The organism is Pedobacter hiemivivus, from assembly GCF_005144565.1.
Classification (GTDB): domain Bacteria; phylum Bacteroidota; class Bacteroidia; order Sphingobacteriales; family Sphingobacteriaceae; genus Pedobacter; species Pedobacter hiemivivus.
Genome location: NZ_SWDX01000002.1, coordinates 634,385 through 865,070 on the forward strand (window position 1 = coordinate 634,385; position 230,686 = coordinate 865,070).

At 39.3% G+C, this 230,686-nt stretch carries 183 protein-coding genes, 2 tRNA genes and 1 pseudogene (2 of these 186 cut by a window edge); 114 read left to right on the forward strand and 72 right to left on the reverse strand.

Features of this window, described 5'->3' with window-relative positions:
* The 7 genes from FBD94_RS06125 to FBD94_RS06155 all read left to right on the forward strand — a co-directional run.
* A protein-coding gene (locus FBD94_RS06125) for an RNA polymerase sigma factor (protein ID WP_235884386.1) crosses the window boundary here: on the forward strand, window positions 1–113 show its 3' end. 436 nt of this gene lie to the left of the window's left edge; only the last 113 of its 549 coding nucleotides appear in the window; its start codon lies beyond the left edge, outside the window; the stop codon is at window positions 111–113.
* A gap of 81 nt (window positions 114–194) precedes the next feature.
* On the forward strand, window positions 195–1,184 hold the full coding sequence (locus FBD94_RS06130; protein ID WP_136879487.1) for a FecR family protein: 990 nt from the start codon (window positions 195–197) through the stop codon (window positions 1,182–1,184).
* Between the two features lie 177 nt (window positions 1,185–1,361).
* Window positions 1,362–4,844: a SusC/RagA family TonB-linked outer membrane protein gene (locus tag FBD94_RS06135; protein WP_136879488.1), complete on the forward strand. Its 3,483-nt coding sequence runs from the start codon at window positions 1,362–1,364 to the stop codon at window positions 4,842–4,844.
* Window positions 4,845–4,864: 20 nt separating this feature from the next.
* A complete protein-coding gene (locus FBD94_RS06140) occupies window positions 4,865–6,340 on the forward strand; it encodes a RagB/SusD family nutrient uptake outer membrane protein (RefSeq protein ID WP_136879489.1) in 1,476 nt (491 codons plus the stop codon).
* Window positions 6,341–6,355: 15 nt separating this feature from the next.
* Window positions 6,356–7,045, forward strand: coding sequence for a DUF4843 domain-containing protein (locus FBD94_RS06145; RefSeq protein WP_136879490.1), 690 nt, complete (start codon window positions 6,356–6,358; stop codon window positions 7,043–7,045).
* Between the two features lie 24 nt (window positions 7,046–7,069).
* Window positions 7,070–8,605, forward strand: coding sequence for a PKD-like family lipoprotein (locus FBD94_RS06150; protein WP_169472230.1), 1,536 nt, complete (start codon window positions 7,070–7,072; stop codon window positions 8,603–8,605).
* Window positions 8,606–8,635: 30 nt separating this feature from the next.
* The gene (locus tag FBD94_RS06155) at window positions 8,636–9,751 is read left to right on the forward strand and encodes a TlpA disulfide reductase family protein (RefSeq protein ID WP_136879492.1); all 1,116 of its coding nucleotides are present in this window, start codon (window positions 8,636–8,638) and stop codon (window positions 9,749–9,751) included.
* Between the two features lie 83 nt (window positions 9,752–9,834).
* Here FBD94_RS06155 and FBD94_RS06160 read toward each other — a convergent pair whose 3' ends face one another.
* From FBD94_RS06160 to FBD94_RS06175, 4 genes are read right to left on the reverse strand one after another with little or no spacing between them, the layout of a single operon-like run.
* Window positions 9,835–12,006 (reverse strand): S9 family peptidase, encoded by a 2,172-nt coding sequence (locus FBD94_RS06160; RefSeq protein WP_136879493.1) that lies wholly within the window; start codon window positions 12,004–12,006, stop codon window positions 9,835–9,837.
* Window positions 12,007–12,010: 4 nt separating this feature from the next.
* Window positions 12,011–13,876, reverse strand: a complete 1,866-nt coding sequence (locus tag FBD94_RS06165) for an LTA synthase family protein (protein ID WP_136879494.1) — start codon at window positions 13,874–13,876, stop codon at window positions 12,011–12,013.
* A gap of 12 nt (window positions 13,877–13,888) precedes the next feature.
* A complete protein-coding gene (locus tag FBD94_RS06170) occupies window positions 13,889–14,566 on the reverse strand; it encodes a hypothetical protein (protein WP_131606221.1) in 678 nt (225 codons plus the stop codon).
* Between the two features lie 19 nt (window positions 14,567–14,585).
* Window positions 14,586–15,365: an enoyl-CoA hydratase/isomerase family protein gene (locus FBD94_RS06175; protein WP_131606220.1), complete on the reverse strand. Its 780-nt coding sequence runs from the start codon at window positions 15,363–15,365 to the stop codon at window positions 14,586–14,588.
* Window positions 15,366–15,453: 88 nt separating this feature from the next.
* On the opposite strand from FBD94_RS06175, the gene FBD94_RS06180 reads away from it, so the two are divergent.
* Window positions 15,454–16,224 (forward strand): phosphatase PAP2 family protein, encoded by a 771-nt coding sequence (locus tag FBD94_RS06180; protein ID WP_136879495.1) that lies wholly within the window; start codon window positions 15,454–15,456, stop codon window positions 16,222–16,224.
* A 29-nt stretch (window positions 16,225–16,253) separates the two neighbouring features.
* Here FBD94_RS06180 and FBD94_RS06185 read toward each other — a convergent pair whose 3' ends face one another.
* From FBD94_RS06185 to FBD94_RS06195, 3 genes are all read right to left on the reverse strand, one after another.
* Window positions 16,254–18,101 carry a ComEC/Rec2 family competence protein gene (locus FBD94_RS06185; protein ID WP_136879496.1) on the reverse strand — a complete coding sequence of 616 codons (1,848 nt, stop codon included), beginning with the start codon at window positions 18,099–18,101 and terminating at the stop codon, window positions 16,254–16,256.
* The gene (locus FBD94_RS06190; protein WP_136879497.1) at window positions 18,101–20,122 is read right to left on the reverse strand and encodes a type II secretion system protein GspK; all 2,022 of its coding nucleotides are present in this window, start codon (window positions 20,120–20,122) and stop codon (window positions 18,101–18,103) included. Before FBD94_RS06190 ends, FBD94_RS06185 begins: the two co-directional genes overlap by 1 nt.
* Before the next feature lie 65 nt (window positions 20,123–20,187).
* On the reverse strand, window positions 20,188–20,523 hold the full coding sequence (locus FBD94_RS06195; RefSeq protein WP_131606214.1) for a MerR family transcriptional regulator: 336 nt from the start codon (window positions 20,521–20,523) through the stop codon (window positions 20,188–20,190).
* Window positions 20,524–20,664: 141 nt separating this feature from the next.
* Between FBD94_RS06195 and alaS the strand changes: the two genes are divergently transcribed.
* Window positions 20,665–23,364, forward strand: coding sequence for an alanine--tRNA ligase (alaS, locus tag FBD94_RS06200; protein WP_136879498.1), 2,700 nt, complete (start codon window positions 20,665–20,667; stop codon window positions 23,362–23,364).
* 82 nt (window positions 23,365–23,446) lie between these two features.
* On the opposite strand, the gene FBD94_RS06205 is transcribed toward alaS, so the two are convergent.
* Both FBD94_RS06205 and FBD94_RS06210 read right to left on the reverse strand, forming a co-directional pair.
* Window positions 23,447–23,689: a hypothetical protein gene (locus FBD94_RS06205; protein WP_131606209.1), complete on the reverse strand. Its 243-nt coding sequence runs from the start codon at window positions 23,687–23,689 to the stop codon at window positions 23,447–23,449.
* 66 nt (window positions 23,690–23,755) lie between these two features.
* Complete coding sequence (locus FBD94_RS06210; protein WP_131606207.1) at window positions 23,756–24,445, reverse strand: SIR2 family NAD-dependent protein deacylase; 690 nt, start codon at window positions 24,443–24,445, stop codon at window positions 23,756–23,758.
* A 121-nt stretch (window positions 24,446–24,566) separates the two neighbouring features.
* Between FBD94_RS06210 and FBD94_RS06215 the strand changes: the two genes are divergently transcribed.
* The gene (locus tag FBD94_RS06215; protein WP_136879499.1) at window positions 24,567–25,100 is read left to right on the forward strand and encodes a tetratricopeptide repeat protein; all 534 of its coding nucleotides are present in this window, start codon (window positions 24,567–24,569) and stop codon (window positions 25,098–25,100) included.
* A gap of 87 nt (window positions 25,101–25,187) precedes the next feature.
* Window positions 25,188–25,703, forward strand: a complete 516-nt coding sequence (locus FBD94_RS06220) for an ExbD/TolR family protein (RefSeq protein WP_136879500.1) — start codon at window positions 25,188–25,190, stop codon at window positions 25,701–25,703.
* 9 nt (window positions 25,704–25,712) lie between these two features.
* On the opposite strand, the gene FBD94_RS06225 is transcribed toward FBD94_RS06220, so the two are convergent.
* Window positions 25,713–25,898: a YtxH domain-containing protein gene (locus FBD94_RS06225; RefSeq protein ID WP_131606201.1), complete on the reverse strand. Its 186-nt coding sequence runs from the start codon at window positions 25,896–25,898 to the stop codon at window positions 25,713–25,715.
* A gap of 162 nt (window positions 25,899–26,060) precedes the next feature.
* On the opposite strand from FBD94_RS06225, the gene FBD94_RS06230 reads away from it, so the two are divergent.
* The 6 genes from FBD94_RS06230 to FBD94_RS06255 are packed head-to-tail and all read left to right on the forward strand — an operon-like array spanning window position 26,061 to window position 32,766.
* Window positions 26,061–28,376: a beta-N-acetylhexosaminidase gene (locus tag FBD94_RS06230; protein ID WP_136879501.1), complete on the forward strand. Its 2,316-nt coding sequence runs from the start codon at window positions 26,061–26,063 to the stop codon at window positions 28,374–28,376.
* A 10-nt stretch (window positions 28,377–28,386) separates the two neighbouring features.
* Entirely contained in the window at window positions 28,387–29,700 is a 1,314-nt protein-coding gene (locus FBD94_RS06235; protein ID WP_136879502.1) for a gluconate:H+ symporter, read from the forward strand.
* A gap of 11 nt (window positions 29,701–29,711) precedes the next feature.
* Window positions 29,712–30,185 carry a RidA family protein gene (locus tag FBD94_RS06240; protein WP_136879503.1) on the forward strand — a complete coding sequence of 158 codons (474 nt, stop codon included), beginning with the start codon at window positions 29,712–29,714 and terminating at the stop codon, window positions 30,183–30,185.
* Complete coding sequence (locus FBD94_RS06245) at window positions 30,178–31,311, forward strand: D-TA family PLP-dependent enzyme (protein WP_136879504.1); 1,134 nt, start codon at window positions 30,178–30,180, stop codon at window positions 31,309–31,311. Before FBD94_RS06240 ends, FBD94_RS06245 begins: the two co-directional genes overlap by 8 nt.
* A gap of 3 nt (window positions 31,312–31,314) precedes the next feature.
* On the forward strand, window positions 31,315–32,385 hold the full coding sequence (locus FBD94_RS06250) for a dipeptidase (protein ID WP_136879505.1): 1,071 nt from the start codon (window positions 31,315–31,317) through the stop codon (window positions 32,383–32,385).
* Between the two features lie 12 nt (window positions 32,386–32,397).
* Complete coding sequence (locus tag FBD94_RS06255; protein WP_136879506.1) at window positions 32,398–32,766, forward strand: YybH family protein; 369 nt, start codon at window positions 32,398–32,400, stop codon at window positions 32,764–32,766.
* A 64-nt stretch (window positions 32,767–32,830) separates the two neighbouring features.
* Here the strand turns inward: FBD94_RS06255 and FBD94_RS06260 are convergent, their stop codons facing one another.
* From FBD94_RS06260 to FBD94_RS06285, 5 genes are all read right to left on the reverse strand, one after another.
* Window positions 32,831–33,553, reverse strand: a complete 723-nt coding sequence (locus FBD94_RS06260; RefSeq protein WP_131606187.1) for a 3-ketoacyl-ACP reductase — start codon at window positions 33,551–33,553, stop codon at window positions 32,831–32,833.
* A 143-nt stretch (window positions 33,554–33,696) separates the two neighbouring features.
* Window positions 33,697–33,888, reverse strand: coding sequence for a cold-shock protein (locus FBD94_RS06265; RefSeq protein WP_084292065.1), 192 nt, complete (start codon window positions 33,886–33,888; stop codon window positions 33,697–33,699).
* 273 nt (window positions 33,889–34,161) lie between these two features.
* Window positions 34,162–34,959 (reverse strand): heme ABC transporter ATP-binding protein, encoded by a 798-nt coding sequence (locus tag FBD94_RS06275; RefSeq protein WP_136879507.1) that lies wholly within the window; start codon window positions 34,957–34,959, stop codon window positions 34,162–34,164.
* Window position 34,960: 1 nt separating this feature from the next.
* The gene (locus FBD94_RS06280) at window positions 34,961–36,004 is read right to left on the reverse strand and encodes a FecCD family ABC transporter permease (RefSeq protein ID WP_225874583.1); all 1,044 of its coding nucleotides are present in this window, start codon (window positions 36,002–36,004) and stop codon (window positions 34,961–34,963) included.
* On the reverse strand, window positions 36,001–36,837 hold the full coding sequence (locus FBD94_RS06285; RefSeq protein WP_131606181.1) for a heme/hemin ABC transporter substrate-binding protein: 837 nt from the start codon (window positions 36,835–36,837) through the stop codon (window positions 36,001–36,003). The genes FBD94_RS06280 and FBD94_RS06285 overlap by 4 nt, the downstream gene beginning before the upstream one ends.
* A 353-nt stretch (window positions 36,838–37,190) precedes the next feature.
* Between FBD94_RS06285 and FBD94_RS06290 the strand changes: the two genes are divergently transcribed.
* The 7 genes from FBD94_RS06290 to FBD94_RS06320 all read left to right on the forward strand — a co-directional run bounded on the left by FBD94_RS06290 (window position 37,191) and on the right by FBD94_RS06320 (window position 44,730).
* Window positions 37,191–39,557, forward strand: coding sequence for a TonB-dependent receptor (locus FBD94_RS06290; protein ID WP_136879508.1), 2,367 nt, complete (start codon window positions 37,191–37,193; stop codon window positions 39,555–39,557).
* Between the two features lie 14 nt (window positions 39,558–39,571).
* Window positions 39,572–40,234, forward strand: coding sequence for an HmuY family protein (locus tag FBD94_RS06295; protein ID WP_136879509.1), 663 nt, complete (start codon window positions 39,572–39,574; stop codon window positions 40,232–40,234).
* 15 nt (window positions 40,235–40,249) lie between these two features.
* A complete protein-coding gene (locus FBD94_RS06300) occupies window positions 40,250–41,020 on the forward strand; it encodes an HmuY family protein (RefSeq protein WP_136879510.1) in 771 nt (256 codons plus the stop codon).
* A 15-nt stretch (window positions 41,021–41,035) separates the two neighbouring features.
* Complete coding sequence (locus FBD94_RS06305) at window positions 41,036–42,001, forward strand: hypothetical protein (RefSeq protein WP_136879511.1); 966 nt, start codon at window positions 41,036–41,038, stop codon at window positions 41,999–42,001.
* A gap of 6 nt (window positions 42,002–42,007) precedes the next feature.
* Entirely contained in the window at window positions 42,008–42,955 is a 948-nt protein-coding gene (locus FBD94_RS06310; RefSeq protein ID WP_136879512.1) for a hypothetical protein, read from the forward strand.
* A gap of 219 nt (window positions 42,956–43,174) precedes the next feature.
* Complete coding sequence (locus FBD94_RS06315) at window positions 43,175–43,735, forward strand: biliverdin-producing heme oxygenase (protein WP_131606170.1); 561 nt, start codon at window positions 43,175–43,177, stop codon at window positions 43,733–43,735.
* Window positions 43,735–44,730 carry a helix-turn-helix transcriptional regulator gene (locus tag FBD94_RS06320; RefSeq protein ID WP_131606169.1) on the forward strand — a complete coding sequence of 332 codons (996 nt, stop codon included), beginning with the start codon at window positions 43,735–43,737 and terminating at the stop codon, window positions 44,728–44,730. Before FBD94_RS06315 ends, FBD94_RS06320 begins: the two co-directional genes overlap by 1 nt.
* A gap of 7 nt (window positions 44,731–44,737) precedes the next feature.
* Here FBD94_RS06320 and FBD94_RS06325 read toward each other — a convergent pair whose 3' ends face one another.
* Entirely contained in the window at window positions 44,738–45,436 is a 699-nt protein-coding gene (locus tag FBD94_RS06325) for a 3-keto-disaccharide hydrolase (RefSeq protein ID WP_136879513.1), read from the reverse strand.
* A 212-nt stretch (window positions 45,437–45,648) separates the two neighbouring features.
* Between FBD94_RS06325 and FBD94_RS26575 the strand changes: the two genes are divergently transcribed.
* The gene (locus tag FBD94_RS26575; RefSeq protein ID WP_394347783.1) at window positions 45,649–45,906 is read left to right on the forward strand and encodes a DUF4265 domain-containing protein; all 258 of its coding nucleotides are present in this window, start codon (window positions 45,649–45,651) and stop codon (window positions 45,904–45,906) included.
* A 13-nt stretch (window positions 45,907–45,919) separates the two neighbouring features.
* Here FBD94_RS26575 and FBD94_RS26230 read toward each other — a convergent pair whose 3' ends face one another.
* The 4 genes from FBD94_RS26230 to FBD94_RS06350 form a co-directional block, all read right to left on the reverse strand.
* The gene (locus tag FBD94_RS26230; RefSeq protein WP_235884387.1) at window positions 45,920–47,167 is read right to left on the reverse strand and encodes a DUF1398 domain-containing protein; all 1,248 of its coding nucleotides are present in this window, start codon (window positions 47,165–47,167) and stop codon (window positions 45,920–45,922) included.
* A 257-nt stretch (window positions 47,168–47,424) separates the two neighbouring features.
* Window positions 47,425–48,087 carry an alpha/beta fold hydrolase gene (locus tag FBD94_RS06340; RefSeq protein ID WP_136879514.1) on the reverse strand — a complete coding sequence of 221 codons (663 nt, stop codon included), beginning with the start codon at window positions 48,085–48,087 and terminating at the stop codon, window positions 47,425–47,427.
* An 8-nt stretch (window positions 48,088–48,095) separates the two neighbouring features.
* Entirely contained in the window at window positions 48,096–48,701 is a 606-nt protein-coding gene (locus tag FBD94_RS06345) for a hypothetical protein (protein ID WP_136879515.1), read from the reverse strand.
* Window positions 48,702–48,766: 65 nt separating this feature from the next.
* Window positions 48,767–49,276 (reverse strand): MepB family protein, encoded by a 510-nt coding sequence (locus tag FBD94_RS06350; RefSeq protein WP_136879516.1) that lies wholly within the window; start codon window positions 49,274–49,276, stop codon window positions 48,767–48,769.
* Window positions 49,277–49,495: 219 nt separating this feature from the next.
* Between FBD94_RS06350 and FBD94_RS06355 the strand changes: the two genes are divergently transcribed.
* Complete coding sequence (locus FBD94_RS06355; protein WP_136879517.1) at window positions 49,496–50,302, forward strand: RpnC/YadD family protein; 807 nt, start codon at window positions 49,496–49,498, stop codon at window positions 50,300–50,302.
* A gap of 168 nt (window positions 50,303–50,470) precedes the next feature.
* The gene (locus FBD94_RS06360) at window positions 50,471–51,325 is read left to right on the forward strand and encodes a HEPN domain-containing protein (protein ID WP_131611590.1); all 855 of its coding nucleotides are present in this window, start codon (window positions 50,471–50,473) and stop codon (window positions 51,323–51,325) included.
* Here FBD94_RS06360 and FBD94_RS06365 read toward each other — a convergent pair.
* Complete coding sequence (locus FBD94_RS06365) at window positions 51,318–52,649, reverse strand: MutS-related protein (protein ID WP_136879518.1); 1,332 nt, start codon at window positions 52,647–52,649, stop codon at window positions 51,318–51,320. The genes FBD94_RS06360 and FBD94_RS06365 overlap by 8 nt on opposite strands.
* 131 nt (window positions 52,650–52,780) lie before the next feature.
* Here FBD94_RS06365 and FBD94_RS06370 point away from each other — a divergent pair, with 131 nt between their 5' ends.
* Window positions 52,781–53,620, forward strand: coding sequence for a DUF6515 family protein (locus FBD94_RS06370; protein ID WP_235884388.1), 840 nt, complete (start codon window positions 52,781–52,783; stop codon window positions 53,618–53,620).
* 38 nt (window positions 53,621–53,658) lie between these two features.
* Here FBD94_RS06370 and FBD94_RS06375 read toward each other — a convergent pair whose 3' ends face one another.
* Window positions 53,659–54,018: a hypothetical protein gene (locus FBD94_RS06375; RefSeq protein WP_136879519.1), complete on the reverse strand. Its 360-nt coding sequence runs from the start codon at window positions 54,016–54,018 to the stop codon at window positions 53,659–53,661.
* 317 nt (window positions 54,019–54,335) lie between these two features.
* Window positions 54,336–55,379, reverse strand: coding sequence for a hypothetical protein (locus FBD94_RS06380; RefSeq protein WP_131611596.1), 1,044 nt, complete (start codon window positions 55,377–55,379; stop codon window positions 54,336–54,338).
* A 122-nt stretch (window positions 55,380–55,501) separates the two neighbouring features.
* Here FBD94_RS06380 and FBD94_RS06385 point away from each other — a divergent pair, with 122 nt between their 5' ends.
* The 9 genes from FBD94_RS06385 (at window position 55,502) to FBD94_RS06425 (ending at window position 69,019) form a co-directional block, all read left to right on the forward strand.
* Window positions 55,502–56,509, forward strand: a complete 1,008-nt coding sequence (locus tag FBD94_RS06385) for an LLM class flavin-dependent oxidoreductase (RefSeq protein ID WP_136879520.1) — start codon at window positions 55,502–55,504, stop codon at window positions 56,507–56,509.
* Window positions 56,510–56,712: 203 nt separating this feature from the next.
* A complete protein-coding gene (locus FBD94_RS06390) occupies window positions 56,713–57,279 on the forward strand; it encodes an RNA polymerase sigma factor (RefSeq protein WP_131611600.1) in 567 nt (188 codons plus the stop codon).
* Window positions 57,280–57,342: 63 nt separating this feature from the next.
* Window positions 57,343–58,512: a FecR family protein gene (locus FBD94_RS06395; RefSeq protein WP_235884389.1), complete on the forward strand. Its 1,170-nt coding sequence runs from the start codon at window positions 57,343–57,345 to the stop codon at window positions 58,510–58,512.
* A 344-nt stretch (window positions 58,513–58,856) separates the two neighbouring features.
* Window positions 58,857–62,294, forward strand: coding sequence for a TonB-dependent receptor (locus FBD94_RS06400; RefSeq protein ID WP_169472231.1), 3,438 nt, complete (start codon window positions 58,857–58,859; stop codon window positions 62,292–62,294).
* An 8-nt stretch (window positions 62,295–62,302) separates the two neighbouring features.
* Window positions 62,303–64,006: a RagB/SusD family nutrient uptake outer membrane protein gene (locus FBD94_RS06405; protein WP_136879522.1), complete on the forward strand. Its 1,704-nt coding sequence runs from the start codon at window positions 62,303–62,305 to the stop codon at window positions 64,004–64,006.
* A gap of 25 nt (window positions 64,007–64,031) precedes the next feature.
* Window positions 64,032–65,714 carry a DUF5018 domain-containing protein gene (locus FBD94_RS06410; RefSeq protein WP_169472232.1) on the forward strand — a complete coding sequence of 561 codons (1,683 nt, stop codon included), beginning with the start codon at window positions 64,032–64,034 and terminating at the stop codon, window positions 65,712–65,714.
* Between the two features lie 78 nt (window positions 65,715–65,792).
* Entirely contained in the window at window positions 65,793–67,196 is a 1,404-nt protein-coding gene (locus tag FBD94_RS06415) for a family 10 glycosylhydrolase (protein WP_136879524.1), read from the forward strand.
* A 106-nt stretch (window positions 67,197–67,302) separates the two neighbouring features.
* The gene (locus FBD94_RS06420) at window positions 67,303–67,908 is read left to right on the forward strand and encodes a phosphatase PAP2 family protein (protein WP_136879525.1); all 606 of its coding nucleotides are present in this window, start codon (window positions 67,303–67,305) and stop codon (window positions 67,906–67,908) included.
* A gap of 64 nt (window positions 67,909–67,972) precedes the next feature.
* A complete protein-coding gene (locus FBD94_RS06425) occupies window positions 67,973–69,019 on the forward strand; it encodes an NAD(P)-dependent alcohol dehydrogenase (protein ID WP_136879526.1) in 1,047 nt (348 codons plus the stop codon).
* Here the strand turns inward: FBD94_RS06425 and FBD94_RS06430 are convergent.
* Complete coding sequence (locus tag FBD94_RS06430; protein WP_136879527.1) at window positions 69,016–69,609, reverse strand: 2OG-Fe(II) oxygenase; 594 nt, start codon at window positions 69,607–69,609, stop codon at window positions 69,016–69,018. The two genes, FBD94_RS06425 and FBD94_RS06430, sit on opposite strands and share 4 nt — an antisense overlap.
* 84 nt (window positions 69,610–69,693) lie before the next feature.
* On the opposite strand from FBD94_RS06430, the gene FBD94_RS06435 reads away from it, so the two are divergent.
* From FBD94_RS06435 to FBD94_RS06525, 19 genes and pseudogenes are all read left to right on the forward strand, one after another.
* Window positions 69,694–71,037 carry a deoxyguanosinetriphosphate triphosphohydrolase gene (locus FBD94_RS06435; protein ID WP_136879528.1) on the forward strand — a complete coding sequence of 448 codons (1,344 nt, stop codon included), beginning with the start codon at window positions 69,694–69,696 and terminating at the stop codon, window positions 71,035–71,037.
* Between the two features lie 103 nt (window positions 71,038–71,140).
* Window positions 71,141–72,595 (forward strand): aminoacyl-histidine dipeptidase, encoded by a 1,455-nt coding sequence (locus FBD94_RS06440; protein WP_136879529.1) that lies wholly within the window; start codon window positions 71,141–71,143, stop codon window positions 72,593–72,595.
* A gap of 56 nt (window positions 72,596–72,651) precedes the next feature.
* Entirely contained in the window at window positions 72,652–73,464 is an 813-nt protein-coding gene (gene epsC / locus FBD94_RS06445; protein ID WP_136879530.1) for a serine O-acetyltransferase EpsC, read from the forward strand.
* 2 nt (window positions 73,465–73,466) lie between these two features.
* Window positions 73,467–74,339 (forward strand): cysteine synthase CysM, encoded by an 873-nt coding sequence (cysM, locus tag FBD94_RS06450; RefSeq protein WP_136879531.1) that lies wholly within the window; start codon window positions 73,467–73,469, stop codon window positions 74,337–74,339.
* 27 nt (window positions 74,340–74,366) lie between these two features.
* Window positions 74,367–75,620, forward strand: coding sequence for a murein hydrolase activator EnvC family protein (locus tag FBD94_RS06455; protein ID WP_131611626.1), 1,254 nt, complete (start codon window positions 74,367–74,369; stop codon window positions 75,618–75,620).
* A gap of 34 nt (window positions 75,621–75,654) precedes the next feature.
* Complete coding sequence (locus FBD94_RS06460) at window positions 75,655–76,332, forward strand: pseudouridine synthase (RefSeq protein WP_131611628.1); 678 nt, start codon at window positions 75,655–75,657, stop codon at window positions 76,330–76,332.
* Window positions 76,333–76,528: 196 nt separating this feature from the next.
* Entirely contained in the window at window positions 76,529–77,962 is a 1,434-nt protein-coding gene (gene dnaA, locus FBD94_RS06465) for a chromosomal replication initiator protein DnaA (RefSeq protein WP_131611630.1), read from the forward strand.
* Window positions 77,963–78,096: 134 nt separating this feature from the next.
* Window positions 78,097–78,168 (forward strand) — tRNA-Glu (locus FBD94_RS06470).
* A 198-nt stretch (window positions 78,169–78,366) separates the two neighbouring features.
* A complete protein-coding gene (locus tag FBD94_RS06475; RefSeq protein WP_136879532.1) occupies window positions 78,367–79,401 on the forward strand; it encodes a chemotaxis protein CheB in 1,035 nt (344 codons plus the stop codon).
* 52 nt (window positions 79,402–79,453) lie between these two features.
* Window positions 79,454–79,654: pseudogene (locus FBD94_RS06480) on the forward strand (IS3 family transposase); the annotation flags it as partial.
* Window positions 79,655–79,903: 249 nt separating this feature from the next.
* The gene (locus FBD94_RS06485; protein WP_136879534.1) at window positions 79,904–80,482 is read left to right on the forward strand and encodes an RNA polymerase sigma factor; all 579 of its coding nucleotides are present in this window, start codon (window positions 79,904–79,906) and stop codon (window positions 80,480–80,482) included.
* A gap of 87 nt (window positions 80,483–80,569) precedes the next feature.
* Window positions 80,570–81,757, forward strand: a complete 1,188-nt coding sequence (locus FBD94_RS06490) for a FecR family protein (RefSeq protein ID WP_136879535.1) — start codon at window positions 80,570–80,572, stop codon at window positions 81,755–81,757.
* Between the two features lie 278 nt (window positions 81,758–82,035).
* On the forward strand, window positions 82,036–85,317 hold the full coding sequence (locus tag FBD94_RS06495; RefSeq protein WP_169472233.1) for a SusC/RagA family TonB-linked outer membrane protein: 3,282 nt from the start codon (window positions 82,036–82,038) through the stop codon (window positions 85,315–85,317).
* Between the two features lie 15 nt (window positions 85,318–85,332).
* Window positions 85,333–86,787 (forward strand): RagB/SusD family nutrient uptake outer membrane protein, encoded by a 1,455-nt coding sequence (locus FBD94_RS06500; RefSeq protein WP_136879537.1) that lies wholly within the window; start codon window positions 85,333–85,335, stop codon window positions 86,785–86,787.
* 17 nt (window positions 86,788–86,804) lie between these two features.
* Window positions 86,805–87,569 (forward strand): DUF4843 domain-containing protein, encoded by a 765-nt coding sequence (locus tag FBD94_RS06505; RefSeq protein ID WP_136879538.1) that lies wholly within the window; start codon window positions 86,805–86,807, stop codon window positions 87,567–87,569.
* Window positions 87,570–87,605: 36 nt separating this feature from the next.
* Window positions 87,606–89,132, forward strand: a complete 1,527-nt coding sequence (locus FBD94_RS06510) for a PKD-like family lipoprotein (RefSeq protein WP_136879539.1) — start codon at window positions 87,606–87,608, stop codon at window positions 89,130–89,132.
* A gap of 69 nt (window positions 89,133–89,201) precedes the next feature.
* Window positions 89,202–90,242 carry a peroxiredoxin family protein gene (locus tag FBD94_RS06515; RefSeq protein WP_136879540.1) on the forward strand — a complete coding sequence of 347 codons (1,041 nt, stop codon included), beginning with the start codon at window positions 89,202–89,204 and terminating at the stop codon, window positions 90,240–90,242.
* Between the two features lie 21 nt (window positions 90,243–90,263).
* Window positions 90,264–91,331, forward strand: coding sequence for a TlpA disulfide reductase family protein (locus FBD94_RS06520; protein ID WP_136879541.1), 1,068 nt, complete (start codon window positions 90,264–90,266; stop codon window positions 91,329–91,331).
* A gap of 26 nt (window positions 91,332–91,357) precedes the next feature.
* The gene (locus FBD94_RS06525; protein ID WP_136879542.1) at window positions 91,358–92,398 is read left to right on the forward strand and encodes a TlpA disulfide reductase family protein; all 1,041 of its coding nucleotides are present in this window, start codon (window positions 91,358–91,360) and stop codon (window positions 92,396–92,398) included.
* An 83-nt stretch (window positions 92,399–92,481) separates the two neighbouring features.
* Here the strand turns inward: FBD94_RS06525 and FBD94_RS06530 are convergent, their stop codons facing one another.
* Together FBD94_RS06530 and FBD94_RS06535 are read right to left on the reverse strand one after the other, a co-directional pair.
* Window positions 92,482–92,712, reverse strand: a complete 231-nt coding sequence (locus FBD94_RS06530; protein ID WP_131611634.1) for a hypothetical protein — start codon at window positions 92,710–92,712, stop codon at window positions 92,482–92,484.
* Window positions 92,713–92,932: 220 nt separating this feature from the next.
* Window positions 92,933–93,295, reverse strand: a complete 363-nt coding sequence (locus FBD94_RS06535; RefSeq protein ID WP_136879543.1) for a nuclear transport factor 2 family protein — start codon at window positions 93,293–93,295, stop codon at window positions 92,933–92,935.
* Between the two features lie 199 nt (window positions 93,296–93,494).
* Here FBD94_RS06535 and FBD94_RS06540 point away from each other — a divergent pair, with 199 nt between their 5' ends.
* From FBD94_RS06540 to FBD94_RS06570, 7 genes are all read left to right on the forward strand, one after another.
* Entirely contained in the window at window positions 93,495–94,085 is a 591-nt protein-coding gene (locus tag FBD94_RS06540; protein WP_136879544.1) for an RNA polymerase sigma factor, read from the forward strand.
* Between the two features lie 102 nt (window positions 94,086–94,187).
* On the forward strand, window positions 94,188–95,342 hold the full coding sequence (locus FBD94_RS06545) for a FecR family protein (RefSeq protein WP_136879545.1): 1,155 nt from the start codon (window positions 94,188–94,190) through the stop codon (window positions 95,340–95,342).
* Between the two features lie 173 nt (window positions 95,343–95,515).
* The gene (locus tag FBD94_RS06550) at window positions 95,516–98,854 is read left to right on the forward strand and encodes a SusC/RagA family TonB-linked outer membrane protein (RefSeq protein WP_235884391.1); all 3,339 of its coding nucleotides are present in this window, start codon (window positions 95,516–95,518) and stop codon (window positions 98,852–98,854) included.
* Between the two features lie 21 nt (window positions 98,855–98,875).
* Window positions 98,876–100,369 (forward strand): RagB/SusD family nutrient uptake outer membrane protein, encoded by a 1,494-nt coding sequence (locus FBD94_RS06555; RefSeq protein WP_136879546.1) that lies wholly within the window; start codon window positions 98,876–98,878, stop codon window positions 100,367–100,369.
* Window positions 100,370–100,388: 19 nt separating this feature from the next.
* Entirely contained in the window at window positions 100,389–101,234 is an 846-nt protein-coding gene (locus tag FBD94_RS06560; RefSeq protein WP_169472234.1) for a DUF4843 domain-containing protein, read from the forward strand.
* A 21-nt stretch (window positions 101,235–101,255) separates the two neighbouring features.
* Complete coding sequence (locus FBD94_RS06565; protein WP_136879548.1) at window positions 101,256–102,821, forward strand: PKD-like family lipoprotein; 1,566 nt, start codon at window positions 101,256–101,258, stop codon at window positions 102,819–102,821.
* A gap of 17 nt (window positions 102,822–102,838) precedes the next feature.
* Window positions 102,839–103,963 carry a TlpA disulfide reductase family protein gene (locus FBD94_RS06570; protein WP_136879549.1) on the forward strand — a complete coding sequence of 375 codons (1,125 nt, stop codon included), beginning with the start codon at window positions 102,839–102,841 and terminating at the stop codon, window positions 103,961–103,963.
* 56 nt (window positions 103,964–104,019) lie between these two features.
* On the opposite strand, the gene FBD94_RS06575 is transcribed toward FBD94_RS06570, so the two are convergent.
* Window positions 104,020–104,625 carry an RNA polymerase sigma-70 factor gene (locus FBD94_RS06575; protein ID WP_131611660.1) on the reverse strand — a complete coding sequence of 202 codons (606 nt, stop codon included), beginning with the start codon at window positions 104,623–104,625 and terminating at the stop codon, window positions 104,020–104,022.
* Window positions 104,626–104,731: 106 nt separating this feature from the next.
* Here FBD94_RS06575 and FBD94_RS06580 point away from each other — a divergent pair, with 106 nt between their 5' ends.
* The 10 genes from FBD94_RS06580 (at window position 104,732) to FBD94_RS06625 (ending at window position 120,368) form a co-directional block, all read left to right on the forward strand.
* Window positions 104,732–105,883 (forward strand): FecR family protein, encoded by a 1,152-nt coding sequence (locus FBD94_RS06580; protein WP_136879550.1) that lies wholly within the window; start codon window positions 104,732–104,734, stop codon window positions 105,881–105,883.
* 531 nt (window positions 105,884–106,414) lie between these two features.
* Window positions 106,415–107,761, forward strand: coding sequence for a TolC family protein (locus tag FBD94_RS06585; RefSeq protein WP_235884392.1), 1,347 nt, complete (start codon window positions 106,415–106,417; stop codon window positions 107,759–107,761).
* 1 nt (window position 107,762) lies between these two features.
* On the forward strand, window positions 107,763–108,830 hold the full coding sequence (locus FBD94_RS06590; RefSeq protein ID WP_136879551.1) for an HlyD family secretion protein: 1,068 nt from the start codon (window positions 107,763–107,765) through the stop codon (window positions 108,828–108,830).
* Complete coding sequence (locus FBD94_RS06595; protein ID WP_136879552.1) at window positions 108,823–110,418, forward strand: MFS transporter; 1,596 nt, start codon at window positions 108,823–108,825, stop codon at window positions 110,416–110,418. Before FBD94_RS06590 ends, FBD94_RS06595 begins: the two co-directional genes overlap by 8 nt.
* 83 nt (window positions 110,419–110,501) lie before the next feature.
* The gene (locus FBD94_RS06600) at window positions 110,502–110,981 is read left to right on the forward strand and encodes a DinB family protein (RefSeq protein WP_131611686.1); all 480 of its coding nucleotides are present in this window, start codon (window positions 110,502–110,504) and stop codon (window positions 110,979–110,981) included.
* A 94-nt stretch (window positions 110,982–111,075) separates the two neighbouring features.
* Complete coding sequence (locus tag FBD94_RS06605) at window positions 111,076–112,158, forward strand: efflux RND transporter periplasmic adaptor subunit (protein ID WP_131611688.1); 1,083 nt, start codon at window positions 111,076–111,078, stop codon at window positions 112,156–112,158.
* 21 nt (window positions 112,159–112,179) lie between these two features.
* On the forward strand, window positions 112,180–115,356 hold the full coding sequence (locus FBD94_RS06610; protein WP_136879553.1) for an efflux RND transporter permease subunit: 3,177 nt from the start codon (window positions 112,180–112,182) through the stop codon (window positions 115,354–115,356).
* Window positions 115,343–116,776: a TolC family protein gene (locus FBD94_RS06615; protein WP_136879554.1), complete on the forward strand. Its 1,434-nt coding sequence runs from the start codon at window positions 115,343–115,345 to the stop codon at window positions 116,774–116,776. Before FBD94_RS06610 ends, FBD94_RS06615 begins: the two co-directional genes overlap by 14 nt.
* A 441-nt stretch (window positions 116,777–117,217) precedes the next feature.
* Window positions 117,218–119,905, forward strand: a complete 2,688-nt coding sequence (locus FBD94_RS06620; protein WP_136879555.1) for a non-ribosomal peptide synthetase — start codon at window positions 117,218–117,220, stop codon at window positions 119,903–119,905.
* 22 nt (window positions 119,906–119,927) lie between these two features.
* Window positions 119,928–120,368, forward strand: coding sequence for a GNAT family N-acetyltransferase (locus tag FBD94_RS06625; RefSeq protein ID WP_131611696.1), 441 nt, complete (start codon window positions 119,928–119,930; stop codon window positions 120,366–120,368).
* Here the strand turns inward: FBD94_RS06625 and FBD94_RS06630 are convergent.
* From FBD94_RS06630 to FBD94_RS06675, 10 genes are all read right to left on the reverse strand, one after another.
* Window positions 120,332–122,080, reverse strand: coding sequence for an amidohydrolase (locus tag FBD94_RS06630; RefSeq protein WP_136879556.1), 1,749 nt, complete (start codon window positions 122,078–122,080; stop codon window positions 120,332–120,334). The two genes, FBD94_RS06625 and FBD94_RS06630, sit on opposite strands and share 37 nt — an antisense overlap.
* 137 nt (window positions 122,081–122,217) lie before the next feature.
* Entirely contained in the window at window positions 122,218–122,553 is a 336-nt protein-coding gene (locus FBD94_RS06635; RefSeq protein ID WP_131611700.1) for a hypothetical protein, read from the reverse strand.
* A gap of 378 nt (window positions 122,554–122,931) precedes the next feature.
* A tRNA-Thr gene (locus FBD94_RS06640) sits at window positions 122,932–123,004 on the reverse strand.
* A gap of 173 nt (window positions 123,005–123,177) precedes the next feature.
* Entirely contained in the window at window positions 123,178–125,676 is a 2,499-nt protein-coding gene (locus FBD94_RS06645) for an outer membrane beta-barrel family protein (RefSeq protein WP_136879557.1), read from the reverse strand.
* A gap of 11 nt (window positions 125,677–125,687) precedes the next feature.
* Window positions 125,688–126,818 (reverse strand): PepSY-associated TM helix domain-containing protein, encoded by a 1,131-nt coding sequence (locus FBD94_RS06650; RefSeq protein WP_136879558.1) that lies wholly within the window; start codon window positions 126,816–126,818, stop codon window positions 125,688–125,690.
* Window positions 126,819–126,897: 79 nt separating this feature from the next.
* Window positions 126,898–128,106: a DUF4374 domain-containing protein gene (locus FBD94_RS06655; RefSeq protein WP_136879559.1), complete on the reverse strand. Its 1,209-nt coding sequence runs from the start codon at window positions 128,104–128,106 to the stop codon at window positions 126,898–126,900.
* Between the two features lie 32 nt (window positions 128,107–128,138).
* Window positions 128,139–130,532 (reverse strand): TonB-dependent receptor, encoded by a 2,394-nt coding sequence (locus tag FBD94_RS06660; protein ID WP_136879560.1) that lies wholly within the window; start codon window positions 130,530–130,532, stop codon window positions 128,139–128,141.
* A gap of 89 nt (window positions 130,533–130,621) precedes the next feature.
* Complete coding sequence (locus FBD94_RS06665) at window positions 130,622–131,842, reverse strand: hypothetical protein (RefSeq protein WP_136879561.1); 1,221 nt, start codon at window positions 131,840–131,842, stop codon at window positions 130,622–130,624.
* Window positions 131,826–132,482 carry a hypothetical protein gene (locus tag FBD94_RS06670; RefSeq protein ID WP_136879562.1) on the reverse strand — a complete coding sequence of 219 codons (657 nt, stop codon included), beginning with the start codon at window positions 132,480–132,482 and terminating at the stop codon, window positions 131,826–131,828. The genes FBD94_RS06665 and FBD94_RS06670 overlap by 17 nt, the downstream gene beginning before the upstream one ends.
* A 91-nt stretch (window positions 132,483–132,573) precedes the next feature.
* Window positions 132,574–133,113, reverse strand: a complete 540-nt coding sequence (locus FBD94_RS06675; protein ID WP_169472235.1) for a sigma-70 family RNA polymerase sigma factor — start codon at window positions 133,111–133,113, stop codon at window positions 132,574–132,576.
* Window positions 133,114–133,228: 115 nt separating this feature from the next.
* Between FBD94_RS06675 and FBD94_RS06680 the strand changes: the two genes are divergently transcribed.
* Window positions 133,229–134,044: a helix-turn-helix domain-containing protein gene (locus tag FBD94_RS06680; protein WP_136879563.1), complete on the forward strand. Its 816-nt coding sequence runs from the start codon at window positions 133,229–133,231 to the stop codon at window positions 134,042–134,044.
* 68 nt (window positions 134,045–134,112) lie between these two features.
* Window positions 134,113–134,964, forward strand: coding sequence for an SDR family oxidoreductase (locus tag FBD94_RS06685; RefSeq protein ID WP_136879564.1), 852 nt, complete (start codon window positions 134,113–134,115; stop codon window positions 134,962–134,964).
* 18 nt (window positions 134,965–134,982) lie between these two features.
* Here the strand turns inward: FBD94_RS06685 and FBD94_RS06690 are convergent, their stop codons facing one another.
* From FBD94_RS06690 to FBD94_RS06700, 3 genes are read right to left on the reverse strand one after another with little or no spacing between them, the layout of a single operon-like run.
* A complete protein-coding gene (locus FBD94_RS06690) occupies window positions 134,983–135,477 on the reverse strand; it encodes an SRPBCC family protein (RefSeq protein ID WP_136879565.1) in 495 nt (164 codons plus the stop codon).
* 54 nt (window positions 135,478–135,531) lie between these two features.
* Window positions 135,532–135,993 carry a MarR family winged helix-turn-helix transcriptional regulator gene (locus FBD94_RS06695; protein WP_136879566.1) on the reverse strand — a complete coding sequence of 154 codons (462 nt, stop codon included), beginning with the start codon at window positions 135,991–135,993 and terminating at the stop codon, window positions 135,532–135,534.
* Window positions 135,990–136,481 (reverse strand): GNAT family N-acetyltransferase, encoded by a 492-nt coding sequence (locus tag FBD94_RS06700; protein WP_136879567.1) that lies wholly within the window; start codon window positions 136,479–136,481, stop codon window positions 135,990–135,992. Before FBD94_RS06700 ends, FBD94_RS06695 begins: the two co-directional genes overlap by 4 nt.
* 225 nt (window positions 136,482–136,706) lie before the next feature.
* Here FBD94_RS06700 and FBD94_RS06705 point away from each other — a divergent pair, with 225 nt between their 5' ends.
* From FBD94_RS06705 to FBD94_RS06730, 6 genes are all read left to right on the forward strand, one after another.
* Entirely contained in the window at window positions 136,707–138,215 is a 1,509-nt protein-coding gene (locus tag FBD94_RS06705) for a malate:quinone oxidoreductase (RefSeq protein ID WP_136879568.1), read from the forward strand.
* Window positions 138,216–138,308: 93 nt separating this feature from the next.
* On the forward strand, window positions 138,309–140,729 hold the full coding sequence (locus tag FBD94_RS06710; protein WP_136879569.1) for an AsmA family protein: 2,421 nt from the start codon (window positions 138,309–138,311) through the stop codon (window positions 140,727–140,729).
* A gap of 90 nt (window positions 140,730–140,819) precedes the next feature.
* Window positions 140,820–141,854 carry a glutamate 5-kinase gene (gene proB / locus FBD94_RS06715; RefSeq protein ID WP_136879570.1) on the forward strand — a complete coding sequence of 345 codons (1,035 nt, stop codon included), beginning with the start codon at window positions 140,820–140,822 and terminating at the stop codon, window positions 141,852–141,854.
* Between the two features lie 3 nt (window positions 141,855–141,857).
* Complete coding sequence (locus tag FBD94_RS06720; protein WP_136879571.1) at window positions 141,858–143,105, forward strand: glutamate-5-semialdehyde dehydrogenase; 1,248 nt, start codon at window positions 141,858–141,860, stop codon at window positions 143,103–143,105.
* 182 nt (window positions 143,106–143,287) lie between these two features.
* A complete protein-coding gene (locus tag FBD94_RS06725; protein WP_225874782.1) occupies window positions 143,288–144,364 on the forward strand; it encodes a sensor histidine kinase in 1,077 nt (358 codons plus the stop codon).
* 48 nt (window positions 144,365–144,412) lie between these two features.
* Window positions 144,413–144,853, forward strand: a complete 441-nt coding sequence (locus FBD94_RS06730; protein ID WP_131610956.1) for a response regulator — start codon at window positions 144,413–144,415, stop codon at window positions 144,851–144,853.
* A gap of 11 nt (window positions 144,854–144,864) precedes the next feature.
* Here FBD94_RS06730 and FBD94_RS06735 read toward each other — a convergent pair whose 3' ends face one another.
* Complete coding sequence (locus FBD94_RS06735; protein ID WP_136879572.1) at window positions 144,865–146,598, reverse strand: phospho-sugar mutase; 1,734 nt, start codon at window positions 146,596–146,598, stop codon at window positions 144,865–144,867.
* A 229-nt stretch (window positions 146,599–146,827) separates the two neighbouring features.
* On the opposite strand from FBD94_RS06735, the gene FBD94_RS06740 reads away from it, so the two are divergent.
* Together FBD94_RS06740 and lysA are read left to right on the forward strand one after the other, a co-directional pair.
* Window positions 146,828–148,141, forward strand: coding sequence for an aspartate kinase (locus tag FBD94_RS06740; protein WP_136879573.1), 1,314 nt, complete (start codon window positions 146,828–146,830; stop codon window positions 148,139–148,141).
* 189 nt (window positions 148,142–148,330) lie between these two features.
* Window positions 148,331–149,482, forward strand: coding sequence for a diaminopimelate decarboxylase (gene lysA / locus FBD94_RS06745; protein WP_131610953.1), 1,152 nt, complete (start codon window positions 148,331–148,333; stop codon window positions 149,480–149,482).
* A gap of 36 nt (window positions 149,483–149,518) precedes the next feature.
* On the opposite strand, the gene FBD94_RS06750 is transcribed toward lysA, so the two are convergent.
* From FBD94_RS06750 to FBD94_RS06765, 4 genes are all read right to left on the reverse strand, one after another.
* The gene (locus FBD94_RS06750) at window positions 149,519–150,310 is read right to left on the reverse strand and encodes a hypothetical protein (RefSeq protein WP_136879574.1); all 792 of its coding nucleotides are present in this window, start codon (window positions 150,308–150,310) and stop codon (window positions 149,519–149,521) included.
* Window positions 150,311–150,352: 42 nt separating this feature from the next.
* On the reverse strand, window positions 150,353–150,733 hold the full coding sequence (locus FBD94_RS06755) for an SRPBCC domain-containing protein (protein ID WP_131610951.1): 381 nt from the start codon (window positions 150,731–150,733) through the stop codon (window positions 150,353–150,355).
* Window positions 150,720–153,347 (reverse strand): DUF3857 domain-containing protein, encoded by a 2,628-nt coding sequence (locus FBD94_RS06760; protein ID WP_169472236.1) that lies wholly within the window; start codon window positions 153,345–153,347, stop codon window positions 150,720–150,722. Before FBD94_RS06760 ends, FBD94_RS06755 begins: the two co-directional genes overlap by 14 nt.
* Window positions 153,348–153,438: 91 nt before the next feature.
* Window positions 153,439–154,629, reverse strand: coding sequence for an acyl-CoA dehydrogenase family protein (locus tag FBD94_RS06765; RefSeq protein ID WP_136879576.1), 1,191 nt, complete (start codon window positions 154,627–154,629; stop codon window positions 153,439–153,441).
* Window positions 154,630–154,727: 98 nt separating this feature from the next.
* On the opposite strand from FBD94_RS06765, the gene FBD94_RS06770 reads away from it, so the two are divergent.
* Window positions 154,728–155,099, forward strand: coding sequence for a dihydroneopterin aldolase (locus FBD94_RS06770; RefSeq protein ID WP_131610948.1), 372 nt, complete (start codon window positions 154,728–154,730; stop codon window positions 155,097–155,099).
* 2 nt (window positions 155,100–155,101) lie between these two features.
* Here FBD94_RS06770 and FBD94_RS06775 read toward each other — a convergent pair whose 3' ends face one another.
* Window positions 155,102–155,584: an acyl-CoA thioesterase gene (locus FBD94_RS06775; RefSeq protein ID WP_136879577.1), complete on the reverse strand. Its 483-nt coding sequence runs from the start codon at window positions 155,582–155,584 to the stop codon at window positions 155,102–155,104.
* An 87-nt stretch (window positions 155,585–155,671) separates the two neighbouring features.
* On the opposite strand from FBD94_RS06775, the gene FBD94_RS06780 reads away from it, so the two are divergent.
* Entirely contained in the window at window positions 155,672–156,106 is a 435-nt protein-coding gene (locus FBD94_RS06780) for an Hsp20/alpha crystallin family protein (RefSeq protein WP_136879578.1), read from the forward strand.
* Window positions 156,107–156,170: 64 nt separating this feature from the next.
* Here FBD94_RS06780 and FBD94_RS06785 read toward each other — a convergent pair whose 3' ends face one another.
* From FBD94_RS06785 to FBD94_RS06810, 6 genes are all read right to left on the reverse strand, one after another.
* Window positions 156,171–157,715, reverse strand: coding sequence for a serine/threonine protein kinase (locus FBD94_RS06785; protein WP_136879579.1), 1,545 nt, complete (start codon window positions 157,713–157,715; stop codon window positions 156,171–156,173).
* A gap of 9 nt (window positions 157,716–157,724) precedes the next feature.
* Window positions 157,725–158,519 (reverse strand): FHA domain-containing protein, encoded by a 795-nt coding sequence (locus FBD94_RS06790; RefSeq protein WP_136879580.1) that lies wholly within the window; start codon window positions 158,517–158,519, stop codon window positions 157,725–157,727.
* Between the two features lie 12 nt (window positions 158,520–158,531).
* Window positions 158,532–162,521, reverse strand: coding sequence for an FtsW/RodA/SpoVE family cell cycle protein (locus FBD94_RS06795; protein WP_136879581.1), 3,990 nt, complete (start codon window positions 162,519–162,521; stop codon window positions 158,532–158,534).
* A gap of 4 nt (window positions 162,522–162,525) precedes the next feature.
* Entirely contained in the window at window positions 162,526–163,905 is a 1,380-nt protein-coding gene (locus FBD94_RS06800; RefSeq protein ID WP_136879582.1) for a PP2C family protein-serine/threonine phosphatase, read from the reverse strand.
* 94 nt (window positions 163,906–163,999) lie between these two features.
* A complete protein-coding gene (locus FBD94_RS06805) occupies window positions 164,000–164,950 on the reverse strand; it encodes a hypothetical protein (RefSeq protein ID WP_136879583.1) in 951 nt (316 codons plus the stop codon).
* Between the two features lie 331 nt (window positions 164,951–165,281).
* Window positions 165,282–166,673, reverse strand: a complete 1,392-nt coding sequence (locus FBD94_RS06810; RefSeq protein WP_131610939.1) for an arginine decarboxylase — start codon at window positions 166,671–166,673, stop codon at window positions 165,282–165,284.
* Between the two features lie 102 nt (window positions 166,674–166,775).
* Here FBD94_RS06810 and FBD94_RS06815 point away from each other — a divergent pair, with 102 nt between their 5' ends.
* Window positions 166,776–167,726 (forward strand): arginase, encoded by a 951-nt coding sequence (locus FBD94_RS06815; RefSeq protein WP_136879584.1) that lies wholly within the window; start codon window positions 166,776–166,778, stop codon window positions 167,724–167,726.
* Between the two features lie 22 nt (window positions 167,727–167,748).
* Entirely contained in the window at window positions 167,749–169,530 is a 1,782-nt protein-coding gene (gene argS, locus FBD94_RS06820; RefSeq protein ID WP_136879585.1) for an arginine--tRNA ligase, read from the forward strand.
* A gap of 76 nt (window positions 169,531–169,606) precedes the next feature.
* Here the strand turns inward: argS and FBD94_RS06825 are convergent, their stop codons facing one another.
* The gene (locus tag FBD94_RS06825; RefSeq protein WP_136879586.1) at window positions 169,607–170,740 is read right to left on the reverse strand and encodes an AI-2E family transporter; all 1,134 of its coding nucleotides are present in this window, start codon (window positions 170,738–170,740) and stop codon (window positions 169,607–169,609) included.
* Window positions 170,741–170,833: 93 nt separating this feature from the next.
* Between FBD94_RS06825 and mnmE the strand changes: the two genes are divergently transcribed.
* A complete protein-coding gene (gene mnmE, locus FBD94_RS06830) occupies window positions 170,834–172,204 on the forward strand; it encodes a tRNA uridine-5-carboxymethylaminomethyl(34) synthesis GTPase MnmE (RefSeq protein ID WP_136879587.1) in 1,371 nt (456 codons plus the stop codon).
* Between the two features lie 26 nt (window positions 172,205–172,230).
* On the opposite strand, the gene FBD94_RS26580 is transcribed toward mnmE, so the two are convergent.
* Window positions 172,231–172,419, reverse strand: a complete 189-nt coding sequence (locus FBD94_RS26580) for an AbiH family protein (RefSeq protein ID WP_136879588.1) — start codon at window positions 172,417–172,419, stop codon at window positions 172,231–172,233.
* A gap of 108 nt (window positions 172,420–172,527) precedes the next feature.
* A complete protein-coding gene (locus FBD94_RS06840) occupies window positions 172,528–173,637 on the reverse strand; it encodes an Abi-alpha family protein (protein WP_136879589.1) in 1,110 nt (369 codons plus the stop codon).
* 199 nt (window positions 173,638–173,836) lie between these two features.
* Here FBD94_RS06840 and FBD94_RS06845 point away from each other — a divergent pair, with 199 nt between their 5' ends.
* Complete coding sequence (locus FBD94_RS06845; RefSeq protein ID WP_136879590.1) at window positions 173,837–174,460, forward strand: class I SAM-dependent methyltransferase; 624 nt, start codon at window positions 173,837–173,839, stop codon at window positions 174,458–174,460.
* A gap of 241 nt (window positions 174,461–174,701) precedes the next feature.
* Here FBD94_RS06845 and FBD94_RS06850 read toward each other — a convergent pair whose 3' ends face one another.
* Window positions 174,702–175,406, reverse strand: coding sequence for a hypothetical protein (locus tag FBD94_RS06850; RefSeq protein ID WP_136879591.1), 705 nt, complete (start codon window positions 175,404–175,406; stop codon window positions 174,702–174,704).
* A 458-nt stretch (window positions 175,407–175,864) separates the two neighbouring features.
* Entirely contained in the window at window positions 175,865–177,823 is a 1,959-nt protein-coding gene (locus FBD94_RS06855; RefSeq protein WP_136879592.1) for a DUF4365 domain-containing protein, read from the reverse strand.
* Between the two features lie 376 nt (window positions 177,824–178,199).
* Here FBD94_RS06855 and FBD94_RS06860 point away from each other — a divergent pair, with 376 nt between their 5' ends.
* Window positions 178,200–179,135 carry an EamA family transporter gene (locus FBD94_RS06860; RefSeq protein ID WP_136879593.1) on the forward strand — a complete coding sequence of 312 codons (936 nt, stop codon included), beginning with the start codon at window positions 178,200–178,202 and terminating at the stop codon, window positions 179,133–179,135.
* A gap of 177 nt (window positions 179,136–179,312) precedes the next feature.
* Here FBD94_RS06860 and FBD94_RS06865 read toward each other — a convergent pair whose 3' ends face one another.
* The gene (locus FBD94_RS06865; protein WP_136879594.1) at window positions 179,313–179,924 is read right to left on the reverse strand and encodes a DUF4304 domain-containing protein; all 612 of its coding nucleotides are present in this window, start codon (window positions 179,922–179,924) and stop codon (window positions 179,313–179,315) included.
* A gap of 71 nt (window positions 179,925–179,995) precedes the next feature.
* Window positions 179,996–180,343: a hypothetical protein gene (locus FBD94_RS06870; RefSeq protein ID WP_136879595.1), complete on the reverse strand. Its 348-nt coding sequence runs from the start codon at window positions 180,341–180,343 to the stop codon at window positions 179,996–179,998.
* Window positions 180,344–180,418: 75 nt separating this feature from the next.
* Between FBD94_RS06870 and FBD94_RS06875 the strand changes: the two genes are divergently transcribed.
* Window positions 180,419–181,087 (forward strand): DUF6438 domain-containing protein, encoded by a 669-nt coding sequence (locus FBD94_RS06875; protein WP_205945842.1) that lies wholly within the window; start codon window positions 180,419–180,421, stop codon window positions 181,085–181,087.
* Between the two features lie 11 nt (window positions 181,088–181,098).
* Here FBD94_RS06875 and FBD94_RS06880 read toward each other — a convergent pair whose 3' ends face one another.
* The 6 genes from FBD94_RS06880 to FBD94_RS06905 all read right to left on the reverse strand — a co-directional run bounded on the left by FBD94_RS06880 (window position 181,099) and on the right by FBD94_RS06905 (window position 189,504).
* On the reverse strand, window positions 181,099–181,530 hold the full coding sequence (locus FBD94_RS06880) for a hypothetical protein (protein WP_136879597.1): 432 nt from the start codon (window positions 181,528–181,530) through the stop codon (window positions 181,099–181,101).
* A 524-nt stretch (window positions 181,531–182,054) separates the two neighbouring features.
* Window positions 182,055–185,333 (reverse strand): P-loop NTPase fold protein, encoded by a 3,279-nt coding sequence (locus tag FBD94_RS06885; protein WP_136879598.1) that lies wholly within the window; start codon window positions 185,331–185,333, stop codon window positions 182,055–182,057.
* 401 nt (window positions 185,334–185,734) lie between these two features.
* A complete protein-coding gene (locus FBD94_RS06890) occupies window positions 185,735–186,175 on the reverse strand; it encodes a VOC family protein (protein WP_136879599.1) in 441 nt (146 codons plus the stop codon).
* Between the two features lie 140 nt (window positions 186,176–186,315).
* A complete protein-coding gene (locus FBD94_RS06895) occupies window positions 186,316–187,122 on the reverse strand; it encodes a helix-turn-helix domain-containing protein (RefSeq protein ID WP_136879600.1) in 807 nt (268 codons plus the stop codon).
* The gene (locus tag FBD94_RS06900; protein ID WP_136879601.1) at window positions 187,123–188,094 is read right to left on the reverse strand and encodes an aldo/keto reductase; all 972 of its coding nucleotides are present in this window, start codon (window positions 188,092–188,094) and stop codon (window positions 187,123–187,125) included.
* 150 nt (window positions 188,095–188,244) lie between these two features.
* Window positions 188,245–189,504, reverse strand: coding sequence for an ATP-binding protein (locus FBD94_RS06905; protein ID WP_136879602.1), 1,260 nt, complete (start codon window positions 189,502–189,504; stop codon window positions 188,245–188,247).
* An 896-nt stretch (window positions 189,505–190,400) separates the two neighbouring features.
* On the opposite strand from FBD94_RS06905, the gene FBD94_RS06910 reads away from it, so the two are divergent.
* From FBD94_RS06910 to FBD94_RS06985, 16 genes are all read left to right on the forward strand, one after another.
* On the forward strand, window positions 190,401–191,000 hold the full coding sequence (locus FBD94_RS06910) for an RNA polymerase sigma factor (RefSeq protein ID WP_136879603.1): 600 nt from the start codon (window positions 190,401–190,403) through the stop codon (window positions 190,998–191,000).
* 96 nt (window positions 191,001–191,096) lie between these two features.
* Window positions 191,097–192,263, forward strand: coding sequence for a FecR family protein (locus FBD94_RS06915; protein WP_235884394.1), 1,167 nt, complete (start codon window positions 191,097–191,099; stop codon window positions 192,261–192,263).
* A gap of 261 nt (window positions 192,264–192,524) precedes the next feature.
* Window positions 192,525–195,905, forward strand: a complete 3,381-nt coding sequence (locus tag FBD94_RS06920) for a SusC/RagA family TonB-linked outer membrane protein (protein WP_235884395.1) — start codon at window positions 192,525–192,527, stop codon at window positions 195,903–195,905.
* Window positions 195,906–195,919: 14 nt separating this feature from the next.
* Entirely contained in the window at window positions 195,920–197,335 is a 1,416-nt protein-coding gene (locus tag FBD94_RS06925) for a RagB/SusD family nutrient uptake outer membrane protein (RefSeq protein ID WP_136879605.1), read from the forward strand.
* Window positions 197,336–197,439: 104 nt separating this feature from the next.
* Entirely contained in the window at window positions 197,440–198,537 is a 1,098-nt protein-coding gene (locus FBD94_RS06930; RefSeq protein ID WP_136879606.1) for a TlpA disulfide reductase family protein, read from the forward strand.
* 4 nt (window positions 198,538–198,541) lie between these two features.
* On the forward strand, window positions 198,542–199,588 hold the full coding sequence (locus tag FBD94_RS06935) for a redoxin domain-containing protein (protein WP_136879607.1): 1,047 nt from the start codon (window positions 198,542–198,544) through the stop codon (window positions 199,586–199,588).
* A gap of 17 nt (window positions 199,589–199,605) precedes the next feature.
* Window positions 199,606–201,018, forward strand: a complete 1,413-nt coding sequence (locus FBD94_RS06940) for a M16 family metallopeptidase (protein WP_136879608.1) — start codon at window positions 199,606–199,608, stop codon at window positions 201,016–201,018.
* A 226-nt stretch (window positions 201,019–201,244) separates the two neighbouring features.
* On the forward strand, window positions 201,245–201,841 hold the full coding sequence (locus FBD94_RS06945; protein WP_136879609.1) for an RNA polymerase sigma factor: 597 nt from the start codon (window positions 201,245–201,247) through the stop codon (window positions 201,839–201,841).
* Between the two features lie 91 nt (window positions 201,842–201,932).
* A complete protein-coding gene (locus tag FBD94_RS06950) occupies window positions 201,933–203,132 on the forward strand; it encodes a FecR family protein (protein ID WP_136879610.1) in 1,200 nt (399 codons plus the stop codon).
* 283 nt (window positions 203,133–203,415) lie between these two features.
* Window positions 203,416–206,841 (forward strand): SusC/RagA family TonB-linked outer membrane protein, encoded by a 3,426-nt coding sequence (locus FBD94_RS06955; protein WP_169472237.1) that lies wholly within the window; start codon window positions 203,416–203,418, stop codon window positions 206,839–206,841.
* 11 nt (window positions 206,842–206,852) lie between these two features.
* Entirely contained in the window at window positions 206,853–208,244 is a 1,392-nt protein-coding gene (locus tag FBD94_RS06960) for a RagB/SusD family nutrient uptake outer membrane protein (RefSeq protein ID WP_136879612.1), read from the forward strand.
* A gap of 75 nt (window positions 208,245–208,319) precedes the next feature.
* Entirely contained in the window at window positions 208,320–209,450 is a 1,131-nt protein-coding gene (locus FBD94_RS06965; protein WP_136879613.1) for a TlpA disulfide reductase family protein, read from the forward strand.
* 13 nt (window positions 209,451–209,463) lie between these two features.
* Window positions 209,464–209,802, forward strand: coding sequence for a hypothetical protein (locus FBD94_RS06970; protein ID WP_136879614.1), 339 nt, complete (start codon window positions 209,464–209,466; stop codon window positions 209,800–209,802).
* Window positions 209,799–211,109 carry a TlpA family protein disulfide reductase gene (locus FBD94_RS06975; RefSeq protein ID WP_136879615.1) on the forward strand — a complete coding sequence of 437 codons (1,311 nt, stop codon included), beginning with the start codon at window positions 209,799–209,801 and terminating at the stop codon, window positions 211,107–211,109. Before FBD94_RS06970 ends, FBD94_RS06975 begins: the two co-directional genes overlap by 4 nt.
* Window position 211,110: 1 nt before the next feature.
* A complete protein-coding gene (locus tag FBD94_RS06980) occupies window positions 211,111–212,121 on the forward strand; it encodes a TlpA disulfide reductase family protein (RefSeq protein WP_136879616.1) in 1,011 nt (336 codons plus the stop codon).
* Between the two features lie 151 nt (window positions 212,122–212,272).
* Complete coding sequence (locus FBD94_RS06985) at window positions 212,273–212,617, forward strand: hypothetical protein (RefSeq protein ID WP_136879617.1); 345 nt, start codon at window positions 212,273–212,275, stop codon at window positions 212,615–212,617.
* 173 nt (window positions 212,618–212,790) lie between these two features.
* Here FBD94_RS06985 and FBD94_RS06990 read toward each other — a convergent pair whose 3' ends face one another.
* From FBD94_RS06990 to FBD94_RS07010, 5 genes are all read right to left on the reverse strand, one after another.
* On the reverse strand, window positions 212,791–215,037 hold the full coding sequence (locus FBD94_RS06990) for a response regulator (RefSeq protein ID WP_136879618.1): 2,247 nt from the start codon (window positions 215,035–215,037) through the stop codon (window positions 212,791–212,793).
* A gap of 27 nt (window positions 215,038–215,064) precedes the next feature.
* Window positions 215,065–215,709 carry a TlpA family protein disulfide reductase gene (locus FBD94_RS06995; protein ID WP_317131563.1) on the reverse strand — a complete coding sequence of 215 codons (645 nt, stop codon included), beginning with the start codon at window positions 215,707–215,709 and terminating at the stop codon, window positions 215,065–215,067.
* 165 nt (window positions 215,710–215,874) lie between these two features.
* The gene (locus FBD94_RS07000; protein WP_136879620.1) at window positions 215,875–216,639 is read right to left on the reverse strand and encodes an SDR family NAD(P)-dependent oxidoreductase; all 765 of its coding nucleotides are present in this window, start codon (window positions 216,637–216,639) and stop codon (window positions 215,875–215,877) included.
* Window positions 216,640–216,724: 85 nt separating this feature from the next.
* On the reverse strand, window positions 216,725–217,132 hold the full coding sequence (locus FBD94_RS07005) for a helix-turn-helix domain-containing protein (protein ID WP_136879621.1): 408 nt from the start codon (window positions 217,130–217,132) through the stop codon (window positions 216,725–216,727).
* Window positions 217,133–217,212: 80 nt separating this feature from the next.
* Window positions 217,213–217,542, reverse strand: coding sequence for a DMT family transporter (locus FBD94_RS07010; RefSeq protein ID WP_136879622.1), 330 nt, complete (start codon window positions 217,540–217,542; stop codon window positions 217,213–217,215).
* A 128-nt stretch (window positions 217,543–217,670) separates the two neighbouring features.
* Between FBD94_RS07010 and FBD94_RS07015 the strand changes: the two genes are divergently transcribed.
* The 7 genes from FBD94_RS07015 (at window position 217,671) to FBD94_RS07045 (ending at window position 228,021) form a co-directional block, all read left to right on the forward strand.
* Window positions 217,671–218,255 (forward strand): RNA polymerase sigma factor, encoded by a 585-nt coding sequence (locus FBD94_RS07015; protein ID WP_136879623.1) that lies wholly within the window; start codon window positions 217,671–217,673, stop codon window positions 218,253–218,255.
* A gap of 75 nt (window positions 218,256–218,330) precedes the next feature.
* Window positions 218,331–219,434, forward strand: a complete 1,104-nt coding sequence (locus tag FBD94_RS07020) for a FecR family protein (RefSeq protein WP_136879624.1) — start codon at window positions 218,331–218,333, stop codon at window positions 219,432–219,434.
* A gap of 177 nt (window positions 219,435–219,611) precedes the next feature.
* A complete protein-coding gene (locus FBD94_RS07025) occupies window positions 219,612–223,058 on the forward strand; it encodes a SusC/RagA family TonB-linked outer membrane protein (protein WP_136879625.1) in 3,447 nt (1,148 codons plus the stop codon).
* A gap of 16 nt (window positions 223,059–223,074) precedes the next feature.
* Window positions 223,075–224,493, forward strand: a complete 1,419-nt coding sequence (locus tag FBD94_RS07030) for a RagB/SusD family nutrient uptake outer membrane protein (protein WP_136879626.1) — start codon at window positions 223,075–223,077, stop codon at window positions 224,491–224,493.
* Window positions 224,494–224,510: 17 nt separating this feature from the next.
* Window positions 224,511–225,305, forward strand: a complete 795-nt coding sequence (locus tag FBD94_RS07035) for a DUF4843 domain-containing protein (protein ID WP_136879627.1) — start codon at window positions 224,511–224,513, stop codon at window positions 225,303–225,305.
* A 4-nt stretch (window positions 225,306–225,309) separates the two neighbouring features.
* On the forward strand, window positions 225,310–226,824 hold the full coding sequence (locus FBD94_RS07040; protein WP_136879628.1) for a PKD-like family lipoprotein: 1,515 nt from the start codon (window positions 225,310–225,312) through the stop codon (window positions 226,822–226,824).
* A gap of 3 nt (window positions 226,825–226,827) precedes the next feature.
* The gene (locus FBD94_RS07045) at window positions 226,828–228,021 is read left to right on the forward strand and encodes a TlpA disulfide reductase family protein (RefSeq protein WP_136879629.1); all 1,194 of its coding nucleotides are present in this window, start codon (window positions 226,828–226,830) and stop codon (window positions 228,019–228,021) included.
* Window positions 228,022–228,087: 66 nt separating this feature from the next.
* Here the strand turns inward: FBD94_RS07045 and FBD94_RS07050 are convergent, their stop codons facing one another.
* Both FBD94_RS07050 and FBD94_RS07055 read right to left on the reverse strand, forming a co-directional pair.
* The gene (locus tag FBD94_RS07050) at window positions 228,088–229,602 is read right to left on the reverse strand and encodes a TlpA family protein disulfide reductase (protein WP_136879630.1); all 1,515 of its coding nucleotides are present in this window, start codon (window positions 229,600–229,602) and stop codon (window positions 228,088–228,090) included.
* 10 nt (window positions 229,603–229,612) lie between these two features.
* A protein-coding gene (locus FBD94_RS07055) for a RagB/SusD family nutrient uptake outer membrane protein (protein ID WP_136879631.1) crosses the window boundary here: on the reverse strand, window positions 229,613–230,686 show its 3' portion. Its footprint extends 357 nt past the window's final position; the window shows 1,074 of its 1,431 coding nt (coding positions 358–1,431); the start codon falls outside the window, past its right edge; the stop codon is at window positions 229,613–229,615.

Consider the following 230,686-nt stretch of genomic DNA (forward strand, 5'->3'; position numbering starts at 1 on the left):
AAGAGATTGCGGATATCTTAAATATCTCGGATAAAACAGTAAAGAAACAGATTAATAATGCGATAAAGCTGCTTAAGCCTAAGTTCATAAATCATTATTTTCTTCTTTTTTAACTTTTTTTAAATTCATCTACTACCAAAGTGCTTTTTGCCCGACATGTAGTAAATCAAAACTGTTTTTTGATGATTTAAAAAATGAAGAAACATATATCTAAAGATATTTTTGAACGTTATGCTGCTGGAAATTGCACTGAAGAGGAGCGAGCAATCATGGATGGTTGGTTTCTGAATGAGCTAAAGCAAAATGAAAGTAGGCCGGGGGTGGAACAATTGTTGTTGGCAAAGGAAGAGATGTGGAATAACATTAAGCCTGGGCGTAATATTGTTCCATTGATCAGATGGGCATCGATAGCCGCAGTAGCCATTTTAGCTATACTTTTCGTTTATAAATTTAAAAATAACACAACGTCTAAACCCGTTGTTGAGCAACAGACGGTTAAGCAACAAGGGACCGAAGAATTAAAAGATGAAGTGTTGTTTGCATCTAAGGTAGAGAACAGCATGGTTAAGCTACCGGATGGGAGTATAGTGATTATGCAAAAGGGAAGTAAGTTGACCATTTTGTCAGCATTTAATAAGAAGCATAATAGAGAGGTTGAGCTGGAAGGCAAAGCATTCTTTGATATTGCTCATAATCCTTCTAAGCCCTTCATCATTTATTCTGGAAAGGTGAGAACAACGGTCTTGGGAACTGCTTTTGATGTGACCGCTATTCCTGGGGATAAAATGGTAATGATTAATGTGATCAGAGGATTGGTGGAAGTGAAAAATATAAAGTCGGGTCGGATAACTTATCTGAAAAAGAACATGCAGGCCATAGTTGATGAAAAAACAGATAAGATTGCCCAGAAAAATATTGATGCTGAAAAAGAGCTGGCCTGGAACCATCAGGACCTTGAATTTAAAGATATTTCTATAGGAGATGCAAAAAGCAGGCTTGAGGATAAATTTGGCTATAAGATTTCTGTGCAGGATCCTGAACTGAGGAATGCGACTTTCAACTATTCAATGCGGGCTAATGAATCTGCAGAATCATTTATTAAAAGTATTTGTGCCTTTATAGGAGCATCTTACACGATAAATCATAAAAATAACACCATATCAATTCAACCTTTAAACCAATAAACAAATGAAGAAATTCTACTTAGACACTAAAAACTCAACATAAAAAAGGATAAGGTAATTGTTAAATATTGCGAGTATTCAACAATCTGCCTTATCCCGGGGCTATTCCATTTAGAATGGAAACCCATCATGTAATTCCAAGCAAAGAGTTTAGTAATCACATAAAAAAACTAAAATATGAATTTTTCTGCAAATGCAGCAAGATACGGAGATCCTATTTTCCGGAAATACCAACACGTCTTAATTTACTGTATGCGTATAACCTTACTTGTAAGCTTCGTTATATTGCTCTCACTCCAAATGGTCTATTCCTCATCGGCGAAGGGACAGGGTATGGAGAATATCAACGTAAGTATAAAATTAGAAAATGAAGACCTGATCGGTGCGATAAAAAAAATAGAGCAGCTAACTCCTTTTCGATTTTTATACCGTACGGCCGACGTAAAAAGTATTGATAACCTAAATATCAATGTCAGATCGATTAGTGTAGCACATTTAATGGAGCAATTGCTGGCCGGTAGTTCCTTATCATTTAAACAAATTGATGATAGAATCCTGATTACTAACCATACATCCAGGAAAGTTCCCAGTTTGTCTGTACCTGAAAATAATGGGTCTTATGCAACGATCACAGGAACTGTTTTTGATGCCAAATCCAAAGATAGACTTATAGGCGTTACGGTACGGATAAAGAATGGAAGTACCAGGGCGCAGACTGATGCCAGAGGTAATTTTAGGATCAATGCGGAGATAGGGGATGTTCTTTTGGTCAGTTACATTGGTTACGAAACCCAGGAAGTGACGGTGACTAAACCGGTACTGGAGATTCGTTTGGAAGAATCCGCACAATCACTGAAGGGTGTAGTGGTTACCGGTATCTTTAGCCAATCTAAATCTACATTTACAGGAGCAGCAAGAACTTTTAATGCACAAGAGCTGTCGAAAGTGTCGAACAATAATGTGCTTTCTGCATTGAAATCGCTCGATCCATCATTTCAAATGCCTGAAAACTTGAACATCGGCTCTAATCCTAACATTCTTCCTGATGTGGTGCTGCGTGGTGGAAATACGCTTTTGGACATTAGTTCAGCAGGAAACAGCAATCCTTTCAATTACCAATCTGCACCAAATGCACCATTGTTTATTCTGGATGGTTTTGAGACCACGCTGCAGCGGGTAAATGATTTGGATATGAATCGAGTTGCAAGTGTAACCATCCTTAAGGATGCTGGAGCTACAGCTATTTATGGATCAAGGGGAGCTAATGGTGTAATTGTTATTGAATTGAATAGACCTGTAGACGGTAAGTTAAGAGTGAGCTATAATGCGAGCATGACTATTGAAGCGCCTGATTTGACAGGGTATAACCTATTAGATGCACAAGGGAAGTTTGATTTGGAAGACCGTTCAAATGCTTTTGTTAACAGTTGGAATTTCAGTCAGGATCAATTGGATCTCTATCGCGAATCTCGTTTAAGAGCAGTAAAAGAGGGGGTGAATACGGACTGGATTTCTAAACCGCTGAGAACAGGTGTTGGACAAAAACACAACATTTACGTAGAAGGTGGTGCTGAGGCGGTATCATATGGACTAAGTTTAACTTATGATAGAAATGTGGGCGTGATGAAATCGTCAGATCGGACTACAACTACAGCCAATTCTTTTTTATCGTACCGCATTAAAAATTTCCAGTTCAGAAATGATCTGACCTTAAATTTTAACAAAGCTAATAATTCACCTTATGGATCATTTAGACAATACACACAATTGAATCCTTATTGGAGTCCATATAACGCTGATGGTACTTTAAAGGTGTTTTTGGAGACCATTATAGATCCGCAGACAGGAATCAGGTTGACCAACTTCGATAATTATGATAACTTGAATAAGTATATTGGAAGACCGCTTAATCCGCTTTATAATGCTTCGTTAAATATAAAAGATCAAACTGCTTTTAGGGGGATCACCAACAACTTTGAAACCAGATGGCAGGCTAAAGAATGGCTTCGTCTGACGGGTCGTTTATCTTATACGACTCAAAACGATGAGTCTGATATTTTTCTCCCTGCTCAGCATAGTTCATTTGCAGAAAAGCCAACCTTTGAAAAAGGATCTTATACGAAAGGGCTGGGTAAAAATCAGCGTATAGAAGGGTTTTTGACTGCTGAAGCGAATAAGAATTTCGATAAGCACTTCCTCTCTGCTTCAGCTACGCTAAATGTAAAAGAAAACACATTCGATACGCAGTTTATCCGTGTAGAAGGCTTTCCAAATCCTACATTAGATCAATTGATTTTAGGTAATCAATACCCATCTGGGGGAAAACCAATTGGTACAGAAGGGATTTCAAGATCTATCGGAACGCTTGCCCGTATAGCCTATTCTTATGACAATAGGTATCTTTTTGATGCAACTTTTAGATTGGATGGCTCCTCACTATTTGGATCTGATCAGCGCTATGCACCATTCTGGTCATTGGGCGCAGGTTGGAACATTAAAAATGAATCCTATTTAAAAGATAATGATCAGATAAATGAATTTAGGTTGAGATATACCGTTGGTACGACTGGATCTGAAAGTTTTGATAGCTTTAAAGGGGTAACAACCAGTCAGTATTATACCGATCGTGAGTATCGTGGTGTCATCGCTACTTATTTATTGGGGTATGGAAATACTGCACTAGCATGGCAAAAGACTTTGAAACATAATATAGGTTTAGATCTGAGCTTGTTTAGAAACAGATTTTCGCTGAATGCCAATTACTTTGTAGAGCGTACAAAAGGAAGTATTGCCTTCATTTCTAGTGCTCCATCTTCGGGTTTCTACGGTTATTACGACAATATGGGGGATGTGTTGAACAAAGGTTATGAACTTTATGGGCGCTTTAACATCATTGCAAACCCGGCAAACAGAAACAACTGGTCGGTATTTGCTAACGTATTCCATTTTACCAATACCATTGAAAAAGTTTCAAAAACAATTGAGGCACTAAACAACAGATCTAATACCATCAATTCAACTACGCCACTACCGCGCTATGCTGAAGGGCAGTCTAAGAATGCAATTTGGGCAGTAAAATCATTGGGGATAGATCCGGCATCGGGTAATGAATTGTTTCAAACACTGAACGGGGAAGTTACTACAAAATACAACCCTGCTGATCAGGTGATTGTAGGTGATGAGACGCCAACATTGCAAGGGACCTTCGGTACCAATATGGAGATCAATGGTATCGGTTTTAACGTCTATTTGCGCTTCAATTTTGGTGGTGATGCCTATAACCAAACGCTGATAGATAGAGTAGAAAATGTAAATGTGAATTATTATAATGTGGACAGTAGGGTAGCCAACGACCGTTGGCAGAAGCCGGGTGATGTTGCCTTCTTCAAAGGGATTTTGGATTATACAGGAACACCATTAAATAAACCTAGAACCTATGCTTCTTCCAGATTTGTGCAAAAGAATAATTTCATAGCTGGTGAAAGTGCATCAGTATACTATCGTTTTGCTGACAAACTGAATAAGCAATTGGGGCTGCAAAATACCAAGATTACTTTGTTTACAAGCGACCTGTTTAGGTTGGGTAGCATTAAGCGGGAGCGTGGTTTGGATTATCCTTTTAGTCACTCCTTTACCCTACAGTTACAAACCACATTTTAATTGGTAAACACTTGAAAATTATGAAAAGTATAAAATATTTAATTCCTGTTTTATTTGGCTTAATGGCAGTGTTTAGTTCCTGCAAGAAATGGCTGGATGTGAGTCCCAAAACACAGGTGAAAGAAGAACTGCAGTTTAGTACCAGTCAAGGCTTTATAGATGCATTGTTTGGTATCTATCAAACTGCGGCAAAAACAACAGGTTATGGCAGAAACATGAGTTTTGGATTTGTAGACATCCTTGCGCAGCAATATTCGGGTATGTCAGTGGGCACACCATATGGAACTATTGTAAGGTATAATTATACCGACACAGCTGCCGAAAAGAGGATCAGTGAAATGTTCTCAAATAGTTACGGCGCTATAGCACAAGCCAATTATATATTGAAAAATATAGACAATGGTGTGCTGGATCAAAGCAGCAAACAGATGATTCAAGGTGAAGCCCTGGGGATGCGTGGATTTCTACATTTTGACCTGGTACGTTTGTTTGCTCCGATCTATAATGATGGCGCAAATGCGTCTGTTTCGTCTTTGGCTTACCTGAAGGCTTTTACTGTAGTGCCTCAGTCGCGACTTCCATTAAAAGATTACCTTGATTTAGTTGAATCGGATTTGAAAGCGGCTGAAGGGTTATTGTCTGCAAATCAGAATATAGATCAGATTGCCGGAAATCAGGGTAGCACAAGTGCAGATTTGTATCTAATGTTCCGTCAAAACCATCTGAATTACTGGGCAGTAAAGGCTACGCTAGCCAGGTTGTATCAATACAAGGGGGATAAGGTAAATGCGTTGAAGTATGCATTGGAGGTGATCAATAGCACCAAATTTAAGTTTGTAGCTCAGCCTTCATTAATTGTAGATCCGTTGGATAAAGCATCAGACCTTACTTTTAGTTCAGAGCATGTGTTCTCATTTTATGTATCGGAATTAAAGAAACTGGCTGATGATTCCTTTAAGTCTTCTACCTCTTCAACTTTTTACGGCGATATACGTGATTTTTATACAGCTAAAGCTACGCTTGAAGCTACTTATCAGGGTGGGACAGTAGGTTATGGAACCGATATTCGCAAGGTAGGTGTTTCTAAAAGTTTATGGAATGAGATCAATACCAGTATAGTTTATACCAAGAAATATTATAGTGATAATGATAAGAGTGTAACTCAGCGGTTAATTCCAGCCATCAGGCTTTCGGAGATGTACTATATCGCTGCTGAAGCCGCACCAACGCTAGTGGATGGGATGAAATATCTGAACGTGGTAAGAGCTGCCCGCCTGATTCCTGAGCTTCCAACCCCCGCAAATCAGGCTAATCTTGAAACTGAGATTACGCTCGAATATCGTAAGGAATTTTATGCTGAGGGACAGTTGTGGTATTACTATAAACGTAAAAATGTATTGAATATTCCGAATGGTGTAGGTAACCCAATGAATGCTGCAAAATATGTGTTGCCACTTCCTAACGATGAATTGCAATTTGGAGCATCTGGTATTTAAATAAAAGAAAGAATTATGAAACTATTAATATATAAAGGTTTATTCCTTTTTGCTGCTGTGGTGATATTCTCCTCATGTGGTAAGGATAAGCAATTGATGTTTAGTGAGCTGACTTCCGTTTATGTTGAGGCTAGCGTAGATAGTACCGAATATACTTTCGCTACATCACCGGTAACTGTAGTAAGTGATACTATAGATATACCATTAAGGATTATAGGTACTGCCGCAACAACAGACCGCGAGGTAACTTTTGTACCAAAAGGAGGAGCGACTGCTAAAGAAGGTTATCATTATAAAATTGGTAAGACAGTGATCAAAGCAAATGAATTTAGTGCCACTGTCCCCGTATATGTTTATCGCAAACCAGGTTTAAAGGATAGTGTGGTAAGGGTGGTCTTGGAACTGAAGAAAAATGCTGATTTTAATCTGGGTTTTTCCGACCGCTTAGATTACAAGATTACTATTTCTGATATTTTATCGAAACCAACAATATGGGATGCTGCATGGAGTGCATATTTTGGGACCTACTCTGTAGTGAAGTTTAGGTTTTTGTTGCAAGTTACCGGAAGAACAAATTGGAATTCTTATCCTTTTCCTGCCGATACCCGTTTCATGTCGCAAAGAGCTAAAAATGCTTTACTGGAATACAATCAGGCACATGGTGACATGATTGATGAGTTTGGCCAAGTGGTGGTGTTTCCTTAATTAATGTTATTTAAAGATCAACAGATGAAAATGATAAATAAAAAGATTTCAGGTGTTTTGCTATTAACCGGAATGGTATTTCTGAGCAGCTGTTATAAAGATAAAAGCACACTGGCTTTAACCGAATTGAATAAGGTAGGACTCTCTGATCCTAAAACTTTAACTACCCTAAACGTTTTCCAGGGACAGGTATTGAACCTTAAACCTACATTGTCGCAGTCGCTAAGTGATAAAATGGATCAGCTTGAGTTTGAATGGAGTGCTTACGATAACTCTACGACCAGTTCCTATGTAGTTCCGGAAGCAATTATTTCTAAGGAATATGAATTGAAATATCTGGTAAACGGTGACCCGTTTACACTTGGTCAGCGTTATTTGCTACGCTTAACGGTAAAAGATAAATCTACGGGCTTGAAGTCGTTCCTAAACTATAATTTACTCATTGGCAATAAATATGGTACAGGTTGGTTGGTGTTGGAAGATAAAGCTGGGAAAGGTGACTTGTCGTTTGTATTTACCGATAATGCGGTGGAGCATGGAATCTATTCAGACCGGAATACAACACAATTGATTGGCCCTAAAAAATTAGAATTGACACCTTTTGCCATCACTGATGATATTTCTGCTTCTGGAAAACGGTTATACATTTTAGCTGATAATGGAAGTCAGGAATACAACTACCTGACTATGGTGAAGAAGTTTGATTACGCCTTTGAGTTTTTTAGTGCACCCTCAATTATCAAACCCCAAGTGATGACCTGGACCAGTCCTAGTACCAATAGCGCCAATAGATCAGGTGGACTGGGCGTTGTTATCAATAACGGCAAAATGCACTCTAACTTGATTGGTGGTTTCCCTGGTATAAAAAAATGGGGAGATGTAGCCCTTAATCCTGAGGGAAATACCAATTACAACCTGGCGCCTTTTGCAACAGGGGGTAACAGCTATCCGGCCATCGTTTATGACAATACAGCCAAACGGTTTTATAACGTCAGGGGATATAGTCCTACACCAATTGCAGGTTCATTGGAAGCTTTTCCTTCGGCGGCAAGTACTGAGTTCGATATGAATAATGTAGGGATGACCATGATCTTTCAGGATTCGGCAGATGTGGTGAAGGAATTTAATGCGGTCATGAAAGATGGTAACAATCAGGCTTATCTGTTGAGGTATAAAACGGAGAAAACCGATCTTGCACCACGCATTACGCTTAAGAAAGAGTTGATGAATGCACCCGGTATTTTGAATTATACCGCTGCATCAGGATCAACAAGTACTCCTCACATTTATTATGGAAATGCCAATACGGTTTCCCGGTACGAAACCAGTTCCAATGTAGTTGTGGAGACATATAGCTTTCCGGCGGCCGAACAGGTGACAAGCATAAAATACGCTAAATATACTGCAGGAAGTACAAGCGCCAGGTTATTAGTAGCTACCTGGAACGGAACAGAGGGTAAGCTGTATTATTTCACCATCACTAATGTAGGTGGTATGGGCTCTTATACCAACGTGTTTAACGGCTTTGGTAAGATCGTAGATCTGGCATATAAATACTAATCACCTAAACTTTATATAAAAAACACTCATATGAAAATAAAAATAATGAAATACAAGCTGCCGGCTAAAGTACTTTTAGCGGCTTTAAGCCCATTTGCATTGATAACTGCTGTATGCGCACAGACGGTAGGTTCCTACCAGATAAACGGCCATATTGAAGGATTGGGGGATCAAAAAGTATACCTAAGTAGAAGTTACTCCGGTAAAGATTTAACTGACTCCGTAGTGGCACAGAATGGTGTTTTCAGTTTTAAAGGGACTAGCCCAGGTACCTTAATCTACGGTCTGCGTTTAGGAAAGCAGTTTATGAGCGTTGCTATGCAGTCCAATGAGCACGTCAAAATTGAAGGCGTTTTGAGCAAATTAAACGAGGTCGTAGTAACTGGAGCTAAAGAGCAAAAGGTATGGAAAGAGTGGGGGCAAACCTGGAGCGTAGTATCTGGGCGTGCAGGACAGCTTTATAAGGCATTGGATAGTATTGGTGAAAAGGGAGATAGAACTGCTGTGAATGCTGAATTTGAAAAACTTAGTTTAAGACTGATTGACTCTGTAGAGCATTTCGTTAAAAGACATCCTTCCTCGGCAATTAGCCCTTATGTTATTACAGATCGTTTTGTGACTTATCCTAATCCAGAAAAGGCACAGAGCACTTATGCCTTATTAACTGTGGCCGGTAAAAATTCCATTTACGGTAAGGAACTTGGTGATGCTTTAAAAGTTGGAGCCAAAACTGGGATAGGCGTAAAGCCTGATTTTACCATACCTGATCAAAATGGTAAACCAATCAAACTATCATCTTTAAAAGGTAAAGTGGTACTGGTAGATTTTTGGGCTTCATGGTGTGGCCCATGTAGAAAAGAGAATCCAAACCTGGTAAAAGCTTATGCGAAGTATCATGATAAAGGATTTGAGATTTTAGGTATTTCTTTAGATGATAAAAAAGACAATTGGTTGAAAGCTATAGACGCTGACAAATTAACCTGGTTGCATGCTTCCGATTTAAAAGGTTGGAAAAGTGATTTGGCTCAGGAGTATGGTATCAGGTCTATTCCAATGAACTTTCTGGTAGATGCCAACGGAAAGATCATCGCAAAAGATCTTCGTGGAGAAGAGCTGGAAAAGAAACTTTTGACGGTATTTAAATAAGTATTAAAGTATTTATAACACAATAAAGCCCGGGCATATCATATGCACGGGCTTTATTGTTTCCTTTAGAAAGTAGCTTTTCTTTATTTCCCGCCTGGAGGACAGTACTGCTGTAAGAATTTGGTGTAAGTAAGTGCCAAATGCGCTGAGGTACCTTCACCTTCATTAATGCTGTGTGTTCTGTTAGGATATGACATCATTTGGAACATTTTTCTGTTTTTGATCAGTTCATTGATCAACATTTCAGCGTTCTGATAATGAACATTGTCGTCGCCAGTTCCATGGATGTATAATAAATTACCTTTTAGGTTTTTTGCATAAGTAATAGGAGAACCTTTAATGTATGCTTCTTTTGTAACTAGCGGAGAACCCATGTAACGTTCCTGGTAAATATTGTCATAGGTTAATTGGTTGCCTACTGCCGCAATGGCAATGCCGGTCTTATAAATCTCAGGATACTGGAACATCAGATTTAAGGTTGATGAACCGCCACCGCTCCAGCCCCATACTGCAACGCGGTCTTTGTCTATAAATGGCCATTCCAATATCTTTTTCGCAGCCATTGCCTGATCGCGAATATTTAATGTGCCTATGTTCTTGTAAATGCTTTTGCGCCACTCACGTCCTTTAGGAGCAGGGGCACCTCTGTTTTCAATAGAGATATAAACGTAACCATCTTTGGGCATATCGCCAGCATACAACCAATTTCGACCAGCACCATAGGTATCGGTAACCGTTTGCGAAGCAGGCTCGCCATAAACATAAAATACAACCGGATATTTTTTAGTCCGATCAAAATTGTCTGGCTTTTTCATCCAACCATCCAGCTCAATTCCATCTTCTGTTTTTATTTTAAAAAACTCCACTTTGTTTTTTTGTGCTTTTATTTGGCCCAGCTGGTTGGTAACGCTACCAGCCATGGTAAATGGATTTAACGTTGTTAGTTTCATCCATTCTGTAAGAGGGGGTACTGATGCACTTGTATAAGTATGACGTGCAAATACACCATTTGGTGAGATTTCGTAAGTATGTGTGCCTGGTAAAATAGAAGGGGTCACCATTTCGGGTTTGCCACCACCATTTAATTTAGTTTTAAACAAGTATTTCTGTGTGGCATTTAAAGGGGAAGCCATATAATACAATAGGTTGTTTTTTTCATCAACCAATGAATTTTCTATAACGTCAAAATCTCCTTTCGTAATCAGCGTTTGTTTCTTTCCATCTTTGCTGATCAGATAAGCATGGCGCCATCCGTCTTTCTCGCTCATCCAGATAAATTCTTTTCCTTCATTTACCCATTGCCAATCTTTTGCCGCATCAATCCAGGCTTTGTCCGTTTCTGTGTAAATATTGCCTACCGCACCTGTAGATGCATTGGCTACAAATAGTTTGCTTACATTTTGCGCTCTATTCAATTGCTGTAAAATCACCTCATTGGTATTAGGAATCCAATCCATCCTAGGAATATAGTTCTGAACTTTATCACCTAGCACATTTAACCATTTGGTTTGGGCACTGGCAATATTAACAATACCTACTTTGCAAGATGAAGGATCTTGTCCAACTTTAGGATACTCAACAGGAACTGTAAAAGCATAAATAGAATCCGTATTGTTGATCATCAGGAAGTTTCTGATTTTGGTTGCATCAATTTGCCAATAAGCGATAGACTGTCCGTCAGGACTCCATCTAAAACCATCTCTGCAATCAAACTCCTCTTCGTATACCCAATCAAAGGTTCCATTGATCATTCTCGCTGTTCCGTCAGTAGTTAAGGCCTTAGTTGTTTTAGTCTGTAGGTCATCCACGTAAAGATTGTGCTGACTTACATAGGCAACTTTATTGCCATCTGGCGAGAATTTAGCAAACATTAGTGAGGAAGCAGGTCTATCTTTTCCCACTTGGGTAAGTGTATTTGCTTTTAAATCGGCGACAAAGTAATCACCTCTGGTTTCATATCGCCAGACTTTTTTGCTGTTGCTATAAATCAGTACTTTGGTGCCATCTTCAGAAAGGCTGAAATCTTTAATTACGCCCGGGTTAGTGCCGCTGGAATACAGTAGATCACGACTTACAATTGTCTTGCGCTCATTTTGGGGTAGGGAAATAGAGACCAGCTCAGCATCTATCATCTGATAGTAAGCATTGCCATCTTTTGTCCACTTAAGTTCGGGCTTGCTTTGTGCCTGAGTTTTTCCGTAAAAGCCAATTAGTACGACTAATGCCAGGTTAAAAATGATGTTTCTGAAGTTCATTTTATTAAAGTTCTATAAATTGTCGATATACATTTTGCAAGTATGCTTTCGCATAATCAAGCGTTTTAGAGGTGTGTATAGGATCTTTTTCATTGCTGTTGTACAAGACCATTTTACCTACATTATCAAAAGTAACACATTGCTGGTTATCAATAAAGCCCATTCCATTGTCCCAGCTAAAAAAAGCAAAAGGTTTGCTGTAAGGATTTAATAGGTTTTTACTCCATTCAAATTGCTTTGTCGGTAGATCTAGTTGAGCCAGTAGGGTAGCCGCTATATCAGTCTGACTGCCAATATTATTGAATTTACGACCTTTAAATTCATCTTTAATTACCTCCCCATAAAACAACAAGGGGATATGGTAACGTTGCGGCGTAGAAATATCGTGTATGTTTTTAGGCAGTAAATGTCCGTGATCAGCCACAAATACAAATAGTGTGTTTTTATACCAGGGCTGTTTTTTGGCATTAGTTAAAAAAGCATTGATGCAGGAATCTGTGTAATAGGCTGTGCTTTTAAAGTTGGCTATATTATCGGCTTTGCCAAATTTTGAAGTTCCAGGGAGGTCGTAAGGCTCGTGATTGGTTAACGTAAGGATAGTCGAAAAGAATGGTTGTTTCTCCTTATTTAGGTCCTCAAGCTGTTTTTGAAATACCAATTCATCAAATTTTCCCCAGCGCGATTTCATCTCATTGCCCGTAAAATTGTTCTTATCGATGAGTTTCTGGTAATCATGACTTAGGATAAAGGCTTTGTAGTTGTCAAATTCTGACTCTCCACCATAGTAGAAGGAAGTTTTATAGCCACTTTTGTATAAGGGCTGAGAGATAGCTGGTATCTTTTGCATTTTCTCTGGCCATTTTACAATACTTCCTGTTCCAAGGGTAGGGAATCCGGCGAGTGTAGCGATTAGGCCTTTGTCTGTACGACTTCCCGACGAATAAATTTGACTAAAAAGTACACCTTTGTTAATCAGGCTATCAAAATGTGGGGTAATGCCATTTTCATTGCCTAGAGTTTTGGTAAGGTCGGCCGTAAAACTTTCAATAATAACCAGTACTATATTTGGACGTTTTGTTTGGAGTATGTTGATGGTCGTATCCTTTAACGGACTATACAAAGCTTTAACATCCGCCTCAGCTAGTTTGCTATCCAAGTACTGATAAGGATTGTTTTTGGTCATTTTAGCGGAGATCAAACTTGATATCAGATTCCACTCCGTATTTACTGAGGCATGATTTAATACTTGCTCTTTGGAGAAGTAGGCCCTACTTTGGGTGATTGGAGATACACCCATACCACCTCTGATCAATAGAAAATTTGCCCCCACTAAAACTACACAGAGTAATATTCTAGCCCAAATTGGGTTAGCCGTAAAAGTTAGTTTTCTAGATACGACATAATGCTGAAGGAAAAGTCCTAATGCCGTAAGCAGGATTAATAAAGAAATGGATAAGCCAAGTGGTGAGGAAGCGCTAGATGCCATGGCCTCTTTAGGGGATGAAAATGCAAAACCAAGTGCTTTTGAATTCACCTTGCTACCCCATTCTCTGTAGATGTTGAAATTAACAACAGAAAGGATGCTACAGATCAGTACCAGGATGGTGTTGTAAACTGATACCCATTTTAGTTCTATGATTTTGCGGCCATTTAAAAGCCAATAAATATAACTTAAAAGTGGAATGACGGTAATGTAAGCCGTCATGGATAAGTCTAAGGGGAGGGCGTAATAAAATGTTGCTGCTGTTTCTTTGAAGGAAACAGCAGCAAGTTTTTGATGATTAATGAATATAAATATCAGGCGGTCAATAAAAAAGAATAACAGCCAGAATAAGAAGAAGCGGATAAAAAAAAACAGACTTTTTAACATTTTACTATAGGGTTATCGGCCACCCCTCATAGCTTTTAATTCAGCCATAGTCTTTTCTTCATAACCCTTAGGTATGTCCAAAGAGAAAGGACCAACTTTTCCTTCTTTTACATTTTTTAGCGTGAGCACTGTTTTATAGCCATCTTGTGTATTGGTGAATTTGATAGCTGTACCTTTTAATTCTCCAAACCCACGAGGGTTGGCACCTACAGGTAATTTAATTTCTGTTGTAGCCCATAGTTCATAATCAGCTCCATTATTATCCTTATAGGTATATTTTTCTGCATTGTAACCGGCAATGGTTTGTTTTTCTCCGGTTGCTTTAAACCCTGTGAATTTTAAAGAGCCTGATTGCTGCTCAATGTCTGCTTTTGACATTTTTGCTGCATACTGTTTTTGCATCATTGGAATATCTACAAGGACAAGGGCATTATTGATGGCTCCATCATTAATTATTTTTAACATCGCCATACCCATGTCTACTTGCACTTTAGACATATTTCCATTAAACTCTACTTTACTTTCTGAAGGTAATACAGATGGGTCTACAGCTTTTTTCTGGTCATCAGTTAAAAGGTATTCAACCCCATAAGTGATTGTTCCTGCATCAATTGCCTTTTGGGCTTTAGCTATAATCGCAGTTCCTATTAAAATAATTGCAAGGACTCCTGTTTTGATAGATTTAAACATATTTTAATAATAATTTAGTTTACCAGTTAATTTTCTCTTTGCTGATAAAGGCAGCAACCCCTTTTCTGAAATCTTCACTTTCCCTCACCCGGGCATTGATTCGCACAGCTTCTGACAAGCTTTTATCCAATTCGGGATTGGTGGTTTGTCCGATGAGCTGCTTTGTAACCATTAACGAGTTAGCAGAAGCTTCATTACACAAACTTAATGCAAAATTATTTACATTAAGACTGATATCGGCTTTGTTTGTTACAAAAGTGATCAGGCCATAGTTTAAAGCCTCCTGTGCAGAGAACAAGGCACCGGTAAATAATATTTTTTTGGCGATAGTTTCACTTGTTTTGCGCAGTAAAAAGCAGGAAACAATGGCAGGTACGAAGCCTAGTTTTACTTCTGTATAACCAAAACTGGCCTCAGGTACAGAAAATATAATGTCGCAAACTGTTGCTAAACCACATCCACCAGCAATAGCATGACCTTCAACCTGAGCAATCACTACTTTTGGCAGGTAATAAATTGTGGTAAATAAGTTCTTTAGGTTTTCAGAATCAGCAAGGTTTTCTTCGTAAGTGTTTTGCTGAAGCTGCTGCAGGTAGGCTAAATCGGCACCTGCACTAAATGTGCTACCATTAGCCTTCAATATAACAACTTTAACTTCATCATCTGCCGAAGCTTTTACAAATGCTGCGGTTAGTTGAGCAACCAGTTCAGGGTTTAAGGCATTGCGCTTTTCCGGACGGTTAATAGATATGGTAGCTATACGCTGGCTTATCGAGTATAAAACCAATGGTTCAGTCATACAAATATTCAGTTATTTGACCAAATATAAGATAAGCTTCAGATTTTCTTCATAATTGAGCTATAACTTAGTTTTAAATTTTATGACTATGAGCGCTTCTGGTTATTGTGCGGTATGCCGAAAAATATTTATTGCAGTAGTTTTTTTTTGCTTACCTGGTGTTTGTGTGGCGCAAAGAGAAAGTCTGCGGGATACTATTGAATATAGACCTGGGATTGGCGCTTTTATTGTTCCGGCATCCTTTATTGGTTATGGCTTAGTATCTCTGATGGGAGAAAATGTAGTACGACGACTAGACCATACAACTAAAAATGAATTGCAGGAGGATCATCCTTTATTTGCAGCACATGCAGATGATTATTTACAGTTTGCACCGGCTGTGGCAGTTTATGGCTTAAACGCGGTAGGGATAAAGGGACAACATTCTTTATTGGATGCTACAGGTTTATATCTATTGTCGGCTGCCATTACAGGAGGATCTGTGTTGATTGTAAAGTCGGCCACTCATAGAGAAAGACCAAATGGAGCGGGTTTTAATTCGTTTCCTTCTGGGCATACAGCCAATGCCTTTGCTGCTGCAGAATTTTTAAGACAAGAATATAGAGATATTTCACCTTGGTATGGTATCGCGGGATATGCCGTTGCAACTGCTACTGGGACACTTAGGATGTATAACAATAAGCATTGGTTTAGTGATGTTGTTGCAGGAGCTGGCTTTGGTGTTATATCTACTAAGGTTGCCTATTTCATTTATCCAAAATTAAAAAGATGGGTTTCGGGTAAGGGGGCAATGAATTATAATGTTGTGCCTTCCTATCAGCAACATAGTTTTGGACTCTCTTTTAATGGAACATTTTAGAAAAAGAAGATTCAGATTCAATGATAACCCTAGTTATCTTTTAATTTTGGAGAAACGACTGCTTCTCTGAATTGAATTTGAGTTACTTTAAATTGGTCGAGGGCAGGCTTGACAAAATACTTGAAGGCCTTGCTCTCTGAATTTAAATCTGTAAAAAGAATGGCTTTGTGTGAGTGGATCAGTGCGACTGCGTAATTTTTCTTTAAGGTAAACCTAATTGTGCTTTTTTGATGAAAGGCTAGTAATTTATCATAAGTCATAAAGCTCTGCAGGCCTACAAATAGGGTAACTGCGATAATCAGTGTTTGTTTTTTCGCTTCACTTATTGCCATAATAAATAGCGTTAAGGCTATACAGAGCACAGTTAACTCCATTTTGCTGATCCAGATAGCAGATATACCAGAAAAGGGTAATTTGGCAATTCGATCTAGTCCAAGATTTGTAAAAGTGATGAGCCATTCAAATAGCGGTCCTAAGCTATCTAATTTGAAAAGAAGGATGATGAGTCCGATGTACATTATTAAGGCTGTAGGAAGCGTGATAAATAGGTTGCTGAGTAAAAAGTAGAGCGGGAACATATGGAAGTAGTAAACACTAAAAGGGTAGGTGGCCAGTTGTGCAGCTAAAGACATGGCTATGGTGCTCCAGATTTTATTTATCCATGAGTTTTTTGGATGGAACCAACATTCAATTTTAGGTTGCAGATAGATCAACCCTAAAACAGCAAGAAAAGTAAGTTGGAAACCTACATCCCATATTAGGAAAGGGTTATAAACCAATAAACAGAAAGCAGCAAAAGCAATGATGTTATAACTATTGGTAGTTCTGGTAAATAGCTTGGCTAATATGTATGCCGAAATCATGATTGCGGCACGAAGCACAGAGGGGGAGAAGCCAGTAAGCAGTGTGTAAAACCAAATCAGGCTGAGAATTAACATGGTTTTGATAAGTCTAGTCGGTTTCTTTTTGTCAAGGAAATACAACAGCCAATTCAGTACAAAGTAGATTAGGCCTACATGCATTCCCGAAACGGATAAGGCGTGTATGGTGCCTGTTTTCGAATAAATATCAAGCATTTGAGGACTTAGATCAGCTCTATACCCCAGTATCAAGGTAGATGCAACGGCAAATGCATCGTCATTTTTGATAAGCTTACGGTATACGGCCACTTGCTTTGTCCTTAATTCCAACGCAAACCGAATGAGTTTGTTTCCTGTATTGGTATTTAGCCTGACTAGCTCATGCTGCTTTAAAAAGATTTGATGGTAAATGTTCTGGGTTGCCAGCCATGCTTTGAAGTCAAACTCTGCAGGGTTGAGTGGGGCTGGGATTTCAGTAAATCTGCTGGGTATGATGAGCTCCTCACCATACTTTAAAGTAATTGGATTGGTGCCATTGACGAGGATAGATACCCTTATTTTTCCAGAAGCCCTATGAAAAAGACGAATATCGTGTTTTTTGCTTGTTAATGAGGGTTTTTGGGGAGTGGATTTGGTCACGGTAGCGCTAAACAGAATTATATTTTGTTTCTTTTGAGGTTCTTCTGTAATTCTTATTTTTAGGTATTTTGAATCTTTAAGTGTATAGTAATCAGTATTTATGTGGTTGTTATATGAAATTGAAGATAAGCCACCTGAAACAAATAAGAAGCAATGAAGTATTACTCCGTTAATGCCTATGCGTCGATGAATATTTCGCTTGTTGTAGCTGATGTTAATGATGATTAAGGATGTGAATAAACAGAGGTTAAGGATAAGGAGGTAGTAGAAAAGGAAGTGTGTCTCGCGGCTATAAAAACTAAGTATGCCCAATGCAAATGGGATCAATATCCTTACGAAAACCATGTCAGTTTTGACTATGTTCTTAAGGCTGTCCATTAGAACTGGTATCTAAGCTGTAATTTGACCTCTGTTTTTCTATTTCCTTCTATTTCATCCAGTCCAGTGCCGATGGTTTCTGTATTTCTGTAGATGGAGAGCCCATACTTAAGCCATATGTCAATTTTTTTGAGCGGACGGTATCGGACGTTAATAAAACTCCGGATGCCATTGCCGGAGTAAATCCCAGAACCGGAACCATATAAAACATCATTCTCGTAAGCGTAAATTCTGCTGTTGTATGAGGCGGTTTTGAAATAAGCCAGACGTATATTGCCTGATAATTTGGACGCTGTTGGAGTATAATCCATGTCCGTGTAAACTAATATTCCTGATTCTTTTGGATTTATACCTTTTTGATATTGAGTTATTTCTGTTCTTTGTTGAAAGTTATACTTTTGATTCGGTTTCCAGCTGGCTTCCAGGCGGTAGCTTTGCTTTAGTACTTTTTCCAAGCCATGAAAAATACTACCCGCGTCTGGATTTTGTTGTTTTTGTTCTCTTTTAAATCTCAGTGCAGATTTAAAAGTTTTTCCTCTTTTGTAAGTTAGTTGACTAAGGAGTTCATAGCCGGCAGAAGCCGAATCAACTCGGTACTTTAACCAGGGGAATTTGAAGTAGTCGCCATAGACCGACCAACTCAGGTTGCCCGGCAATAAATAATTCAGGCCCACATACCAGCCTTTTTCATTATTGGTTTCAGCACCTTCGCCAACAGCTCTGCTAAAGAAGTTGTGGTAGTCTTTGTTGTAGCTTCGGTGCAGTAGTACAGCAGATAACTTACGCGAAAGCGTTGCCATAGCGCCATTAACCAAAGCATGCCCCGTGCCGACGCTTTGAGCCAGTTCCCCATAAAAGTAAATATTTCTAAAAGTGTAGTTGTAGTGTAATCCGATATTGGTCAGATGTTTGCCTGTAAAACTATACTTGTTGTACAGTTGTGTCCCAGTAATGAATTGGTGTTGGTAGTTGGATTGATAAGCGACAAATCCGACATTCAGGTTGTCGGTAATGTACTGCAAAGCTCCCCCATACACGATTTGTTTCAGGGATTTTTGGTTTTTAAGTTCTGTTTGAGTCCGATGTAGGCCGCTTATGCCAATGTTAGAAAGCGTAAATTTGTTGTCTGCTGTAGCTTTTAAACTTGCATCAAGTCGTCTGTAGGAAATGAAGGGGCTGAAGTGGATGTTTCTGCCAAGGTTAATGGTGCTTGCTATTCCACGGAAGAAAGAGGATTCGTTAGCTGAAGTATAAGGTTTTAAGCCCACATCTTTGACGGCTACACTGGTCACATCCGGACCTTTGCCAAAAGCAAAGCCCGACCATAGCGTTAGCCCTTGACCGAATTGTAAGCTGTAATCGCCAATAACCAGTTTCTCAACGCGTCCAAGCTTAAATAAGGCTATGTTGGCCGAAAGGTGATCTAATCCTGTGTTGCGGTTGAAAAATCGCTCTCCTGCGTCCTTTTCCATTACCAGCGCGCCGGATAGAATATCATGATAGTTGAATCTATAACGGAGTAATAATTTTTCCGGGCTACCCAGGTATTTACTACCTGGTAAATCCCTAAAGCCCTTTTGTTGTTGGAGTAGGCGCGCGTATCTTAAAATCAGATCATGATTAGCGATATGGGCCAGCTTTTTTAATTTTATCTGCTCGTAGCCTTCTAATGTGCTAATGGTTATGTAGGGGAGTAGCTTGTTGATGGTTTCGGGATCAAAACCAGGTATGGCTTGCAACTCTAAAACGTCTAGGAGTTTAGCGTTTGCGATATAGGCAAAGAAATTGCTGATTTGGAGTGGAGAAAGGAAGATTAGTCCTTTTAATTCTTCCGGAGAGGTTTTATGAAGGTTTATGGGGTGTTTACGGAAGAAGGTTAGCCGATCTGTTAATTCCGACAAGTCTTCCTCTTCAGGTGAGTTTTCGGCAAGGCCCTCGATGATGTCCTTGATCTTTTCTTCTTCCTGGGCTATAGCACTCATTCCACTTTGCAGCAGAAATAGCAAACATAATATTCTCATTTGATCGGCTTAAATTGGCCAAATCACTGTAGAATTTACGGGATAAAAAAATAATTAAGAAATAATTAAATTCCTTCGTTCAGCTTTAGTAAGAAGTCCTTTAACTTCTCAAGTGAAGCGATGATTTTTTGGTTTTCTTTAACCTCACCACTGTTGGTTTTTAAATGCTCTTTAGCACCTTTTAGTGTGAAGCCTTTGTCATCTACCAAATGGAAAATGATTTTTAAATTTTCAATGTCTTCTGGAGTAAATAACCGATTGCCCTTTTTGTTTTTCTTGGGTTGTAACACATCAAATTCCTTTTCATAAAAGCGGATCTGAGATGCGTTTACACCAAACATTTCGGTTACTTCACCCATGGTGTAATACATTTTGTTTATTTCCCTTTCTTTGTAAGGCATATTTTTGTGTTGATTATTAGTTGATTACGGGTTTTATTTAAAGTATTCAAACTTAGGAAAAGTTATGCAAGTATCAATGGGTAGATTGAAAAAAAATATCACAATAATATGTTAATTTTGCTCAAAACAAACAAGAGAAGGATGACAGCTAAGGAAATCAGACAGGCATACTTAAAATTTTTCGAATCGAAACAACACCATATCGTTGCATCTGCACCAATAGTAGTTAAAAATGATCCAACCCTGATGTTTACCAACGCAGGGATGAACCAGTTTAAGGATTTATTTCTGGGCGAAGCCCCTATAAAATACCCACGGGTTACCGATACACAACGTTGTCTTCGTGTTTCAGGGAAACACAATGACCTGGAAGAAGTAGGTATTGATACTTATCACCACACGATGTTCGAGATGCTTGGCAACTGGAGCTTTGGCGATTATTTTAAAAAAGAAGCCATTGCCTGGAGCTGGGAATTGCTTACTGAGGTTTATAAAATACCAAAGGATAAACTTTATGTGTCTATTTTTGAGGGGGATGAAAAAGAAGGCCTTCCAAGAGATACAGAAGCTTATGAGCTTTGGAAGCAATATGTGCCAGAAGAACGCATTATATTGGGTAATAAAAAAGATAATTTCTGGGAAATGGGCGATACGGGACCATGCGGACCATGCTCTGAGATCCATGTAGACTGTCGCCCAGAAGATGAGCGTAAAGCAGTTGACGGTAAATCGTTGGTTAATGCCGATCATCCCCAGGTAATTGAGATTTGGAACAATGTATTTATGCAGTTTAACCGCCTTAAAGACGGTTCATTGCAGCCATTGCCTGCCCAACATGTAGATACTGGAATGGGCTTTGAACGTCTGGTACGTGTATTACAGGAGAAATCATCGAATTATGATACTGATGTTTTTCAACCCTTAATTCAATTTATTGCTGCCAAAGCAGGGATTGAATATGGTAATGATGAAAAAACTGATATTGCAATGCGTGTAATGGCCGATCATATTCGTGCTATTTCCTTTGTGATTGCTGACGGACAGTTGCCTTCAAATAATAAAGCAGGTTATGTAATCCGTCGTATTTTACGTCGTGCTGTACGTTATGCTTATACTTTCCTCAACTTAAAAGATCCGTTTTTAAATGAGCTTGTTCCGGTTTTGGCTGAACAGTTTAAAGGAGTTTTTGAGGAGTTGGCTTTACAGCAGGACTTTGTACAAAAGGTAGTTTTGGAGGAAGAAATATCCTTCTTAAGAACTTTAGCTACGGGCATCCAACGCTTTGATAATTACACTAAAAAGCAAGGTGAACTGTTGATGGCTGATAATGCTATTGAGCTTGAAAAACCATTTGAGGATCAATGGGTGTATAGCATCCTGAAAGACCAGATGGTGATTTCTGGAGAGTTTGCTTTTGAACTACAGGATACTTATGGTTTCCCGATAGATCTGACAGAATTGATGGCCCGAGAGCAACGCTGGATCGTTGATATGGAAGGTTACAATAAAGAGTTGCTTAAGCAAAAAGAGCGCTCGCGTGCAGCCACTGCTATAGATACGGGCGACTGGGTATTGGTTAATCCTGATCTGGAAGTTGAGTTTGTTGGGTATGATGACTTTGAAGCCGAAACGCAGATTATTAAATATCGTAAGGTGATTGCAAAGGGCAAGGAACAATACCAGATTGTGTTGAGCAAAACTCCTTTTTATGCGGAAAGTGGTGGACAGGTTGGTGATACAGGCCGCTTGGAAGATCATAGCCGTCTTTTCTTTGTTGAAATTACTGATACTAAAAAAGAGAACGGCGTAATTGTACATTATGCTGATACTTTACCTGAAGATGTTGAAGGACATTTCTGGGCGGTTATAGATGAAAATAAACGCTTGCTTTCGCAGGATAATCATACAGCAACACATTTACTGCATGCAGCATTGAAAAAGGTGCTTGGAGCCCATGTGAATCAAAAAGGATCATTGGTAAACGCTGATTATCTACGTTTTGACTTTTCGCATTTTGCTAAGGTTACAGATGAGGAGTTGGCTCAGATAGAGCACCTGGTGAACCAGAAAGTGAGAGAGAATATCCCATTGAAAGAGCAACGATATGTGCCTTACGACCAGGCGATCTCAAGCGGAGTAACGGCTTTGTTTGGAGAGAAATACGGTGATCTGGTGCGTATCATTACGTTTGATGATCATTATTCTAAAGAACTTTGCGGGGGTACACACGTTAAGGCTACTGGTCAGATCGGTTACTTTAAAATCATCTCTGAAGGTGCGGTAGCGGCAGGGGTAAGACGTATTGAAGCGATCACTGCTGATAAAGCCGAAGCATTTGTTTTAGATCAAAACAAAGAATTGAATGAATTGCGTGCTTTGTTAAAGGGCAACAAGGATTTAACGTCAGCAGTTTCTGCCTTGATCGAAGAGAATAATAAGTTGAAAAAGGATGCTGAAAAAGCGGTGTTAGAACAGTCTGCTAACCTTAAACATGAAATTGTACATCACCTTAAAACCATTAATGGTATTAATTTGATTGCTACTCATGTTGATCTACCTAATGCAGATGCGGTTAAGAATCTGGCATTTGCCGTAAAGGATATGGTTGATGACTTATGTTTAGTATTTACGACTCTGATTGATGATAAACCGGGGATTACCGTAATGTTGTCAGAAAATCTAGTAAAAGATAAAGGCTTGAACGCTTCGAATATAGTACGAGAATTGGCTAAAGATATTCAAGGTGGTGGCGGTGGACAGCCTTTTTATGCTACAGCTGGTGGTAAGTATAAAGATGGATTGAAGCTAGTTCTGGAGAAAGCTCAGGCTATTTTAGCTTAAGGCGCAATTGGTATTTTATTTAGCCTTTCAGTAAAGAGATACAAAATCTATTTATTGAAAGGCTTTTTTTATTGTTTCTTTATTATTGAGCGTTCTTTAGATATACCTCTAGGATGTTTTTTAGGTAGATTTCAGGCTTAGGCATCGTAATGATAGTGCCAGGTTCTTTATCCTGAGATTGTTTGATGTAATTGGCTTTAATCTTTCCCCAGTCTTTCGAGTAAAGTTGAATAAACATGTCAACAAACTGTTTATCAGTATAATCTTTTGGAAGTTTACTAAGCACAACTTCAATTTTCTCTTCTTTTTTATGTAATACTGCCATGAGGATCTTTTAATGTTGCTCCAAAGCTACAACAATTTGTGGTATAATCAGAAATGGTTGTTTTAACTACTTGCGGGCTAAAAGCTCTTCAACCATCATTGGAACCCCAATGGTAGCAGGTTGTTCAATCTTTTTTAGCTGATTGCTACCTGATATTGCTGGTATATTTACATCAACCACATACCTAATTGTTGATTTTGGTACATATTCTGTTAAGCCAGCTGCCGGGTATACCTGTAAACTCGTGCCTATGACGGCAAATACATTCGCTTTACGACAAAGTCGGGTAGCGATTGTCATATTGGGTACAGCTTCACCAAACCATACCACGTGTGGTCTCAACGGTTTTCCGTGGGCACAAAGGTCCGTAAAACGCAGCTCCCAGCCAGATATAGGGTAGGTTAAGTCTGGTTCAATATCCGATTGTGAGCGGGTAATTACCCCATGTAAATGCAGTACGTTTTTTGATCCGGCACGTTCATGTAGATCATCAATATTTTGAGTAATGATTTGAACATTGTATTTGTCCTGCAGTCTGGCAAGTGCCTTATGTGCCTCATTAGGTTGTGCTTCCAGTACTGATTTACGGCGCTCATTGTAAAACTGTTGCACCAGTTCCGGGTTACGCAACCAGGCTTCGGGGGTAGCAACGTCTTCGATGCGATAATTCTCCCATAAACCATCCGAGTCTCTAAATGTTTTGAGCCCACTTTCTGCACTAATTCCAGCACCTGTTAATATGACTATGGTTTCCATTTTTACAATTTTATAGCGAATATAATCAACTGTATTTTGGTTTCGATACCGTTTAATGGCGCATTTATCATCAATATGGCTAAGTGTTTTTTTTATTTCAAAAAAAGTATACCTTTATTATATGATTAAATGCCTCTCTTTTATGTTGTTAGCAACGATTTTTTCCTCTTGCGAGTGGAGCTCAGCATCTTCAAGCTCCGCTGTCCCTATACCACTGGTAAGGAAAAAAATAGCCTATAAAAAATGGTTAGAAGTGGCCAGGGAAGATTTCAGACTCTCTCCGAAATATGGTAATGGTGTTAAAATGCAAGAACAGATCAATGCTGATCAAAACTTTTTAAAGACGGTCATAGCGAAGGCTGGTACTTCAGACTCTGCATCTAATCACTATTTTATGAAAGCATGTGATTACCTCAGTTATGGTGATTTGCAAACTACTATGTACAGGCTTAATCAGGCATGGATGTTAAATCCCAAAAACCCAAATGTATATAGGGGGTTCGGATGGGTTTACAATCATTTGGAAGAATATCAATTGGCTCTTGAGCAATTTAATGAAGGCTTATCTTTTGATCCCAAAAACAAAGAACTCCTTTTTGAGAAATCAATTGTCGAAAAAAGGCTTAAAGAGATAAATCGGGCTACTTCTTTGTAAAATCACCTATTATATTTGCCTTAATATATCCAGTTATGGAATTTGGCTTTCATGTGCATCATCTTTTTGAACTTAAAACAAAAGATTATGGCCGAATTAAGCGTTTCCTCGAACAGAAGAGCGGTTCCTAAAGTTGATTTAACCGCTATGGTTGATCTTGCATTTTTACTGATTACCTTTTTCATGCTCACCACATCATTATCTAAACCAGTAGCAATGGATGTGGTAAAGCCAGATGAGCCCATTGTGGATATACAAGAACCTGTTCCTGCTTCCCGTTCAATGACTATTTTGCTTGGCAAAAATAATAAAGTAGCCTGGTATATGGGGGAAGCTGGCAAAAGCCAGCCTGTTATTGAAGGATTTGAAGGGATAAGACAATCTATTTTGAAAAATAAGCTGAAAGTCGATGCTGCAAATGCCAATAACCCTAAAAAGTCTCTATTTGTGATCATTAAACCCACAACAGCAGCGAACTACAAAAACTTTGTAGATATTTTGGATGAATTAAAAGTAGCTGGCATTACCGCTGCCCCTGCAATAGATGATGATCATATTACTAAGGAGGAGCAAGATTTTATGAAACAGCAGCAGCTACTTTAGTAGCTGCTTTTAATACCGCTGACGTTCAAACTCTGCTTTCAGCTCATCTTTGACGCTTTTGGCTTTTTCCATCCATTCAGGAGCTTTATCTTTAAGGTCGTCTACTAAGGAGCGGCCATTGATGTCTTTTTTTGTGATATATTTAATAGCGCCGTATACTGCGGCGCCTATTAATGCTGTTTTTAATAGTCCCATGTTTTAGAGTTTGATATAACTGACAACAAGTCAGATTGATAAAAGTTTAAATTTACTTATTGAAAAATATTATTTTCAACGGTATACTATTGGAAAATAATATTAAAATGCTTTTGGCTACTCATTTTTTTTTATACTTTGTGCTGCCAAATAGATCGAATAATGAATAGAACGCTCTGCTACTCAGTTGTTTTCTTGATTTTTACGCACGCTACTGTGTTTTTAAGGGCTCAAGATGTAAATGGTCAATTCCCATTAATTCCTTATCCAGCTTTTATTCAGTCAGATGTAGGCGCATTTCAACTTAGTAAAACTACTTTACTAGACTTTGATGAAGCAATGGAAGCGAAGGATGTTGAAGGCTTTCGACAACAGATTCGTTCATTTTTAGGGTATAGTCTGGGAAAGACAAAAATAAAAGCCCCTGCTGGAAATTATATCCGATTTAAGATTGATCGTCTTCATAATGAGTATGATAGTGTGTTGAAAAACGCAGAAGGCTATACCTTAATCTGTACTCAAAATAACATAGAGGTTAAGGCTTCAACGATTAAAGGATTGTTCTATGGCTTGCAGTCCCTTACTCAGCTTATTCAAAAATCAAGTATCGGTATTTTTAGTATAAAAGCTTGCAGCATAAAGGATTATCCACGTTTTGCTTATAGAGGGATGCATCTGGATGTAAGTCGTCATTTATTTCCAGTTCATTCACTAAAGAAGTGGATTGATCTGTTGGCTCTATATAAGATTAACACCTTTCACTGGCATTTAACGGATGATCAGGGCTGGAGAATTGAAATTAAAAAATATCCTAAATTACAGTCTGTCTCTGCTTATCGTAAGGAGACTATTGTTGGACATAAACGAGCTGATCCGCATGTTTTTGATGGAAAGTCTTACGGTGGTTATTATACGCAGGAAGAGGTAAAAGAGGTGGTTCGCTATGCGATGGAAAGACATATTACTGTTATCCCAGAAATTGAGATGCCAGGCCATGCACAGGCCGTACTTGCAGCTTACCCTGAACTTGGTTGCACCGGTGGTCCTTACGAGACTGCTACTTTCTGGGGTGTTTTTGAAGATGTTTTTTGTGCGGGTAAAGAGCAAACTTTTACGTTTTTAACTGGGGTAATAGATGAAGTTTTAACACTTTTCCCTTCATCCTACATTCACATCGGGGGGGATGAATGCCCTAAAACAAGATGGAAAGTATGCCCTAAATGTCAAAATCGTATTAAATCCGAACATTTAAAAGATGAACATGAACTGCAAAGTTACTTTATCAGAAGAATGGAAAAATATTTAGAAGGTAAAGGACGAAAAATAATAGGCTGGGATGAGATCTTAGAAGGTGGATTAGCGTCATCAGCAACAGTAATGAGCTGGCAAGGCTTGGAAGGCGGCATTGCTGCAGCAAAAATGAAGCACGATGTGATCATGAGCCCTGAGAAGTATGTTTATCTCGACTATTATCAGTCCTATCAGGATGATGAACAAATTGCAGCAGGAGGTTTTACGCCATTAAGTAAAATATATGGATACGAACCTGTGCCTGAAGTGCTCAATGAAAAGGACGCTGTTTATATCAAAGGTGTTCAGGCGAATTTGTGGTCCGAATATGTAAATACACCAGAAAAAGCGGAGTACATGATGTTTCCGCGGATAATTGCCTTAGCAGAGATAGCCTGGACTCAGAAAGACTTAAAAAACTACGAAGGGTTTTTAACGCGACTAAGGCCGCAAAGTAAAATGTTACAGCGACTTAAGGTTAATTATTTTAAAAATTACGACGAAATAATAGGAAATTCCCAACTAATTAATGGCAAATCAACCTTATCGTTGCAAACAACTCTACCTAAAGGCACCATTAGGTACACCACCAATGGTAAAGTGCCGGGGATAAAAAGTTTAGTTTATAAAAAACCATTAGTTATTGATCGTACACAGCAAATTAAGGCAGCTGTCTTTAATAACGGAGCCGTCGTTACACCTGTGTTTAAAAAGGATTTTACTATTAGTAAAAGTACAGGGAAAAAGATCACTTTAACTTATCAACCAAAAGGTAACTATGCGCCTAATGGAGCAGCTTCGTTAATAAACGGCATCAGTGGTAGCCAATTATACAATGATGGTGAATGGAGTGGTTTTAGTGGAGAAAATTTGGAAGCTGTGATTGATTTGGAGCAGCAGCAACAAATATCTCAGTTAAGTATAAACATCTTAAAGCATCATTGGCAAAGGATGTGGGAACCCGACTTGTTAAAATTTGAAGTCTCTGCAGATGGTACAAACTATACTGAAGTCTATAAACAAAGCAGCTTTATAAAAGAGGGCATCAATGAAATTAGGGTTACAATTAAGCCTGTTGAGATTAGATATGTTAAAGTTACCGCAATAAATAAGGGGATTATTCCTAAAGGAGGATATGGTGCGGGTGGAAAAGCCTGGTTACTGGCTGATGAAATTTTTATTAATTAATTTATTTAGCATGACCATTATTATCGTTCTATTGTGCATTATCTTGCTGATTGTTCTGATTTCGGCCTTTAAAGTCAATACATTCATCTCCTTTCTTATCGTATCGATACTTGCTGGTATCTGGCTAGGCATTCCAATAAACAAGGTTTCGAGCTCTGTTGAGAAGGGAATGGGGGATGTATTGGGCTCATTGGCAGTGATACTTACGGTCGGTGCCATGATGGGTAAACTCGTTGCTCAGAGTGGTGCTGCTCAAAAAATAGCGTCGTCCATGATGCAGTTGTGCGGAGAAAAATATATACAGTGGGGAGTAGTCGCTACCGGCTTTCTGATAGGTATTCCCCTGTTTTACGGAATAGGTTTCGTGCTCATGGTACCTTTAATCTTTTCTATCGTTTATAAGTACAAACTACCCGTCATTTATATCGGCTTACCCATGTTGGCTGCATTGTCCGTTACCCATGGCTTTTTGCCACCTCACCCTTCGCCTTCGGCTTTGGCTATACAATTTAATGCGAATATGGGATTAACCTTATTGTATGGATTAATAGTGGCCATTCCTGCTATCGTGATAGGTGGACCTATTTTCTCCAGGGCATTAAAAGGTATTCCTTCTAAGCCCTTAACCGCTTTTGTCTCTGCTGATCTACCTGAGGCAGAACTACCGGGTGCATTTAATAGTTTCTTTACGGCGCTTTTGCCTGTATTGCTTTTAATCGGCGCAACTGTATTTACACTTTCTCCCGATCAAGATCCTGCGCTTGTCCATTTCTTCGCTTTCGTGGGGAGCCCGACCATTGTGATGTTAATCGCCCTCGTTGTTGCGACTTTCAGCCTGGGCGTTTTTCAAGGAAAGAAGCTAGTCGATATCATGAATATTTATATAGAAGCGATTAAAGATGTAGCCATGATCCTGTTAATTATTGGAGGCTCAGGTGCTTTAAAGCAGGTTTTGGTAGACAGTGGAGTGAATGGACAAATTGCAACGCTTTTAAAGGATATGGATATGCAACCTTTATTTCTTGGTTGGTTAATTGCCGCAATAATTCGTTTTTGTGTAGGCTCTGCTACTGTGGCTGGATTAACAACTGCGGGAATTATCTTACCTTTAATGGTATCTGCTCATGTAGATCCTAACCTAATGGTGTTGGCTGTTGGCGCAGGTAGTTTAATGTTCTCACATGTAAACGATGCTGGTTTCTGGATGTTTAAAGAGTATTTTAATTTAAGTATGATAGATACTTTTAAATCATGGGCCGCAATGGAGTCTATTGTTGGGGTTGTAGGGCTGGCGGGGGTACTCTTATTAAATCAATTTATTTAAATGATATAGCTATGGAAACTTTTAATGCAGACGAGCAGTTTGATAAATTAGGATTAACCTTACCACCGGCACCAAAGCCTTTGGGGGTTTACAAACCGTTTTTAATTGATGGTAAGTATCTTTATTTATCTGGTCATGGACCTGTTAACGATGATAAAAGTCTAATGATTGGACGCATCGGTGTCGACCTTGATAAAGAAGACGGAAAACTAGCAGCCAGACAGGTTGGCTTAACTATGCTGTCTACCATAAAGACAAATCTAGGTAGTTTAAACCGGGTAAAAAGAGTAATAAAGGTGTTAGGAATGGTAAATTGTTCTCCTGATTTTGAAAAACATCCCTTTGTAATTAATGGCTGTAGTGAGCTTTTTGCCCAGGTGTGGGGCGAAGAAAATGGTATCGGCACCCGGAGCGCAGTTGGTTTTGGTTCGTTACCAGACAATATCCCTGTCGAAATAGAAGCTTTATTTGAACTCCATGACTAGCGTTGAAAGACCTTCAGAACGAGATTGGTTTAAGATAAATAACGTAAATGAGCTCGATTCTCCGGCTTTGGTTTTTTATCCCAATCGCATTGCAGACAATATAAAACTGCTATTAAACAGCATTGATACGGTAAATAGATTGCGTCCCCATGTAAAAACACATAAATCGGCAGAGGTCACCACATTAATGATAAATGCGGGAATCACTAAGTTTAAATGTGCCACAATTGCCGAAGCCGAGATGTTGGGTCGTTGTGGAGCTGCCGATGTCCTCCTGGCTTATCAGCTAGTTGGCCCAAAAATAAACAGGTATTTGTCACTTGTAAGCGCTTTTCCGTCCACAAAGTTCTCATCCTTGGTTGATAACGCATATTCATTAAATGAGCTTTCTCAGGCAGCCAAGCATGCCGGTTTGGAGATCAACGTATTTCTGGATTTGAATTTAGGTATGAACAGAACCGGGATATTGCCAAATGAAAATGCTCTTACTCTTTATCGGGAAATGAGTGTTAAGGAGGGGATTAAAGCAATCGGGCTACACGGCTATGATGGACATATCCACGATAGTTCATTAGCAGAAAGAAAAGCACGTTGGCAGCTGGCCTGGAATTCCATTAATAATTTAAAAGATCAGATAATAGCTAATGGTTTACCTGCCCCCATAATAGTTGCGGGTGGTTCACCAACCTACCCCTTTTATGCCGAACTAACCGATGTAGAATGTAGTCCAGGCACTTTTGTGCTATGGGACAAAGGTTATCATGATGCCTGTGCCGAGCAAAAATATGCTGTTGCTGCAGTTTTAATTACCAGGGTAATTTCTTTGCCAGATCAGACCAAAGTGAGTCTGGATTTAGGACATAAGTCTGTTGCTGCAGAGAACGTATTGGCTAAAAGAGTATACTTTTTAAATGCACCAGAGGCTAAAATAATTGGACAAAGCGAGGAACATCTGGTATTGGAAATGCCTAAGGGACATGGTCTGAAAATAGGAGATGTTTTGTATGGCATACCCATTCACATTTGCCCAACTGTAGCCTTGTACGACTTTGCTGCAACGGTAGAAGAGCACAAGGTTGATGGTGCCTGGGAGATTATTTCAAGAAAAAGAAAAATTAATATATAGTCTATGTTTGCAATCGATGCCCATTTGGATTTAAGTATGAACGCGTTGGAATGGAACCGTGATCTAACGCTACCAGTTTCTTCCATCAATAAAAGAGAAGAAGGATTAAGGGATAAGCCTGATAGGGCTAAATCAGTTGTTTCCTTGCCAGAACTGAGAAAAGGGAAGATTGGATTGGTTGTGGCTACTCAGATTGCACGTTTTGTAGCGCCAGGAAATAATTTGCCAGGTTGGCACTCGCCGGCACAAGCCTGGGCGCAGACTCAGGGACAGCTTGCCTGGTATAAAGCCATGGAGGAAGCAGGAGAGATGGTACAGATTAATAGTCTGGAGATCCTGGAAAACCATCTGGCTTTATGGAAAACAGACATTGATGATACTAAGAAACCAATTGGCTATATCTTAAGTCTTGAAGGTGCAGATTCTCTGATAACCGTCCATCATTTAGAAAAAGCGTATCTCAGTGGATTAAGAGCTGTAGGCCCGGCACATTACGGGCCGGGAAGATATGCTCAAGGTACAGATGCAACGGGGTTTATGGGGCATAAAGGGCAAGAGCTATTAAAAGAAATGGAGCGGTTGAATATCATTTTGGATGCTACGCATTTATGCGATGATAGTTTTTGGGAAGCTTTGGCGCATTTTAATGGACATGTATGGGCTTCGCACAACAATTGTCGTGCTTTGGTAAACCATAACCGTCAGTTTAGTGATGAGCAAATTAAGGTATTGATAGATAGAGGTGCGGTTATAGGTGCTGCTTTAGATGCCTGGATGATGGTGCCTGGCTGGGTTCGCGGAAAGTCCGATCCAAAAGCCATGAATTGTAATCTTGAGGTGATGATAGATCATATAGATCACATTTGCCAGCTCGCAGGAAACGCGAATCATGTAGGTATAGGCTCGGATTTGGATGGTGCTTTTGGAAAAGAGCAATGTCCTTACGATCTGGAAACTATTGCAGATCTTCAAAAAATCCCTACATTGTTCAAAAATCGAGGGTACTCAACTGCTGATGTTGAAAATCTGATGCATGGCAACTGGCTTCGTTTTTTAAGAAAAGCGTGGGGATAGAAATATTATTTAATGAATTCAACAGATACTTTATTAATTAAGCAAGCGAGGCTTGATTCAAACAGTTGTATAGCGAAAAAAGACGTAGATGGCGTCTCCAAACACTGGATGAAAGATTTTGTGCAGATTGCCGGAGACGGTAGTTACACCATTGGGAAAGCTGAAATTGCTGCCGATTGGAAATATATGTTTTCAAACAGTAGCCCATTGTTTGAGCGGATTCCTGACACCATCACCATAAGTAAGGGCGGGGATACTGCATGGGAAAGTGGTACGTGGAACTATAAAAATGATAAATATCATGGTAATTATGCCGCTACCTGGCGTAAAATAAATGGAACTTGGTTAACGCAGAACGAACTTTACGTTTCTTTGAATTGATTAGCCAAATGATGTAAATAAGCTAAAAAAACAGAAAAGCCGCATTTGCGGCTTTTCTGTTTTTTTATGGGTTTGTAGACCAAAGACTAACATCTTTTACCAATGCGCGGTTTGGAAGTTTTAAATGCGCAACCAGTAGTTCAGCAAAATCTTCTGGTTGAAGCGTTGAGTCTGGATTGCCATCTGTAAGCTTATTGGCTAGCGCCAGATCAGTAGCAATAGTACTTGGAGTGAGCGTAAATACACGTACGTTAGACTTTCTTGCTTCAAACATCAATGATTCTGATAAGCCGATCAGTCCAAACTTGGATGCACTATAAGCACTTGTTAAAGGAGAACCTTTAAGTCCTGCTGTCGAAGAAACGTTAACAATATCACCACTCTTGCGTTCCAGCATTTGGGGCAAGATTTGTTTAATAAAGTAGTAAGGACCAAATAAATTGGTTTTTACAATACTTTCCCAGTCGCTGACTTCCAGCTCCAGAAATTTGCCAAATTTGGCAATACCAGCATTGTTTACCAGGATATCTATGTTGCCGATTTCAGCTGTAATTTTTGCACAGGCAGCAGCTACCTCATCAAGGTTAGCCACATCTGCTGTTGCATACACGACTTTAATCGCAGGATTAATTTGTTTGGCTTGCGCACTTACCTTTTCAAGATCACTTGCCGTTCTTGATACCAAGGCTAAGTTTACACCCTCTTTTGCAAGTGTAAGTGCTATTGCTTTACCTAAACCTTTACCGGCGCCAGTAATCAGCGCTGTTTTGTTATTTAGAGTTTCCATATATGTAAATGTATTAATATGATGAAGCCGCTCGATAGAAACAGCCTCTTTGGCAAAATTACAAAACGGGATGCAATTTAGGGCTCAAAAAAAAACATCCACCTGTTAGGGTGGATGTTTTTAACAATTTATAAATATTTTGATTAGCTAATCTTAACATTAATTGCGTTCAAGCCTTTTTTACCTTGCTCGATGTCATAGCTTACTGAATCATTCTCACGAATGCTATCGATTAAGCCAGATGAATGAACAAAAATTTCAGCGTCACCATTAGCTGGTACGATAAATCCAAAACCTTTTGTCTCATTGAAGAATTTTACTGTTCCTTGTTGCATTGTATTATTATTTAAATATTTAACAAAGGTAATGTAATTTATTGTAAATCAAAATATTATTTATTGATGTGACTGATTGCTAGCATAAAGGCTAGCTTAAACGTTCCACTATTTGATCACCCAATAGCCCAACGCAAGCCATATCAAGCCTTTAATCAGGAAAAAGAGGAATCCCCATACCCCAACTTTTCTCAGCCATTTTAATAATGCTGTTTTTTTTTCGGATGTAGATTTGGTGGTCATAATGCAAAAATAGTTGATTTACAGATAAAATTATTGCGAATTTATATTTAGTGAAACGTTCCTTGGAATAAAAAAGTGTTTCAATGTTCTTGGGTTGGTATACACGTCTGAGTTGATTTCAAACACGTCATAAATATTTTTGGAGCTTAATACTTCGGCGGCCGTACCATCATACCACTTCCTGCCATTTTTTAGCATAATAATGCGGTCGGCATACTGCCCCGCCAGATTAATGTCATGCAAAATACTAACCACCATAAAGCCTCGTTTGCTTAGCATTTTGGCTATAGCTAATGTTTGCTGCTGATATTGTAAATCTAAACTGGCTACAGGTTCGTCCATGAGCAACAATGCATTGGGCACATCCCAGATCTGAGCAAGCACTCTAGCCAGCTGCACCCTTTGTTGTTCGCCGCCTGATAATGTTAAGTAAGAACGGTCTGCAAAGTCGATAACACCGGTCAGCTCCATTACCTGCTGTGCTATTTCTATGTCTTTTACTGCGGGACTGTTGCTATAATGCGGATATCTGCCCATCATTACGATCTCCATGACCGTAAAAGCCATATTTACGATGTTCTGCTGGTTAAGCACACCACGTTTTAAGGCAAGTTCTGCAACCGTATACGCAACGATTTCTTTTCCATGTAGTTGTATGTGGCCACGCGTAGGCATTTTCTCTCCACTTAGCAGGCGGAACAAGCTCGATTTTCCTGCTCCATTGGCACCAAGAATAATGAGCAGTTCACCAGGACGGATGCTAAAAGAAATATCCTTTACCAGCGATCTTTTACCTATTTCAAATGTCAACGAATCAGCGATCAGCATTTTATAAAACGAGTTTCTTTTTATCCTTAATTAAAATATACAAAAACAGAGGGGTACCCAGTAAGGCTGTGATTACGCCAATTGGGAGTTCAATAGGGGCAATGATGGTTCGGCACAACATATCCGCCAGTGTAAGCATTAATGCACCAAGCAGGGCAGATGCCGGTAGCACATGTTTATTGTCTACACCTATAAAGAGCCGGATGGTATGTGGTACAAGTAAGCCTACAAAACTAATGATACCTGAGACTGCTACCGCTGCGCCAACGCCCATGGTGGCCAGTACGACTACATTTCTTTTGATCTGGTTTACTTTTAAGCCAAGTTGTGCCGCTTGTACTTCACCCAGTGAAAACGCATTTAGGGCTTTACCCATGCGCGGCAATAACAACACCGGAATTAAAACAAAAGGCGCTATGGCCAGTACTGTTTCCCATGTAGCTCCGGCCAGACTGCCTAACATCCAAAATGTAATGTTCCGCAATTGCTGATCATCTGCTATATAGGTGATCAATCCTGTTAATGCACCAGCCAGCGCATTGATGGCAATGCCTGCGAGTAGCATCGTGGCTACATTTGATTTACCATCCGTACGCGAAATTTGGTAGACCAGCATCGCGGCTATTCCGGCACCACTAAAAGCACCGAATGCCAGTAGATAATAACCCAATAGGTTACTTAGACCAGCAAATAGTGCTACTTCAAGCACAATAATAATAACTGCCATCAGGGATGCCCCGGCAGAAATCCCGATCAATCCCGGTTCTGCCAATGGGTTTCTAAAAATGCCCTGAACAGCAGTTCCCGAAATGCCAAGGGCTGCGCCAACCAGCAGACCCATTGCTACGCGGGGCAGACGTACAATATTTAAAACACCTTCATATTGGGCTGAGACGGGGGTATCGGCAAACAATCCAATTTTTTTTGAAAGTATGATTAATACCTCTTTGATAGGGATTTTAACGGCACCTAAGCCCATCGAAAAGGCTGACGCTATAAATAAGGCAATGATTAATACAAGGTATAACAATACTTTTTTACTCACCACTTGTCATTTAGTTGTGTAATTGCCTGGGCTAGTCTGGTCGAAAACCCCGTTAATAGCTCCCCGTCCATTTCTACTATCCTTTTGTTTTTACCGGCATTGGTTAAGGAAACGCCTGGCATTTTTAAGATGCTTGCAGCTCCACCAAGACTTTTATAGCCGAAATCGAACATAAGTATGATGTCTGGATTAGCATTTACCAAAGATTCAGTAGTATACGGTTTAAACTTAGAGAATCCCTGAGCTGCATTTTTGCCACCGGCCAATTTAATGATTGCATCAATATTTGTGTCTTTACCGGCTACCATCATTACTCCGGTTCCTCGGGCATAAATAAATAATACTTTAGGCGATTTCGGATTTTCCTTTACAAGGGCTAGTGCCTTATTTACTTCAGGTTCAGTTTTCTTAACCAGTTCTTCGCCTTTTGCAGTAGCACCAAGAGCGGCAGCCACTTGTCTGATGAAGGTAGATGCTCCTTTAGCGGAAAACTCCTGTTTAAGGATGACCACCTTAATACCTGCAGATTTTAATTGAGATTCGGTCGCTTTCGATAGCCCTCCTTCAGGGGATAAAACAAGATCAGGACTAAAAGAGATGAGTCCTTCTGTAGATACGGTCCGGTTCTGGCTTACTTTAGGAAGCTTGCTTGTGTAAGCAGGGTAGGTGCTGGTCACATCAATGGCCACGATCTGTGGACCAAAACCTAGCGCATCAACTGTTTCGGTAAGCGCAGCACTAAGCGTGATGATTCGTTTTGGGGCAAAACTTGCGTTGGTAGATACGCTGTAGCCCAGTAAAATCAGTAGTAAAATGTATAAGGATTTCTTCATATTATAATTGTATTAGGTATTCTATAACGATGCAAAGGAAGCTTTAATTAAAATGATTCCAAATAGCTTAGCTTGGATTGTCGGTATCGGTATTTTATCATTTTCAAAGTTTTACTTTAGCATGTGTTTATTTTTTTTAGTTTCTATCTTGTTGTTTATTAGTTTTTTAATGTGTTGTGTTTTCTGTGGTCTCCTCGCGCTATCCAGTTAGTTATCCAATGAGATAATCCCGATTTCGTTAATTCAATCCCGAAATAGTCAAAAATAATCCCCCTCACGTTGCTTGATTATTGGCAAATGTAAGCATATTTGTAATCTTATTTAGATTGATTAAAAATAACTACTAAGTATAAATGTACAATTCAGTAACCTCAAAATATTCTCTTAGCCTCGTATTTCTACTACTTAGTATTTATGGTTTCGCTACTGGTATTAAAACCGGACTGACTGGGGTAATTACAGATGGAGAAGGTAGGGCAATATCGGGGATTACGGTTGTACTACAACCGGATAATAAGAGAGCGGTTACAGATGGTAATGGAAAATTCACTATCAATAATTTGTTTGCAGGTACTTATAATTTAACTATAAAGGCCATTGGTTTCGAAAAGTATGCTCGTGATATAGCAATAGAAGAAGGTAAAATACAGCATCTCCATATTAAACTAAAACAAGGTGACAACGCGCTTAACGAAGTAAATGTTAGTGCTGCGCATCATAATCCAGATAATTTTATTGACATGACACGTACCGCTATGCCCAGTAAGGTGATCTCGAGAAAAGAGATAGAAATGATGGGAAGCAGGAGGTTGGATGAGGTTTTAAAAGAGCAAACGGGACTGGCTATTGTGAGTGATATAGGGGCTGGAAGTAGAGCAGTAGGCTTACAAATGCAAGGTTTTGGCAGTGGTTATACCATGATTATGATCGATGGGCAACCGATGGTAGGTCGTAACAGTGGTAATTTTGATTTGTCACGGATTACAGTATCAAGCATAGAACGCATAGAGATCATAAAAGGAGCTTCGTCTTGCTTATTCGGAAGTGAGGCACTGGCAGGTGTTGTTAATATTGTAACCCGGAAAAACATCACACATCCTCAAGGTATGGCTGCATTAACTTATGGCAGTTTTAATATGTTGGATGCCACTTTAGAAGGTGAAACACCTTTTGCAGGCAAAAGAGGATCGGCCTATTTTTCTGGTAATTATTACCGTACCGATGGTTTCAACGCCAATCCTTATCTAAATGAAGGTAAAACGGCACCACCGTTTAATAGTTTCGCTTTCCAAGGCAGGGCCAGGTATTCACTAAGTGATAAAAGTACTTTAAATTTTAATGGGAGATATGTAACCCGGTATTCAGAAAATGAACTTTCTTATGGGGTGAAACCGAGCAAAGATGTATTAGATGAACATGATTTAAATGGCTCCATTGCTTTAAATAACAGCTTCAATAATGGACTTAGACTAAAGAGTCAATACTATTTAACACGTTATCAAACCGCACAGAACATTACAGATTTGAATAGTGGCGTCGTGATACCTGGAAATCGGTTTAAGCAATATCTGCATCGTGCAGAGGTTCAGGCTACCCAACGTTTCTCTGATGTGCTCGAACTTACCGGTGGAGCAGGGGCGGCTTATGAAGTGTTAGACAATACGGCTTATAGAGGCCATAAAAATATGGCAAATTACTTCGGTTACGCTCAGGCTAGGTGGCAGGCAGCTGATCAGCTGTCTGTTACTGCTGGTGCAAGATATGATTACCATGATAAATATGGCGCTAAATTAAATCCAAGCCTGGGATTGCAATATAATTTGAATGAAAAACTTACACTAAAAGCAGCAGTTGGGACGGGTTTTAAAACCCCAAATTTCCAACAATTATATCTTGTGTTTACAAACCTGCAAACAGGTTATACAGTGCTGGGATCGGCGGAGTTTGAACGAGAATTGAAGCTGCTGCAGGATGCAGGACAGATTATGAGTGTATTGCCGATCGCTAAAAATATAGGCAGTTTGAGACCTGAACGTTCTGTTTCTTATAGCGGGGGCTTTAACTATAACCCTTTTACAAGTTTAAAGCTGGATGTTAATGTATTTTATAATGATATGAAAGACTTTATCAACTCAGAATTGGTTGCAGTTAAAACCAACAATCAGCAGATCTTTTCGTACATAAACATTGCCCGGGCATACACTACGGGCACAGAAATAGGTTTAAGCTGGTCGGCAACGAAGTCTTTAAACCTCTCTGCCGGTTACCAGTTGCTTTATGCGGTAGACAAAGGTGTGGTCGACTCCATAAACAACGGTACCGGTTTGTATGGATCTATTTACGATACTGATATCAATGACGTTAGACGTGCTACACGTAAAGATTATGTGGGGTTAAACAACCGTTCGCGTCACATGGCTAACTTAAAAATTAGCTATGCACATGAAAAGACGGGTATCACAGGCACATTTAGAGTGAATTATAGGAGTAAATACGGTTTTATGGAAGATAATAAGGCCAACAATTTTTTAGATCCTTATGATACCTATGTTCGGAGTTTCTTTCTCTTGAACGCTGCAGTACAGAAAACATTTTACAACAAACATTTACAGTTACAGCTTACAGCAGATAACCTGATGAACTATCGGGATCAGTTGATGCCTGCACAACAGGGGCGAGCTATAGTCGCAGGTATTAGCTGGCGATTTTTTAAAGATTAAGCATAAAAAAAGATATGAAAAAGAGTCAACTAATACAAGGAATGGTCATGCTGGTAGTTGCCATCAGTTTTGGTGCCTGTACTAAGGATGAAATTAAACCACAATTGGAAGATGGGAAAAGTACCATTGTCAAAGATTTGCCTGGGGATGTAGGAAATACAGTAGGTGGTGCAAAACCATTTGAGATTTTTTATTTCAGCTTAAAGACAAGTAATAAGGTTGATAAAAGTAAGCTGCTTACCGCCGACTGGGACATCGCATTTGCCAAAGAATACAATTCTTATGTGTCTGTAAATAATGGCACGAATGATCAGAGTTATGGTTTTGGTGGCCCTGGAAAAGCTGCGATGGTGGTTGTCAATCAAGCTTATGATGCTGTAAAAACAGCACCCTCAGACGATGAATTTGAAAAAAATGGAGTGAGTGCGGTAGGATGGGACCCCGGAAATGGCAATGGCTGGTACTTCTATGAACTCAACACCCATATCGCTGTACCTGTAAAAAACAGAACCTATGTTTTAAAGACTGCCGATGGTCAATATGCAAAATTACAACTGATCAGCATGTATAAAGGTGCGCCCGCTACAGTGAGTGACCTAAACTGGCCAGCTCCCTATTTCACATTTAGGTATTATGTGCAGCAGGATGGTAGCAGAAATTTAAGTACGAAAGATTAATTATTAAATAACATAATGAAAACAAAACAACTTCTAACGAAAATCGCAGCTGTCGTGTTTACGGTGATGCTGCTCGGCGCCTGTTCTAAATCTAATGAACCAAAACCAGACGAAGAGTTACCCCCAGAGTCGGCCAGCGTGCCTTTTTATAAACTTCATCGAGTAGAAAATTTTGCTGTTGAAACTGATGATAAAAACCCTACAGAAACAAAGGCTGCGGCTTATTTTAGTTTGGAAACTAAAGCCGAAGCACCTGCAAAATACGCTAAAACAGCAAGATGGGATATGGGCTTTAACGGGCTTTACAATAGTTTTATCGCTGGGAACTCCGGTACAGATGGTTCTAATCTAGGATATGGTGGTCCAGGAATTGGTGGTATTCTAATCCTTGAGAAAGCCTTTGATGAAGTAGTGGATGTTCCTTCAGACGCACAGTTTAGAACAAAAGGAACGATAATAGGGACTGATGAAAAGGGTGATTTCGGTGTTGGTACAGGCTGGTATCTTTATGATTTTGGTGGAGGTTTGATGAGTAATTCAAGTTTTGATAAGCAGCATGTTGCTTATGCGCTTTCTGCTCCCATGACTATGACAAATGGAACAACGCTTTCGGCAAGAACAATTGTTGTACGGACAGGCAAAGGGAATTATGCGAAAGTAAAAATGATCAGCTGTTATAAGGATGCTTTTACACCTGATAAATGGTTCAGAACTACACCGCATATGTTTTTCACATTTGAATATGTGCTGGTACCAAAAGGGAGCACAAAATTTGAAATTAAATAATATATACGACAAGTAATGAAATCGAGATTAAAATCCTTTAGCTGTGCAATATTTGCTTTAGCTGTTTTATTTGGCTGTAAAAAGACTATGGACCTGCCACATCAGTCCGATAGTAAAATTATAGCGTACAAAGTGCCGGTGTCAGACGGCAGCATCAGCGGTATAATAGACGAAACAGATAAAACGATAACAGTATACCTTCCATTTTATTATAATCTGGATGTAATTGATCCAGAGATTAAGTTGGCCAGTGGAGCAAAACTTTCAGGTGAAGTGCTACCTGTAGATGTATTGGATGACAAGACAACCTATACCGTGACGGGTGCTGATAAAAGTACCGTAACCTATAAGTTAGTGATAAAGATGCAGCAGATTTCACCATTAAAGGTGAATGAGGTATCTACTGAAAGTAAACCTGTTGTATGGGGCATAGGTTATTACATGATTAATTTTTCCGGCAACTTTAATACACTTGATCCGACCAAAATAAGAATATTTCTTGTTGGAGCTGACAATACGGAGACTGAAATGTCATATGTTACTGGTTATGGGCCAGCAGCCGTAACTGTGTTGATGGGTGCGACCGAAAAGGTATATTCTATTGGCTATGTAGGCGTACCACAGACCCTTAATCCTGGACTCTATAAAGTAAGGGTAAAAATACAATCATTGACCACAGATTTAAAATATCCGGTTAAGTTGGAATATACCTTGCCTCAAGTGGATTATGTTTCTATAATTGCGAAACAGGGTGATACTTTCACCATAAAGTCAAGCGGCCCTGTATTTAAAGACCTGAAATTGATAACCATTAAGGTCGCCGGACAGGATGTCTCACTTCCTGTTCTTGACTATACCAGAACATTGGCTACGGTAAAGATTCCTGAGACTGTACCAGTGGGAACCTATTACCCTTCCATATTATTTGAGGGATTCCCAATTATAAATGCATTCTGGCCAATAACTGTAAACGCAAAATAGAAAACAATGAAATCAATATATTTATACATTTCCATCTTTTTTTTATTCAGCTTAAGTGCTTGTAAAAAAGAATATCCTGCCCTTCCGTATACTGATATACTTGCATTTTCTGTTAAAGATGCTAATGGAGCGCAATTAAAGGCTGTAATTGAAAACAATGAAATCATTTTATACTGGCCAGTAGGTCAGGCTGTCCCTCAGGAAATTACGCCTTCGATTACAGTTGCTGATAAAGCAAGTATTTTACCACTGGCAGGCACAAAAGTATCCTTTAATGAGTCGGTAACTTATACTGTGACTGCCGAAAATGGAGCAGTTACGACTTACAAATTGAAGCCAATTGTGAATAGTCTTATACCAATGATCAGCGCATTTTATGGGCCTGATATCTATAAAAATAAAAGATTTTTAAGATCAAATAAGACGGCCCAGTTAAGTGGTGATTTGTTTGATGTTGAAGAAGGTAAAACTAAGGTGTTCTTTGTTAACACCAGTGGACAAGATATTCCTGTTAAAATCAATAAGATCACGCCTATTGCTGTGATTTTAGATCCCGATTTTGCAATTGGTAATTATCAAAGCGTTAAGGTAATTTCTGGTAATAAAACAGTTCTTTTTAAGGATAATTTTGAAGTAATTGCAGATCCTAAGCCGGTAGTCCTAACTGAAATCTCTGTTGCTTCAACAGTTAAAAGAAATGGGCAGTTCACGGTCACAGGTGGCGCAAATTTGGATAAGGTCAATGCTGTAGTATTATATAATTCGATCACAAAAACCTTTATTCCGATAACTCTGAAGTCCACAACAGCAAACAGTTTGACCTTGGAAATCCCTGCGGATTTTCCTTTAGGGGATTGTAACAGGATCAGGTATTTTTACCCTGACGCAGACTATTATGCTGCTGGATATGGTCAGCTGGATTTTTTGAGTTTCCCCATTAAGGTTGTTGAGTAATATTTTAATAGTCAAAAGAGCTACAAGAAATAACAATTCAATATTTAATAGACTAATTTATTATGAATCATTTAAGACCAAAAACTGCTAAAATATGCAGCTTATTACTCCTTACCACGCCTATGCCATTTTTTACGTTCGAATATGTAATTGTGCCAAAAGGTAGTACCAAATTTGTAATTAAATAATTTAATTTAACACCATAAAATATACAAACACATGTTAAGTAACAACATTAAAGAAGCCACTAAAGAAGCTCACCTTACGCTTGAGAAAAAAGTAGTACAAAAAATGAAAGCTATTCGTAGCGATGCAGACTACGCTGATTTTTTAAAACATTTTTATGTTTATTTTAATCAGGTTGAACAAGCTATTGCGCCTTATATAACAACAGATTTATTACCTGATCATGCAGAACGTCGCAATTCGGCTTACCTAAAACAAGATATTGAAGCGCTGGGATCAAATGTAGATGAACTTCCACAAGCAACTGCTCCGGATATCAATAATACGATACAGGCGCTTGGCGCACTTTACGTAATGGAAGGTTCGATTATGGGTGGACCAATCATTGTAAAAATGCTTGAGAAGTTTGGCATCACTAAAGGAGTTTCTTTCTTCTCTGGTTATGGTGAAGCTACAGGTCAGATGTGGGGTAAGTTTACAGCTGTATTAAACGCGCAAGCCAATAACGAAGCTGAAGAAGCACTTGCTATTAAAACTGCAAATGATACTTTTTCCAATTTTGGAGAAGTGTTTGGCGAGGTTAGCGTTGCCTAATGAAAATCAAATCTAAGATAGAAGGCTCGGACGATTGGTTGTTTATCGAAGAAATTTCTGAACATTACACGCCAAATACGCCGCTTTCAGAAAAAAATGTAAACATTAAAAGTCTGCCTGCGCAGAAGCTGGTTAATTACCAGCTTAGCGCTGGTGGATTGTTTCTTGTTCATGCCACCATGCAGTTTAATACTGGTGTCAAGGTGCTTTCAGAAGTGGAAGGTGAAACCATCACTTCGCAATTCATATTTTATGGGACAAACCCGAATGCGGAGAAAAAGGAAAGTAAAAGTAGTCGTAGGGAAGGTAGTCGTCACAACATCCGCTACATTCCTTCTATAAAAGGAAAATATCAGATGTTGCCTGATATAGAGTATAAGTATTTTTTATTGGTGTTGTCTAAAGCCTATTATTTTCATCTGATAGACCAACATTCCTTATTACATACTGATTTTGTAAAAGAAATTTTGAAGGGGAAATATACCTCATTTGCAGCTAAGGACCTTCCGGTGACAACGGAAATGAAGAGAGTCATTAATGATATTTGCGAATGTAAAAGAACAGGTGAGCTAAAAAGATTGCACACCGAATCAAAGATTCTGGAATTGTTGATGTTACAACTTGAACAAATGCAATCGGGGGTTGAGGTTGAAAAATATCTGATCAAACAAGATGATCTGAAAAAGATAGAACATGCCAGGGAGATCCTTGATGCGGAGTATAGCTACCCGCCAACAATTATAGAGCTTTCCAAACAAATAACCTTGAATGAGTTTAAACTGAAGCGGGGCTTTAAAGCATACTACGGAACTACCATTTATGGTTATGTAACCCGGTTAAGGATGGAAGAAGCTCGTCGACTCATCCTTGAGGAGAAAAGAAGTGTAGGGCAGGTGGCTACAGCTGTTGGTTTTAACCATCAAAGTCATCTTACAGATGCTTTTAAGCGTTATTTTGGAATCCTGCCAAGTGAAATTAAAGCCAATGAAGATTAAGCAAAGACTAGTCTTTGCTTAATCTTTTAATCGGTTTAAGTATTACTTTTCTAAATTCTACTTCCGAACCCTCTGCTTGTAATGCGATTTGTCCACTTTGGGCGGTGCAATTGCTGCCATGATTTGCTAGTTTATCATTTACCCAAACTTTCACCTGGTCGTCCAGACATTCTACTACCATTTTGTTCCAGTCGCCAAGCGGTTTTTCCAAACTGTCCACTAGCTTTTTTATTCGGCGCTGTTTCTTGCCATTTATTCCCCAATTCTCTTTTGGTCCCCGCCTGGCTTCCATGTCAGGTACTGTAATGTCTTCTTCAATACACCAAAAATCACCTGCATTTTTATGCTGCATTTGTACTTCAATCGATTTTGGGAACATCTCATAAAGTGCCCTTGGTGTAGATGCATGTACCAATACCCCACAGTTTCCTGGTTTTGCCGAAAAACGATACTGAACTTCTAATCTGTAATTTTTATAGTTGGCATCGGTAATTAGGTGGCCACGTGGATCACCCAAGCTAACTAACAAACCATTTCGTACAATAAATGAAGGTTTTATATCAGGGTTTTTGTCTTTATCGGGCACATCACTGTGCCATCCGGTTAAATCTTTTCCATTGAATAAGTCCTTAGTTTGTGCAAAGGATATAGAGCTGGTTAAACATAGTAGCCCTATTAGTAATGTGTTGGTTATATTTGGTTTCATAAGCTAAATATAACATAACCCAACATAACCTTGGAATAGAATTGAAATAAAATTTAAGTGTTATACAATATTCGGTTTAAAAGAGCGTCTTTATCTTTGAGAGCGTTAATTTAGATGAGCGGGAATAGTCGGAGGATTATTCCCGCTTTTTATTTATCTGGATTTTTATACAAATTGAAAAAACTGGTAAAAGTTTTCTTTTAGTTAACTCTATAGAACCTGTAGAACCTTCTGGAAATTCTACGGTACAAGTTGTCATATTAGATTCTACAACTATTACTAATGATATTAGAGAGTTGTTTGATTCTTTAGGGTGTTCTAGTGAGAAAGCCAATGAAGGATACTTTGTGATTGATGTTCCTTTCAACTTGGAATACACTTCTGTTCAGAATAAGCTAATTGAATTAGAAAAATCAGGAGTTTTGGATTACGCAGAACCTTGTTTATCTGAAAAGCATAGTGTTGTTTAAGATTTAAAAGATTTCATGCGGAATTTGGGATCGGTTCTGTCAGGATGAGTTGATCTTTCAGGTCATAATAAGTGCAGGTCATTAATGATAAATTCACTATCCATCTATCGACCCCTGTTTCCGCACAATGCCTGCAAAAGCTGAGGTAATCCGTTTGCCCTGCCTGATGCATTTTCAAATACTTCCTAAACTTTTTCTTATTACCCACAGCAGCGACGACTAAAGGTTCATACTTTGCCTTGGAGCTTAGCTGATGGCCATTACTTCCAAAATACTGGGTATGGCTATCAGATACGTAGGTCACAAATTCTTCTACGCCTAACTTTTTGATCGCTTGAATGTACTGGGGGAAATCTACTCCGGTTTTCACTTTCTCCTGTTCCTGCTCAATTTGCGCAATTGTAAAAGATTCATCCTGTAAATCCTCGGATATTGCTTTGCGTTCTATTTTAGGTTTATTAAAATGTTTAGAATCCCTCACAACTGACATATCATCCCATTTTTCTGTCTGTTCCTGATCTACTATTCCATCCGCTATTACTGCTCTGAATACAGCAACAGGATTGAAGCTTTTACTATTGATGATCAGGTTACCAGAAAATGTCTTTTGTATAAACTGAAATGAAAACATAGAAATGCATAAACAGCCTGGTTCTATTTCAAAACTAAGTTCCTGCGCAGGAATAACGTTATCTTTTGAACCATTTGGAATTTCAATCGACTGAATCGGGCACATCGTTCTATTTCCATAATTAAGGTCATACATCCCCACAGCAATATTTAAGAAGCATGAACTTGCTTTTACCGGAAATTTCATGTCCTTTGAAACAAGCATTTCCGGCAATTTGATGGTCAGGATATTCCCCTCGATGCGCTGCTCCGGTTGCACAAAGAAATTATCCATTACCGGTGAATCCGCATTAAATTCAAAACCATTGAGCCGATCAAAACTGTTGGTTGTAAAATGATAGGTTTCCGATTGAGCGTCGAATGCTTGCTTCAAGGCCTTTTGTACGTCTGTTCTAAAGCGATAAACCATGGTTCCATCATAAAAATCTGTGATGATCTCGCATGCATCTCGCCGGAATTGTTCTGCCAGCGTACTGGCGATCCCAAATTGAGTTGCTGCTTTGTGTGTGTTTTCAGTTTGCTTCTCCTTTGTCAACCTGGATTTGCCTGTAACCAATTGCATATTGCGATACTTCTTAAAAACAGCAGGTCCTATTACACCTGTCAGGAATTTTCCGTCAAATTTTGCCATGATCTATATGTTTTTTATAACTAAACAACTGATCTAAGATAAGGTTTGGTTAGCGTACTACAAAATTTCAAGTTAAAAAAGATTAAACAGTAACTAAATTCCATGTTTTAATTGAAAAAGTTGGATTATAGTTGGAGTATACTTGGACTATACTTGGAGTATTATACTAGACAGACCGATCTCTGTCTTATCCGTGTCTTATCCGTATATGGCTAATATCCGTTAATATGTTTGAATTAAATATCCTTAGACTAGAGTCAGATCTGGTACTTATTAATCTCTCTTATAATACAATCCCTTACTTCCTTAGCATTGGAATAAACCATAAAATGCCCGCCACCTTTAATGGTAATGTCAGGCTTATGATACTTAATTGGTAAAATAATATCAGCAGTCCCATGTATATGGGTTAGATTTGATGGACGTTCTTTATTCCTCCACTTTAGTATGCATGTTAAGGCCCATTTTATGAAATTTGGGTCACTATCGATGATGAGTTGTTTTAATAATAGCCTTTCATCTTGAGTCTTGGCGCCCATAAAATTCAACCCTACATTATTAATACGTTTAAATAAGGCAATAGGAATCATTTTTTGTAACCTTATATTTCCGGCTCTTTTATAATACCATGGTAATCCGGAAAAAACAGGTGTACTAGATATGAGGAAGGTATGGACCGGGCTTAGCTTCTTTGCTATTTCTGTGGCTAACATACCTCCAAATGATAATCCAATTAAATAGAATGGGGCAGAGGTGTCAATTTTGTAGGCTAGGCGTGCAGCATAAGCTTCTAAAGATTCAGCAGGCTCAGGAGTAATCCAGTCAAGATGTATCAGCTCGAAATCTATTGGAAAAATAAGTTTTTTAAAGACGCGTCTATCTGCACCCAGACCGCTGATTAAATAAATTCGTTTAGCCATGATGAGTTCTATTTTGGCGTATTGTAAATAATCATTGCAATAAAAGGAATAAATATAACAGCCGCGATGACTAATGGTTTCCAAATTGGCTTAGCTCTATATTTTGTCTGGGCGTCAATATATCTTGTCCAAAACAAATGGTACATAAAAGTGATTCCAATGGTATTTGCGATATAAGTATAGGGAGTGCTTAAATCATAATATTCTAAAATGACAATGGTTAGTAAGGAATAAGAAAAACCAGAAAGAATTACTGGCCATCTAGGTTTGCCAACGTCTTTACAGTTTGAAGCCAGCATAAAGGCGCCAAAAAAAACAGAAAATAAGATAGAGAAGATATAAATTGCTGTTTGCGAATAAAACAGTGGTGCATCTAGATCATCTACTATATTTTGTTTCCATGGATTTTCTCTTTTTTGATCCCTAAGGAGAGTTTTGGCATTGAGCTGTGCTTCAATATGTTCCGTAATTCCTTCTGGCAGTTGAACTTTTCTTTCTTGCAATTCGTTTAAAGCTAACTTTACCGCTTCTTCGGTATGTTTATCAACGTTTTCAATATAAAATAACAGTTCATTGTCCGTTTTTTTAGCTAAAATCTGTTTTAGGGCGGCCATTTTAATGCATCAATTTATTAGGTTTAAGGTACAATCTTTCTCTTTATTAAATGGAAGACTAATAACTAAGATTTGAACAACATTCTTGCACGCTCCAAATCAATAGGCTGGTCGATCGGTACTGCTAAAAAATAATCCAATTGCCATTGTTGCGTTTGCTGTGCTTGTCGACTAGTAGGTTTATCCCAGGGTGGATATACTCTTATAGCGCGTTTTCCTTCTCGTTCAGGAGTTGAAAGTACGCCCTTTTTTAGGAGCACTGTTTTAGGAAATATGAATTGTCCTAAAAGATCACTCTTGCGGGTGCTGACAATTAGAAAGTCGATCTTATCGGAAATAGAATAAGGTTCAATCGGGCCATTGCCATTTCTTTTCCATATCGTTACAAACTGCCCAATTTTTGTAGGCGTGATCTTAGCCACTCGAAACCTTATAGCGAGCCCATCAAGCTTAAATTCACAAGCACTATAGTCGGAGCTTTCAGTTTCTATACTAGCCGCTGTAAAACTATAACCGCAGGGAATATATACAAGCTGCTGTGCCAAAATAAGGTCGGAGGATAGAGCTGTTGCCATAATTCAATTTTAAATTTCGTCAAATATATCATTAAGAATAATACATAATATTTCAATTCTCATAATGCTGCTAAATAGTCTGTGATCCTATGTTTACTTATTTTTATTAACTCTTAAGAAATGTTATTGTTGGTTATTTGTTTATTTGTCATAAAATAAGTTAATAAAACTTTTGTAAAGTAAAATTCGATACGTAGGTTTGCTTAGATAATTTGATCTATGGCAAATAGAAATGATAACCATTTGCAGGGGAACATGTACGATAAGCTCTTTAAAGAGAATATTCAGCAGAACCTTTCTGGAATTGTTAAGCATGTATTAAGCTTAGATGTAACCACAATAGAAGTATTAAATGAAGATGTACAATATACCAAGGAGAGAAAAACAGATCTATTAACCAAAGTAATTGACAAGAACGGTAATACATACCTACTTCATGTCGAATACCAGACCAATAATTATAGGAACATGCATTATCGCATGGCCGAGTATAGCATCATGTTGCAAAGGAAATATAAGTTGCCTGTTAAACAATTTGTAATTTACATTGGCCCCGGGAAGGCTAATATGCCAACGGTTATTGATACAAAAGATCATAAGTTTAGATATACGATGACAAGCTTATCTGCAGTTGATTATAGATTGTTTTTAAAATCGGATGCTATAGAGGAGAAAATGTTAGCTGTTCTTGGTAATATAGATCCTCAAGATTCGGTGTTTGTATTGGAAGAGATTGTCAAGGCTATTAAATATAATGTTGCCTCTGGCTTATCAACAGATCGTTATTTACAGCAATTACACGTATTAGTTAAATTAAGGAATTTAGGAGATAAATTAGAAGAAGTTATGATAAATGTTGCTGATTTTTTTAAAGAAGAGGAAGACCCATTATTTCGTAGAGGGCATAAAAAAGGAAAAATTGAAGAGCAAATCGAGATTGCTCGTAATTTTAAAAGCATAGGTGTAGCCACAACTGATATCGCTAAGGGGACAGGATTATCTGTAATGGAAGTGGAGGCTTTGTAGGAGGGGATAGTATTTTCTATAGAATTATTTATTACATTTGCGTTGAGAGCGTTAATTTAATAACTCGCTTCCCGGTATGGGGGCGGGTTATTTCTTTTATATGGTTTACTTCTTTCTTATTCGTTATATTTACCTATACGAACCTTAGAAAAATAAAACCTGATTCTGATGAAAACATCAATAGCTCATTTACCAGAAACTAAACAAAGGGAAATTGCCCATATACTAAAGATTATTAGAGAAGAAGCTAATCCTGAAAAAGTAATCCTATTCGGTAGCCATGCCAGAGGTAACTGGGTCGAAGATGAGTATATCGAAGATGGTGTTCGCTTTAGCTATATCAGTGATTACGATTTCCTGGTCATCATTAAAAAGAACGGGACAAAGGAACAGGAGATCATCAGCAGCATAGAAAATCGATGCAATAGTTTCAAAAATGTGATCAGCCCAATTATTCATGACATTGAGTACGTTAATGAAGGCTTGCGCGTAGGTCAGTATTTCTTTTCCGATATTATTTCCGAAGGCATATTGATACATGATACGGGAATTTTTCAGTTCGAAAAGGCAAAAGAACTGACTCCTAAAGAAGAGAAGGAGCGGGCCCAAAGCTATTTCAACATGTGGTATCCACAAGCTTCGCAATTTTTAATCGATGCTAAAAATGCTGCCGAGCGCGGAAAAGACGGCCGAAGAAATAGCGTATTTTACTTGCATCAGGCAACAGAATGTTTCTACAGCGCGGCCCTATTGGTATTTACTGGCTACAAGCCCAAAACCCATAATCTCGCAAAATTAAGGAACTATGTAAAGCATGTATCGATAGATCTGTATATCCTGTTTCGTATGCCTATACTAAATGAGCACGAATTTCACCTCTTTGATCTGCTTAAACGTGGTTACGTAGATGCCCGCTATAAATTAGATTACGACATTACGGATGAAGAATTAAAAGGACTGATTGATAAGGTTACCAATATGCAGGAGATCGTTAAGACAATTTGTGAAGAGAAAATTAAATAGCTTTTGAAGCACTTTTTATCAATTCAATTATACCTTCATTCTGAACTATATACATACCCAGTCGCTCAGTGGATATCCCTTCTTTTAATAAGTAGGTAAATACAGGCTTTTTATCTTCAAAATAAACGTCTAAATATTTGAAAGCAATGTTTTCGAACTTCTTTAGCTCTTCGGCAAGTTCTACAATATGTGTAGATATAAAGAAGGCCGAATTGCGAATTGCGGTTAGTGCCGAAATGATCAGCAGTGATCCATCATAAGCATCTTTTACATTCGTTCCTCTAAACAGCTCGTCGAATATGATGAACATGTTGTTGTGGTTATTTAACAAGGACGCGGCCTGTTTAACGCGCTTTACTTCGCTATAATAATGACTTAAGCCTTGATTGATGTTGTCGGGCAAGTTTATAGTCGTCATCAATCCATTAAAAATGGTAGTCTTCATATATGCACAGGGTACTGGAAAGCCAATGTGTGCTAGATAAATCGATATGCCTATCGACTTTAACAGCGAGGATTTTCCTGCCATGTTCGATCCGGTAAGGAAAACCATGTTGTTTTGATTGTTTACTGTGACATCGTTGCTGATTGGATTTTCAAGAGAGGGATGAAACAGCCCTTTAAGTTCCAGCTTAACGTCGGCAGTAGCTACATAATCCGGAAAGCTGAACCCTCTTCTCCTTGCCACATAGGCTAGTGTCTCAAATGCATCCAATTCGTAAATACATTGTAGAATCTCACAGATGTGCTGTTTGCCGGGTCCTCTAAACACACTGTCGAGTTTACTGATCTGGTAAAAGCTTAATTTATTAGGATTAACTAAAACGGATTCTTTTAAAGGAGGTGATGCCAGCAAAGCCATTATCCTGACCAACATATTTTGCAAATGTTTTGGAGCATCTGTAGGTATCGTTTCTAAAAAATCACAAACTTTCCTAATCACTTTAATAATGGAGGAAATGCCTACGGAGATGATATAATAATCATTGCTGGGGTTCAATTTATGACTTGCAAAATCATAAAATGAATCAATCATGTTCCGCTTTAAAAACCTTTTATTGTGGTTTAGGTAATGATCAGCTAAATCCAGTTGCTCCCGGCTAAGTTTTAGTGAAATTTCATGATCATAATAATATTTTATAGCCTCTTTTCTGGAGTTTAAGACATTGATGTCGGCTATGGGATTATACATCATTTCATGAATTTTTTCCCGTCCCCCAATAGTACTAGTCAGCTTAAAGATATTAAATAATGCATCCGTATCTGAAGAGGATGAGAATACGTTCAGATCTGTATAGGTCTGACTGTCCATATTAAACTTCATAGTAGCAAGCTAATGATATGAAGGTGTAATATAGCCTATTTATCATCCATTTGTAAGGTTTGGAAAGATAAATAAAACAGAAATAATCCTTTTTAGGTATTATAGGTCATAATACTAAAATTGAGAGCGTTATGAAAATGGCAAGATTAAAATGGTTATTTACAGTAGGATCTATCGTATTGGTGACTGGCTTTACTACCAATGATGCTTTGGCACAACGTAGTGGTAGTGGTACGCCAAGGCCTTCACGTCCTTCGGGCGGAACAAGACCTCCAAGTGTTGGTACGCGACCGCCTAGTGGGGGAAGACCGCCGAGCGTAAGTAGGCCGCCAAGTGGTGGAAGACCTCCAAGTGTTGGCGTTAGACCTCCTAGCTATAGACCAAATAGACCGCCACAGTATAGACCAAACTATCATTACCATAGACCTGGGGTTTCTTATCACAGACCCTATTATGGTTTTTATAGCTATTATAGACCTTTTTTAGGTATTAGTTTAAGCGTATTGCCTTTTGGATATTATCCATTCTATTACGGCCCTAACCAGTTTTATTATGCAGGCGGCTTTTTTTATCAGCAAGCTGATAATGGATACAAAGTGGTTGTACCTCCGGTAGGAGCACAAGTACCTAGCATACCATCAGAAGCGAAAGATATTTCTATTAATGGTCAGAATTATTACGAATACAAAGGTGTTTATTACAACAGTACGGTTGATGCGAATGGAAAAACCGTTTATGTAGTTGCAGGTAAGGATGGCGTTTTAGAAACCGATGGTAAGACAGATGCTGGTCCATTAGATGATGTCGGTTCATTGCCTAAAATTGGTGATGTGGTAGATGAACTCCCTGCTGACACCAGAGACGTAGTGATAAAAGGGGTGTTGTACTATGTTTCTCAGGAGGGTGTTTATTACGAAAAGGTAATAGATGGTGACAAGGTTACTTATAAAGTAATTGGCATAGGTAACTAAAAAACGGTTAATTAAAATATAAAGAGCAGCTTGGTGAATTAAAGTTTATCAGGCTGCGCTTTGCTTAACAAAGTAATGATACGCTCTTTATCATTGATCTGATCCTTTAAAGTTGCAACCATTTCCTTACAGCTTTTAAGTGTTGATTTTAAATCCCCGTACTCCACAGCTGGTTCCGCTACCATATTCTGGTCAGCGTCTAAACCTTCAGTATTGAAAAAGCAGCACGGTGATACTTCAAGTATTTCCGCCATCAGCAAGATATCTTTGTACTTAATAGATTCATTGATCAGGCCCAGTCTTAAACCATCAAAGGTTTTACCCATACTAATGGCCAGCCAGCTTAGTGATCTGTGTTTATCTCTTATGATTCCGTCAATTATTGCTTTTAAAGACATCAGCTTTCTTTTTTTATTGCAAAATAAGAATATTGTGTTAAAGAGTGTATATTTTTTGATAAAATCGCATAAAAATATTGTGAAGATGGTTAAATAACTTGTTTAATTAACCATAAAAATTTTGGAGTTTTAACCAAAATTTTAGACAAAGCAGAGGGGCGTTTGAAAAAAAATATTCCTATTCTCTTGACAATCAATATTTTTTTTTTAATTTTACACTCGAGAGCGTTAATTTGCGGGGGCATCGTCTTTAAGACCTGCTTCCGCTTTTTTTTTGCCCCTGTGTCGGGAGGATCAAATCCAAACTCTTTTTCAGATTACAGTTTAACCTGGCGGATGATGTTTTTGAGATTTAATTCAATAATATCAGTCATGCTTCTACATTCCAGATACTGTGGATCTTCGAGGTAATTCGACATAGCTAATTTTAAAGTATTTATGTTTTCAACGGTGGTGAGTACTTCCGTATTGGATACATCCCGCAAATCTGTTAGCCGATGTCGTTCACTGCGGACCCGATGCAGCAAAGACGACTTTTCTTCCTGCTGGTATTGTAAATAGGTTTTTTCGGTCAAGTGATCCATACCCAATTTTACATAAGGGAAGTTCTCCTTAAAAAATTGTGGGAGGTATACTTTTATATTTCCTTCATAAAACTGCTGGTCAAAATCAATAGCCCTAATTCTAAACTGTATATCGTCAAAATCAGGAGTAATCTGAACCACGAAGTTGTAAGCCCTCATGTCACCCAAAAGCATCACCAAACAGCGCTCATTAAACTTCACAAATTCCTTTGCAATACGGGTTGGGTTGTATTCTGAGTTTTGCAGGTAGCTCTTTGCAAACACATCCCCCGGGATTCCTGCAATATGTTCTTCAATCAAGGTTTCACGATCTACCAGGTAATTGACTTGATTGGGAGATAAGATGTGTTCCAATTCTAAGCCATATATTCTTGAGGCATCAGCCTTTTTAACATAGAAGTAATCGTAAACATCATTTAACCTGTTCACAATTCGTACTCTAAAAGGGTGTGTATTGCCAAAAGTGCAGTATTCAATCTTATCGATGTATTTATGCTGTACAATCCGCAAATTACCTGAAGCCTTTAAATTGGCATACACTATTTTTAAACCGTTGTGTAGCTCTTCAATCCTGTCGTTCGCATAGATAGGCGATTCCCAAAGTGAATCCTTTCCATTCTTATCCATGATCGGAAAAGCTTCTGTAAACATCCTCAGATCATCATAAGTGATAGGCAGTTTAGACTCCCGCTGATAGATTTTAAGGTATTTCTGCAAGGCCGGGGATACCGGGAATATGGGCTTCTTACGCGAAATTCTTACATCATTGGATTCCATGGCTTGGCAATTTATGCTCAATTTCGGGTATTTCATTTGAATTTCATAATGATGTAGGTTTAAAGTCATATCGGTTCAGACATAGGAAAAATAATATCCCTGGAATGTAGTTTTGCATTACGATGAAAACACTGCTCAAAAACATACCATATTCTGTGCTTGATCTTGCAACAGTTATAGAAGGAAAAACACCTGCCGATACTTTTAGAAACAGTTTAGACCTGGCACAACATGTGGAAGGTTGGGGCTATAACCGTTACTGGCTAGCCGAGCATCACAATATGATCAGTGTAGCCAGTTCTGCTACAGCTGTAGTGATCGGACACATTGCTGGCGGAACAAAAACCATCAGAGTAGGCTCTGGCGGGATCATGTTGCCAAATCACTCACCCTTAATCATTGCCGAGCAATTTGGAACATTGGCATCTTTGTATCCGGGACGTATTGATTTGGGATTAGGGAGGGCACCAGGTACCGATCAGGTTACTGCAGCAGCGATAAGAGGCGACTTGCGTTTTCAGGCCGCGCAGGATTTCCCAAGAGAAGTCATCAAGCTACAAACCTATTTATCTGCCGAGAACAGCACTAGTCACGTAAGGGCAATCCCTGGCGAAGGGCTGGATATTCCAATATGGATTTTAGGTTCGAGTACCGATAGCGCACGTTTGGCAGCTGCCATGGGCTTACCATATGCCTTTGCCAGCCACTTTGCCCCGGCACAATTTATGGCCGCCATAAATATATACAGACAAAATTTTAAACCATCAGCGCACCTTAGTGAGCCCTATGTGTTGGCTTGTGTAAACGTAGTTGCAGCAGATACTGATGCAGAAGCGAACCGACTGGTTACTTCGCTTTATCAGCTATTTCTGGGAATAGTTACCGGAAAGCGCAAACTATTACAACCACCCGTAGATGATATGAATGACGTGTGGGATGTGTATGAAGAAGAGCAGGCCAATCAAATGCTAGCCTGTACATTTGTTGGAAGTAAGGAAACGCTTAAGACAGATCTTCAACAGTTTTTAGACCAAACGGGCGTTGATGAGTTAATGGTTACCTCACATATTTTTGATCATCAGGCAAGGTTAAAGTCATACGAGCTTTTAGCAGAAGTGTTTAAAGGCTAGTTATTTCGTTTAAGATTTCTATATACAGGAGTAAAAATACCGCTTAAATAAAGAAACCCTTAGAATCATTGGTTCAATGTAATAGTTATTTGAAAATAATTATTTAATATTGGCTTAATCTTAATAAAATATATTTAAAACTTGGTTTTAAGTTTAGATTAAGAGAGAAATTTTAACCAAATGACATCTGGGTTGCTTAGTTTATGGTGCTGTATATAGAACTTTCTGATACCGAATTAGTAGACTTATTGAAGTCTGGAAACAGAGCTGCGTTTACTGAAATCTTTAATCGATATCAGTCCTTACTTTATATTTTTGCCTATAAGAAGATCGGTGATAGGGAGGAGGCCAAGGATCTTATTCATGAACTTTTCTTAACCTTTTGGGAGAAACGCGAGCTATTAAACATTTCTTGTAGCCTGCCTGCTTATCTATTTACGGTCCTTAAAAACCGGGTATTTGATTTGTATAAACACAAAAAAGTATCCCAACGCTATCTTGAAACCTTTCAAACATATCTGGATACAGAACAGAATGCGACCGATTATTTGGTACGTCATAATGAATTGTCCTGCCTTATTGAAAAAGAAATAGCCAGCTTACCGTATAAAATGCGTGAAGTATTCGAGCTGAGCCGAAAAACCAACCTTTCTCGTAAGGAAATTGCCACCGAGCTTAACCTATCCGAACAAACCGTTAAAAGTCACATGCACCATGCGCTTAAAATATTAAAAACTAAGTTGGGACCAATGGTGATACTGGTTTTATAGTTTTTTCATTTTTTATTTAACCCCTGTGTTTAGGCAAATCGTTATGTATTAAAATAGCATGAAATGATGCAGCATAAGGACGCAGAAAGTTTAATTAAAAAATATCAATCTGGATTGTGTAGTCCGGAAGAGCAAGCGATTGTAGAGAACTGGCTTACCTTTGGTGAGGCGAGGAAATTTGATTTAACAGCGCAGGAGCTTGATGAAGATTTAACAGACTTGCAAGGTAGGGTAGCTCGTATCAACATTGCAAAGCGGATCAGCTTATGGCCGCGTATTGCGGTGGCTGCTGCCATACTATTGACTTTAAGTATTGGGCTTTACTTTTATCCTAAGCTTAAAAAGAACAATGATACACCCCTAATTGCTGCGGATAAAGATATTGCCGGCGGAAAGAATAAAGCCATTTTAACATTGGCTAATGGCGCTAAGATCTCAATTACTGATGCCCTGAATGGTGAATTGGCAAAAGAATCTGGAGTTGTTATCTCTAAGACTTCGAACGGACAGCTGGTTTATAAGGTGACCGACAAAACGGCTGCTTCGGGAGGCAATGCGAAGCGGTACAATACCATCGAAACACCAAGAGGTGGACATTATGAGGTTGTATTGCCTGATGGAACCAAAGTTTGGTTAAATGCATTATCCTCGATTAAATTCTCAGAAAGATTTACAAATGTTCCAGAACGTCGGGTTGAACTTGAAGGTGAAGCTTATTTTGAGGTGGCTAAAGATAAAAAACACCCATTTATTGTAAGGACGGATAAGCAGGAGATTGAAGTACTGGGTACACATTTTAACATCAATAGCTATGCTGATGAACACAAATCGGTAACCACCTTATTGGAAGGCTCTGTTAAAGTTGCACCTGTGGGGATTGAAAAAGGGAAAGCAGACCTGGTACTCCATAGCCTTTCAAGAGTCATTAGCCCTGGTCAACAGGCAAGCTCGGTATACCATGATATCAAGGTGGAAGTTGCTGATTTGGACTTGGTGATGGACTGGAAAAATGGTGATTTTATATTTAAGAAAGAAAGCCTTGCAGGGATCATGAGAAGGGTATCTCGTTGGTATGATGTAACGGTTGAATACGATAAAGAAATAGATCTGAATCAGACTTTTAGTGGTTCGGTTTCCAGATCTAAGAATATTTCTGAAGTACTAAAGATTATGCAATCAGCCGGTCAGCTCAAGTTCGATATAGTGGGAAAAAAGGTTGTGGTAACCAAATAAACAAGATTAAAACTTAACCAAACAAGATGAAAAAAAACTACAAAAACAGTACTTAAACCGTCATCATGGTCAAATTAAAATTACCGGAAGTGCTGAAACACCCCGGTAATTTTTAATGCTGATCCATTAAACCCCAAAGATTTGGGCATTGTGTAACCAATTATTTAATGAATGATATGAAGTGTTTCCCCTTGTAAAGTAAGCACTGCATATACTTAAACAGAACCAAATGTATGAAATTTTACATTAAAAGCCTATGTCGGCCGCCGGCATGTGCAGCCACCTTTTTGTGGATGATGAAGCCGCTACAGCGGATCGATCCAACAATTAAAAGACAGATTATTATGAGGGTTAAACTAATTGTAGTCCTGCTAACCACCACAATTTTACACCTGAGTGCCAGCACTTATAGTCAAAGTGTAACGTTGAGGTATAGCAATGCTACCTTGGTAAATGTATTTAAAGAGATCAGGATGCAAACTGGTTATGATTTCTTTTATAGCGATAAGCTAATGAGCGATGCAAAGCCGGTTAATTTAAACCTGAGCAATGTAAGTCTGGACAAAGCATTAATGATTTGCTTTAAGGATCAGCCCTTGAGTTACAGGATAGAAAATAAAACCGTTATTGTAAAAGAGAAAGAGATCTCCATCGTGGACAAGGTGCTGGGCTACTTTTCAGTCGCTGATGTACGTGGGCGGGTATTGGATGAGCAAGGATTGCCATTGATCGGTGTCAGCGTAAAAGTGAAAGGAAGTGCTTTAGGGGTGAGTACCAATGCCAATGGTGAATTTAGCCTTAAACTTCCCAAAGGCGATGAAACGTTGGTGTTTAGCTATATCGGTTATCAAAGCAAAGAAGTCGCTGTAAATAACAGTCCCGTCATCAATGTTACGCTATTAGAGGCCAACAAAGGCTTAGATGAGGTGATTGTAGTAGGATTTGGTACGCAAAAGAAGAGAAATGTGATTGGTGCTGTAGCGCAGATCAACAGTGAAGATTTGAAGCAGATGCCGACCATGAACATTACCAATATGCTATCGGGGAGGTTGCCTGGGATTACTACCTTACAACAATCTGGACGTCCGGGTGCAGATGATGCCACGCTTAGGATCAGGGGAACTTCATCTTATCAGGGCAGTCAGGGACCAATTGCCATCGTTGATGGGGTTGAACGTCCGTTTGCCCAGTTAGATCCAAATGAAATTGAAAGTATCTCGATACTTAAAGATGCGGTAGCACTATCTGTTTACGGTTTACAGGCCGCAAACGGGATTATATTGGTGACTACCAAAAGAGGGAAGGCACAACAGCCAAGCATCAGCTATGATGGTGCGGTGATGGTAAACTCGAACACACGTTTCCCTAAGTTTTTAGATGGCCCGGATTATATGGAATGGTTTTCTAAAGCGGAAGAAATGGATAATGAGTACCGGATCAATACAGATCAGGACCCTAACCCTTTAACCTATAATAAATCACAAATTAATGCCCTCAGGAATGGGACAAATACCAATCCATTGCTAGGAAATACAGATTGGATAGGTGAATTTTTGGGCAAATCCAGTACTTCTCAAAGTCATGGGGTAACGGTTAGGGGTGGAACAGATAGGATCAAATACTTCTCTAATATAGGTTACCTGGATCAGGATGGCGTAGTGGCAAATACGGGTTTTAAGCGGTTTAACCTGCGGACCAATTTAGATGCTAAGTTGAATGAGATCCTATCTGTTTCATTTGATATCAATGCCAGGATGCAAAAGACAAATACACCTGGGATATCTCCAGACAACGCATCTTACATGAATCCATTTTATCAAGCCGTAAGGACTTTGCCAAATATGCCAATGTTTGCGCCTAATGGATTGCCAACCGCTTACAACAGTAATGCTGGTTATGTAAATCCCATAGCATCGGTATTGCAGTCGGGTTATCAACGTGCGGAAACGAACGTATTTCAAAGTACTTTAATTTTTAATGTAAAGGTTCCTTGGGTAAATGGCCTGACGGGTAAAGTGCAAACCTCATTTGATAAGAGTGCAACGGAGAACAAAGGTTGGACTACACCATACAAGTTAATGGGCAAGGGTAGAACGCAAACTACCGGCGATTATACACTGATTGCCAATCCTCCTGGAATCACCGTTAATACACTTCGTCAGAGTTATGTTCAAAATAACAGATTGACTTTTCAACCCAGCTTAAATTATGCTAAAACATTTGGCGATCACACCATTAATGTTTTGACGCTTTATGAATGGTCTAAGTATAACAACAACCTGTTTTCTGCTGCCGCCAGAAATTTTGCCTTAAGCGAGTTACAAGATATTGATTTTGGGAGTACGGCTGCTGCTGATGTGATTAGTCCAACAGGCTCTAGTGGCGCAACAGCAAGACATGGCTATGTAGGAAGGGTAAATTATTCCTATAAAAACAAATACTTGTTTGAAGCAGCCCTTCGTGCTGATGCTTCTATTAACTTTCCTGAAGAAGGACGTTGGGGATATTTCCCGGGAGCGGGCGTAGGCTGGATAGCCAGTGAGGAAAAATTCTTTGAACCCTTAAAAAGTACCGTTAATTTCTTTAAAATCAAGGCTTCGATGGGGATTTTGGGTAAAGAAGAAACCCTAAGTACTTTTGCTTATTTGCCTACTTTTAGTTTTACAGATAATCCAGTAGCGGTTATTGGAGGAGCAAGTGTTTCTGCTTTATATACCGGGGCACCACCAAATAAGGACCTTACCTGGGAAAAACATCGGGTAACCAATGTGGGTTTTGAAGCTGAATTGTGGAATGGCAAATTAGGTGTAGATTTTGATTACTTCTATAAAGTGGTAACTGATATTTTAACCACCCGGTCTGGGCTTTATCCAGCCTCAGTAGGGGGTAATTTTCCTTCAACATTTAATGATGGAATTACGGACAACAGGGGGTTTGATCTACAAATCAGGCACCGCAATAAGATTGGTAAATTTAGCTACGGCGTTACCGGTAATTTTAACTGGGCAAGGAATAAAGTTATTTTAATAAACGAAGTTCAAAGTTTGCCATCATGGCAAAAAAGAACCGGCAGACCAATAGGTGAAAAACTGGGTTTTGTGGTTGATGGATTTTACAACAATTGGGAGGAAGCCAGAAACGGTTCTTCGCCGAGCAGTGGGATCATCGCCCCGGGATATTTCAAGTTTAAAGATTTAAATGGCGATGGAAGGGTTACCCGCGATGCGGATATGACCTTCGTGGGCCGAAGTAATATGCCAGAAATTATGTACGGTTTAAACATTGATGCCGCTTATGCTGGTTTTGATTTCTCTATGTTATTTCAGGGGGCAGCCTTATCCAGTATTGCCTTAGCCGGTGTGTATGAGGGATCATCAGGTACATCTGGTGTGGAAGACAATACACCATTTACCAAAAGCTTTTATGGGTATGGTAACTCTCCATATTATTTAGTGGAACAGGCCTGGAGACCTGATAACCAGAATGCCAGTTATCCAAGGTTAACCTCTGGTGGTGTCGCACTTTCACCGCACAATGCAAACGCCAATTCTGGTTTTATAAAAAACAATGATTACATCAGGTTGAAATCTATTCAGGTTGGTTACACGCTACCTAAGAGCTTGTTTAAATCTAAAATAGAGAAAATGCGCTTTTATGTTTCCGGATTTAACCTGTTTACATGGGATAAACTGAAATATCTGGACCCAGAGATGCCTAACGTAAATAATGGATTTTATCCTCAGCAGAAGATGATTTCCGGCGGAGTTAACCTAATATTTTAATTAGAGCTATGAAAGCATATTTAAAAACATTAAAAAAATCATTCCTCATCGCAGGTGCAATTCTTGCCATGAGCGGGTGTAAAATAGATATTGATCCATTAGATAAATATACTGATGTAGCTGTTTACCAGAATCCAGTAAACATCCGTCTTTACATTATAGGGATGTATGCTGAGTTTGGAACCTTTAAATTCGGTACTTTTCCTATCGGTTACGACAATGCCACTGATGCATTAACGGATATCATGAAATATTCATCGGGTGTTTCTGGTAATGGAACGGTTAATATCCTGGCTTCAGATGCTTCGAGAGTGAGTGCAGCCGGGCCGATGTTAAATTATTGGACGAACGGGTATATTAGAATCCGTCGTTTAAATGAGTTTCTGGAGGGATTGGATACCAAAGCACAGGGGCTTGATGAAGCCACTAAACTGAAGTTTCAGGCCGAAGCACGTTTTATCAGGGGCTATGTTTATTTCTGGTTGGTGAAATTGCATGGCAGTGTGATATTGCTGGATAAATTGACCAGTGAAAAAGACAAGCAGCGTTCTAGTGAAGATGATTGCTGGAATTTTATAGCCGCAGATTTCGCCTTTGCAGCAGAATACCTTCCTAAAACATGGGATAGTGCAAATACGGGCCGGGTGACAAAGGGTGCAGCTTATGGAATGTTGGCCAGAACATGGTTGTATGCAGCATCTATTGCAGAGTACGACCAAAAGCAGTTTAACAGTGATCCATTAACTGGTGTGCCGACTGCAAAAGCCATTCCTTATTATACCAATGCATCTAAAGCGGCGGACGAAGTGAAGAAACTGGCTGGGGAAGGTTTATACGACCTTGAAGCAAATTTCGCTTCTATTTTTACTAATAAAAACACCAAGGAAGCTATCTTTAAAATCGATTTTATTCGCCCACAATTTACCCATCAATATGATCTGGGTTTTGCTCCGCCAAAGGATGCACCTGGGCAAGTGTTGGTTTATGGTGTGCCCACTGCAGAATTGGTAAACGAATTTGAAATGAGTGACGGTTCAACCTTTTCATGGTCGAACCCTGCAATGGCTGCCAATCCTTATGTAAATAGGGAACAACGATTTAATGCGACTATACTGTTTAACGGGTCTAGCTGGAAAGGGCGTACGATAAATACAACGCCAGCCGATGCTGTGGAAGGAATTACAGAATATGGTGCATCTACCGACCCTAAAAAAACAGTGAGTGGTTATTATGCCAAGAAGTTTCTGGATCCATTGAATACCGAGATCGTAGTGAATAAAAGTGATCAAAGCTGGATGGAACTGCGTTATGCAGAGGTGTTGTTGATTGATGCAGAAGCGAAATCTAAGATCAATGACATAGCTGGTGCAAAAACATCATTAAATACCCTGAGAAACAAAAGAGGTTTGCCAAATACACCTTCTCAAACCCCTGCAGAGTTAATGCGGGCTGTAGAGCATGAGCGTAAAGTGGAGCTGGCATTTGAGGGCCACCGGTATTGGGACCTTAGAAGATGGAGGAAAGCACACATCGTGCTAAACAATGTAAAGTTTACCGGTCATAAGGGTTCACCAAACGGAGCATCATTTACCTATACTACGGTTTCTGTAGACAATACAAATCGTCAGTTTACGCCAGCGCTATATTACATTCCAATTCCGCTAGATGAGATTTTAAGGAACAATGCAATTACCCAGATTAAGGGATGGTAGTATTTTTTATAATATTAAACTTTTAATGATGAAGAGATTATCATTGGTTTTTATAGTTACAGCACTGGCAGGTCTGGTGTTTAACTCCTGTAAAAAGGCAGAAAAGGTGGTTCCTAATACCAAGAACGACCTGATCGATATTTACGGTACTATTGAAGGAATGGGGAGCAGTCGCTTGTTTGAACCTATTTATAGTGCCAATAAGGATAGCATCTACTTTGAGATGCCGTATTATTATCCTGTTAATTCAGATAATGAAGTAGACCTTAGCAAAATTATCCTGAGGTCTAATGTTCCCTCAGATGCAATAGTAACACCAGCATTGGGTGTTATTCAGGATGTATCGAAACCCTTTAAAATAAACATTACTTCAGGATCGGGCGAGGTCAGGTCATTTGTAGTCGTATCTAAAAAGGTAGGCGATGTATCCATTACCAAAGCAAAAGTGCTGTATCAAGCCGGTGCTTCAACACAAGAAATAGAGGCGGTAATTAAAGGCGACGAGGTGTTATTTTATATCTTGCCTGGGGTAGATCTATCTGCCGCAACGTTAAATCTGGAGATCAACAGTCACTCTACCAGTTCTATCGCAAGTGGAGCGAGTGTCAACTTGTCGCAGAATTTGCCATTAACCATTACTGGTGTTGACGGGAAGAAAAAGACTTATACCCTAAAAGCTGCGGAGCCAGTTAAATTGGATTATGGTGTAGGTATCAATAGAAGGCTATGGAGTAAGACTGCTGCCGAACTAGGTTTTACAACGAACAATGAGTCGGCATTGGCGGTATCTGGTGATTATCTGATTACGGTTGTTCGTACAAATCCAGCAAGTTATAGAGTGTTTAACAGGCATACGGGGGCGTATATTAAAAATATGGCATTACCATTTAGCGCATTGGCCATGCAAATTGTAAATGACTCGGAAGGCAATTTGATAGGTACCACCTTTGCAGGTAAAAATGCAAAGTTTATGGTTTACAAATGGGCTAATGTTGATGCTACCCCTGTAAAAATCATAGATTGGACTAACAATAATCCTGCTGCAATAACCGGTGACGGTGGAGTAGGGCGACGACTGAATATCTATGGAAATGTAGAGAGTAATGCAGTGATTATGAGCACCGGCGGTCAGTCTTCGATCATTTACAAATGGAGAATCGTAAATGGGGTGCTGGTTAACAATACCCCTGAGGTGATTACTTATAAATCAGTTACAGGTGGGGCGGCCAGCTTTATGGGCTTCCAGGCAGATGCACAACCTGTCTCTACAGACGCAAATACTGACTATTTTATCAATTACCAATTTGAGATCGGTTTGGTAAATGGGGTTACACATGAGCGAAGTGTAGGTTTTGCCAATGAGGTGGCCGTATTTGGTATATTCCATTTTGCTACAGATTATATCATATTTAATAATGCTAAATATCTTGCTGTTCAGAAGTTTGTAAAAACGACTAGCTATAACAACGCTATACTTGGCTTGTATGATGTAACGGAGAGCTCGAAGATCAATCTATCTGCTGCTGATCCAAGGTACCGCAGTTTTAACATTTACAACTCTGAAGAGTTTTTGGGGGCTACCGTAAATGCCAACGGGACTGGTGATGTGTGTTTCGGGCTTTCGCCAGATAAAGAACGCTTGCAATTGTATATGCTACTTACCAATGGCGGTATAATTGCACACGAGTTTACAAAATACGCTCCTTAATGCTATGAATACCCTGCAGCTTATCGCTTTGGTTAGTCGGTAAGCTGCTAATTATGATGAACTTAAAAACTAAATCTGATGAAGAAGATTGTTTATAAAATATTTGCATGGTCTGCAGTTTTGATGGTGGGGTTTACCGCCTGTAAAAAAACAAATGTTGCAAAAAATACATTGCCAGATGAAACTGAAAACATCTTGCCCGATACCATGCGCCGCAACGAGGCCATTGCATGGGTAGATGCACGTTCCAATGTTTTTGGTACTTATGGTCGGTTTAGTGATACTGCCATGATCCGAAGAACGCTGGATACGCTTAAAGACGTCGGCGTAACTGGTCTGGTACTAGATGTAAAAGGATCAAACGGATATACCATGTATCCAAGTAATTATGCTCCCCAGCTGACCAGTATGGATGGCAAAACTTTTACCCCGGGAGTGGATTATGTTGGCTTTATGATTGCTGAAGCAAAGAAGAGGAAATTTAAGATCTATGCTTCGATTGTAACCTTTGTAGAGGGATCTGCGGGGAAAGGTAAAGTATATGAAGATGCGGTATGGAGAGACCAATACCAGTCTATCGTATGTGATGAAACCGGAAAACGTGTGCCTATCGTATCTACAGGTAAAAACGGTTTTGTAAACCCGGCGATCCCGGCAGTGCAGGAGCGTGCGCTTAACATCGTCAAGGAAATCGTAGCTAAGTATGATATTGATGGTTTACTGCTTGATTATGCACGTTACACAGATATTAATGCTGATTTTTCTGATTACAGTAAAAATGATTTTATCAAATTTTTGGAAGCGAAATACGATGACAGTCAGGCGAAGCGTATGGATTTTCCGGTAGATATTGTTAAAAGCTGGAAAATAGTGAGTGGGGTAGTGACACCAAATGTGACCGGGAAGTACTATAAGCGTTGGTTGTTATATCGTGCTACCGTAATTCATGACTTTTTTGTAAAGGCTAAAGCCGCAGTTAAGAGTGTGAAGCCGAATATGAAGTTTGGTGTTTATGTAGGCGCATGGTATACCACTTATTACTCGGTAGGGGTAAACTGGGCAAGTCAGGACTACGATCCTTTTAATGACAATGAGTTGCGTTTTGATTGGTCTTATCCGGATTACAATAAAACCGGATATGGAGAGCAATTGGATTTGATTATGACAGGTAATTATTTTACCCAGTTGATGTTGGCTGATAACCCGGCAACGGCAGGCTTAGCCTATCATTGGTGGAGTGTGGAAGGCTCTTTAAAAGGCGGTAAATACATTACCCGCAATAAAATGCCACTTTATGGGAGTATTGATATGGGGAATGTGGACTGGCCTAGTCAGCAAGCCATTGCCAATACCATCAAATACATTCGGGCAAATGCATCTGGTGGGGTGATGCTGTTTGATGTGGTGCATGTATACGCTCCACAGTACAATAGATTAAAGCAACCGCTCTGGGAAGCACTTAGACAAGGTTTAAAGAAATAATGCGTTAGGTTTGGATAGGGGCGGCTCCCACCCGTCCCGTCCTTTATTCATCTAAATGTAGATTTGTTATTAAATCTTAGTAATTTGCCGCTAAGCGTTTTTAACTATGAAAAGCCTTTACTTTAGAAATTTACTACTATTCGTATTTGTCTTCCCGGTAATGCTACCGCTCCAATTACAGGCGCAAAGTGGATTACAGCAATTCGATGATCAAGTATTGATCAACCTGTCGGAAACTAGAACTCCTGAAAAAACGGGCGTTTTCCTTTTTATATCTAATCACAACGATTGGGTAAATGTTGGTGTTCCTGTGGGCCTACTTGCAGCAGGGGTAATCAATGATAATAAATCCATGCGGCAAAATGCATTATATGTAGCCAGCAGTTCGGCTGTAAATGCACTCTTTACCATGCTGATTAAAAAAATAGTAAAGCGGCCAAGACCTTTTTTAGCCAATGTGAAGATTAAAGCGGTATATCAGCCTTCACAATATTCATTTCCATCAGGACATACTTCTACGGCTTTTACCACAGCAACGGCACTTTCTCAGGCTTACCCCAAATGGTATGTCATAGCGCCATCTTTTTTATGGGCAAGCTCTGTCGGCTTTTCCCGCTTGTATTTAGGGGTGCATTATCCTACAGATGTAGCGGCTGGTGCAGTACTTGGTGCTGCCTCCGCGTTCTCGCTGCGCTCATTACGCGGAGAATAATCTGTTAAAAAGCTACAACAATTATCATCTTATTTTGTTATCATTTCTCCTAATCATAAAAAACATGAATTCAGTAAAATCGTATGCGGCTAAAAGCGCAGATAAACCACTAGAGCCTTTCCAGATCGATCGTCGTGAACCTCAAGTAGATGATGTAGAAATTAAGATATTGTATTGCGGAGTATGCCACTCTGATATTCATACCGCACGTAATGAATGGGGTGGGACTATGTATCCAATTGTTCCTGGACATGAAATTGTAGGTAAGGTAACCCGTGTCGGGTCAGATGTAAGCCGGTTTAAAGTTGGTGATACCGTAGGTGTTGGCTGCTTTGTAGATTCATGCGGTCATTGTGGCAATTGCAAGGAACACAATGAGCAATATTGTGAGAATGGGGTTTCTCAAACTTATAACTCCCTTTTACAAGATAAGAAAACCATCACTTATGGCGGCTATTCAACACATATCGTAGTCACCCAGAAATTCGTTTTAAACATTTCTGATAAATTGCCATTAGAAAAAGTAGCCCCATTGTTATGTGCAGGAATTACCACTTACTCTCCTCTAAAACATTGGAATGTAAAAGCAGGAGATAAGGTTGCCGTAGTTGGTTTGGGCGGATTGGGCCACATGGCTGTGAAGATTGCAGCATCAATGGGGGCAGATGTAACTGTATTGAGTCGTTCTAAGGACAAAGAGAAGGATGCAGCGAAATTAGGTGCGCATCATTTTGAGCTGACCACAGATCCAGACAATATGAAAAGAATGGGTAGCAGCTTCAATTTTATTATTGACACTGTTTCTGCAGAACATGATTACAATCAATACCTGGCTTTATTAAAAACGAATGGGGTAATGGTGTTATTGGGAGCGCCACCAAAACCATCTGAGGTTTCTGCATTTCAATTGATTGGTGGTCGTCGTAGCCTGGTTGGTTCTCTTGTTGGTGGCATTAAAGAAACTCAGGAAATGCTGGATTACTGTGCCGAACATAACATTACTTCGGATATTGAGCTGATCAATATCGACCAGATCAACGAAGCTTATGAGCGCACGTTAGCCGGGGATGTACATTATCGCTTCGTAATTGATATGGCATCTCTAAACTAATTGATTTTTAACCAGCCGGTAATGCTCATTCTTGACTTATTGGTCATCAATACCTCATGTTCCAGTTCGCTGCTTTTAAAGAAAACGCTTTTCCCGCTTACTGGTGAGATATTTTGCAAATGATTAAGATGGTGGATACAGAGTTCTCCGCCATCTTCTTCTATCCAGTCCTCATTCAAATACATGATCATAGAATACTGCCTTACCTCGTTATTGCGAAATTGATCTACATGTTTTTTATAAAAAGCGCCCTTTTCGTATAAGGTATAATGAAACTCATAACCTGTAATCCCAGTGTAACAGGTACGGTTTAGATGGCTTATAAAAGTATCCATCAAATTAAAAAAGCTATTCTCATGAATATTGTTGTGCTCGCGATCCAGCCAATATATCTTATCGCTGCGGTACATTTTATCGTGCACCACAACAGTGTCATTGCCGGTACCTGCAGAAAGCATCATTTTGTCATTAAACAAGCTTTTCAGGTTGTTGATCAGGTGCTTTGACAAATCTTTACTTAAAAAGTTTTCTGCAATACCTACTTTGTTTTCTATAAAGCTGTCAATAAGCTGGTCAAAGATCTTTTCCAATGGAATATTTAAGCGGGTAAGGTAGCATTAAATACTTACCTTCGCGTTTATTTAACAATAAAGCATTAAAAGGAAATTAAATATATGGTTTGGGAAAAGTTATTGTCGTCTAAACGCTGGGGAAATGAAGATCGATTTATTGGCAACCAGAAAGAATCAAGGTCAGAATTTCAGCGCGATTACGACAGAATTATCTTTTCTTCACCCTTTAGAAGACTGCAGAATAAAACGCAGGTTTTTCCTTTACCAGGTAGTGTTTTTGTACACAATAGATTAACGCATAGTTTAGAAGTCGCCAGTGTAGGCCGCTCGCTGGGCACCATCTTTTATAATAAGATGAAAGATCAGAAGCCTTTAATTGATGATACCTGTCCTTTGCTTTGTGAGGTGGGTAACATCATTGCATCAGCTTGTTTAGCGCATGATTTGGGTAATCCAGCCTTCGGGCATTCTGGTGAAGCAGCCATTTCTCATTACTTTACCGACGGTGATGGTAAGATTTACAAAGATCAGGTGTCAGCTGAGCAGTGGGAAGACCTGATTCATTTTGAAGGTAACGCAAATGCTTTGCGCATTTTAACCCATCCCTTTGCGGGAAAGGGCACAGGCGGCTTTGCACTTACCTATGCAACATTGGCTTCCATTGCGAAATATCCTTGCGCGTCGGTAGCTGGACACAATAAACAGCATATTTTTACTAAAAAGTATGGTTTCTTCCAATCAGAGCAAAGCGGTTTTGAGAAAATCGCTGTCGAAATGGATTTGATAAAAGTACAGGAATCTCCTTTGATCTATAAAAGACACCCTTTGGTATATTTGGTAGAGGCTGCAGATGATATTTGCTACAACATCATCGACCTTGAGGATGCACATCGTTTAAAAATCCTTTCGTACAAAGAGGTGGAAACGTTATTGTTGCCTTTGTGTAGAGACGAAAAGATGCCTGCCCGATTGGCAGAAATGGAAGACGACGATGCTAAAATCACCTTGATGCGGGCAAAATCTATTAGCACATTGATCGGTTTATGTTCTGAAGTATTCTTTAATCAGCAGCAAACTATTTTGGATGGTGACTTTAACCAAAGTTTAATGGATGCCATTGAAGAGCCATTTCTTTCTGTAATGAAAGAGATCGAAAAAGTCTCCATTAAAAAGATTTACAACTATTCATCTGTAGTGCAAATTGAGGTGGCGGGCTATCAGGTGATGGGTGGTTTATTAGAAGAGTTTATTCCGGCCTACATTTTAAACGAATCAAAATATCATAAGAAATTAGTTGAACTGATCCCTAAACAGTTTTTAACGCAGCAGACAGATCCTTATACTAAAATTCAAAGCGTGTTGGATTTCGTATCTGGTATGACTGATATTTACGCAGTAGAGTTATTTAGAAAGATTAAGGGTATATCATTTCCATCGATGAGTTAACACACTGTTCTTTTTTGCCATATAAATAACATGTTTAGTTGTGATTAAATCTTAAATTCATTTAACTTTCTAGCTTTGTTTAAATACAGGTATAATTAGAGCGATGAAAGTAGGAAATTTAGAACCACAGGCACTTTGGAGTAATTTTGTAGCATTGAATGCCATTCCCCGGGCTTCAAAAGCAGAGGAGCGTGTCATAGAATTTATGGTATCTTTTGGTAATCAGCTGGGCTTGGAAACCAGCAGAGATCATGTAGGCAATGTGGTGATTAAAAAACCGGCAACCGCAGATATGGAGGGCAAACAAACTGTGATTCTTCAATCGCATTTGGATATGGTTCACCAGAAAAATAGCGATAGCGACTTTGATTTTGAAACAGAGGGCATCGATATGTATGTAGATGAGGACTGGGTAAAAGCAAGAGGAACTACTTTGGGTGCTGATAATGGGATAGGCGTAGCTACCATTATGGCTATTTTGGCTGCGGATGATCTTGTTCACCCCGCTTTGGAGGCCTTGTTTACTATTGATGAAGAAACAGGTATGACTGGTGCGAAACAGCTTGATCCGACCAATTTATCTGGGACTATCTTATTAAATCTGGATACAGAAGAAGACGATGAGTTAACCATTGGTTGTGCCGGTGGAATAGATACGACAACGGTATATAGATATAAACACCGTTCTGTTGCTCAGGATAGTATCGCTTTTAAAGTTTCAATTAAAGGATTACTGGGTGGACATTCGGGTATGGATATTCACAAAGGAAGAGCAAATGCCAATAAGCTAATGAATCGCTTGCTATATAATGGCAACAAGGTATTAGATCTGCAACTGAGCACCTTTGTAGGTGGTAGTTTAAGAAATGCTATTCCACGTGAAGCCAATGCTGTTGTAGCTGTTGCAAGCAATCAGAAAGCGGCATTTCTTTCTTTTATTGCTGATTTCTCTGAACTTATAAAGGCCGAATATCAATCTATCGAGCCAGCTTTAAACATCAGTGCCGCAGAAACTGAAGTTCCAGTAGAAGTTTTAGATAAGCAAGATTACCATAAGATCATCAATGCTTTATATGCAGTGCCAAATGGAGTTTTTAGGATGAGTCCTGATATTCCTGATCTGGTAGAAGCCTCTTCTAATCTGGCGAAAATTATCATTAAAGACGGTGAGTTTATTACCCAATCCTTGCAGCGCAGCAGCGTAGAAAGCACTAAAGAAGATGTAGCGATAGCGGTAGGTGCGGCGTTGGAGAATATGGGAAGTACAGTAACCACTAGCGGAGATTATCCAGGCTGGAAACCTGATGCGGATTCGGAGATTCTTTCCTTAATGACTAAGCTTTATAAAGTGAGTTTTAATGCCGAACCGAATGTAAATGCTTGTCACGCTGGTTTAGAGTGTGGTATATTGGGTGCACATTTGCCAGGCATGGATATGATTTCTTTTGGGCCAACCATACATGGAGCGCATTCTCCAGATGAGCGGGTACAGATCTCATCGGTTAACAAGTTCTGGCACTTTCTTTTAGATGTACTGGAAGAAATACCGGCTCGTTAAATAACTATTAATTTCATTTCTTTGTAAGATTAAATTAACGCTTTAACCACCATACAATGAACGAGGAATTTTACCTTCACATTTTTAATAAACAGAACAGGATTGAGCCAGTGCCTTCTAATCAGGAGATTGCAGACTGGGCTATAAACCTGATGAATTTGTTATATCCGGAGCGTTTAACCACGCCCGATTATTCAATTAACGAAATCAAACGCTTGTTTTTTAAACAAGAAAAGGAGTTAGTCAGGCTGTTAAATGCGACTAAAGCATGCGAGGACTTTAACAATGAAGGAATCGTTACCGCCTTTTTTGAGGGGCTTCCGGAGTTGTATAGAAAGATGAATACGGATATCGCTGCTATTTTAAGTGGAGATCCGGCCGCAAAGAACGAATTTGAGATCATACGTAGCTATCCAGGCTTTCTAGCCATAGCACTATATAGAATTGCACATGTTTTGTTAAATGCCCATGTGCCACTGGTACCAAGAATATTAACAGAATATGGTCATTCTCTTACCGGGATAGATATCCATCCCGGAGCTTTGATAGGTGAGTATCTATACATCGATCATGGAACAGGATTGGTAATTGGTGAAACAACTGTGATAGGTAACTATGTTAAATTGTATCAAGGAGTAACTTTAGGGGCTTTGAGCGTTGAAAAATACATGGCCGACACCAAAAGACACCCTACAATTCAAGATCATGTAATTATTTACTCGGGAGCAACAATACTGGGCGGAGAAACTGTAGTAGGGGCCAACTCTATTATTGGCGGAAACGTATGGCTAACTAAAAGTGTTCCTGCCGGATCAACAGTATACAACCAATCGTCCATAAAAGTTATAGAAACAAAAGACACCAAATAAAAATGGGAAACATTGTAGAATTTATAGGGAATACCCCTTTGGTAGAGATCACTAAGTTAAATCCGAACCCAAATGTGAAGCTATATGCAAAGCTGGAAGGCAACAATCCGGGTGGAAGTGTAAAAGATAGAGCTGCTTTAAATATGATCAGAAGCGCGATGGAGCGTGGAGAAATTAAAAAGGGAACCCGATTAATCGAAGCAACCAGTGGAAATACTGGTATTGCATTGGCGATGATCGCCGGTATTTATGGTCTCGAGATTGAATTGGTGATGCCTGCAAGCTCTACCAGAGAACGGACTTTGACGATGGAAGCATTTGGTGCCAAAGTTACCTTATTAGAATCTATAGAAGTTTGTCGTGATTATGCTGAAGAACAGCGTGATAAGAACGGATATTTTTTACTAGATCAATTCGCAAATCCAGATAATTACCTGGCGCATTATAAAACTACAGGTCCCGAAATATGGCGGGATACGCAACAGCAAATTACTCATTTTGTGAGCTCTATGGGGACTACTGGTAGCATCATGGGTAACTCTATGTTTTTAAAAGAACAAAATCCTGCGATACAGATCGTGGGTTGCCAGCCTACAGAAGAATCTTCAATTCCTGGTATCCGTCGTTGGCCAGCTGCGTATTTACCTAAAATATATGATGCAAGCAGAGTAGATCGTGTTATGGATGTTTCGCAACAGGTGGCAACAGAGAAAGCTCGTGAGTTGGCAAAAGTGGAAGGTATATTTGCTGGAATGAGCAGTGGCGGGGCTTTAGCTTGTGCTTTAGAGCTTTGTGAAGAGCTGGAATCTGGTCTGATTGTGTTCATTGCATGTGATAGAGGCGACAGATATTTGAGCAGCAATTTGTTTGGATAGCCTGAATGTGCTATTTTTGATTACACAATGAAGCTACAGAGATTATTTTTATTATTCCTTTTTATATCCGTTGCCACTGCCAGTTTTGCCCAAACCAGTTCTGAACTGAAGCGGAACAAGGAGGCTATCCAGCGTGAAATTGATTTGTTACAGCGAAATCTTAATCAGACTTCGAGTAGTAAGCGGTTGACTATGGGGCAGATCAGGGCCATCAACAGCAAAATTAGGCTGATGCAGAATAAAATTGCTGTTATCAACTCTGAAGTGAAGAATCTGGACAATCAAATCCACGAAAACACCAATGAGGTACATACTTTAAAAAGCCAACTGGGGCAGTTAAAGAATGAATACGCCGGAATGGTACGTTTTGCTCAGAGAAACAAGAATGCATACGATAAAATGATGTTTATTTTCGCTTCTGAGAGCTTTAATCAAGCTTATAAGCGGATTAAGTATTTCCAGCAATTTGGTCAATACCGTAAAAAACAAGCCGACTACATACAGGGAACTCAGAAGAAAATTGAGTATAAGATTGTGGTATTGGATAAGAATCTAAAAGCGAAGAGTAATTTGCTGACAGAGCAAGAACATGAAAAAGTAAAGCTAGGCAAGAATAAAACTGAACAAGCCCAGATGCTGAATCAATTCAGTAGACAGGAAAAGCAGTTTAGACAAGATATTGCTGTGCAGAAACGCAAGCAGGCAGAAATTGACCGCGCAATTAGAAATGCGATTCAACGTGAAATAGAATTGGCTCGTAAAAAAGCAGAAGAGGAAGAGCGTTTGGCTGCGCAGAAGGCGATTGCAGAAGGCAGACCTGTACCGGTGACCAAAGAAAAAACTACTAGTAATTATTTAACGGCTTCGCCAGAGTCGGCCAAGCTCTCTGCAGGCTTCGAAAATAATAGGGGTCGTTTACCTTGGCCTGTGGGTCAGTATTCGATTGTAGAGCGTTTTGGTAACCATACGGAAGGACAAGCACATTACACCAATGATGGGATTAATATTCTTACAGAGCAAGGAGCAGCCGTTAAAGCTGTATTTGAGGGGGATGTATTGTTTGTAAGGGAGCTGTATGGCACTTATATCGTGGCCATACGTCATGGTGATTATTTTACCATTTATCAAAACTTAAAAACTGTTAATGTTGCTAAAGGTAATAAAGTGGAAACAAAACAAACATTAGGGATTGTTGCTTCGAAGGAAGATGGGCCAATATTGCATTTTGAAATTATGAGGGGCCAAACGAAATTGAATCCTGAAGCCTGGATCGCAAAATAGGAGGAAAAGCCTTACCTTCGTGGCAAAAAAATAAATGCTTGAAATTGTATACCAGGACGACCATTTAATTGCGATCAATAAACCTCATGGATTGCTTGTACACCGGTCATCAATTGCCAGTGATGCCAAAGAATTTGCCTTACAGCTATTAAGAGACCAGGTTGGCCGACACGTTAGCCCGGTACATAGACTAGATAGAAAAACAGGAGGCTTACTTTTGTTTGCCTTCGATAAAGATGTAGAGATCGCCATGCATCAACAATTTAAAAATGGGGAGGTGATCAAGAAGTACCTGGCCATACTCCGTGGCTATGCCCCAGATCAATTAGATATCGATTATCCGCTTGTTAAAGAGAACGGCGCAATTCAGGAAGCCTTTACCTCATTTGTTACTTTAAAACGCGCTGAAATTGATGTGGCCTTAGGAAAACACCCAACTTCCCGCTATTCTCTGGTAGAGGCAACACCTACTACAGGTCGTATGCACCAGTTGCGTAAACATTTTGCGCATATCTTTTACCCTATTATAGGAGATAGGAAGCATGGTTGTAATAAACAGAATAAATTTTTTAAAGAGCAATGGGAGATGACCACCATGTTACTCCATGCTTCTGAGTTGAGCTTTAAACATCCGGTAAGCGGACTGCAAATTGATTTGAAAGCTCCGGTTCAATCCGAGTTTTTAAGGATGATGGAGCTGATGAAATGGTGAAAGTTTTGCACACTCTTCGGAGTTATCAACAGGAGGTTTGTTAGGAGTGATTTCTATTCTTTTGCAGTAGAGCGAGTTATAAAAAAGGTCAGATTTTATAACTTAATGTTAGTAAAATTTATCATCTTCGCACTCCCAAAACGACTGGTCTTTCCATCGTTTTATTATTATAAACCACAAAATATTAAAGAAAAATATGCAATACACTTGTACACAAGTATGGAATAACTGTCTTCAAATTATAAAGGATAATATCCCGGCCCAGAGCTTCAAAACCTGGTTCGAACCGATATCAGCCCTTAAGCTGGAAGATAGGGTTTTAACTGTACAGGTACCTAGTTTGTTCTTCTACGAATGGTTAGAAGAGCATTATGTAGGCTTGCTGCGAAAAACTGTAAAACAACAACTCGGCGATGAAGGTAGGTTAGAGTATAATATCGTTGTAGATAAGTCGACAACAAATGGTGCTTTACCATACACAACCAACATGCCGTCAAATGGTAACGGATCTACCAACAGGAAGCAGTCAATGCCGGTTCCTGTAAACATCAATAGGGACATCAAAAATCCTTTTGTAATTCCGGGATTGAAGAAGATGAATGTAGACCCTCAGTTGAACGCAAGTTATACTTTTGAGGCCTATGTAGAGGGAGACTGTAATCGTCTGGCACGTTCGGCCGGACACGCTGTAGCAGCAAAGCCAGGTGCTACATCATTTAACCCGCTGATGATCTACGGAGCATCAGGTTTAGGTAAAACTCACTTGGTTCAGGCCATCGGTAATGAGATCAGAAGAAGCTTACCAGACAAGTTGGTAATTTATGTGTCTTGTGAGAAGTTCTGCCAGCAGTTTGTAGAATCATTGAAAAACAACACGATCAATGATTTTGTAAACTTCTACCAGGCAATGGATGTAATCATCATGGATGATGTACACAACTTTGCAGGAAAAGAAAAGACACAAGATATCTTCTTCCACATTTTTAACCATTTACACCAGTCAGGAAAGCAGATCATCATTACTTCTGATAAAGCACCTAAAGATTTATCAGGATTGGAAGAACGTCTTTTAAGTCGTTTCAAATGGGGCCTTTCAGCTGATCTACAGGTACCAGAATTAGAGACAAGGATCGCTATTCTGAGAAAGAAAATGTATGCTGATGGTATTGATTTACCAGATGAGGTTGTAGAATACGTTGCACATAACATTGACAACAACGTACGTGAGTTAGAAGGAGCGATGGTATCTTTATTGGCACAATCGACCATGAACAAGAAAGAGATAGATTTGCAATTGGCTAAATCTATGCTTAAAAACTTCATCAAGAACACGACTAAAGAAGTTTCTATGGATTACATCCAGAAATTGGTTTGTGACTACTTTGAAGTACCTGTTCACTTGCTTAAAGCACCTACTCGTAAACGTGAGGTTGTACAGGCTCGTCAGATCTCCATGTACCTTGCTAAAGGAATGACTAAAAGTTCACTAAAAACTATCGGTGCATTTTTTGGAGGAAGAGATCACTCGACTGTAATTTATGCTTGCCAGACTGTAGAGGATTTAATCCAGACAGACAAGAAATTTAGGGCTTACGTAAACGATATTGAAAAGAAACTAAAGATGAGCTAAGGCTCATCTTTAGCCTAAGTGCAAGATGATCAGAATGATCGGAGAAGGTGGTAAGATTTTAGGGAAAAACTTTCAAAAAAAGTTTGGATGATTAGCTGAGAATACTACCTTTGCAGCGCTGAAAGGCGGAAAATGGCCCGCTCGTCTACCGGTTAGGACGCCAGATTTTCATTCTGGAAATAGGGGTTCGATTCCCCTGCGGGCTACAATAATAAATGCTAAAAATATAGCTGTCTAAACAATTAAAACCCATCTTTATGATGGGTTTTGTGTTGGCTTAGCAACCGATTTTCCCTATGTATCGAATACGGATGGCTTCTTAGGCTCTCCATCAACTATGCCTCGCAAACTAGCCAACGACGAATAATATAGATAGTACAGTTTTATTATCGTAAATTTGTCTTATGTCTGGCGAAAAAACTTCCGGGAAAAAATCAAAGATCAAACATATCGTTGTTATTGGTGCTTCTGCCGGCGGGCTGAAAGCCTTGTCCGGGTTAGTCAGTCAGCTACCGCTGGATTTCCCTGCACCATTGTTGATCGTACAGCATATTTCCGCTGACGCCAGCGGTGACGTACTTTTGAATTCGTTGAAGCAGCATGGAAGACTTCCGTGCCAGCATGCACGAAGCGGTGACAGCATCAAACCGGGCAATATTTACCTTGCTCCTTCTGACCATCATATGTTGGTCGATAAAGGCGACCGTTTGTTAATAACAAAGGGTGCCACCGAAAACCGTTCCCGGCCAGGCATTGATCCGCTTTTCCGTTCGGCCGCAATCCATTACAGGAACAAAACAATCGGAATTATCCTTACCGGCTATCTTGATGATGGTACATCAGGTCTGAGTGCTGTACAAAGATGCGGTGGGATAACAATAGTACAGGACCCTAAGGATGCAGAGTATCCCGATATGCCTGAGAATGCCCTGAATCAGATGAAGGTAGATTATTGCATTCCATTGGCCGAAATAGGAAGCATACTCGTACGTCTGGCCTCAACAAAGACCGGTGGAAATTTCCCCGTTCCCCAAGACCTGCTTATCGAGGGAAAAATTGCGGAAAGGGTGGTCAGTGACCTGAACGCCGTAAATACTTTAGGTGACCAGGTACCGTTTAACTGTCCTGGCTGTGGTGGTGTTTTGTGGCAAATAGAAACAAAAGGCTCAAAACTAAGGTTCCGTTGCCATGTTGGCCATGCGTATACAGCGGCTTCGCTGCTTGCAGAACAAACCAGTAAGATTGAGGAAACCATGTGGACCGCTTTGCGCATGTTTGAGGAAAAAAGGAACCTGCTGACTACGATGGCTAAAAGCCAGACAGGGGCACCTGCAAAGATGTCAAAGGAACGGACCACCCTGATGCAAGTGCACATTGAAAGGATTAGGACAGTCTTGCTGGCCGACGACAAGGCGACACGAAGTGATACACCTAAATAAAAATTTTGATAAGTGCAATCAATTAAAAGCAATTTAAGAAAGGTAAAAGAATCAAGGTAATTGTTTGGATAATGCTATCATAGAGAACTTCTTCGGTATCTTGGAATCGGAATTGTTTTACGCCAAGAAATACACATCCCTGGATGAATTGAAAACGGATATCAAGGATTATATTGAATATTATAATAACAATAGAATAAAATTGAAACTAAATGCAAAGAGCCCGGTACAATACCGAGCTCTTGCAGCCTAATTTTTTAAAGTTAACTTTGTCCAATCTTTTGGGGGCACTTCACATCGAGGCCTTTTTTTATTTGTCTGTTTCCTATTTGATGCACAGCATCAATCACATAATTCAAGTGTATTGTACTGTTAGTTCTAGTCTAATAAGTCAGTTTTAGCTTTACTTATAGTATTATGTGATTTATTTCCTGACAATTTCTTAATATTGACCGATGCTAATGAAAATTAATAATTAACTTTAGGCAAGGGGTAACTTATCATGGCTGTTTACAGCAATCTTTCGGAACAGGAACTGAGTACTTTATTAAAAGAAGGGGACAAGTATGCCTATACGGAGGTCTACAACAGGTATTGGCGAAAGATGTTTGTCGTTGCCCATAAGCGTTTGGGTGACCAGCAGGATGCCGAAGAAATTGTACAGGATATTTTTGTAAACCTATGGCGTAAAAGAGAAACTTTTGTGCTGACCACAAGTTTTCAAAATTACTTTGCCGTTGCAGTAAAATTTGAGATCCTTGATGTCATGAGGAAAAGGGCCCATGCTGCAGCCTATGAAAAAGAGCTTGGCCTATCGTACACCGAAGAAGACATCAGCACATTGCGTGAGCTGGACCTTTATGAACTGCAGGAAAGGCTACAGCTGACGATCAATTTATTGCCGGAAAAATGCCAGCTGGTATTCAGGCTTAAGCATGATAAGGGATATTCCCAGAAGCATATTGCAGAGGAATTGGATATTTCTGAAAAAACAGTTGAAGCGCACCTTTCAAAAGCACGAAAAACGCTAAAGAACAAATTTGGAAACCTGTTGGGGACGGTGCTGTTTATCCATTTTTGAAGGGCATCTGATCAATGATAAAAAATATTTTCGGCAGCACTAAGGGATTTGTCTTTCTGGAACGGTTATCTAATAAAGACACCTGTTATGCAACATCAGAAACCAAATTTTACTTTATTGGACCTGGCCAGAAAATGGATCTCCGGAAAAATCACTGCGGGAGAAAAAACTGAGTTTGATAAGTGGTACGATTCTTTTGATGATACCAGTGATGAACTGGTGTCGGCCGAAACAGCGTCTGCAATGAATGACAGATTAAAACGGGAGATTTTTGCAAAGGCAGGAATCGAAATGAAAAAAACAGTCAGATTATGGCTGCGTATTGCAGCTGTTGCTGCTGCGGTGGCAACGATTGTATTTGGAATATGGTTTTATGAGATTACTTCGTCGCGAAAAGCTTTCCGCAATGACGAATTGGTAATGAATGATGTAGCGCCTGGTTCCAATAAGGCTACGCTGACGCTTGCCAGTGGCAAGGTGATACAGTTGAGTAATGTGAAGACCGGGGTTGATATAGATGCGGATAGTTTGAAGTATAATGACGGAAGTCTTGTTCAGGGCGATCAGAAAAACACAGGCGCTGTCAGCGTACCTGCTCTCGGTGCCAGAGGACTCCTGACAGCAAGCACCCCTCGTGGCGGTACCTATATAGTAACATTGCCAGACGGAACCAAAGTTTGGTTAAATGCGGCTTCCTCCCTTAAATTTCCGGCTGCTTTTACGGGCTTGCCTAATCGAAAAGTGGAGCTTACAGGGGAAGCATACTTTGAAGTAAGTAAAGATAAAGCGCATCCATTTATTGTAAAGACAACTAAGCAGGAGGTTGAGGTTCTGGGAACGCATTTCAACATCAATTCATACGAGGACGAGAAGAGTACCAAAACAACGTTGCTTGAAGGCGCTGTTCAGGTTTCGTTATTGGGAGGAGGGCCTGATGAGGGTGCTGCATCGCGAAATGACGTAATCCTGAAACCGAATGAGCAATCGACCTTAACCGATTCCAGGATAAAAGTTGCAAAAATTGACGTAGGAGAGGTAATTGCCTGGAAAAAAGGAGACTTCATTTTTAATGATGAAACACTGGAAAGCGTCATGCGCAAGGTATCGAGGTGGTACGATGTTGAGGTTGTTTATGCCGAAGCTGCACCTAAAAGCTTTACGATCGGCGGATTTGTGTCGCGTTCTAAACCCATTTCTGCAGTGCTCGAATTAATGGAAAAAACCGGAAATGTTAAATTTAAAGTAATAGGCCGGAGAATCATTGTCTTGCCCTGAAAATAATCATCAGTTCATATCAATAAACCGAAAACTAAACCAAAACCAACATGAAAAGACCACTACTACAGTAAGCACCAGCAGGGTGACAAAATAAAAAAGCGCAGAAGTGTATCAGCACTCCTACGCAGAATTTTTGGATTAGCCCTCCCGATGAGATCGGGTAAAACAATTTTGAGACCGTTTCACGTATTAACCCAAAAAACAAAAGTATGAATAAATATACTTTAAATTCTGGTATGCTTCATTTTTGGCTGCCACCTAAAATTATATTGATTATGAAATTGATCATAATTATAATGACTTCATTTCTGCTGCAGGTAAGTGCTGCCGGTTTTGCACAAAGGGTTACCCTTAAAGAAAAAGGTGCATCACTGAAAAACGTATTGCAAAAGGTAAGGACGCAGACAGGCTACGATTTTTTATTTGATTTCAAGGTCATCAGAAATGCAAAACAGGTAGATGTAGACCTGAACAATGCAAAGCTCGAAGATGCCCTCGATGCCATATTCAAACCCCAGAATCTGGATTATACAATTATCAACAAATCGGTAGTTGTAAAGCCGCAGGAGACTTCCTTTCTCGATAAAGTGATGTCTGTTTTTAACGATGTGGATATTCGCGGAGTTGTGCTTGACGAGCATGGAGAACCGATGATGGGCGCTACCATTAGCGTTAAGGGTACAAACCGCCGGATTGTTACCGGAGCTGGCGGTGCATTCTTTTTAAGTAAAGTAGATGAAAAGGCAACACTTGTAGTTACCTACCTGGGCTATACTCCACGTCAAGTGAAGATTAAAGCAGGCCAGGTTTCTATAACTATACAAATGGAACTTGCTGAAAATAAAATGGATGATGTGGTGATCACAGGTATGGGCATTAACCGTAAGAAAGACAGCTTTACGGGTGCTACATCAACATTTAGCGGAGAGCAATTAAAAGCAATCGGTAATAAAAATATTCTAGAAAGTTTAAAGACACTGGATCCGTCATTCATAATGGTCGAAAACAATACCCAGGGTGCTAATCCAAACAGTCTGCCTACAATTGAGGTAAGGGGGAAAACAACCATCAGTACCACGACCCTGAACGACCAGTACAGTGCCGATCCAAATCAACCTTTATTTATCCTTGACGGGTTCGAAAGCTCATTGCGGGTTATTTACGATCTGGACATCAACCGGATTGCTTCTGTAACGCTCCTGAAAGATGCAGCCTCTACCGCATTGTATGGATCAAAGGCTGCTAATGGTGTTGTGGTTGTGGAAACCAAACGACCGGTAGCGGGAGAGCTTAGGATAAGCTACAGCACAGATTTTTCTTTTGATTTGCCCGACTTTAGCAGCTACAACCTAATGAACTCCTCAGAAAAACTGGAATTTGAGCGGCTTTCGGGCGTATATAACAATGCCCCAAATTTTCAATGGCAATCAGATTCTACTTATAATGCCAAGCTTGCAGACATACAGCGCGGTGTAAACACTTATTGGCTGAGCGAGCCTGTGCAGACAGGAATTGCACAACGGCATTCCTTACGTATATCGGGTGGTTCAAATGAATTGTTATTTGGCGCCGGAATAAATTACCGCAATCAGCAGGGTGTAATGAAGGGGTCTGACCGCAATACCTGGGGTGGGAATTTTGACCTTACCTATCGAAAAAGCAAAATCAACGTTACGAACAGCATCACACTTTCAAATCTAAATTCTGATGACTCGCCTTATGGTGCTTTCAGTAGTTTTTCAAGGGCAAATCCATACTACCGCAAGTATAATGTTGATGGTTCAACTCCCATGTTTCTTGATCCCGGACAAACCAATACTGTTAATCCTTTATATAATGCTACGCTGTTCAGTATCGGTAAGACCAACGGATTTTCACTTCGGAACAACCTGCAGGCCAATTATACGGTGTCGAAGAGCTTTCGCATAACAGGAGGGATTTCATTAGGAAGAGACAATGGTGAGACCATTAGCTTTGTGCCACCAGACCATACTTCATTTGCAGGTATTGATCCTTATCAAAAAGGTCGCTATATCAACGCTGTATCGCAAAGCAATTTTTACAGCGGAAACCTGATGCTAAGCTATGCAAAGGTGATCGGTAAAAATCAGTTCAATGCAAACGTACGTTCAGATATTCAGCAGAGCACACAAAAATCTTCCGGTTATTCGGCTGTTGGATTTCCTTATGGAACCAATGGCAATCCCAGGTTTGCTTATGGCTATACGCCTTCTGGGAGACCGAGTGCATCAGCAATTACTTCAAACAGTGTAGGATTTCTGGGTAGTTTAAATTATACCTACGACCAGCGTTTCTTATTTGATGCCACCTACAGACTCGATGGCTCCAGTGCTTTTGGATCTAACAAACAGTTTAAACCATTTGCTTCTGCGGGATTGGGCTGGAATGTTCACCGGGAAAAATTCCTGGCAGATATTAAATGGATAGGCCTGCTAAAACTAAGGGCCAATATCGGTTATACCGGAAACCAGAATTTAGGACAGTTTACTTCAACCTCGGTATATACCTATTTAAACGGTTCAAATCCGTTTGGACAAGGTCTTGATATGACTTCATTAGGTAACCCGAATCTGGACTGGCAAAAAACCCTGCAAAAAAGTTATGGTCTGGACTATACTATTTTTAACAACAGAATTAGTGGATATCTGGAATATTTCGACAAAAATACCAAGCCCTTGATCATCTCGGCAAGTGCGGCTATCCCTACTTCAGTTGGTATCAATTCAAATTATGCCATCAACGTAGGTAGCTTAAGAACAACAGGATGGGCCGTTAACGCCCGTTTTTCTCCGGTTTATAACCTGAAAGAACGCATTATCTGGACTGTAGGTGTTTCCGGGCAACAGACCAACAGTACCTACGGTGGTTTCGGTAATAGCCTGGATGCACTTAATAAGCTTCAGTTGAACAACAAAAGCCTGATCAGGTACCAGGATGGGAGTAGTCCAGACGACATTTATGCCGTAATTTCACACGGTATAGACCCGGCCACAGGGAATGAACTCTTCGAGAAAAAAGACGGCACACTCACTTTCCTGTACAGCACAGATGATATCGTGAAAGTCGGAAATTCAAGATCAACCATTGAAGGTGTGATCAACAATAATTTTACTTATAAAAGCTTCAGTTTCGGTGCTTACATCAGGTACAGGATAGGAGGTGATTTATTTAACAGTGCCCTTTATAATAAAGTAGAAAATATATCTTCAACCAACCTGATCTTTAATCAGGATAAAAGGGCCCTTTATCAAAGGTGGCAGAAACCCGGTGACGTTTCACAGTTTAAATCGATTTCACTGACATCCTCTACACCTATGTCCTCGCGCTTTATTGAGGAAGATAATCATTTTATCGGTGAATCTTTTAGCGCAAGCTGGAGGGTATCTGAGGGCTGGGTAAGAAAACTAAAAATGCAATCACTGAGCATTAACCTATATGTGAATGATATTTTCAGGATCGAGAGTGTAAAAAGCGAACGTGGTATTGATTATCCATTTTCTAGATCCGCTTCTATTAGTTTAAATGCTTCATTCTAATTTAAATTTAAAAACATGGCACAAAAATATAAATACATCCTCCTGTTAGTCTTTACCAGTGTATGTTTTTCAGGCTGCAAGAAATTTTTAAGCATCCAGCCCGAAGATAAATATATTGAAGAACAGGTATTTTCTAACGAAAAGGCTATTCAGCAGGGGCTAAACGGGCTCTATATGGGGCTGGCATCAAATACGCTTTATGGCGCAAACCTGAGTACCACTACCATAGAAATGCTGGGCCAGCGGTATAACACAGTTGTTGCAAGCAATAACAGTTATGTGGCTTTTCAAACCTATGGTTATGCAAATACAACTGTTATGGCCGCGTTTGATGAAATCTGGATACAGGCTTATGCCAGTATCACCAAAACAAATAAATTCATTTCCGGCCTCGATGCGGCAAGTCAGAGAGGGGTCATCAGCCAGCAAAACGCAAGTTTGTTAAAAGGGGAGGCTATCGGGATCAGAGCTATGCTGCATTTCGATCTGTTGCGCCTATATGGGCCTATATTTGCTGTAGCGCCAGGAAACCCTGCAATTCCATATTATAGCAAGGCAGAAGGAGTAACAAAACCCATTTTAACTGCTAGCCAGGTACTCGACAGCGTACTTGCTGATCTTTCCACCGCTAAAACCCTGTTGGCTGCAGACCCTGTAATTACTGGTGGCATAACAATAGGCAATAACTTTTATAGCGCTTACAGAAACCAGCGCTTAAATTATTACGCAGTTATGGGTTTACAAGCACGCGCTTATTTGTATGGTGGCAATAAAACTGCGGCCAACCAATCTGCAAAACAGGCACTTGCCGAAGGCGAAAAATGGTTTCCCTGGTTAGACCCAAAACTGATTACACAAGGTGTATCGCCAGATCGTGTTTTCTCTCCTGAAGTGATGTTTGGGGTTTATAATCAAAGTATGTATACCAATTTTACCAAGTATTTTAGTCCTGATCTATTAGCTGGCGATCTTTTAACGGCATTACCTGCCCGTTTATTGAGTATTTATGAAGGTACCAACGCAACCATTGTAGATTACCGCTATGCTAAAACCTGGGTGCCTGAAAAAGTAGATGCTGCAGCCAATCCTCCAACTGTTCAAACCAGTGTGAAGTTTACAGATGTTGCAGACAAGACCAAATCATGGCGCTTTGTTCAGCCATTGCTCAGGAAAACCGAGCTGTACTATATCCTGGCGGAAACAGAACCTGACCAGACCACTGCCATTAATTATTTAAATACGGTTCGGTATAACAGAGGCATAGCGGTGAACCTGACCAATACCGCTGTTTTGGCTACAGAAGTTCAAAAGGAATATCAGAAAGAATTCTGGGGCGAGGGGCAATTGTTCTTTTACTATAAACGAACAAATAAGACCAGCATTCCTTCCGGTACGTCGACTGGAAATGTGACTATGAATGCAGCCAAGTATGTTGTGCCGCTGCCTTTATCAGAAACCACACCGCGTTAAACTTAAATCAAAAGGAAATGAATAAAATTAGTTATATAGCCGCATTCGCATTAGCACTTTGTCTGTTTGCATCCTGCAAAAAAGAGTCTTTATTAACCTATGATGTTTCAGATAACATTTACTTCAATTATAAGGCTTCAGGATTAATTGCAGACAGTTTAGAAGCTTCATTTGCGATCAGACCTGCATCGGCAACAGATTCTGTACTAAAACTTCCGCTTGCGATAACGGGTACTGCAAGCGACCATGACCGTACTTATAAAGTAATTGTGATTGACAGCAATACTACTGCTGTAGCGGGCAAGCATTATGTTCTTCCTGCCTCATTTACCATCCGCGCAGGTCGTGTTCTGGACAGCCTGCCTGTAAAACTGCTCCGGTCAGCCGACCTCCAGACCAAAGCAGTATATCTAAAACTTGCATTGCAGCCCGGAGGCGATTTTACAACAGACATGAAGACGCTATATTCAAGTATAGCCGGTACTGTAAATGCGCTTGCCTTTAAGGTAAAAATCTCAGATATGTTCATTGTATGGAGCAGTTCATTTAACACTTATTTTGGCGTGTTCAGCATTAAAAAAATAAAGCTGATTAACCAGGTTACGGGAATGCCGTTCGACTATTACACGAAAGGCTGGCTTTCTGATCTCCAGTTTAGCGTACGGGCTGCAAATTGGGCCATAAGTGTAAGTCATTACCTGGCCGACCAGAAGGCGGCAGGGCATACCGTTTATGAAAATGATGGTATAACGGAAATGAAAATGGGTACCGCGTACCAATAACAATTTATCAATGGTTAGATTTAATAATTATATAAAATGAAAAAGACATTATTATACGGGCTTTTTTCCATAATAGCCGTTGCTATACTTGCTTCCTGCTCAAAGGACATTGGAAATTACGATTACCATGAGATCAATCAAATTACATTTACCGATTTTCAGAGTGCGACTGGCTACCAGGCAAAATCAGGTGAAATTTTAACCATAGACCCAAAACTGGATATGACAAAAGACGCCAGTCCGGATCCGGGAAATTACAGCTATGAATGGTCTTTGAGGCTGGGGAGTTCTTCAGCCCCGCCAGCAAGGGATTCAATAATATCCGTTGATAAAGCACTTAACATAAAAATCGGCCTGGTTGCCGGAACTTATTCCTTACAATATCGGGTAACAGATAAAAAAACAGGTGTTGAGTTTCAAAAAAGAGCGACACTAACGGTAACAACAGATATTTATGAGGGTTATCTGGTCCTGAATGAGGTAAACGGGCAATCGAGGCTGGATATGCTTTCGTATAAAGCCACCAGCAACTCATTTGAGCAATATACCGATGTGTTGAAAAAAGTGGGCTCTACACTGCCCATGCAGGGACAACCTTATCAGGTATTGTGTATGCAGTATACCAATGCAAATATAGCAGCCCAAAATTACGGCATCTTCGTGTTAACCTCTGCCGGCACCAGCCGGATTAACCAGGAAACATTTGCATATGACCAGAAGTCCAGCATCCGCTATATGTTTGTCGGCGAGACGCCCCTGAATTTTGCTCCGCAACGTATTATAGGTGAGCTATCGTTAGGTATATATCCTTTATTGTATTTATTTGACAATAACAACATCTATAATTACAGTACACTGGCCAGTTTTTATGCATTTAAATATTCGCCGCTCAATTCATATAGCGCAAGCGGGACCCCGTTTAAGCTTTCGCCACACATAGTTACAAATGGTACCGCGGCAGTAATGTATAATTTAGATAAGCGTAATTTTGTTACAGCAGCGTCCTATAACAGTGTTGCACTTGCTGATGCTGCACCAACCTTAAATTATCCTGTCGGATATGATCTAATTTATATGGGTAAAGACTATAACAACAAAGCCTTTGCTGTAATGAAAGATCCGGCCACAGCCAAATATTGGGTAATGCGTTTTAACATAGGTAGTGCGCAAACCTCTCTTCAGCAGGTATTGATCCCGGATTTTGAAAACGCTAAAAACTTTGTGCTAAACCCGGATTGGGGATATCTCTTTTACAGTATAGGCGGAAAAGTATACGAATATGACCTTGCTTTACAGCAGAGTAAGCTGATGGTAGACAAAGGTTCAGAAATCATCACTTACCTGGATTTTCAGCGCTTCTTTAAACGCCTTGCTAAGACTAACCTGAACTATCCAACCTGGGCAAGCTTACTTACCGTTGCTTCATATGACCCGGCAGGAACTCCGGGAAGCAACGGCACAATGGAGTTGTATACTGTACCTCCGGTTAACGGACAGCTAATTAAAACCAGTAGCTGGACGGGCTTTGGTAAAATAGTAAGCGTTTCCTATAGGGAAAGGTAATTAACCCGATACGTCATTTAACCTGCACAGGCCATTAAACCTGTGTAGGTTCCAATTCACAAATAAATTATGAAAAGAACAATCATAATATTGGCTATGCTATTGCCAATATTGACAATGGCACAAGCCGGAAAAATTACGATAAACGGATTAATCCAGTCTGATACCACTATAGGTGGAAAAATTTACCTGAACTATTATGATTATGAAAATAATATACAGCGTAAAGACAGCTGTGTTTTAAAGCACAATCAATATCATTTCGAAGTAGCTACCCCTGACGGAGCATTAAGGTGTGTAATGACCTGGGGAAGGAGACGCATGATCCCTGATACAGTTAAAAAGCAATACACTGTGGGCTGGGCCGAAGCTGGTAAAGTGACCAGCTTTAAGCATACTATTGATTTTAAAAATGAGTCTGTGACCGGTTCGGATGTGCAAACGGATCTTGAAAAGATTCAAAAAGAACATTCATTACGAAAACGTGCTCCCGATGCAATTAACGAGGCATACATCCGCCAGCATCCTTCATCATGGCTTAGTTATCTTTTACTGGATCAGGATGTGCGAGGTAAGGTGATTAGCCCGGAGAAAGCCTTTGAACTTTACCAGGTTTTTGGCGCAGATCTTAAAAAGTACAGGCTGGTCTCCAAACTTGGAGAACGTGTTGATCTGAATGGAAAAACAGCCGTTGGCAGTATGGCTATAGAATTTACGCTAAACGATGTGAATGATAAACCAGTTTCGGTATCCTCTTTTCGGGGTAAGTATGTGCTGGTAGATTTTTGGGCAAGCTGGTGTGGCCCATGCAGGGCAGAGACGCCTTATGTTGCAAAGGCATGGGATAAATATAAGGACAAAGGATTTGACGTATTGAGTGTGTCCTTTGATTATCCAGGCCAGAAAAAGGCATGGATGGAAGCCATTAAAAGTGATCACATGGTATGGACACAGGTGTCTGACCTTAAAGGCATGAAAAGCGAGGTGGCGGTTATGTATAACCTGGCTACTATTCCTGCTAATTTTTTACTCGATCCATCTGGAAAGATCATTGCCAGGAACCTTCGCGGTCCTGAGGTAGAGAGAAAACTTGCAGAAGTCATTAAATAAATTTAACACAACTAAAAATAAATGAAAAGGATATATCTATTATTTGCACTGCTTAGCCCACTTTTGGCTACAGCACAAAGTGGTAAGTACAGGGTTTATGGAAAAACAGATTTACCTGTTGATGGTAAAGTGCGCTTGCATTGGTACAACATAAATTCAGGGAAACATGTAGATTCGGCAACCGTGACTGACGGAAAGTTTGAGTTTACAGGTACAATGAAAGAGGTTGAGTTTGGACAGCTGATCTTCAGATCAGGCAGCTCTGACCGAAGTGCTGTATTTTACCTGGAACCGGGAACCATACATGTTGATATTATGGCAGGGACCAGGTATGGCAAGCTTTCGGGTACACCATTAAACAACGACTATCAGCAATACTATCAAATGCTGGATACCATGCTAACCAGGATCAACATCGGCCGCGAAGGCAAAAGACCTTATGATCAGTTTAGTAATGACATTCCCGCTGAAAAATTGAATATCCTGACACAATATATTAAAACCCACAAGGCTTCGAAGGTTAGTATAGACCAGCTAAATATGTTCGCTGCAAAGAATCCACATCCGGTGGCCTTAACTGCATTGCTGGGGGAATTATCGCCAGCTTTAAAAAAATCAGAAGCAGGGATGGCACTTGCTTCGAGAATTAAGGGGATGCGTTCGGGAAAAATAGGCGATATGACACTGCCATTTTCCTTGCCGGATACTGCAGGCCGGATGGTTAAGCTAACTGACTTTAGAGGGAAATATGTACTGCTCGATTTTTGGGCCACCTGGTGTATTCCCTGCATTGCAGAAATGCCCAATGTTATAAATGCCTGGAATACCTATAAGAACAAAAATTTTACGGTGGTCGGCGTTTCACTTGATAGGCCTGATTCTAAAGAACGGTGGTTAAAGATGATCCGGGAATCAAAGTATAACTGGACACAATTAAGTGATCTTAAATTTTGGAACTGTGAGGCTGCACTGCTTTACAATGTAAATTCTGTTCCTGCCAATTTCTTAATTGACCCGAAGGGGATAATTATTGCAACCAATCTTCGCGGCGAAGCATTGCAAAAGAAACTATCAGAAATATTTCAATAATTTTTTTAAAAACTAAGCGATAAAAAATGAGAAAGATCATCACATGCGCAGCAATAGGGGTACTACCCATATTTGCATTTGCACAATTAAAACAACATAAATTTGTACTCGACGGTAAGATCGTTGCCGATACCCTTTCAACGGGAAAGATTTATCTGGACTATACTGACCATGGTGTATACAGAAGAGACAGTGCTGAGCTAAAAAACAATACCTATCACTTTGAAGGCAGCATCAGTGATAAGGCCGTAACCACTAACCTGTTCTGGCATGAAGTTAAAAATGGCATAAAGGTGAATAAAAGTTTCAAAGGATTTGTTCAGTTTTATAGTGTTCCAGGTCAAATCAGCTTGCTGCACCACAAAGGATTTAACCAGTTTCTGATCACCGGTTCGCCAGTTCAGGACGATCTTAACCAGGTTAACCAAATGATGAAGGCCAGGACACAGCCGGAAGATGTGATTAAAAAGGACTACATCAAAAGCCATCCCAATTCCTGGTTAAGCTTTGTGTTTTTGGAAAAAATAGTAAGGGCCAAGCAAATCAGCTTTGCTGAAGGAACTACGCTTTATAACGGACTCAGTACCGGGCTTAAGCAATATGAACAGGTAAAGGATGTCCATAAAATCCTCAGTTCCTATCAGACTGTAGCAATTGGGAAAAAAGCAATGGATTTTACTGCAAATGATGTAAACGGGAAGCCGGTATCTTTATCGTCTTTTAAAGGGAAATACATACTTGTTGATTTTTGGGCTAGCTGGTGCCACCCCTGCCGGGCAGAAAATCCGGTGATGGTTATGGCCTATCAGAAATATAAAAGTAAAGATTTCGATATTCTTGGTGTTTCACTGGATGGCAATAAGAAAGCATGGTTAGCTGCCATTAAGCAGGATGGGGTAGCATGGGGTCAGGTATCCAACCTGCAGGCGTTTAACGACAAGATAGCCATGCAGTATGGAATTACTTCCATTCCGAGAAATTTTCTGATCGATCCGGACGGGAAAATTGTGGCCATGGATTTAAGAGGAGAAAAACTGGAAGAAAAATTAGCCGAAGTATTTAAATAGCAGAAACCGACAAATATTTTGTTCGATTTTAGTGCCGTTCGGGTTAAATCCCGCTTTACGAAAGTAGAGCGGGATTTATATTTTTATATGAAATTTACCTCAAAGGCGCCATAACTCAGCATTTCTGCATTATGTGACACAAAGAGCTTCAAATCTAACCTTTCGATCAGATCTTTAGCTTGGGTAATGTTTCGGTGCATGTCGTTGATGCCTCTAATCTCAATGCCTTTTGTCATCATTTTAAATTTGCTTGGCTCGAATTTTTCAATGAATTTTTGCAGATCTGTGCTGACCTTTAATTGTGTTTTTTCCATGTTAATATAGTCTTGCAATTTGATGCAAAATAAATCATACTGTTTTAACTTACTGGTAGCTCTATGTTATGGTTTGATTATCCTTAACACTTCACGATGATTTAACATGGGTTTAATAAAGCGCCTTTATATTTGTGATATAAATATTTGGTTAGTATTTATGAGTTTAGGTTTAGTTGATATTAAAGGGTTCTGGCTGGTTACCGGAACCCTTATTTTTTTAGCCCATTCTGTAAAAGAACTCGTCAGAGGCGATTTTTCCATCTTTTACTTCATAAAGACAGATCTCGCTCATTGCCATTCTTCCATGCGCTTTATAAGTGGCATCAATATTCATAACGATTGCAAAATGGTTGTCTGCAACAATAGGGTCTGAGCAGGAGGCGCTGTGAATTTCTTCTACGCTTTCTTCCCACTTAAGGGTTTTGTTTTTAACGGCTTCTTTACCTTCGGTCAGTTCCATGTCTGATCCTTTGGGTTCTTTACTGATCACATTTTCTGCATAAAGCTCTTCAATGGCCTCATCATTTTTACCTTCACGGCATAGCTGTACCAATTTGTCAGCAACTTCTTGTGTTGTCATACGATTTTAATTAGTTGTACCCTAAGTTATTCAAAACCTGTGCCTTAATTGTTCAGTACGTTTTATATTTAGGTTAATTAAAAAGTAAATAACGGATTACATTTATTTATGATTACCAGCTTTTTTATTTCAATCAAAAAAAAGAAACCATCTACAAAACGCTGAAAATTATATATTTGCAAGCGGGGGACATCTATTAATGACGCAATATAAACTATATGGAGATCAGGAGCTAGTTCAGCTTATGCAAAATAGTGACGAACGCGTATTAGTGGAGATTTATGATCGTTACTGGGATAAAATGTTGGCAGTTGCCTTTAATCGCTTAGGCAATCAGGAAGAAGCTGAAGAATGCGTTCAAGACGTATTGCATAAACTATGGAAGCTGCGCCATGATTTTTCACTCGCAAAAATCATGCTTTCCAATTATTTAGCCCGTGCGATACGTAACCAGTCGTTTAATATGCTGGATCGACGTTACAGGGAACGCATAAAATTGGAAAGTTATGCTCCTCCAGAGGATATCAACTCGTTTTCGCCCGAGCATGAGTTTATGATACGCGAGCTAAAGCAACAGATCGACAATTCAATAAATGCGCTCCCGCCTCAATGTCAGCTTGTCTTTAGGCTTAGCCGCCAGGAAGGCCTCTCCAATAAAGAGATTGCTGAAAAATTAAACCTCTCAGAAAACACAATCAAATCACACCTTAAAAAGGCAAACAAAGATATCCAAGGCAATATAGGATTGTTGATGGTACTAATATCTATTCATATGTTTTTGCAGCGATAAGGCCTTAAAAACGACATTAAATAAATATTATTAAATAATTAATTCATCGCACTCACCCCTAGCTAATATTATTCTGTCTATAAATATAGAAAAGCAAACAGAATGCCCATAAATACCGAATACATAGAACATTTAGTTTTTAAATTTAATACTGGCAATATCAGTAAAGAGGAATTGCAAGTTTTAACGGATTGGTATAACAGCCATGACGATCAGCAAGTAGTTATTCCCACAAAACGCAATGAATCTCAGGAAGAGGTTAGATCGAGGGTATTAGCAGGCTTATTAGCTAAAGTGGCTGATGAGCAGCCTAAAACTATCAAGCGTTATCCAATGATTCGATGGATAGCGGCGGCAGCGGCAATATTTGTTGTTGCGCTCGGTACATGGACGGCAATCGAATATAAAGAACCAGTTAAAGTTTCGGAACTGGTAAGTACAACCATTGGCCCCGGAGGGAATAAGGCTACGCTAACCCTGGCCGACGGTAGGACTGTAGAGTTGAGCAATGTTCAAGCTGGTATTGTAGCAGGAAAGGAAATTACCTATACAAATGGTGTTCCAGTTGAAAATGTCGATTTGGACCAAACCTACAATAACCCACGCTTATTAATCCTACAAACTCCACGCGGAGGTACCTATAAAATCACATTGGAGGACGGTACGCAAATTTGGCTCAATGCCGCCTCTACGATAAAATATCCCTCGCGTTTCGCTTCGGATGAACGCGTTGTAGAACTTGAGGGTGAAGCCTACTTTCAGGTGAAAACAGCCTATCGAAAAAACGGAGAGAAAATACCATTTAAGGTGATCAGCAAGCATCAGGAAGTGGAAGTGCTCGGTACCCAATTTAATATAAATGCGTATCGGGAGCAGTTAGCTATTAAAACAACGCTTGTTGAAGGAAGAGTAGCGGTTAGTGATAAGCAAGACCGCATTACGCTATCACCCAATCAACAGGCTATCGTTTCTGCAGGAAAGATAAAGGTGAAACAGGTTAATGTTAACGATTATATCGCCTGGCGCGATGGCAAATTTGGCTTTGACAGTAAAACATTTGAAGAGACCATGAATGAAATTGGACGTTGGTATGATCTGGACATTATTTATGAAAACGGGATACCAAAAGAAGAACTCATGGGGGATGCTTTTCGCAACCAAAACATCAGCCTTGTATTGCGTTTATTGGACGTTGCCGAAATTGACTATAAACTCGACGTTAGTCGTCGAAAATTAATTATTAAAGGAAAAAAGTAGAATGTAAAACCTAAACCAAAAACCGAATGATGAAAACCTAACTAAACTAACCACTAAAGCTCCTAAAATCAAAAAAAGGAAAGGACCGCCATCCTTCCCTTTAAAGAATGATTAGTGCAATCGACCTAAAACGAATAAGCAGATACTGCACCACCCAAACCAACGCAAATTTAATGAATAAATATTACTTATCGCGAGTGATGAAAATCATCATGTTATTACTTATAGCTGGATTTACGACAGTAAGTGCCGCCAGCTATTCACAACAGATTACACTCAAAGGGAAAAACATTCCCTTCTCCTCTGTAATCGACGCCATTAGAAAACAAAGTGGGTATACCGTCTTTGGAACTAAAAAGCTGCTTGAATCTACCAAGCCTATCACAATTGATGTAAAGAATATGCCTTTGCAGCAATTTTTAGAAAAGGTAACCCAAGGTCAGCCGCTGGAATATGAGATCGAAGACAAGACCATATCATTTTCCAGTCCGCATGCGACGTCGAATACTGGGACCAGCGCTGTTTCTATTCAGCAAAGTATGCTTATAGGTGTGGTTCGTCATGCAGAGACCAAGCAACCGTTGGAAAAGGTGACCATCAGGCTTAAAGGCAGTCCTGTCAGTACAGCTACCAATGCGAAGGGGGAGTACCGCATCGCTGTTCCTCCCTCAGATAAGAAACAAACATTAGTGTTTACTTATATTGGGATGAAAACCCAGGAAATTGCTTATCAGAAGCAAGAAAAGCTGGATGTAGACCTGGAGCCGAAAGATGATTCTATGGACGAGGTTGTCGTTACCGGAATTTTTCAAAGGGATCGCAACAGTTTTACTGGATCATCCTCCAGGTTTTCTTCGAAGGAATTACAGATTGTGGGCAACCAGGGTATCTTGCAAAGTTTAAAAACACTGGATCCGTCTTTTGCGATCATCGACAATAACCAGTTCGGATCTGACCCTAACCGCTTACCTGATATCGAAATACGGGGGAAAAGCAGTGTGATTGGGTTAACGGATGAATTTGGGACAAACCCAAATCAACCTTTATTTATATTAGACGGTTTTGAGAGTACCTTAGCTATTATCAGCGATCTGAGCATGGATCGTGTGGAAAGTATCACACTATTAAAAGATGCTGCTGCTACTGCCATTTACGGTTCTAAAGCAGCAAATGGGGTAGTCGTTGTAGAAACCAAAAGGCCTACAGCTGGTTCATTGCGCATCAATTACAGTCTTAATGCTACGGTAGCTTTTGCAGACCTCTCAGACTACAATCTGATGAATGCAGAAGAAAAATTGCAATTTGAATATCTGTCTGAATTCTATGGAAGGCTGGATGCAAACGGAAATTTTTTAATTCCGGGCAACGCCAATTCCCAAACCAACTACTACAACCGCCTCGCGGAAGTTAGACGCGGTGTGAATACGTATTGGGCAAGTGAACCATTACGCACAGCCCTCACTCAGCGACATACCATGTTTGCTGAGGGTGGAGATGCCAACCTGCGTTACAGTGCTTCGGTTAACTATGGAATTACCCAAGGGGTAATGAAGGGTTCTGACAGGAAGGCTACTAATGGGAATCTGCGCTTGTTATACAGAAAAGGTAATTTTTCCGTAAACAACTCCTTGAGTATCGACAATGTCCTTGCCAACAAGGAGACTTCTCCTTTCTCTGATTTTTCACGTGCCAATCCATTTTATAGGAAATACAATGCAGATGGCAGTGTAAAAATGGTACTGGAAGATTTTAGTGCACAGGGTAACGGCCTCAATCCTACATACAGCCCTTTTTACAATGTGAATAACCTGAACATCAATGAGCAGGAATCTCAGGGATTTACAAATAATCTGGAAATGGAATGGCGAGTAACGGAATCGCTGCGCGCCCGTGGCCGTTTCGGGATTCGTAGTACGATTACACAGACTCAAATATTCCGGTCACCTTTCAATACCGAATTCCTGAACACAGATGTTTTGGAAAAGGGGACCTACAATGAATCAAACGGTAAAAACTTAAATTACGATGGCGACTTTAGTTTGACTTATGGAAAATTACTGGCAAAAAAACATTCGTTAAATGCTGTTGCTGGTATCCGGATGGAACAGAATACCACTCAGCAAAGTGCTTATCAGAATCGTGGTTTTGTGGACGACGAATTTTCAAACCCTAATTTCTCACTGGGGTATCCTGAAGGAAAACGTGCCGACTACCAGGAATCGAAACGTCGCGGTGCAAGTTTCTTTGTAAATACAGGATACGCCTATGATCAGCGGTACCTGATTGATGCGACACTTCGATCTGACGGGTCATCCGTTTTTGGTTCTGACAGGCATTTTTCTAACATCTGGTCAGTCGGATTGGCATGGAATATTCACAACGAATCATTTATTAAAGATTTGACATGGATCAACAACTTCCGTTTACGGGCATCAATGGGAAATCCTGGTAACCAGAATTTCAGTGATTATATTTCGATGCGTATTTACCGGTATAACAATGAAAACCGGAACCCATTTGGTGCCAGTACCATCATCGATAATATGGGAAACACAAACCTTAAATGGCAAACTACGCTTGATCGTAACATCGGTATGGATTTGACCACGCTAGACAACCGCTTGCGTTTTACTGCAGACTATTTTGTTAAAACTACCAATCCTTTATTAGTGCTTTATACACCGCCTTCCTCTACAGGAGTAAGTAGGGTGGCACAAAACATTGGTGAACAAGTGACCCGTGGTTTTACGATCACAACGGATTATACGCTGATCAGACGTAATCAACTCAACTGGCGTGTAAACCTTAACATGCGACAATTGAAAGCAAGATATGGCAACATGGGTAACCAGCTGAGCAATTTCAATTCTAATAATAAATTAACTAATAGCCTGATTCGGTATTATGATGGTGGAAGTCCTTCTGACCTTTGGGCGGTGCGCTCGGTGGGTATTGATCCCGCAACAGGACGAGAGATATTCCTGAATAAAAACAATGAGCAAACCTTTGTTTATAATTTCCAGGACGAGGTGGTCGTAGGAAACAGTGATCCAAAACTGGAAGGTGTAATCGGTACGAATTTTTCTTACAAAGGTTTCCTGCTCTCCCTGAACCTGAGGTATCGCTTAGGTGGACAGACGTTTTTGAAAACCCTTTTTGATAAAGTAGAAAATATCACCACACAACAAGTTCCGTTTAATCAGGACCGTCGCGCATTGACCGAGCGTTGGAAGCAACCGGGTGATAACGCCCGTTTTAAAGCAATTTCAACAACGGAGGCAACGCCGATCTCCTCAAGGTTTGTGGCAGATAACAATAACTTGGTTGGGGAAGCTTTTTCGTTGGGTTATGAGAATTCAACTGCATCCTGGTTAAAAGCAATACGCGCATCTTCCATTACTTTCCGGGCTTATATGAATGATATTTTCTATATCTCGACGATTAAAAATGAGCGGGGGCTTGATTACCCTTTTGCGCAATCGGTTTCTTTTTCAGCATCGGTTCGGTTTTAATAAATATTAATTATAACAAGCATGAAAACATTATACAAACTACTTTTTTGCGTCTTTTTAAGCCTGTTTTCGATCTCCTGCAGTAAATGGATTGATGTAAAACCTAGCGACCGGCTGTCTGAAGACCAGCAATTTGTAAATAAAGAAGGTTATCTGAAAGCGCTCAATGGCGTTTATGTAGAAATGACTAACAAGGTATCTTATGGCCAGGAAATGACGGCAGGAGCATTGGATGTAATGGCCGGCTACTACTTCATGAATATCAGTACGCATAGTTATTATCAATTCGTAACTTTTGTATATACCGGTGATAAACCTAAATCTACCTTTGATGCCGCCTGGAGTAAGGCCTACCAGCTGATTGCCAACTGTAACGTGATCCTTGAAAAATGCGGAGATGCACCAAGCGAGGCTTTACCAGAACCTTATTATGGGATAATCAAAGGAGAAACACTTGCTTTACGTGCCATGTTACATTTGGATATGCTACGCTTGTTCGGCCCGATCTATACAGAAGCAAACAAAACTAAGCCTGTTCTTCCTTATGTAAATAAAACTGGTTTCGGTGTAAGCCCATTGTTAAGTTCTGAACAATTTATGCAGCTAGTTACAGATGATCTGAAAATGGCCTTGTCATTGATGGCAACCACTGATCCAATTCGTACAGAAGGTGTTCGGAACGGCAATAATAATTCGGGTAGTAACGACTTCTATTATCGTCAGTACCGACTAAACTACTATGCTGCCAAAGCCCTTCTTGCGCGTGCCTATTTATGGCAGTCAAAAACAACTGATGCCTATGCTACAGCTGTAGAATTGTTGCAAGAGGTGCAAACCCCAGGAAAGGTTAGATTTCCTTATGTTACTGCTGCAAATGCAACTAGTGCAACTTTACCGGATCGGGTTTTCTCTACCGAGGTGATGTTTTCCCTGTATGACATCAATCGTAAAAATATGTACGAGCGTGTTTTTGATGTGAATTTGAATGCGAATACCAAATTAGCATTTGACTCGGGTAATGGTGTTATGAACCGCGTAATCAGTATTTTTCCCAATGAAAATGATTATCGTCGCCGATGCTGGCAGATTGTATCCTCCGGGACGGTAAGTGGTTTAACGAATTTAAAGTATCAGGATGTGGTAGCGACTTCTGGCGCCACACCGGTAAGCGGCCCGGGGCGTTATATGATTCCGCTGATCCGCCTTACGGAAGTTGTGCTTATTGCTGCCGAATGTAGCCCGAACCTGAATACCGGAATCGGTTATTTAAACGAGGTAAAGAGAAACCGTAATACGCCTAATGCGAATCCAACCAGCACTACTGAATTAAAAACAGAGATTACCAACGAATTTATCAGAGAATTTATTGGAGAGGGGCAGCAATTCTTTTATTACAAAAGAAATGGCGCGACGGCCATCTTAAATCATGCGGTGGTAAATGGCGGGACTAAACCTATGGTATTGAACAATTATGTCGTTCCACTGCCAGACAGCGAAATTTCACAAAGAAATTGAATTAATTAAGATGAAGACCATGAAAAGAAAAATACTGATCGCTTTCCTACCGCTATTAGCTTGTCTATGGAGCTGCCAAAAGGATATAATGGAATATCAAGGTTCTGAAGGAGTGTACTTTGCTGTGCAATCTGGAAGTGCCTCTTTTGATGCCAGGAATTGGCCTTATCAACCCGACAGTGAGGTTGAGTTTGTTCGAATTAATAAAGATGTAGTCGACTTTCCTGTCAAAGTCATGATCACTGGACCGGTGAAAAATTACGATAGAACCTTCCGTGTCGAGGTTAATCCTGACTCTACTACGGCAGTTCCCAATGTGCATTATGATCCAATCAAGGAAGAATGGTCTATCCCTGCCAATGCGGTTAGCATTAATGTAGTGGTAAGGCTAAAACGCACGGCGGATTTAAAAGTTTCAGGGAAAACACTGGGCTTACGCCTGGTTCCTACCAAGGATTTTTCCTTGTCCTTTCCGGAATGGGATGCAATCCCTAGCTTACAACAAGGCCGCATTGTTAAGGAGTTTGACGCTAGTCTGCACACCTTACGATTGGGAGACATTATGGTAAAACCTGCAGTTTGGGTAGGTTCATTAACCGCCGCCAATCAAGAAACGGGTTCCTGGGGAGCTTTTACCCAGCGGAAGATGGAATTCCTGATCAAATATCTTGGGGTAACGTATGCTGAGTTCGCTAGCGCTGAAACCATGCCGCAAGTCCGCTGGGAGCTCATTAGAGCAGATGCAGTGGCTGTTCTGATCAGACTTAAAGAGGAAGGACAACCATTGCTGGAAGAGGATGGTAGGTTGATGTGGATGAGCGGTGTACCCTGGACCTCTACTTTAGGTGTACCCTATGTTAAGTAAATCAATTTTATTAAAGAGAACATGAAAATATATAACTATACCTTAGTATGCTTATCCCTTATCATAATCAGCTCTTGTAGCAAAGATCTGGGGAACTATGAGTACAAAGATATCAATGAATTGTCTATATCTGGCCTTAAAACAGAGTATTCAATACGTACAATTATTGACACGCTGCGCATTAGTCCCATCTTAAAAGGGACTATGGACGAGGGAGATACATCGAGATATGCGTACCTGTGGATTTTGCAAAATTCCAATAAGCTTAATGACAGTATTAGCACTAGTAGGAACCTGGTTTTTCCTGTATTCCTGGAGCCGATTGAACATACGCTTTATTACCGGGTGCTCGATAAAAAAACGGGTATTGTGTCACGGGCCAGTTCCAAACTTATAGTGGGAACGCCTTATAGCAAGGGTATATTGATTATAGGCGAGGATGAACAAGGATACGCCGAAGCCGAGATGCTTTCGATGGGAATTGATACGCTACATTTTACGCATCTGCTCTCGGAAAGTGGGCTTCCCCGTCTTCGGGAGCCACTTAGTTTTATGCATACCGGAATAGGTAGTAGTAACGCCTATGCCAAGTTGTGGGTACTTACCGGTACGGGATCTTATTACCTGAATCGGACCAGCTTAAAGGCAACGACCGACAATAACTTCAAAAGACTTGCTTATACTTCGGAGGCCATTAATCCAGAAACAATGTATCCTGTCGCAGTGGGCCCACAAATTAATGCCGCCGCCGGCGGAACAAGTAGCGGGAATTATAGAGTAACGATTACGAAGGGTGGAGATGTCTTTGTCAATTATTTAATATTAACCGGTGGTGATTTTTACAACAATCCGATCAATAAAACGACAGATGCACCACAAGTTAGGCTTCCTGCTGCACCTTACCTGCTTTATTCATTAAATAATATGAACGCTTTGATGTGGTATGACACCCAAAATCAACGTTTCCTATACCATACTGCCTTTTATGGGACATCAACGTCTTCTGTATTATCGGATGCCCCTGTTGGCGGTGTTACACCTGAATTTCCCTGGAATAATGCAAGCATTGGCCGACACCTGGTATATGCAGAAAATACCCGGAATAATAGCGATGGATCTACTAACGGAAACTCTTTTGCCATCATGAAAGATGCCAGTAATGCTTATTATGTGTATAAATTTTACGTAAACACGGTTACGCCGGCCAGGCGTGCCCTTTATACCATTAAGCCGATTGCCGTTGATTTTGATAAAGCTGATTTCTATGCATTTTCGTCTACCCGCTCCGTAATATTTTATTCGAAAGGAAGCAAGCTATATGCGTACGATTATACGCGGGATTTTGAAAAAATCTATGAGTTCCCTGAGATTGGAACTGATCAAATTACCATGCTCAAGTTTGATACGCAAATAGACCCTACAACAAACAGTTTATACCTGGCTACCTACAATGGCAATACTAAAGGCACCTTACGTCGCTTTATAGTTGGAATGGATCCAAATGTGGTCACTTTGACGCCAGTGAAAAAAGCGGAATGGTCAAACCTCGTTAAAGTTAAAAATATCAATTGGCGCGCTGTCAACTAAATAAAATCTAATTATAAATGAAACAGATGAAATTAAAACATGTAATAATACTGGGCTTGTCAATTATTCCTTTAGCAGGTTTTTCACAGTCCGAAAATTTTACCATCAACGGTAAGGTAAATCGCAAACACGATGGTAGATTTATAAAGTTAGCATACGAAGATGCGCAAATCAAAAAAGCCGACAGTGTATTGGTGCAAAATGGTGCATTTAAGTTTACAGGCAATATCAGTTCAGCTACAGTGGGTAAACTTGGTTTTGGTAATGAACAGACTGGCGATAAAATAGATTTGTTGCTATCTACAGGAACAATTCAACTATCTGCTAAGGATTCCATTCATTATGCCAATATAAAAGGTACAAAGCTGGCCGAAGCACATGAGCTATTGGCAAAGAAACTAAGACCCGCTGAGGACAAACTTAATGGTTTAATCAACCAATTTAGGAATCTGCCTGAAGGTCCGGAGAAGAAGGCTGCTGTGACTAAATTTCTAGCTGGATTGGATGAATATACCCGTTTCAGAAAAGAAACTATTCATTCCTTTGTAAATGAATATCCTTCATCTTATGTTTCCCTTTATTATTTAGACCAGACTGCACAAGGAAGATTGGCTAATTATGAAACGACATATCCTACTTTTTCTAAATTGAGCCCTGAAATAAAGGCTACAAAGCTGGGAAAAGAACTTGAGGAGAGACTTCTTTCCGTAAAGGGCAAGTTGGTGGGAGAGAATTTTATTGATTTTGTTTCAACTACTCCGGAAGGTACTCAACTTAGCTTAAAAGAAGTAATCAGTAAAAATAAATACACATTGGTTGATTTCTGGGCGAGCTGGTGCGGCCCCTGCAGAAAGGAAAATCCTTACGTGGTAAAAACCTTCAACGAATTCAAAGGAAAAGGATTTACTGTATTAAGTGTCTCCCTGGATGAGGATTCTACCAAATGGAAGGCTGCTATTGAAGCCGACGGAATGCCTTGGTACCATGTTTCAAGCTTAAAAGGCTGGAAAGAACCTGCCGCCGCACTTTACAACGTACGTGCCATTCCACAGAATGTATTGGTTAACAGTCAGGGTAAAGTAATAGCAACCAACTTAAGAGCTGAAACACTTTATAATAAAGTAAAGGAAGTTACTCAATAGTCATAACAGGCGCTTTTAAAGGGGGAGCGTAGCTCCCTTTTTTTATGCGCTAAATTTCAATTTACAAAATCGCTGATGCCACCAGCTATAATCAACATTACCGTAACATCCTTTAATGATATACGCAAATGTTTAAGGGCATGGGTAATCTGGTTTTCAACCGACCGCTTCGAGATACCAAGTTTGTCCGCAATCTCATCGTTGCTCATCAATTGGCGCCTGCTCATGAGGAAAATCTCCTGACATCTTTTTGGTAGGTTTTTAAGGTAAGATTCCAATTCCGCTTCCAGGTCATTATACGCGATTCGGTCAAAACCGTTATTTTCAACCGAACTATTCGAAAAAACTTCCAGATCTTCTTTGTAGTCGATAGGAATAATTTTGCTGGCATGGATGCTTTTGTAAACCCTATAGCGGCCTGCGGAAGTAAGGTAATTTTTGAAGGAGTCAATTTTTAAAGTCTTTCGGTTGCTCCAGAGCGTTAAAAAAATATCATGCACAATTTGTTCACACACTTCTCTATCCCTCACGTAAGCATAAGAATTACTGTAAATCCGAGAAGAGTAGCGATGAAATAAAGTAGAAAAAGCACGTTCATCATCTAATTTGATGGATTCCCAAAGATCAGCATCGGAGGGAATCTGTGTAATTCTATTTGGCATAAAACGAAATTACATTTTTTAGGATGAAATATAAATAGAAAATATTTTTAAAAGTATGTGTGTGGTACGTATTAATAGGTACTATACATATAACCAATTATAAATTATGACGAGGGAAGAATATATCCTGTTGTATGAAAAGTGCATACAGGGCAAATGCACTGATGAGGATAAAAAGAAGCTTGATGAATATCAGGACGATTTTTCTTTAGATAACATATACTGGGATGAAGACCGTTTGGGCGACGAACACCAAATAACAAGCAGTATATATAGAAAGCTCCAAAAAAGTATAAAACATCAGCGACCTAAAAAATTGCAGTGGTATAAACTACCACTTGCTGCTGCCATTACATTGATGACGGTAGGTGCAGGTATTTACCTCTATTTTAATACATCACCTGATCGCACAAAACAACAGACACAGATTGCTGACAAAATTGTTGCAGGTAGTAATAAGGCAATCCTTACACTATCCGGCGGTAAGCAAATTATTTTAACCGATGTAAGTAATGGTGAATTAGTAAAGCAAGGCAATACCCAGATTACAAAAACAGCCGATGGTAAAATTATTTATCAACCCTCAGCAGCGCATAGTTCTGGTACTTCTGGTATGGCCGTTGTCTATAACACGGTTAGCACGCCTAAAGGTGGCCAATTTCAAGTTGTGCTGCCTGACGGATCTCATGTATGGTTAAATGCGATATCCAGCATAACCTATCCATCAAACTTTTCAGGAAAGGACCGACGGGTTCAGTTAACAGGGGAAGCATATTTTGAGATCGCTAAAAATCCGGAGAAACCATTTAAAGTAGATGTGATCGGAAAACAACAAATTGAAGTGCTGGGTACTCATTTTAACGTAGAGGCTTACCCTGAAGATCATGAAATTAAGACCACACTTTTAGAGGGATCGGTTAAGCTTATGGCTCAAAATAAACAGGTCAAATTGAAACCGGGCCAAGTTGCGGTTAATGATCTTAAAAGAAATTTAACAATTAAACAGGCTGATGTAGAAGAGGTAATGGCATGGAAAAACGGCTTGTTTGTTTTAAATGATGTGAACCTTAAGGATGTGATGAAAAAAGCATCCAGATGGTATGACGTTGACGTCGAATATCAGGGGAATGTCTCAAATAAAAAATTATGGGGTACAATGTCAAGGTATAAAGATATTACCGAATTGCTGGAGAACATCGCTATTACCAGTTCATTGCGTTACAAAATTGATGGAAGGAGGGTGATTTTGATGAACTAATCTATACCAGATCAAATATCACCTGATAAACAAAATATCCAGGAGCGTTGAAGCCGCTCCTGGAAATTGCACAGCTTGAGAACTGCTATCAGGAAAATCTTAACGGTCACATTTTACACAACCAATTTTTTATTAACCTAATTTCCAAATGTATAAAATTTTAACTGTACTCAGATACGGGATGTCCTCTTGTGTCCACCCTAAATTATGGCGAATTATGAAACTGTCCTTTTTTATTTGTCTTATCGCATTTTTGCACGTCAGCGCCGCCTCTATAGCACAAAAAATAAGTTTAGAAAAGAATAACGCAACACTTCGTGAAACACTTAATGATATCCGTAAGCAATGCTTATGGTGCCTAAACTTGTCTTCAAACTTACTGTGCCATACAAAAGTTGTTTCCGGTTTTTCGTCAAGTTCAAACAAAATAGTTTCATCAGTAGCTTTTTCCATATGGCCGTTTTGAACAAAAATATGTCAGTTTAGATAAAATAAAGAAGTGATTCTTATCCGAAATTTGCAGTAATAATTATGAAAATGAATTTTAGCTCGCATAAAAGAGCATTTTGGATAGGTATGTTCTTTCTTTTACCTTCTCTTTTAGCTCATGCACAAACAGGAATTACCCCTGAAAGTCCATTAACCATTACCCAGGTATGGCAATTAACAGATAGTAATAGTAGAAAGATTCAAATGACGCAGCTGGGGGTACAGGCTGCTGAAGGGAATATTAAAGTTGCACGCTCAGAGCGCTTGCCTGATGTGGCTATGGATGGTGTATTGGCACATATATTTCCTATGCCCATATATGAGAATGGCCTTTTTCATACGCCTAGCCAGTTTCCGGTAGAGCCTAAATACTACAAAGTATCGGCAGATGCCTACATGAATCTATATAACGGTGGAAAAACCAACAGAGAGATTGCTGCATCGAAAACGGAGCGGGAGATTGCCTTGGCGAAAAAGCAATTGAGCAGACAAGAAATCCACTTTACAGCTGCCGTATATTTTTATGACGTATACCGAAATAAATCTTACAAAGAATTACTGGAGCAGGACATTAAAGACCGCGAAAAACAATTGAGCGAGATCAATGCTCTTTATAAAAATGGGACGGTCTTAAAAAGTGATGTCCTTAGGGCAGAACTTAGGTTGTCTAAACAAAGGATGCTGCTTACGGAGATTGAAAATAGCATCAAGATCGCTGCTCAAAAGCTAAACCTTTTAATCGGTAGGCCAGATAATGCCATGCTGAATCCAATTGTCCCTGAATCTGCAGCAGACCCTATATTTTTGAAGGGGATAGCAGATTATATGAATGAGGCCGCATCGAAGTCCTTTAAGCTAGAGATTTTTAAGAAAGAACAGGAGTTAGGCGAGTTGAAACTGAAGCAGGTGAAGTCGAATATTTTGCCTTCTCTGGGATTGTTCGGTGAGTACGCTTATACCTATCCGCAGATCCAGTTTTATCCATATGCACTTTCTCTATATAGCAATGGGATGGTTGGATTAAAGTTAAAGATTCCGATCTCTTCATTTTACCAAAATAAAAATAAAGTGAAGGTTGCTGAAATTCAGCTGCACCGTCAAGAGGTGGAAGATGAGGATGTGAAAGAGAATATCCGTCAGGAGGTTCAGGAAGCTTACATTCGCTATACGGAATCTTTGAAACGTATCGATGTAGCTACCGAAAATATTCAACAAGCTGCAGAAAGCTACAGGATTGTACAAAATACTTATTTCAATCAGCTGGCCCTATTAACAGATCTGCTAGATGTAGAAACACAGTTGTTACAGTCAAAGTTTGAACTGACCACGGCGAAAGTTAATGCCAGAATCCAATATTATCAATTACAAAAAGCAGTCGGAAATCTATAAAATGAGCACTCAAAAACAAAGTAAAACGGATCAGATCATTACACGCGTCACGACCATCATAGCTGCGGTTGTATTCGTGATATTATTGGTATGGGGCATCAGGACGGTGTTCAGTTATTTAAGATATGAAGATACCAATGATGCGCAGATCGACGAGTATATTAACCCGGTAACAGCCAGGGTGAACGGCTACATAAAGTCGGTCCGTTATGTAGAAAATCAGGAGGTAAAGAAGGGAGACACGTTAGTCGTGATAGACGACAGTGATTACCTTACTCAGCAGGATGAAGCATCGGCTTCACTCAGTAATGCAAAAGCACAGATAGCAGTAATGGAAAGTACAATCCAAACATCGGAGACTGCTGCCGAGGCCAGTAAAGCGAAGATTGCAGCTGCTAAAGCAAAATTATGGAAACAGCAGGCGGATTATGATCGTTATAAAAAATTGTTTGATGCAGAGTCGGCCACACGCCAGCAATTGGAAACCATGCAAAGTATGCTGGAAGTGGCGCAGGCAGAATATAAAGCCGCCCAGGAAGATCATGCTGCTGCACTGTCTAAAACGAATGATGTTAAAGCGCAGTCTGGAGTTTTGAAATCTGAGATTCAGAGGAGGGAGGCTGTTTTGAAAAGAAACAATTTGAACACTTCTTATACGGTGATTGTTGCCCCATATAATGGAAAGATGGGGAGAAGGACAATCCAGCCGGGACAATTGGTTCAAAATGGACAAACGATCGCCTATATTGTAGATCGTGATGCGGGAAAATGGGTGACTGCTAATTTCAAAGAAACGCAGATAGGAAAAATGCAGGTTGGGGAATCTGTTGAGGTGGAGGTAGATGCTTTTCCGGAGAAAGCGTTTTCGGGAAAGGTTGAATCCTTCTCTGGAGCTACAGGGTCAAGGTTTTCTCTTTTACCTCCTGATAATGCAACAGGTAACTTTGTGAAGATTGCCCAGCGAATTCCTGTTCGGATTCATTTAGAGGGACCTGCAGAAGAGCTAGAAAACCTTAGAGCTGGAATGAGCGCTACAGTGCGCATTAAAAAGAACAAGACTCATGAATAATTCAAAGCCCATATTTAAAACATGGACTCCGGAATGGCTGATCCGATTTAGTATACTGTTCCTCTTACTGGCCTCGGTGTTGCTGTTTGCTTTGTCTACCGCCGATGGCAGTGCTGCGGCTGGCTATTATGGCATGGCACCTGCTGATGTTCAGTTTTCCTTACTGATATTTTATGCGGCAATTGCTAGTTTTGCGGGGGTAGAAAGGCGTTTCTTTGAGCGGATTGTGACCAAGGATTACTTGCTGATTTGTATTTTACTAGAAATATTGATTGCCTATGCTTGCTACCATACACGAGAAATTTGGTTAGTGTTTACCTTTAGGTTTCTGCAGGGACTCGTTAATTGTGGGATCAGTAGTATTTGTCTGAATCTACTGTTCGGGAGACTGAAATCTGAACATTCCCGAGAGATAGGCTACACCATATTTTATGGAATGATTTTATGTGTATCGCCTTTAACTGCACTTTTTGCAGCCCCATTGGTAGAGAATTTTGAATATAATACACTGTATAAGGCTATTATTTTTTGTTTCTTGCCAAGTGCGGCTCTGTTATTTCTGATTTTAAATAGGGTTAGGGTCCTTAAGAATAAACCGCTGTATCAACTGGACTGGGCTAGCTTCTTTCTTTTTGTGCTCATGTTATTGCTGATTGCTTATGTGTTGGTGTATGGTCAGCAAATGGATTGGCTGGAGGAGCCTATCATCGTTTACAGCATTTTAGGTATCCTGCTTTTATTTATTGCTTCCATACTAAGGCAACGTTCTATGAAGCGCCCAACGGTAAATCTTGAGGTTTTTAAATACCGTAATTTCAGTATTGGCATTGTTTTTTTAGTGATCCTATACTTGATTCGTGGTGCATTTGGTTTAACCACTACCTATTTTATTACGGTATTGGGGATGGATACATTGCATGCCAATGAGCTGATGATTTACAATATTGTAGGCATTATAGTAGGTTCTTTTGTCGCGATTCGCTTTTTGATAAAGCAAAAGTTACTGCGAGTATTGTGGATTTCCGGATTTGCTTTATTGATGGTGTTTTTCCTGATGATGTGTTTTCTTTTTACCTCAGAAGCAGATGCGGAAACATTCATCGCTCCGCTATTTCTGCAAGGATTAGGTGCAGGAATGGTGATGTCTCCAATTGTTATGTTTATTGTTTCCTCGGTTCCCTTATCTATGGGACAATCTGCAGCTTCTGTTGGCGTTTTTGTCCGCTTTTCGGCCTTCTGTCTGAGTATTGCCCTGGTCAATTTCTTTCAGCTGTATTTTAGAGGTGTGCATACCAATATTATGGGCAGAAGCTTGTCTTTACTGGACACTGAACTACCAGAACGTTTGAGGATGCACCAGTCAGCATTAGCCGGTAGGGGCATGTTGAAGGATGAAGCTGCAAAAGTAGCGACTGGTCTTTTGAGTAAATCGGTACAAAAACAGGCTTTCCTGCAATTTTGTGTCAACTACTATGAGTTGATTGCGTTGCTTTGTCTGGTTACTATGGTACTGATTGCATTGCAGCCTGTGATTAGTAGAACGATTATCAATGTAAAAGATAAGCGCCCAGCGGCAGCTGGATTTTAACTAGATCTTCTGATTGCACTTTTTTAATAACTATTATGTCCTTCTCTTGTTGTACTTACCATTAAACAAAATGGAGGGATAAAATGAAAACCTTAATCGTAGAACTTGAAAAACTATTAACCGGAGGGACTGCTCATGTGGGATTAAAAGAAGCCACGGCAGATATTCCTTTTGACCTGCTTGGTGAAAGACCACATGGCTTGCCATATAGTATCTGGCAGCTTGTTGAACACATCCGAATAGCCCAATGGGATATGCTGGAGTTTAGCATAGACGCAAGTCATAAATCACCCAAATGGCCTGATCAATATTGGCCAGAAGAAACTGCTCCGGAAGATAAAAATATGTGGGATAAAACCTTGAAACAGGTTGATGATGATTTAAAGGCATTCATTGAACTGATTCAGACCAAAGATCTATATGCACCTATTCCTCAGGGTGATGGACAAAGTCTCCTCAGGGAGTCGCTTCAAATTGCAGATCATGCTGCCTACCATATTGCTGAAATCGTAGTTATTCGTCGTTTACTGGGTATTTGGAGTACACCCAAATCTTCATCATAACTTCATAATTCTCTCCTTATTTCGCTTTCAAAATTGAATTAATGGACCATGTAAGTTCATTAAAGGATAGAATCTAGTTAAATACATCGAAAACATGAACAGGAATGTTGTATGCTTTAGCTGGTGCGTTTTGTTTTGCGCAGCAGCTTGTACACAAAAAAAAGAAGAGAAACAGGAAGAGGTCACTTATGCTGTTACCAGTCCAATCAGAATGGATACCTCTGTGACTAAAGAGTACGTTTCACAGATCAAATCGGTTAGAAATATTGAGCTCAGGGCTCAGGAGAAAGGTTATTTGCAGAATATTTATGTTGATGAAGGCCAGCATGTGCAGGCGGGTCAACTTTTATTCAGGATTATGCCAAAGATGTTTGAGGCTGAATTATTAAAAGCTCAAGCAGAAACGAAAGCAGCAGAAATAGAGCTTCAGAATACAAAATTACTAACGGATAAAAATGTAGTTTCTAAAAATGAACTCGCAATGGCTAAGGCAAAGTTGCAACAGGCCAACGCAGAGACTGCTTTAGCTAAACTTCATCTTTCATTTACTGAAATCAGGGCTCCCTTTAGTGGTGTGATTGATCGTATTCCACTAAAAGTCGGCAGTCTGGTGGATGAAGGTGCATTGCTTAGTAGCTTGTCGGATAACGCCCAGGTTTTTGCTTACTTTAATGTTTCTGAGCCTGAGTATCTGGATTATCAAACATCGGTAAAAGCCAGTAAGCAGCAACAGGCCGGTTTATTGCTGGCAAATAACGAATTGCTTAAAGCAAAAGGTAAGGTGGAAGTTATTGAAAGTGAATTTAATAACGAGACCGGAAATATTGCTTTTAGAGCTAGATTTGACAATGGAGATAACTTGCTTAGAAATGGGCAGACTGGTAAAATCCAGATGGTTGTACCCTTAAAAAATGCTTTGATCATTCCACAAAAAGCAACTTATGACATTCAGGATAAAAGTTACGTCTTTGTAGTGGATAAAAACAGTGTTGTTCATGCTCGTCCTGTAACCATAGCAACTGCGCTGTCAGATTTGTACGTACTTTCCGATGGTATCGCTACTGGCGATAAAATTTTGCTTGAGGGCGTACAGAAAGTAAAGGACGATGACAAGATTACCTATAAGTTCCAGCAGCCGCAGGATGTAATCAAACAATTAAGATTGAAAACAGAATAACCAACCTCCTATATATTTTTTATGTTTGGCAAATTTATACAAAGGCCCGTCCTTTCTATAGTGATATCGCTTATAATTTTGTTTCTGGGTGGATTGGCCATCACTTACCTTCCTGTAACCCAGTTTCCTTCAATTTCTCCGCCTAAAGTAAACATTACCGCAGAATATCCGGGCGCAAACAATGAGTTGCTGATTAAGTCGGTTGTAATTCCGCTTGAGCGCGCACTTAATGGCGTACCGGGAATGAAATACATCGCTTCTGATGCAGGTAATGATGGCGAGGCAACCATTCAAGTAGTATTTAACCTTGGAACGGATCCGAATCAGGCTTCACTCAACGTACAAAATCGAGTAGCTGCCGTAACCAATAAGCTGCCACCTCTGGTGGTTAGAGAAGGAGTTAAGATTAGTCGTGAGGAATCCAACATGTTGATGTACATTAATTTGTATAGCAAGGATCCTAAGATGAATGAAAACTTCCTGTACAACTTTGCCGACATCAATTTACTTTCGGAATTGAAAAGGGTAGATGGGGTTGGTTTTGCTGATATTTTAGGTAACCGTGAATATGCCATGCGTATTTGGTTAAAGCCAGATCGTATGCAAGCTTATAACATTTCTGCTGATGAAGTGATGAAGTCCCTTGATGAGCAGAGTTTGGAAGCGTCGCCGGGAAAAACCGGTGAAAGTTCTGGTAAACGTTCACAATCATTTGAATATGTGTTAAAATATCCTGGTAGGTTTAGTACCAAAGATGGATATGAAAATATCGTACTACGCGCAAATCCCAAAGGTGAATTGCTGCGGTTGAAAGATGTTGCGGATATTGAATTTGGCAGTTCGATGTATGACCTGTACTCAAATTTAAATGGAAAATCTTCTGCTGCAATTGTATTAAAACAATCGTACGGTAGTAATGCAAGTCAGGTTATTAAAGATGTTAAAGCAAAAATGGCTGAAATTAAAGAAAGTTCTTTTCCAAAAGGACTGGATTATGAAATCAGTTATGACGTGTCTAAGTTTCTTGATGCTTCGATTGAAAAGGTAATACATACATTAATAGAAGCCTTTATTCTGGTAGGATTGGTGGTATTTCTGTTCCTTGGCGATTGGCGCTCGACTGTAATTCCGGCTATTGCAGTTCCGGTATCTCTTATAGGAACATTTGTATTTATGCAGTTTTTTGGCATAACACTTAACCTGATTACCTTATTTGCCTTGGTTTTGGCCATTGGAGTTGTGGTAGATGACGCGATTGTAGTGATTGAGGCCGTACATGCGAAAATGGATAGTAAGCCGAAGTTGTCGCCATTAAAGGCTACGCAACAAGCCATGAAAGAGATTAGCGGTGCCATTATTGCGATTACCTTTTTAATGGCCTCCGTTTTTATTCCAGTTACTTTCATGTCTGGACCTGTGGGTATTTTTTACAGACAGTTTTCTATAACCATGGCTACGGCAATTATCCTTTCTGGTGTAGTGGCGCTTACACTTACACCGGCATTGTGTGCCATCATGTTAAAAAACAATCATGGTAAAAAGAAAAAGGAAACGGGGGTAGATAAATTTCTGGGTGGTTTTAACCGTTGGTTTGGTAGGCTGACTGGACAATACAGTAACCTGCTGAGTAAGGTTGTTAGTCGCCGTATACTTACATTTGGCGTTTTGATAGCCTTCTGTTTTGGTATCTGGATTTTAAGCGGAAGCGTGCCAACTGGTTTTATTCCAAATGAAGACCAGGGGATGGTTTACGCTATTATTCAGACTCCTCCGGGTTCTACGTTAGAGCGGTCAAATGAGATTGCAGAAAAACTGCAAGAAGTTTCGAAACATATTGAAGGTATAAAATCAGTCTCCTCTTTAGCAGGATATGAAATTCTTACGGAAGGTACAGGTGCAAATTCAGGAACCTGTTTGATCAACCTTAAAGAATGGTCTGAGCGTAAAAACTCTGCTCAGGATGTGATAGAGGAATTGGAAAAAGAGGCCAAATCAATTCCAGGCGCCACTATTGAATTTTTTACTCCGCCAGCGGTGCCCGGATATGGAGCTGCAGGAGGTTTTGAGCTGCGCCTTTTGGATAAAGCGGGTAGTGGCGACTATAAAAAGATGGAAACAGTAAGTAGGGATTTCGTAAAAGAATTGAATAAACGGCCTGAACTGGCCTCGGTATTTACCTTTTACAGTGCTAGTTTTCCGCAATATATGTTGCGTATAGACAATGATATTGCCCAGCAAAAAGGGGTAACGATAGATAATGCGATGAGCACACTCTCAACCTTTGTTGGTAGTAATTACGAAACCAGTTTTATCAAATATGACAGGCAGTACAAAGTAATGGTGCAGGCATTGCCGCAGTATCGTGCCTTGCCTAAAGATATTTTGAAGCTGTCTGTTAAAAATAGTCGTGATGAAATGGTTCCATTTTCTGCTTTTATGCGAATGGAAAAGGTTTATGGTTTGTCGGAAATTACTCGACACAATATGTACAATGCTGCCGAAATTAGTGGACAGGCAGCACCAGGGTATAGTTCTGGTGAGGCAATTAAGGCGATCACTGAAGTTGCAAAGGAAAAATTACCTAGAGGATTTGGTATTGATTGGGCTGGGATTTCTAAGGATGAAGTATCGAGAGGTAATGAAGCCATTTATATTTTTATCATCTGTTTGGGTTTCGTTTACCTTGTGCTTGCTGCACAGTATGAGAGTTTTATACTGCCACTTTCGGTAATTCTATCTTTGCCAGCTGGACTTTTCGGTGCATTCCTCTTCCTTCAAGTTCTTGGCTTGGAGAATAACATTTATGCCCAGGTTGCGATGGTTATGCTGATTGGACTGCTTGGAAAAAATGCGGTGCTTATTGTCGAATTTGCAGCACAGCGCCATAGTCAGGGTGTATCGGTTTTAGAGGCTGCCCTTGAAGGCGCCAAGGTACGTTTTCGTCCGATTCTGATGACCTCATTTGCATTTATTGCCGGCCTAATTCCATTGATGATCGCTACGGGACCAGGGAAAATTGGCAATAGAACAATTGGCTCAGCAGCAGCAGGGGGGATGCTATTTGGAACCATTTTCGGAGTGGTAATTATACCTGGTTTATATTTTGTTTTTGGCAAAATAGCAGAAAAACATAAGCTCATAAAAATTGAAGAAGAACGTCCGTTAACTGAAGAAATTGAACACAATGTTAAAAAATAGTATATATAAAAGTATTGGCTTTGTCTTGATCTGTGCTGCTTACACGGCCTGTAAATTGCCAGAGGTAGCTCAGCGTTCGGAAAATAAACAGGTTCCTTTAAATTTTGCCGGATCTGTAGATACATTAAACAGTACCCATGTTAAATGGTCCGAATTTTTTAAGGATCAATATTTAGTGAATTTGATTGATACTGCCCTAAAGAACAATCAAGAATTGAATATTACTCTTCAGGAAATTGAAATTGCCAGAAATGAAATCAGGATAAAAAAGGGGGAGCTCTTACCTGGTGTAAACTATAAGCTTGGTGCAGGAATTGAAAAAGTTGGCCGTTATACAAGTTCTGGTGCCGGCGATGCTTCAACAGATATTACACCAGGCAGGGAAGTGCCAGATCCACTGGCTGACTACAATTTTGGCTTACAAGCCAGTTGGGAAGCTGACATCTGGCACAAACTACGTAATGGTAAACAGGCGGCTGTAAACCGTTATTTGTCTACTGTAGAAGGTAAGCATTTTGTGATCAGCAACCTGATTGCCGAAATTGCTAATTCTTATTATGAGTTGTTGGCTCAGGACAATGAGTTGGAAATTGTAAGAAAAAATATCGATTTGCAAAACAATGCCTTGGAATTGATGAAGGTGCAAAAGCAAGCTACTCGGGTGACTGAATTGGCTGTACGGAAATTTGAAGCTGAAGTTTTGAACTCCAAAAGTCTAGAATTTGAGATTCAGCAAAAGGTAACTGAAACAGAGAATCGAATCAATTTATTACTTGGGCGCTATCCACAGGAGATTGCAAGGGATAAAGGTAAATTTGCAGACTTGGTTCCTCCTGTATTTCAGGCTGGAATTCCGGCTCAGTTGTTGTCTAACCGCCCGGATATTAAAAAGGCCGAGTTTGAATTGACGGCTGCTAAGCTTGATGTTAAAATTGCCAAAGCACAATTCTATCCTTCACTCGGTATCTCAGCTAATCTCGGTTTTCAGGCTTTTAATCCTGCTTATCTGATTAGAATACCAGAATCCTTAGCATATTCACTGGCAGGCGATCTGGTAGGACCACTCATCAACAGGAATGGAATCAAGGCTGAGTATCTAAACGCCAATGCCAGGCAGCTGCAGGCTGTTTATAATTATGAACGCAGCATTTTAACTGGTTATCTGGAGGTCGCTAACCAGTTATCCGGGATCAGTAATTTGCAGAAAAGCTATGAGCTAAAAGCTAAACAGGTTCAGGCGCTTACCCAATCTATCGAAATTTCTAACGATCTGTTTAAATCGGCAAGGGCCGACTATTTTGAAGTGTTGATGACACAACGTGATGCGCTTCAATCCAGGTTAGAATTGATTGAAACCAAAAAACAGCAGCTAAATGCTGTTGTAAATATTTACCGTGCACTGGGAGGTGGTTGGAATTAATTTACTTTTACGTTGTTTTGCCATAGTGTAAACAAAAAAGCGACTGATTATTTTAAATAATCAGTCGCTTTTATATTAAGAATAATCGTATCTTACCATAAGAGTTCATGTCAGGAGATCCCCGTAACTTGCGCATCTCCATTTCAAAATTCAAATCTTTTTCGAGTGTTAATTAGACTGGTGGTCCCGCTCTTAATAATGTCGTACCCAAGCCGACTCTCGTACGGACCTGGTTCGGACCTTGTTCGGTAAATTGCAATCCAGAGTAGCCTCCAAGTAATAGTCAAGTAAAGCCATAGAAGCACTTGCATACCAACTCAATTTCGAGTTCGGTAAAAGCTGAAAAAAATATTATTTAAAGAAAACAGTATCTACATTAATATGTTATAATATAAAACTTGTCAATTATTTAGGTTTTAGTCATCTCTAACTATTGAACAAATGTCTGATAAATCGTCTCACGCGCTTCCCATGCTTACGGATGAAGAATTGCAGGAACTGGCAGTATTTAATGATACAGTAACTCCCTATCCTAGGTATAAAACCCTAAATATCATTTTTGAAGAACAAGCGTTGAAAACTCCGGATCATGTAGCCTTGCAGTTGGGGAGTAAATTGTTGACCTATAAAGAGCTAAATGATAAGTCTAATCAACTGGCAAGACACATTGTTGAATTAGGTGTAAAACCTGGTGATAACATAGGCTTACTGACTGCACGGAACTTTGAAATGATTATAGGTATGTATGCGATACTTAAAGCTGGGGGAGCCTATGTACCTGTTGATCCTGAATACCCCATCGAAAGGCAACAATACATCCTTTCGGATGCTGCGGTAGGCTTATTGGTCACAGACACTACCTATCCGATAAATGCGTTGATGCCCGACTTGAGATCTTTAGCTGTCAGCACAGTAGCATTTGAGAAATACAGCGCGAGCAATCTAAATTTATCCATTGATAGTCGACAACTGGCTTATACGATTTATACCTCGGGTTCAACGGGTAAACCTAAGGGGGTAATGATTGAGCATCATTCAGCCGTAAACCTGGTTCTATGGGTAAACAATCGTTTTAACATTGGATCGGATGATCGTCTGCTTTTCATCACCTCTATGTGTTTTGATCTTTCTGTTTATGATGTATTTGGAATTTTAGCTGCCGGTGGGTCATTGGTGATTGCAGCGCAGGCACAGGTAAATGATTTGAACGAATTACTGCACATGCTGCAACATTACCAGATTACCTTTTGGGACTCTGTACCTTCTACACTTGATTATCTGGTTAGAGAATTGGAGTCAACGAACACTGAGTATAGACAGGATCATTTAAGGTTGGTGTTTTTAAGCGGCGACTGGATACCCCTGAGCTTGCCTGATAGAATTAAACAATTTTTTCCTTCAGCTAATGTAATTAGTTTGGGTGGTGCTACAGAAGCTACCGTATGGTCAAATTATTTCCCAGTCGAAAAAGTAGAAGCCAATTGGAAAAGTATTCCCTATGGTAAGCCTATTGCGAATAACTTCTTTTATATCTTGAATGACCAGTTGCAACCTGTGCCTAGTGGTGAGGTAGGCGAATTATTCATTGGTGGCGTAGGTGTAGCCCGTGGCTATGCAAATAATGCTGAAAAAACTGCAGCCGCTTTCTTGGCCGATCCCTTTAATAAGAACGATGGTGGTAGGATGTATCGGACAGGGGACCAGGGGCTGATGTTGCCAGGAATGAACATGGAGTTCATCGGTAGAAAAGATGATCAGGTTAAAATCCACGGATTTAGAGTGGAGCTTGGCGAAATTGAGTATTTATTGAATCAATATGCGTATGTAAAAAGTGCTGTAGTATTGGCAAAAAAGAATAATGATGGCCAGAAGGATTTGATTGGTTTTATAGTTCCTATTGATAAATTCGATAAAGAAGCAGTCATAGCTGATTTAAAACTCAGTTTGCCAGATTATATGATTCCTGCGATATGGATAGCTGTGCAAAAATTCCCCCTCAATATTAATGGTAAAATTGATAGGAAAGCTTTATTGGATATGGAAATTCCAGCCGATGTTTCTCGATTACATACCAAGGCTGTTACCCCACTAGAAAAAACAATGGCTAGCATTTGGGAAGAGGTATTTGACATAGAAAATATTGGTGTTGAAGATAATTTCTTTGAACTTGGCGGCCACTCCCTTATGGCGCTTCAGATTATGTCTCATTTTGAAAGGGATACAGGGCTAAAACTCCCTGCGGTCAGGTTATTTAAATACCCAACTATTTTATCTTTACTGGCCTCTATAAGTGATGCGGATGAGGTGAAGAAATCTGAATCACTTATTCCTATCAAACCTACAGGAAGTAAGATGCCTTTATATATCATACATGGAGATGGCCTCTATGTATTGAGTTTTAAAGATCTGGCAAAATATGTAGATGATGAGCAGCCATTGTATGGCTTACAGCCTGCAGACTTGAATGGTGTGAATCAAAATATTAAAACCATGGCTGATATCGCGGGCCATTACGTGGATGAAATTATAGATCACAATCCGAATGGCCCTTATGCCATAGCTGGTTATTCTTTTGGGGGCTATGTGGCGATCGAAATGGCCAGGCAGTTGGCCGCCCTCGGAAAAGAAGTAAAGATGCTTGGGATTTTTGATACGGATGCAGAAAATGTCTTTTACAATAAGTCATGGCGCGTAAAGCTCGCAAGGAAAATTAAACGTCAAGTCCCTAAGTTGCTCTGGATTTTAAAATCGTTTATTAAAGCACCTTTCAACACCTTAAGTTACCAGTATAATTTGTTCGTAAAAAGGATGCATGAGCTTTTTTATAAGTTGGGTTTAGAAAAGGATCCAAAAAACGAAGGCGTTTACAGCCATATCAATGCGATTAACCAAAAACATCAGGAGGCTTTTAAGGCCTATAATATGGAGTCATTTAACAATAAGATCTACCTTTTTAAAGCTGAAAAACGGGTCTATTTTGTAGATGATTTTAAATACCTAGGTTGGAATAAGTATGCAAAAAATGGAGTGAAAGTTTTTGATGTCCCAGGAGATCATGCCACAATGCTACACCAGCCTAATGTGCGTGAATTTGGGGAAAAACTACAGGAAGCTTTAAATAATTGTTAATTGATTACCTTAAACTGAGGCGATGACTATCCAGGCAGTAACAGAAAAAGATATTGAAAATTGCGCAAAGGTATTTGTTCAGACCTATAATGAGGCGCCCTGGAATTATCATTGGGAATTTAAGGATGCTTTAAAGTATTTAGCTGAATACTATTCTTCGCCTCAATTTAAGGGCTTTCTTTTATATGATAATGATGTTTTTGCAGGTGCGATGTTTGCCCATACGAAAACATGGTGGACGGGCGTACAACTTTATATTGATGAGTTGTTTATTGCCCCGGATTCGCAAAAGAAAGGATACGGCAGAACTTTGATGAGGTATGCGGAGCAGTATGCGCTGGAAAATGGTTTAGGTACGATCACTTTAATGACCCATAAGTTTATGCCCTCAATGAAATTCTATGAAGGTATTGACTTTATGCACGCTCAACCGCTGGTTGTTTTATTTAAGCCCCTTTTATAAACGGATTTCCCTTCTTTAATGGTTTCCATTACCTTAATCTCTCTTATTTTTTCGGGATTTATAGTTAATGGATCTTGATCCAGAATTACCATGTCGGCAAGCTTGCCAACTTTTAGTGATCCTTTACTGTCTTCTTCGTGATATTGGTACGCTGCGTTAATGGTTATCGCTTTAAGCGCTTCTATCGGCTTAATTCTTTCATTTGGACCAAGTATTCTTCCTGAACGTGTTTTTCTGTTTACGGCCGAATATACAGCTGTGAGGAGATCGGGAGGGGTAACTGGTGAGTCATGATGCATGGTGAAAAGTATAGCCGCTTTTAGTGCAGAATTTGCAGGACTAATAAAAGCTGCTCTTTCGGGACCAAATACGCTCGAATAATGCCAGTCTCCCCATAAATAAACATGCGTTGAGAAATACGAAGGAATCACACCAATGTCTTTTATTTTTTGGATATGGTCTGGTCGACTATTCTGAACGTGAATTAATGTTGCTCGCAGTTCAGGTTTATAGATGCCTTCATTTTTTAATTTCTTAATTACTCTAATTGCTTGATCTATAGCTGCATCGCCATTCACATGGAGTTGTGCGGTTATGCCGTTTGAAAAAAGTATTTTTAAGTCATTATATAAAACCGAATCCGCAAATATTGGGAATCCTTTGTAATCCGGTCCCTGGCCTGCAGGCGGAACAAGGTATGGTATAGTTAACCATGCTGTTTTGCCCTGAGGTGATCCATCGTCAGAGAACTTGAAACCACCTAGTTTTAAACGGTTATTATACTTCATATATTCCGGTTTAAATTTGTCAAATTCTTTCTTGAAATATTCAAAATCAGGAAAATAAACAAGATCAGCTTTTAACAATTTTCTGTCTGCCGCTTCTTTTAAAAGCGCAACACTTTCGCCCATTGTTCTGCCGTCACACATGGTAGTTTGGCCATAGCTTAGCCATTCGTCCTGGGCTATCATCAGGTTTTTCATGGATTGAGTTAGATTATTCCCTTGGTCTTTACTCATTTTTTTAGTTAGTGTAAGCAACGCTGTAAAACATGCATTCTCCTCTAATTTTCCATTTAATTTTCCTGTTTTCTGGTCGCGGCCGTAATGTCCACCAGCGGGATCTTTAGGATTTTCATCAATGCCAACGAACTTAAGCATGGCTGAATTTGCAACGGCTGCATGCCCTGATGCATGTATTGCAATGATTGGGTTGGTTTCGCTAATGGCATCCAGTTCCTGGCGCGTTGGATGTCTGTGCTCTACCATAATTGCATCATCATAGCCATTGCCAATAAGGGGTATTCCTGCTGGGATTTTATGGTCTTTGGTATACTTCTTTATCGTGTTTTGTAAATCAGGAATAGAGTTTACAGTGCCATATGGGGTTGGAGATAAGTCGATAGCCTGAATCATTCCTGCACGGGAAGTAATGTGACCATGAGCATCTATAAAACCGGGTAAAAGTGTTTCGCCTTTAAGGTCGTATGTTTTTGTTGAATCCCCCTGATATTCGTCGGCTTCGGATTTTTTTCCAGTAAATATGATTTTTCCGTCTTTCACAGCAACAGCTTCCACAGTAGGACTAGCATCTTCCATGGTTATAATTGTTCCCCCAAAATATATGGCATCAGCCTTGTCTTTCGTTGTTTTGTTTTGACAGCCAAAAAGGAAAATGGCAACGATAAGCGGTAGATAGAAGCTTATTCTCATAGCGTTTTTTTAGGATACTAATTAGAATAAGAACAATGCTGGCTGTTAATTGTTTGTTTAGGGTAAGCGCAAGCCACTTAAAGCAAGATCTATCATAAAATAAAAAGGAGGATGATCATACATCCTCCTTTTAGTTTTTAATTCTCGCAGGCAACGATTGTGTCGTAATACTCGTATGTGTAATTCGAGTCATGACCATTGATTACGATTTTGATCTCATCACCCTCGTTCACATAAGTTGAAACATTTCGTGTTGAACCTATGTAGACATTGTTTACGTACCATTTAATTGTATCGTCGGTATGTAAATCCCTGGCTTCAAACTGCTCATCGCAGGAAGTTAGTTCGCCTCCAGAATGCCCACCACTTGTTATGTATGCACAATACCAGCTGTAATCTGGATCATCAGGTGTAAAGCTGGTTAGGAACGTCATAAACATTAATCCGGCAGCTAATAACAATTTAAATTTCATAATTGAATTGTTTAAGGTGTATAAATTGGGTTAATTAGGCAGGTGAGGGGGCTGAGCGTTGTTGTTTTAAGTTTTTCATAATGAGGCGATTAATTGAGTTTAGCGTTTTGTTATCTCAAATATTTAAAATATTTCAGCTGCTTTTATAACTTAAATTACCTATCTGTTAAATCATATTGTCATTGGCTTTTAAAAGCCAAAAAAAGGACCTGTATCATCACTCGTGATCAGGCTCTTTTTATGCATACGTCTTTTTAAAAAAAATGGGTTCTGTATCTTATCCCTTAGGATCTAATAGAAATTTAACTGCGGCTTTTTAAGCTGCAATATGATACAAGTCGAGGTAACAATAAGCTTAAATTGAGGGGGAAATTAAAGAGCCTCCTATCGGGATCGAACCAATGACCTACTGATTACAAGTCAGTTGCTCTACCAGCTGAGCTAAGGAGGCTTTTAATTGTTGAGACTGCAAATGTATAACTTTATTATTGCTCTGCAAATTATTTTCCTTAAGTTTTTTAGTAAAGTTGGCGCGTTAACCCGTAATTTTCTAGCTATTAATGTTTTGGCGTTTGATTTTTTTTTAAAATAATTGGTCAGGCGTTTAAAAGGTAGGCGCTGCCATTAGCCGCCCCCTTTAACTCTGCTTTGAATATCTTCGCTTGCGCTTTTACGTTCTTTTTTGCTGAGGTTCTGATTACCAAATCTATAGGAGAAGGATAACATTGCTCTGCGACTATCAGATCTTTTATCTGTATTCATATCGATGTTTTGGAAAAAGGTCTGTTCCTGATACCTGTTTGTTTGAAAAACATCATTTACCATCAGCTTTATACTTCCTTTATCATTAAAAAATTGTTTCTGGATACCTGTTGAAACAGCATAGCTTGCTTTATAAGTCGATATCCCATAAACTGAACCAGAATACCAAAAAGCACTTAGCTCCATACTATAGCCCTTACCTGCTTTAAAAGAGTTCTGCGTATTAAAGCTGAAACTGGCATTTGCATTCTTAAAATCTTCATTTTCCTGACTGCCCCGATATTCGTTTCTAAACGCATTTGCGAAATAGGTGCCAGTCCACCAGTTTAGTAGTTCTGTTGATGCAGTGAAGCTAATGCCATAGTTGATCGCCTTACTTAAGTTTTTAGGTGTTTCGAAAGTAGTATTTAGCGCATCAATCTGCCCGGTTATCCAGGTGATTGCATCATTGGTTTGATTATAGTTAATAGCCGTTGTGTATTTACCCTTGAAAGTATGGCTAAGCTGAAATGTATTCGTTAATTGAGGTTTTAGAAATGGGTTTCCCTGATAATAAAGTAGGGGGTCTCTAAACACTCTAAATGGATTAAGGTCTCCATAATCGGGGCGCTCAATTCTGCGACTGTAAGCGGCCTGAAACTGATGGTTTTCTCCTATAGGCTTGTTCAGAAATACGCTTGGAAAGAGCTGGAAATAGTTACGGTTTAGTAGAGAGTCTGAAGTGATTTGATGACCTTGAGTTTGTGTATATTCTCCTCTTAATCCAACTTGTAGACTAAATCCTTTAAACTCTTTGTTGATATTGATATAACCGGCATGTATTTGCTCTTTATATTTAAAATGATTGCTGCCGTTAACATCGTAAACCCAATTGCCATTATCCAGGATATGGTACTTTAGGTTATTGTCTGATTGTATAAAGCTGCTTTTTAACCCGCTTTCAAATTTTACTGTTTTTCCGAATTGATCTGTATAGTCAACTTTTCCAATGTAAACATCTGTAACTGCCGGCACATAGCCCTTTCTCCTAGCTATTGTTCCTGATGGTGCATCTGGTGACAATAGTGTAATGGTGTTTAAATTCAGGTTTGATGTAAAGCTATTACTGGCAAAATCAACATCAGCAGAAAGTTCCCGCCCTTCTTTTTTAAATTGATGTAAGTAGTTTGCATTGTAGGTGAGGTTTTCCCAATGTTGCTGATCATAATTTGAAGTGATCGTTTTACTTATTGTACTATTGTTATTGCTAATAAGGTTGTTATCTGTTTTGCTATCATGGGTGTATTTACCCAAATTTCCGTTAATGAGGATGCCGAAACTGTTGGCTTTATCTAGCTCGTAGTCAAAACCAATGCGAAAATTATGTGTATTTAAAGGCTCGTTCGTATTGGTGTGCTGAAAGGATGTGCGCTGGGGTTGACCATTTGCAATACCTGTATCGTAAAAGCGACGTACAAAATCAAGGTATTCTGTTTCACCACGATAGGCGTAGTTGTAGCCGCCATAAAGGTTTACTTTATCGTTTCGATAATTCAGATTCAATCCGCTGCCGTAATGTGCGTTTCTGCTGCATCCAGAGTTTAATGCTATAGCCCCATTAAATCCAGTGGCAGTGTTTTTTTTCATGATAATATTGATGATGCCTGCATTACCGGCCGCGTCATATTTAGCTGAGGGGTTGTTTAGTATCTCAATTTTGGAAATGGAACTGGAATTGGTGCCTTTGAGTATTGTACTTAGCTCTTTGGGAGAAAGGTATGTCGGTTTACCGTTAATCATTACATTCACACCAGATCTTCCCTTTAAAGATATTTTTCCATCCTCATCAACTTTAACTCCTGGGGCTTTTTCCAGCAATTCTAAAGCCGTATTGCCTTCCGAAAGGATACTGTTTTCTACGTTAATGACCGTCCGGTCAATGGTTTGCTCAATTAGTTTCTTTTTGGCGTTTATAGTGACTGAATTCAGGACTTTAGCATCTTCAAATAGTGTAAAAACACCCAGATGTATGTCGTTGTTGTTTCTTGAAGAGATATCAAAGGGTTTAGAATGGTGTGTATTGAAGCCCATGGTGGTGATCTTTACTTTATAGTTGCCCTCTATGATCGTAACGAAGTGAAACATACCAACGGTGTCGCTTAGCGTGCCTTTTAATGTTTTTCCTTCTTGATCTAAAAGCGCTATAGAAGCAAAGGGGAGTGGTTGACCATCAGATGAAATGACTTTTCCTGAAACCTTTCCTTTGTTTTGCTGTGAAAAGGCAAGCGGTATTTCAAAAATTGAAAATAGAATTAGCAAAGTAAAATGCAAAAGGGATCCTGCAACAAGGCTTTTGCCTGTTGAATATTTTTGTTTTTCCATAAAAAAAGAGGTTAGGCGGTAATCAGTTGTTTTTCCTTTGGTTTAGCTCTTTTGGCTGATTTTTTCTTTTTGCCCCACCAAATGTAAAACCCGGTTACTGGTAAACTGGCGCAGATTAAACTGGCAAGAAAGAAAAGGATTTTGGTTGGTAGTCCGCCTATAGCACCTACATGCAGACTGAAGTTAGATCTGCGCAGCCAGGTAGCCAGGTCGGCGTCTTTAATTTTGGACTGCGAAGCAGGAAGTTGCTTTAAGGTAAACTGGTCAAGATAAATATCCCTCCAGATGCCATCTTTCATGTCTGTACAAACATATATGGCTGCTGCGTTATTTTGAGGGAATGAAACAATTACTTCGTCTTTATTAAATTCCCCTAGCTCATGTATGGCTAGGTTCCAGGCTTTATCCACCTGTTTCAGCATCTCGGTTTGACCTACAAAAGTAGTGTCAGATATAGCTTGTATCCTGGGGGTATCTTTACCTCCTGCCATCCAATAAACCCCCTTATTGAACCAGGAGAAACTCATAACCAATCCAGTAAAAGCAAACAATAAAGCAATGATTAAGGCATAAAAGCCTAAAACATTATGCAAGTCATAATTTACCCTTTTAAGTTTAGCTTTCCATCGTACTTTAAAACTTTGATTTACTCCCTTTTTGTTCCATTTTTTTGGCCACCAGAGGATTATTCCACTAATGAGTAGCAAGAAAAATATCAATGTTCCCCAGCCAACAAATATTTCTCCTATTTCCTCAGGCATCCACAAATGGAAATGTCCTTCATCAATAAAATGGAAAAAGTCTTCATGGTCTACCATAGCTACAACCTCGGCTGTATATGGATTAACGTAAACCAGGGAATCTGAGTTCAATGTAAACTGAGCGGTCCGACCCTCTCCATGATACCATACGCTATTGATTTTCTTTTCTGGTAATGCTACAGAAACGGCTTGATATAATTTTGAGGGTGGTAGTAAAGCTATTCCTTCAGTTTTTTTTGCGTGTAACCAGGGAGATGTTAGCTGTTTAATTTCCTGTTCAAATACAAGAATGCAGCCGGTTATACTTAAAATAACGACAATGATCCCGGATGCTAGTCCGAGCCATAAGTGTAACCAGGCATTTATTTTTTTGAATAGCATTGATTCTGAAGGGTAAGGGGTACGCAATTGTGTTTTTATAAAGGGCCTAACTGTGGCTCAGGCAAGCCCTTTATTATATTTATTTAATTAAATCCAGACGTTCTACGCTGTTCACTCCATCTAATTTAGCACCGCGTGTTACTGCAGCAGTGCTGATGTTGTATTGATAGATGTAGAATCCATCAGGTGTATTGGCAGCAATTGAAGCCACACCATTTTCTACTAATATATTTTGGCTGAATGCTGTTGCTATACTTTTTGGGATGTTGATTTTTGTTTTCGTTTTGTTGATTACATCAATAACATAATACTCTGTGATGTATAGTGTACCATATGCATCTGAAGAGGTGATTTTTGTTCTATCTAAAATTTTGCTAATGGCTTTGCCATTTCCGATATAGAATAATCCAAGTGCTTCTTCTTTAGTTCTGTCTGTCAACTCATAGAAATAGTCTGGATCAATTTGCGTAGTTCCGCCTTTTACTTTGTATATTCCAAAAGGAAGGTTTGTATCTGGTGTTGTCCATGTGTTTGGTGTAGCTAAGAAATAAGCATTTCCATTGTCTGTAAATGAACCCGGCATGTGCAATGTATAATGTTGTGGCGCGCCAAAACGATTATCCTGACTTACAGTAACATTGTTCATCGCAGGGTAATCCATAGCAGCAAGATAAGTTACACGATCCGAAAGATCAGTACTATTTGCAGCTTGAGTGTAGGTTAAATAAAATTTATCTCCAACAAAGGCAGCGTTATAACCCCAGAAATAATGATCAGCTTTTAAACCAGGAACATTGATATTTCCACTTGAGGTAATGGTCATTGTCTCTACGTTTAAAATTGCATATTGAAATTGAATCGATGCATTGCTGCTAAATAATACAAGGGTTTTGTCATCTTTCCATTTGTAGAAACTAGAATAAAATGCCCAGCTAATTTGTTTGAAAGGGATTTCTTTTACAATGGTATTTGTCTTATTGTTTGAAGTGTATTTAACCAGGTTACCTGAATCATTGTCGATACCATAGTAAAAGCCATTTTTAGCGGTCATAGTGGTTAGGTTTGTCGCAACCCCAATGCCGGCAGTAGTTATTGTTCCTGAGTTTAATGAACCAGCTTGTACCAGGTAAGATGCTGCAGGGCTTCCTGCGGATACCCTTAAACTATATATTTTTTCTGTTACCGGATCTACGGTTTCAGGTTTATCACTTTTTTTACAGGCGCTAAATCCTGTAAGTAGTGCGGCAATACATAATACCGCAGTTGGGTTTTTGATTGATTTTAACATAAAATTGATTTTGAATTGATGTGTTCTTATTGTTATTTGATGAAATACCTAAGCTTCATGAAGAATGATCTTCCAGGCTTTTGGAGCCTGAAATTGTCATAGGTTAGTTCATCCGTTAAATTGATGCACTCTGCTGATATATTGTATTTTCCATTTTGGAAGGAGTAGGACAGTGCCGCGTTGTGCGACAATTGTTGTGGAATTTTGTTGTTAGACTCCTTGCTGCCGCGACTTTCCCAATTCAAGTAAAACCAATGCACGTATTGGGTATACCAATTGAATTGGATTCTGGTGTTTTTACCTATCAGGTCGTTTTTACCAATTCCCAAATTAGCATTGCCGTACAACCATGGCTGATTTGGTATATTGTCTCCATAAGTTTGATCCAGCTTATCGGTGCCATAAACATATCGTTGGTTATTTTTAACCTGGTGATAGCTCCCGTTAACTGAAAGATCTAATAGCTGATCGTACCCATATCTCAATTCTGTTTCAGCTCCTTGTATGCGGGCCATGCCAACGTTTTGATACGAGGTATAGATGCCTCCACCATTTGGTGAGCTATAAATGAAGTCTTTGGCATTTCTAAAAAAGTACGACCCTTCAATAGCAAACTTATGCTTATTGATCTGGTGGTTGTAATAGGCGCCAACGTTGATGTTGTCACTTTTCTCTGGTTTTAATTTAGGGTTTGATGAGGTATTGATGCCATTCCCAAATAATTCTTCACCTTCCTGTAACCTATAGGCGTGTTCATAAGAGAACTTGATGCCGGCGTTTTTAGTAAGTTTATACCTCGAGGCTATTCCGTAGCCGAGGTAATTGTTGGTTGCACTGGTGTCTGACCTTACCCAGGAGCTTTCTCTTGAAAAATAGACCGCATTCCTTACAAAAGTACCCAGGCGATAAAATTTAGCAAATACTGTGTTGGTTAGTCTTTTATCTAATAATTGACTCTGATGTGCTAATCCTATAATGGTTTTGTCAATTGTATTTGGAATGTCGAATGAGTTGTTGTCTACTTTTTTTAAATCTTCAACTGCTGATCTGCCAAAATGGTTGTAGGTATAATTCAGGTTCAAATCCTGGTTGTCATTGATTTTGTAGTTGAAATTAGCCCTTACTATGCCTGACGTGTTTTTGTAGTGGTATATCGTTTTGATATCTCTTAATTCTCCGGCAACAGCTTCTTCTTTTCCCTTTCCTTCCCAACCATAAAAGTTTGAGGCGGTATCTACTACATCCGATCTGTCTAGAGACAATGACCCAACAATATTTGCCGTTAAGCCCTTAATCAAGAAATCGCTTTTTTTATATTTTACTGATGGCATGAAGAAATTACCACGGGTATGTAAGGCACCGAATACCTTGTTCTGACTGGCACCGGTTTGTATTTCTTTGTATTGGTTAGAGTACATGAAACCTAGTGTAAACTTGTCTGCCCAGGACTTGTTATTGACTCCTACATCCATTTGCCCCATAGTTGAGCGATAAGCGTCGTGGAAGCGCCTGGCATCTTTTAGCACCACTTCATTATTTTCCGTAACTTTTATTGCTGCATCATACTTAGGGTTATTCCGCATCATGTAATCATTGTCAGAATAATTATGGAAACCACTAAAATTGAACATTAAACCTGTTTTGTCGTCAGTAAATCTCCCTGTTAAAGCAGCTCTTGTGGTGTTAAATGAACCATAGCTGTAACTAGCGTCTAAGAATCTTTTGGTGTGCTGATCGGTAATTACATTTACTGCACCACCTAAGGCATCAGATCCCAATTCCACTGGCACAACACCTTTATAAACCTCAATGCGTTCAGCAAGATTTACAGGGATATTGTTTAAAGACATCGCTCCACCAAAACTCTCCATAGGGACACCATCCAGAAAAAACCTAACCTGCTTGCCGGATAATCCATTAATTGAAAAATTAAAGTTGGATCCCAAGCCGCCTTGTTCTCTGATTTTAACCCCGGTAGTTCTGTTTAGGATCTGGTTCAGGTCAGCAGTAGTATTTGCGTATTTTCTTGTCTCAATAGCGTTTACAGCAAAACCGGATTCTTTTACTTCCTGGTTTTTTGTTTTTCCATTGATGCTCACATTTTGTAATTGCTGCTGATCCTTTTTCAAAGAAAAATTGAGGTTCAGGTTTTGATCAATACTTAAGGTGATAGATTTTGATGCTTTAATATATCCTAGGTAGGAAACAATGATCGTATAGCTTCCTGGTTTAAGACCATTAAATTCATAATAACCAGTTGCATTAGAGGTTGTACCAATTTGACCGCCTTTAATCATTATAGAAGCACCAGCAATGACTTGATTTCCATCTTTAATGTAGCCGGTGATGACCGTTGAGTTCTGAGAAAAAGCGTGGAGAGATATTGAGCTGAATAAGAATAAGAGTAGAGATTTCCAGTACGACATTTTATTTAATATTGTGCATTTATACTAGTAGGTAGCATAACTGCTTGTTTACCGAAGGTGGAAAACAAGAAATATTAAAATAATTACGTTTATGGCGTTAGCTCATCAATTCTCATGATGAAATCAGTGTTCCCGGCTAATTGCATGCCTTTCTTTAATTCCCCGGTTTTGATATGGTAGATCCATATATAGTTGCCTTCTGTAGAGGAGTTTACAGAAATGTAGGCCATGTCCTTATTTATGAGTACACATTGTCTGCGCGTTCCTTTATCAAGCGGGAGATCAAGCTTGTGTGTTGTTTTACTGATCAGATCAGCTACATAAAATTCAAAATGTGGTGTACTGTAATGGTCGCCCAAACCTTTAAAGAGATCTTTTCTTTCGCTTCTGATGATGACTTTGTTGTTGCCAAGATACCACATGCCATAGGCATGATTATGGGTAGCAGAGGTGCTAAGGTTAAAGAAGTAGTTTTCATCAGGAATGTCTGATCCCGATTTAATCCGCATGATGGCGGTTGGTAGTTCAGGGCGGTTTCCTAGTGCAATGCCCGGACAAGTCATAAAATAATAATTATGCTGCTCGTCATTGAAAGCGTAAGGTTGTATGGTATTGATTCCTCCCGGATAAGTAGAACGAGTGTCCTTATCGGTTTTAATAGCCGTCATTTGAGGGTAATTCAACGTTGTAATATAAGTCGTGTCGCTCGTCGTATAATTAGATGCACTTAATTGCTGATGGTAGGTGTAGCCCACAAAAAGCTTTTGGTTGCGCAATTCTACAAAGCCAACAGACATGTTATCAAAACGACCGGAAGGGAGGGGGATGTCCATATTGCCTTCAGCAATTAGGCCCATTTTTGCCGTGGTTACAATTGCATATTTTACCTGTGAAGATTCAGGTACGTTTAAACCGGTAAGTAAAAGCGTGTCTGACCCTTTCCAGTAAAAGTTTTCAATAGAAAAATCCTTTAATGGAACTGATCCCACTTCAATTAAAGATCTGTTACTCAGTTTATACTTTACGAAAGTTCCTTTTTTTCTATTCAGATGATAATAATAACCATTTTTAACAATCACCGAACGGGTGATTTCTTGTGAATTGAGTTCTGCGCCCTCTTGTTCAGGCATCAGTAATCCTTTATCTAAAGTCTTGCTTTGTAATAAATACTCTTTGCCGTCTTTAGCTAGGATGTATATACTGTATTTTTTGGCGGTTGTATCACCTTCTGAAGATTTTCTTGTGCATGCTGTACCGCAAAACAAGAAGAACAAGAGCAGAAATTGAAGGCGATTAAATTTGAAACTCATTGATGATTTGTTTTTGAAGTACAGGAGGGAGGTCCATGATGTTTTTTTCGTTCACCACGATGATCTTGTCTACTCCATTTTCACCCTTCAATATAATATAAGTCTGACCGGCTTTAAAGATCATTTTTTCTGAGCTCCCTTCAAATATAAGCTCCATATCTTCCTTTGGACTAATCAAAAGGCTACCTGAAAGATCAATAACGCCAGTGGTATTGTTGATTCTTGTAGAAGTGTTTGTTCCCACAGAAATTTGATAAGCCCTGGCGTCTACATGTTTTACATGCATAGAAGAACTATTGTTTACTACCAGAGGCATATCGTTAGTAGGTTTAACAGTAGTTAGATAATAACCTGTAATGCCAAGAATTGCAATAACGAAAGTAGCTGCAATGGCTCCCGACCAGAATGGGTTTTTATAAAAGTTTTTTTTAGTCGAAATCGGCGCTGGGGATTCTTGAGGAAATACTTTTTCAATTTCGTTCCATAACACAGCTTTGTGTTGCGCTTTATCTTCACTTATGGGAAGTTGCAGCGCTTCATCGCTTTCTCCGGAAAATAACCATCCCTCTACAGCTTCGGATTCTTCCGCGCTGCATTCGTGCCTATGGTATTTTTCTATGAGCTCTTTGCTGATCTTCATTCAGTTTTATAGGATATGCTTTTTAATAGATACAAACTTAGATAAAATATAAGTAGCATAACAACGGCTTTACCGTAAGTTGAAATGAAAATTAATTGGAATAATTTGAAAGATTAAGTCTTAAGACGCCTAAGGCTTTCGTAATGTGGTATTCTACAGCCCTTTCTGTGATGAGTAGAGCAGACGCAATTTCTTTATTACTAAGTCCCTGTTCACGACTCATTTTATATACACGTTTGCATTGGCAGGGAAGTGTATCAACCAGTATGTTAACTTTTTCCTTAAGGTTATTGAACAATACACGTTCTTCTGTGCAGTTTGAAGAATGACTACAGTCTTGGTATTTAGTGCAAATGTGTTTTTGCTGGCTAACTTTATTTCGGATGTATTCGAAGGTTTTAAACTTGGCTGCCCGGATTAAATAGTTATTAATGTTTTCGAGTTCAAGTTCGTGCCGACGCTCCCATAAAGATTTAAAAATATCCTGAACCATCTCACGCGAGGGCTCTATTTCACGGATATTGTTATAGCATACTGCATAAACTTTTTCCCAATACAAATTGTACACTGTTTCGAAAGTATTTCTATCGATCAGGGTGGTGTTATTTGTATTGCTTTTCTTTTCAGTCAAAACTCAATCTATTGTTGATGTGCTGCAAATATAATTTATTTAGAATAGTTATAAATAAATTATGTGTTTTTATTTTTAATGTGAGTAGATATTTAATATTTCATTAGCTTTATAAATGAAATTCAGAGAAATACAGCCTCCATTATTTCTTAAAGACTATGTTCGCTACTTTTGGGTGTTGGAGAGTAGTGATGTTGGGGAATTGCCAAAAACTTTTGGAGCTATTGCTGATGGAAGTCCCGGTATTATTTTTCAACAATCTGAGCATGGAAGCTTTTACCAGGATCATAAAGAATTGCCCTCGGTTTTTTTGTATGGGCAAACGACTAGATATACCCAGTTACATTCGCCTGGAAGTTTCAGAACTATTGGCGTTTATTTTTATCCACATGCCTTAAAATCAATATTTGGATTCAATGCAGCTGAATTAACCAATTCTTGTTTGGATGTAGACCTGATTTCAACTACGCAGTTTTCACAGTTGTCAGAGCGGTTGCTCAATACGCCTGAACCTGAAGGACAGATTAATGTGCTCTCTGCTTATTTGCTTTCTCAGATAGAAAAAAATAAGCGTTTTGAAGATCCTATTTCCCAATATGCCGTTGCCGAAATGCTGAAGGTAAATGGAGCTATTGATTTGAAATTATTACAGGCAGATTTAAAAACGACCGAAAGAAGTTTTGAACGGCGGTTTAAGTACGATGTAGGTATTTCTCCAAAATTGTTGTCGCGAATTATTCGTTTTCAAGCTTCAATGGAGCTGTTAAGGAGTAATAAGTACAACAAGCTCTCGGATATTGCTTTTGAAAATAATTATGCCGATCAGTCGCATTTTATTAGATCATTTAAAGAGTTTGCCGGGATATCTCCAAATCAATATCAAAAGCAGTATACTGAGCTCGTTGAAAATTTTCCTGAAATGAAATCCTGATTGTCGGTTTTGTTCTATTTTGAGAATAGTAACTGTTGTAATCTTGTTAAAAATTAAATAACAAAATTATGATCGCAATCACAGGGGCCAGTGGCCATTTAGGTAAGGCAACGATTAATCATCTTCTAAAAAAGATTAAATCGGAAAACATTGTCGCAATAGTAAGAGATCCTTTAAAATTAGCAGCCTACAAGGATACAGGAATTAAGATCAGGACGGCTGATTATAATGATCTTGAATCTTTAATTACCGCATTCGCTGGGGTAAACACTCTTTTGCATATCTCCACTACCAGTATGGGACTTCTGGGTATACTGCAAGAAAATAATGTTGTCAGGGCCGCAGATTGGGTGGGAGTAAAGCACATCGTGTACACAAGCGGTTTAAGGCCTGATGCTGATTCTCATTTTCTTGCCGTTCAGCAATGTATCCGTACAGAAGAAGCCATAGTAAATTCGAAAATTAGCTATACTTTCTTTAGAAATAGTTTATATATGGAAACTATTCCGCAATTTATTGGGAATGCATTGCAAGATGGTCATATCTATTTCCCGGCAGGAGCAGGGAAGGTCAGTTTTGTAAGTCGGGAAGACATAGCTGAGGCACTAAGCAGGGTACTTGCTGACGATCAACATCAAAATAAGGTTTATGAGGTGACAGGGTCAAAAGCATTCTCTTTTCAGGATATAGCAGCCCTATTGAGTTTGGAAAAGAAGCTTAACATTAATTATATGGATATTCCCACCGAATTCTTGAAAGCCGAGTTGGCTAAAACAGAGATGCCTGAGGAAGAAATTGGCTGGTTTTTAAGTCTGGCTGAAAGTATAAAAGCCAATGAGTTTGCTCCAGTAGAAGACAGTCTGGAGCTACTGCTTAACCGTAAACCATTGGCATTGAAGGAATATTTAACGAAGCTATAGGTTCAAAAGATACCAGGTTTAATTATTTAGCATAGGTTTAAATCTGATGTCTTTGTTTCTTAAGTCAAAGCCACCTTCATAAACAGATTTTAAATTGACAAGGTAAAAAGACCAACCATTGTGGCAACCTAGCCTAGTGTATTGCTTATTTTGGTCATCAGTAGGGATTTCTTTTTGTGTTAACTCTACCAAAACATACTCTTCCTGTTGCGTTAATACAATGTCAACAAGGCAGGCCCCCGCAAATGTAAATTGTATAAAATCCTTTCCATTGGCATGATTGATATGGCCATGTTCTTTTTCCTCATAAAGATGCCAGGTCCAGTCGTACGTGAATCCTGCTTGTATTTGACTGTCTTTTTCAACCATTTTACCCTTGCTATCATGGAAAATGGCTTCCTTTAGAAACCATTTTTCTATTTCTGAGGGTTTTGTCCATGCGTCATAAAGCACTGACATTTTTGTCTTTACCAATATTCTAATCGTAAATGATGTCCAGTCGAAGTTTTTCATAGCTATATTGTTGTTGCTCAAATATAAACAAAGATAAGGGAGGTTGGGCTTGTGTTATTTAGCCCTATCCATAAAGCTTTTGTGATTCAATTGAGCCTCTACTTCTTCTATAGCCTTCATGATGTTGTTGCTGGTATTTGTTAATTCCGTTAAAGCAACGACCATGGTTTGCCATACTGGTTGCATTTGCTGCAGTAGCTTTTTTCCTTTTTCCGTAAGTAATATTAGTCGTTTACGTTCGTCCTGTTTGTCTTTTTTTGAACGGATAAGCTTTTCCTTTTCAAGTTCTTTTAACAAGCTAATGGTGGATGGGTGGGTATAGCCAATTTCAGTAGCCAGCTCCACAACACTTAACACGGGTTTGAAATGAAGGGTATAGATCACTGGAAACCATTTGGGTTCAAAGTCGATACCATTTGTTTTGTATATCTGGAAGCCATCTTTCCTTAATTGTTCGCTAAGGCGTTGAAGTCGTGTGGATATACCCAAAATACCCGACTCATTTATAACGTTCATATATGGAAATGATAAAATACATCATCGGCCTTCATTCTCGGAAAATAGGGCGGGAGTGCATCCGCGCTGATTTTAGTAAAGCCATTCTTTTCATAAAAACGATGAGCTGCTTTTAGCATGCTTACAGTGCCCAGATAAATATCGGTAATGCTATTTGCCGAGCAGAACTCAATCAGGTTATCTAACAACAGTTGCGCAATGCCATGTTCCTTTCCCCTGAACTCCTTTTTAACAAACATTTTTCGCAGAGCAGAGGCTTTATGGCCTGTATTAATCAGTGCAATAGTACCTACCAGTTCATCTCCATGCTTTGCCCCCAGAAAGTTGCCTCCATCCTGAAGATAATTTGTTTCAATATCTAAAAGGTCAGGCTGATCGGCTAAAGTTACCGGGACATTGAATTCAATTTGCTGTATCGGTAAAATCAGATTGACAATCTGTTCACAGTACGCATTATTTAATGGTTCTATAGTGATGTTGGTGCTCATACAATACCTGGTTTATGTACAAGTATACGTAGTTAGCTACGTATATTAAAGATTTGGTAATAATATTTTTTTAATCATATTTATGTAATAAAATAGGTAGAAAAAAAGGGCTTATTTCAAAACGACCTAGTTGATTTCAATAAAAATGTAAAAAAGTAGATTATATTCTTAGATTTCGTGCGAAATATAATTTTGTGTTGTACTTTTGCGGGAAATTTCAAATAAATGACTCGAAAAAATAGTAATCCGGATAAAACTGTGGATGTTGTGCTGATTGGGGCAGGTATAATGAGTGCTACTTTAGGTATGTTGCTCAAGGAACTTCAGCCGGATATCACTATCGAAATTTTTGAAAGATTAGATGTGGCAGCGGCTGAAAGTTCAGACGCCTGGAACAATGCAGGTACGGGGCACTCTGCCTTTTGTGAATTGAACTATACACCACAATCGGCTGATGGATCTGTTGATACTAAAAAGGCTGTTTCAATAGCAGAATCATTTGAGGTATCTAAACAGTTTTGGTCTTTCCTTGTGAAAAGCAAACTGGTAGATAAACCTGAAACATTTATAAAAAGTATCCCACACGTGAGTTTTGTATGGGGTGAGAAAAACGTTGATTTCTTGCAGAAGCGTTTTGAAAAACTACAGGAAAGTGATTTGTTCAAAGGAATGGTTTATTCTGAAGATACGGAGTTGCTTAAAGAATGGATGCCTTTGGTGATGCAAGAACGTAGTTCGGCTGATAAAGTTGCTGCAACAAGAATGGAATTGGGAACTGATGTTAATTTTGGTGCCTTAACCAGAATGATGTTCAATAAACTACAAAGCAGACCTGACGTACAACTTCATTTTCATCACGATGTGAAAAAATTGAAGCAAAAAAATGGCTTATGGGATGTGAAGGTTAAGGATGAAACTACGGGGCAAAAAAGAGTCGTAAAAGCAAAGTTTGTGTTTATTGGTGCTGGTGGTGGTTCTTTACCATTGCTTGAAAAAGCAGGCATACCAGAAGGTAATGGTTTTGGTGGTTTCCCGGTAAGTGGACAATGGCTTAAGTGTGTAAACCCTGAGATTATTGAACAACACAATGCAAAAGTATATGGAAAAGCTTCGGTAGGTGCACCACCGATGTCCGTACCACATTTAGATACGAGAATGATCGACGGAAAAAAGGCATTGCTTTTTGGACCATATGCAGGTTTTTCTACCCGCTTTTTAAAACATGGCTCATTGCTGGATCTTCCTTTATCTATTAAAGCGAATAATATCCGTCCAATGATCTCGGCAGGATTAGATAATTTACCATTAACCAAGTATCTGATCAATCAGGTTCGTCAATCTCCTGAAGATCGCATGGCCGCCTTAAGAGAATATTTCCCAGGAGCAAAAATGGAAGATTGGGAATTGGAAACTGCCGGTCAGCGTGTACAAGTAATTAAAAAGGATGAAAAGCACGGTGGTATCCTTGAGTTTGGTACCGAAGTGGTAACTGCGGCTGATGGTTCTATTGCAGCATTGTTAGGCGCTTCGCCAGGTGCTTCTACAGCGGTTTCAATTATGATTTCGTTAATGGAACGTTGCTTTGCAGATCAAATTGATACACCTGAGTGGCAGCAAAAGCTTAAACAGATGATCCCTTCTTATGGTGAATCATTAGATGGTAATTCGCAATTAACGGATAACATCAGAGCGCAAACAACGCATGCGCTAGGATTAAATTACGGATTGAATTAGTCATCCTTATGATATTGAAAAGGCCATCTTGCAAACAAGATGGCCTTTTTTATTGTATATTTAAGAGAAATGCTAAATCTTAAATAAAGCCGTATGCCCCGTTGGTCTAAAATTACACTCAAAGTCTTGGCAGCCCTTGTCGCAGTAATCTTTCTTATTTATGTTGGGTTGGCAATTTATGTAAGCGCCAATCAAAAAAAGTTGCTGGCTAGAATTACCGAACAGCTCAACCAAAATATCAGTGGTACGATGACGATCGGCAGTATGAATCCCACTTTTCTTAAGGGATTTCCGGGTGTATCCTTGAGCCTTAAAAATGTAATTCTTAAAGATAGCCTCTGGGAAAATCATAAGCACAGCCTGCTGGAGGCAAAAGATTTTGATGTTTCCGTAAATGTATTGGGGCTCTTAGGCGGTCATGTCGATATCGAAAAAATAGGCATTAACAATTCTACTATCTACTTATTTACGGATAGCAATGGCTATAGTAATACAGCAGCTTTTAAGAAGAAAGCGCAACAAGATCAATCTGCAGGGAAGGGATCAGTTCCTACTCAAATCAGAAACATCATTTTGAATAATGTAGATTTTAAGGTTGACAATAGAAAAGGTCATAAACTTTTTCATTTTGTAGTAGATGAGCTGAGTGGGAAAATAGATTATCCATTACTTGGTGGCTGGGATGTAGATGTCAAATTGAAAACATTGGCAAAAAGTCTAGCCTTTAATACAGACAAGGGAAGTTTCGTAAAGGATAAGCTATTGGATGGGAGATTTAAGGTTAATTACAATGAGGAGACCCGTATTTTTGATGTAGCTCCTAATAAATTAAACATTGGTGATGATCTATTTATTATCGGTGGTAGATTTGATACTTCAAAAGAAGGAACTGATTTTACCATAGATATTGAAGCTCCTAATATCTTATGGAAAAGTGCAGCTGGTCTTCTTGCTCAAAACATAACAACGAAGCTGAATATGTTTAATCTGGATAAGCCTATCTATGTGCAATGTACCTTAAAGGGAAATATGGGGGCTGGGGGCGACCCGCTGATAAATATTAAGACTTTAGTCAAGGATAATGTATTGACTACTCCCGGTGGAGTGGTTAAGGATTGCAGCTTTAACGGCACATTTAACAATAACTATGTCAACGGAAAGGGTTTAGGAGATGCAAATTCGATCATTAAACTTTACCACTTTAAGGGAAGCTATGAAGAGATACCCTTTTTAATGGATACTGTGTTTATCAATAACCTTGAAAAGCCTATTGCCACAGGTATTTTTAAATCACAGTTTGATATAGCAAAACTAAACAAAGTACTGGGCCAGGAAACTTTAAAATTTGGTAAAGGAACTGCAGATGTAAATCTGTCTTACACTGCGGATGTTGTGGATTTTGAACTAACAAAACCATTGATTTCGGGATCAATAGGTATAAAAAATGCTGATATCAATTATGTGCCCCGGAAGCTTAATTTTAGCAATACAGCTATTCAGCTAAACTTTACAAATAATGACCTGTTTATAAAGAACATTCGTTTGCAGAGTGGTAAAAGTGTTGTTTTTATGGATGGGGTGGTGCGTAATTTTCTAAATCTATATTATACTGCACCTGAAAAGATTTTACTTACCTGGCAGATTCGCAGTCCACAGATACATTTGGCAGAATTTATTGGTTTTCTGGGTAGTAGGGGGCGGTCGGCCAAAGCAAGAGGTAGAAATGTAAAGCGAACTACCTTATCTGAAGATTTGAATACTGTATTCGAGAAAAGTAATGTGAATATGCATTTGAGTGTAGATAAAATTTATTACAACAAGTTTTTGGCCACCAATGCCATTGCTGATTTACAACTTTCTGAATCGGGTATTGCTATTAAAAATGTTGGCTTTAAACATGCTGGCGGTACGCTTAAGCTCAATGGGAAAATTACCCAAAAAGGAACCCTAAACAGGTTTAATGTAAACGCTATTTTAAGCAATGTAGATATCAAACATTTCTTTTATTCGTTTGATAATTTTGGGCTGACGAGCCTTACTTCAAAGAACCTAAAGGGCTATCTGTTTTCCAAAACAAACATTTCCGGAGGGATTACTGATCAAGGTAAGCTGGTGACCAGTTCTATGGTCGGTAACCTGGTGTTTGACCTTAAGAAAGGGGCACTACTTAATTTTGATCCCATCATCAATGTCGGTAAATTTGCTTTTCCTTTCAGGGACTTAAATCACATTACATTTGATAACCTGAATGGTAAATTTGATATTCGTGGACAAAAGATCACGATCAGCCCCATGCAAATCAACTCTAGTTTGTTAAATATGGATGTTGCCGGTGTTTATTCTCTATCTACCGGTACAAATATAGCGATTGATGTACCGCTCCGAAACCCTAAAAAAGATGCTGATATTACCGATCCTGCTGAGAAAAAAGCCCGGCGTATGAAAGGTATTGTTTTGCATTTATTGGCCACGGATGGTGAGGACGGAAAGGTCAAAATTAAGTTAAATCTATAAAATCTATCAATTATCCTCCTGTTTATTTCACAGATAGGCGGATAATTGCCTATTTTCGGGTTTTCATTACAAATTAGACCCAGAACCACAATGAACAAGCCAATACTTGTTTTGAAATTAGGCACAGCCTCCATAACCACTGAAAAGGGAGAGCTTGATGAATTGGTAATTGCAGATGTTGCCAGACAGGTAGCAGAAGTTGCAAAAGATTACCGATTAATACTTGTTTCATCTGGCGCAGTAGGCGCCGGCAAAAAATACATCAAAAACTATAAAGGAAAGATTTCTGAGCGTAAAGCTGCCGCTTCAATCGGCAATCCTTTACTATTGAATACTTACAGCAAACATTTTCTTCCCTACGGTATATGTATTGCCCAAAGTCTTTGTGAGCGTCAGCATTTCTCTAATAGGAAGCAATTTTTGCAATTGAAGGAAACCTACGAGGAGTTATGGAAAAATGATGTGATTCCTATTGCCAATGAAAATGATGTAGTGAGTAGTTTGGAGTTAAAGTTTTCGGACAATGATGAGCTTGCTACTTTGTTGGGGGTAGGTTTTGGTGCTTCAGTAATTTTATTGGGCACTTCAGTTCCGGGGGTATTGGATAGAGAAGGTAAAGTGATCGATAGAATTGAAAGTATAAACGATGATATATTCTCATTGGCCGATAAGGGCAAATCAGATTTAGGTTTAGGGGGAATGATCTCTAAATTAACCTTTGCTCACCTGGCCTCGACCATGGGGATTAAGGTTGTTATATTTGGCGTACGCACGCCAGATGGCATCAGTAAAGCTGTTCAGGAAAAAACGGGTACGGTTTGTATCCCTAAAGACTGCAGTATTTCGGCAAGGAATAAATGGTTGGCTAGTGGCAGTTTGGTTACCGGTCGCATCATGGTTGACGACGGTGCTTGTGAAGCAATTAGAAACCGTAAAAGTTTACTTGCTGTAGGTGTTCTGTCTGTTATCGAGAAGTTTAGTGATGGAGAGATCTTCGAAATCACGGATGCTCAAGACAACATCGTCGCAGTTGCGCGTGCTAAAACATCATCAGAAGCAATTATTAAAGACTCAAAACAACGTAATCTTGAAATCGCAAACGCGAGTGATATTGTAATATTATAAATAATGGAATCAATTCAACAACAGTTAATTAATGCGAAAAAGGCTCAATACTCAATTTCTTCGCTAAGTGATCAGGGAAAGCAATACCTGATCAATGATTTGTCTGTGCTCATTAAAGCGCAGTCGGCAGAGATTATTGCCGAAAATCTTAAGGATCTAGAAAGAATGCCTGTATCAGACCCCAAAAGAGATCGCCTGTTGTTGAATGAAGCTAGAATACTAGATCTTGCCACAAGTCTTAATGATGTTGCGAATCTTGATGATCCGACGAATAAGATTCTTTCAGAAAATACACTGGCAAATGGCCTTTTTATCCAAAAGAAGACAGTTCCACTTGGTGTTGTAGGTGTGATTTACGAGTCGAGACCTAATGTAACTATTGATGTTGCTGCTTTGTGCATCAGGTCTGGCAATGTATGCTTATTACGTGGTGGACAGGATGCGTATCATACCAATTTATTTATTGTTTCTTTAATTCAACGTGTTTTAACTGAACATGGTTTAGATAAGAATGTGGTACAGCAACTTCCTGGCGATAGGAAGTATATTTTAGACATTTTACAGGCCGAAAAATATATAGATGTGATCATTCCACGTGGCTCAAATCAACTGATTGAATTTGTGCGTAAAAACGCCTTGGTTCCGGTTATAGAAACTGGGGCGGGTGTTTGCCATACTTATATCGAAAAAACCGCAAAACTTGCTGAAGCTGCGGCTATAGTGGTTAATGCAAAAGTGTCCAGACCATCGGTATGTAATGCATTAGATACCATCGTGGTGGATAGTGCCGTTGTAGAGCCATTTCTTAATCTAGTGGCACCTTTATTAGCTGGATACGATGTAGAAATATTTGCCGATGAGCGTGCCTTCCCAATTCTGGAACAATTGAACTATCCTCAGGTTAATAAAGCTACACCGGAAGATTTTGGAAGAGAGTTTCTCGATTTTAAATGTTCGGTAAAGGTTGTGGACAATGAAGATGAGGCTTTATCACATATTGCTAATTTCTCTTCAAAACATTCTGAAGCCATTGTGACGGAAGACTTGGTTAAGGCTGAGCGTTTTTTAAATGAAGTTGACGCAGCTGTGGTTTATTTGAATGCATCAACCAGGTTTACAGATGGACAAGTCTTCGGTCTGGGAGCTGAAATCGGTATCTCTACTCAAAAGCTTCATGCACGAGGACCATTTGCACTCGAAAAACTGGTTACCGAGAAATGGGTAGTTAAGGGTGAGGGACAAGTTCGCTAATCTATTAATTTTCAGTAGTATGCCTGCGATATAATTCCCCTATTTGGGCAATTAATACATCAGTTAATTTGATGTTGTAACACGAAAATGCCTTGGTGTAATCGCATTCAACTGCGCTTTTTTGGCTTGAATTTTGAAAATAATTGTTGTGGATTCCACCACAAATAATTAAACGCAAGCACTTGAGATCAGACAGCCTACTTAGAATGCTTGAAGTAATAGACGATTACGCTATTCTCTTTTTAGACAGGCATGGAAATGTTGAGAATTGGAATAAAGAAGCGGAGAAGATTAAGGGATATACGGCCGAAGAAATTATCGGGCATAATATCAATGTGTTCTATAGTGAAGAAAGCCGGAGGAACAAATTACCTGAATTACTTATTGAAGAAGCCAGACTAAGAGGTAGAGCACAACATGAAGGATGGCGCGTTAGAAAGGGCGGTGAACTGTTTTGGGCATTCGTTACTATTTCTGCAATCTATGGTGATCAGCGTGAGGTGGTGGGCTATTCTAAATTCATCAGGGATCTTACCGCTAAGCGACAGATGGAGAAGACCACAGAAGAGTATGCCCGTGAGTTGGAAATCAAAAACAAGGAGCTAGAGCAATTCGTCTATATCGCTTCTCATGATTTACAGGAACCCTTACTGACTGTTAAAAACTTCGTAGAACTGTTTAAGGACGAGTATAAAGACGTTTTTGATGACAATGCAAGGCTATACCTTCAATTTATAGATCGTTCTACAGAGCGCATGCGCAATCTGATTAAGGGCTTACTTGACTATGCAAGACTAGGTGGACACCAAGTTAAAACACTTGTGGATTGTAACTTGCTTATGGATAGTTTACAGAATGATCTGTTTAGTAGTATAACTGCTGCTGAGGCTACAATCACCTATAAAGATCTGCCTATTGTTTACGGTTTTGAAACTGCATTGAGACAGCTTTTTCAAAATTTGTTAAGCAACTCTTTAAAATTTAAAATGCCAGGAGTACCACCGCAAATTGACATCTCTGTAGCTGCTCATGATAATTTCTGGCATTTTGAATTTAAGGACAATGGAATTGGGATTGAGCCCTGTTATAAGGAGAAGGTGTTCGTCATGTTTCAGCGCTTACATAATGTAGCCGATTATGAAGGCTACGGCATTGGTCTTTCTCATTGTAAGAAGATTGTGGAGTTACACGGTGGAAAAATTTCGGTTGAATCTGTTTTAAACGAAGGGAGTTCTTTCAACTTCACGTTACGGGTGTAAACTAAAGCAAGACAAAATAATTGATTAGAATAAAAGAAATATATATTAATGAAAAGATATAAGGATCTTGATTGTGTATTATTAGTTGATGATGACATCTCTACAAATTTCATCCATCGCAGGATTGTGGAGAATACTAAGATAAATGTAGATGTGAAAGAAATTTCGTCTGCAAAAGAAGCTTTGGATTATTTAACTTATTCGGGGAAGTACGAGAATATGGAACATGCTCCAAAGGCGGGTATCATATTTTTAGATATCAATATGCCGGGTATGAATGGTTGGGACTTTATTGCCGAGTACAAAAAACTGGATCAAAAGCATAAGGCTAGAATTGTGGTGGTTATGCTTACGACTTCTCTTAATCCAGATGATGAGCAGCATGCAGCAAATGTTGAAGAGATTGCCACTTATCTGCATAAGCCTCTAAACATGGAGGCTTTTGCACAAATCGCTGATAAGTATTTCGAAGTTATAGATGAGGAATGATCCTGAGGTAATTAAACCTCAAGATCATTCATTACTGCCTTAATCTTTTCGCCAAGTTTGGCCTCAGTTTCTTTAAAGCCTGCTTTATCCTTTAATGGTGCATTTACACTGCAATAGAACTTAATCTTAGGTTCTGTTCCCGAAGGTCTTGCAGAAACGATACTGCCATCTTCGGTTATAAACTGCAATACATCAGATTTAGGTAATTCCAGTCCTGTTTTTACACCAGATATTATATCTGTTTGTACACCAAGTTCGTAATCTTTCAGGGTTTTAATTTTCGAACCTCCTAAAGTAGCAGGAGGGTTGTTTCTAAATTTCTCCATCATGGCTTTGATGTCTTCTGCACCAGTCTTGCCTTTTTTAGTGATGGATACCAGTTCTTCTTTATATAAACCGTATTCTACATACATATCTAATAAAGCATTGTATAGACTGCTACCTTTATCTTTATAGAAGGCCGTCATTTCTGCAATAAAGGCGCAAGAAATTACCGCATCTTTATCTCTCACTAAATCACCAATCAGGTAGCCATAGCTTTCCTCACCGCCACCTATAAAGGTTTTCTTGCCTTCAAGCTGGGTCATTATCTGGCCAATCCATTTAAAGCCAGTCAGTGTATTGTAGTAAGTTACATTTTTAGCTTCAGCAATGGCTTCTATTAAATTAGAAGTTACAATGGTTTTTACGATGTATTCGTTACCCGTAAGCTTTCCTTTTTCCTGCCATGCAGTTAGCAGGTAGTTGATCAGTAAGCTGCCGGTTTGGTTTCCATTTAACAATACAAACTCTCCGTCGTTATTTTTCACAGCTATCCCTACACGGTCTGCATCAGGGTCTGTCGCCAATACTAAATCAGCATCTATTTCCTGTGCTTTTTTCAAAGCCAATGTAAGCGCGTCTTTTTCCTCTGGATTTGGATAGATTACCGTAGGGAAGTTACCATCTGGTTTACTTTGTTCCTCAACAACTGTTAAGTTGGTAAAGCCAAATTGTTCCAATGCTTTAGGAACCAGCGTGATTCCTGTACCATGGATAGGGGAGTAAACTATTTTAAGATCCTTTTGACGGGAAATTGCTTCTGGTGATACAGATAGTGCAGTTATTTTGTCCAGATATAACTGATCAATTTCTTCGCCAATCAGTTCAATATTACTATCTACACGGTCAAATTTAACGGCATCAATACTTTTGATTTTTGCTACTTCATCCATCACCATACTGTCATCTGGCGAAGTGAACTGTCCACCATCAGCACCATAAGCTTTATAGCCATTGTATTCTTTAGGGTTGTGAGAGGCGGTAAGCATTACCCCACTTTTACAGCCTAAATGACGGATAGCGAAGGATAATTCTGGAGTAGGTCTTAAAGCCGAAAAGAAATAAACATGTATGCCATTTGCCGAAAATACATCGGCTGTAATCTTAGCAAAATAGTCAGAATTGTTACGACTGTCGTGCGCAATAGCTACTTTAATCTTTTCCCCCGGGTATTTATTGTTCAGGTAATTAGATAAACCCTGCGTTGCAGTCCCAATCGTATATTTATTGATCCTGTTAGATCCCGAGCCCATTATTCCTCTTAATCCTCCAGTTCCAAACTCCAGACTTCTGTAAAAAGAGTCCGTAAGTTCGGTGTAAGCTTCCTTATCTAAAAGGCCTTGTATCTCTTCTTTTGTGTTTTTATCATAATTACCGTTAAGCCATTCGTTTATGGTGCTTAAAGTAGCTTGTTCTAACTGCATATATTGTCCTTCCAAATTTTATTTTGTCTATTTTGCCTTTATTAGACGTGTTTTACTTAAATTCACGCCCAATTACAAGTATATGACCATTTTGGTTAAAATTGAAATACTTGAAGCAAATAAATATAGCTATTTATACAGCTTTTAACCTTTAAAAATTAAATAAACCGAAAATGAGACAGTTAGGCTTTGCCTGGGGTTTCAAAATTATTAACAACAACAACGAATTATGAAAGTATTAAAGTTTGGAGGCACTTCTGTAGGAAGCCCTGAGCGCATGAAAAAATTGTTGGATATCATCAATCCAGCAGAAGAACAAATTGTCGTATTGTCGGCCGTGTCCGGTACTACCAATAGTTTAGTAGAGATTTCAGCCAAACTTTTAAAGGAAGATAAACAGGTTGCGTTAAGCTTAATTAACGCATTGCACCAAAAATATAATGAGTTTGTAATCGAACTTTTAACTGCAGGTGAGTTTCGCGAGCAAGGACAGGAAGTTGTGGATTATCATTTCAACTTTTTAAGTACTTTGGCCAATGATATCTTTACACCAGTTGAAGAGAAAGTGATATTGGCTCAAGGCGAATTGTTATCTACTACCTTATATCATATCTATTTAAAATCTATCGGTGTACCATCAGTATTGCTTCCTGCATTGGATTTTATGAAAATTGATGAGGATAACGAACCTGATGTGCCTTATGCGACTAAGCATTTGAAACCGATACTAGATCAGCATAAAGACAATAAGTTATTCATTACTCAAGGTTTTATTTGTAGAAATAGTTTTGGCGAGGTCGATAACCTGCGTCGTGGTGGCAGTGATTATACTGCATCGTTAATTGGTGCCGCAATTTTAGCTGAAGAGGTTCAGATCTGGACGGATATTGATGGTATGCATAATAACGATCCTAGGATTGTAAAAGGTACCAAACCAATTTCACACCTTTCGTTTGATGAGGCTGCGGAGCTGGCTTATTTTGGTGCTAAGATCTTGCATCCACAATCGGTTTTCCCAGCACAGAAATACAAAATCCCGGTTAGGTTATTGAATACCATGGAGCCAGGCGCTGCCGGAACGTTGATCTCTACAGAAAGTGAAAAGGGAAAGATTAAATCTATCGCTGCAAAAGATGGAATTACCGCTATTAAAATCCAGTCGAGTCGTATGTTGTTGGCTTATGGATTTTTAAGAAAGGTATTTGAAATCTTTGAAAGATATAAAACACCAATCGACATGATCACTACTTCAGAAGTAGCCATCTCCTTAACGATTGATTTTACAGATAATCTGGAGAAGATCGTTGAAGAATTACATGACTTTGGTTCTGTGGAAATAGATGCGGATCAGTCGATCGTTTGTGTAGTTGGTGATTTTAGTGCCGAGAAACATGGTTATGCTGCTCGTGTATTGGATTCGATTAAACACATCCCATTAAGAATGATCTCTTATGGTGGAAGTAATTATAACATTTCGTTACTAATCAATACTACAGATAAAACTGAGGCTTTAAAAAGTTTGCACAATAGGTTGTTTGAATAAGAAGAGGCGGATCACCGTCTTCTTATCCATACCAGGATACCAATAGCAACAAAGATGAGTATGATAAAGAACCTGATTCTTCTGTCATACTCTTTTTTACTGATCTTATTATTTCTAAGATCTAAATTGTTGCCGATGTAAATTAAGCTGAGTACAACTAAAAAAAATATAACAAGATATTTGAACATTATGTTTTCTAATAAAGATATATCACACTTCGCAAACTTAGAAACACCATTCTATTATTACGATTTGAGTTTGCTACAGGATACTTTAAATACCTGCGCAGACGCCGCTAAGTTATACAATTTTCATGTGCACTATGCCATGAAGGCGAATTTCAACCAAACCGTTTTGCAAAAGATTAAGGCAGTAGGTTTTGGTGCTGACTGCGTGAGTGGGGGGGAAGTAACTAAAGCTATTGAATTGGGTTTTGATAAGAACCAGATTGTTTTTGCTGGAGTAGGGAAGTCAGACAAGGAAATTAATTATGCTTTAGATCAGGATATATTCTGTTTCAATGTAGAATCTGTTCAGGAGCTGGAAGTGATTAATGAGCTGGCTGCAAAAAAAGGCAAAGTAGCAAGAGTGGCCATCCGTATCAACCCAAATGTTGATGCACATACCCATCATAACATTACCACTGGCTTAGATGAGAATAAGTTTGGTGTAAATGCCTGGGATTTGCCGCAATGCGCAGAAACCTTAAGAGCTTCAGCAAATATTGAATTTATAGGCATACACTTTCATATAGGCTCTCAGATCACTAACCTTGATGTTTATAAAAACCTATGTGTACGCGTAAACGAGTTTGCTTTATGGTTCGAAGAAAGAGGTTTTACCGTTAAGGTGTTAAATGTTGGCGGTGGTTTAGGTATCGACTACCATAACCCTGATCATCAGATCCCTGATTTTAAAAGTTACTTTAAGATATTCTCTGAATTTTTGGAAATTAAAACTGGACAGGAAGTACATTTTGAATTGGGAAGAGCTATAGTTGGTCAGTGCGCCTCCTTGATCAGCAGAGTTTTATACGTGAAGAACGGAAAGAAAAAGAACTTTGTGATATTAGATGCGGGTATGACTGAATTGATGCGCCCAGCTTTGTATCAAGCTTATCATAAAATTGAAAACCTAACCAGAGGTAACGAATTTGCTTTAAAATATGATATCGTAGGGCCGATTTGCGAAAGCACAGATTGCTTCGGTAAAGAGGTAGAGCAACCGGAAAGTTTTAGAGGTGACTTTTATGCCATCAGGAGTGCAGGTGCTTACGGAGAAGTTATGGCTTCGAAATATAACCTTCGTGACGAAATCAGATCAGTCTATTCTGAAGGCTAATCTGATTTCATCATAAAGCTAAACAGCTCAGGTAAATTAAAAGGAATAACCTAAAGATAATTTACTTGAGCTGTTTAAGTTTCCAGACAATTCATAAGAGAAAGAAAAGTTGTTCAGCTTTAGGTAGTAATTGAATGACTTTGCTATAGATGGAGTGGTTATTGTTCTATCGAAGCTATTAGTAAGACCAGGTGTACCTCCTATAAATACCCGGAAGGAATGCTGGATATTTTTGTTCCTGCTACCATGAAAGATAATTTCTGAGGACAAGCCTGTCGTCCACACATCGATTTTATTAGATATATATGAATTGGTGTAATTTCCAGCTCCATATTTTTCTTTCCTGAAATCAGCATAACTTCCCATTTCTCTGCTAATTGAATTTTCCCAATTGATAACTCTGAAATTGGTATTTCCTGTACTCGACAAAACTTGATAACCAATACTTGTCTTTAAACCTATACCACTTATGTTTTTATTAAATGAAGGAATGTAATTCTTCCTGTCATCTGGATCGGAGATTTCAGCAATCTTATGACTGGCTTCACCTAGATAACCGAAAATACCATATGCAAAATTGAAGGATTTGTAAGTATGTCCACGGTGTAGGTTTAACATGCCCATCGCAAAGCTGATTGCATTTTCTGGAGAAGCTGAACCAATAAAACTACCGGTAATGTAAGTTTGTGCTGGTTTATCGTCATCCGCCATGGGCCTAGCCATATAGCCCATATTGTTTCCGGATATTGCAGGTGATAGATATGATCTACTGCAAGAACTGAAACCCAATGCTACACAAAGCAGCATTGGGAATGTTATTTTTTTCATGAAGATTAATTGCTATTTAATAATGGAATTGCTCATTTGTTATTAGTCTTCAAAGAAGTCTAATAAGCCACCTAGATAGTACTCGTCTAAACCTTGGGTAAAATCGTCGAAATCCTCATCGGGTATATTAGTTTGTACAAATTCCAATGATGTTCCTCTCTTATCCTCGTGCAATTTGATGGTTACTATTGAGGGTTCGCTTTCTTCTCCAAAATACCACTGTTGCACTATTTTCTTTCCGTATTCGAATTCGAGGTTTTTGCCCACAATATCGCCATCCCAAAAAGAAAACTCCGTTCCCGGTTCTTCTGTAAATTCAACCTCAGCACCAGTCCACAACTTAATACTTTGCGCCTTGGTCATCGCTAGATATACTTCTTCAGGAGAAGCAGGGATCTGATAATACTTTTTAAAATTTTTCATGATTGTTGATGTCCGAATTGCTTACAGGTGCTTGATCATTTATTGATTCCTCTTCAATAATTGTTTCAACCCGCTCTGTAAATAATTGATCATTGTTTTTTTTAATTATTGCGCTTTTCCATTCTATTTCAGGATAGGTAAAAACAAAAGTTTCCTTTACTTGTTCCGATCGCTGTAAATACAATATCCAGGCAAAACTAATGGTTATTGAAATAAATACATTGATAGATTCATTTGCATCTGCAAATGGTGTCTTATTGGAATATGCAATTAGCATCCCTGAAATAAAATCAATTACTGTAAAAGTAATGAAACCTATTGAAAAGTTTATGTAAAGGCGGGGAAAGCGCTCTCTTTTGTTGAAAAATAGGATGATACATAGTATAGCAGCAGCAATTAATAATGCAAAGCCTACACTTTCTATAATGAACAGTCCTTTGATCAGGTATTCATACTTTAGCGTAGCAATACCATCCCAAATGCTACCATTAAAATAACCCAGAGAAAATAGTTTGTAAGCAAGTCCAATTGGTAATGTGATCATCCTTATGGCCAGAAGAATCAACCATCCGCTTATAGGCTGTGCATACTCAATTCTTTCGAGGTCAAATGGAGCACTTTGTTTATAAAGCCCCATAAAGTATAAACCTGAAGCAATAAAAGTCAGTATAAAAGCAACCAGCGTATATGGATTAACGTCTAATGTAGGATCGATAACTTTTCGATCTACATAATAGGTTAAATATTCAGAGATTTTTTCTCTATCCTTTACGTATTTTTTTATGTTAGAACCCTCAATATACGCTTTAAGATTACGCAACTTATAATGGAAGGTTTGTGTTTTTCCTAATTGGCTACGATTCAATTCAAAAGAGTATTGATCGTTTTCCAGTTTAAATTCACCATTACTTCTTTTCGACTCAAAAGGCATTTCAGCCGTGATGATTTGCTCAAGATCGGTCGGGAATTTTAATAACAAAGGGGCCGGACGGTTTTTTGCCGCAACTTTTTGCAATTGATGACGAATCAGGTCGCCATAAAATGCTACATATTTTTCACCTGTTTTAGTGTCTTCTTCCCAAATGTCATTGATTTTATAACTTTCAGTTACTTCAATCGTATTTGTTTGTTCATTATCACTAAATTTTAAAGGTTGGTCCACCTCAATATCGGTATAGAGGTCAGCATAATATTCCGCATAAGATTTTTCAATTTCAGCGGCCCCTGATTCCGCAAGTTCCTGCCGCATATTATTGGCATAGTTGCCTGTGTATGTTGTTTTGATAAGCAGGGTAGATGCCTTATCCGATAAGGTATCAGCTATATTGAACTTAAGATGAGCGATCTGTTTGCCTGCGGCTGTGGTTCTAATTTGCTCCAAAGCATTGTTTCCTTTTTTCAAAACCAGGGCATAACCATAATTTGGAAAATAAAGTTCTTTAAATTTACCACGTTGATAAGAGATGGTTGGATCTATCCAGGTTTTTACTTTTTTCCGATCTACCATCACCACCACATGATTGAATACGAATGGACTTGGTAAATATTCGTTGGTTTTTATGGTACTATAGGTATCAACATAGGCACTATAGGCCTCAATTCCTTTTGCTTTTAATAAATGCACAAGTAGCAAAGATTTATCTTTACAATCGCCATAGCGTTGCGCTATTACCTTTTCCGGAGAATTTGGGCGATGGGAGTATATACCCATTTCAATGCCCATATACCTGATTTCATCTTGAGCGAATCGGATTGTTGATTCAATATACTTTGTCGTATCTGCACCAGCTTTTTTCCATAGCTCTTCTGTTTTTTTATTCAGTAAAGGAGTTTTAATATTGCTATAGTCATTCACACTAAGCCCCCAATTTACTACCTCATTCCAATTCTTGTATTCGGTGAATTGCGTTCTTTTCTCTGTGTTGTACCAGGATGGTTCAAAGTCTGCAACACGGGATGTCTTCGTTAATTTACTTTCCCATTCATACATTTTTAAACCATCTTTTTCAGTGATCTTAGGTTTATCAATGAAATTGAAGTTTTTAAGGCTTAAGTTTCTTTTCTTATCAAATATCAGATTGTTGTAAAGGTGACCAATACTGCTCGATCCTTCAAAATAAATCGTAGCTGCTAATTTCTTCCCATATATTGGATTACTTCCTTTAACTGTATAAGCGTACTCTATGCGGTCACCCTTTCTAATGTCGTTTAGTAATAAGAATGCATCATATGTACCTCGATAAATGAATTTCGAAAGGTCTTTTTCTTTTTGTAGAATTTTAAACTTATTTGTGATAAGTTGATCAAGAGGCTGATTGTCTCGCCAAACGATCACTTTATGTAATACAAGCTTTTGGAATCCTGGATCGTATGTGATCGATATTTGAGATGCGTTTTGCACTCCGGCATCAGAAACTATTTCCCTAATGAGATGTGTATATTCTTCGTCTAGTTCAGCATGGGTTTGATTCTCATATAAAGCCAAAAAATAACCATCTAATATGTCCTTTGCTTTAGGCTTTAAGCCCTGACTGTTGAGTTTAACAATCCAGAGTGGATCCTTTCGGTCTATAGAAAAATTCTTCCCCTGACTAAAAGCAGATAGAGTAACCAAGGATAGATTAAGTACAAAAAACGCTTTTAAAAAGCAAATTGAGAGCGCCCTGAACCGCATAGTTTAAATGTTAAGTCGTTAATTTAGTTGATTATTTAAACGCATTTAATCCGGTTACGTCCATTCCGGTTATTAGTAAATGTATATCATGTGTCCCTTCATAGGTCACTACTGATTCTAAGTTCATCATGTGGCGCATGATCGAGTATTCGCCGGTTATACCCATACCACCTAACATTTGTCTGGCGTTTCTGGCTACATCCAAGGCAATTTCAACACTGTTTCTTTTAGCCATTGATATTTGTTCCGGTGTTGCCCTGTTTTCACTTTTAAGCACACCTAAGCGCCATACTAAAAGCTGAGCTTTTGTAATTTCAGTGATCATCTCAGCCAGCTTTTTTTGCTGTAACTGAAAGCCACCAATAGGTTTACCAAATTGTATACGCTCTTTTGAATAACGCAAAGCCGTATCGTAACAATCCATTGCTGCACCCAGGGCCCCCCAGGCAATACCATAGCGGGCCTGATTTAAACAGCCTAGTGGACCTTTTAATCCGGTAATATCAGGGAAGATGTTCTCTTTTGGAACCTTCACATTGTCAAACACAAGCTCACCTGTAGCCGAAGCCCTTAGGCTCCATTTACCATGAGTTTCAGGTGTAGTAAAACCTTCCATACCGCGTTCCACAACCATTCCTCTTATTTTTCCCGATTCATCTTTTGCCCATACTACTGCGATATCCGCAAAAGGGGCATTAGAGATCCACATTTTTGCACCGTTTAACAAATAATGATCGCCCTTATCTTTAATATTGGTTACCATTCCGCTTGGGTTCGATCCATGGTCAGGTTCAGTTAAGCCAAAGCAGCCCATCAGTTCACCTGTGGCCAGTTTCGGTAGGTATTTGCGACGTTGCTCTTCGTTGCCATAAGCAAATATAGGGTACATCACCAACGAACCTTGTACGGAAGCTGTAGATCTGATTCCAGAATCTCCACGTTCAATTTCCTGCATCAATATGCCATAAGCCATATAATCTAAACCAGCACCACCATATTCCACAGGAATGGTAGGACCGAAGGCTCCAATTTCACCCAATCCATGAATGATATGTTTTGGAAACTCAGCTCTTTGGGCATAATCTTCAATAATCGGACTTACTTCTTTTTTTACCCAATCTCTGGCTGTAGAACGAATTAGTTTATGTTCTTCAGATAGTAGTTCATCTATAAAATAGTAATCAGGGGCTTCGTAAAGATCTTTTTTCGCAGATTTGTTCATTGTTTCCTCTATATTTGGTTTAGCAATCGGCCATATATTCAAAGGTACTAATTTCGAGGTATGGCTGTTAATCCCTTATCAAAAATTAATATTACCTCATGTCCCAAGATCGTAATTATATTCAGACTGTTGCACTTAAAGATGTTAAATGTTTTGCTTTACACGGCTACTACTCGGAAGAGCAGCTGACGGGCATTTATTTTATGGTTGATGTTGTGGTAGAATTTGCACCTTTTGGTGATACTGAAAATTTACAGCATACCGTAAATTATGAGGTATTAAATACCATTATATTGGAGGAAATGGCCAAAACGCAGAAAATGCTGGAAACGGTAATCAAAAATATAATCGATCGCAGCATTGATGCTTATCCATTCGTTTTGACTGCGACTGTGGGCATAAGAAAATTAAATCCTCCTATGCCCGGCGAAGTAGGGCACTCATTTGTGCAGCTAAGTTATAAAGCTTAAGGTTATAGTTGTTCAAACGAAATCATTTTTTCCCGCTCATTTTTTGGTATTGGGAAGGAGCTTTTAGTCGCATAATTGAAAGCTACGCAAGTAGTTTTTCCTCGATTACAGATCTCTTCTTTACCGTGTACCAGTTTTACCAGTATATATTCCAGGTCGAAACTGCTGTTTCCAATTCTGGATGTTCGTACATATATGCTGATCTTATCTTCTATAAAAACGGGTAAAATATAGTCTAGCGAAGCCTGAGCAATTACGACTCCGGTTTTTTTCCAGTCCCACTGAATTGCATGGTTCCAGTATTTAGCTCTGGCTATTTCCATGTAGGTAAAATACACGGCATTGTTCACATGACCCATCATATCGAAATCTGCAAATCGGGTTTCCAATGCCGTTTTATACTTAAAACTGTCTAAAGTTTCGATTAGTTCTGTCTTTTTGTCTTGCTCTTTAGTTTTTTTACGCCAAAATGTCTTAAAAATCATAATAAATAGGGTTGGTATAAGAGTTGAATAATGGGTTATATATAAAAAAACAAAAATTTATAAAAGCTTAAGATAGGAGAAATAATCATGACACTAGTAAAATTTAATAACAGAACCAGGAACACTGCACCTTATTTTAACAATGTTTTCGACTCATTGTTTAGTGAAGCATTGAATAAGAACTTAACTATTAACAAAATTCCGGGTGTAAACATCTTAGAATCTGATGTAAATTACAAGATTGAATTGGCTGCACCGGGCTTAACAAAAGAAGATTTTCAAATTAACCTGAAAAAAGATACGTTATCAGTTTGGGCAGAGAAACAGGTTAGTGAAACTGAAGAGAAAAAAGACTACACAAGAAAAGAATTTGAATACTTTTCTTTCGCAAGATCATTTGTATTGCCAGAAAGTGTAGATGGAGATAAAATTACAGCTGAGTATATCAATGGTATTTTAAACATTACCATCGGTAAAAAAGATGATTCTCAATCAGCTGCAAAAGAAATAAAAGTTTCATAATTGGTTAGTTTTGTTTTTAAGGTAATAAGGGCATGTCGAAAGACTGCCCTTATTTTTTTGCCCTTTATTCCTTAATCTCTTTAAGATCGATCTTGTTTAACCAGCCTTTAGTAACCTGACCATCTTTATTGGTATGTGTTACGTAAATAAAGCCGTTATCTTCTTCAATTACGTTAAACTTCGCATTGTTCCATAAGCCCAATACGCTATTTTTAGTGGAGTTACTACTTGCTGCTTCATAGAAAACTACAACTCCTTTAGGTAGTTGATACTTTTTACCTTCACTAACAATTACAGTTCCTGTCTCTTTAGCTTTCGCTTCAGCTTGCTTGGCAGCTGTCGCCATTTGTGCTTCGTACTCTTTTTTTAAACTATCTATTTCCGCTTTTTGTGCTGCCGTATCAATAGCCACAGGCTGAATCTGAGTAGTCGTATCGGTATGTTGCTCTTGGGCAATATCGCTGGTGTCAACTTTTGCAGGGGCTACCGTATCCAGCATAGCTTGATGTTTCTCACCATCGCTTTTCATAAATAATCCGTAGGCAGAAAGCATACCCAATATAACGATAGACAAGATCATGATGGCAAACACCGGTTTAGATAAGCTAACGCTATCCGAAGCAGGTACAGGTACTACCGTTGATTTGCCTTCTTTCTGATAAAAAGGGGCAGGAGCTGCTACCACCTCTTCGGGTGCTACCAAGTCTCCACCACGGTGGATAATGGCATCTTGCAAGGCCGCACCATTGGCATATCGCTTTTCAGGACTCTTCTCCAAACATTTCTTGATCACCTGCAACAACCATTGGGGAACATACATTTCCTTTTTCTTCTTTTCCGCATCCCAGCTTTCTGGCAAACGGTTTCTGCGTAAAGCCATCAAATCAGGAACTGCAGCTTCCATATGCGAAAGCATAACCTGATTACGCGAACTCTCATTCTTGTTGATCAGTGGAAAAGGAACGGTACCAGCTAGCAATTCATAAAGTATAATGCCATAGCTGTATATATCCGTCTGGAAAAACATTTCACCATCATGCTGCTCCGGGGCCATAAACTCTACAGCACCAGCATGTCGTAAACTGGTCCTGCGTTGCTCGTCAGACATAACAGCCAAGCCAAAATCTAACAAAACGTAATTACCTGTATCAGTATTGAACTTTACATTATTACTTTTTATATCCCCATGTTTAATACCCACACGGTGACAATGGGCAAGCGCATTGGCCAATTGCTCTGCCAGCTTAATTAGCTCATGGATGGTAAAGATAGGGCTGTGTGGCGGCATTAAAAGCTTCTCCAGATCAGGGCCTTCAATGTATTCCATTTCTATGAAAGGGAAGGAGCCGCTTTCAGTAAGTCCCGACCCTAGTATTTTTACCACATTGGGATTGGGTACCTCATTTACCTTTTTCAGCTTCTCAACCTCATTTTTAAATTTAATGAAGTTCTTATCGTCCTCACTTTCTGTATGTATAGGGGTAGGCATAATCTTCACCGCTGTGATGATGGTACCCACACGTTTACCCTTATAAACAGAGCCCTGACCACCTGTACTCAAGGCGCCAAGATTTTCTAATCCTTCCGTTATCGTAAAAACTTTACTCATTATACAATATTAATTATTATCAACGTCATTATAGCTAAATTCTAAAACTGCAAGCTCACCCAGAATAATCTGGTCACCTTCCAGTAAGGTATGGCCTAGCTCCACTACATTCAATTTCACAGGGTTATGGTCGCCCACTGATCTGATCTTTACCTTGTTTCTTGGCGGTATACCACCTTCATCTGCAAATAAGAGAAAAGAACCGGTATTGCTGTCCCATTCAATATGCGCATGCTGTCTGCTGATGAATTTATTAGCTTCATTTGTACTGACATCAGGAAAAGCAATATGGTTGATGCGGAAAAAGCCATCGCTCACCTGCACCTTATGCTCTCTACCAATATTGATTTTACCATTTTCCGGACCAATCTTATAAAGCATTTTCTCCGATTCCCCATTCAAAGTGCGAATGTACGCAGTTTTTGATTTGGTAACCACTACATGCTCCGGAGTTCTGATGTAAAGCGAAGCATTTATGCCGCTCAGCTTTATGGCATCAGTAGATAGCTCTTCCACAAAGTTGATTTGCATGGTCCAGTTTTCAGGCAGATCAATAGCGAAATCATCCACTATGCGCTGTATCTCATTCTTAAACCGACCTTCATCTTCCGCAAATACAGCCGATTCGTACATGAATTTCTCCGCCGGCAAACAAGCAATCAGCAAAGCTAAGCCCTTAATATGTTTGCCTTCGCCACCTTCAAGCTTTTGCAATTCCTGTTTTATAGCCGTCAGCAATTGCTCCCTAATGGCCTTTACGTCCTGTGGTGGTTCTGGATTGCGTTTGTTAAATAGATTAAACATATAATCTCTGCTTTAATTTTTTATTTCTTTATTTTCCTTACTCAAATACCCTAGTTTCAATAGGGCTGGGATCACGTGCTGCCCCGCTAGCTTTACTGCCTTACTAGATCCGCGCGTGGATTCTATCCGGATACATACAACTACATTACCTTTTCCATTTGCCCTTGGCGCGAAGAAGGTATACCATCCATCGTTGATCTTTTCATCTTTCCAGATTCTTTCCGGTGTCCCCGTCTTTCCAGCAACCTTTAGGCCAAGCGTGTAAGTTTTATTTTCACTTTGCTTAAGCATATAACCGGAGATCAGCTCAGCATATTGTGGGTCATTGGCAATTTTTATAGCAGGATTAACAGCCGTAACTGAATCGCTGATTTTTAGCACATATCGGTTGGCTACCATTTTTCCTTTATTGGCTACGCCAGATATGAGTCGGGCCATAGCAGCAGGAGTGGCAATCAGCTCACCCTGTCCCCAGGCCATTCCAGATATTCCTTTCGCCCTTGTCCTACGAATACGCGCAGGATCATATTTAGGCTTGGTATTGAATTCTGTCTTTTCCCATAATGCCCTCCATTTCTCTTCCTGCTTGGCATTATTTGCGTTTCTATCATAGTAATAGCCACCAACACCTCTCAAAAACATACCTGTTTGCAAGTATAAAGTAGCCATTTCATTTTGAAGATGCTGTTCATTGGCAATTTTAATGAAATACACATTGTTCGATTTTACCAACGCGCTTTCCAAATTAATACGACCAGTTTCATCAGGTTCAATCCCTTTAGTCCTGATGCGTTCGGCCATACTTACTGTATACACCTTTTTAGCGGCATCAGGGCCTAATTTGTTAAAGGCGGCCATCGCCGTCACTACTTTGGCCGTTGATCCCGGAGGAGTGGCTGTAGTAAAGCCTAAGTCTGCAGTAGTATACCAACCGGCTAGCTTATTTTGCTCGGTGATGGGCATGTTCAGTAAATCCCAGTTTTTAATAGGAGGAAGGGGATACACTGCCGAAGCCAATACATCACCAGTCGCATCTTCCATAATCACTACCGATACTCTACTTTTTTGAATGGCTGTATCCTGAGCCATCGTATTTTGAATGCTGGTTTGCAAGCCCGCATCAATCGTCAGTTTCACATCTCTATTTCGTTTTTTAAATAACTCAACTTCAGTGCTGTTAATGCCTGATAGTAAAAGTGGCGCAAGAGCTGCATAATCCCTTTTGCTTACCGTCATTTCCTTTACGCCTCTAGGCAAGAAACGATCTTCATGGTACTTATTCGCATGGGTATTAAAGGAAACTGTGGGCGTTTTAAAACCCCTTAGTTCTGCGGCATGCTCATATTCTGCAAAGTAACCATTAGTACTACCATTAAATACACCTGTATTGTTGTCCCCAACCCAAAAGAAGAGTTGTTCTTCAAAAGGATAATAGCGGTCAACACGCTTATGCTCGGCCGAATCCAGGTCATAACTAACACCTGCTGCATGAAGCACTCGTTGTTGTTTTCTGATGTGTTCGGGTTTACTCGTTGCCAAAATACGCCCGTTCCTGTCGTATAAGTCACCTGCAGCCAGCTTGTTCATTAGTATCGCTATACGCGGATTATAACTAAACATGCGGGCACCACTTTTGTCGGCAACCAACGCAGGTTGTACTACCCATTTTTTATTGTCGACAATGTAGTTAGATACAGTTATACCAAGTAATACTATAGCTACAGTAGCTGCAAGTAAGGCCGGAACAAGGTTCCTATCTTGTTGTTTGGTGATATAGGCCATTTGCACTTCTGTGCCTTTAACCATAGATACAGCGAGTAAAAATCCTGCGGCCAACATATTGGCGACCAAAGATGAACCGCCATAGCTGATAAAAGGCAATGCAACGCCAGATAGAGGTAATGCACCTGTTGAGCCTCCTGCAATCAATAAAAACTGTATAAACAAACTAATACCTACACCTGCACTTAAATAGAATAGAAAAGGCATCCCGGTTTGCCGGCCAATCAATATGGACCGGTGTAAAAATATCAGGAACAATATAAATATGCCTATAATACCGGCTCCACCAAACTCTTCACCAATGGCTGGTAAAATCATATCGGTATGTGCTTCGGGAATGGTCTTCGCAAAAGCCTGACCAACACCCTGACCACTCATGCCACCACTGGCCATTGCCCAGATGCCATTAGCCACCTGATCGCCGCCATAAACCTCATTGTTCCAGGGATCTTGCCATATTGATTTACGTTCCGTAAGTCTGTTTACAGGGCCTGGAATTAGTTTACCCAGATAAGGTATCTGGTCGATCAGTAAAAACGCTGCCATTACCATCACAATCATCATGGCCGATTCACTGGTCTTTTTATTGATCACCATAATCAACGCTACCAATAAGGCGGTTACAAGCGTGGCAATCCAAACATTCAAGAACCAGGCACTAAATACATAAATGATGATAGCGGTTAGCATCATCATGAAATCGCCCCTCGAGAAAGAGAACAGGATGATAAAAGTAAAACAAACTACCATTGCTGGTCCCAAATCGCCAAGTAACAAATACATCAATATGGCAATCACCATAGCGATTAAAGCAAAGGAGAAAAAGAACCAACGCTTATGCCAGCTACTGTACTCAGTGATAAAGCGCTCGTTGGAGGCGAAAAAACCTGCCAGAAACAAAATGATCGAATATTTTACGATTTCACTGGGCTGTACACCAAACAAGTTTACTTTTACGCCACTACCTTCTGGTCCGGAGCCAAAAACAATGGTCAAGCCTAAAAGGCATAGCGCCATAATTGCCCATTGCCAACCCTTAGCCTTACTAAACGCATTTTTCACCAATAGCATTCTATACCAGCGCGAATCTACATTGAATTTGCGCATCGGTATAGCCAACATGATACAAATACTTAAAATCCCTAAGCCATAAAAAATAAGGCTATCTCTGGCCAAAAAACGATCCCTTAAAGGGTCTTGCAGACTTAATAATGTAAGAAAGGAAATACCTGTCATCAGCATGATAATGGGCAGAATCAATTGATCGGCTTGTGGATATTTAGCACTCATTAAAAAGTGCAGGAAAAAGAAGCCTGCAAAAAACGAAACAGCAATGATCCAATACCATTGGTTATAAACCTCTGGCGTCCGCACAATCAGCGATTTTTCTTTCTTAAGAATCTTAAAGTCCCTGGTCGAAAACAACTTGATGCTATGCGGCGACTGTCGGAAGTTTAAAGTTGCATCTTTGTCCAATTCCTCTAATCCTTGAGATCTGCCGAACTGAAATCCTGGCTTTAAGGGAAGCACTCCATATGCCTTATCATCAGGTAGATGTTGGAAATTATAATTACCATTTGCATCAGTTCGTAGATAGGCAATAAAATCATTAACCACCTCGGCTTCGGTATAGGCGGTATCTTGTGGTAAGATCATTTGCAATCTTACCAATACGCCGGATACTGCCTTTCCTGCAGTATCAATTATCTTTCCACTGATCCCATAGCTGCCTTTAGCAAAATCCTTTTGAGCAGGCAATTGTTGCGGTCGCTTTTGTTCCTCTTTATATTTTAAAGAATCTGTTCCGGTAAAGCCTAACAATAGGCGCGAAGCAATCACCCGTTCTTTAAAGTTCTTTCCACCTTCGGCAAAGGCAATGTCGGCAGGTACAAAAAATTTACGTTTATTTAGCTCGCCAATGTTGTCAATTTCTCCCTTATACAGTGGAATACCACCAGTAACCACATCTTGAATCAGGTCGATGTCCTTTTTATCTTCAAAATAATAACCTTTATTCAGCAGGTTTTTAATTTGTTTACCGGGCTCAGCCTCATTAATGTTGACCATCGTTCCATCAGCCAGTCGCTTATGTACATCCTCGAAGTTTTGCTGCTGAGCAAAGTATAGCGTAACAAACAAAGCACCCAATACCAGGGTAATGAGCAGTAAAAAAATACGCTCAACCTTTCTATTGGGGATGATAATTGATTGTTTGTTCATATAACTATTTAATTGGTTTTACCACCGCTGGGGCGTCTGTCCTGATGAATTGTACATTTTTTAGCAATACACCTTTCCGTTGTAATTCGCTCACGTCATCAAAATTCTCTAGAGTAAAGTTCTCCAGTAAAGTGCTTTTATTGGTCGGCGCAATTAGAAAAGGTTGTCCCTTATATCCAGAGTCACTTTTTATGGTGATGTTGCCAGTCGCTTTCAAATACAAGCTATCTCTGTTTATTTTGATCGGTTCGCTGATTAGTATAGGCGATTTAAAAACAGAAGTATCGAGGATCAATATATTTCCAGTGAGTTTGTTTAAGGTGTCTTGCAATTTTAAGGCTTGCGTATTTTTAGCATAGGCTGTAGAATCAACAGGTGGAGTGGGTTGGTCGCCCAAGATTCCAGACGATTGCTTCGAGAAAAGATAAGCTACTGCTGCCAGCGCCACAATAGCGATAAAAATAAGCAGCATGTTCTTGCCACTCATTTTCTTCGCCTCAGCTTGCTTAAGCTTTGCAACTTTATTTTCCTGTTCTGTGATTTGTTCTTCCCGAATTATTGTCTCCGGAACAGCTGGTACTACTTTCTTTTTCTTAGGAAGCGCTACAGGTTTGGTGACTTCATGCACAAATGATGCTTTATCATTTTTAACCAGCACAACCGTAATGTTATCCTTACCACCATTATTATTGGCAGCATCAATCAGCTCAGCGCCTTTTACTTCCAACTCCGTGTGTTTTAAGAGCAGCTCTGTGATGCTTTGTTTATTCACCATGTCCGATAAGCCGTCGCTACAGAGCAGGATCAGGTCGCCAGGTAAAAATGGAGAATTCCCTGTTTCTATGTAGTCTTCCTGCAGATTAATGTTTCCAGGAAAGCCTAATGCTTTATTGATTTCATTGCGTTTTGGGTGTTGCATGGCCTGTTCTTCGGTTAAGCGGCCCGAATCTTCCATGAAACCAACAAACGATTGATCTTTAGATATCTTAATTAAAGAGCTGTCGCGAAGCAAATATAAGCGCGTATCACCAACATGCGCATAGTGGAATTGGTTGTTTTTAAGGTCTGCCAGCGCCATCGTGAGCACGCAAGCCATATCTTCATGTTCCTTATTCTGCTGCTTTTCGGCAATGATCTGGTCATTTGCTTCGGTAATTGCAGTACGCATTAAGAGCGACAAATCGCCAGTGGGGTTATCAATCAGCTTTAATATCGTATCTCTTGCAATGGCTGCAGCAACTTCACCGCCTGTATATCCACCAACACCATCTATTACGCAGGCAAGCACAAAATCTGTTCCTGTTATCTTTTCGGCAATAAAGGTATCTTCATTATTGCTGCGTATTTTTCCAGTATCTGTTATTCCAAAATAATTTCTATCCATTCTTGCTGGTCGAATTTTTAATAGCCACAAAGTGTGCGATCAGTAAGATCACGCAGATAAGCAATAACGCTACAGATAGGATTTGCGACATAGATTAGGCTTTAAATATATTAACACCAATAATTCCGTTCAATATGATTCTTGAATTTACCGGTAGTTCAGTCCATTTCGGATACTCTGGAGTACTTCTTTCTACCAGATTTTCGTTCAGGATTGTTTTTTCTCCGAAAGAAGCCAGGAAGAATTTCTCCTCTGTTTTACGATAACGAATTTGTAGGTGCGGCGAGTTTACCCATTCAGATGGGATTTTAAAAACGTTCGCATCGGTACGTGTTTCCTCATTACCCGAAATTGTGATGTCGTTACTTTTCATCAGGTATTCAAGCTTTTGTCCCGAGTAAGCTTTATCTGGAAGTGTAGTTTCAAATCTTGCCAATAATACATTCTCCTCAACCACTTCATTTTTCGGCTTAAACTTCAAATTAGCCAGATAGGGGATCTCATAGTATCCCTCACTATAGAAGATGAAATCCTTTAGGACATCATTGCTGATGTCAAATGTTTGTGCCATTCCCGTTTGTCGCGGTATAAAAGTAACCCTTAGGTTCTCTTGTTTTTGTGCGCCATCGGGCATCAATTTACCAATAAAACCTTTATCACCCGATTTGTAATCAGGATGGGAAACAAAGCGAAAAACCCATTTGTTGCTTGATGGTTCTACACTCTTGCCAGTAGCGGCATAGTCATTCAATATGTCGTAGAACTTTTTTACAGATTCTTGCGCAATCAGACCGAACAGACCGTTTTTATTGTCCATAAATGTACGGTAGTCATCGGTATTCAAGCAAATGATAAACTCATGGTAGAAAACAACGCGCTCCGCAAATGAAAGTTCAGCAATAGATTCCTTAAATTTATCTATGATATATTTATAAACTGTATCTGGTGTAAGTGGTTGTGATTTAGCGGTTGGCGCAGATTCATTGCTGCTTAAAAACCAATCCTGTATTCCTATTCTCTGCCAAAAAGAAGGTTTTTCTTCCATCTATAAAAGGTTAATGTTCTTGAACGATTTCTATATAACGGTAAAGCTAGTTAATTCAATACAAAGATAACATTCTAATATAGCATGATAAGTTGTTTGAATATGATTCAAAATTTTTAAAACATATTTTTCATTTTAGTGTTCACCATTGAATTAAATACAAAAGCCAATTCAAATGGGATAAATCAGCGCAGTACAAATGCATTGGGGCACATGGTTTTATGTCAACCCAGAAGGTAATCGCTTGGCATCGCGCCGGCAGTTAAAAAAGCAGCCCCGAAAGTGGCTAGACGATCGGGGCTGTAATTTTAATTTTATATGGTATCTAATCCTAGGTATAACCTAGAATCTTCAATACTTGTTTACTGTTTTGCTCTTCACCAAACACTTCAAAGTTGAATGTCTCATCACGATTACGACGAATGATGACGTGTTTAGGGCTAGGTAACAAGCAATGGTGAATACCACCGTAACCACTCAATACCTCTTGATAAGCTCCAGTGTTGAAGAAACCTAAGTATTGAACTTTACGGGTTTTAGGCATAAACACACTGTTCATATGCGCTTCCTGATTGTAGTAATCCTGTCCATCGCAAGTAATACCACCAAGGTTTACCCTTTCGTATTCTGCATCCCAGTTGTTGATCGGAAGAAGGATGTATTTTTGGTTCAATGCCCATACATCTGGCAGATTGGTAATGAATGATCCATCAAGCATCAACCATTTCTCTCTGTCGTTCTGTTGTTTACGACCCAATACCTTGTATAAGATACCTGAAGCCTCAGCAACAGTGTATTTACCAAATTCAGTAATGATATCCGGTTCTACAACATCATGCTCAGCACAGATTTCTTTAATCCTTTTTACAATTTCGTTTACCATGTATTCGTAATCGAAATCAAATACCAATGAATCTTTAAATGGCATACCACCACCAATATCCAAAGTATCCAATTCAGGATTGATCTTTTTAAATTTGCAATACAGTGTTACATATTTCTCTAACTCATTCCAATAATACGGAGAGTCTGTAATACCCGAGTTGATGAAGAAATGCAATAGTTTAACCCTGAAATTAGGATTTGCAGAGATCTTATTGTTATAAAACTCGATTACATCTTCCATACGAACACCTAAACGGGAAGTATAGAATTGTGAATCTGGTTGTTCCTCTGCTGCGATACGGATACCCAGGTTACAAGGTGTGTCCATTTCTACCTCATCATCAAAAAGGTTAAACTCCTCTTTGTTATCCAACACCGGAATGATGTTTTTATAACCATCATGCAACATATCAATGATATATTGTTTGTACTGATAAGTTTTAAAACCATTACAAATCACGGTAATATCCTTGGTTAGGGCACCTTTTTTCTCCAGGGCCTCAATCATCGGCATATCAAATGCTGAAGATGTTTCCAGATGGATACCATTTTTAAGGGCCTCTTCAACAATATGTCTGAAGTGGGAACTTTTGGTACAATAGCAGTACTTGTAATCGCCACGGTAGTTGTTCTTGATGATTGCCGTCTGGAACAACAACTTGGCCTGCTGAATTTTCTTACTGATCATAGGAAGGTAAGTGAAACGCAATGGTGTGCCATAGGTTTCAATCATCTCCATCAGATTGAGGTCTTGAAAATATAATTCGTCGTCTATTACGCTGTAACCTTCCTGAGGGAAACCAACACTTAGATCAAGAAATTCGGAGTAACTCTGCATTTTTTTATTTTTGGACTATTATTTATAAGGTTTGGCAAATTAAAATAAGTTAATTTTGGCGTCAAAGATAAACACTTTATAAAATACACCCGTATTTTTTTTATGACTAAGACTTTAAAAATTATTGAAGTAAAATCTGAGATCGGTGCTGGAACACGTGGGGCGAGTTTAGGGGTGGATGCAATTAAGATTGCAGCGCTTGATTTTGGGAGCCGTTTTTTTAAAAAACATAAGTCTGTGGAAGTCCCTACGGAGAATCATTTATTGCTTGAAAGTACCGGCAGCCCCTTTGCAAAGCGGATTTCAGGAATATTGACGATGGTAGAGCGGGTGAGTGATGAGGTGAGTTCGACCTTGGCAAAAGGCGAATTTCCTATCGTCTTGGCTGGCGATCACAGCACTGCGGCTGGTACAATTGCAGGTATAAAAGCCATGTATCCGAAGTCGAAATTAGGGGTGGTTTGGATTGATGCACATGCAGATTTACATTCCCCTTACACAACGCCGTCGGGAAACATGCACGGAATGCCACTTGCGATGGCACTTGATGAAGACAATTTAGAGGCGAAAGTGAACAAGCTGGATCAGGAGACAATTAACTACTGGTATCAACTTAAAAACGTAGGTAAGATCGCGCCAAAGATCAATTATCGCGACCTGGTGCTGATTTCGGCAAGGGATATGGAACGGCCAGAAGCAGCCTTGCTCAAAAAGCATAAAGTACAAATATTTACGACGGCTGAATTGAGAAAAAGAGGGGTAGAGCGGACCGTAATTGAGACACTTAAATATTTGGATCATTGTGATTTGATCTATGTCTCTTTTGATGTGGATTCATTAGATCCTACAGCATCAAGGGGTACAGGTACACCGGTAGCACAAGGTTTAACGGAAAGAGAAGCCGGCAAGTTGATGTCTGGGTTGATTACCAACCAGAAGGTTTGCTGCTTTGAAATCGTAGAAGTGAACCCAACTTTAGACCGGGAAAACCAAATGGCAGAGCATGCCTTTGAAATTTTAATTAAAGCGACCAACGCTTTCAGAAACGAATAGTAGATTTGGGGATTATTAGCATATGAACATCGAACATAAGATTATAGCTGCAACTGTAGCAGCAGTAAAAGAGTTATATCAGCAGGATTTGCCTGAAAATCAGGTTAATTTACAGGATACAAGGACTGAATTTGAAGGGCAGATCACTATCGTGGTATTTCCTGTAGTACGTTTCTCAAAGAAATCGCCAGAGGCCACGGCTACCGATCTGGGCGAATATTTAGTAGCAAACATTGAAGAAATTACTGCTTTTAACGTGGTTAAAGGCTTTTTAAACTTAAGTATTGCCGATGCTTATTGGGTAAATCTGTTCAATACAGATCTATTAAATCCATCATTTGGAGTGTTTAGTCCGAATGGCAAAAAGGTAATGGTCGAATATTCTTCTCCAAATACGAATAAGCCTTTGCATTTGGGTCACGTAAGAAATAACTTATTGGGTTATTCGGTAGCGGAATTGCTTAAAGCAAGTGGCTATGATGTGGTGAAGGTGAACCTGGTAAACGACAGGGGTATTCACATCTGTAAATCCATGCTGGCCTGGCAGAAATGGGGCAATGGCGAAACGCCACAAAGCTCGCTGCTGAAAGGTGACCACCTTGTAGGAAAGTATTACGTAATCTTCGACAAAGAGTATAAGAAAGAAATTGAAGCTTTAAAACTGGAAGGACAGACTGAAGAGGAAGCCAAGAAAAATGCGCCTTTAATCAAAGAAGCACAGAAAATGCTTCAGGATTGGGAAGCTGGCGTTCCGGAAGTAATTGAACTTTGGAAGACGATGAACGGTTGGGTATATGATGGTTTTGCCGTTTCGTATAAAAACCTGGGTGTTGACTTTGATAAGTACTATTACGAAAGTAATACCTATTTGTTGGGTAAAGGTACTGTTGATGAAGGATTGGAAAAAGGCGTGTTCTTTAAAAAGCCAGATGGTTCAGTATGGATTGACTTAACGGCTGATGGATTAGATCAGAAGTTGGTTTTACGTGCTGATGGTACGTCGGTTTACATTACTCAGGATTTGGGGACTGCCCAAATGAAGTACGACGATTTCAAAATGGATGAGTCGATATATGTGGTGGGTAATGAGCAGGATTATCACTTTAAAGTGCTGTTCTTGATTTTAGAGAAGCTAGGTAAAAGCTGGGCCACTGGTTTGCACCATTTGTCGTATGGTATGGTGGATTTGCCAAGTGGAAAAATGAAATCTCGTGAAGGTACCGTTGTTGATGCGGATGATCTTGTTGCAGAAATGATTGATACGGCTAAGGCTAAAACTGAAGCTTTGGGTAAGGTAAATGATTTTGACGAGGAAGAGAAAGAACGGTTGTACTATAACATTGGTATGGGTGCTTTAAAGTATTTCTTGTTGAAGGTTGAGCCGAAAAAGAGATTGTTGTTTGATCCTGCGGAATCTATCGATTTCCAGGGAAATACGGGTCCTTTTATACAATATACCCACGCCAGGATTAAGTCATTATTGCTAAAAGCGGATTATGATTTTGCCAATTCAGGTGTTGCTGATGCGGTGATTACAGCTACAGAGAAGGAAATGATTATGTTGTTGGCTAAGTATCCAACAGAGATTCAGTCTGCAGCGAAGACACATAGTCCAGCAGTTTTAGCGAATTACTTGTATGAAGTGGCTAAGATGTTTAACAAGTTTTATCATGAAACTCCACCGATTATTAAGGAAGAAAACGAAGCCGTTAAAAAGCATCGTTTGAATTTAAGCTTTGTAACAGCAGAAGTTTTGAAAAGAGGTATGCGTATTTTAGGAATCGCGGTTCCTGAAAGAATGTAAGGAGAAATGCCTTGCAGGTGCGAGGTCCTGAAATAAATTCAGGATGACGAGCGACTACAAAAAACAAAAGAGAAGGTTAAACCTTCTCTTTTGTTTTTTCTACACCTGCCTTTACAGGTACCGGTTTCTTCTTCCTAAACGACGCAAACGTCAATGGGCTCTTCTCAGGCCTTTCATCACCCAATAACACTCCCCATTGTTTAAAGGTATCCGTTCTATCGAAAATAACTTTTAGCACCGCAATGATGGGCAGGGCCAGGAACATTCCAGCGACACCCGCAATGCTGCCACCAATGATTACCCCAAGAATAGCAAACAGCGCATTGATCTTTACTTTAGAGCCAACTATCCTAGGCATCAGTATATTATTATCCAGAAACTGAACTGCCGCTATAACACCCAAAACGGTAATTACCGGCCAAAGCTCTGTCGAAGAAGTTAGCGTAAGCATTACACCAATAATGTTTCCAATTAATGCACCAACATAAGGGATCAGATTTAATATGGCGAAGATTACGCCTATTAGTAGCGCATGTTTTATACCAATCAATAACAATATGCCGCCTAATAAAATCGTCATATAGGTCACTTGGATCAGTAATCCTACCAGGTAATTCTTAATGATGGCTTCTGTTTCAAAAATAGCCTCTTTCACTCTAGGGTGGTGATCTGTTTTAAACCACATAAAAACGAATCGCAACAGGATATCTTTATAAAAGAGCATTAAATAGATGTAAATTGGCAATAGGCCCATAAATACAAATACGGAGCTTAGCGTTACGGCAGCTCCACTGGCAGCCTTTCCGGCCATCCCCAGCAGATCGTTACTTTTATCGTTTATAAATTTAACTTGTTCTTTAGTAGAGAAATCACTGATGCTACTGATCCAGGCACTTATCGAATTTAGGTGTGAGCTTACATTTTTCTTAATATCAGGGAAGTCTTCTACCAAAATCCCGATCTGAGCTGAGAAGAACCATACAATGAGTCCTAATAAAATGGCCAGTAATAGGATGGGCAATATGATTGCTGCGATCTCAGGGAATTTATATTTAATTAAAAATCGGTAAATGGGTAGCAGGACAATGGTAATAAAGAAGGCCATGATTACAGGCATAATGATGTCATTACCAATAACAAGGAGGGCGCCGAGCAATGCGATTCCCAGTAATTCAATAGACCGTTTGACGGTGAGTGGCATGTCTTTCATTCGCAATTTGTTTGTTTTTGTAGGGGTAAAGACTAAAAGGTACGGAATGTTTGGCTAATTTTGTGCCAGAAATCAAACTTAACAAGATTGCCCATGATTACGAATGAGACTATAGTTGCCTTATCAACCCCGCCTGGAATCGGTGCTATAGGTGTAATCCGCCTTTCCGGAAAAGATGCTATTGCCATCACCAATTCTGTTTTTAGTGGTAAGGATTTGCTTGCTCAAGACTCGCATACCATACATTTCGGTTTAATTAAAGATGGGAATGTGGTTATAGATGAGGTGCTTGTCAGCTTATTTGTAGCACCGAAATCATATACGAAAGAAAACGTGGTGGAGATCTCTTGTCACGGTTCTAATTATATCATTCAACAGATTATCAGTTTGCTGATTAGAAAAGGGGCTTCTGCGGCTAAACCCGGAGAGTTTACTTTAAGGGCATTTTTAAATGGTGGCTTGGATCTTTCTCAGGCAGAGGCTGTGGCTGATTTGATTTCTTCTGATTCTGCAGCGGCACATAGTGTGGCCATGAATCAGTTAAGGGGTGGTTTTAGTACAGAATTGAATGTTTTGCGTGAACAACTGATCCATTTTGCTTCGATGATCGAGCTAGAGCTTGATTTTGCGGAGGAGGATGTAGAGTTTGCGAATAGGGATCAGTTACAGACATTGATTGAGAAGATTACTGTTGTGTTGAATAAGTTGATCCGTTCATTTGAACTGGGTAACGTGATCAAATTAGGTATCAATACGGTAATTGCCGGCAGACCCAATGCGGGTAAGTCTACCTTGCTAAATGCTTTGCTGAATGAAGATCGTGCTATAGTAAGTGAAATTGCAGGTACGACCAGAGATACAATTGAGGAGGTGTTAAATATTAATGGCATCAACTTTAGATTGATTGATACTGCTGGTATCCGTGAAGCTACAGACACTATTGAAGCGATAGGCGTGGAGAAAACAATGCAGAAGATCAGTCAATCGGCGGTATTGGTTTATTTGTTTGATGTGGTAAATCTTTCTGTCGACGAGATTCAGGAAGATATTTTGCGGCTACATAAACCGGGAATCGCATTTTTGGCAGTTGCCAATAAAATGGACCTATCTTATAATGATAGATTGAAAGAGCTTAAATTGCCTAAGGATATCGGTTTTATTGGTATTTCGGCAAAGGAGCAACAGCAAATTGAAGAGCTGAAGCAGTTGTTGTACGATACTGCCATAGGAGATAAGCTATCTGATAATCATACCATGGTTACGAACATTAGACATGTAGAGGCTTTGCAGAGGACCAGGACAGCTTTAAACAGTGTAGCCGAAGGATTGGTTAATCCTGTGACGTCCGACTTCTTAGCGATGGATATTAAGCAGGCGCTTCATTATTTAGGTGAGATTACAGGCCAGGTTACTACGGATGATTTGTTAGAGAACATATTTAGTAAGTTCTGTATTGGCAAATAATCGATGATGATTATTGCATAAATACGCTAAGTAGTGTTAATCATATTACCTGTTGTTAGTGAGTTATGTATTTTAAATATTTCATCTGTATAGCTTTTCTTCTCATGTGCTTGGGTTAAACACTTGATCATATAGTCTAGGATGAAATCATTATAACTTGTCTTCATGTCATGAGCTAAGTCAAAGCCATTTCCTAAGAGTATTAATCGGTTCATTTATTTGGTTGCTAAATAATAAAAGTACTCATGTGAATCCGAATGAGTACAATAAAAATCTAAATTGTAAAACTTTTTCCAGTTAAAAAATATCCAATTTTTAATGTTTTACGATTCCGTGAAACCTTTTTGAAAGTTAAAATAGCCAAATAATTTATCACCAGCTTTAACCGGAAAATTTTCTTCAAACTTGAAATTAGACCAACGACGTAATGCTGTTGCTTTTAATATAACTGTTTTTTCATCTGAAGTTAAAGAGTCAGTAAATGTTTTCCGGTCAACGAGTATTTCGTTATTTTGTATTCTTATGTTATAAGGTAATTGCACCTTATATTGCTGATTTATATAATCAAGTGCTTCATTTTTATCAATGCTAACGTAATCATTGATTTTTTCGTGAATTTCTAATTTTATTTGAGGTTCGAAATATTTAAAGGGTGTTAAATTAACCCCTTGACACTTGACAAATAATTGCAAAAGTAAGAAAGTTGGTATTGGTGTTATACCGTGACCGGTTTCGAAAGTCGTTAATAACATAGAACTAGGATGACCTCTCATGGTTAAAAGCCCTAGTGCTATCATCGCACTTAGTTCTGTATGAAGTTTGGTGTAACTGTCTGTTCCACATATTGCATGAATTTTTTCCATTGGTAGAGATAACCTATCTGTATTGATAAAACCTTTGTTTCGGAATTCTTCTAACTTTGAAATGTCAAGATACTTTGGGCCATTTAGGCAAACGAAGTTCAACAGTTTTACTTGAGAGGCTGTAAGCTGTTTTAGAATATCAACAAAGATTATATTTTCATCATCAGTATTCTTATTGCAAGATGAGGCGAATAATCCAGCCCACATTTCCTGTAAATTATCGTCATCTGCCATAGAGGCATGTTCTACAATCTGATGAGCAATTCTCGGGTGAATGGCTAGTTTATTTTTTTCTATGTCGTAGACTAACTTTCCCTCTGCTTTTTCAAGGGTTTTGATAGTATTTGTTAGCCTATAGGTCGAAATCTTATCTCTGAAGGCCAATCCAAGTTCTTCAAAGAGTGGCTTACAAGTAATAGATAGAAATTTTTCTATGGATTTTAAACCTAATTCTGTTACTCCGTCTATTGATTTGCCGATTGAATCCCCTACAGGATGCATTCCCAAAGGATCAAATTCTTTTAAATCAACATTAAAATTATTATTTGTTTGATTTTTTATATTTCCCATAGCTTTAGCCGGATCAAAGTTAAATACTCATTCAATTTGCGTAATGATGTAAATGTAATAAATCTATTTAAAAATGGATTACCATCTGCTACCCATATCAGGTTCATAGGAAATAGTGATGTAGCTACCAAGACTCAATTAATAGGTGGATTGAATAACGTTTTAATGTAAGCTGCCTTGTGGCTATCTTTGCTTGTAGATGAAAAAGCAGCACATTCAGGATATTTTCGGAAATATTGACATTTACTTATTTGACCAGATACTTAAAGGGACTTACGACGATTGTGACATGATTTTAGATGCCGGTTGCGGAACAGGCAGAAACCTACTATACCTGTTGAAATGCGGAGCAAATGTATTTGGTGTAGATCAAAACCCGCAAGCCATTGCGCAACTAAGAACCCTTGGAAGTTCATTTCCTCCGATTGATACGGAAGAGAATTTTAAGGTGGCTTCTGTAGAGCAGCTACCGTTTGAAAGTGAAACCTTTGATTTAGTCATCAGTAGTGCGGTATTACATTTTGCAGAAAACCTCAGTCATTTCGAAGCCATGCTGAATTCCATGTGGGAGGTGCTTAAACCCGGAGGATATTTTTTCTGTCGGTTGGCCTCAGAAATCGGGATCGAATCGTTAGTCAGGTTTATCGGAAATGGCAGATACGTCCTTCCCGATGGATCGGAACGCTTCCTGGTGAATCAGGAGATGTTGCTCAGATTGACCAAAAAGATTGGTGGAGAACTTCATGAGCCCATCAAGACCACTAACGTTCAGAACCTGAGAAGTATGACTACTTGGTGCGTGCGCAAAATGAAATCAGCTTGATTTATTCGTTTGAGTAAATAACTTAATCCTTTCACCTTGTAAACAGTGAAGACATACTATGGGCATCCTAGTTACATCGGCGTAGCCCGCTTGTTATCTTCACTTTCTTTCCATGGGGGGAGGAATTTTAAATAGACATAGTTGGAATTGCAAAGTAAGATAATCGATGTTATACAGATAGGTATATTTTGATTACTTGACCTCTAAGTAATTGGTTTGCGTGCAACAAACGCGTTAAAAATTAATCATTCTCGATCGGAGGTACAGCAAATAAGTCCAACCAGATGCTGCCATTGGTAATTAGCCTCTGATATTCTTCAGTAATGCATTCTAATTTGAGGCAGAGGAAGTGAAGACCATGTGACAACTTCCAAAGTATCAACTGCTCTGCAAGTCGTTCATCTTCTTCAGGTACGGGAAAGAGCTTATTAAATTCTTCTTCTGCCTTAAGCCCATTAAGTTCAGACTTGTCAAAACTTTGCTGAATGATCCTTAATTTCCACTGAATAAGTTTTGCCCACGATAAATCATGAATTAGCTTTGGGAAATTATCCTCGAAACTATAGATCTTATCAATCAAGGCAGCCGATTTCTTCAGTGAAAAGGGAAGGGAGCTGTGAGCAGCATTATTCCTAATTTTACGTAGTTCGTTCAAAGAATTATACAATTGATCATCAAATAAACGGAACGCATAAGACATCTCTATCTTTCCGGAAAATGAACTCAACGTACCTGGGTAATTGAAGAGCCTACTTGTGTAACTTTTACTACCCAATGGAAGTACTACCATTAACAGTTTTTCTAAATACTCTTCCACTTTACTTGAACCAATGAGTATCGCACCGCGCTCTGACTCGTTAATCAAACTGAAGGCAAATTCAAAACTAACTGAAGCATATACTTCCTCATTCATCTTTAATAGTATCAGATCCTGATGTGCCCTCATGATTTTCTTGTTTTATTTGGAGGAGCGAATTTAAGAACTTCAAATCTTATACTGCCGTACTTATTTGTTCTAATTGCAAATTCAAAAATTTCACGAGTTATTAAAATCTAATGAAGTGATTCCGAAACAAAAGACGTGAATTTAATATAGTTGTCTGAGAGTTTGAGGCTGTTTTTTGCAACTTCCTAATGTATTGAATTAGAATTGATTATGTTATTTGTAGAAAATAGGTAAGAAAATGTTTTAAAAAGTTGATAATCAGTTAGTTGATGATTGATGTTTTTTTGTGTTTTTTAGGTATTGTTTATCTGTTAATATGCTGGTATACAGCATTGTAGTTGCGCTGTATCGGCAAATGATCGATGATAATTACTGCATTGTAATTTGTTGGAAATTTAACAATATAGAATTTGATTAATATTGGTACACCTTCTGATGTTCGAACTGAAAATGTGGGACTATAATCCCCAGGTTTTTAGCAAAGTGTCCATATTGGTGTTTTTCAGCGAGACTATCCCTGTCCGCTTGTTTTTTAATTCAAATTGCATAGCAAATGTGTAGGCATATTCAAGGTTTGTTGGTTTTATAACGATAGGCTCTATGTCTGGGTTGTTACATCGCTGAAAAAACATTTTGAAGCTAAGCAATTCGTGCATTATAAATTCTTTTTTGCCATTTGGGAATCTTCCCGAACGTAGGGTTGCTTCGGCAAGATTCTCAAGTTGTTCCTTATCTAATTTAAGTATGCCTTTCATGCCTGCTATGATATCTGATTTATTCTTTTTTCTGGCAATCAGATAGGCCGCGGAGGATTGGTATGGTATATATTCAAGTTCAACTTCAAGTTCAGAAAGTTGTTTTTTTGTGTCCTCTATTGGAATTGGTATTTCGATGTTGTACCAATCTGTTGCAATTAAACTTAGCTCATATTGTAAAGACAATAAATTATAGGCTTGACTTAGAAGATTGTTTTTTGCAAATACTAAAAAGGCAGTTGCTGCGCATCTGATGCTATTTGTCAGGCTTTCGTGTCTATCAGCTGCAACTGTCTGATCATTATTAAAAGTAATTGTATCAATTTCGAAGCTAAGGTCATATCGCAACTGCGTATGGAAAGTAAAAGCCTGAAGGATTACGTTATTTTGTTCTTTTGCAAATTCATTAATAGTATTTAATTCTTTATATAAGTGGCTTTGCATCCCATATACTTTATTAGTCAACTCAAGGCGCTCATTTAGGGTCATTGGCCTCCCGAAAGTTTTTCTGATGGTCATTTCATTGAAACCTTCGGTTCTTACATGATTTGTCAGTAGTGCTAAGTTCTCCATGTTCCAAAGTTTCAGATAGTATTTATTTACGTTGTCCTCCAATTGGTCTATAATCTCCCCAAGGTCTATCACTTCATCAGCCAATTCTTTTGGTACTTTTTGAAAGGCCTTAATTTCACTAAGCCCAAAAAATAGAATGTTTAGTCTTAGGGTAATTATGTTGTCGTGTTGGTCAGTTTCTTCAAGGAGGTTTTTACAGGCTAAAATGAAATCGCTAACACCTAAAGTCCCAAGTGCCAGTTCATTTTTAAGCCTGATAAAACTGACCATGTGTGTTTCTGAGGGATTAAGCTCAAAACGTTTTTTTAACCTTTCAAGAAAATATGCTGATTCAGCTAACTTTCCAGCCTCATTGTTTGTCAATGCTGCTAAAATGCAAACATCCTTATGCTGTATGATCTCATTATTAGGTACTTTACAGATAAGGTCATAGAGTAGCGGTAGGTCATTCGGCAAAATTGAGGATAAACCCCATCTATTGAGTATTTCAATTACGTCCTTTACATTATCCAAATTATACATTGAAGTAACTTTTGTTTTGGTTACAGGTAAGCCATAATTTCCTGCTTGTTCTCCGTTCATCCGGCTAAGATTGTTGTGCCGTTGAGTGAACACCTCATGAATGTACTTTAATGAATCTTTATCTAAGATATTGGTAACCGGGACGTGCACCTTAACCGAATCCTTTTTTGTCCACTGATCATTATCTCTTTCTAAAAGTTTGATATAAACCTTATCAATGAATTCATAATAGGCTTGTTCTGTGGATACGTCATATATTACGAGTAATCCGTAAATCGGCTCACTTCTCAATAGGTAATGTAACCTCGAAGTTTCCCAGGTGTAAGAAATAAGGCTGTCCTTTTGAATAAACTCAGGTTTCTGAATGCTCTTTAGTTGTACCCCAAAATGTTTATTTGTTGCCCTTTTACTTTCAATGAGTTCAACCATGTAATCGCAACCTTTATCTGGAGTTTGTTCTCTTGAGATATACCCGGCTTTTTGATTTAGAAGGCTTGTAAAATAGGATTTTGCCAAGTCATCGTTTTCAGATGAGTCATCAATTTGGGGTAGATCATTAAGAGCCATTGGTTTATTTTTTTATAGGATTAATATGTAATTACTTTACTAAGTTAAGTATATCCTTGATTTTAATAAATAGATTGGGTTCTCAGCCGAGTAACTACATTTTTATTAAATAACCAATATATTGTCCAAAGCAGATTGGAGCGTTAATTTATGGCCTAGTATTATTTATTCTCGATGAGTAAATAATTTTGTCATGTTGTAACTAATCGCGTAGCCCGTGATTCCAGGTAATATTGGTTCCTCGGCCGTACCTGGTCTTTCCATTGAATAATGATAATCATTTAGATGTAACTATTAATAAAAAAGCAAGACAACAATATCTGCGATATGATATTAATACTAATTTTGAAATGTAACTTCTCTTAATAAAAACTGCATGTCGCCAAACGTAAATAAAAAAGCTGCACCATTAATGGTTATTCTTGCCTTTGCTATTGTTTATGTGGTATGGGGATCTACTTATTTCTTCATTCAAAAGGCACTGGCGGGCTTTCCTCCATTTATTCTGGGCGCTTTTCGTTTTCTGGCTGCTGGCTTTCTGCTCATCACCTGGTGCGCAATAAAAGGTGAAAAAATATTTGATAAAAAAAGTATTAGGCACGCTGCAATTGGAGGCATCTTGATGTTAGGTGTTGGAAATGGCCTGGTAATATGGGTTGAGCAATTCACTCCGAGTGGACTTGTAGCTATTCTGGTTTCTTCGGCAGCCATGTGGTTTGTAATTCTGGATAAGCCCAAATGGAAAGAGAATTTAAAAAGCACCTCTACTGTTGCCGGTCTGATTATTGGTTTTATCGGCGTTATCCTGCTATTTGCTGAGCAAATGATGCAAACCATGAACAGCACAGAGAAGGGAACACAGATATTGGGAATAATCTTATTACTGTTAGCCCCTATAGGCTGGGCCGCAGGTTCATTATATTCAAAGTACAATTCTGACAATAAGGTCTCCGTGTCTGTTAGCACTTCGTGGCAAATGCTTGCAGCCGGCCTGGCTTTTATCCCTGGCATGCTGATCACCGCTGAGATTAAAGATTTCAACTGGCAAAATGTATCTACTGACGCCTGGCTGTCTATTGGTTACCTGATCATTTTCGGATCTATTCTAGCGTTTAGTGCCTATGTATGGTTGCTAACTGTGCGCCCTGCCACACAGGTGAGTACCTATGCCTATGTAAATCCTGTTGTCGCAGTTTTACTAAGTGTTCTTTTTACGAGTGAAAGTGTCACCCTTATTCAAATTGTCGGCTTATTGGTGATCCTTGGCAGCGTACTGTTAATTAATCTTGCCAAGTACAGAAAAAAAGATTAAATAAAAAGAAGTCGTCTTATCAGTACAATAATTAAGCAACTTCTTTTAAATAAATCGTTTGACCATCAGCAAGGTGTTTGATACTTATGAATATCATCGGTTTTTTTTATATCATTTATAAAAGGGTTCGAAAGATGGGTTAGTATGATAAAGCTCCAAATTTCTGTGAGGGCTTTATCATGCTAAGCCATACTTCAGTCCGTAATCTTTTACAGTTTGTTTAAAGTAAATATTTACGCTTTCATTTAAGAGCTTATTATATTCCGATCTCGCTTTTGAAACATGCTTTAATTCTCCATATACCACAAGCTTCCCCAATGGATTTAATGGCAGCTCATTTTGGTCGAGCATTTCAAGAAAACCTTCTTTGGTTTTAGTCTGTTCGAAATATGGCAAAATGTATTTTTCAAGATTAATTCTCATTTCAATTATTAGTCCTTTTTCGTCGGTTGTTTCATCAACCTCATACCAAGTATCATTTTGATTTCTTAGACTACCTATTCTCTGCCTAACTAAGCACTCAGGCTCAGTAGGAAATATTGGTATTTCCTTTCCGTTATTATGAAACAATCCAATCCAATATTCCGGTACAAATATTCCTGTATTAATTGTGAAGCGGATGTGGTCCTTCGAATAAAAGGAACTTTTTTGGATATTAATTATGTGTCCTAAATCCAGTCTTTTTAAATAGAAATTGTTGGCCTTCTTTTTAAATTCAAGAGGCTTTAGAATGTCGTGAAATCCATTCTTAATGATTTGGTCAAACTTGAGCTCAGTCTGTGTTTTCATTTTTTGTTCTCTAGTGTAAGTTGAAATGCCTTTTTAAACTGATCTGAAAGGTGTTGTTGTGGAAATCCATTTTACTGCTTTTTCTTATTATCCAGTTCATTTCTGATAAATATTTTATTGATCTTGATAGGCCCTAAACAAAAAATGTTATCTGCGCAACAAACCAATAATTGATCCGCAGCTATAACTGATGAATTATTGTAAATACCAGTGTCGCCACCATTCCCGAGGATAATACAGCTATTCTTTTCTTTGCCATTTTGATAGATTTTGACGCCATCCTTTGATGTTGGCCGATGACCTTGATCAACACTGGAATAATGTTTAGAATAATTGAATTTGTTATCGGTGGATGAAGCTTGAAAAGTAGGATCGTCAAATACTTCAATCACCAGATTTTGATAGGAGTGCGTGTTCATCGTAGTTGGTATCAGGACTAAATATACAAATGATATATTTGATAGAGAAATTAACCCATTATTGAATTATGGATATTGCAATCTGCAATAGGAGAACTTAAACAACACGCCAAAACTGATGTGCTTAGGCTGTATAACGGAGCCTCTGAAACTTCATTATGCCTGAAGACTTCAAAATGCTTTACAGTTTTAGTTATGGAATTGATAGGCTTTCTTCATCATCATTATAAAACAGATATGGTTAATAAATTTATTTCCTTACTGATACTAATCTCGGTTATATGCAGCTGTAAAAGCAACAAACCCGGGTTTGAAAAAATAATTTATTATACGTCACCTTGTTTTGGCACCTGTCCGGTTTATCACCTTGAAGTTAAGAATAACAAGCAGGTGAGGGTATTTGCGGACAAGGTTTATAAGCACCCAGAAAACATGCTTTATCAGGAAGATTTTGAGAAAGAGGGTTATTTTGTTGGCAAAGCGAGCAATGCGGCATATAAAAAGCTGGATAGTATTGTGCAAAATATAGGATTGGACACTTTGAAGTTTAAAGACACCACTTGCTGTGATGGTATAATTTATACGATCATTGTTTACTATAATGGTGAAAGGAAAGTCTTTAAATCGATGTTTCCGCCGGAAGAGGCAAGTGATTTAATTGTTGCTTTGAACGATATTTGTAGGAATAGTGCCGTGAAACGGTCTAGTAAAGATTTTGTGCTGGAGACTATGAAAGGCCGGTAAGAGTTAGCTAATTATTTTTTTGGTTTTGTGTTTGATTTGACAGATACACCTGATTCATTAATAGCTCTTAATGCGGGATTATGCATTGGGTTTTCTCCACTATGGCCAGTAGGTGTGTAGAGCGGGTTAACCGCAATAGCATTTGGATCGCCTGTCTTATTACTCTTTAAGACTTCTACTCTTCTTCTTTCTGCCGCGTTTTTGATACTGTCTATAGGATTGGTAGTAGGGGCGATCACTTTGCCTGTAGCTGCATAAGAGGCAGCTGCCGCGCCACCAGTTGCTCCGCCTGTAAGTTTGCCCACTGAAGAGACGGCCTGATCGGGAATGGCGGGTTGATTTTGAGCTTGCACAGGTGTTTGACTTTGTTTTTGAACTGGCGATTGGGCGATAGCTACTGCACCGATTAGTGACAGGATAAAAGCTGATAGTATTGATTTCATGATCTTGATTTTAAATGTTAATTTCTGGTTGTTTGCAGGTATATCAATCAAGATTGGAATTTGTTACCCCTTGATAAGATTTATAAGTTAAATGTTATATTTAGATTGCTCCTTGAACATTTTTGTAAAAGCTTTTGAAAGCATTTTTATGAAAAAATTAACCATCGCCGTATTGCTGACAATGATTGTTTTTGTGTCTTTTGGACAAGGTTTGGAGCCGAAGTTACCAGAAACTGGTTTCTGGCTTCATTGATTGTATTAAAAATCAAAAACGTGAAAAATTAGCTGATCATGTTTTGTATCCGTTAAGACGTGATTATCCCTTGCCCGATGTCAAAACTAAACATGCCTTTCTAATCGTTACGATGAAATTTTTGATGCCTATTTAGTGAAAAAGATTGTGAATTCTAATCCGGTTAGTGACTGGGATGGGCTGCTTCCGTTAAATGTTGAGCCTTACAGCGGTATTTCTGTTGAGGCACTTATTCAGGCATATTAATGTGCTTGATTTTATTTATCCAACATTATTCATCGGCAGTGATATCCTCGAGTTTCTTTTTTATCACTTCAAATTCTTTTGACCTTTTACGTTTTAAAAGTTTTAATAAAGCTTGTTTTGCTGGTATAATTCCCCTAATTGAAGAATCTCCATTGTGTAGATATGTCCAGTTTAGGAATTCTTCAAGCTGAAGAACAAAATCATTGATTTCAAAACCCAGATCGCCCAGTGCAGAAGCGGCTAATAGCAGAACATTATGATTTTTTGAATTGGGAAGTATGTGAAGTAATATCCGGTCAACATAAATTTCTGCGTGTGGTCGGTTTAATTTTTCTTTCAGTAGTAAATAAATGCTTTCATGGAAATGTGGATTGTTATAAATACCATGCGAATCCATTCTTTGAATCAATGAATTGAAAATGCCTTCTGACATTTCAAAAGATAGTAAACGTAGGTTTTCCTTTATAAATTTAAAAGCGAGTTCAGAGTAAGGATGGAATTCTGTATTTTGCAACATATCAATCATTATAGTCCAGAAACCAGAGCCTTCCAAAACTGTTGGGTTCAGATCTGCGAGTGTTAGTACCATCTCACAGACTTCCTTTATATAATCTTCGGGAACTCCAGCTTCTATGTTACCAGTGGCATTGTTAGTTAAAAAATCGAACAATGTATTGATTTGAATTTCTTCGAATTTATCTCGGTGTCTATTGACTAGTTCTTTGGCCTCATTATAATCCGATTGTCCTACAAATTTTTTTATTGCGATGATAATCGCATCATTGGTTAAATTTTGAAAATTTTCACACTCAAATGGAAGCTTTATGAGGTTACTTACATATTGATCGGCTATTTGTGTACTGAGATTTATAATGTCGTTACGATCTGGAAAGAAAGCATAAAGTTTTTCTAAGGTTTCAGTGTCGTTGCTTAAAAGAATGCCATTAATGAGTTTAATCATATATTCTTTACTAGCGTCCAATCCTAATAGTCTGTGTATGATTATCAACCAAGGCTCCAATTGTTTTGAGTCAAGATTAAGTAAGTGATTATTTATTTTTTGTATTAAATCGGGATTGATCTTATTTCCAACAACTATAGTCTGCTCAATTCGTTCACATAAAATTTCTAGAAATTCTAATTCTGTTTGATAAAATGACTCGGATTGATTTTGTTGCGGATCGAATATCCTGGTCCAGAAATCATTGTAAACTGTCAAAATACTCTCTGTGTAGTTTGATTTTGGTATAAAATTGTTAACGAGTACCATTTGGTAATGAAGTAATTCATGCGGCTGATGTGGATTAAATGCTTTCAGGAAGTGAGCGATGACTTTTTCAGATATAAAGAAGTCCTGAGTTTCTTGGTCAATGAAAAAGTAATTTTTTAGATTGAACTGTAGAGGGTTTTGTTCAACATAATTTTGAAAATAAGATTGTTGCTGTTTTGAGAATAGTTCCTTGTTACTAGTAAGGAATTTGAGAATTTTATCGTTGCCTTCAAAAGGTTGATTTCCAATTACTGAATTTTTGGGATTTTCTTTGCTACAAATAATTGCTAGGAAGCCGCTCACGATTTTACCTTTATCTGTCTTTGTAACACTCTCAGTTTTCTCAAATATTTGTTGACGTAAGTGTTTTGGATTTATTAGGTTGAAAATGTCTTCAATGTCAGTGCTTAGAATGAAATTGATAATTTCTCGATAAAAGCCGTTAGTTAGTGTAATATCATAATTAGCACAAAGTTCAAGTAGATGGTTTAAGAATGTGGTTTTTTGTAGTGGGTTTTTGATTTTTAAAAACTCCAACTTCAAAATAGTATCAAATGCTTTTGTGTTTTCTTCTAAATCAAGTGATCTAGCATACTCAACAGGATCACCTGCGTCAAATTTCATCATTTCTAACAGCTTTACGATACCTGGGAAATTTTGTTCTTCTTGAGTAATGCGTCCTTTAAAATAAGGCTCTAGACTAGGTATAGAAATGTCTTCTGTTTGAACTAATAAGGCTTTAAAGTTTTCGTCATTGATCTGTAGTAGTATCTCCGGATTATCAAGATTGTAGATACTCTCTCTTCTGTATAAATCGAGACATTCCGCATGTCTTTGTTTTATTAATAGGAATTTGGCGAGTTGTGGAATATTGTGTTTGTAGAAATCTGTTTCTAATCCATTTTTATCACAGATTTCTTTTAAAAGGATGTAGTTTGACACCATATGATTTATAAACTGGATGATTTGCCGTGGGTTTTTATTGAATACTTTGATAATCAACCAGGAAAGGTAGTCGTTTTGAAATTCTGGAATAGCCGTTTCGGTGAGTTTGGTCGTCGCAAAATTCTCTAGGTCAGTTGAGTAAAAGTCTGGAATCCAAATACTGGTATTAAAGAATTTACGTAAGAACTCATCTATATATGAATTTTCTTGATCTCCGGCTTTGCTTTTCATACTATCTGAGATATGCCGTTTCATACTATCTACATCGCAGGGTATCAGAAAAATAACAGAACTGGTTTCATCTTTTTTACACTTATAATCTAAGAATGTTTTGATGGTGGAAATAATGTTGAGTGCATTTTCCCCTGAAACTCTATCTAGGTTATCAAATGTGATGACTATCTTTTTTCCAGGGTTGTTTAAATGTTGAACTATCCTGCCAAACTCTTGTTCAAATTCATGTGGGTCTTGAAATTTATTCTCTTTTACATCTGTCTTTTCTGTTTTGATAAATAATTCGAGGAACTGGGCAATGAGTGATGCAGACACAACAGCGGTAGCAAAACTGATCGTGGTGGAGGCGTTGATCTTGTCCAGTAAATTAACGCTGAATAGTAGCAAAATGCCGTTTATTATCACAGCAGCCATAAAAACAGCTACAATGATTAATATCGCAATTCCCAGACTTTTAAAGAGTTTAGCCCACTTTATGTCAAAAATCTCTTGTGAAATCGTTTTTTCGGAGGTAACCCTGTCATCAATTTTAATGGGTTTACTGATGTAGCTCTCTCCATAGGGCTGAGCTGATAACTGATCTCTGCATTCTTTTATAAAAGTTCTTCTTAAAGCGTCTCCTTCATGTTTCCATACGTCGAATAGGACAAGTGGGATTTGCTTATGTTGCAACTCATCTTTTAGACCTTCTACAATTGAACTTTTTCCAGTCCCCCAATTTCCGAAAAGACCTATTGTTATGTTCCAAGATTGTTTTTCTATGATAAGTTTTAAACTTGACACAATTTCTTTGTGTCCGAATTCTAAGCTATTGTTTGTTTTTAAGGGACTTTCGTTGATGTATTTAAAATTCATTAGATGAGCATAATTTAGATTTTAAAGATAAAGTATCTAAAGCAATTTATTATATACTCTGGATCCGTATAAGCCATTGAAGCACAAATATAGATGGCAAGGATTTATGTCAATATATTAACGAATAACGATGTTCAGTGCGATGATAGATTAGTTATTTTAATTCACTTAATGGTGAATTTCACTATAAATAGGGATCGTTATTTGGCTTAAACGCCTACGATCTTGGTATTTATAGCTGTTACCTGGTAAATAGAATAATCTTCTTGATCCATACAAACAGATTATCATCTGAAAATTGAAAGAATGCTCCCGAAAGAGCATTTTTTTTCTTTAAATGTCAATAAAATCCGTCAACGGCCATTTAAACTGAACCCTTATTAGACGTTCGTTGTCTTTTCCTATACTTTTTCATTATCTTTTTGGTTAAACTCTACCATCCATTCAATGCCATATTTGTCTCTAAACATACCAAAATATGAACCCCAAGGGCTATCAGTAATGGGCATTTCTATTGTTCCACCTACTGAAAGGCCATTGAATAATTTATCAGCTTCGTCTTTACTTTCTGCACTTATTGAAATTTTACTTCTATGCTCATTCTCATTTACTTTCCCCAAAATTTCGGGCACATCATTAGCCATTAACATATTTCTTTTACCTATCGGTAAAGCAATGTGCATGATTTTATTTTCCTCTTTTTCTGCTATGGGAAATTCAGGGCCAGATATATCCTTGAAGCGTATAATCTTCGTGAATTCTCCTCCAAATACTGATTTATAAAACATAAATGCTTCTTCTGCATTTCCGTTGAAATTAATGTGTGGATTGATGATTGCCATAGTTTTTTATCTTTTGTTACTGTTCAAATTTACTGCTTAACTGCAAAATGAATGGGGTGTGAAAACGACAAGAAAGAGGTTTTTTGCGTCAAGAGGTTTTAGTTTGATTAATCCTGTAAATTGATTTATAGATAGTACGATCAAATCATCGAAGGTGATTTACCGAATTTTTGTTTGAACGAACGCGAAAAATGGGGTAGACTTTCGAAGCCGAGATCTAAATAAATGGCCGATGGCTTTTGATGTTTCTGTTCGATCAAATGCTTTGCTGCTTGAAGACGTTTATCTAAGAGCCAGTGACGGGGCGGTACGCCAAACGTTTTTGCAAAGTCCCGTTTAAAACCTGCCAGGCTGCGTCCGGTGAGCCGCGCAAATCTTTCAATCGGGACATTAAAATGAAAATTTGTCATCATAAAACGCTCCAGATCAATTTTATGAGGTTCTGCAAAATCGAACAAGTATGACCTCAATTGTGGCAGGCTATGTAATAATAGTTTAACGCCTTCTTTGACTTTGAGGATACCCATATCTTCTGTGAGCGTTCCTGCTATGGCCTGTGCATAAGGAATAATGGATTGAAAATAGCCAAGAAGAAATGGATCGGGCGGAACGGGTACGTTTGAGGGACCGACATATTTCGGACTGGTGTCGATCTGTTCTTCCAGCGCTATTTTGCGTAACAGATCTTCCTGAAGGCAAATAACGATACTCTCATAACCTTGGCCGGGAAGAGGTGTTTTAGTCAGCGTACCCAGCTGATTTTTACCCACCAGCAGCATTTCGCCTGCTTTGAGCTCCAGACCCTGGTCAGCCGTTTCTAAATAAAGTTGTCCAGAAACCATCAACACCAGCGTATGATGGTTCCAGAAGCATACTTTATCTTTCCGTTCTGCGGAGAGATAGGAATAGAAGATCACGCCGGGAAGTATTTCAGCTGGATTGGTCATTTATCTCTGTAAGTAAGTACCGCCTAAGATGGCGCCCGGTGCAAAAGTAGTATTTAATAATTCTATTTCAGAGGTCGTAAATTCAATACTCATGGCAGCGATATTTTCCGGCAACCTTGAACGGCGGCTCATGCTTACTAATGGCATAATATGGTCGCCTTGCGTATTTACCCAAGCGATGGCAATTTGTGTAGGTGTAACTTGTTTATCTTTCGCCAAGGCTTTCAATATTTCCACTTTTTCCAGGTTTTTGATGAGGTTATCACCTTGAAAACGAGAGAAGTGCAGGTGATGATCATCATCTGCGAGCGGCGCTTTCATATTGCCTGTTAACAAACCTTCGGCAGTGTTGGCAAAGGCGGCTACTGCAATACCCAATTCTTTAGCTGCTGGCAACAATTCGCTTTCCACCTGTCGGTCTGCCAGTGAATAGCCAATTTCCAGTGCACTTATCGGATGAATCTGGTTTGCATCACGCAGTTGATCGGCAGTGATCTCAGAAACACCGATGTAGCGCACTTTACCTTCTTTGATCAGGTCGGCTACGGTACCTATAATATCTTCTACAGGTACGCTGCCGTCCATTCGGCAGGGCTGGTACAGGTCTATGGTTTCAATGCCTAAACGGGTAAGCGAATAATTGATGAAATTCTTAATGGCCACAGGGCGCAGATCAAGGCCCATCCATTGGCCATTATGAAAGAAAGCACCAAATTTAACGCTGATGAAAGCATCGTCCCTGCGGCCTTTAATCGCTTTACCGACTAACAATTCATTGTGTCCTGCACCATAAAAGTCGCCGGTATTTAAAAAATTGATGCCACTGTCAAGCGCAGACTGTATAGTAGCTATGCTTTCAGTTTCATCTGGCGTTGAACCTCCCCATACGGAAGACATGCGCATACAGCCCAAACCTAGTTTGGACACGAGCGGGCCGTTTAGGCCCAATTGTATTTTTTTGATCGTTGTCATGATACAAAGATCAGCGTTCGATCATTATTGAGCTTGTCTATACGGCTCAAATTAGTTATCCTGATAGCTCATGATTACATTAAAGATCGAAAATACGACACTATTTAATAATTTTTTTCTTCCCCTTTACGATGATTAAGACGATTGTGGTTATTTCGGATAACTGAAATATACTGTAGTCCCCGACGCTTCTTTGCTTTCCAGCCAGAGTGCTCCGCCGCTTGCCCGTTGAAATTCTTTACTGAGCATTAGGCCTATTCCTGTACCTTTTTCTCCTTTAGTGCCGTAGGTGATACCCATATGTTGAGATAGAAAGGCATTTTGTTGGGCAGCACTGATGCCGACTCCTTCGTCTTTTACTGAAAAGACAGTTTTCGAGGGTTCATGTTTTACATTGACCTCAATTTTTCCGCTTTCGCTGCTGAACTTTATGGCATTGGAAAGCAGATTACGGATAATGAAATCAAAATGATCCTGATCCGCTTTGATTTTAAAACCAGGTAGGATATGATTTTGAATATTCAATCCTTTTTCAGCTGCCTTTCCCTGTAATGCAGTGATGTTGTTGCTAACGATTGCTGTCGGATCGAACTCCACGGGGTTAATGGTTATGCCGTTGAGTTGGGCTTTGCCCCAACTTAATAGGGAGTCCAGTATCTCCAGGGAAACGTCGCCCTGTTTGCGGATCTGGCTGATCATGTGCCTTTGTTCGTCGGGTGTCAGGTCATCGCCCTCCAGCATGGCTAGTACATTGGTAATGCTCCCGATGGGATTGCGCAGGTCATGCCCAATAATGGTAAACAGCTTGTCTTTGATCTGGTTGGCTGCGTGCAGGCGGGTATTTAATTGTCGTGTTTTTCTAAAATAATAGAATAGCACAGCCATAATGAGGAGAATGGCAATGGCAATAATGAGTATAGCGTCCCGTTGGTATGTCTTTTCTAAAAGAGTCAGCTTCTGATCTTTTTCACCTTGTATCATTTTATCGGCAAGCCGGTGGTGTTCTTCCAGTGCATCCATTGATTGCCTATAATCGGCTTGCTGGCGGTAGATTTCTGATAGGCTATGGTAAATCTCTGAGGTAAGTTCCTGATGGTTGATGGATTTGGCCAGTTGCAAAGCTCTTTTTAAATGTATGATGCTTTGATCGGTATCATCAGTTTTTAACACCTTGGCAATGCCGATCAGAGAACGAATCTGGTCTTCATGAAGCTCATGCTTTTTGGCGAGTTGTAGTGCCTTATTGTGGTGTTCCAAGGCTTTGGTTTTATCGCCGGCGGAATGGTATTCGACGCCTGTTCGATTGAGTTTATCAACTTGATGATGAGCGGTATCAGCTGGGGAAACCGGATGAGGGTTCTGGGCGCAGGCAGACATGGAAAATAGGAGGATGATTAATAGGTATTTCATAGCAGATGAAGTTAACTAAAAAATTAAATACGTGTCCGCTTTTATACTTTTGCGATAAATACGCGTTACCCGGGATCAAGATGTTTTCAATGATTTGCTTGGGAATCATTTTTTGCAGTCGTCGCAAGTTTAACATCTGACGATGCAGGTCGATAGAAAATCGATCCTTTAAAGATTTCATCGCCAGCCAAGAGCAGGTGCAACAGATATGAGGGATGGTCTGACCAATGACCGAAGGATAAAAAACCTATTTTTTTCATTTTACCAAAATTACATTCGAAGTTAGGAATACGAAAGTTTAGGATAGGTCATAGCCCAGTCATAACGATGAACTGAATGCCACCTAAAATACCATTATTAATTCTTGCCATAGTTTTTTTTGTTTGTTTTCCTAATGTATGCACTAAGATGCTGATTGTCAATTTGCATGCTTTTAGCCGATTGTACTCTGAGGTAATTTAATTCACGATGTATTAAGGGATGTTACTCGGCTGTTAATCGGACACTACTCGAATCCAGCCAAGTAGTGTCCGGGTAATGTCCGAGTAATGTCCGGGTAATGTCCGGGTAAATAGGGGTTGCGGACAGTTGATATATGATTAACTGAAAAGAAATTTTTAGCGCAAAATTCTTGGCTGTAACATTCTAGTTAGGTAATAGAAAGTCTGTTTTCGTTAACAATTGCTAACTATTTTGATTGATTGATTTTGATATTTTTGTGTAAATCACCCAAATGTAAACTAACGCAATATCTCATGAAGCAATTCAAATGGAACCTGTGATTCTGTGTGTTGCGTTTTACGGAACGTTTACAGTAAGTTCCATCATTGGCCTTATCTGCCGAATTTTACTTATTATTGGCTAAATTTTTATGTAATTTTAAGAAGGTATAGTATATGGCGATCAAACCAATTCCGGGCGAACGTGAATTGCTGGTAAAAATTGCCAGTGGGGATGAGCATGCGTTTAAGGTTTTGTTTAAAAGTTATTATCACAATTTGGGTAAATATGTCTATCAGTTAACCGGTTCCATTACCGTCGCAGAGGAAATCGTTCAGGATACTTTTATTAAGGTATGGCTGAAAAAAGAATTCCTGATTGAAGTTAAGAACTTCAGCAACTACATATTTATTCTTTGCAGAAACCATACTTACAATGAAATGCAAAAGAAGGCAACAGAACGAAGTTTCATAGATCGTTTAAGTCATCGGATTAGTGATGAGAAAAATAATGAAAATCCGGATACTTTATCTGAAAAATACCGTGACCTGGTAGAGCAGGCGATAGAAAAACTGCCACCTCAGGCGCAGAAAGTTTATTTGATGAGTCGGGACGAGCGGATGAAGTATGAGGAAATTGCCCAGGCATTAAATATTTCACCTGTGACGGTAAAAAAGCATATTCAGTATGCAAATAAGTTTATTGCAGCTGAACTCAGTTCTAAGGTGAATATAGCTATTGTAGGTGTTTTAATGAGTACATTGATCCTATCTTAACAATTATTTAAAAATTTCTTGATATGCACTGACCCTTTTTAGGGGGTGTTCCGGTCTTTAGCGTAAATAGGGATTTTAAATACCTTGGGAAACGCTATGCAAGACACTAGATTTAATTATTTATTTGAGCAGTATTATAAAAGGCTGGCAACACCTGAAGAGTCTAATGAGTTTTTAAACATTGTTGAAGATGATCTCAATAAGAATCAGGTGCATGAGTTAATGGAAGTGTATTGGAAAAATGCTGCTGCTGAGGATGTGGAATTCTTTTCAGAACGGCAGCGAAACCGCATGTTTGAGGCTGTTCTTGATGCTGATCAGGATGTCAAGAAAAAAGCCGGCTTTAAACTTTGGCCTCGTTTGGCTGGTGTTGCTGCTGCAATCATTATCTCAGGGACATATTTCATTTTTAACAATAATGAAACCAAGGATTCTGAATCAACTGCATATGTAAGTGATATTGCTCCTGGTAAAGTAGGGGCTACATTGACGCTGGCAGACGGTAAAAAGATTAGTCTGGAAGATGCACGCAACGGGGAATTGGCGAATGAAGCAGGAATCAGTATTAATAAAACTGCTGATGGACAGGTTGTCTATGAAATTAAGGGAAAAGCCGGAGCATCAGATAAAATCAATACCTTAACTACAGCCAAAGGCGAAACCTACATGCTGACTTTACCGGATAAATCAAAAGTGTGGATAAATGCGGCCTCAAGTTTGAGTTACAGCGCCTCTTTAAATGAGCAGGGACTTCGCAAGGTAAAACTCCAGGGCGAAGCGTATTTCGAGATTTTTAAGGATAAAGCTCATCCTTTCATTGTGCAAACTGATAAACAAGAAGTTGAAGTACTGGGTACTCATTTTAACGTAAATAGCTATAACGATGAACCTGGAATTGCAACTACTTTAATGGAAGGTTCGGTGAAGATAACTTCTAATGGTTTTCAGAAGATTATCAAACCGGGCGAACAGGCAATTAATAGGAGCGGGGCCCTTACTGTAAATCATGTCGATCTGGGAACTGTAACGGATTGGAAAAATGGCGACTTCAATCTTGATAAGGTCAATTTTAAAGTCGCTATGCGAAAAATTGCCAGATGGTATAATGTAGAGGTAATTTATGATACCTCGATTACCGATGATATGGAAGCTGGGGGCTGGGTGTCGCGGCAAAGTAACTTATCTTCAATTTTAAACGTAATTGAATCCTCAGGCTTGGTTCGGTTTAAAGTTGATGGCCGTAAAGTGTTCGTTTATAAATAATGATTTCTATTGAATAGATAGGGTAATTCACAAAATTATGGAAAGGAATATGAATTAAAAAACTACAAAAAAATAACCAGGCCTTAAAGTAAGACCTGGTCGTATTTGGCTCAAGCCAATATAATTATCAACTAGAAACAGCAGTTGCCTTCTCCGTCGAAAGTTCAGGCATTCTGCATAAACCAAACAAAACAAATGTATAAAAATTATACTAAGAAACTTGGTATGCCCGATAGGCTATACCATAAAATAATGCTAATTATGCGATTAACCGCCGTGATATTGATAGCATCCCTTATGCAGGTCACAGCATCGACCTATGCTCAGCGAATCTCTATAGATCAGAAAAATATGCCGCTTAAATCGGTATTGAAAGAAATTCGTAAGCAAAGCGGATTCGATTTTTTTTATGATGGAAAGATCATAAAAGATGATCAAAGAATAGATATAAGCATCCACGAAGTAACAATAGATGAGGCATTGCGCAGTACATTTAAGGGACTCAATTTTATCTATGAAATCCAAGGCAAAAAAATTGCCGTAAAAAGGAAGCCTATATCTTTGATCGAAAAAATTAAGGACTATCTCGTTGATATTAATGTTTCCGGCCTCATCACAGATGAAGATGGAAGACCGCTTAGCGGCGCCACGGTTAAAGTGAAGAATGGAAGAGGGCTTACTAAAACCAATAGAGACGGTTCTTTTACATTAAATGGGGTTAATGAGCAAGCATACCTGATTATTTCATTCATCGGCTATGCCGACAAGGAATTAAAAGCCGCAGAAAATTTAGGGATCATTAAACTTAAACTAAGTGATAACCCTTTAGATGAAATCCGGGTTATCGCTTACGGTACCGATTCCAAACGTTTTAGTGTGGGTTCAGTTTCTACCGTAACGGCTAAAGATATCGAAAAGCAGCCTGTATCCAATCTCTTATTGGCACTGCAGGGACAAGCGCCGGGATTGGCCATAACCTCTACCAGCGGTATCCCTGGCTCACAGGTGTTGGTTCAGGTAAGGGGTCAAAACACCTTAAATGCTACAAATCCCAACTTATTTCTTAAGAAGCCTTATGATCAACCTTTATTTATAGTTGATGGAGTTCCATTTGCTACTCAGAATAACAATGTAAATCAATTTGCATCCCTTTTGAATGCACAGGGTGGTTCGGCAAATCTTAGCCCAAATGCTGTAGGTATCAGTCCTTTTAATAATCTCGATCCGGCAGATATTGAAAGTATCAGCATTTTGAAGGATGCCGACGCAACCTCTATATATGGTTCGCAGGGTGCAAACGGTGTTATCCTGATTACTACAAAAAAAGGAAAACCCGGGGCTACTACTTTTGACGTGAATGTAAACACAAGTTTCAATTCGGTTGGCCGCCCTGTTCAATTGCTGAATACAGCGCAATACATACAGTTGAGAAAGGATGCTTTTGCTGCTGACGGCTTTACGCCAAGCAATAATCCGAGTAATTTCTCGGCTTATGCACCCGACCTGACCATTTTTGATCAGGAGAAATACACCAACTGGCAAAAGGTTATTTATGGTCAAAATACCATGAACACAGATGTTCATGCCAGCTTATCGGGTGGTTCAGCTCACAATACTTTTCTCATTTCAACCGGCTTTAACAAGTCAACCTATAATTATCCCGGTGATTTTGACAATCAACGATATACACTCCATAGCAGTTTGCACCATAATTCAAATAATTCCCGCTTGACAATTGATTTAACTACCGATTTTGGATATGGCAAAAATAAGTCTGCCGGATTTGGTGGTGCCCAGAGTGTGATCTTTTCGCCGAATTTACCGGATTTATTGAGCCCTTCGGGTAGTCTAAATTGGAGTTACCAGGGAGTGGATTTAACCTCGTACCAGTTTTATGCGTCTTTGCTAAAGCCTAGTTATGTGCAAAATTATAATTTCAATACCGTATTCCATATTTCCTATAAACTGCTTGAAGGGTTAACAATTGGTGCTAATGCGGGTTATAACCGAAATACGACCAACGAAAATTCTCAGGAACCAGGTGCGTCACAAAACCCGGGGAATATTAACAGAATAGCAAATTTTTCGACTAACAATGCTCAGGCTATTAATATTGAGCCGCAAATTAATTACAACAGAACTATTGGTAAAGGTGTTTTTACAGCCCTTGTAGGTTCAACTTATAAAACGAACCCAAGCTATTCAACCTACATGACCGGCACGGGCTATTCAAACGATAACTTCCTCGGGTCAATTAATGGTGTTTCGGTAACTGCCAGTGATAACAACAGTAGTTATAAATATGTTGCAGCTTTTGCCCGGTTTAATTATATCTATGACAACAAGTTCATTATTAATTTATCTGGCAGGCGTGATGGCTCAAGTAATTTTGGTCCTAATAACCGCTTTGGTAATTTTGGCTCTGTTGGGGCAGGATGGATCTTTTCGGAAGAGAAGGTTATAAAAACATCACTTCCTGTATTAAGCTACGGTAAGATCTCTGGAAGCTACGGAAATTCGGGCTCTGATGGTATAGCGGCTTACCAGTATCAGTCTTTATATAAGGCTATTCCTTATGTTCCTACTTACCAGGGAATTGGGCCAAGTTATCCGTCTAACCTTTACAATCCTGATTATAGCTGGGCATCAAAAAAATCCCTGAACATCGCGTTAGATCTTGGCTTTTTTAATAACCGCCTTTTTTTGAATGCTACTTACTACAGAAACCGGGAAAGCAACCAGCTGGTTTATTATCCATTGCCGATACAATCTGGTATATCATCGGTACTGGGTAATTTAGATGCAACTGTTCAAAACAAGGGCTTTGAATTTTCAGCATCTTCAACCAATGTTAAAGCTAAAGATTTTAGCTGGAGAACCAGTTTCAATCTGTCGTTTAACCGTAACAAACTACTTTCATACCCTAACCTGGCATCGTCTTCATTTGCCAATCAGTACGAAATAGGGCGGCCGACTTCTATGATATATGGATATCGATACAAAGGCGTAAACCCAACCACCGGCCTTTTTGAGTTTTACAAAAAAGACGGAACAGTTAGCTCAAATCCTGCTTCCGGATTGGCCGCAAACGGTGGCGATCAGGTAGCCATTGCAAACCGGGAAATTAAATATATGGGTGGCTTTGGTAATACTTTTACCTATAAGCAATTCAGTCTATATGTTTTCTGCCAGTTTGCGAGCCAGAATGCGCCTAATTACCTGTCACAGATATACGGCAGCAACCAGCTTGGTTTCAGGTTCAATCAACCTTTGGCAGTTCTTGGTAATTATTGGAAAGCGCCGGGAGAGGTTGCCGAGCTGCAGCGACTGGCCAGCAGTTACAGCACTCCAACTATTGCAGGCACTGGTACCAATGCTGTAAACACGGCATTAAAATTTGCCCAATCAACCGGGGCTTATAGTGATGATACCTATCTACGTATAAAAACAGTATCGCTGGCTTATCAACTGCCTGCTGCACTGCTGAATAAGGTTCACATAAAAGGGGCAAATGTTTTTATGAACGCGCAAAACCTACTCACGTTTACCAACTATAAAGTAGGGGATCCGGAACAACCCGGTTTATTTACTGCTGTTCCTGTACAGCGTGTGGTGGCATTTGGTTTAAACCTCAAATTTTAAGCAACAAAAAGAACATGAAAACGACATTCAATGTATATATAACAATGACCGGCCTTTTGTTAGCAGCCGTATCATTTACATCCTGCCAAAAACTGATAGAAATTCCTAACCCGCCTTCTGCGATTACACAGGAAGTGCAATTTGCCGATAGTTTAACAACATTATCTGCTGTTACGGGCGTTTATGCATTAAATAATGGGAACGGCTTTGCTTATAGCAATGTGGCTTTTACGGCTCTTCCCGCGCTTTCGGCCGACGAATTGACCTACGTGCCGGTTAACGACTATCAGCAGTTTTATAACTATTCCCTAACCCCGGTAAACAGTGGGGCGACCACCTTATGGGGAAATATTTATCAAAGTATTTACCAGGTAAATGCAGTATTGGGAGGTATCACCAACAATAATAGCTTATCGGCAAGCTTCCAGAAACAAATTACCGGCGAAATGGAAGTTGTGCGTGCATTGTATTATTTTAGCTTGGTTAACTTTTTTGGCGATGTGCCACTGATAACCACAACAGACTATAATACAACAAGCCGTTTACCAAGAAGTCCGGTTGCCGCTGTTTACAGCCAGATTATGACCGACCTGGCAGATGCCCGTAAAAAATTAACAGCAACCTACCCCTCAGCAGGGCGGGCAAGACCAAATTTGTATACTGCAATAGCCTTGCAGGCGAAAGTTAATTTATATCAAGGCAACTGGCAAAGCGCTTATAACGAGGCCGATTCGGTTATTAGGTTAGGTGGTTACAGTCTGGTACTAGATGGTCTCACCAAAGTGTTTTTAAAAGGAAGTACCGAAGCTATCTGGCAAATACCCGGAGCCCAGGCATTTAGCAACGGAGTGCCGGATGCGGTAGCTTTTGTTCCCGGTTCCGTTAATTCGTTCCCCAATTATATCATAACCCCATTTTTATTAGGCGCTTTCGAGGCTACAGATCAGCGCCTTGTAAATTGGACAGGTTCAAAGGTTAGGCTTGTTAACGGGGTAAACCAAACACAATATTACCCTTATAAATATAAAAACCGCTTGTCAACCGTCGCTCCGGCAGAAGACCAAATGGTATTAAGATTGGCTGAGATGTACCTGATCCGTGCCGAAGCTGCTGCACATCTTGGCGGCGCCATTAATCTGGGGAAAGCTCTAGTAGATGTAAATACCATTCGCCTCCGTGCTGGGTTATTGGGCAGTACCGCTGATGTTACATCACAAACTGCTGTACTAAATGCGATTATGCAAGAAAGAAGAACAGAGCTTTTTTGTGAATGGGCAAACAGATGGTATGATCTGAAAAGGACAGGGACAGCCGCCGCAGTTCTTGGTGCTGTAAAGACGGGATATATTCCTGACGCTGCGTTATATCCGGTGCCACAGGCACAAAGAGATTTAAACAATCAATTGAGCCAGAATCTGGGATATAATTAAGCAAACCCCTGTAATTTAAAATTAACCCAGGTCACAAGGCTTTGTCAGATGGCTTGGGTTTGAAAATCTCTTGCAATTTTATTCACATACAACTGAAATACGACATGAAAAAAATGAATTTACTAAGCAATATCTTGCTTATCTCAATGTCTGCGCTAAGCATTACGGCCTATGCACAAAATACAGAACTTACGGGGCAGATAAAAGGCTTGTCTGGGGCAACTGTTAAAATCAATTATAACAACAATGGTGTATTCAAAGTTGATTCTGTAACAGCAGTCAACGATATTTTTACCTGGAAGGCAAACTTAAATGGACCGCAACTAATTTCACTGGTTATAGATAATCACAGTAATTCCTACTTTGTAGGCCCGGGTCATACCAAGCTTACAGGCGTTAAAGATGCTTCACAATCGTACAAATTAACCGGTTCTCCGATGCAGGATGATGCAAAAGTATTTAGCGAATTTATCAAAGATCTGACAGATCAGGAAGCGATGCTATCTACTGCATATGGCAAAGCATCTACACAGGAGAAAGAGGCATTAAACAAAAAAAGGGAAGAACTTAAAATACAAAAGAAGGTTAGAGCAAATAAATTTATAGCTGCTCATCCCAAAAGTTTTTTCAGCATATACCTGATAGCGGGTCGTACCGGGTATGGTTACGCTGAGGTCAAACCCTTGTATGACATGCTTGCTGAGTCGGCTAAACAAACCGAAGCGGGTAAAAAACTTAGCCAAACACTGGAAACCTTAAAAAAGAGCCTGATAGGAAACCAAATGGCCGATTTTGTACAGGCTGATACGAGCGGAAAACAGGTGAAGCTAAGCAGTTTTAGAGGGAAATATGTACTGGTAGATTTTTGGGCCAGCTGGTGCGGGCCTTGCCGCGCAGAAAATCCCAATGTACTTAAAGCTTACAATGCTTATAAAGATAAAGGATTTACGGTTGTTGGCATTTCACTTGACGATAAAGCAGCCAATTGGAAAAAGGCTATCCGTGATGATAAAATGCCCTGGACACAATTGTCAGATCTAAAGGGTTGGAAAAATGAGATATCTACCAGTTATGGTATACAAGCCATCCCAAGTAACCTGCTGATAGATCCTTCGGGCAAAATTATCGCAAAGGATCTTAGAGGGGAAATGCTTGAAAATAAACTCAGAGAATTATTCATCACAAATAAAAAAAGCAAATAAGCAGATGAAAAGAATAATCATAAGTCTATTGATCTTATGCCCGGGTGTATTATTTGCACAAAGCAACTTTATAATCAAAGGTAAGGTTAGCGGTCCGATGAGTACGCTAAAAAACGTTTACCTCAATTATAACGACGGAGCGTTCTCTGGCCGTACTGATTCTGTGGAGATCAAAAAAGGTGAATTTGAAATCTCTGGTACCATGAAGGATGGAAGCTATAATGCTGCAACTTTGGCTATAGGAAATAGCCGTTCGAGGATGAGGCCAGACCAGCAACTGACGCTTTTTATTAAAAAAGGCGAGCGAATTACTGTTGATGTGGAAGGCGCGCTCCCAGCTTCAAAAATTACCGGTTCTGTCCAAACTGAGCTTTATCAACTGCTGAGTGATAGTTTATTACGTACAAAAGATGTAGATCAATCTCTGGCGATCCTGAAAAGGTTAATTGTGCAATACCCGGATTCTAAAATGGCCTGTAAAACGTTTTTTAATGTTTTTGGTACTGGCCGGGTACAACGTTTCCCGACCAAATTTCCTGAAATAGCTAATTTGTTTAGTCTGTTCTCGCCCCAGATTCAGGGCTCAAAGGAGGGACTGGCCTATAGTAAATACATGGAAAGCATCAGTCATTTGGTAATTGGCGGTACACTTTCTGATTTTACCTCAAAAACTTCGGAAGGGAAAGTCGTTAAGCTTTCCGATTTACGGGGCAAATATGTACTGGTTGATTTTTGGGCTTCCTGGTGTATCCCTTGCCGCGGTGAATTTCCACATCTAAAGAAAGCTTACACGCGGTTTAAAGACAAAAACTTTGAAATATTAGGTTATTCTATTGACCATGATAAATCGTTGTGGATCTCTGCACTGGAAAACGATGATGTTCCCTGGATCAATGTATCTAATTTATTAGGCCCGGAAGATCCTATCGCTCGTGAATATCAGATCTATGGCGTTCCGGCAAACTTTCTGATCGATCCGAATGGAAAAGTGATCGCGGTTAATCTGCGTGGGGAATTGCTGGAATCTACATTAGAAAAATTCATTAAATAAGCTGAAAATCATTGAATATGAAAATGAGAAATTATAGCATAGTAATGCTATCGCTGATCCTTGTTTTTTTCGGTAATCAGGTGTTTGGGCAATCCAGAATTACGGAGTTGCTTAAGACAAAACCTGCAGTAACTGAAAAAACAAAACCGCAGATTTACAAAAATTCGCAAATCAAGTTCTATGAATATACCATGGCAAACGGCGTAAAGGTAGTTGTAAGGGCCGATGAAAGTCGTAAAGATATACAAATGAGTGCCATTTGTCCTGGCGGTGCCTCGATTGCCGCTGATCAGGACTTTCAGTCAGCCATACATGCAGGAGCTATAATGGGCAACAGTGGCTTGGGTGATTTTAGCGGATCCGAAATCAGCCAGTTTTTTAAACAGAAAAATATCAGTTTAACTCCAGGTATTGAGGAAAACTACAGCACCTTAAAAGGTAGCTGCATGCCTGATGATTTAGAAACCTTTTTGCAAGCAATTTACCTGTATTTCAGCCGTCCTAAAATGGATAAAGCTTATTTTGATGCTTATATCAAGAATCTTGGCAAGGACGCGGCTATTTATTATAAAAATCCGTACAATGTTTTACAGGATACTGTTAGTGTCCTTGAAAAGACGAATAAAAATAGGGTCAATACACGCAGCGCGGCTAATATCAAAGCGATTAACCTGGATAAAGCGTTTGATATTTTTAGCAAATGTTTTGGCAATGCCAGGGGCTATACCTTTGTGTTTACCGGAAACTTCAAAGTAGATGATTTTAACGAACCATCCAACGAGGTTGCCGATCTGCTGGGTCAATATTTTAGTGCATTACCTTCACAGCCAGCCGGGCAAACTCTAGTTGACAGGAACAACGAAATTCCACAGGGCAAGATTTCTAAAAAGGTTTACAACGGCCATTTGCCATTGGCAGCGGTAGAATTGGTTTATAGTGGAAAGTACCAACACAGCGATTCTGTAAACCTGCAATTAAAGGTGTTGTCTTATTTACTGGAGAAAAATTTGGATACGCTTAAAGCTTTTAGTGGAGTAAATAAAGCATCTGTAAAACTCTCCTTAACCAAGTTTCCAAAGCAAAGCTATTCCATAAATATTGGATTTAAGTGTTTGCCAGAGCAGGTTGACGAAATGTTGGCTAAGGTTAATCAAACGATTGCCAATTTGCAACAAGGTATAAAACCTGAGGAGCTGAAACAATATGTGACTTTGAGAAAAAATGAACTCAAAAAGCAAACTTTTGATTATATTTTTTGGCGCGATTACTTAGCCTTACAATATGTGAATGGTGACGATCCTTATGAGATTGTTCATTATCCTTACTACTTCTATAAGGCTAATACACAAACTTTAAGCCAGGCTGCGAATGAATTTTTAACTGGCAGCAATTACATACAAGCAGTATTGTTGCCTGCACGAAAGAAATAGTTAAAGCACAATTTCTAATGGGCGATCGGTGCAGGCCGATAAAATAGAAAGCGGAAGATGATCTGAAGGATTATCCTCCGCTTTCTATTTATGGTTGATGAAGTTTATAGCTACAGGTACCCATTTCTGTATCTACAGGGGATCTGTATACATGTCTCATCATTAAATTGTGAAAATAATTAATTACTATTGCCCTCCGTTTACGTAAATTTATACAAGCATTGCTATGGTCGAATATAAATCATTGAATGATCATGAACTAACCGAACTCCTTCGGAATGGGGATCATTTAGCATTTAATGAGATATATAAGCGTTATTGGAGAACTTCGATTAATGCTGCCTTTCAGCGTCTCAAATCTAAGGAAGAAGCGGAAGAGGTGGTGCAGGATGTTTTTGTGAATCTATACATCAGAAGGAGTCAAATCCAACCCAAATCGTCACTGGAAGCCTATCTCAACATTGCAATTAAGTACAGGATAATAGATGCTTTTCGTTCGCAAAAGCTAAAAGAGAGCCAACTGGAAAATGTAATTACGCATCAACAGGTCTTGCCCTTACAACCTGATCAGGAATTTGAATACAAGGAGCTGCGTGAGAAAATTCGCAAGGCTGCAGATCAATTGCCTGATAAATGCCGGGAGGTTTTTTTAATGAGCAAGTTTGAACAATTGTCCAATCAGGAGATTGCCGAGCGCACCGGGATTGCAGTAAGTACGGTAAAAAAGCACATGCATAAGGCCTTAAATATTTTACGTAAAGACTTTAAAGATCAACAACTTGATCTATTGTCTGTGTGTTTGTTGATCTTTTTGAGTACTTAGGTTTTAAAATTAAACCGTTGTAATTCAGTATATTGTAAAATATTTTACTGAAGGAGTAGAACACTTGGCTTTTCTATTCGTGTACTTAGTGATGGGGAATAATAAAGACAATATCGAACAACATATATTGGATGTCATTGAGCGATCAAGGCGTAATGAAGCCAGTGCACAAGATTTGCAAGAACTTGATCAATGGTACGATTCTTTTCAAGGGGCGCCTTTGTATACTGATGGCATGTCAGTAAATGAGGAAGAAGAAGCCATGCAAATGCTGCTTAACCGAATCTATGAGGTAATTGAGCCCGAAATAACACCAGCAGTACAATATAGGCCATGGTTTGCCAGTAAATGGGCAGTTGCTGTGGCAGCTTCATTGCTATTAATCTCGGCAATAGCCGTATTCTTTTATCTCCGTACAGAACAAGTAGAATTGAGCAATTCAATTTCGAGCGCAAGTAGCATCTTACCCGGAACAAATTCAGCTACTTTAACTTTAGCAGATGGCAAAAAAATAAAATTATCTGAATCAGCCAATGGTGATCTGGCCAAACAAGCCGGGGTGTTAATTGTTAAAACTGCCGATGGTAAACTGGTTTATCAGGTTCAAAATTCTGCAGCCGAAACAGGTCAGGTGAATACAATTTCTACCGCTATAGGCGAAACATACCAGGTACGCTTTTCTGATGGGACTGCAGTTTGGCTTAATGCCGCTTCCTCTTTAAAATTCCCAGCTAAATTTTCTAAGCTTTCATCTAGAATTGTGGAGCTAAATGGCGAAGCTTATTTTGAAGTAGCTAAAGACAAAGCACATCCATTTATTGTAAAATCACGTGATCAGGAGGTTAAGGTATTGGGTACCCATTTCAACATCAATAGTTATACGGATGAACGAAATGTAGTTACAACCTTGTTAGAAGGTGCTGTGCAAGTATCCTTATCCAACCCTATGAAAACAAATGCAAGCTTGAAAAATGTGCTGTTAAAGCCAGGCCAGCAGTCTTTATTAAGTGCTACTTCCCTTAGCGTTGCCCAGGTGCAAACAGATGATGTTATTGCCTGGAAAAATGGAAATTTCATGTTTAATAATGAGTCGATGGAAATGGTGATGCGCAAACTCTCCAGGTGGTATAATATTGAAGTGAAATATGCCGATCCTGCAGTGAAGCAGATCAAGTTTTTTGGAACAATAAGCCGCTTTTCTAATGTGTCTAAGGTTTTGGAAATGATAGCCTTAACAAATGAAGTGAAGTTTGAAATAAAAGGCAAACAAATTACCGTAGTAAGGAACTAAGGGGCTTAACCATCTCTTATATTTAATAATCAACAAACAATCAACTAAACTAGACAAGAAAATGAAAGACCAAAAAAAAGAAACCTGAGTTAATCTGAAAGTTTGGTAGAATAGAAAAGGAGTGCTGGACACACCCCCTTTCTGATATCTGTTAAACTTAAAGCCAGTAAAGGCTGAGAATCATTGAGCAACAATTTTTCACGATTAACAAGACAATCAAATGTATAAAATTTATACTAAAATTACGTGCAACTGGGGTTGCATGTATAAGCCGTTATTAATAATGAAGTTAACCACCATTATATTAATCGTTTCCATGATGCAGGTCAGTGCTTCATCTTTTGCGCAACGCATAACCATGCGCCAGCAAAAGGTAACGCTAGAAAAACTGATTAAGGAAATTAGCATCCAAACGGGTTACAATGTGTTGCTTCCAACGGACAAAATCAGCAGCTCGAAAATCATTGCCGCAGATTTTTCAAATGTACCATTGACAACAGTAATGGATAGGGTACTTCAGGGAAGTGATTTGACTTATGTGATCAAAGACAAAACCATTATCGTACAGTCCAAAGAGAAATCAATTTTGGATAATATCGTGGATTACCTAAGACAGATCAATATTACCGGACGGATATTGAATGAAAAAGGAGAAGCACTTGTGGGGGCCACAGTTAAAGTAAAAGGTAGTTCCAAAACTGCGCTTACTGATAATGAAGGCGTTTATAGTTTTAACAATGTGGATGAAAGAGCGATACTCACGATTAGTTTTCTTGGCTACAAAACACAGGAAGTTCGGGTGATGAGTAAAATGCCTGACATCAGAATGGAAGTAGCTCCAAGTAATTTGGAGGAAATTAATATCATGGTGAGCACAGGGTATCAGCGACTGCCGAAAGAACGTGCTGCGGGTTCCTTTGGTTTTGTGACACAAGCGGATCTGGATAAGCGAAGTAACAGTAATATTTTAACTTATCTGGAAGGACAAGTGCCGGGTTTATTAACTGGAGCCGATGGCAGGATTACCATTCGTGGTCAAAGTACAATAGCGGCAAGTTCTAATAAAGATCCCCTGATTGTGTTGGATGGTTTTCCTATTGAACGAAATGTGGAGAGTATTAATCCAAATGATGTAGAGAGTATTACGGTATTAAAGGATGCTTCTGCTGCTTCGATATGGGGGGTAAGGGCTGCCAATGGTGTGATTGTAATTCAAACCAAAAGAGGGCGTTCAAGTCGTAAAGCTCTGGATATTGATTTCTCTTCCACATTAGCTATTAGTCCCGCTGCTGATATTAATAAATTGCCTTATGCCTCGAGTGCTTCTTATATTGAATTTGAAAAGTTTAAGGTAGACAATAAGCTTACGCTTTTTACAAGTGGTGTTCCTCGTTCGGCTATTTCACCAGTTCTTGATGCTTATCTGAATCATCCCGCAGAGGCAGCTCAGGTGGTTGATCCGTTAAAAAATATCAATGCTTTTGATGAGTTTAAAGATTTGTTTATGCGTCCGGCGGCAAGGCAGCAATATGCATTGGCAATTGCCGGAAAAGGCGACAAATCCACCCATAGGGCATCCTTTAGTTATGATAACATCAGCGCTCAGTTTAAGCAGAATGGCTCAAAACGTTTTGTAACGGATTTATTTGAGACGGTGACCATATTACCCAAATTACGAGCGCAAGTTGGATTAAACTACGCCTTGAATACCGGTTTGAGTAATGGAATGAGCTATACTGATCTTAAAAACTTGCTCCCATATCAGCAAATTTTAGATGCCAGTGGTGGATATATCGTCCAGCCTCAAACCTTTTATCAGGGCGATAAGCAGGCTTATGTGAGTGCAGGTTATCCCTATAACTGGGACTACAACCTAATGCAGGAATTCAATAATAAAAACAATACCGTAAAAACAAGTAACATCAATGTAACAGCCGGTTTAAACTATGAAATCCTGAAAGGTCTTTCTGCAAACATTGGCTATCAGTATGAATATGGGAATTCAGTAACCAAGAATATTTATAACGAACAGACTTACTTGGTTAGAAATAGTGTGAATTATGCCACGACCCTAAAAAATGGGGTCCTCACTTCTGGCATTCCAAAAGGGGGGATTTACAGGGAATTTAACAGTAATTCTTATTCGCAGACCTATCGGGGGATGTTGAAATATGATGCAGACTTTTTAAATGGTAAACATGTCATTTCTGCCATTGCAGGTACAGAAGTTAGGGAGCTTGGAAATAAAGCTTCCAATCAAACAAAGTACGGTTATGACTCGCAAAGCCTTCAGTTTGCCAGGGTAAATTATAATGCTTTTTATACTGATGTAAGAGGCAATACTCAGAATTTGATACCTGATGAATCCATTTTTCAGGATGATTTGAACAGATTTGTATCCATATACACCAATGCAGGCTATACCTATGACGATAAATATACGCTAAACGGAAGTGCAAGACTTGATAAAACCAATCTTTTTGGCTCTAATGACCAGTATAAAAACGTGTGGTTATGGTCTGCAGGACTGAGTTGGCAATTGCATAAAGAACGGTTCTTTGAAATGGGCATCTTCAATAGCTTGATTTTGAGGGCAACTTATGGTATTAATGGAAATGTAAATAAATCTACCAGTCCTTTTTTAATTGCCAATGTGGCTACCAATAACCAAAATAATCTGCCTTACGCTTACGTGTCCAATCCTACAAATCCATTGCTGAGGTGGGAGAAAACGAAAGTTACCAATTTAGGAATTGACTTTGCAATGCTCAAACAGCGCTTAAGAGGCTCGTTGGAATACTATAGCCGCAATAGTTCCGACTTGTTGGGTAATGCAACCGTAAATGGTACCTATGGATTTAATACTGCCTTTATCAATTATGCAAGTCTTAAAAATACAGGTTTTGACGTTAACTTATCGGGCCTGATTTTAGATGGGGGCTTTAAGTGGTTGGCTACCTTAAATTATAGTTATAACAAGAATAAAATCACTAAAGTTGATTTTCCACAAAAAACGGTAGGGTCTTATCTAGCCGGTGTACCGCAAATCAATTTGCCGCTTAATTATTTGTATAGCTATAAATGGGCTGGGCTTTCGGCCACCGGAACACCTCAGGTATACAATGAAAAAGGGGAGGCAACTGGTTATAAAACAGAAATGGCCAATCCTTTAGCGTTAATTTACCAGGGAAATTCTGTTTCTCCACATTATGGAGCCCTGATTAATGAATTTGGTTACAAGAGATTTACTTTGCTAACCAATTTTACCTATAAAATGGGGCATAAATTTTTTGTTCCTGTGATTCAGTACAGTACTGCTTATGGGGGAGCATCACAAATTTCCTCAGATTGGGATAAGCGATGGATGAAGCCTGGTGATGAGGCGTTTACCAATATCCCAGCGGCACCAACTGCTTTAACTGGTTTAAATGTTTATGATCAGTATACTCAATATGCCGATGTCAATGTTGAAACGGCTTCAATTATTAGGTTTAGAGAGTTGTTGATTAATTATAAGCTTCCGCTAAAATTAAAGCATGCTTATACTTCAACCGTATTTAATATCGGTTTACAGGTTAGAAATCTGGCAACTTATAAATTTAATAAAGCAGGGTTAGATCCGGAGTTCTTTACTACGACAACGCAAAGCAGTACCACTATTTTGCCACCGACACCTGAATATTCCCTAATTCTAAAAGCAAACTTTTAAATCGTACGCATATGAAAAGTTTAAAATATATCTGTTTTCTCGTTGTGCTGATCACCGGGTTAACAGGCTGTAAAAAGTACCTGGATATTGTACCTAAAGGAAAAATTATACCTCAGAAAACGAACGATTACCGCTTGTTGCTCGATCAGATTTTACCGAGAGGAAGTTCCAATGGCTTTACGCAAAGTTTTAGTAATGATGTATTGATGTCCGATGATATGGAAGTCAATGCGTTTTCTGCGAGTTTTTATAAAGCGGCTGCTCAAAATGTACTGATGTTTGCCGAACACATTTATCTGGATTCTGAGTCTGACCCGGATTGGGAAGCATTGTACAATCAGATTTATGTAGCTAACCTGGTGACAAGTCAGGTTCTGGATTCTGAAGGTGGAACACCTGCAGAGAAAAATGCCTTGTTTGCTGAGGCTAAGGTACATCGTGCGCATGCCTATCTGATTTTGGTTAATTTGTATGCCAGGCAATATATAGCAGCAACGGCAGCTACCGATCCAGGGGTGCCGATCCGCAAAAACTTGGATTTTGAAGAGAAATTACCCAGAGCGAGCGTTCAAGAGGTATACAACTACATCTTGCAGGATTTAAATGATGCTTTAGGGAAATTACCTGCCATCCCTCAGCTCAACATAAATTACCGGCCTGTAGAAGCTGCATGCAATGCCTTATTGGCCAGGGCCAATTTGTACATGAACAATATTCCTTCAGCTCTAGCTTATGCAAACACTTCTCTCCAATTGTATAACACATTGATTGATTACAATACTTTGCCAGCAGGACAATCATTTCCAGGTACGTTGGCCGAGCCAACTGGCCTTCAGAGTAAAGAGGTTTTGCTTTTAAAAAGTCCAACTACCGCGGAATCACTTTTTTATGGCAGTAATGGTTTGGTTAGCCTTTATGATCAGCAAAACGACCTGCGTTTTAAGGCGAAGTTTGCGAGTGATGCAGCTTTTGGTTTGAACTTTGGATTTATTTGCACGGGTTGGTCTGGAAAAACACCAGCAAAGGGGCCATCTACTGCTGAAATGTTATTGATTAGGGCTGAGTGTTATGCCAGAACTGAAAAGGTAACCGAAGCGATTGCTGACTTAAATACCCTCAGGAAAAGCAGGTTTAAAACAGGAAGTAATTCGACGCTGACTGCCTCATCTCCTGCACAGACTTTGTTGTTGGTAAAACAGGAAAGACGTCGTGAGCTTGCTTTCCTCGGAGCCAGATGGTTTGACATCAAAAGGTATAATGTAGTAGATAACGACAATATAACCGTTACCCATCTTATTAATGGAGCGAGTTATACATTAGCTCCAAACAGTGTTCGTTGCGTATTGCCCATAGGGAGAAAGTACATCGATCTGAATCCGGAAATTACTCAGAATCCCAGATAAGTAGAATTTAACAACAAGGATATAAATAATAAACAAAGCGGGTGCTTTTGCGCCCGCGTTAATAAACATGCAATTATGAAAGCGATTGAAAATTTAAAATATGTAGTCCTGATTTTATTGATGGGCTTTACCAGTACAGTTATTGCTCAGCAAAAGTTTACAATTTCAGGGAATGCCCCAGGAAAAGACGGGCAGAAAGTCGAATTAGTCAGGTATACTGAAGGATCAATACAAAAACTGGGTGTGGATACGATAAAAGATGAGAAATTTGAAATTTCGGTACCTGTAGATGAGGTCAGCCTTGCTTTGCTGCAGATTGATAAAAACTTTGGTGGTACGGTAGTAGTAGAACCCGCTAGTTTAAAGTATACCATTTCTGCCGATGGAACTTTTGGGACGCAAGGGGGCAAATATACCCCGGTATTAAATGGTTTTTTAAAAAGTAAAGAATTTATTGCTGCTGATAATCTGTTTAAGAAACTAACTAAAGGTGGCAATATTGCTGCTATCAGAGGCACAAAGGAGGAATGGGAGATGATCGCTCCATTTTTAAAGAAAGAGGATCTTCGGAGTAGTTATCTGGCAAATCTGGTTAGAACTAACTCAGATCCAAAAGTAAAAGTGATGGCGGCCATTATGTGCGAATTACAGCCTGATGCGGCTAAAACCATGGAGATTGTCAATAAAGTGGCTTCCCAGGTTGGAGAAAATACCATTATGATGAGAAGGGTGAGGTCAATGGAAAAACAACAGGCAGCGGCTCTGGCCAGAAGACATGAAGGTATGTTAGGTCAACAGTTTACCGATTTTACAGCGGTTAATTTAAAAGCTGAAAGCATGAACCTTGCTCCGGTGGTTAAAGCGAATAAATATACTTTACTGCAATTTTGGGCATCATGGTGTGGACCATGCCGCAAAGAAATTCCTTTGTTAAAACAGTTGTATGCTAAGTATAAATCAAAAGGCTTTGAAATTGTATCCTTCTCTATGGATGAGAATAAATACAATTGGGAGAAGGCTTCTGAAGCGGAAAAAATGAAATGGATAAATGTATCAGATCTGCGTGCTTTTAATAGTGGTGTAGCGAAGACTTATCCAATATTTGGGATTCCAGCAAATGTGATCATAGATCAGACAGGCAAAATTGTAGCGAGCAACCTTTTGGATAAGGATCTTGAAAATAAAATTACGGAGTTGCTAAAATAAAGACGGAGTGTTTATGATGAGTGTGTTTGCTTGTTTGCTTGTGATTGCGGCTATAATTCTAATTGCTGCAAAAGCCTCTTTAAATTTGTTTCTGCTTACTGGAACTGTCTCCGGGAAAAATGGTGAGCTCGTCGCTTTGATTAGCGATGAACCGACCGGAAATGGTCAGATTCTGTGCTCAGTAACCATACAAAACGACTGTTTCAGACTGTCTTCCGAGCAAGTCAATGATGGACCTGCTTATCTTGTTTTCGGTGAAGGAAATGATAAAACCAGGTATCCGGTAATGCTTAGGAAAGGTCATTTCAGTTTTTGTGAAACTGAGGAATCTATTAAAAACTACATAAAATGAAAATCATATTAACGGTTATAAGCAGTTTATTGCTGCTAAATGTATCTGCTCAACAGCATGATGCCTTAAAAAGAACTGCTCATCCTATAATGGGCAAAAAACTAAGCATCAACTATGTAGCGGATTCTACCAGCCTTTCTGCTGCAGAGCAGGTTTCGGGAAGGGCATATTTTTACAGTAAATCTAAGCAGACAGCTGAAGAGAAGTTTAGTCTGGAGAAAAAAAAAGGCACCTGGAAGGGGGCGCTTAACATACCCGATAGTACCATTTTAGTCAGCTTTGTGTTTAATACGCCTGACGGTAAAGTAAAAGATAACAACCGTAATAAGGGTTATCTAATGCCTGTTTATAAAAAAGCTGAGCCTGCGCAATTTGCTTATGCCCGGATGGCTGAGCTACTTGGCGGCGGGCCACCTGATGCAGCAGGTTTAAAAAAAGACCAGAAACGGGCGCTTATTTTTATGAAGGAGGAAATGCGTGTGCACCCTGAAAGTGAAGTTGAGTTTAGGTCAACTTTTTATAATATGCTGGCCAATTCTCCAGAGCGGGAGGACAAGGTTGTGCTGTTGAAAAAACTCAATGAACTTAAAAGTGATAGGGAAGAAGAGTTGATGATGGCCCAGCTTTATCTGTCGTATTTTGGAGGAAAAAAGCAAGCTGATTCTTTAGACAAGTTGTTGACGATGAAATTTCCGAATGGCAATTATGTTAAAAATAAAGCACTGCAGGCCCAGAGGTCCGCTAATAAAACAGAATCTGAGCCTCATGGTACTGCTCAGAAAACGAGTGTCAATAAAGCCGAGATCCTTAAAAATGTACAAGATAACCTGGTAGATGAACCTGTAAATCCGCTAACGCTTAAAGATATTGACGGAAATACGGTAAGTATTGATGCAGTAGCCGGGAATGGTAAGGTAACTGTAATAGATTTCTGGGCAACCTGGTGCAAGCCTTGTATTGCTTCTTTTCCTGCCATGCAGCGTGTAATGGAACAATATCGGAATAATCCATCGGTTCAGTTTTTTTTCATCTGCACTATGGAGCAGGGAGATGCTGTAAAGAATGCTAAAGCTTTTATGGCTAAAAATCCTTATCCGTTTAAGGTGTTGATGGATGAAAAAACTGAGGATATGAATATGTATAAGGCCTATTCAGCTTATAAAGCAACCGGAGGAATACCTTATAAATTGGTTATAGATAGTAGGGGACATGCTCGGGCAAGAACGTCTGGATTTTCAGGAAATGACCAAGAGCTCATTACAGAGCTGTCGGCTATGATAGATATAGCTTTAAAATCAAAAAAATAATATGATGAACAAAAAAAAACTAACAGTGATTGCTGTAACTATATTCGCTAGCCTAATCTTTATTTGTGGGGCGCCACCTCAAAATGGTTTTACCATTAGTGGTAATATTAAGGGGCTAAATAATGCTTATATCTATTTGAATTGGCAGCAGGGGGATTCTGTAAAGATAGATTCTTCTATGGTTAAAGCTGGGAAATTTAGATTTAAGGGCCGGGTTGCTGACCCTTCGCTTGCAGTCATTTTTCTAAAAAGGGAAGAGTCTGTTCTCTTTTATCTGGAGAATACGGCTGTTGAGATGATGGGAGAAATGGATTCACTGAAACGATTAAAAATTAAAGGTTCGGCAACTCAGGACGAATTTGTGTTCTATCAAAATCAGATGAAAGGTGTTCAAAACGCTGATCAGGCGATGGAGAAAACGATCTCATTTATTACCAATCATCCTAACAGTTATGTTAGTGTAGATAAATTACAAGAGCTGTCGCCCAGAATGGATTCTAAAACGTTGGAAAGATTGTTTAACGCACTGGGGACTCCTTTAAAGTCTTCTGTCGCCGGCAAGCGTTTGGCAGGAAAAGTTGATATATATAAAAATACGGCGGTAGGTAGCATGGCTCCAATATTTAGTCAAAAGGATATAAATGGTACACTTGTTTCTTTGCAGGATTTGAGAGGTAAATATGTATTATTGGATTTTTGGGCTAGTTGGTGCGGACCTTGTCGTAAAGAGAATCCTGCAGTGTTGAAAGCCTACAATAGATTTCATGATAAAGGGCTCACCGTTCTGGCAGTTTCTTTGGATGATAATGAAGCTAAATGGAAAAAAGCTATTCAAGATGACCAAATGCCATGGATACATGTGTCGGATTTAAAAGGGACGGGTAATGCGGTCGCTCTGCAGTATGGTATTTACGGAATTCCAGCCAATTATTTAATTGATCCGAAAGGTAAAATTGTTGCAAAGAATCTCAGGGGAGAGGCATTGGAGAAAACATTGGAATCTTTTCTTTAAATTAATTAAATAGCTATTATCGGCCAACTAGCCGGACAAAATCACTTAGTAATCAGCTAATCTGCATGACTTTTAGTAGGACTATTAAAGTTAGCTTTAAGGAAGTTAGCGCAAAAGCTAATTTTTTCAATTCATTTAAACCCAATAAATTATGAAAAAGTTATTATTTGTTTTGTTCCTCTCTTTTGCCTGTACCAGTATCTATGCTCAGGTAAAAGCAAACTCCAATTCTACCGTATACTGTAACGGTGATTCTTATGGATATTATATTGACGAGATTCCGGGCGCCGTTTCTTATACTTGGTCGGTTCTGGGTTGGGCCGGTGGAGCAACGATCTGGCCGGGCTGGGATACTGCTATTGATATAACTTACTCAAAACCTGGTATATATGATGTGATGTGTACGGTTGAAATGAGCAGTGGCCCCGACCTTGTATATGGGCTTGCTGTCGATGTTTACCAGGAACCGTGGATGTTCACAACGAACACCAGGTAGCTAAACATAAGATCTTGGTTAAAACAGGGATTTGCTCATTGCGAATCCCTGTTTTTTTGTAATTTACTTACTATCTGGAGTGTATACGATTTGGCCATTAGGGATATTAAAATCTCTTGTGCTAATAAATTCGCTGTATTCTGGAGGATTTTCTTTTGAAATTTGCATTGTACCTATTTGCACCATTTTTCAAGTTTATCCATCAAGTCTTCCAGGCGAATAGGTTTACCAATATAATCGTCCATCCCAGCATCTAAACAATCTTGTTCATCACCATTTAGTGTGTTGGCTGTTAATGCAATAATAACTGGCTGTTTCGATTGTTTTTTTCTGATCAATCGAGTTGCCTCTAAGCCGTCCATTACCGGCATTTGCATGTCCATTAAGATAATGTCATAATCTTTTCCATTAACAGCCTCAATGGCCTCTTTCCCATTTTTCACCAGGTCGGGTTTATAACCCAATCGATCAAGAATATTAACGATTACCAATTGGTTTATTAATTTATCCTCTGCCACCAGCAATTCGCAAGGGTAATTTGTTGAAAAATCAGCAGACAATTTTTTACGGAATACCTCTTCTTCTATTTCTGGATACCTTCTTGTTTGCAATGCATTTGAAACTTGTTTATTAAGGACATGTTGGCGGATAGGCTTTGTCATGACCGAATAAAACAGACCACGTTGACGCTCTTCAAATTCTTCGCCAATAGAACTGAGCAAAAGGATCGGAATAAATGGATAGCGTTGCTTAATCAATTTGGCCAGCATTACACCATCCATTCCAGGCATTTGCATATCTGTAATTACTAATTCAATTGATGGATCAAGCAACAGCATTGATAATGCCTGTTTAGCCGAACTGGCCGATACAGGTTGTAAGTTCCAATATCCAAGCTGCTTATTTAAAATGGTCCGGTTTGTAGCATTATCATCAACAATCATTACCTTTTTGCCAGCATGTTCAGTCATGCTATAATTGGCGTATGGCAACAGTAACTTCGTTCCAATTTGTGTACGCAGCGTAAATGAGAAGGTCGATCCTTGATCCAGCTCACTCTCCACATTAATTTCGCCACCCATAAGTTTGACAAGCTTTTCTGAGATTGCGAGGCCTAAGCCAGTACCACCATACTTACGGGTTGTAGAAGAATCAACCTGCGAAAAAGCGTTAAACAAATTGTCCAATTTATCAGCTGCTATTCCAATACCTGTATCTCGTACTGCAAACCTCAGTTCGAACTGTCCATTTTGTAAAATATTCCCTACAGAAACGGCTACGTAAACCTCACCCTGTTCCGTAAATTTAATAGCATTTCCAACCAAATTAATCAATACCTGCCTCAGCCGTAGCTGATCACCAACAATTTGTAACGGAACATTTTCTTCAATATGATAAACTAAATCCAATTGAAGTTCAGCAGATTTAACCGCAAATATATCAAGGACATCTTCAATACATTTACGCAAATTAAAGTCTTCACACTCTAATTCCATATGGCCAGATTCTATTTTAGAAAAGTCCAGTATATCGTTGATTACATTAATCAATGCTTCGCCGCTATTTGCAATCACATCCGCAAACATATACTGCTCCTTATTCAGGTCAGTTTCCTTTAAAAGCATCGCCATTCCCATTACCCCATTCATCGGGGTGCGGATCTCATGGCTCATGGTAGCCAAAAAGATGCTTTTGGCCTGATTGGCTCGATCGGCTTCAGCTCTGGCTTTTTCCAATTCTAAATTAGATGCTTTAAGCTGCTCGTTGGCTTTTTCCAATACCTCTTCATTCTGTTTCCGAACCAATGATAGTTGAGCCTCTTTTTGTAGTTCGGCCATTTCTAAGGTCTGGACAACCTGTCTTTCATTAGATTTCCTTAGTAAGTAGGCCCATAATCCACAGATAAAAAAGATCATGTCGGCCAGCAATATATGGATTATAAAAGTCTGCAAATCAAAAGAATCCAAGCGTGTAAAATAGATTTCGTTTACCCCACTATTTTGCAAATAGCCAAATATCGCATGATGAACCATCACCACAATCAGGATCGGTAACTGTAGTTTCCATTTCTCATAGGTGATTAGCAGTGTACTGCCAATAAAGGCAAAGAAATGCATTTCGAATAGTCCATGCATCTGGTAAATGTACTGTGCCATAAAAATGCCCAGCACTGCACTTAAAACGTATTGATAAAGATTGGATGATGGTAAAAAATATTTCACAGAATAATAAGCCAGCAAAGAAAGACCACCTACTCCAAATGCGATTAACCAGGTATCATAAAATTGCGCAAAGATGAGCCCAATTATGAAGTATCCCCATAAAAAGTAATTCATTAAACGATCCGTTCTTTCCTTAATGCCCAAGAAAAGTAAGCGGTTTTGGTTATCAGAAATAGTTATACGATTGGTTGGAGTCATTACTTACATCAGTTCAAAAGTTATTTATTATTTGCAGTCTGGCAAAGTACAACCATAGGATTTTAGTGCTGCCTGACTGAAAACCAGATCAGTTTGTTTTTTTAACAAACCATTCAGTGCTATTTTTGCGAAGCTGGTTTTTTCATCTGTACAATAACGATTGGTGTTATAGTTACCTCTATAATATAAATGTTGAGCCTGATCTAGTAAAACTGCCTGCGGAGTAGAATACACACCACAAGCTGTGGCAAGGGCTTTATCAAATAGAATAGGGATTTGAAGATCAAACTTACTTTGGATGGTTTCTGAAGTAAAAGATTTTGGACTTAATACCACGACTCTAAAATCAACACGATCGCCATATTCTTTAACCAGTGATTTGAAATGCTTCATGTTAAAGCGTGAACAGGGGCAGTCTGGATTAAAAAAATGGAGAAAAATAGGCTTACTGTGGTTCTTGTTCAAAGCTTCATTAAACACGATCAAACTTCCAGTCTCAATTGATTTATAGTCTTTAGGAATTGGAGTTGGCAATTTGTAAATGATATCGTTGTACCAAAATAGATACCCAATGGCAGAAAACAAAAATATTAGCCAAAAAAACACGAGCGCTTTTTTCATATTGAAATACAAAGTGATAGTAGGTTGTGTTTGTAAGACTAATAACGTCATTTATTATATTAAACGGAAGGAAATGTAAAGTTTATCGATTTGATGAGGGTTTATTTTTAATTTAGTTAATTAAATTTCTTAGTGTTTAAAGTTTAAGTGGTTGGAGTATTCTCAGATGTGAAAATGTGCGAGCTGGTAAAATATTTATAAGAATGGGGCAAACATTTATAAAAACATACCGCCTGATACTTCAATACGTTGTGCATTAATCCATCTAGCATCTTCGCTGCACAAAAAGGCAACTACACCGCCAATGTCATCAGGTAAACCAACCCGACCTAATGCCGTTTGGGAAGCGACTACCGTGTTAATTTGTTGGTTGTCGCGAACTAAGCCGTTACCGAAGTCGGTCTCGATTGCTCCAGGAGCGATAATGTTTGACCTAATTCCTCTTGCACCCAATTCTTTAGCTTGATACCTCGTTAAGGTTTCCATAGCGCCCTTCATCGCTGCATAAGCAGCATACCCTGGTATAGCGAAACGAGCCAAGCCTGAAGAAACATTGATAATCCCACTGCCATCATTTAGTAATGGTAAAGCCTTTTGTGTTAAAAAGAATGTGCCTTTAAAATGAATATTTACCAGGTTGTCAAATTGGTCCTCAGTGGTTTCAGCGAAAGATGCATGAACACCTATACCGGCATTGTTAATTAAGAAATCAAATTTATCCGTTTTGAAAACTGATTTAAGAATCGATTCGATTTCTATAAAGAAAGAATCAAAGGTTTTGATATCCGCAACGTTTAACTGTAAAGCGGCTGCATTAACACCAAACTTTTTAATTTCTTCAACAGTATTTTCTGCTTCTTCTTTTTGCGATTGATAGGTTAAGATAATATCAATTCCTTTAGATGCGATTTTTAGCGCTGCGTTTTTCCCTAATCCGCGACTACCGCCTGTTATTAGGGCAATTTTATTTTGTACTTCCATTTTCTTTTAATTGATAAACAAAGTTACCTGGAAAACCTTCATGAAAATGGTGACTATTTAAGATAAAACGGTGAGTGTTTAAGTATTATACGTTTGCTTCTTCCGTATGGTGTGATAAAGATTGGAAATAAACTTGGCGATACTGTTTAGGTGTTTGCCCCGAAAAGTGTTTAAAGAACTTGGTGAAATTCGATGGATCATAAGTTAGCGTTCTGGCAATCTCCGCAATCGGGACATCCAGCTGCTGTAGCATGGATTTTGAAATTTCTATCAAACGTGCCTCAAAGAAATAGCAGGGCGAATGTCCTGTAGCCGATTTGATCGTGTTGCTTAAATGAGTAGGGTGGATATGGATCAATTCTGCAAAATCCCTAACCTCAAACATTTCGTTAACTCTTCCAGATACGATATCATCAAGATGTATATCTAACGCGCTCAAAAAATCGGCAGTTATTTCGTGCTGGCGGGCTAAGAATTTTTGAGGAACTTTCATATCTACAACTATTATGTTTTAGCAAAAATAATATATTAATCTACTTGTGCATCGGCAAAAACTTAAGAGGGATATTATTTTTAGTGCGATGAAACCATTTTAAGCCCTATAATTGACCCGATTAATGTAGCTATAAAGAACATCCTTAAAAAGGTTGCGGGTTCTTTAAACACCAGAATCCCAATCAGTACTGTACCCACTGCGCCAATTCCTGTCCATACTGCATAGGCTGTACCTAATGGTAAGGTTTGCGTAGCTTTTAGCAGTAAATACATGCTTATAAATAAACAGGCCGCAAAACCTGCATACCAGGCATACATGATGTTGCCAACAGCTTCTTTTGCCTTACCTAGGCATAGTGTAAAGCCAACTTCGAAAAAACCGCCTAGTATTAATATGATCCAGTTCATAATTATATTCTTTTTGTACCGCAAAATTAACAATTTCAATAGTTACTGGACTTTACATATGTTAAATAATGAAAGTAGAACTTCAGTAATTTCCTTTGCTATAAAATTTCTGTAAATTGCGCCAGGGAATGAACATGAAGGATTACAGTGAATTAACTGACCAAATGCTGGGGCAACTGATCCTGAGGCAGGATAAACTCGCGTATACAGAGATTTACAAACGTTATTGGTCACTACTTTATCAACATGCACGTAGAATGCTGCAGAACGATGAAGAAGCAAAGAATGTGGTACAGGATGTTTTTTTAATGCTTTGGTCACGTGCGCCAGGTTTAGAACTGTCGGGCTCACTAGCAGCTTATCTTTATGCTGCTGTACGTAATAAGATTCTTAATATTTTCCGCAAAAACAAAATAGCTAACGAACATCTGGCATCCCTGGAGACATTTATTGAGCAGGGAGAAAATATAACTGATGATCAGATCAGAGAACGTGAACTTTCCCAAATTATAGAAAAAGAGATTGCTCGCTTACCTGAGCGTATGCAGCAAGTGTTTTTAATGAAAAGAAATGATAATCTGTCTTACAAGCAGATCGCAAATGCTATGGGTACTACAGAGTTAACGGTCAAAACCCAGATGACTAATGCCCTAAAGGTCCTACGGAAAAAACTCGGTTCGGCCAATTTTCACAGCGCTTTTCCCTTTTTATAAATTTATTTTTAATTCGGATACAGCAGAGCACCTACTGAAGTGTCTTTACTATAATAATGCATCAATACAAATAGTATGGGCTATAATAAAGCGAACCAACTGATTGAAAAATATCTGGCTAAGAAAGCAACTTTAAAGGAGCAAGAAATACTTGAGAGCTGGTATATTAACTATGCGAGCAACAAAGAGGACGAACTTCCGGAACCGGATTACGAGGCCGTTGAAGCTGAAGTTTGGTCTATTTTAGAACCAAAATCCTCACGTAGCTGGTCCTGGCAGAGGATTGGCATCGCCGCTTCTGTAGCATTGATGCTAAGTATGGGCATTTATTATTTTAATACTTCAAGTGATCGTAAAATGTTTTCTAAAGCTGAATATGCAACTGATATCAAACCCGGTAGAAACAGAACAATCATAAGGCTGGCCAATGGTAAACAGATTTACTTAAGTGATGTGAAATCAGGGGTGTCAATTAAAGGTCAGCAACTGGTTTATAATGACGGCTCAAATATTGAGGCCATCCATGCGAAAGGTGCTGAAGTTTTGACCATAAGCACACCCCGAGGCGGACAATATAATGTTGAACTACCGGATGGTACCATCGTTACCCTAAATGCAGCCAGTACACTCAAATTTCCTTCAACATTTTTAGGAGCATTGGATAGAGTTGTTGAGCTGGATGGCGAAGGCTATTTTAAAGTGACGAAGAATAAAGCCCATCCATTTATTGTAAATACCACTAAACAGCAGGTTAAGGTACTGGGCACGCATTTTAATATTAGTGCTTACGCAGATGACCCAACTACACTCACCACTTTGGAAGAAGGCTCGGTAGAAGTCAGATCAAAAAATGGAACTAATGGAACGCTATTAAAACCAAACCAACAATCAATATTAGCGGCATCCAATCGCATCACTGTAAAAGGTGTTAACGTTACTGAGGAATTGGCTTGGAAAAATGGCCTTTTCATTTTCAATGAAGAGGATCTGGAAAGCACGATGCGTAAAATATCGAGGTGGTATAATGTGGAAATTTATTACCAGGATAAGTTGCCCCCGATGTCTTTCCTTGGGTCTATATCCCGCTCAAAAAGCTTATCTACCGTTATTAAGCTGCTAGAAGAATCAGGTGGTGTCCATTTTAGAATTGAAGGAAGGAGGGTGATTGTCATGAAGTAATTTTACGTTCCAGACGGCAATCACAAAAAACCGGAATCCGACTAGGCATCGGAATCCGGCAGTATTGGATTCACCCGTATAAAAATTGTGCTAACAAATTCAACTGTCCACGAAATGTGTATATGCTCCATTGGGGCTATAATATATCGTGGGAAATAAACCCAACTAAACAAATGTATGAAATTTTATCAGCTATATAGCCCGGATTACGGAAGCTATATAAACAACCAACTATTGCGTATTATGAAATTAACCGTACTCATAATTACCTTATGCTTAGTCCAGGTAAGTGCCGCTACCAAGGCACAAACCATTACCTTGAATGAGAAAAATGCCCCGCTTGAGCAGATCATTAAATCAATCAGGGATCAAACGGGATATGATTTTATTGGCAATGCAAGTCTTATTAAATCTGGAAATCCCGTCACCATTCATGTCAAAAAAGCCTCAATAAATGAGGTTTTAAGGATCTGCCTGGGGAATCAGCCACTCGCTTATACGGTGGAGGACAAAACCATCGTCATCAAAAAGATTGTTTTAAGTGCTGAACTGATTGATCAACGGGCATGGCAGATTGAAGGAACTGTAATTTCAGATGATGGAGAGATTCCTTTAGCAAACGCGACCATCATTGCTGTAGGCACTGATATTAAAGCTTATACAGACAAGAATGGCAGGTTTTCTATGAACGTTCCTGAATTGGTAAAAGTGCTGCGTATCAACTATATCGGCTATGAATCCCGGGATTATAAAATAGATCCGAAAACAAAAAAAGTAGTGATCAGGCTTTCTCTTCAGAACAACTCCCTGGATGAGGTGGTTGTGAGAACCGGTATTTACAAAAGACCGGTAGAAAACTTCACAGGATCCGCAAAAACCATCACCGCCGAAGAATTAAAAAGAGTAGCTCCTTCCAATATTCTCGCAGCAATTGGTATTCTAGACCCTTCTTTCAGACTCCCTGAAGACATCAGTCTAGGTTCAGATCCAAACAGATTGCCTGATATAGAATTGCGGGGGCAGAATAATTTTCCTGACCAGAATACTAGTCCAACCTCTACTGCCACATTGAGAAATGTATTTGGCGACAAGCCAAATGCCCCTTTATTTGTGTTGGATGGATTTCAGGTAACCTTGCAAAGAATCTTTGACCTGGACATGAATAGGGTAGAGCGCATTACGATTCTAAAAGATGCTGCAGCAACTTCGATTTATGGTTCACGGGCTAGTAATGGTGTGGTGGTCATAGATACCCGACAACCTAAAGAAGGTTCAATAAGAATTTCGTATCGCGGTGGCATTACGGTAACCGCCCCCGATCTGAGCAGTTATGACCTGATGAATGCTGCTGAAAAACTGGCGTTCGAAAAAGAGGTTGGCTTTTATAAGGATAGTGGGACATGGCCATATTTGCAAACACTGCGCGATGCGGAATACAACGAAAGATTGAAAGCCGTAACCAGCGGGGTAGATACGTACTGGCTGTCTCAACCTTTGCAGACAGGCTACGGCACTAGCCATTCTCTTTATCTTGAAGGTGGCGATCAGGTCGTGAGATACGGAATAAACCTGAGCAGCAACAATGATGTGGCAGTGATGAAAGGTTCGGGTCGTGATCGCATAAGCGGTGGTGTAAACCTTACTTATCGCAATTCAAAACTGTTATTTGGGAACGATCTGACCATCAATAATGTAAAGGGAACAAACAGTCCTTATGGCAGTTTTGCAGATTATACAAAACTGAACCAGTATTGGTCGCCATATGATGAGGACGGGCAGTTTGCCAGATTTCTCGGTGAACCAAGAAGAAACAGTACCGGAGTGCTATACGCATCCTATGGAAATCCTTTATATAATGCAGCATTGCCCGGTAAAAATTTTAATGAACAGCTCGGTTTTACCAATAATTTCAGATTTGAATGGTCTGCGTTAAACTGGCTGCGCTTCATGGGCGGGGTAGGTTATACACATAACAATACTTCATCAGATTATTACTTATCGGCAAAAAATACAGCTTTTGAATCGAAGCCCATTACAGAACGCGGACGATACGATAAAAGCACAGGTAAAACAGATCTGATAGATGCCAATCTGGGTTTTGACATCAGGAAAACATGGAAAAAAAACCTGGTATTCTTTACCGGAAGTATAAATGCTACCGAGGGAAAAGAGCAAACTTTCAATACTTCAGCTATAGGTTTTCCTAATGAGAAGGTAGCAGAATTGATATTTGCCAGTAAATACAATCCGGAAACAACAAAGCCTTCTGGAAGCCAGGGAATCAGTCGACTGATCAGCGGAAGAATGAATGCCAACTATGCTTACGACAACAAGTATCTGCTTGATTTTTCTGTCAGTCTGGATGCTTCATCACAGTTTGGAAAAGATAGAAGTATGGCTCCTTTCTGGTCGGCCGGGATGGGCTGGAATATTCACCGTGAAAAGTTCATGGAGGATGTAAAATTCATTTCTTTCCTTAAAATCCGCGGTTCTGTAGGTACCACAGGGGATCAGAACTTTCCTCCCTATATGGCATTAAGTACCTATAATTATTATGCCGATCAGTTTTACCTCAACCAGCTGAGTGCTTACCTGGTTGGATACGGAAACTCAACTTTGGGCTGGCAAAAAAGTTTAAAACGGGGTGCCGGCGTTGACGCTACGTTATGGAACAACCGGATCAGTTTCTCCGGTGATTTTTACTATAATACGACCAACGACCTCATACTCGACATTACGACTCCACCCTCATTGGGCTTCAGCAGCTATAAGGAAAATGCAGGTGCATTGAAGAACATTGGATGGCAGGGCAGTGTCAATGTCAATATCATCCAAAAGCCCAAAGAAGCTTTTTACTGGAGGGCTGGTTTATCGGCATATGGAAATAAAAATACCATTACTCAGATATCAAATTCCTTGCGGAAGTTGAATGATGCAGCCAATGAGATAGACAAAGATTTAACCAACGTAAACAGGAAAAAGCCGAAAAGCTATTACCAGGAAAACCAGTCATTAACAGCATTATATGTAGTTAGAAGTTTGGGCATTGACCCGGCGAATGGACAGGAGATTTTCCTCGATAAAAATGGCAACGCAACTTATGTCTGGGATTCCAACGACAAAGTTGCCGTAGGTGATACCAGGGCACGGGTATCCGGAACACTGAGCACAGGGGTGGATTACAAGGGCTTTGGGGTTAATATCTATATGACCTACCGCCTTGGAGCTGATCTGTATAACCAGACTTTGGTAGACCGTATAGAGAATGCCGACAACACTTACAATTTAGATCGCCGGGTATCCAGCGAGAGGTGGAAAAAACCTGGAGATCAAACCTTTTTTAAAGGCATCATCGGTAGTGCGGATGGTAAAGCTGTAGTGGAAAGTACACTCGCAACCTCAAGATTTGTACAAAAGGAATATATGATTGAGGCCTCAAGGGTATCATTTACCTACCAGTTTCCCGAGCATTTGAAATGGCTTAAACAAGCGCGCCTTTCCAATACCAGGCTGGAGCTGTATATCGCAAATCCTTTCCAGATCTCTACAATCAAAAGGGAGCGTGGATTGGACTATCCATTTGCACACAACTTTACTTTCAACATATCCACAAGTATATTTTAATTAAAACTATAGCTTTATGAAAAAGCCATTATATATCTTACTATTCTGCCTCCTTGCAACGGGGATTTCCTCCTGCAAAAAATGGCTTGATGTAAAACCCGGCACCCAGGTGATTCAGGACGAAATGTTCAGTACCGAAGCGGGATTCAATCAGGCTTTACTGGGCTCTTACCTGCAAATGGGGACTGGGCTCTATGCAGACAACCTGACGATGACCACCATCAGTGCCATGGGACAGAACTATCAAACCACCGCTACTGGTCATCCCATGCTCGAACATGCCAGATACAATTATACAGCTCCTGTGGTAAAATTAACCATAGCAACGATATGGGGCAATATGTATAAAGCCATAGGTGGGGTAAACAATATCCTTGACCACGTAGACCAGGCCAAAGGTATATTCCTGAAAAACCATTATAACCTGGTAAAAGGTGAGGCTTTGGGTTTAAGGGCATACATGCATTTTGATTTACTGCGTATGTTCGGACCTGTTCCTGTAAATGGAGGTTCAGTAAAAGCCATTCCATATATTAAAACATTTAGCAAAGAGCTAAGCCCATTAAGCACCACTTCCGAAGTCATTACGCTTTGTTTGAAAGATCTGGACGAAGCAGAACAACTGTTATCCGTATATCCGGAAATTGTATACAACACAGAGGCAAGTGCCGACGAGTTTACCAACTATACACGTAATCATTTTAACTACTGGGCAGTAAAAGCACTGAAAGCACGGATCTACCTGTACGCAGGCGATAAAGTAAAGGCGCTCCAATATGCAAAAGAAGTCATCGCTTCCGGAAAGTTCCCCTTCGTAAACCGTAATACTTTTAACCTGACGGCCAACCAGGACCGAACCTTCTCTACCGAGCATGTGTTTGCACTGAATTTGCCTTTAACCAAAGCGCTTGTAGACATCCGTTTCCGTCTGGAAGGAAATACAACTTTCCAGAGTTCTACTTTCTTCCTGACCACTGCAACGATGAATACGGTATTTGATATTGCTCAGGCGGGTTCTACCGATTACCGTTACCTATATCATATCAGAACATTTAATGGATTCGGGTATAGCAGCAAGTTCTGGCAGGATGGGATTACCAATCTACAGCTCAGCAATCAGGCACCCTTAATCAGGCTTTCAGAAATGTATTATATCGCCGCTGAAGCTACCACGGATCTTACTGAAGCAAGAACCCTGGTTAACGAAATCAGGATAAATCGTGGACTGCCAGCATTGACTTCCACTTTTACTGAGCCGATCAGAATGCAGGAAATTGCTAAAGAGTACATCAAAGAGTTTTATGCCGAAGGACAATTGTTCTTCTACTACAAACGTTTGGGAACACTTCCAGTTCCGAGGTCGGCAGTAACTATGACCGCCGCCACCTACGTGTTTCCACTACCTGACACTGAAATTGAATTTGGTAACAGATAACCTTAAAGCAACGAAAAATGAAAACTATATTTCACATTCATAAAATTCAATTCCTCTCCATCATCTTGCTGATCATCATGGCTTCCTGCAAAAAGGAAGAACTGAGGTATGAAGATAAGGCAGGTATTTATATTGACAAGGAAAAATTTATTGGGGTTAAAGACAGCACGAGCTATTCCTTTGCCGAAAAGGCCAGTACACTGATGTTAGATACCATCTACATTCCTGTAAAAATTTCGGGTAACATGTCTCCGGTAGACCGTACAGTACCGCTAAAAGTGGACGAAAGTTTAACTACGGCGCTTGCCGGGATACACTATCAAATATTGGAGACCAAAATTAAAGCAAATGAGATCATCGGAAGGGTTCCTATTCTCCTAAAAAGAACAGCAGACCTCAAAGCGAAGCAGGTAAGGCTGTATGTGAAAATTGTGACCAGCGCTGAGTTTCCACTCCAAATTATGAATACCAAAACCAATAGTACATTCTCCGGAGAACCCGCCGGTACGTATGTGCCCGGTTACCTGATCAAATTGAGTGATCAGCTTTTAAAACCTGATACCTGGGATGCCACAGGTAGTTGGTTTAAACTCTTTTTTGGAACCTATAGTGCCACGAAATACAGATACATAATTGACATCACAGGAAGAATAGTCTGGGGACCGAGGGCTCGTGATGGTGCTGAAGCCCCTACGTTAGAACAGATGTATATTTATTATGCCAAACTTGTTTCAGCACTATATGAGTATGAAAAAATAAATGGGCCAATGATCGACGAAACAGGCAATCAGGTTACCTTCCCTAAACTATAAGAAAATGAAATCTAATATATTATCATTACTAAGCGTTGTGATGCTTTCCATGCTACTTGCAGCATGCATGAAAGACAAGAGCAACTATGATTTAAAACCAATCAATGAAATTGAAATTACTGCGTTGAGCACAGCAACAAATATAGATATATTGCTGAGTGATACACTTCGTATTAAGCCAACTGTGACACAAGACAATGTTACCAGTGGTACGTATACCTATAGCTGGTATATGTTTAGCGATGCTTTTGGACCTAAAATTGTTCTTTCTGATAAAAAAGACCTGAAGGTTGCCATGAATGCACCATTGGGTGGTTACACACTAATGTATGTAGTAAAAGATGTCAGTACGAATATAACTTCGACGGTTCAAACCCACGTTACGATTACATCTAGGTTTGGAAGTGGTATTGTCGTACTGGAAGAAAAACCACAGGGAGGTGACATCAGCCATCTGGGGTTTGACGGGGAAATTTACAGAAACTTATATAGTGAGGCTAACAAAGGCAGCTATCTTCCGACGCCCGTAGGCCAGTTGACGGGTTTTTACTACAAATCAGGCGAGCAGATACAAAAACCATATTACGTGTTTGTATCTGCTCCTGGCAGGACTACTATGCAACTGGATCCTGAAACTTATCAGAATGCGGGTCCTTTTTCCGGACTATTAGCTATCCCTCCATCTGCACCGGTAGAGCTGTCTGCAATTCAGGGATATGCTAACGGAAATGCCATTTACGCCATAGTGAATGGTAAAGTTCAATTCGGTTCACCAAGTGCGAGTACGCCCTTTTTTGATGGCGCATTGCTTGGCGATTATGAGGTAGCGCCTTTCATCATTACCTCTACAAGCGGAGGGAAAGCAAATACCCCTGCTATTACAGCAAATTTCATTTGTTATGATCAGAAATACGGCCGTTTTCTTTGGTTTACCGGTGGCAGTGTAGGCCTATTGAATACCTACAGTACCGATATGTCAAGTCCCGGAGCATTTGATCCGAATAACGTAAATAAAAAATGTGTATATGCTTGCTACTCCAACCAGTATGCTTATTACAATTGGCTAATGAAGGATGCCGCTGGAAAAATGTATTTCTATCAGATCTATCCAATAGGTATACAGAAAGCAGCGGCAGCTTCTGCAGAGATTCCTATATCTGCAGAAATGAGCGGTGCGACAATCTTTGCCGGTTCTACACAACTTCCACATATTTATTATGTTTCCGGAAATAATGTAATGGTATATGATTATAAGTCCAATACCGCAACAATAGTTTATACAGGTGCCACCACTGAACAAATTACGGATATGAAGTTCTCTGTCAGTAGGGTAGCAGAGTTCAGTACCTCTTATATGATTCTGAGAACAACAGGTAAATTGTATGTATCAACCTATAACGGAGCCGAAGGAAAAATAAATGAGTTTGATGTCTCTCCAACAGGAGCATTGGGCAGCCCCGTTAAAACCTATTCGGGCTTTGCAAAAATAATAAGCATGTTCTATAAAGAAAAAAGATAACCCATGAAAAGTAAATATATATACGTTTTTGCGCTTATGCTTGCGCCATTATTTGGCGTCGCACAGATGAGCAAGCCTTTCACCTTAACAGGTCAGGTGTTTGATTACAAGCGTGCCGTAGATCAAACCATTTATTTGAAATTTAAACAGAATGGCATAGAGATAAAAGACAGCACAAAATTGATCAATGGTAGCTATACCTTCAAAGGCCTAATCTCTTACCCTGCTATAGCAATAATTCAGCTAAAAGTTGCGGATAGTGTAGCAACATATTATGCACGTACACGCATGCTAAAAGATTATGCCCATGAGTTTTACATGGATAAAGGAAAGCTCAGTGCAAATGCTGCACAAAAACTAAACAGCACGATCGTTAAGGGCTCAAAGGCTGATGACGACAGGCAAGAACTGAAGACTAAATTAGATCCATATTATGCTGCGAACAGTAAAGCTTATAAAGAAGAAGGTGATCCGGCATATAAAAATAAAGATAGCATTGGGATAGCCAACTATACAAAGAAAAGGTCTAAAATCGACGGCCAGATAGATTCAGTGAAGAAAGCTTACCTGTTTAGCCATCCACAATCCTGCATCGCGCTGGACATGCTAAGGGAGTATACCCAATCGATCTTAGAACCAGCAGAAATAGAACCTTTGTTTAAGCAGTTCCAACCAGAAATAAAAGCTTCAGATGAAGGACAGGCCTATGCAAAACGTATAGAAAGCTCAAAAGTAACGGCCCTTGGTGCTGCAGCTCCTGATTTTATCTTAAAAGATAGAAATGGTAAAGAAGTCAGTCTGGCTTCAGTCAAAGGTAAACTGGTATTGCTTGATTTCTGGGGCAGTTGGTGCTTTCCATGTCGCCAAACCCATCCACACTTGCGCAAATTATATGCGGAATATAAAGACAGGGGATTCGAGATTCTAGGTGTCGCGAATGAACTCGGAAAGCCCGAAGAAAATTATAAAAAATGGACAGTAGCATTGGATCAGGATCAGATGAGCTGGCTCAATGTCTTAAATAATAAGACAGAAATAGGAAAACTATCTGTGTCCGAAAAATATAATGTCAAGGCATATCCGACTAAAATACTGATCGATAAGAATGGCATTATCATCAAGAAATTTGTAGGTAGCAGCGAAGCAAAAGCAAAAGATCTGGACGATATGGTCGCCCAGATATTGTCCGAAAAATAAAAGAGATTTTTAAATAGAAAAAGCGGCATAGCCGCTTTTTCTATTTAATCTTAAAATTGAAAGAAATCAATTTAGCAAGCTTTCCAGTTTATCTTCCACTTCTTTTTCATTTCCAGAGTAGACCAGTATCTTTCCTGTTTTATCAAGTAATACGTAAAAAGGAAGGAAGTTCACCTCATACATACTACCAACCCGGGATGGTGAAAATTTAGCAGGAAAATCATCCACAAGCTGTAGCCATGGCATTTTTTCTATCTCCAGGGCCTTTTTCCAGCTGCCATCCATCTGATCTCCAGACAAACTAATAATTTCAAAGCCTTTTGACTTATATTTCGCATATACTTCTTTTAAATGAGGGATGGCTTTTCTGCAGGGAACACACCAGCTTGCCCAGAAGTCGATCAATACATATTTTCCTCGGGTAGAAGAAAGTGAAAGCGGTTTGCCATTTGCCTGTAGCAAAGTAAAATCAGGTGCCATATTACCCGGTTGCAATTGTTTTTTCCTTCTCAATGCTGCTGCCATTGGAATGTAGTATGCTGATTGTTTTGCCGCAGCAGTAAATTTATTTAACAACTCCTCCTTTTGCTCCAAAGTGGTCTGATAATCAAATTTGAGGAATTCACTGAGGAAATAGGCACCGGATGCTGATTCGGGATGTCTGGTGATATAATCACTGATCCACTTTAAACGTTCAGGCCTTTTCATTTTGCTGATAGAATCGTTTAGCGTCTTATCGCTTTCTGCTGTTTTAAATAATGTAGCAAGTTTTCTATGTAATGCTTTTCCTCTAAGGTCTTTGGCGATAATTATACCTTCAGGATTAATCAGCAGCGTACTTGGGATGGCCTGAATGCCAAAGTAGGTGGATACTTCATTTTTAAAACCTTTCAGATCTGACACCTGGGGCCATGGCATCTTATCATCCATTACAGCTTTTTTCCAGCTTTCAGCTTTGTCATCAAGAGAAATACCTAAAACGGTAAACCCTTTATCTTTATATTGCTCATAAGCCCTAAGCACATTTGGATTTTCAGCCCTGCATGGCTTACACCAACTGGCCCAAAAGTCAACAAGTACATATTTTCCTTTAAAATCTGAAAATTTCATCGGTTTGCCATCCATATCATTTTGCTTAAAGTCAAGCATCTGTTCTCCAATAGCGCTTCGTTTTAAAATTGAGAGCCTTTCTTCAATTTTTTTTCCAGCTGGGCTCTGTTTGATTGCCCCATCTAGCTTGCTGAAAAGCAGAGTACCATCTTCATAGTTTCCCATAAAGAGTAGTTCATCACTGACCAGGCTCACACTGAAACTACTGTTTGGATTAGCTGTAACATAAGCTGCCTTTCTTTGCAGTTTTTTATCGGCCAGGGCTTTCAGTTCCAGTTCGAGCTTTTCTTCCTGCGCCTCATTTGCATTTTTCAGGGCCGAGTAAATTTCATTTTCGCGAGTTGTCAGGTCCTTTATGGAACCCTGCCAGGCTTGCAAGGCGGTTTTATCTAGTTGAGGGGGGGCTTGTGCGAAGGCTGCTGCCGATAAATGTAATAGCAGCACCATAACGCTTATTATATTTTTAAACATCGTTTATCGTTTAATTTTTTGAATATCCAGGGTTTTGATCGCCGAAAATTGGGTTGTATAGAAACTCATCTTTAGGGATCGGCAAAATGTATTGTACTTGATTGGTAATGGTCGGTTTAAACTGTTTTACCGTCTCAAAAGGCAAGCGAAGCAGGGCCATCCATTCCATTCCGTCTTCAGCGATCAAGCTTTTTACCGTTTCTTTATATATTTCTACCAATAAGGTCTGAGCAGTATTCGCATTTTCAACGGCGTTGTAATGAGTATTATTAGCCGTAAGGGTTATTCCTGCTTTTTCTTGTACCTGGTGGACCACGATTTTTGCATCAGCTAAACTTCCGCCCGAACGTACAATAGCCTCTGCTTTTAAAAGATATACTTCTGTTAACCGCAGCGCATAATAAGTTTCCGAAAGGGGGGAAGATACACCGTTTTCCTTCATGTACTTGGTAAAGAAATAGTAAGCTGGTCTTGGTCTCACACTGCCGATGATCCAACTTTGGCGTGGGTCGTTGTCATATGTTGTTTTTAATGCTGTTCTAGCCACATACAATGACGATGCTCCAGGCCAGTATTGCGCACTGGTACTATAAGTTTCCTTTTCCTGGTTAGCCTGTGGTTTAATGCCAAGTATCACTTCCTTACTGCTTAATCCATTTTTATGAAACACATCTTCTGCTATGGCTTCAAGCTTATAAGGGCTATCTTGGATCAGGGAATTAGCCAAGGTAATTAGGGTTCCGTAATCTGTCGAAGTACCTCTGCTCATCAATACACGCATTTTTAAGGCCATGCCAGCCCATTTAGTTACATAATGATTTGGATTGGTAGTGGGTGCATTCGCAATGACATCATCGAGGTCAGTCAGGATAAAATCATAGCTTTCGCTTACACTACTTCTCTTTTTGGGGATGTTACTTAGGCTAGATAACTCATCCCTTAACAAGGCACCTGCTGAACTTTCCGGCTTATACCACTCTCCATAAAAAGTAAGCAATTTAAAATGAGCATATGCTCTTAAAAAATGTGCTTCTGCAATGATTTCTTTTTTACGATTTCCGGTAAACTTCTCATCTGGTAAAGC

Coding starts and splice junctions, on each gene's coding strand:
- FBD94_RS06130 (WP_136879487.1), top strand. CDS start 195: ATGAAGAAACATATATCTAAAGATATTTTTGAACGTTATGCTGCTGGA.
- FBD94_RS06135 (WP_136879488.1), top strand. CDS start 1,362: ATGAATTTTTCTGCAAATGCAGCAAGATACGGAGATCCTATTTTCCGG.
- FBD94_RS06140 (WP_136879489.1), top strand. CDS start 4,865: ATGAAAAGTATAAAATATTTAATTCCTGTTTTATTTGGCTTAATGGCA.
- FBD94_RS06145 (WP_136879490.1), top strand. CDS start 6,356: ATGAAACTATTAATATATAAAGGTTTATTCCTTTTTGCTGCTGTGGTG.
- FBD94_RS06150 (WP_169472230.1), top strand. CDS start 7,070: ATGAAAATGATAAATAAAAAGATTTCAGGTGTTTTGCTATTAACCGGA.
- FBD94_RS06155 (WP_136879492.1), top strand. CDS start 8,636: ATGAAAATAAAAATAATGAAATACAAGCTGCCGGCTAAAGTACTTTTA.
- FBD94_RS06160 (WP_136879493.1), bottom strand. CDS start 12,006: ATGAACTTCAGAAACATCATTTTTAACCTGGCATTAGTCGTACTAATT.
- FBD94_RS06165 (WP_136879494.1), bottom strand. CDS start 13,876: ATGTTAAAAAGTCTGTTTTTTTTTATCCGCTTCTTCTTATTCTGGCTG.
- FBD94_RS06170 (WP_131606221.1), bottom strand. CDS start 14,566: ATGTTTAAATCTATCAAAACAGGAGTCCTTGCAATTATTTTAATAGGA.
- FBD94_RS06175 (WP_131606220.1), bottom strand. CDS start 15,365: ATGACTGAACCATTGGTTTTATACTCGATAAGCCAGCGTATAGCTACC.
- FBD94_RS06180 (WP_136879495.1), top strand. CDS start 15,454: ATGAGCGCTTCTGGTTATTGTGCGGTATGCCGAAAAATATTTATTGCA.
- FBD94_RS06185 (WP_136879496.1), bottom strand. CDS start 18,101: ATGGACAGCCTTAAGAACATAGTCAAAACTGACATGGTTTTCGTAAGG.
- FBD94_RS06190 (WP_136879497.1), bottom strand. CDS start 20,122: ATGAGAATATTATGTTTGCTATTTCTGCTGCAAAGTGGAATGAGTGCT.
- FBD94_RS06195 (WP_131606214.1), bottom strand. CDS start 20,523: ATGCCTTACAAAGAAAGGGAAATAAACAAAATGTATTACACCATGGGT.
- alaS (WP_136879498.1), top strand. CDS start 20,665: ATGACAGCTAAGGAAATCAGACAGGCATACTTAAAATTTTTCGAATCG.
- FBD94_RS06205 (WP_131606209.1), bottom strand. CDS start 23,689: ATGGCAGTATTACATAAAAAAGAAGAGAAAATTGAAGTTGTGCTTAGT.
- FBD94_RS06210 (WP_131606207.1), bottom strand. CDS start 24,445: ATGGAAACCATAGTCATATTAACAGGTGCTGGAATTAGTGCAGAAAGT.
- FBD94_RS06215 (WP_136879499.1), top strand. CDS start 24,567: ATGATTAAATGCCTCTCTTTTATGTTGTTAGCAACGATTTTTTCCTCT.
- FBD94_RS06220 (WP_136879500.1), top strand. CDS start 25,188: ATGGCCGAATTAAGCGTTTCCTCGAACAGAAGAGCGGTTCCTAAAGTT.
- FBD94_RS06225 (WP_131606201.1), bottom strand. CDS start 25,898: ATGGGACTATTAAAAACAGCATTAATAGGCGCCGCAGTATACGGCGCT.
- FBD94_RS06230 (WP_136879501.1), top strand. CDS start 26,061: ATGAATAGAACGCTCTGCTACTCAGTTGTTTTCTTGATTTTTACGCAC.
- FBD94_RS06235 (WP_136879502.1), top strand. CDS start 28,387: ATGACCATTATTATCGTTCTATTGTGCATTATCTTGCTGATTGTTCTG.
- FBD94_RS06240 (WP_136879503.1), top strand. CDS start 29,712: ATGGAAACTTTTAATGCAGACGAGCAGTTTGATAAATTAGGATTAACC.
- FBD94_RS06245 (WP_136879504.1), top strand. CDS start 30,178: ATGACTAGCGTTGAAAGACCTTCAGAACGAGATTGGTTTAAGATAAAT.
- FBD94_RS06250 (WP_136879505.1), top strand. CDS start 31,315: ATGTTTGCAATCGATGCCCATTTGGATTTAAGTATGAACGCGTTGGAA.
- FBD94_RS06255 (WP_136879506.1), top strand. CDS start 32,398: ATGAATTCAACAGATACTTTATTAATTAAGCAAGCGAGGCTTGATTCA.
- FBD94_RS06260 (WP_131606187.1), bottom strand. CDS start 33,553: ATGGAAACTCTAAATAACAAAACAGCGCTGATTACTGGCGCCGGTAAA.
- FBD94_RS06265 (WP_084292065.1), bottom strand. CDS start 33,888: ATGCAACAAGGAACAGTAAAATTCTTCAATGAGACAAAAGGTTTTGGA.
- FBD94_RS06275 (WP_136879507.1), bottom strand. CDS start 34,959: ATGCTGATCGCTGATTCGTTGACATTTGAAATAGGTAAAAGATCGCTG.
- FBD94_RS06285 (WP_131606181.1), bottom strand. CDS start 36,837: ATGAAGAAATCCTTATACATTTTACTACTGATTTTACTGGGCTACAGC.
- FBD94_RS06290 (WP_136879508.1), top strand. CDS start 37,191: ATGTACAATTCAGTAACCTCAAAATATTCTCTTAGCCTCGTATTTCTA.
- FBD94_RS06295 (WP_136879509.1), top strand. CDS start 39,572: ATGAAAAAGAGTCAACTAATACAAGGAATGGTCATGCTGGTAGTTGCC.
- FBD94_RS06300 (WP_136879510.1), top strand. CDS start 40,250: ATGAAAACAAAACAACTTCTAACGAAAATCGCAGCTGTCGTGTTTACG.
- FBD94_RS06305 (WP_136879511.1), top strand. CDS start 41,036: ATGAAATCGAGATTAAAATCCTTTAGCTGTGCAATATTTGCTTTAGCT.
- FBD94_RS06310 (WP_136879512.1), top strand. CDS start 42,008: ATGAAATCAATATATTTATACATTTCCATCTTTTTTTTATTCAGCTTA.
- FBD94_RS06315 (WP_131606170.1), top strand. CDS start 43,175: ATGTTAAGTAACAACATTAAAGAAGCCACTAAAGAAGCTCACCTTACG.
- FBD94_RS06320 (WP_131606169.1), top strand. CDS start 43,735: ATGAAAATCAAATCTAAGATAGAAGGCTCGGACGATTGGTTGTTTATC.
- FBD94_RS06325 (WP_136879513.1), bottom strand. CDS start 45,436: ATGAAACCAAATATAACCAACACATTACTAATAGGGCTACTATGTTTA.
- FBD94_RS26230 (WP_235884387.1), bottom strand. CDS start 47,167: ATGGCAAAATTTGACGGAAAATTCCTGACAGGTGTAATAGGACCTGCT.
- FBD94_RS06340 (WP_136879514.1), bottom strand. CDS start 48,087: ATGGCTAAACGAATTTATTTAATCAGCGGTCTGGGTGCAGATAGACGC.
- FBD94_RS06345 (WP_136879515.1), bottom strand. CDS start 48,701: ATGGCCGCCCTAAAACAGATTTTAGCTAAAAAAACGGACAATGAACTG.
- FBD94_RS06350 (WP_136879516.1), bottom strand. CDS start 49,276: ATGGCAACAGCTCTATCCTCCGACCTTATTTTGGCACAGCAGCTTGTA.
- FBD94_RS06355 (WP_136879517.1), top strand. CDS start 49,496: ATGGCAAATAGAAATGATAACCATTTGCAGGGGAACATGTACGATAAG.
- FBD94_RS06360 (WP_131611590.1), top strand. CDS start 50,471: ATGAAAACATCAATAGCTCATTTACCAGAAACTAAACAAAGGGAAATT.
- FBD94_RS06365 (WP_136879518.1), bottom strand. CDS start 52,649: ATGAAGTTTAATATGGACAGTCAGACCTATACAGATCTGAACGTATTC.
- FBD94_RS06370 (WP_235884388.1), top strand. CDS start 52,781: ATGAAAATGGCAAGATTAAAATGGTTATTTACAGTAGGATCTATCGTA.
- FBD94_RS06375 (WP_136879519.1), bottom strand. CDS start 54,018: ATGTCTTTAAAAGCAATAATTGACGGAATCATAAGAGATAAACACAGA.
- FBD94_RS06380 (WP_131611596.1), bottom strand. CDS start 55,379: ATGGAATCCAATGATGTAAGAATTTCGCGTAAGAAGCCCATATTCCCG.
- FBD94_RS06385 (WP_136879520.1), top strand. CDS start 55,502: ATGAAAACACTGCTCAAAAACATACCATATTCTGTGCTTGATCTTGCA.
- FBD94_RS06390 (WP_131611600.1), top strand. CDS start 56,713: ATGGTGCTGTATATAGAACTTTCTGATACCGAATTAGTAGACTTATTG.
- FBD94_RS06395 (WP_235884389.1), top strand. CDS start 57,343: ATGATGCAGCATAAGGACGCAGAAAGTTTAATTAAAAAATATCAATCT.
- FBD94_RS06400 (WP_169472231.1), top strand. CDS start 58,857: ATGAGGGTTAAACTAATTGTAGTCCTGCTAACCACCACAATTTTACAC.
- FBD94_RS06405 (WP_136879522.1), top strand. CDS start 62,303: ATGAAAGCATATTTAAAAACATTAAAAAAATCATTCCTCATCGCAGGT.
- FBD94_RS06410 (WP_169472232.1), top strand. CDS start 64,032: ATGATGAAGAGATTATCATTGGTTTTTATAGTTACAGCACTGGCAGGT.
- FBD94_RS06415 (WP_136879524.1), top strand. CDS start 65,793: ATGAAGAAGATTGTTTATAAAATATTTGCATGGTCTGCAGTTTTGATG.
- FBD94_RS06420 (WP_136879525.1), top strand. CDS start 67,303: ATGAAAAGCCTTTACTTTAGAAATTTACTACTATTCGTATTTGTCTTC.
- FBD94_RS06425 (WP_136879526.1), top strand. CDS start 67,973: ATGAATTCAGTAAAATCGTATGCGGCTAAAAGCGCAGATAAACCACTA.
- FBD94_RS06435 (WP_136879528.1), top strand. CDS start 69,694: ATGGTTTGGGAAAAGTTATTGTCGTCTAAACGCTGGGGAAATGAAGAT.
- FBD94_RS06440 (WP_136879529.1), top strand. CDS start 71,141: ATGAAAGTAGGAAATTTAGAACCACAGGCACTTTGGAGTAATTTTGTA.
- epsC (WP_136879530.1), top strand. CDS start 72,652: ATGAACGAGGAATTTTACCTTCACATTTTTAATAAACAGAACAGGATT.
- cysM (WP_136879531.1), top strand. CDS start 73,467: ATGGGAAACATTGTAGAATTTATAGGGAATACCCCTTTGGTAGAGATC.
- FBD94_RS06455 (WP_131611626.1), top strand. CDS start 74,367: ATGAAGCTACAGAGATTATTTTTATTATTCCTTTTTATATCCGTTGCC.
- FBD94_RS06460 (WP_131611628.1), top strand. CDS start 75,655: ATGCTTGAAATTGTATACCAGGACGACCATTTAATTGCGATCAATAAA.
- dnaA (WP_131611630.1), top strand. CDS start 76,529: ATGCAATACACTTGTACACAAGTATGGAATAACTGTCTTCAAATTATA.
- FBD94_RS06475 (WP_136879532.1), top strand. CDS start 78,367: ATGTCTGGCGAAAAAACTTCCGGGAAAAAATCAAAGATCAAACATATC.
- FBD94_RS06485 (WP_136879534.1), top strand. CDS start 79,904: ATGGCTGTTTACAGCAATCTTTCGGAACAGGAACTGAGTACTTTATTA.
- FBD94_RS06490 (WP_136879535.1), top strand. CDS start 80,570: ATGCAACATCAGAAACCAAATTTTACTTTATTGGACCTGGCCAGAAAA.
- FBD94_RS06495 (WP_169472233.1), top strand. CDS start 82,036: ATGAAATTGATCATAATTATAATGACTTCATTTCTGCTGCAGGTAAGT.
- FBD94_RS06500 (WP_136879537.1), top strand. CDS start 85,333: ATGGCACAAAAATATAAATACATCCTCCTGTTAGTCTTTACCAGTGTA.
- FBD94_RS06505 (WP_136879538.1), top strand. CDS start 86,805: ATGAATAAAATTAGTTATATAGCCGCATTCGCATTAGCACTTTGTCTG.
- FBD94_RS06510 (WP_136879539.1), top strand. CDS start 87,606: ATGAAAAAGACATTATTATACGGGCTTTTTTCCATAATAGCCGTTGCT.
- FBD94_RS06515 (WP_136879540.1), top strand. CDS start 89,202: ATGAAAAGAACAATCATAATATTGGCTATGCTATTGCCAATATTGACA.
- FBD94_RS06520 (WP_136879541.1), top strand. CDS start 90,264: ATGAAAAGGATATATCTATTATTTGCACTGCTTAGCCCACTTTTGGCT.
- FBD94_RS06525 (WP_136879542.1), top strand. CDS start 91,358: ATGAGAAAGATCATCACATGCGCAGCAATAGGGGTACTACCCATATTT.
- FBD94_RS06530 (WP_131611634.1), bottom strand. CDS start 92,712: ATGGAAAAAACACAATTAAAGGTCAGCACAGATCTGCAAAAATTCATT.
- FBD94_RS06535 (WP_136879543.1), bottom strand. CDS start 93,295: ATGACAACACAAGAAGTTGCTGACAAATTGGTACAGCTATGCCGTGAA.
- FBD94_RS06540 (WP_136879544.1), top strand. CDS start 93,495: ATGACGCAATATAAACTATATGGAGATCAGGAGCTAGTTCAGCTTATG.
- FBD94_RS06545 (WP_136879545.1), top strand. CDS start 94,188: ATGCCCATAAATACCGAATACATAGAACATTTAGTTTTTAAATTTAAT.
- FBD94_RS06550 (WP_235884391.1), top strand. CDS start 95,516: ATGAATAAATATTACTTATCGCGAGTGATGAAAATCATCATGTTATTA.
- FBD94_RS06555 (WP_136879546.1), top strand. CDS start 98,876: ATGAAAACATTATACAAACTACTTTTTTGCGTCTTTTTAAGCCTGTTT.
- FBD94_RS06560 (WP_169472234.1), top strand. CDS start 100,389: ATGAAAAGAAAAATACTGATCGCTTTCCTACCGCTATTAGCTTGTCTA.
- FBD94_RS06565 (WP_136879548.1), top strand. CDS start 101,256: ATGAAAATATATAACTATACCTTAGTATGCTTATCCCTTATCATAATC.
- FBD94_RS06570 (WP_136879549.1), top strand. CDS start 102,839: ATGAAACAGATGAAATTAAAACATGTAATAATACTGGGCTTGTCAATT.
- FBD94_RS06575 (WP_131611660.1), bottom strand. CDS start 104,625: ATGCCAAATAGAATTACACAGATTCCCTCCGATGCTGATCTTTGGGAA.
- FBD94_RS06580 (WP_136879550.1), top strand. CDS start 104,732: ATGACGAGGGAAGAATATATCCTGTTGTATGAAAAGTGCATACAGGGC.
- FBD94_RS06585 (WP_235884392.1), top strand. CDS start 106,415: ATGAAAATGAATTTTAGCTCGCATAAAAGAGCATTTTGGATAGGTATG.
- FBD94_RS06590 (WP_136879551.1), top strand. CDS start 107,763: ATGAGCACTCAAAAACAAAGTAAAACGGATCAGATCATTACACGCGTC.
- FBD94_RS06595 (WP_136879552.1), top strand. CDS start 108,823: ATGAATAATTCAAAGCCCATATTTAAAACATGGACTCCGGAATGGCTG.
- FBD94_RS06600 (WP_131611686.1), top strand. CDS start 110,502: ATGAAAACCTTAATCGTAGAACTTGAAAAACTATTAACCGGAGGGACT.
- FBD94_RS06605 (WP_131611688.1), top strand. CDS start 111,076: ATGAACAGGAATGTTGTATGCTTTAGCTGGTGCGTTTTGTTTTGCGCA.
- FBD94_RS06610 (WP_136879553.1), top strand. CDS start 112,180: ATGTTTGGCAAATTTATACAAAGGCCCGTCCTTTCTATAGTGATATCG.
- FBD94_RS06615 (WP_136879554.1), top strand. CDS start 115,343: ATGTTAAAAAATAGTATATATAAAAGTATTGGCTTTGTCTTGATCTGT.
- FBD94_RS06620 (WP_136879555.1), top strand. CDS start 117,218: ATGTCTGATAAATCGTCTCACGCGCTTCCCATGCTTACGGATGAAGAA.
- FBD94_RS06625 (WP_131611696.1), top strand. CDS start 119,928: ATGACTATCCAGGCAGTAACAGAAAAAGATATTGAAAATTGCGCAAAG.
- FBD94_RS06630 (WP_136879556.1), bottom strand. CDS start 122,080: ATGAGAATAAGCTTCTATCTACCGCTTATCGTTGCCATTTTCCTTTTT.
- FBD94_RS06635 (WP_131611700.1), bottom strand. CDS start 122,553: ATGAAATTTAAATTGTTATTAGCTGCCGGATTAATGTTTATGACGTTC.
- FBD94_RS06645 (WP_136879557.1), bottom strand. CDS start 125,676: ATGGAAAAACAAAAATATTCAACAGGCAAAAGCCTTGTTGCAGGATCC.
- FBD94_RS06650 (WP_136879558.1), bottom strand. CDS start 126,818: ATGCTATTCAAAAAAATAAATGCCTGGTTACACTTATGGCTCGGACTA.
- FBD94_RS06655 (WP_136879559.1), bottom strand. CDS start 128,106: ATGTTAAAATCAATCAAAAACCCAACTGCGGTATTATGTATTGCCGCA.
- FBD94_RS06660 (WP_136879560.1), bottom strand. CDS start 130,532: ATGTCGTACTGGAAATCTCTACTCTTATTCTTATTCAGCTCAATATCT.
- FBD94_RS06665 (WP_136879561.1), bottom strand. CDS start 131,842: ATGAGTTTCAAATTTAATCGCCTTCAATTTCTGCTCTTGTTCTTCTTG.
- FBD94_RS06670 (WP_136879562.1), bottom strand. CDS start 132,482: ATGAAGATCAGCAAAGAGCTCATAGAAAAATACCATAGGCACGAATGC.
- FBD94_RS06680 (WP_136879563.1), top strand. CDS start 133,229: ATGAAATTCAGAGAAATACAGCCTCCATTATTTCTTAAAGACTATGTT.
- FBD94_RS06685 (WP_136879564.1), top strand. CDS start 134,113: ATGATCGCAATCACAGGGGCCAGTGGCCATTTAGGTAAGGCAACGATT.
- FBD94_RS06690 (WP_136879565.1), bottom strand. CDS start 135,477: ATGAAAAACTTCGACTGGACATCATTTACGATTAGAATATTGGTAAAG.
- FBD94_RS06695 (WP_136879566.1), bottom strand. CDS start 135,993: ATGAACGTTATAAATGAGTCGGGTATTTTGGGTATATCCACACGACTT.
- FBD94_RS06700 (WP_136879567.1), bottom strand. CDS start 136,481: ATGAGCACCAACATCACTATAGAACCATTAAATAATGCGTACTGTGAA.
- FBD94_RS06705 (WP_136879568.1), top strand. CDS start 136,707: ATGACTCGAAAAAATAGTAATCCGGATAAAACTGTGGATGTTGTGCTG.
- FBD94_RS06710 (WP_136879569.1), top strand. CDS start 138,309: ATGCCCCGTTGGTCTAAAATTACACTCAAAGTCTTGGCAGCCCTTGTC.
- proB (WP_136879570.1), top strand. CDS start 140,820: ATGAACAAGCCAATACTTGTTTTGAAATTAGGCACAGCCTCCATAACC.
- FBD94_RS06720 (WP_136879571.1), top strand. CDS start 141,858: ATGGAATCAATTCAACAACAGTTAATTAATGCGAAAAAGGCTCAATAC.
- FBD94_RS06730 (WP_131610956.1), top strand. CDS start 144,413: ATGAAAAGATATAAGGATCTTGATTGTGTATTATTAGTTGATGATGAC.
- FBD94_RS06735 (WP_136879572.1), bottom strand. CDS start 146,598: ATGCAGTTAGAACAAGCTACTTTAAGCACCATAAACGAATGGCTTAAC.
- FBD94_RS06740 (WP_136879573.1), top strand. CDS start 146,828: ATGAAAGTATTAAAGTTTGGAGGCACTTCTGTAGGAAGCCCTGAGCGC.
- lysA (WP_131610953.1), top strand. CDS start 148,331: ATGTTTTCTAATAAAGATATATCACACTTCGCAAACTTAGAAACACCA.
- FBD94_RS06750 (WP_136879574.1), bottom strand. CDS start 150,310: ATGAAAAAAATAACATTCCCAATGCTGCTTTGTGTAGCATTGGGTTTC.
- FBD94_RS06755 (WP_131610951.1), bottom strand. CDS start 150,733: ATGAAAAATTTTAAAAAGTATTATCAGATCCCTGCTTCTCCTGAAGAA.
- FBD94_RS06765 (WP_136879576.1), bottom strand. CDS start 154,629: ATGAACAAATCTGCGAAAAAAGATCTTTACGAAGCCCCTGATTACTAT.
- FBD94_RS06770 (WP_131610948.1), top strand. CDS start 154,728: ATGTCCCAAGATCGTAATTATATTCAGACTGTTGCACTTAAAGATGTT.
- FBD94_RS06775 (WP_136879577.1), bottom strand. CDS start 155,584: ATGATTTTTAAGACATTTTGGCGTAAAAAAACTAAAGAGCAAGACAAA.
- FBD94_RS06780 (WP_136879578.1), top strand. CDS start 155,672: ATGACACTAGTAAAATTTAATAACAGAACCAGGAACACTGCACCTTAT.
- FBD94_RS06785 (WP_136879579.1), bottom strand. CDS start 157,715: ATGAGTAAAGTTTTTACGATAACGGAAGGATTAGAAAATCTTGGCGCC.
- FBD94_RS06790 (WP_136879580.1), bottom strand. CDS start 158,519: ATGTTTAATCTATTTAACAAACGCAATCCAGAACCACCACAGGACGTA.
- FBD94_RS06795 (WP_136879581.1), bottom strand. CDS start 162,521: ATGAACAAACAATCAATTATCATCCCCAATAGAAAGGTTGAGCGTATT.
- FBD94_RS06800 (WP_136879582.1), bottom strand. CDS start 163,905: ATGGATAGAAATTATTTTGGAATAACAGATACTGGAAAAATACGCAGC.
- FBD94_RS06805 (WP_136879583.1), bottom strand. CDS start 164,950: ATGGAAGAAAAACCTTCTTTTTGGCAGAGAATAGGAATACAGGATTGG.
- FBD94_RS06810 (WP_131610939.1), bottom strand. CDS start 166,673: ATGCAGAGTTACTCCGAATTTCTTGATCTAAGTGTTGGTTTCCCTCAG.
- FBD94_RS06815 (WP_136879584.1), top strand. CDS start 166,776: ATGACTAAGACTTTAAAAATTATTGAAGTAAAATCTGAGATCGGTGCT.
- argS (WP_136879585.1), top strand. CDS start 167,749: ATGAACATCGAACATAAGATTATAGCTGCAACTGTAGCAGCAGTAAAA.
- FBD94_RS06825 (WP_136879586.1), bottom strand. CDS start 170,740: ATGAAAGACATGCCACTCACCGTCAAACGGTCTATTGAATTACTGGGA.
- mnmE (WP_136879587.1), top strand. CDS start 170,834: ATGATTACGAATGAGACTATAGTTGCCTTATCAACCCCGCCTGGAATC.
- FBD94_RS26580 (WP_136879588.1), bottom strand. CDS start 172,419: ATGAACCGATTAATACTCTTAGGAAATGGCTTTGACTTAGCTCATGAC.
- FBD94_RS06840 (WP_136879589.1), bottom strand. CDS start 173,637: ATGGGAAATATAAAAAATCAAACAAATAATAATTTTAATGTTGATTTA.
- FBD94_RS06845 (WP_136879590.1), top strand. CDS start 173,837: ATGAAAAAGCAGCACATTCAGGATATTTTCGGAAATATTGACATTTAC.
- FBD94_RS06850 (WP_136879591.1), bottom strand. CDS start 175,406: ATGAGGGCACATCAGGATCTGATACTATTAAAGATGAATGAGGAAGTA.
- FBD94_RS06855 (WP_136879592.1), bottom strand. CDS start 177,823: ATGGCTCTTAATGATCTACCCCAAATTGATGACTCATCTGAAAACGAT.
- FBD94_RS06860 (WP_136879593.1), top strand. CDS start 178,200: ATGTCGCCAAACGTAAATAAAAAAGCTGCACCATTAATGGTTATTCTT.
- FBD94_RS06865 (WP_136879594.1), bottom strand. CDS start 179,924: ATGAAAACACAGACTGAGCTCAAGTTTGACCAAATCATTAAGAATGGA.
- FBD94_RS06870 (WP_136879595.1), bottom strand. CDS start 180,343: ATGAACACGCACTCCTATCAAAATCTGGTGATTGAAGTATTTGACGAT.
- FBD94_RS06880 (WP_136879597.1), bottom strand. CDS start 181,530: ATGAAATCAATACTATCAGCTTTTATCCTGTCACTAATCGGTGCAGTA.
- FBD94_RS06885 (WP_136879598.1), bottom strand. CDS start 185,333: ATGAATTTTAAATACATCAACGAAAGTCCCTTAAAAACAAACAATAGC.
- FBD94_RS06890 (WP_136879599.1), bottom strand. CDS start 186,175: ATGGCAATCATCAATCCACACATTAATTTCAACGGAAATGCAGAAGAA.
- FBD94_RS06895 (WP_136879600.1), bottom strand. CDS start 187,122: ATGACCAATCCAGCTGAAATACTTCCCGGCGTGATCTTCTATTCCTAT.
- FBD94_RS06900 (WP_136879601.1), bottom strand. CDS start 188,094: ATGACAACGATCAAAAAAATACAATTGGGCCTAAACGGCCCGCTCGTG.
- FBD94_RS06905 (WP_136879602.1), bottom strand. CDS start 189,504: ATGAAATACCTATTAATCATCCTCCTATTTTCCATGTCTGCCTGCGCC.
- FBD94_RS06910 (WP_136879603.1), top strand. CDS start 190,401: ATGGCGATCAAACCAATTCCGGGCGAACGTGAATTGCTGGTAAAAATT.
- FBD94_RS06915 (WP_235884394.1), top strand. CDS start 191,097: ATGCAAGACACTAGATTTAATTATTTATTTGAGCAGTATTATAAAAGG.
- FBD94_RS06920 (WP_235884395.1), top strand. CDS start 192,525: ATGCGATTAACCGCCGTGATATTGATAGCATCCCTTATGCAGGTCACA.
- FBD94_RS06925 (WP_136879605.1), top strand. CDS start 195,920: ATGAAAACGACATTCAATGTATATATAACAATGACCGGCCTTTTGTTA.
- FBD94_RS06930 (WP_136879606.1), top strand. CDS start 197,440: ATGAAAAAAATGAATTTACTAAGCAATATCTTGCTTATCTCAATGTCT.
- FBD94_RS06935 (WP_136879607.1), top strand. CDS start 198,542: ATGAAAAGAATAATCATAAGTCTATTGATCTTATGCCCGGGTGTATTA.
- FBD94_RS06940 (WP_136879608.1), top strand. CDS start 199,606: ATGAAAATGAGAAATTATAGCATAGTAATGCTATCGCTGATCCTTGTT.
- FBD94_RS06945 (WP_136879609.1), top strand. CDS start 201,245: ATGGTCGAATATAAATCATTGAATGATCATGAACTAACCGAACTCCTT.
- FBD94_RS06950 (WP_136879610.1), top strand. CDS start 201,933: ATGGGGAATAATAAAGACAATATCGAACAACATATATTGGATGTCATT.
- FBD94_RS06955 (WP_169472237.1), top strand. CDS start 203,416: ATGAAGTTAACCACCATTATATTAATCGTTTCCATGATGCAGGTCAGT.
- FBD94_RS06960 (WP_136879612.1), top strand. CDS start 206,853: ATGAAAAGTTTAAAATATATCTGTTTTCTCGTTGTGCTGATCACCGGG.
- FBD94_RS06965 (WP_136879613.1), top strand. CDS start 208,320: ATGAAAGCGATTGAAAATTTAAAATATGTAGTCCTGATTTTATTGATG.
- FBD94_RS06970 (WP_136879614.1), top strand. CDS start 209,464: ATGATGAGTGTGTTTGCTTGTTTGCTTGTGATTGCGGCTATAATTCTA.
- FBD94_RS06975 (WP_136879615.1), top strand. CDS start 209,799: ATGAAAATCATATTAACGGTTATAAGCAGTTTATTGCTGCTAAATGTA.
- FBD94_RS06980 (WP_136879616.1), top strand. CDS start 211,111: ATGATGAACAAAAAAAAACTAACAGTGATTGCTGTAACTATATTCGCT.
- FBD94_RS06985 (WP_136879617.1), top strand. CDS start 212,273: ATGAAAAAGTTATTATTTGTTTTGTTCCTCTCTTTTGCCTGTACCAGT.
- FBD94_RS06990 (WP_136879618.1), bottom strand. CDS start 215,037: ATGACTCCAACCAATCGTATAACTATTTCTGATAACCAAAACCGCTTA.
- FBD94_RS06995 (WP_317131563.1), bottom strand. CDS start 215,709: ATGACGTTATTAGTCTTACAAACACAACCTACTATCACTTTGTATTTC.
- FBD94_RS07000 (WP_136879620.1), bottom strand. CDS start 216,639: ATGGAAGTACAAAATAAAATTGCCCTAATAACAGGCGGTAGTCGCGGA.
- FBD94_RS07005 (WP_136879621.1), bottom strand. CDS start 217,132: ATGAAAGTTCCTCAAAAATTCTTAGCCCGCCAGCACGAAATAACTGCC.
- FBD94_RS07010 (WP_136879622.1), bottom strand. CDS start 217,542: ATGAACTGGATCATATTAATACTAGGCGGTTTTTTCGAAGTTGGCTTT.
- FBD94_RS07015 (WP_136879623.1), top strand. CDS start 217,671: ATGAACATGAAGGATTACAGTGAATTAACTGACCAAATGCTGGGGCAA.
- FBD94_RS07020 (WP_136879624.1), top strand. CDS start 218,331: ATGGGCTATAATAAAGCGAACCAACTGATTGAAAAATATCTGGCTAAG.
- FBD94_RS07025 (WP_136879625.1), top strand. CDS start 219,612: ATGAAATTTTATCAGCTATATAGCCCGGATTACGGAAGCTATATAAAC.
- FBD94_RS07030 (WP_136879626.1), top strand. CDS start 223,075: ATGAAAAAGCCATTATATATCTTACTATTCTGCCTCCTTGCAACGGGG.
- FBD94_RS07035 (WP_136879627.1), top strand. CDS start 224,511: ATGAAAACTATATTTCACATTCATAAAATTCAATTCCTCTCCATCATC.
- FBD94_RS07040 (WP_136879628.1), top strand. CDS start 225,310: ATGAAATCTAATATATTATCATTACTAAGCGTTGTGATGCTTTCCATG.
- FBD94_RS07045 (WP_136879629.1), top strand. CDS start 226,828: ATGAAAAGTAAATATATATACGTTTTTGCGCTTATGCTTGCGCCATTA.
- FBD94_RS07050 (WP_136879630.1), bottom strand. CDS start 229,602: ATGTTTAAAAATATAATAAGCGTTATGGTGCTGCTATTACATTTATCG.